The organism is Fluviicola taffensis DSM 16823 (assembly GCF_000194605.1).
Lineage (GTDB): Bacteria > Bacteroidota > Bacteroidia > Flavobacteriales_D > Crocinitomicaceae > Fluviicola > Fluviicola taffensis.
This window is the reverse complement of sequence record NC_015321.1, coordinates 346,028-576,713: the sequence shown is the minus strand read 5'-3', so window position 1 is coordinate 576,713 and position 230,686 is coordinate 346,028. Positions and strand designations below refer to the sequence as shown.

Sequence of the window (230,686 nt, the reverse complement as noted above, 5' to 3'; positions counted from 1 at the left end):
GTAAAATCAACGACTTTGAAATTGTCTTCTCGTATAATCACATCTGCATGAAAATCGTGTAATACATGCGGATAGTGTTTCAATTTTGCGTACAAATCATCGATGTAAAATTCACCAATTGGAAGAGTAGGAGATTCGGTGATTGCTTTTGCACTGGTAATGAATTTGAATTGAGCATGCAAATTAGTCACTTCTTCATCTGCTGCAGGTTTAGACGAAGCATCGGTTTTGGATAGTTCGCCAATATCTAAGCGTTTTGCAACCACATTTAATTTTGTAGTTACTGGAATATTTGAGTGATGAATAATTGCGGGAAGATCACTGATATGTCCAGAAATGGAAACGTCACTTCTCCCAGCACGCATGTTGAAATGATCAATTTTTGCCAAATGTCCATCCATGTGAGCCATCACGTCAATATTGTGGATTTTATAAGGCAATTTATTCGAATTGAAAGACAAGTTTTTCACAACAAGTTTGCTTTCATAAGCTTCATTGAGTTTTTCAATGCTTTTCTCTGGATGATTCAAATCGATAATATCTTTGAATTTCATGGTGAGTTGTACATTTCCTTTCAATCCCGTTAGTTCTTGAGAATTGATGAATTTTGCCAAGAAATCGAGTTTGAAATCTGATATGAGTTTCATGTCGACATTTGGAGCGTTGAAGTTTGAAACTTTAATCAATCCGGTAAATTTTCCTGTTTCTGGTCGTGCGCTGAAATCTGAGATTCCAAATTCCATCGTTTCCATTGTGCGTTTTTCACCAGTGGTAAAATAACCTTTGAAGCGAATTCCATCTACTTTTTTATGGGTCAATTCATTACTGAAAAAAGCATCTTTACATCCAAAATCTGCTCGAATTGCAGGCATTTGACCATTCAGTGTTTTTCCTTTAATGGAAGCATTGAAAAAAAGCTTTCCCCGATTTTCATATTGTTCAAAGACTTTAATGAGTTCATTGGGAGCTAGGGCAATAAATAGGTTGAAATTTGGCTTGTCACCATGTAATTTCAAATCCAAATCCATTTCATGGGCAATGTCTATTTTTCCTTCAATTCCAAAAAAGGAGTTTTCAAGTTGAATTTCAGTGGGATTAATGGACAGTAAATTACTCACTTGATCAAACAATATTTCTGTATCGAATTGCAAGTGTTTGTGTTGAATGAAAGTTGGTTTCCCCCTTTGTGTAATTGATAATTGAAATTTACTGTTCAATTTGGCATCAATAACTTCATCAATCATTTTGAACTTACTGGTAGCTTTTTCGATATCTAAATCAATCAGAACTTTATTGGCTTCGTTGTATTTTTGGATATCTATTTTATCCAATACAATTGACTTTAAATCCAAGTGCAATTCTTCTTCAATTTCTTCTGCTTTTTTGTTGGATGAAAGGGCATTTAATAGGTTTAAACTTCCGTCAAGATGTTGTGTTAGAATTATTTTTCCGTCTTTAGCTTTAATGGATTTCATCTCTGTTTTGCCTGAAATGATAGTCCATAAATCGAATCCGACGTAAACGTCTTGTATTTTTATAATTGGCTTTTTTCGATCATTTTTATCTTCATAAATCCGTAAATTCTCTAGGTCTATGGAAATATGAGGGAAATTGGCAAAAGGAGAGACATGACTATCTGTAATTTTGATTTCTCCTTTGAAGTCTTTATTTAACGTTGTAAGAAGTTCTTGAACCAAAGCATCTTGTTTCCAATAAACAACGGCTACGACTAAAGAGAAAAGAAGTATCGGTGTAATAATTAAATACATTACAAAGCGCTTCCAGAATTTTTTTGTGACAAACAATTTCATGATACAGATAAATGAACTCTGTTTAAAATTAGGTAATCTATTGGTTAGAAATTCTTTTGAGACTAAATTCTAATCGAATTTTAATCTCGGCCACAGGTTTCGAATTCAAAGATTTTTTATGAATGAAACCAGATATAGAAATTTTACAAATCCATTGAATTTTTATGGAATTCGGATTATCGCGAACCAATTAAATGTTTACCTTTAGCGCAGCAAAAATTTAAAAAGTTGTCATGAACTTACACGAATATCAAGGAAAATCAATTTTACAAAAATACGGCGTGGCAATCCAACGCGGAGTAGTTGTAGAAAAAGTAGAAGATGCAATTGCTGCAGCTAAAAAATTGACAGAAGAAACTGGAACAGGTTGGTATGTGGTAAAAGCACAAATCCATGCTGGAGGACGCGGAAAAGGTGTCGTTGAAGAAACTGGTTCTCATGGTGTAGTTCTTGCAAAAGGAATTGATCAAGTTGAAGAAAAAGTAAAAGGAATCCTTGGTGGTCACTTGGAAACAGCTCAAACGAATGGTGTAGGAAAATTGGTTAGCAAAGTATTGCTTGCTGAAGACGTTTATTACCCAGGTGAGGCTGAAGTAGAAGAGTTTTACATGTCTGTATTGTTGGATCGTGAAAGAGGTCGTAACACAATCATGTATTCTACCGAAGGAGGAATGGATATTGAAACAGTTGCTCACGATACTCCACATTTGATTTTTAAAGAAGAAATCGATCCACGTGTCGGTATTCAAGGATTCCAAGCGCGTAAAATCGCTTTTAATCTTGGTTTGTCAGGAGAAGCATTCAAGCAAATGACGAAATTCGTTGTGAACTTGTACAATGCTTATGAAGGTTGTGATGCCGCTATGTTCGAAATCAACCCTGTATTGAAAACTTCAGACAACAAAATCATTGCAGTTGATGCGAAAGTAACCTTGGATGGAAACGGATTGTACCGTCACCCAGATTATGCAGCAATGAGAGATACAATGGAAGAAGATCCATTGGATGTTGAAGCAGATGCAGCAGGATTAAACTTTGTGAAATTAGACGGAAACGTTGCTTGTATGGTAAACGGAGCGGGTCTTGCAATGGCAACAATGGATATTATCAAATACTCAGGTGGTAGCCCTGCAAACTTCTTGGATGTTGGTGGTACTGCAAATGCTGAGCGTGTTGAAAAAGCATTCCACATCATTTTGAAAGATCCAAACGTAAAAGCAATCTTAATCAATATCTTCGGTGGTATCGTTCGTTGTGACCGTGTTGCTCAAGGTGTTGTTGATGCATACAAAAGCATTGGAAATATTCCAGTTCCAATCATCGTGCGTTTGCAAGGAACAAATGCAGTTGAAGCGAAGAAAATCATTGATGATTCAGGATTGAATGTTCATTCAGCAGTGTTGTTGCAAGAAGCAGCAGATAAAGTAAAAGAAGTATTGGCGTAAGTCAAAACAACTCATATTTGAAAGCCCTGGTTTCTTTGAGATCAGGGCTTTTTTTGTTTCCACGAATGTAATATACTATATAGTCAACTCTATGATAATAAAGACTTTTGTGTTCCTGTGTGCCCATCAGTGGGAGACTTTACTTTAAATTTCACTGAAATGTAAAATAAGTGGTCAGCAGGAACATCAGAATCATAACTGCCCATAGAAAACGGCCTGCTTTTATGTAATCAATGCGTTCTTTGCAACGAAATAGCCAATACATATAGACGAATAGTAAAACAATCCCTACTCCAAATGTAATCCATTGATAAGGATGAAAATAAACGATCCAAATTCCACTCAATATGAATAAAACGAGTAACAGAACGACCACCCATTTGCTATTTTGTTCACCAATTTTAGCTGGAAGGGTATAACAATCATCACTTAAATCTCCTTGTAAATCGGAAATGTCTAAACTCAGCTCCCGTGGAACGATAATCGCAAATGAAATCAGTGCAAATAAATCGAATAAAAGATTTAATTTTTCACTATTTAGAATCACTAAATCTGCTGATAAATACATTTTGATGACCAAAGCGATCGAAGCGGTCATTGCTGCCATGAGCAGATTTCCAAAAAGAGGAGTTCGTTTGAGCCATAAATTGTAGACGAATGAAAAAAGCACCACTGTAATTGAAATCCACCACCAATCTTCGAAATAAAAACAGGTAAGTAGAATACTCGTAATTACAGTTAGAATCATTAAGGTGATAAAGAGGATGTAGCTTTGTTTTACGCTGTAAATTCTTCCAATAATTCGGGTGTTTGGCTTGTTCACAGCATCAATGTCTTTGTCTCGAATATCGTTCAAAACGCATCCTGCAGCAATAAGTAGCTGAATGGTAAAGCACAATAATAGAATACCCGATAACGGGGTTTGAATGTGAGATTCCCCAAAATAGTATGTACTTAAATACAAAGCGATAAATGGAATCATGACAACGAGTTCATGAAACCAACGCATAAGCGTAAATGTGGCTTTTAGTTTGACTAGCATGGTTAAGTGAATAGTTTAAATAAGACATATTGTTTGGTGCTTTGCGCTAACGATTGAGTCGGATTTTTCCCTGGAAGAAGTACAATCCAATGATCGACCTGATTGTGTTTTTGCTTTCCAACAATTTGAAAGCCCAAGCGCAGGTATTTTGTCAATAATCGTTCATCGGGCTCCGAACGCGCCATTAGGATCAGGTGATGCTTTGGGTAAAAATTTAAAACATGGATGTAATAGTTTATAAAGATTTTCTTCCGTGATTTTGAAAATAAGGAATGTTTTGAATGAGCAGATAAACGATCTAAGAGGACATATTTTTCATCAGAATCTAATGAAAGAGTCAAATAATCAGTGGTTTCATGTGCCTGAAGCTGTTTGTGAATAAGCGTTTGATTGGTGTAAGATCTACTTGAAAGTAAAGGCGTTTTTGTTTTTCGATCCCGAACAATGATAAAATCGAACGAATTATCGAGGTCTTCATCTGTGTAAAAGGATTCTGTAAGTGGCATGTTGACTTCCGAAAAAGCTGTTTTACGCAAACTTCGTTCTGCCACAACCAATGGATCATTCAACCGATTTTGAAGGTCTTGAATGGATTCAAAAGAGATCTTGCGAATAGAAATGTTCCAATGCATCCAAATCCGGCAAAAGAGATAACTAAGACCTAAAAGCGCTATGATTAAAATAATTACAAACATCATCAAATGAAATAAGGAATAGCTTCAATGACTTCGTTTTTGTCATTTGCACGAACTAAAGTTGGTCGGAATCGAGGTGCTTCTGCTTCGTCTACCATGCGATAACTCAATACATGAATGATATCGCCCTTTTTGAAATGATGCGAAGCTGCTCCGTTGAGGCTTACAAACCCATTCTGCTTACTGAGAACTACATAAGTACTTATTCGAGCTCCAGATGTTTTATTGTTGACAAATACTTGTTCGAATTCAGTCAGATTTGCCATTCGTATGAGTTCTATCGGAAGTGAGATGCTTCCAGGATAATCCAAAGAACTTTCACTGACTACGAGCTCTTGGATTTTACTTTTGAGTAGGTTTATCATAATCGCTAAGTTTGAGTCAAATATAGAACATGCGTTTTTGGTATCAGTTGCGATTTTCCGTACTTGTTGTTTTTGATTCGATAATTCCACATTCGCAACTTGAAATTTGTAATTTTTTTATAACTACGTTATAAGAGTCCACCTGAATTATTTTTTTCAATTCAGACACAACCATGTCGTTTTTTTTGCGGTAACTTTGTGCCTACGCTGAAGCTTCTGCCCAAGCGTTATCGACGAAAACAAGTATTAACAATTTTAAAACCGAAGCAATGTTCAAATTCAGTACAACATTAGGAGCGGATGCTGCTGGTTTGTCTGAATGGTGGATTCAAATTGCAAAAGAAAATGGGGCTGAGACTTAAATTTACAATCATTGCACTAACACTTTTCATTAGCCTGAAAAGCCAATCCCAACGTCCAATTACGGGTGTTTATTACTCGAGCTATGACAAACATCAATCAATCAGAATCGATACCTTGGAAACAGGTTTTGTTGAGAAATCATCCGATTTGTTTCTGACTTATCGCAATAAGCAATACAACTTAAAGTATAGCACAATATCGAACACGTACTTCTATGACAATGACAATCGCAACATTTTCAAATTAAAATTCATTGATGATTCGATTCCTCAAGTAAGCTTTACTGCTTTTCAAGAAGAGTTATCGGATGTTTTCTTTCACGAATCGGTCTTTTTGCCCATCGAAATCAGCGATGAACTTCCCAATTTCAATGTGTTAATCGAAGAGAGAGCGTTTAAATACCTTGCAGCAACAGGCGACGAGGTGTTTGTACTTCCAGTAAAGCACGATCCTTCCGTAATGGATTTTGTGGTCTATCGAAACAGAGGAAAAGAAGACGAGCAATTAAATCTTTTTCGAGCAAGTATTCATGGGGTGGAAAACGGTGTTAAGCACTTGACTTGTAGTGATTTTGGATCAAACGAGAAGTTGTTGTACATTTATTTATCCGAAGAAAGTGTCACCATTTCTACATCCACCGATCAATTCATTTTGAAAAACGGGAAGTATTTTTTCAAACGAAGAAAGTAAGTAAAGACTCAACAAAATATATTAACCTGTACCATTTTTGATCCTTACCAAAGCTATTATTTGCTTCCAATCGATAATAAAACAAATTGTTTTATCAATATCTATTTTGATTTATGCGAAATTGAGCGCAGAAAATTCGAAGTGAAACTAAAAAGTAAAGAGTGGTCTGAGGAAGAAATAGAAGGTTTGTATTCTCGTTTTGTAGATGGTTATAATCTTTTGAAAAACAAATACTTGAGGTCTGTTGATCATGGGAATAATAGGTCAGAGCTATCGAAGTGGAATACCTTGGTAATGAAGCATCTGAAGATCGATAACATGGCTTTGTTTGAAATTCAGTAGGACTAAAAGGAGGCAAAATAAACATCTAAAGATTGAGGACTCTATTTTTGTGTGATTTAGCTTGTTTTTCTTCTCCAAATTCGTAGTACTTTTACGAAAGAAAAATTGACATTTTGCGTTTGAAATTTTTATTTACAATCACCTTATTAATCACGATAGGTTCATTTTATTCAGCGGCTGGTGAATTAGATTCTTTATCTAAAAGCGTTCAGTTTTTAGTCAAAAGGATTCAAAGTAAGCATGTAAAACCGCGAGCAATTGATGAAGCATACGGCAATCAAGTTCATGATTATTTGATTTCATTTATTGATTCGGATAATGAGATTTTGCGAGTTGATGATCTGACGTACTTAAAAGGACTGAGTTCAAAAATTCCAGATAACATAAAGAATGGTAACCAATTCTATTTCAATGAATTTCAGCGATTAGTAAATCTTCGGTCCAAAGAAATAAGTGTGTTTCAGGAAAGGTTTCTAAGTACTCCAATCAATTTAAATAGCACGAAGCAGTTTGATTTCAACCAGCAACAAAAAATCACAGAATCAACCTACAAAACCTTTTGGGAAGCCAGTTTAAGTTATTCCATCTTGTCGGAAATGGTCGCCATGCATCCCAAAGATTCTAAATTGCTTTTAAAAGATTCGCTGGTTCAATTTGAGAAGAAAGCCAGATTGAAAATTCAAAACAGAACGACCAACTATTTGGAAAGCATACAGAATGCAGAACGCTTGAAAGAGCTTTATTTATTGGCGATTGCTATGAGTTTTGACCCACATTCTTCTTACTTCAGTCCAAGTCAAAAGAAAGGTTTTTTTGAGGAGCTTTCCGTTCAAAAAGAAAAATTCGGAATCAGTTATGGATTAGACGAAGAAAATAGGATCATATTAACAGATGTCTTGCCTGGAAGTTCCGCTTGGTTATCCAATGAATTGTTTACGGGTGACTTTATTTTGGGAATCAAGTTCGGATTGAAGAACTCCTCTTGGTTGGAAATCAAAAATGGCGTTTCTGGATTGAAGGAATTATCGGAAGCTTTTGAAAAATTTGATGGGAGAGAAATTTCAATTCGTATAAAGGATGAAAATGGAGATGAAATACAAGTTGATCTAGAAAAAGGAGTTGTTTATAATGACAACGATAATATCAAAAATGCATTAATGTTGGGGTCTCAAAAAATTGGTTATATCAGTCTCCCCGATTTTTACACGAATTATTCTGCCGATATGACCGAACAAGGTTGTGCAAATGATATGGCAAAATGCATCTTGAAACTCAAAAAAGATGGTATCCAAGGGTTGATTTTGGATTTACGTGGAAATGGAGGAGGTTCACTTTATGAGGCTATTTCGCTTTCGGGTATTTTTGTTGATTACGGACCAATTTTGGCAACTCAAGATAATTTGGGAGTTGTGAAAGTATTGAAAGACATTAATCGCGGATTCATTTACGACGGACCTTTGTTGGTTTTGATTGATGAAGGAAGTGCTTCAGCTTCGGAAATTGTTGCAGCAGTTTTACAAGATTATCAAAAAGCAATTATTGTGGGTGTCCCTAGTTTTGGAAAAGCAACGAGTCAGCAAGTTTGGCCTTTGGATCCCGTTGTTGGTGAAATTGGAGGTATTCAAGAAAATCCAAATTTCGGGTATGTAAGCATCACAGAAGGTGTTTTGTATCGTGTGAATGGACAATCGAATCAAGTAGTTGGTGTTAAGCCAGATATTGAAGTTGGAATGACTGCTTTTGATTCAACACAACACCGCGAACGGAATTATAAAAACGCATTGATTCCACCTCCCATTGAAAAGAAAATTAGTTTCGTGGCTTCCTCGAATCCACTTCCTGTTGCTGAACTTGTAGCATTCTCTGTGAAACAACGAGCAACTGGAATTTATGATTCCTATTACAAGACATTGGATACCATTTCGAGTAATTACAATCAATCCAAAGCAACGAAATTAGATTTGGCTTCTTTTTGGAATGAATCTCAGAAAAACAATCAATTAAGAACTCGGTTTAAATCCTTGAGTGTGGAACCAAAATGGCCATATACCGTTTCGTCTAACTCTTTCGATCAGATGGTATACGATAAAAATCCAATCTTGAAAATGTATTTCGAAGATTTTACAAAACATTTAAATTCAGATATTGAACTCTTTGAAGCTGTTGGAATAATGGATGAATGGCTACAAACAATCAACAAATAAATCAAACGATTATGAAAACTCAAATTCTAAAATTCACCTTACTAATTGCCTTTCTTGGATCGGCTAACTTGTATGCACAAACTGCTGTTGAGTATATGAATGTATTTACGACTGAATACAGCAAAATTCAACAAGATATGTGGGATTATACGAGTTCTGTTTCTCACGGTAAAAGTGCTCGAAAAGTAGAGAAAAGAAGAGCTGAATTGATTCAAACATCTAGTCAAGCTTTAGCTAAAGCGAAATCTGCGAAAGCATTTAATGGATCAACTCAATTTCGTGATTCTGTCATTGAATACCTTCGAATTAATAATATCGTATTGAAAGAAGATTACGCGAAAATTGTAGACATGGAAGCCGTTTCTGAAGAGTCTTATGACGCAATGGAAGCATATATGTTGGCGCGTGAACGTGCAAATGACAAATTGGTTCAAGCATCGGATATGGTTGGGAGAGAGCAAAAAGTATTCGCTGCTGCAAACAATATTAATTTGATTTCATCTGAAGATGCATTGGATAAGAAAATGACCATTGCTGGACAAGTTTACAATACATATAATGAGATTTACTTGATTTTCTTCAAAAGCTTTAAGCAAGAATTGTATCTAATGGATGCAATCAATCGAAAAGACATCAATGCAATCGAACAAAATAGAAACGCATTGATCTCAACAGCAAAAGAAGGTTTAGCAAAATTAGACGATGTAAAACCGTATGCAAATGATAAAAGCATGATTGAGGCAACTAAAAAATTGTTGAATTTTTATATCGATGAAGCTACGAATGAAACTCCCAAAATGGCTGATTATTTTATGGTCACTGAAAATTTTGACAAAGTGAAAAAAGCTTTTGATGAGATTCCCGAAAAGAAACGCACTCAGAAAGATGTGGATGGATACAATAAAGCTGTTAATGATATGAATGCAGGTGTGAATACGTACAATGCTACAAATCAAACATTGAATAAGAAACGTTCTGGGTTGATTGATAGCTGGAATAATACAGCAAGTAAATTTACAGATTCGCATGTCCCAAAAGGAAAGTAAGGGTTCAAATAGAGAAACTGAAAACCGATGCATCAATAGATGAATCGGTTTTTTTATACCTGGTGCTCGCCATTTAAAGGAATTCACTTAACTTGTGAGGAACTTAAAGCCATCAACTCATGAATAAATTAGCTTTTGCAGCATTTTTAATCTCATTTCTTGTTATTGCTTCTTGCAATCTCAATTCCTCAAAAACAGTGGAGGGAGTCAATACGAATATTCAATTGATTGACACATCGGGGACAACTATCGCCACTCGGTTTTTAGTTCCTGAAGGCTACGCACGCAAATCGCAGGATAGTTCGAGTTTCGGGTTCTTTTTGCGAAATCTTTCTTTGAAACGAGATGGTTCAGCAGTTCATTTGTATAATGGTGAATTGAAAGGAAATCAAAGCGCACACGTTGCGGTGATTGATATGTCTGTAGGAAAGCGAGATTTACAGCAATGCGCGGATGCAGTGATGCGATTGCGCGGAGAATATTTATTTCATTCCAACCGTTTTTCAGATATTCATTTTCGATTTGTGAGTGGATTTAACTGCGAATATAGTAAGTGGCGAGAAGGAAATCGAGTGGCTTTAAATGGAAATTCAGTCAGTTGGCAAAAATCAGCTTCTGCAGATAAGAGTTATGGTGGATTCTTGAAATATATGGAAACAGTTTTCAACTATGCAAGTACACTTTCTTTGGACAAAGAATTGCGCTCTGTGAAATTGGAAGATGTAGAAATTGGTGATGTGCTGATTCGAGGTGGATCTCCTGGACATGCTGTGATTGTGGTGGATATGATTGAAAATACGGATGGAGAAAAATTAGTGCTTTTGGCTCAAAGTTACATGCCTGCACAAGAAATTCAGGTTTTAATGAATCCAATGAACGCAACGCTTTCTCCCTGGTATAATTTGAAGGAACGAATGAAAATATATACAGCTGAATATACGTTTGAAGCTTTTCAATTGAAGCGGTTTTAGAATTTTCACTGTTGAATTAATTTGTTCTTCGTTAACTTTCGTACTAATACCGTATGTACGAGGTCATAATTTAGTATTCAAAAGCGTAGCTTTTTCTTATCTTTGCATTCCATGAGTTTCTTGAATAAGAGTATGATTAAGTATAAAACAGCCGAAGAAATTGAGATTATGCGCCAAGCTGCGCAAATTGTTAGTAGAACATTAGGTAAAATAGCAGAAATAATGCGCCCAGGAGTTACTCCATTAGAAATGGATAAACTGGCTGAAGCGTATATTCGTTCTCAAGATGCAATTCCAGCATTTCTAGGCTTATATGGTTGTCCGAGTACTTTGCTGATTTCGGTTAATGAGCAAGTAGTTCACGGTTTGCCGACAGAAAGACCTATTCAAGAAGGTGATATCGTTTCGGTAGATTGTGGAGCTATTTACAAAGGATATTACGGAGATCATGCCTATACTTTTGCTGTGGGGAAAATCTCTGATGCGAAAAGAAAATTATTGGACGTAACATTGGAATGTCTATATTTAGGTATCGAGCAAGCTCATGTTGGAAATAGAATCGATGATATTGGTTGGGCAATTCAAACACATGCTGAAAAACATGGTTATGGAGTTGTTCGTGAATTAGTTGGTCACGGTTTAGGTACAACATTACACGAGGATCCACAAGTTGCAAACTATGGAAAACGTGGAAGAGGAAAGAAAATCATGAATGGTTTGACGATTGCTATCGAACCAATGATCAATATGGGAACCGAGAAAGTCATTCAACTAGAAGATAATTGGACGATTGTAACTGCAGATGGACAGCCAAGTGCACATTTCGAACACGATATTGCCGTTGTTGACGGAAAACCGGTTATTCTATCCACATTTGATTACATCGAAGAAGCGTTAGCAAAGAAGAATGACTAGTGAGCGCATTGTTCTTTTAAGTATTCTGACCGCCTGTATTTATGCAACAACAATTTTTGCAGAAAGCGGTGTTTTTCTATTGCCATTTGGACTTTTCAAGCCCGCTTTGTTTCTCATTGCGTCAATTTTAGTGATTGTAAACAAGCGCTTTGGATGGCAAGAAATCATGTTGTTACTAGCAACTTTTTCACTCGCACTTTCTTCACATGTTCTTATCCAAATAGTTGTTCCTCATCACACATTGATGGTTAGAAAGGATGGCATAGAAACCTTTACTACATTTGCTTTATTAGCATTCACACTACTGTTTTTTGTATGGCAAGTATTAATTGCATGGAAAGATAGAACACAGTTTAGATGGCTTCAAATCATCAATGGTTTGGTGATGTTGGCTTGTTTGTGGATGAATTTGCATCTTTGGATCATCGTACCAACAATCATGTGGTTGTTGAGTGTTTTCCTAAGTCGAAATGAGAACTCATTACATAAATCATTTGCTGGGTTGTACGGTTTTTTCATCATTAGTTGTTGGGTTTCTGGAGTTTTTTTTGGAGCTGATGCAATCTTGCAGAACTTGTAACTTTTTAGTGGAAATGCATTATGAATTCATAACCGACTGAATATGCAATACCGTTTACTTCTTTTTTTCTTTCTTCCTTTTTTCTTTTTTGCTCAGAAAAATTCAGTGCGAATTGCAAATATTCTAAAGACAAAACCGCGTGAAACTGTAAAGCTCGAAGTAAAAAAGAGAAACAATCAGCTATTCCTCGAAACGAATTTCAATAACGGAAATTTTAAGAATCCAGGAGATTTAAATCAAGCAAAGGGGAAGACAATTCTAAAGATAGAGTTAGCTTATACGACTTATCACAAATCGGAAAATTTTGATCAACATGCTCTTAATAGAAAGCGTATGGAAACCTTGTTTCAAGTTGCTCCAAATTGTGCACAGGCAGCAGCTGTTGAATGGATTTTGTGGGCCCAAACAGGTTGTACATCACCTGAAATGGGAGCAGCGTTTTTTCATGGATTTATCATTACGTATCGCGATGAACAAGATTCTACTTTAACCAGTATTGAATCCGATTTTTTGAGAAAGGTTAAAGAAGGAGATTTGAAATCATATACCTACGATACGTATTTGAAAAAAGAGAAGGCAAAGGTTGAAGCTGCTGAAGAAAGAGAACCTGTTATTGTGCTTCCTAAATTTGCACAAGGTGAAAAAGCCCGGATCGACTATTTTTCAAAAGCGCTGAGTTATCCATCAGGGGCGAAAGCAGAATCAGTTCCTGTTCAGTTCTACATTGATAAAGAAGGCAAAGTAAGTAAGGTTGTTTTTCCAGAGCGAAGTTCAAATAAGATTTACAAAGACGAAATCAAGGATTTCATAGACAATATGCCTCCTTGGAAACCAGGAACCTTGGATGGAAAACCGACTGAATGCATGGTGCAATTTACGGTTGATTTCATGTCGAGAGGAAGTGTTGTTCCATCTCCTCTAGAAATTTATGCAACAGAAGTTCCACCTAAGTTAAAATCCAAATTACCCGAATTCAATTACCAAGCGTTGAAGCCAACTCCAACTTCCAATCAGGTTACTAAAGCATTGGATAAAATGGATTGGAAAAACACGGTGATGGTTTGTGATGTAACAGGAAGCATGGCTCCATATAGCGCAGAAGTTTTAGAGTTTTTAAAGTTGAAATTTACCTCAAAAACAGATCCGCCAGCGCATTATGTGTTTTTCAATGATGAATATGCGTGCGCTCCTCGGGTGAAAAGTAAAATGCCTGAAAAACCCAAAGTGGGTGTGTATGGATTTACAGTGAATACCATTGATTCACTCACCGAAGCTATGATTTCAGTAATGGAAAGGGGAGGAAGTAATTGCGATATGGAAGAAAATGACTTAGAAGCAATTCTGGTTACGACTCAAATGTATCCTGAATGCACTAAAATAGTCCTGATAGCAGACAATTATGCAACTCCAAAAGACATGAGCCTTCTACCGAAAGTAACAGTTCCAGTTCATGTGGTAGTCTGTGGAGGAATGATTCTCAATGAAGCGTATTTAACGATTGCTCATCGGACAAAAGGAACAGTAACTTTTCGTGGAAAACCGTATGACAATATTGCTGCTTGTGCCGAAAAAGGAACGATTCAAATAGAACGAATTACCTATCTGCTTTTAAACGGAGTTTTTGTAAGACAACATTAAACAAGGTTCAAAATAAAGTTCAAAGGGTTCAAAATTTTTAAAATAGTTTTTAATTGAACTATTGAACTATTGAACTATTGAACTATTGAACTATTGAACTATTGAACTATTGAACTATTGAACTATTGAACTATTGATCCCGATAGCTATCGGGAATTGAACTATTGAACTAAATTTTTCCACAATTAACAGCGTGAGATAAATCTTATTCCTATTTTCACCCAAAACCAATCGATACTGAAGCTATGGAATCTGATAAGGATAAAGTTGCCCGTTTAGAGGAATCATACCGGAAATTGTGGGCTGAACACGAAGATTTAAAGATTCGAATCAAAGAAAATTATGCGGAATTTAAGATTTTGCGTGATCAATTAGGGGTTGAAAAAACGGCAATTCAATCTGTTGTTACAAAAACGGCTCAACCAGAAAATGTATCTACACCAACAATTCCAATTTCACAAAATCCAATTCCAACTAAAAAAGAGAAAACCTCTTGGGAACAGTTTATTGGAGAGCAATTGTTGAGTAAAATCGGGATTGCAATTGTATTAATAGGTGTTGGAATTGGTGCGAAATATGCCATCGACCACAATTTGATTGGTCAAGGAGGTCGCGTTTTAGCTGGTTTTTCGATTGCAGCAATTTTGGGTGTTTTTGCATTCGTTTTTAGAGCAAAATACAAGTCGTTTAGTGCTGTTTTGGCGAGTGGAGCAATTGGAGTTGCTTATTTCATCACTTATGCGGCTTATAGTTTCTATCAATTGATACCATCGTCTGTTGCATTTGGAGGCTTGCTCGTATTGGTATTAATTGCTGTGTTTTTGGCAATGTATTACAACATGGCAATCATTGCTCATTTAGGGTTGGTTGGAGCATATATTTTGCCTCCATTGGTTTCTGATGGCTCTAAACACATTTCGTACTATTTGCTTTACATGCTCATCATCAATTTGGGAATGTTACTCATTTCAATTGTTCGAAAATGGCCAACCATTCAGTATCCAGTAATAGTATGGACAGCTTTTATTTTCCTCTTTTGGTTCAATACCGATTTTAACTTTCAGCTAGACTCGCTGATTGCAGCAAGTTACTTGGTAGCTTTCTTCACCTTGTTTGTTTTTGCGATTGTTGGAAGGAATCTCTGGAAGAAAGATGCTTTGGTCGATCACCAGGTCATTCAGTTGATACTTGTAGGGATTTGCTATTTTGGTGCTGTTGGATATGTAAATGACCATTCTCCAATTTGGCAGGCGATGCTGTTTCATGCCGTTGGAATTGGTGTTTATTTGGGAATCCGCGCCATTTTTGCAAAAGAAGAACGTTTCGATTTTAAACGTGTTTTTGGAGCCTTGTCGATTTTTGGTTTGGCAAATTGTTTGACTGTTTTTTGCGGAGATTACTCGTACATCTATGTCTTGATTAGTGGCGCGTTGATTTTATTTTGGCTCGCTGAAGAAATGAAAGGAAAACTGGAAGAAGTTATCGGTATTGTTTTGTTCTCATTGGCTTCGCTATTCATACTTATTGAAGTGACAATCAATTTATTGAAAACGGCAGAGCACGATTACTTTGGAGATGAATTAGTTTTCTCCATTGGATTCATCGTATTAGCCATTGGATTGACATTTATTTTACTTCGCAAGTTTCAACCAGAATACCATTCAAAATTGATTTGGAAAACAGCTGGGCTATTTGGTTTCGCTATTCTGATTTTCTTCGGGTATTATGCAATTTCAGCACATGTAAATTATGAAACAAGTTTAACAGTGAAAGAACTTAATTCTCAGAGTTCAGAGCAAAGTACGCTTCAGTATGTGAAATTTGAGACTTACAAGGACTTAATTCTGGTTTGGAAGTATGCTTGGCTTCCAATGAGTGTATTTGTAACCCTTGGATTTAGAAAATGGGTGCTTGGAAGAACCGATTCTTTATCTGGAACAGACCTTATTTTAGGAATTGTTTTCTTGGGATTATCATTGATTGGATTGTCATTTTCAGAAATGGAGATTCCAAATTTCTTGAAAGAACCTGAATATTGGAGTTCGTATAAATTGGCACACTATTGTTTATTGGGTGGTGTTATTGGTACCGCAATTCTTCAGCGGACACACCAAAAACAAGACGATTGGGTAAAAGCACTTTCACTCTTGCTTATTTTATGGGTACTTTCCTTGGAATTGGTTCAATGGTCGTTGGTTTCAGGATTTGGAGCTGGATACAAAATCTTGCTTTCTGTACTTTGGGTTGCATTTGCTATAGCAATGATTGTTATCGGAATCAAACAAAAACAAGCAATTATGCGAATCACAGCGATGGTTATTTTGGGAATTACGATGTTAAAAATGTTCTTTTACGATCTCAGTACCTTGAGTACAATTTACAAAACAATTGTCTTCATCGCAATTGGAGGGTTACTCTTGGTTGGAGCATATTTCTACCAGAGTTTGTCGAAGCAGGAAGAAGTACAAAATGAGAATGAGTAAAGGATATTAGTACTTGAAAGGGTATTTAGTCTTAAAGTCGTAATATCTGAACGTCCTAAAATCTAAAAACGCTTAAGAAGTTTTCCTTCTCGTAGCGAACCGGGTTTGTCTGCGTCATTTTCGCACTAACGTTTGTAATGGCTTAGTCTTCAAAAGCGATTGCTTTTTCTTATCTTTGCGCCATGGTAAAAATTCGTGATATTGAACTAGGTGAGTTTCCACTTCTTTTGGCTCCAATGGAAGATGTGAGTGATCCTCCTTTCCGCGCATTGTGTAAAAAACATGGCGCAGATTTGATGTACACGGAATTTATTTCTTCCGAAGGATTGATTCGAGATGCGATTAAGAGTCGTCAGAAACTAGATATTTTTGATTACGAAAAACCCATTGGGATTCAAATTTTTGGAGGAGACGAGGAAGCAATGGCCATGTCGGCGAAAATTGTAGATGCCACAGCTCCCGATTTATTAGACATCAACTTTGGTTGTCCAGTAAAGAAAGTGGTTTCTAAAGGTGCAGGAGCAGGCGTTTTGAAAGATGTGGATTTGATGGTTCGTTTAACACAGGCTTGTATTAAATCTACATCACTTCCCGTAACAGTGAAGACTCGTTTAGGTTGGGATGATTCAATGATTAATATCATGGAAGTTGCGGAAAGATTGCAAGATATTGGTGTTGAAGCCTTGTCTATTCATGGGCGTACACGTTCTCAAATGTACAAAGGCGAAGCCGATTGGAGTTATATCGCAGCAGTGAAAAACAATCCGCGTATTAAGATTCCAATTTTTGGCAATGGAGATATTGATTCTCCGGAGAAAGCAGTTGAATATAAAAATCGCTATGGAGTGGATGGAATCATGGTTGGGCGAGCAAGTATCGGTTATCCATGGATTTTCAATGAAATCAAGCACTTTATGGCTACAGGCGAGCATTTAGCAGTTCCAGGAGTAAAAGAGCGAGTAGAAGCAGCGCGCGATCATTTGATGATGAGTGTGAAGTGGAAAGGCGAACGTTTGGGAGTTGTTGAAATGAAACGCCATTACACGAATTATTTCAAAGGAATTGCACATTTCAAAGAGTACAGAACCAAATTGGTAACTTCTTTTGACTTGCAAGAAATCTTGGATATGCTTTCTTACATCGAAGAGAATTCGGAAGAGTTTGTTTTTTCGAATCCAGTTTAGGTTTCAAGATTATCCAATTTTGTTGCAAGTTCGCGATATTGCGAACAGCCCTTTATTTACCAGGGATTGAAGATCTTGAAATGCGCTTTTTTTGATTAATTTGTAGCCGTTTTCTTGTAGGTATATTTCACTAACACATGTTCAAATGGGGCATAGCGAGTTCCAGCAGTAAAAGTCAGTTTTTTAGCACTGTTTTCAGCTTTAATCTTGGATGGTGTTGATTTAATTGTTGATTGTTCTCCAATGATTTTTGTCGCAGTTACTTTTCCTTCTCGATTAACCGCTAATTCAACAACGATTACTCCTTCTATTGCGTTTGTGAATACAAAACTTGCATCTTTCGTTAATAATTTGCGGTCCGAATCAATGAGTGTTCCAGAAAGAACCTGAGAATCTGCGTTTGAGTAACTAAAAAATGTTAGTGCAAGTAGAAATAATTTTTTCATTGTCCAAGTTTACGAAATTTCTGCCCAATTTGGTTTGTCTTGCAACCTTTTTATTGCTTCTAATCTCAAAAAAGAATGCTCTGGTTTATCCAATCGTGGGTCTTCAGTTAAAAGCTCTCGTGCTTTTTCTCGTGCTAGAGCAACAAGCGGACCATCTTTTGCTAAGTCTGCAATTTTAAGATCTAAAGTGCCACTTTGCTGTGTTCCCATTATATCCCCAGGACCCCTCAATTCCAAATCGACTTCTGAAATTTCAAATCCGTCATTGGTTCGAACCATTGTATGGATGCGTTTTTTCGTATCAGCTGAAAGTTTGCTTCCAGTCATTAACAAACAATACGATTGTTCGGCGCCTCTTCCAACACGTCCTCTTAACTGATGTAATTGCGACAATCCGAATCGTTCGGAGCTTTCAATAACCATCACAGATGCATTGGGAACATTTACCCCCACTTCAATGACCGTTGTAGCAACCATGATTTGGGTTTTGCCTTCTACGAATTGTTGCATTTCGTAATCTTTCACTTCAGGTTTCATTTTTCCGTGAACGATACTCACCCGATAATCGGGCAATGGAAAAGCACGACTAATTGCTTCGTAACCATCCATTAAATTGTTGTAATCCAATGTTTCAGATTCCTGAATGAGTGGATAGACGATGTAAATTTGTCTTCCAAGTGCAATTTCTTTACGAATAAATCCAAAAACAAGTGAACGATCCTTTTCAAAATGATGTTTTGTTGTAATGGGTTTTCTTCCTGGAGGAAGTTCGTCAATAACCGAAACATCGAGGTCTCCATAATACGTCATGGCTAATGTTCGTGGAATCGGTGTTGCCGTCATCACTAAAATATGAGGAGGTGACGTATTCTTTTTCCAAAGTCTGGAGCGTTGTTCTACCCCAAAACGATGCTGTTCATCAATAACAACGATTCCCAAGTTTTTGAACTGAACAATGTCTTCCAACAAAGCATGGGTTCCGATCAGAATATTGATTTCTCCATTGAGAAGTTTTTCATGAATTTCTCTGCGTTTGGCTTTTTTCGTTGAACCCGTAAGGATCTCAATTGTAACTGAAGTTCCTTCTAAAAGTTCTTGAAGACCGACGTAATGCTGATTTGCCAAAATTTCTGTTGGAGCCATCAAAGCACCTTGTAAATCCGAACCAATTCCCATGAGAATTGTTAGCAGAGCCACAACTGTTTTTCCACTTCCAACATCTCCTTGCAACAAGCGATTCATTTGAAAGCCAGAACCAATATCTCTTCGGATTTCCTTGAGAACCTTTTTTTGTGCATTCGTAAGGGGGAATGGTAAGTTATTTTCGTAAAAGTCGTGGAATATTTGCCCCACATCAGAAACAACTTGTCCACTGCTTTTTTGCATGTTGATGGATTTGCGCAAAAGCAACTCAATTTGTAAGTTGAGCAATTCTTCGAATTTGAAACGAGTACGCGCTTTTTGAGCCAAGGTAACATCGGCAGGCATGTGAATAGCACGAATAGCAACCGGAAAGGTGGATAATTTCAACTCTTGAATGAACTTCACAGGAATTGTTTCTTCGAAATACACTTTTGATGCTAAATCGAGTAAATGTTCAATTAATTTTTGAATTCCTTTGGAATGCAATCCAAAAGCATTTAGTTTTTCAGTTGATGAATAAACGGGTTGCCATCCCAAATCGTCTTCACTTCCCGTTGCCGGATTTAGTTCTGGGTGCGAGATATTCCAAGTATTAACGTATGGTTTTGCCTTTCCAAAAACAATATAAGTGGTATTGAGTTTTAAATTAGGTAAAATGTATTTATAACCCTGAAACCAAACCAAATCAATGATTCCTGTTCCATCTTGAAATTTGACATTCAATCGTTTCTGACGACCCGTTCCAGTTTCTGAAACAGAAATAATTTCTCCTTTCAGTTGAACATACCCATCAATGAATGGAATGTCTTTAATTGCATGAAATTTCGACCGGTCGATGTAGCGGAAAGGGAAGTGATAGAGTAAGTCATAATAGGTCGCGATTCCAATTTCATCTCTCAGTACTTTGGCTCTTTGCGGACCAACTCCTTTTAAGAATTCGATGTGAGTTTGCAACCATTGATTCATCTTGCGAAGTTAAGAAAATCCAAGAATTGGATTTGCGGGAATTTGTTTTTAATGGATGAAACCTGTTATCTAAATCTACATTATTTAGATTCTAGTTCAAAAGTCAGAATAACTTGATCTCCTAAAATCTAAATTCCCTACCTTTGCAGATATTAAACTGAAAACAAACAGGTTCGAATAACTTATTTTGAGCGTCGACATGAAAAGTACATTCTATCCAAACTTTTACTCACATACAATGAAAGGTGTTTTAACGCTCTTTTTGTCGTGCTTTTCATGGTCATTTGTCGCAAATGCACAGTTTTCACGTTCCGATGAATCGGTTGCGACGAGTATTTATATCGTGATGCTGAATACTACTTGGGAGAATCAAGCTTCATTTCAGACATTTCAAATAGGTGTACTTGATAGCGATACTTCTTTTTATAACATTATTCGAAAAAAGTACGAAGGAATTGCCCTTAAAGGTAAAAAGGTAAATGTTGTTTATTTCAAAAACATAGAGTCAATCAGTTCTACACAGATTTTATGTGTCGATAAAAAGTTCAATAAAAAAATTGAAAAAATTGGTAAAGCCATCTCCGGAAATCACACCTTGTTGATTACCAATTCGTCGAAAGATGACGATTACACGATGGTGAATTTTAATGGTCGCTTGAAGAAAGATGATTTCACGGTCAATCAAGCTAATATGGAAAAAGCAGGATTGAAGCTCACCAATCAATTCGAAGAATACATGGAAGGAACGGTACAATGGGAAGAACTTCTCACTGAATCGACCGAAAAACTAGAGAAAGAGCGTGAAAAAGTAGCGGAGAAAGAACAAACAATTGAAGTTCAAAAGGCGCGGATCAATTACCAAAAAATGACTTTGAAGGAAAAGCTAAAAATGCTTGACGAACAAGGCGAAATTTTGGAAGAACAAGCTCAAAAACTCGAAGATCAAACACATGCTATTTCACTTCAAGAACAGACTTTATTGAGTCAGAAAGAGCGTATTGAAACTCAGAAAGGAAAAATCAATCAACAATTGAAAGAGTTAGGTATGCAGCGAGTTATCTTGGCAATGGGATGCTTCGTTTTACTACTCATTCTTGGAATCGCATTTGTTTTGTATCGCAGCTCAGTACATCGAAAAAAATCGATGACACAGCTTTCGGAGCAACATGCAATTGTTAGCGGACAGAAAGATCAAATTGAAAAAATCCTGTTCGAGTTGACAGATAGTATTCGCTATGCTTTGCGCATTCAGAATGCGGTTTTACCAAACGAGCAAACGATTCGTGGAACGATTCCTGGCGAGTTTTTCGTGATGTACAAACCCAAAGATATTGTCAGCGGGGATTTCTTCTTTGTGGATCGTCGGGGCGACTGGACGTTAGTTGCCGTTGCAGATTGTACGGGACATGGCGTGCCTGGAGCATTTGTGAGTATGTTGTGTATCAGTCTTTTGAATGAGATTGTGAAGCAACAGGAAATTACACGCGCAGATATTATTTTGAACGAACTTCGCGACAAAGTCATCGATTCGCTTCAACAAAAAGGTATTCAAGGCGAGCAAATGGATGGAATGGATATTTCATTGCTTCTAATTAATAATAAAACGTATAAATGTCACTGGTCAGGAGCAAATAATGCCTTGTATCTTGTTTCAGCGAAAAGCAATAAATTGGAAGAGTTGAAGCCAGATAAGCGTCCGATATCTATTTATCCAGACATGCGTGAATTCACCAACCATGAGATTATAGCTAACCGTGGAGATATTTTCTATTTGTTTACAGATGGTTATTCGGATCAATTTGGTGGAGAACGCGGTAAAAAATTCATGAGCCGAAATTTCAAAAACCTACTTGCCGAAAACTCCCATAAACCAATGACCGAACAAGGGAAAATCTTGGATGCAACGATGGAAAAATGGAAGTATGGAAATGGTGCTGATTTCGAACAAATCGATGATATTACGGTATTAGGTATCCAGATTGGATAAGGTTGTTTTTTTGTTAAAAGTCAATCTATCGTTTGAAAATGTATGTCAAAATGATAAACAATGGATTGAGCGTCCAGAAATTCATTTTCCTTTTTTAAGTTCTTTTAAGAGTTTGATACGGCTTTTTGTTCTAATTTGAATGAAAATCTTTCGAGTATGTCTATTTTCTCAAATATCAAGAATGCCTATCGTTTGTTTAAACAAGTGGATTTGGAACAACTTTCTGCATTGTCCAAAAAAGTAGATCTTCCAGAAGTGATGAATAGTGTTGGAAAGCTCGATGACAAGCAATTGTCTGGGCTGATGAAAATGCTTAGTGGTAATCAACCTAAAAAAGAACTTCCAGCAATTGATGGCGATTTTTACAATATCAGCCATACGCTTAATCCAGAAGAAAGAGTGCTTCAGCTAAAGGTCAGAGCTTTTATGGAAACAGAAATTAAACCCATAGTAAATGATTACTGGAGAAGAGGTGAATTTCCACATCACATCATTCCGAAGGTTGCAGAGTTGGATATTTGTGGTATTGCTTATGAAGGCTACAGTAATCCTGTTAGATCTTATTTGATGGAGGGCGTTCTGGCAATGGAAATGGCTCGAGTCGACGTTTCTTTCGCTACTTTTTTTGGTGTACAAAGCGGATTGGTCATGGGCTCTATTTTCTTATTGGGCTCTGAGGAACAAAAGCAAGAATGGCTTCCAGAATTGAAAAATTTGCGAAAAATAGGCGCCTTTGGTTTAACAGAACCGGAAGTAGGTTCTGGTGTTGCTGGTGGTTTAACGATGAAAGCAAAACGTATTGGAAATAGTTGGACATTGAACGGACAAAAAAAATGGATTGGTAATGCCACTTTTGCGGATGTAATCATTATTTGGGCCGAAGATGAAGAGGACCATCAAGTGAAAGGATTTTTGGTGCGAAAAGATACTCCTGGACTCGCTGTAGAAAAGATGGAAGATAAAATGGCCTTGCGTATTGTTCAGAATGGCATCATCACCTTAACAGATTGTCTGGTAGAGGAAGTCGATCGTTTGCAAAAAGCCAACAGTTTTAAAGATACAGCGAATGTTTTACGCATGACTCGTGCTGGAGTGGCTTGGCTTGCGGTAGGTTGTGCTCGAGGCGCTTATGAGTCTGCCTTGAAATATACCAGAGAACGCAAACAGTTTGGCAAACCAATTGCCTCTTTTCAGTTGATTCAAAATCACTTGGTGGAAATGCTGACAAACTTAACGGCTATGCAAACCATGGTGGCGCGTTTATCTGAATTGCAGGATCAAAATGAGTTGACAGACGAGCATGCTTCTTTGGCAAAAGTCTTTTGTAGCCTTCGCACACGGGACATTGTAAGCAAAGCCCGCGAAGTGATGGGGGGAAACGGAATTCTTTTGGAGTACGATGTGGCGCGTTTTGTTGCGGATGCAGAAGCGATTTATTCTTACGAGGGAACCAAAGAAATCAATACCTTAATTGTAGGAAGAGCGATTACTGGTTACAGCGCATTTGTGTAGTAATTCGTTACAGCCATTTTTTGCGTTTAAAATAAACGAGTGGAATAACGACACTTAGTAACATTGCTATTAAAGCAAATAAATATCCGTATTTGGTGGCTAATTCTGGCATATTTTGAAAATTCATTCCATAAATACCAGCAATTAATGTTGGCATTGAAATACAAAAAGTGACCATCGTAAGTAACTTGAAGATCTTATTTTGCTCCAATTCGATTTTATTACTGATGTTTTCTTTGAGATCATCCAGTCTATCGAAATTAAATTGAATGTAATCCGAAACAACAGCAAGATCGTTCAACTCCTCATCGATTTTATCTTTCACACTTGATTTTGATTCTCTTACGCCCTTTTTATGAAGTCTTAATATTCTTCTAAATTCATTGAGCGATTCTTTGATGAGTATGTTGTTGAAGTTTAATTGAGTAATGGTGTCAAGGTCGTCTTCCATGAATTCCTTTTTCACCAGAACACGTGAAGCAAGCTGTTTAATTCGTTTGGCAATGTTTTCAGTGATATCAGCATAGTAGTCTGATAAAAATTCGATTAGAAATTTAAATAGATCTTCTACTTGGTAGAGGGTATTCATTCGAGAATCGAATTTATGACCGTAAATATCGGTAAAGTAGTCACCTAAACTGGAATTAAAGAATCCAAAAACACGCTCTTCCGTAAGAACGACAAATAAGGATTCTTCAACCATTAAATTTTTCTGTTTGTATTGAGGTAGGGAAAAATGAAAAGAAGATTGGTAGTCATTTTCCTGAAAATGCGAACTGATTTCAATGTCCTCCACATGATTCATAATCGATAAATCAATATTGAAATTTGATTTCACCCAATTCAAATCTTCTTCTTTGTAATCGTAAAACCGAATCGAAATAAAGTCCATCTGCTCATCAGTCATATTCTGGATACTTTCCAGTTTATGAAGTTTGCCATTCTTGGTGTATAATTCGATCATTTGAAGGTTTTAGAGAAAACTCTAAAGTAATTAAAAGTAGTCTGTTAAAGAATGTATTTTCAAAGAAAAGAGTATTCATGCGTGATTGATTTGTCCGAAAATTGTTTAATACAAAACTTCGCATCAGTAGAAAAGTAAGCGGAGGTTGTATTATAAAAAAAGCTAAAAAACGGTTACTTACTGGATTATATCTTTCAATAATCAAACCTTCGGAAACCCCTTTAAGAATAGTGAAAATTGGACATTCGTAATTGAAAAAAGTGTGAATAGTGCAACTTTTCCAGGGAAAGATGTAACACGCTTTTTAGGAAACCTCCCCAATTTTACTTCACAATAAACAACAAATTGGATGTTGTTTATGAGTTAAATAAAAGTTCCATAATAAAAAAATACCAATTATGAAAAGTGTAAAAACAACAAAGAGAGGCTTACTTTATTTAGGGTTCTTAAGTACGAGTCTATTCATTGCCCATGCTTGTAGTAGTAGTCCAGATGATCCGAAAGAGATTGCAGAAGATCAAAACGAAGAGCGATTCGATGACCGAAAATCAGAGAAAGATGCCGATTTTCTAGTAGAAGCAGCAGCCATTAATTTGGAAGAAATCAAATTGGGAGAGTTGGCTCAACAAAAGGGTACACTGGATGATACCAAGACTCTTGGCAAAATGATGGTAAAAGAACATTCGGCAGCTCTAGCAGATTTGAAAAAATTAGCAGTGAGCAAGTCAATTACTATACCTGCTGTATTGACAGAAGATGGTCAGGATGCTTTGAATAATTTAAATGAAAAGGCAGCGGGTAAAGATTTCGACCAGGAATATACGAATATGATGGTCAAAGGACATAAAAGTGCCCTTCGCAAGTTTAAAAATGCATCATCCAACGCAGAAGATGCAGATATCCGAATCTGGGCTTCGTCTATGCTTCCAGCATTACAGACTCATTTGGAACATTCAGAGGTTTGTGAGCAGAAATGCAAAGAAATGAAGTAATTACAAAGTAGATTTAAAAAAACAAGAGACCAATGAGAGTCTAGGAGAGAGCTGGTCTCTCATCGTTTCGTTTCAACAAACATAAAGTAAACAATTAAAAGAAGGAATCATGGAAACAACAAATCAAAAAGAGACTATCGATAGTTTAAATACTCTTATTCAAATCAATAATGATCGTATTCAGGGATATCTAACTGCTTCAGCAGAAACCACAGAACATGATCTGAAAAATGTTTTCTCAGACTTGATGACAGCAAGTCAGGAATGCAGACGCGAACTCGTACAGGAAGTAGTGAAATTGGGAGGAACACCTATTGAAGGAACAACTGTTTCAGGTAAAATTTACCGTGCTTGGATGGATGTGAAGGCAGCTGTAACAAGTAAAGATCGAAAAGCAATATTGAATTCCTGTGAATTTGGTGAAGATGCTGCTCTAAAAACGTATGAGGGAGAAATTGAAGGAACTGCTCTTAGCGGAACAGAATTTCTGCCATTGGTGAAAGATCAGCATGCAAAGCTTCAATCCGGTCATAATAAAATCAAGCAATTACGCGATTCAATTATATCATAAATAGAATCCAGATATTTTACCTGTTCTAAGAACATTATTCGATAAGGGCTGTCTCAAAAAGGATAGCTCTTATTTTTTTAGTTAGTGGAATCATTTATTCCTGTATCAGAGCTAGGATATTTCCAGATGGGTCGGTAAACCAAGCAAGGGTAGGGCCATTGGCGTTACGTGCAATTCCTTTTGGATCCGTTTTGATATATCCCATGTCGTATTTAAGAAATGAAACTCCTTTTTTAGCTAACTCTTCAACTGCATCATCAATATCAGTAACAGGAATATTCAAAATAGTATATGTTGCAGGCACATGATTCTGTTTCGGATATATAATGATTTTCATTCCAGCGTTTATGGTTATGGTCAGAACTGACATATCGTCTTTTTCAATTTCCAAACCAAGTACATTTTTATAAAAAAAGTATGCTTCGTCGGTATCAAATGCTGAAAATCCGCAAAATAGTTTCTCTCTCTGTATCATTGCTTCGGTGTTTTAATTTTCCTTTTATCTAATCCAATTTAGAACATTTTTGGGACAATTGTTGGTTAAAAAAATGATTTATTCGCTATCGAAACCACGTTCAAATTTCATTTCAATTTTCTACTAGGTAGCCATTGTGTTAAAAGTGCAACTAATGCAACAACCAGTGTTAAATGATAAATACCTCCTGCATCAAATCTAAAATAGGCAACTGACCACCCCATTCCTACAATAATTGCTAAAGTGCTTACTATTACTTTCATAACCAATCTATTAATGATGAGTAAAATTTCACGATTCACTTATTGAATAGTGAAAACAACCAATAATGGAAAGAGGAGTATTTATAGTGGAGTTGTTTTTATAAAAGAAGGCTTTCGCCTACCTCAAACTTAAACGAACCTAAAATCACTGGGTATCACCTTTCAAATATTCATGTCTAAGGTAAAAATCTATGGTTGGTTCTAGTTACAATTTTTTTGGAACTATTTACATAATTCCCACTAATTAAAATGACTTAAAAACCCTTTTAGGGATTCCTCCGAAAGAAAAAACACCACTTCTATGATGCTTTATTCAATTGAATTATCTTTGTTTTGCCTTAAAAATGGTGTAAACGATGGTTCCAGAAAATTTATTGAAGCAAATCAATTTTATAAAGGAAATTGATAAAGTCAAATACATTCAGCGAAAAACGAAATTGTTCAATAGCGATAGGAATGAAAATGATGCGGAACACAGTTGGCATTTAGCCATGATGGCACTTATATTGACTGAACATTCCAATGAATCCGTTGATATCCTGAAAGTGATTAAAATGGTTCTGATTCATGATATTGTTGAAATTGATGCTGGTGATACTTTTATCTATGACACGCAAAAAAGTCATTCCAATACAGACGAAGAAAGATTGGCTGCAAACCGCATTTTCGGACTTCTTCCAAGTGGGCAAGCTCAAGAATTAATAGCTATTTGGGAAGAATTTGAAGCTGGAATAACCAGCGAGGCGAAGTTTGCTAGATCTATGGATCGTTTGGAGCCGTTGTTACAAAACACCTCTAACGATGGTGGGACCTGGAAAGAATTTGATGTGGATTATGAAAAAGTCTATCAAAAGAAAAGTCTTATCAAAGAGGGTTCTAATACCATTTGGGATTTTTCAGAACAGCTGATTAACGAAAGTGTTGAGAAAGGAATTTTGAAAAAAAAATCCTGATTTAGTGATAAAAAAGGGTTGTCTTGTTAGAGGTTCATCATTAGAAGAAAAGGGTTTTTCAAAAGATTGTAGTATTTTCAAGTCCTGAAATCAAACTATTCTAAAAACACTAATATTAATAAAATGGGACTATTTGACCTCTTTAGCAAGAAGAATAAGAACGAAAATTCAAAAAACACAGCTAATCAAAAGCAACAAGAATCAGTGAATTCGCAAGCTCCTAAAAGTGAGCTATACCTAGCTTTGAGTAAGTATAATGAATATGTTGTTCGATATCTGGGCATGCAACAACAAGGAAATTATGCTCCAATTTCCGCTTATGAAAAATCGAATGGTGAGATTATCGGCTTTCTGTATGTTGTAGGTGATGATGATTCGTATTCCCTTTCTGCAGATGAGGTTATCGAACGAATGGAAAATTCATTTGAGCAAAAAATGGCGGATAATGATATTAAATCGTTTGTAATATTGTATCATTCCCAATTTGCAAATGACGGTAATCATTCACTTGCAAACAATGATGATGAATTGAAGGCAATAACTATTTCCTATCATTTCAAGCATGGAGAGAAAGGTAAAATTGGACTGCCTTATCGTTTTGAAGACGATTCAATCACATACCAAGGAATTACAGATTTCAATCAGGAGGAGAACAATACTCTTTTTGCGACTCAGCTAGAGCCAGGGAAAGAATATTTTCAAGATCGAGAAGAAATTACTGCACCACACATTGAAAATGAAATTGGTTTAACCATTAAACGATCCAATAATTCAGATTTGAGCAATACTTGGTGTGGTATTTTTGGTTTTGAAAATTACCGAAATCAAAAGGGAGGTCAAGTATTGAGAGAACATTTTGCATTGAGTATGATGTCTGAATCTAGTCAGGTTAAAAACAATGTAGCGATTAAGCAATTGGACTATGATTCTGTTATTCTAAAAGGGATTTTGATGAATGAAACGCCTTCGAGTATCATACCAGTTGTAAAAACAGATTATGTAATTGATATTGTCAATAAGCAAATTACCGAATGGGAAAATGTACACAATCTGCATGCAATCATTTCTGGTGGTGGGCGTGATACTTTTGGATTGGATTATCTTGCAACGGATTATGCGGAGAACAGAGATCGGTATCATTCTCAAAAAGCGCATCAAATGAATATCAGCGGAATTGCATTTGTACTGGATGTAAGCAAACCCCAAGATCCAAATGACGAAATGAAATATAGCGAAGACTTTACTGCCTATATGCCAAGTCAAGATTTGCTGCGTTTCGCTTGTTTCGATTTTATTGGTGAACTGGAGGATTTCAAAGAGACAACCTTGCTAGAAGATTCTAGTCTGAAAGGATATTTAATGAAAGTTAGATTGATTACAAACGCTGATTTCAAAGACTTTTTCACGATTGATATGTTTGTTACTCCAGAAAATATGCGTTTCAAAGAGTTGACTGTAGGAATGAAACTAACAGGAATGGTTCAGTTGCAAGGACAAATTGCGGAGTAGGTATCTGAGCAGGTTTATCACAAAGAGTTGAGAAAAGAATCGTGAAGAGGGAATGAGGTTTCGGAAATACTGATTGATTTTGGTCAGATTATGAAATTCAACTCCTACATGTTAAACCCTTGTTAAGTTCGTTGAATTGTTTCGATATATCTGTAATTCGATATATTTTAAACATTTTCAAATGATGAAAGGTCTCTTCGGTATACTATTGATTCTTTCTGCATGGTTTGTTTTCGGACAGCAAGCAGAGCAATACGAAACGGATACAATTATTCGTTTAAGAAAACAAGTGTACAAATATCATTTCGATTTTGATGGTGGGAAGCAAGGGTTTTATTGGGGACAGAACGATCAATTAGGATTGCGTCCCTCTTTCATGTTTTTTGTCAAAAATAGTTCTTGTGATAAGATTGTTATTGAAAAAATCAGTGAAGGAAACTCAGTGGTTACATTCAAACCTTTTGGGAAATTACCAGAAGTGCTTCAACCTCAAGATACTTTAAAGATTATAGCTTCAGTTCAAACAAATGAAGAACACATTGATGTACCGATTCATGTTTTTTACAAACGCAATGGAATTCGGGATACGTTGATTATTCCTACTTGGCAAAATAAATTGCGTACGCATCTATTACGAATTTATCAACATAGTCAGGATATTTCTGCTCAATGTAAGGTTTATGCTGAGAACAATGGGATTTGGGAGCCTCTTAGGGTTAATGATTCGATACCCGGTTATTTATTTTTTATCGTGCGTGCAGAACAAGATGCATTGGTGAAAGTTAGAATTGAAGGTGGTCGATCCAAAATGACTGAAACAACCATCTTCACTTCACGAGGATCGAACGGATACCTTTATTATGAGCTGGAGCAGTCGCTCAATAACTATTCCCCGAGTAGTTTTTATTGGAAACCGATTAATTTTTCTCCCAATCAATATTGTTTGTTCACGAGAAAATGGAACTACTATGACATTTCCACAGAATACATGGATTCGTTACTGAAAATGGTGAAGAAATCAGCTGTTCAGTCGCTCCACAAAGAAAACATGATTCTAACGATTTCTAATCCAGCTAACGCATTGAACCTTGATCAGCAATTGAGAAAATCAAGATTAGAAGCGAAATTACTTCCAGTAGTCAATTCGACACAATTGTTAGACGATAAATTCACCATTTTTTTCATTCCGAATACATCTACTGATCAAATAGTAGAGCTTTTCCAACAGGCTGGAATAGCTACTTATTTCCTGATTGTTCCAACAGAATCAGAAAAAGAGGCGTATGGTAACGTGCAAGGGTATGTTTTTCGGGTGAATTCCGTCATTGGATCGAAGTATCAAAAATCATTGATGATTTTGTGGAACAGTCCGTTGGTGAAATCTTTGATGCAGAATACCTTTAGAAATCCATATCTCCCCGATGAATTAGATTGAGGTTTTGGCGGTATTTTGGATGAATTACATTTTTTCAGAAAAACTGGAAAGTGTTAAGAAGGAATGGGGGAACCAATGAAGCAATTCATAGAATGAAAAAATGCCCACTGATTAGCGGGCATTTTCCAATTTAAATCGATTATTGTATTAATTGTTATACAAAACTATTTTTTTGACGATAGATGATCCGTTTTCGAATTGAATGCGAGTCAAATAGGTTCCTGTCATCAACTTTGATAAGTTTTTGGTAGCTACCGTTGATCCTTCACTTAAATCAACGGTATCAGATAGAACCACGTTCCCCATTAAATCGATGATGCTTACAGTTGCAACTTCATTTTTTGAGACATTATTTACTCGGATTGTCAATTGATCGCTTACTGGAACTGGGTATAAATCGACAGTAATATCAATACCATTCTTCCCTAATTCTAAATCATTAATACCTGCAACATCTTCGTGTAAAGTGTTCAATGTTGTATTGGTAGTTATTGGAGCATTGTAATCAAAATAAATATTCGCCGTATTTGTAAATTCAGTTCCAAGAGGAGTTGTCGTTTTGCGTTGAATACTATACTGAACCAATGCTGAGCTCAATGCATTTCCGTAGCCACTTTTCCAAGGTAAATTAATGTTTTCGAACTTGAAAGTTACTAAGCCAGTTTCACTAATCGTTGTGGAGTAATCATAATCCGAATAACCAGGTTTAAAAGTTGTCCAGTCAAAATCAGCATCTAATTGATCAGTAACAGAAATGTTCTGTGCAAAATAGGTTCCTTCATTTTGAAAATGGATGGTATAATCAAACTCTTTTGTTTCAAGAGGAACATTTCCTGCCGCTCCTTCTCCTTTTGGAGATACTTCTTTATAATTCGGGTCATACGAGCCAATTACAGTTGTTTGAAATGTGTTTACATTGTTCCATGGAGTATTGTCTAATAACCAATTGTCTTCAATTGGAGCCAAATGCGCAACCGTATCATAGAAACTTACAACTGTTCCCAATGGAATTGTTGTAGGTGTGTTGAAGTTCAAAAGCATCACACTTGTGCTGTTTGGTGTAAGTGAAGGGAATCCCGACTGTACGCTGTAATAATAAGGGTCTGTAACACTATTTACTTGTGTAAAACTTGGTAAAGTAGCATTTACAAAAGGAATTTGGCTGTCGTGTTCGTAGCCCAATTGAATTCCTGATTCAGTAACTGTTCCTTCATTTTTCACGATTATCTTTTGTTGGTAATTGTTTCCTGGAATTGGAGGAAGTGTCGAATTTATCGTCACGATTTTTAAGTCATGTAGAGTCGTTACATCATTTGAAAAATCTACAACCGTATTGCAACCTGCTGCTGCAACAACATTTACGGAGTTACTATTACTTTGACATGCTGATAAAGGATAATATTGATTCACTTGTTCCGAAATGGTATATGTTCCTGTTGGTACCTGAAAGCTATAGTGTCCATTTGCATCGGTAAAAGTATAACCAAAGCCTGAGCAGTGAATCATGATATTTTCAACACCATTTTCACCTGAGTCATAGGTGCAATTCGTATTTCCATCCACATAAACATTTCCTGAAATAGTACAATAACATGCTTGACTTGTATTTGCATTCTGAATCCAAAAATGGTTTGAACTGCTACATCCATTAGCATCTGTGACTGTCAAGTAATAGTCGTCTACGCCTAAATTACTTGCGTTTTGTGTGGTTGTTCCATTTGAATAAACATAAGAATATGGAGCTAATCCACCGCTAACGATTGAGTTTACAGATCCGTCTGTATTGTAAATACATGTTGCTGGGACTGTTGATACGCCAACGTTCACTGGAGATGTAGCTTCTAATGTATTCCATTTTGTAACAGAACAACCCAATGCATCTGTCATAATACAAGAGTATGCCCCAAGTGGTACACCACTGATGGCATTCGTTGTTGCTCCATTACTCCAAAGGTAGGTGAACGGTCCGTTTGTTCCTGCAACTAGTGTTGTTAGTGCTCCTGTAGTACTAGGGCAAACAACCGCAGATGCCTGAATACTTGCGTTTATTACACTAATTGGGTTGACAACCGTTGATCCAGTTCTAATACAACCAACGGCATCGGTTACTTGAAAAGAATAAGTTCCTGGTGACACGTTGGAAATAGTGGAGCTACTAACAGATGGATTTGAAGCCCAAGAATACGTGTAAGGAGCTGTACCACCAGAGACAGTCAAAGTAGCCGAACCCGTTGGTGACGTACATTGACTAGGTAAAGTGGAATACGAGACAGTTACTGGCGTATTTGTATTGATGTAAGCATTACCTATTCCAACACATCCATTTGCATCTGTGGCAACGACCGTGTAGGAGTTTCCTCCTGATAAATTGGTAGCTGTATTGCCTGTTTGACCATTGCTCCATGAATAGGTATATGGATTCAAACCTCCTGAAGCAAATGTCATTGCACTTCCATTCGTTTGAACGCAAGTCGCATTGGTAACAGTTGTATTTACCACAATTTGAGGAGTTTGTACGATATTCGCGCCTAAGGAACTCGATTGACAACCTTGAGCATCTGTAATCACTAAGGGGTAATATCCCGCGCTCAAACCAGTGTTCGTTGGACTTGTTGATCCGTTACCCCAAAGGTAAGAATAGGGAGCTACACCACCAGAAGCAGCAGCTGTTGCAGTTCCATTCGTGCAATTTGCAGGCGTTTTAGTGATTGATGCTGTAATAGTAGAAAGTTGTTGAATACTAAATGCGGTATCATTTGCCTGCAACATACAACCCGTTGTTTGATCCATGATTTCTGAAATATAGTCTCCAACTGGAACAGTAGTATTGTTTCCTGAATAAGAAATCAACGTTTGCGTGTTTGTCCAATTATAAGTAAATGGTCCAGTGGTTCCGTTTACTTGAGTGGCAGTAACAGTTCCCATTGTAGCCGGACAAGTAGGTGAGGTTGCGCTTAGTGTAAAAGAAAATTGGGGCGTGTAGCTATTCTGTGAATATGCGCTGACACTTCCACTGGACGCTTCGCAGTACATGTAGTTATTGCTGGACATCCCAATATTTGTCAATTGGTCCGTCACTGAATTTACATTAGAGTGAACAACCGTGGTTCCATTTACATAATACGTGTAGGTAATTGGAAGTGGAATTCCTGAAGTTGTGACGGAATAAATGCCATCGTTGTTACATGGTGGTTGAGTTATTATACCTGTTACCGTCTGACTTATTGCATTTTGGAAAACACAAAACAAGAAGATAATTAAAAGATTTAAGTAGTTTTTCATATTTAGGAGATTTAATTGATATGTCTATAGACTATTCGTCATACAAATAAGTTGCATGAACAAAAAAAAGTTTAATAAATCCCAAATTTCAGTTTTTGAATTTGTGGATAATTCCGTTCTTCAACGAATGAAGTACATATGAATACTAGGGCATATTTTTTGAATCTAATACAACCAAAAAAGTCCAACCTTTCGATTGAACTTTTTGTTGTGAACCTAACGCAACAAGACTCGAAGACTACTGAGGTGATTAAAGGATCAGTTAATTGAGAATATCGGTTTCGAATCTATACTTACTTAGCTACTCTCGACTATAATACTTTTTGGTATGAAGTGCAGGTGGTGCTATAAGTATTTATTTCATTATTCGATAGGTGTATGGATTGATCTTCCACTTACCATTATCTACAACAAGATTATAAAGGTTATCATTAACTTTTAGTTCATAGTGGTGGTGATCCAATTTCACAATTGACTGTTCGTCAAGATTGTTGATGATAGTTGTAAAATGATTGATGATTTTTTCTTTGTCACTATCCGAAAAATATGTTCCAATAGAATCTTTATTGTCTTGAATTGTTGATAGAATATCATTTAATTCATCGTCAGCATAGACGCATAAATATTTCAGTATGTAAATGAGATCATTATTTCCAACTGCCTTGATCAGAGAGCTAAATAATTCAAGAATATTAGATTGAGGGAACATGAAATTATCCTCCTTCACTCTTTCTATCTTATTTAGTTTTCTCTTTTTAGGATCATCATATTTTAGATCATTTTTTTCAATGGGAAATGAAACTTCTATATTGATACAAGGAACTTGGTAAAAACAATTGTTTTCATTTCGAATAAATATCAGACCGTTTTGAAGTGTATCTGGTATGTTAAAACTTGCTTCGACAGCAGTTGATGTGCACCAATTCACCCAACCGTCGGAGAAAGGAGTTCTGTACCATAACTTATTCTTGGCAAATTTGTAAGACTCCGTTCTTGATCCGAGAACAATCCCATTTCCACTGCGAATATGGGTATAAATAGTGTCTTTTAGTTTATCGTTAACTTGAGTGACTCCCTTGTACTTTACAGTATCTTGAAAATAAGATGATTCAGGATGGTCAAACCACTCAATCCCAATAAAACAGCCGTTTTCTGGAACTAAAATCCGTTCCGCCGTCAGGTCAATCTTGACCCATTCATTTCCAGTTGTTCCAGAACTAATGACATTGAAAGAGGTAAGCTCCTTATCTGGTTTTATAGCAAAATGGGATACATCATAGACATGAATTCTAAAATGGGCGTTAGGATAACCATTTTCTGTAACGAACACATTGACATACTTTAGTATTCCTGAGAGAGAATATTCATTGGGCATATAAACAGCACGTATAGTTCCATTTTGCGCTGTAACACTATAATCAAAGAATTGCGTTTTAGGTCCTTTTGTGATTCCTAGTTCTCTCAATTTATAACTTCCTTTCTTTTTTGCAACAAGAACTTCTTCAAGTTGGCGAACTTCAGGAGTTAAAGTAATCCTATCAGAATGAACTATGCTGTTCACTGCAAATGTTTTCGGTTGATATCCTGTACATGAAATCCTGACAGAATCACTTAGTTTAAAAGCTGAATCTAGTGTGAAATATCCATTGTAGTCAGATATTACGCCTTGGTTTTTGCCTATTATTCTTATATGGGTGTAAGGTATGGGGGTAGAAGTAATACTATCAACTATTTGAATTTGAGCATTGAGTTGGCAGATAAAAAGGAAAGAAGTAAGAGAAGTCAATAATTTGATCATAAAGTATTTTTCCTTGTATATGTACAAGGTTGTTTATAATTCCCCCAATATTTAGGACAGGGTTTTATCAAAAATAAGGTGTTTTAGGATACGTTTTTCATTTGATAATAAAATTCATCTGGCGTTTTGTCATCGATGCTGGTATGCCTGCGATTTTGGTTATAAAACTGAACGTATTTCCTTACACCTTCATATAAATCTACACCACCATTTGCAGAACAACACTCAACGGACTGTTTTCACGTTCAACCAAATGGCGTTTGCGATCCAAACTCATTTCCCCAAGACTTTTTTTAAAAAGTCAACCTCGGTCTGTAAACGACCAATCTTACTGTAAAGCTGCTCTTTTTCAGCCTCATTAGAAGAAACTTCTTCTGACTTTTTCTTTGAAAAAACATCCTCAGCTCCTTCTAAAAACTCTTTTTTCCATTGACTAATTTGATTAGGGTGAATCTCAAATTTAGATGCCAACTGTTGGATCGTTTCTTTCTCTTTCAAAGCTTCTATGGCCACTTTTGCTTTAAACGAAGCGCTAAATTTTCTTCTTTCTCTTCTCATATACAACTGTTAAATTTACACTTTAAACAGCTGTCTTAAAAAAGGGGGTAACTATATATAGTGTAGCAACCAATTGATCACCTCGTTTGTTGACAGGTCATTGTAATCACTAAAAATTAGTATCATGTAGTTCTTTATTTAAAATTACAGTACTCATCCTTTGATAAAAGGATATTCCCTGCCGAATTATATTTGAGATTTATATCACTTAGAAAAAGAAATCGTCGGAGTTCATTTATTTTCTCTTCTGTCAAATATGGATGCAGGGGAGGGAGGAGAATTGCCTTTCTTTTGTAATCTTTTTTTTCACCATAAAACCAACTAATATTTGGATAGTATGTAGTACAAAGAATCATTTTTTTATCCTCCATGCAAACTATTTTTGTTTTCAAAGAGTCTAACCCAAAAACGTAGCCATCCCCCATAGCACTTCGTTCAATGATTGCTGCGAAAATATGTCGATTTATTAGTCCGCGTTTCGTGAGATTATGAATGCTATCTTGAATAGATTCAAGATTTTTCCATTCAGAATGTAATATCAGTATTCCAAGTAATTCAGAACCAACATATCCAGTCTTAAAGCGATCGAACAATTCAGGTTCTGTTTTTAGCAATTTGATAAGTTTAACGCTCGTAATACTGTCTCTTTGATGAACTTTATTACGGTGAAGTCTTCTTGAAAGTTGATCACGAATCAACATTTTAACAATTTTGAAACTACTCTTTTCTTTCTTTAATTTTTTTTTCCTATACAACCGTTTTAGTTGTTTTTTTGAAAAAGCTATTTTATTCCCATTTAGGGATGATTTCAGATCACTGTACACTAAACCGTTGCCAAATCCTTGTTCTATCAAAGGGTAGTTTAACTCTTTTTTTTCGAAATAAGCATAAATAATAGCATTACAATAGTCTTCAGGAAATCCTCTATTTAAGGAAAAAGATTTCCGATAACATTCATTGATTTTTGAAATATTATTGCTTCTCATATAAAATTCTGCCGAGTCAATAAATTGATAATATTCCGTATAGTCTTGAGCTTGTGAGGAAAATGGAGATAAACAAAGTGGGACTATATAATAAACCTTCAATTGGATAAAAAATCTGACGCAAAATTTAAGCATAAAAAAGAATTTGATTGGGCTATATTTCATTTAAAAATGAGATGCAAATCATTATTTTGTTTTACAGGTATCATCGGGAGATTTATATCCCCCGATGATTGTCGTTATTACAACTCGCTAACGTTATACGTTAATCCCAATGGCTTGTTTCAACTTCCGTTGTAACTGAATTATCTGCTGTTTTGTTATTTTTTTAAACAAAAACCAGCTGGCAATACATTTTTTACAAATTCTATCTATTGAATAAGTTAATAAATAATCAGCCTTCATTTTGAGATCGTTAGGATTTTATACGGTACTTTCGAAATCAGTAGTTCAAATTAATACATAATTTATCAAATAAAAATGCTCTGTAAGTAATAAATTATTAATTCATTTCGCAAAATGATCATAATCTATTAGATGAAAATTGACCTGACTATTCTTCCTCGTCACCAAAATCTAATTGAAGATTGAACAGACTGCCAAGCGTATTTCGATTGTCCTCAAAAGCGCGATCTAAATCTTCGATATTAAAGTCCCAACGAATTTCTAATGCTACAGGAAGTAATGGAACGCTTTCTTTGACACCAGTTTTTGTACGATTGGTCGATAACCATAAATTCCCATCTAATCCTTTCATCACCGCGTTGTATTCAAATTGATACAAATCTGAATACGCAAAGCCTGTATAACAGCAAAAGATGAATACATCCCGAACAATCTCTAACCTTTTTATTTCAAATTGTTTATTCAGCATGATATTGATTTCATCTTGATTCAATATTTCGCGCTCTGGGTTTGTGTAGGAACATTTGAATTGATTGAACGGGTTCGACGGAATCCATTCTAAACCAACAGCCATATTCATTACCTTCTTTAGATTTTTGATGTATTTGTGAGCTGTGTTTGAATGCAGCTTATCAACGGTCAATAAATAAAGCTCAAATTCTGTTACAAATAAAAGACGCAGTTCGGGCAAAGGTTTATCCTTGGTTTTGTATTGGTACTTGATGAAGGCTTGGACTTTGTTGCGCGTGATCTTGTGACGAGTAAGTGTTTTGTCAACAATTATTCCTGCTTTTACTTTCTCGAGCATCTTCAAATTATGATAATCAAAGGCTTGAAGTATGGTTTTGTATAACGGCTCTTCTTCTTTACCAAGAAACCTGTTTTTAATCTCAAGTGAAGAAATGCGACCAGCTGTTGAATGCGCTTTCAAGAATTCTTGATTGATAAAGTTTATTGTCCTTTCAATAAAGCCATTGAAATAGGCTGCATCTTTTGATTGGGATTTAACCCGGCTTGTCTTCATATCCCAATGAACTGGATCTATGAAGTGGCGCGTAGAAATTTCGGACTTAACACCATCAACGTAAATACGCACGTAGATTGGGAGTTTTCCATCTTTAGACTTCTGTGTATTCAGTCTAACATTGATAGCTAATTTTTGATTGTTCATGATAAATTCTTTAACAATTAGTGTTTAAGAATTCGCTCTGAAAATAGGTGACAAAACACTTCTAAATAGACCTTTCACACCTCATCAACTTAACTTATCAGATTACCCACAAGGCAGACTGATACAGCGTTAGCGAAATTTCTGTCACCTAAATAACGAAAAAAAAGCAGGTGACAGAATAGGTGACAAAAAGTTTGATTTTGATTGATTTTATTTGTGTTTGACACCAAGTAGAAAAATCTGAAAAGTTCGGGAAACCCTTATATTTAGTGGGTTTTAACGAAAAAAGCCACTCAACGAGTGGCTTTTCTGTGACCTCAAGCGGGGAAACTTCTAACTTTTTGATGGAAGATTTGGAGCGTATATTGCAACTGGAAACTTTGGAAAACAATATTCTTTAACAACAGCTTTCACCCTTTTGAATTGGTGGACACTTTACTGTTCCATAACTACAATAAACACAACAATCACCCTTTAATGGTTTGAGTACAGTTTTGCAATTTTCACATTCATAGAAGTAAGAACAAGCATCGGTTGGCATGATTTCATCTTTCTTGTGTCCGCAATTTGGACAGGTGATTGTTGAATGCAATTCTACTTCTTCTTCCGTTTCACAGCATCGACCATGTAATCTGTGGCGGTAATAATCTACAACAGTAGCAATCAAAAGTCCCAACATTCCTGCATAGAGAAAATAAACCCAATATTTACTATCGTTGAAATGGTATCCGTAAAAGATTAAAAGAGCACTCGGCATAGCGATCAGCAATGGATACATACACCTGTGTTTCCTGTATGAGATAAAGAATCCCACCAATGAAACCACAACCATTATTTGAAAAAGCCACATTGTCCAACCTCCAAAGACCTCGAAACTACCCAAACCAAGTGCGGAAGCAGCGAGTGCAAAGATTGGAAAACAACAGGGTGAAAGGATTGCAACTAACAGCATCCCAATAACTCCCCATTTACTTATGTTTTTAACTCCATTATTCATTATTGTAAAATTACAACTAAAGCGTTTATATTTGTTCAGTGAAATCTTTAGCATTGTTATTGGCTTTTTTTACGCTTTTTTCAACGGCAATTCCTTGTTGTGCATTTGATAATTGCAAGGACGAACCGCAATCGGAAAATTCTACAAACGATGAAGAAGGTTCATGTTCACCATTTTTCGTTTGTTCTTCGTGTGCTGGATTTGTAACACTTGAATCTCATTCATTGATTACAATTGAAAATGTTGTTGTACACGATGTGTCAACAACCAATTATCCCGACTATTCTCTATCCTTTTATTCTCAAATTTGTTTGGGTATTTGGCAACCGCCAAAGGTTGGATAATAAATATACACTCACAGAGTGTTTACTCTAGTTTATTATTCAAATTACTCATATTATGCGTGTAATCATTTTACTGCTATTTGCAGTCATTGGGTGCGCACCCTTATTTGCGCAAAACACATTTAAAGCAATCATTAAAGATGCTGAATCGAAGGAAACACTTCCGAGTGTTGTAGTATTCATTAAGGAACTCAATATTTCGGGAAGTACTGACGAGAATGGCGGAATAGAATTAAACGGTATTCCGAATGGGTCGTACATTTTAGTATTCAGGTTCACAGAATATCAAGAGCGTTCAGATACGTTCAATTTCCCGATTCAAGAAAACCAACCTGTAGAAATTCTCCTACAATCCGAGGAATCCGAAGATTTGGACGAAGTGGTTATTTCGACGACAAGAAGTTCCCGAACCATTGACGACATACCAACTCGTTTGGAAGTGATCTCGGCAGAAGAACTCGACGAGAAAAACAATATGAAGCCTGGGGATGTTCGGATGCTATTGAGTGAAAGTACGGGAATCCAAACACAACAAACCTCAGCAACGAGCGCAAATGCGACTATTCGAATACAAGGTTTGGACGGACGTTATACCCAATTGCTAAAAGATGGCTTCCCCCTTTATTCCGGATTTTCTGGAGGTCTTGGAATTATGCAAATTCCACCTTTGGATTTGAAGCAAGTGGAGGTAATCAAAGGGAGTTCATCAACCCTTTATGGAGGTGGTGCAATTGCTGGATTAATCAATTTCATTTCGAAAACACCAACCGAAAAGAGAGAAATCAGTTTTCTTGTAAATGGTACGTCTGCACTTGGATTGGATGTTAGCGGATTTTACAGTCAGAAATTCAAGCGGATTGGTTTGACTGTTTTTGCTTCCCGAAATTCCAATCAAGCCTATGATCCTGCAAAAAATGGATTTTCAGCAATTCCAGAGTTTCAGCGTTACACCTTCAATCCTCGGTTGTTCTTCTATCTGAATGAAAAAACAACGCTCAATATTGGGTTCAACACTTCATTTGAAAATCGTCTTGGTGGTGATATGAAATACATCAAGGGAGAACAGGATTCTTTGCATACTTACTTTGAGAAAAACGAAACTCAACGCTATGCGACTCAATTGCAATTTGAACGAAAATTAAATGAACAATCCAAATTGGTCTTTAAGAACAGTGTTAGTTTTTTTGATAGAAAAATCACTATTCCATCTTATCAATTCGGGGGAAAACAGGTTTCATCGTTTAGTGAATTTACCTATTCATCTAATAAAGAAAAAGTAGACTGGGTAACAGGGTTGAATTTGTGGACGGATGACTTTAAAGAACCCAAGCCCGATAGCATTGGAAGCAGAGCTTATCAACTCACCACCATTGGGGCTTTTGCCCAAAACACCTATACACCTGTTGAGTGGTTCACACTTGAAACGGGGTTACGAGTAGATTATATTTCTCCTGCAACAAACGATAAATTGAAAGGAATGTTCGTTTTGCCTAAAGCATCACTACTTTTCAAAATCAATCGACATTTAACCTCTCGATTGGGTGGCGGTTTGGGTTACAAAACTCCAACCATGTTTACGGAGCAAGCAGAGAATATTACCTTTCGAAATATTGTTCCGCTAAACATTTCACAATCAAAAGCCGAACAATCGTATGGCGGGAATTTTGATGTGAATTACCGAACCCGAATTGGAGAAAAGGTTTCATTCAGCATTAACCAATTGTTTTATTACACCCGATTGGAAAGCCCTTTAATCTTGACACTTCGAGCAGATAATTTATACGAGTTCAGCAATGCAGATGGGCACATTGATTCAAAAGGAACTGAAACAAACATGAAGATTGGCTACGGGATAGCAAAATTATTCGCCGGCTACACTTACACAGACACAAAACGCCAGTATAATAATTTATCCTCTGCAATGCCTTTGACGGCAAAACATAGATTGAACCTCATTTTAATGATTGAGAAGGAAGACAACTTCCGTATTGGGCTTGAAGGTTATTATTTCAGTCCTCAACCGCTTTCGGATGGTACTTTTGGTCGTGATTACTGGATTTGCGGTTTGATGGCCGAAAAAAAATGGGAACACTTTTCGATTTACGTAAATTTCGAGAACTTTTTAGACGTTCGCCAAACCCGTTTCGGAAGTATTTACAGCGGAAGTATTAGTAATCCATCGTTTAAGGAAATTTATGCACCGATTGACGGAAGGGTAATCAATGCAGGAATCAAAATAAAGCTTTGAGCATGAAAAAATCGACATTCGCCATTACTCAAATGGATTGCTCCAGTGAGGAGCAAATGATAAAAATGAAGTTGGGAGATTTTCAAAACATCATCAAACTTGAATTTGATTTGCCTGCAAGAAAACTGATTGTTTTTCATTCCGATGAAATCACCTTGATTCATAAGGCTATAGACGAACTTAACTTGAATGCTTCTCTAATAAGCACCGAAGATTCTGAGGAATTGGTAAACCTATCTGAAGATCACGGGAAAGAACGGAAACTATTGTGGATTGTTCTAGCCGTGAACTTTTCAATGTTCGTTTTAGAGATAATTATGGGGTTTATTGCAAATTCCATGGGTCTTATAGCGGATAGTTTGGATATGCTCGCGGATGCCTTCGTTTACGCTTTGAGCCTCTATGCAGTTGGGCGATTAAGTTCTACCAAAAAACAAATTGCAAAGATTAGTGGTTATCTGCAATTGCTCTTGGCGGGATTCGGGATTTTAGAAACCATCCGAAGATTTGTAAATGTTGAGGAAGTGCCAGGATTTCAATCCATGATTGTGATTTCTTCCATTGCCTTACTTGGAAATGCCATTTCGCTTTATGTGTTACAAAAATCGAAAAGCAAGGAAGCCCACATGCAGGCAAGTATCATCTTTACGAATAACGATGTGCTTGTGAATATTGGAGTAATAATAGCAGGTGTTTTGGTCTATTTTACGAACACAAAATTGCCAGACCTTATTGTGGGAGGAATTGTTTTTCTATTTGTTGCAAGAGGTGCGTTTAGTATATTGAAATTAGCTCGATAAAAAAAACTTAACTGCCCCACTTACGGGTGGGCAAATAACTTTTTTTGTAACTAACCGAATTCTTTTTACAAAAAAACACGCTATAATTCAATGTATACTTGGGTTTTAATTAAAAGACAGATGCCCCACCAATGGTGGGGCATCTGTCTTTTTTTGTGTTCGTGACCTCAAGCGGGGAAACTTCTAACTTTTTGATGGAGGATTTGGAGCGGGTATTACAGCTAGAAACGTTAAACAGAACAACACTTTGAAATGAAAATCAAGTATTCTTCTAATCAACAATTCAGAATTTCTTCAGAATTGGAATTGTATCTTTGGTAGGTGAAGATTTTAATCATTGAGGACGAACACGAACTTGCACAAGATGTTATTGGTTATCTGACCAGTCAGGATTATCTGTGTGAACATGCGGAGGATTACAATCAAGCTATTGATAAAATTTCCGCGTACACTTACGATTGTGTTTTATTGGATTTAATGATTCCTTTCGGGGATGGTTTGGAAGTATTGGAAAAACTGAAAACTGAAAAACGCTCGGATGGCGTTATTATCATTTCTGCTAAGGGTGCACTTGATGATAAAATTAAGGGGTTACAATTAGGAGCGGATGATTATTTAGCAAAACCCTTTCATTTGTCCGAACTATCCGCACGTATCTATTCGGTTATTAGAAGAAAACAATTCGATAATTCAAATACGATTACTCACGATGATTTGACGGTTGATATGCTTTCCAAAACGGTTACGGTTGGTTCAAAAATCGTTTCACTCACTAAGAAAGAATTTGATTTGTTATTACTCTTTTTGGGAAATAAGAATAAGGTCATTTCGAAAAATGCACTGGCTGAACATCTTTCGGGAGATATTGCAGATATGTTTGACAATCATGATTTTGTTTACGCTCACGTAAAGAACCTCAAAAAGAAACTGACCGAAGCAGGATGCGAAAACTACCTCAAAACAATTTACGGAACAGGCTATAAATGGGAACTATGAGTAAACTGTTGGACAAACCTTTCAAATCATTTTCCATTTATGCACTGATTATTCTGGTGTGCAGTATTCCTGTATATTATTTCGTTGTGGATTCCATTTGGTTGGAAGAATTGGACGAACACAACTGGATTATTCGTAAACGAATGGAAAAAGGAATCCAGAAGGCTAAAATTGACGAAAAGGAACTCAACAAAACGCTTAAAATCTGGAATAAACTACAACCGGGAACTGAGTTAGTTGCCATTGATCAAAATGAGATAACGAAAAACCGCATTTACACGACAACCACTTATAATCGTTTCGAACATGAAATGGATCGTTTTCGGGTGTTATCGACTACTATTTGGGTCAACGAAAAGCCTTACCGACTGACAATCTCAACCAATGTGGAAGAAGCAGATGAAACCTTGGTTGCAATTGCCTTTGTTACGGTGTTTTTCTTCTTGTTTTTAGTCCTTGGTTTTGTCTTTCTAAATAAACGAATCTCCAAAAAAAGTTGGAAACCGTTTTACAAGACCCTCAATCAACTCAAGAACTTCGATCTAAGCAAAGATCAGCACATTCACTTTGAACAATCCGATATTGAAGAATTTGAAGAGTTGAACAGAGAACTGACGTCATTGATTGAAAAAAACACTTCAACATTCAATCAGCAAAAAAGGTTCATCGAAAACGCTTCTCACGAATTGCAAACTCCATTGTCTGTTTTAAAAACAAAAATGGATGTTTTGTTGCAGAATAACACCTTATCGGAACAAGAAGCTTCGACTATTGAAACCATTAATTCCAGTCTTTCCCGAATCTCTCGGATCAATAAAAATTTGTTGCTCCTAGCCAAAATAGAGAATCATCAATTCACAGAAGAAACCTCCGTAAATATTCAACAAATTTTAACGGAAAACATTGAATTGTTGGACGATTATTTTCAAAGCAAGGGAATTCAAATTCAAATGAATGTTGCACCCTATTCAGTCATATGCAATCGGACTTTATTGGAAGTATTATTCAATAATCTGACCACCAACGTCATCAGACACGGCAATCTAAATGACGTTTTAAGGATCAACCTAACAGGCAATAAACTGACTTTTTCAAATGCAGGTACAACTTCTTTGAATCTTGATAATTTGTTTGTTCGTTTTGGAATCTCATCTTCCGAAACAACCAATAGTGGTTTGGGCTTAGCTATTTCCAAAGAAATTTGCGATCGTTACAACTGGAAGCTTTCCTATGTATTTAACAATCATTTACACGCCTTCAGTATCGAATTCTAAATGTCTTCAGAATCTGTTCGGAAGTTTGTCTTATAACTTATAAAACAAACGTCATGAAACGATTATTTTTAACAGGCATAGTGGCTATCTCATTTGCTGGATGCAGCTCCGCTCAGAAAACAGAGAAAGAAGGAAAAGATTCTAAAATTCCTGTAACAGTTCAGGATGCCTTCAAAAAACAATTTCCTACGATTACTGATATGGATTGGGAACAAGAAGGTCCGAATTATGAAGCCGAATTTGAAAACGGTGAAGTTGAAACTTCTGTAGTAATCAATGCTAGTGGTGTTATCTTGGAAACCGAAACAGAAATGGAACCGAGCGCACTTCCAAAAGCAATTTTAGACTATCTCGATGCTAATTACAAAGGACAGAAAATAAAAGAAGCTGCTAAAATTGTACTGAGCAATGGAACGGTGAATTATGAGGCAGAAGTCAATAAAAAAGACCTCATTTTCGACAACACTGGTACATTCATCAAAGTGATCACTGAATAATATGAAAATCATTCATTTCCGAAATTGGATTGTCTTGATAGGGCTAATCCTTTCATCTCAGGCATTTGCTCAAAGTGGAAATGTAACGATCTCCGGAACAATTAAGGGTAAGTCAGACAATATTGCTTTACCCTATGTTCAGGTTGTTCTTAAAACGGAAATCGATTCTACTCTGGTAATCGGAACAATAACAGATGAAGAAGGTCTCTTTTCACTTTCACCCGTTAAAACTGGCAACTATGTTTTAGTGGTAACTTCCTTTGGATATAAACCATTGAGAAAACCCGTTTATGTCGGTTCACTTTCCGACTTTTTGGATTTGTCGGTTATTGCATTGGAAGTATCGGTTGAGTCTTTAGAGGAAGTTGTAATTACTGGTCAAATCGAAGAAGTAAGCGACAAGTTGGATAAGAAAGTCTTTTCGGTTGAAGACAACGTGAGCCAAAGCGGTGGATCGATTTTACAGGCAATGCAGAACCTCCCCGGCATTACCGTTCAGGATGGTAAAGTACAACTACGCGGAAACGAGAAAGTAACTATTCTGATTGATGGAAAACAAACGGCATTAACAGGATTTGGAGATCAGTACGGGTTAGATAATATTCCCGCTTCCGCTATTGAACGCATTGAAATCATCAATAATCCTTCATCAAAATACGATGCCAACGGGAATGCAGGAATCATCAACATTATAATGAAGAAGAACAGACAGGAAGGTTTTTCAGGCAAAGTTGGAATGAATGGTGGTTTAGGTGCTTTGTGGGTCAAAAAAGAAAACCTGCCTACCATTCGTCCGCAATACCAATACACCCCAAAGATCAATCCAACGCTTTCTTTGAGTTATCGGAAAAACAAAATGAACTTCTTTTTTCAAGGTGATTACTTGTATACGCAGACATTAAACAAGAATGAATTCGTTACACGAACGTATGACGACGGAACCATTATCGACCAACAAACCAAACGAAACAGAAATACACATTTCGCAAATGCCAAATTAGGTTTTGACTATTCTTTCAATGATAAGAACACCTTGACTATTTCGGGTCTTTATGGAATGGAAAAAATTATAGACAATGGCGACCAACCCTTTTTCAACAGGGATTCTTCCGACCGCATTCGTTTGTGGAAATTTTTAGAAGACGAACTCAAGACAACCGTAATGGGAACAGTCATCTATCAGCATAAATTTCAACAAGCAGGTCATGTCTTAAATACTGGGTTCAATTATACCTTTCACCGCGAAAACGAGAAATACTTCTTTGATAATATCTATCCCACTTTCACAGGACACGATGCATTCAAATTGCTTTCTGACGAACAGGTAGCAGATTTCAATTTGGATTATGTAAAACCGTTAAAGTTCGGTCGATTGGAAACAGGAGCTAAATTCCGTTACCGAACCATTCCGACAGACATGCAGTTCTATCCTGGAATTAATTCACCTTTAGACACGACTGCAGGTGGATGGGCAAATTACAACGAGGTAATTCCCGCTATTTACGGGAACTATATCGTGGATCGTAAAAAAGTAGAAGCCGAAATTGGTTTGCGCGTTGAATATGTCTTGTTAAACTATCAGGTGAACCCAAATCACAGCACGTACAAAAGTGATGGGTACAACTACATTCAGCCTTTTCCAACCATGCGATTGGCTTATAAGTTCAATGACAAAAATAAAATCTCCTTATTTTACAATCGTCGTGTAGACAGACCGAATGAGGTGGATATTCGCATCTTCCCTAAATACGATGATGCCGAAATAATCAAAGTCGGGAATCCTGCATTGAAACCGCAATTCACCAATTCATTAGAATTAGGCTTTAAATCAGCTTTGGAAAAAGGATACTTCTACACCGCTTTATACGGCAAAGAAGCAAGCGGAACAATTACCCGTATTTCAAGCACCATTGCGGGAAGTAATTTGATCTATGCCGTATTTCAGAATGCAGGAAAAAGCTACAATGCAGGTATTGAAATGACCTTTTCAATGGATGTTGCAAAATGGTATTCCTTCAACGTCAATGGAAATGTCTATTATAATCAGATCAATGCCTTTAGTGTCGAAAACAAATACCCGATTGTACACACTTTTTCTGCCGATCAACAAAGCATCTATTCTGGAAATGCAAAGTTGAACAATACCTTTCATTTCAAGAAAGATATAGATATTCAATTGGTGGCAGTTTATCTTGCGCCTGATATTATTCCACAAGGAAAAATCGATTCACGTTTTTCATTGGATCTGGGGATAAAAAAGAAAATCCAGAAAGGAAAAGGTGAAGTGTTTCTAAATGCTACCGATCTATTGAATACGATGGTTGTAAGAAAAACGATTCAAGGTGATGGGTTTAGTTACGTAAGTACCGACTATTACGAAACGCAGGTTGTGAGAATTGGATATAGTTATAAATTTTAGCATCAAATGAATACGACTTTTGAATTAAAAATTAACTGCCCACTTACAGGTGGGCAAATAAGTTTTTTCGTGGCTAAAAGCATTTTGAATAATTGAAAACTTTCTATAAACCAATCTGGACTTGGATTTGAATAAAACAATAACTGCCCCGCTATTGGTGGGGCAAGTAACTTTTTATTATCCAGCTAAGCCGACCAAAAGGAATTAAAAGACAGATGCCCCACCAATAGTGGGGCATCTGTCTTTTAATTATTCGTGACCTCAAGCGGGGAAACTTCTAACTTTTTGATGGAAGATTTAGAACGTGTACTACAACTTGAAACGTTAGAAAACACAATACTTTAAAGCGGAATAAGTTTGTTATCAGTTTACGAATACTCAACGAGGATATAAATCTATAATTGCTTTCAAATCATTTGGAATCTCCAATGGCTTCAAAGGTGGGACGTTTGCACCACCAGTATTACCAACAGGTATTTCACCAAGGAAAGATTTTATTCCTCCAACAAGCAATCTCGGAAACTGTCCGATGATTTCTTTCAGATTCTTTCTGCGAAACGCAAAAAGAAGCATTCTCCAATGCGTTCGTGTGTGTTCCATCGGCCAAGCTTGACCAAGTATGTGAGCGCGTTCCAAATGCCACCACGCTTTATGTAAATCGTTATTACTTTCAGCAAGCTTTGACAACTCATATTCCTTAACTACTTCCTTTCGTAAACCTCGTGGTATGAAAACATGTATTTTCATCTGAATAAGCTTTTGATTATTCTTCCCCTTTACAACAGCCGTCCCGTTGCTTGTAACCGTTCGGATCAGCTTTCACTTCGTCGGCATCAAAACCACGTAATGAAATCTCTTTACGGATTTTTTCAGGCGTTATTTTCTTAGTCCAGTAAATAACCGTTGTAGTTTGATCGGCTTCGTTGTACGTTACTAATTGAATTCCTTTTACGAATACCAAATCTCCTTCTAATTTTCCACCGCAGGTTTCACACACTTTACAATGATTGCACGTGTTCGGAGTTTTGATCGTAATGGTTTGTCTATTCGGTTCTTTTTGCGCCATTACTAATTGGGAAGCAAAAAAGAATGCTATAAATAAAGCTGTTTTAAACATGGTATTCTATTTTTTAAGTTTTAATAATGCCTCATATAAGAGGTCTTCATCACCTGGCGCATAATTATTTCGGCTGTAGACAACTTCTCCGTTTTCATTGATTAAAAAGGTATGTGGTGTATTACTTACTCCCATTGCTCTTTTAAAATCGCTGTTTGAATCCATTAAAACCATGAATTCCCAACCATTTGCATCAACCAATGTGGGAACATTATTTTTTGTCTTTTCATCGTCTACGGATACTGCTACTATTGTAACACCTGTTTCTTCTTTCCAGTCGGGGTATAACTCGTTTAACGTTCCCATTTCCCGTTTGCAGGTAGGACACCAAGAAGCCCAAAATGTAATTATAATTGGTCCTTTGATACCTAAACTTCCTGTATTAACCTGTTTTCCGTCTACCGTTTTCAACGAAACTGATGGTATTGTTTTTTGTTCTTGTGCAAACGAAATTGCATGAAGCAAAATCATTGCAAGTATGAGCAATTGTTTTTTCATATCCCATAAGTGTTTTCAGCCTGACATGACTGATTAATGTGACTATTTTCGCAAATGACAACTTCATAAGCGATTAGGAAGACTAAGCTTCCTTGATTTCTAAAATGAAAGGATTAGCCCAGTTTTGGCGGTTGCCAAATGTTTACTTCAAACTCAGAAGTAAAATGAAATGTATAAGGATTTCCGAGACTAGCCGCCGGAGATTCGTTGACAGTATATGTATTCACTACCTGTACTTGTTCCATTATACAGGCATAAAGCCCACATACAGTACAAGTACAAAACGGAGAACAATTTTTCTGCTCTTCCTCGTCTTCCTGATGGTGTTCGGTAGAACAGGTCAGTTCTTCTTCCTGACACTCCTCCGTGCAACAAGGTATTACTGACAAAGTAAAAACGAATAAACTGAATATGAACCAGAAAACCTTCACGATACTAAGGTATGAAAAAATGGGATTCACTTAATCATTCAAGATTACTCCTCCCATTTCCATTTTCGCAACTCATAATATTTCTTTCGTGGAGTTGCTTTCAATGGATCAATTCCGTTCTTTTTACACCATCGAAAGTGATAGATTGTTCCGAGTATCACTACAACAATTGGAAACAATGTTGACCAATGCCCGATCATAAAATAAAGACCGACTGTTATTTTTGCAATAATGATCCATTTCAGGATTTTATAACTTGCGCGTGTTTCTACTTCAAACCGCGCGAAAAAACTGGTCATAACCAATTGAATAACCAACAATTCTGCTAATTCTACTTTAATTCCCATAACTTCATTATTTGCTTATTACTATTTACAATAATTGAATTTTACAATTTCATTCGTTGGATTCGAACTGCATTCAAAATCGCTAATAATGCAACTCCAACATCGGCAAAAACAGCTTCCCAAAGTGTTGCGATACCACCTGCTCCGAGAGCCAACACAATTGCCTTTACTGCCATTGCTAAAATGATATTCTGCCAAACAATTTTCTTAGTGATTCGTCCGATTTTAATAGCTGTTACAATTTTTGAGGGTTCATCATTTTGAATGACGATGTCGGCGGTTTCGATTGTTGCATCACTTCCCAATCCACCCATGGCAATACCTGCATCAGCTAAGGCGATTACAGGCGCATCGTTCACGCCATCACCCACAAATGCAAGAGTTCTTTTCTGATCCTTCAAAGCCTGTACTTTCTCCACTTTGTTTTCAGGAAGCAAATCTCCAAATGCATCATCTACGGAAAGAACTTTTGCAACTCTGTCTACGATACTTTGTTTGTCGCCTGAAAGCATAACGGTTTTGATCTGAAGAGTGTGCAGATCCTTGATGGCTTGCTGTGCATCTTCTTTGATTTCGTCTGCTATGGTAATATAACCTGCATAGTTTCCATCAACGGCAACTACAACAATGGTTTCTACAATCTTTTCAATCTCCGAATCGAACCCTATATTGAACTTCTTCAACAGTTTCAAATTTCCAGCCAACACTTCTTTTCCGTCTATCTTTCCTTTTAAGCCGTGTCCTGAAATCTCTTCTACGGCTTCAATCTTTGCGTTTTTTACGGAATCTCCCGCATATTCAACAATTGCAGATGCGATTGGATGCGTGGATTTACTTTCGATGGATGCTGTAAGTCTTACTAACTCTTCTTTCTCTATTCCTTCTGACACTACTTCCTGAACTTTGAAAACTCCTTTGGTGAGAGTACCTGTTTTGTCCATAACAACCGTATCTATTTTGGTCATTACATCAAGGTAGTTCGATCCTTTAAAGAGTATTCCGTTTCGGGATGCTAAACCAATGCCTCCGAAGTAACCGAGCGGAATTGAAATCACTAAGGCACAAGGACAAGAAATCACAAGGAAAACCAATGATCGGTATAGCCATTCTTTAAACTGGTAATCTGAGATAAAGAGATATGGAAGCAAACAAATTCCCACTGCCAAAAACACCACAATTGGTGTATAGACTTTAGCGAATTTGGAAATGAATAATTGCGTTTGTGATTTGCGTGAAGTGGCATCCTGAACCATTTCGAGAATCTTCGACAATTTACTGTCTTTGTATAAGGCAGTAACCTTTATATCGGAAACGGATTGCAGGTTAATCATTCCCGCCAAAACCGCTTCACCTTTTCCTTTGTTGTCGGGTTTACTTTCTCCTGTTAGTGCAGCAGTATTGAAAGAAGCCGAATCAGAGATCAATTCACCATCCAAAGCGACTTTCTCCCCTGATTTCACTTGGATCACTTCATCGATCTGAACTTCTGATGGAGAAACAGTTTTCAATTTTCCGTCGCGCATTACATTAACCGTATCAGGTCGAATATCCAATAAGGCTTTGATACTTCTTTTCGCACGGTTCACCGCTAAGGTTTGGAACAGTTCCCCAACGGAATAGAAAACCATTACTGCAACTCCTTCAGAATATTCGCCTATGAAGAATGCGCCAACCGTTGCAATGGTCATTAAGAAGAACTCGGAAAAGAATGCTCCTTTTGCAATGGATTTTCCCGCATCAATCATTACGGGAAGACCAACTGGAATGTAAGCTACCAAGTACCAAATGAGTTTGATCGTTCCTTCAAAAAAAGCAGGTTTGAAAACTTGTTCGAATAAGATTCCTGTCAGCAAAAGTGCAAAGCTGACAATTGCTGGAGCGTATTGCATCCAAGCAGGTCTTTCACTGTTTGAATGGTCGTGGTCATGCCCGTCTTCATCTTCGTGATCATGATCTTGTTTGTGAATATGAGGAGTACCGCTTTTTGCGTCTATTTTTTCTTCCAATGAGCAACACGTCATTCTGCCTTGTGCATCGTAGGTGTGAACGTGATTTGGATCTTTATTAATCATATTCTAATCATTTAATGTTCTAAATTCAATTCTTTATGAAGGAGAAGTTCTTTTGAATTTCTCCTGTGTTGATTTGGATTCTATAAAAGCCTGCACGAAATTCCGTCGCAGGAATAGTGATCTGATCGACTTTTTCATAATCTGAAACAAATACCATTCGTCCTAGATTATCAGTAATGCTAACATTCAGTTCGCTTAAAATTGCCTGTTCGAATTGAATGTAAACAATATCGGAAGCAGGATTGGGGAACAAAATGGAATTGCTAATTGCTTCTTCATCGCTGAGATTACCACTTTTATTCAGGGCAAGTGTTGCAAATGATGCAAGCGCCAAACGGCTATTCGCTTCGAAATACTGGTGATTGAATGCTGAAAAGACATCGCTAGTCTGATGCCAGTTCGGGTTAAAATCACCTACATATTCTTCATTAATACCAATAGCTGAATATCCTTTTTGCCAAAATGGAAAATGATCGCTGTTTACGCTTCCCGGGTTCACAATTTCAATATTCAACCCAATGTTGTAAAGTTCATTGCAATCAATCACCATTTGCATGAGGCTTAGTGAATTTGCTATTGGTCTTACGTGAACTTCCGTAAGATTGTCATTGTTTCCGTCCCATCCGAGCATATCAAGATTGATATAACCAAGCAAAGAATCCCCATGAATTTGTTGCTGTGCCGTGTAAGCTGTACTGCCGATCAATCCCAGTTCTTCTTCGTCCCAAAGTGCGAAAATAATGGTGTTTGGAAATTCCATTTCGCCCATGATTCGAGCCGATTCCAAAACAACGGCACAACCACTTGCGTTATCGTCCGCACCCGGAGCTAAAATTCCAGTTGGTAAATTGTCGTAATGCGCACCAATGATGCAAACCCTTTCGGGAAATATTGTTCCTTTCTTGATTCCGAATAAATTCTTGCCGTTGGCAGAAAACACGAGTGAGTCAATTTCTAATCCCGCCTGCATAAAGCGCTCTTTCGCATATTTAAACGTCAGAACATTGCCCGGCTGATTGTATAATCGGGATGAAATAACATGAGACTGTCCGCCTATAACAAGCGGAATTTCGCCACTCAGTTTTTGCACTTGACTGTTTAGCGAATCCGTATTGAATTCCTCCAATATACTTTCCACTCTTGCATCTTGTGCAAAAGTAAGGGCAGGAAAACTGCCAATTAACGAAAGAACCCAATATTTCAACATATTCGTTTTCTTTAAAAAGGGCAAAGACCTCAGAGATGAAAAAGTCATTACTTGATGTTAAAAGCCCCTAAGACTTTGCCCAAATTTTCAGTTCTATTTAATGTTCGTGTCCTCCGCCACCTTCGCTTTTCAACAAATGGCTTTGAATGTAGTATGCGCCTTTCAATACAATTTGCGCATTCGCAGGAATATCTTGTAAAATCGTAACCTGAACATATCCCAATTGGGTAGTTCCCGTTTTCACTTCGATTCGTTGAAAATGGTAGGTTTTACCTTCGCTGTGTTCATGTCCGTCACCATGTTCATGCCCCGCTTCTTCATCGTGGTTCTCTTCTTTGGCGTGTTCTTCCAATACAAAAATGAATTCTCTTCCGTCTGCTTTTACTACGGCATCAACTGGTAAAGCTTTCACATTATTCAAGCCTATATCAATTAATGCATTTACATACATTCCGGGAATCAAAATTTGTTTGTCGTTAAGAATGTCGGCATGAACGGCAACCGATTTGGTTTCATTCTCAAAGGCTTTTCCAATGCTGAAAATCTTTCCTTTGATTTCCACATTGTCCTGATTGGTGAGGATGAAACGAACGGTTTGACCTGTCTTCACTTTTTGGAGGTCTTTCTCATACACCAATAGATCGACGTGCATTTTCGAATTGTCTACAATGGTAAACATGGGCTTTCCAGGTTCAGCATTCGTTCCAATTTTCACGTTCACTTCCGTAATGTATCCGCTGATTGGCGCTTTCACCGACATGGTAGAAATTGCACCGCCTGATCCCGATAAATTCAGGGTGCTGAGTTGTTTTTTCAAGGATGCATTCCGTGCTTTTTCTGTTTCGTAGTCTGATTTTGCACGTTGTAAGGCTTTCTTCGAATTGACGTTTTCATCATTCAAGGTCTTCTGACGTTCATATTCAGTTGTCAGGTATTCCAAGTTGCTTTTAGAGGTTAAGTATGCTTCCTGAAGTTTGGTAAACTCTAAACTTTCAATGACCGCAATGGTCTGTCCTTTCTTCACGAACTGACCTTCAATAACATTGATACTGCGCACAACTCCTGTAACAAGAACCGAAACATCTGCTTGGTTTTGCGGAGGTAATTTGGTGTACCCATTTGCATTGATTACGGCGCTCAAATTTTTCATTTCAAAGGTTCCCAATTCAATGCCCGATGCATTAAACTGAGCCTGATTCAATTCAACCTCTTTCGTGGTGATTGCTTCTCCTTCATGTTCCTCATGTGCTTCCTCTGTTTTTGCAGGTTCATTTTCACCTCCGGAATAGGAAATGAAACAGACGATCACAACTGTTACAACAGCTACGATCACTATATATAAAATGTTTTTTCTTTTCATCTTGTTCGAATTATTGGTTCAATAAGTATTGTAAATTGATCACTGCCTGATTGTAATTCAGAACGGCGCTCAAATAATTGGATTGCACGTCTAATGATGTTTGAATGCCCTGAATGAACTCCACGTAGGAAATGTCTCCGTTTTGGTAACTCTTTCTTACGTTATCCGTGATGCTTTTGGCAGAGGGCAAAGCCGAACTTTCGTAATATTCCACCAAAGACTGATAGGTGAGTAACTGTTCTATCTGCTGTTCAAACTGGCTTTTCAACTGCGTGTGCAGGTATTCTGTGTTTTTCTGCTGAACCTGAACGGCTGTTTCTGCGGATCTGACTTTTGCACTACTGCTTCCAACGAAAATAGGAACGGAAACTCCAAAGGTTACACCCTGAAATCTTGGCGCACCATTGTAATAAACGGGCTGACCATTCACATCCTGATTTCCTGTAAGGGACTGAATGAAATAACCCACTTTCAAATCAGGAAGCATGGTCGATTTTTGCAAACGTTTGGAAGCAATTGCTTTTTGCACTTCCTGCATAGCCAATTCCATTTGCGGATTCTCACGTAGTGCCGTGCTGTCCGTTACGGATAGAGCAGGCAACGCCACAAATTCACTTTCGGCAATGGCGAAATCGGTTTGCAGATTCATGTATGCTTTCAACCTTGATTTTTCCATTGAAATCAGGGCTTCGGTTTGCTTAATCTGTTGTTGCAACTCTTGTTGTTTTACAATTGAAGTAGTAGATTCCAAAGAACTTACATCTCCTGCATCGAACCTGATTTTTGCCGCTCGAACAAATTGAAGCAAAATGCTGTCTTGCTGTTTCAATACCTGATTGCGTTCCATCAAATACAACAAACTGTTCCACGACTGTCGAATGTTCAGGGTCATTTGCTGTTTGGTGAGATCTAAACTCAGTTCACTGCTTTTTATGTTGGCATCAACCACCTCTTTTCGTGCGCCAAATTCGAAAGGGTTGAATCCTTGTGAAATACCGTAATTCTGATCGAAAGCACGGGTATTGTACTGACCAAGCATTCCTGTGAGTTCTGTTTTTGGTAACTCGAAAGCCGTTGGTTTTAACTGGTTCTGTGAGATTACTTCCAGTTCTCCCGCCTGAATCTGCTGATTGTTTTTCAATCCTGCTTCAATGGCAGATTGCAAGGTAAGCGTGGGAACGCCTTGTGATTGCGCAAAACCTGCGAACAATGAAAATCCAACCAACATAGTAACAGCTTTAGGAACACCTTGTTTTATTTTGCGAGACACACCTTTTTCAAAATAGAAATAAAGGATCGGAAGTACAATCAAGGTCAGCAAGGTCGCTGAAATTAAACCACCAATTACCACGGTCGCCAAGGGTTTTTGAACTTCAGCTCCCGCACTTGTGCTAAGTGCCATTGGCAAGAAGCCTAAAGAAGCAACTGCGGCTGTGAGGATTACAGGACGTAAACGCACTTTCGTTCCTTCATGAATTCGGTGAACTACATCATCCATTCCTTCTGCTTTTAATTGATTGAAATAACCAATCAGTACAATTCCGTTTAATACTGCAACACCAAAGAGGGCAATAAATCCAACACCTGCGGAAATACTGAAAGGCATATCTCTCAACCAAAGTGCAAAGACACCTCCAATAGCGGAGAATGGAATTGCGGTAAAGATCAGTAACGATTGTTTCATGGAACGGAACGTAAAGTAGAGTAACACAAAAATCAAGAGCAGGGCAACTGGAACTGCAATGGAAAGCCGTGCAGATGCTTCTACCAAGTTTTCAAACTGTCCGCCATAGGTAACATAATAACCTGCGGGCAATTTCAGTTTTTTATCCAGTTTTTTCTGAATCTCGTCTACTACACTTTTAACGTCCCTACCTCTTACGTTGAAGCCGACTACAATTCTACGTTTTCCGTCTTCACGGCTAATTTGCATCGGTCCCGGTTCATAATCAATGTCTGCTACTTGTTCCAATGGAATCTGACTTCCTGAAGGAAGTGTAATAAAGAGCGTTTTCAGGTTTGAAATATCGCTTCTGCTTTCCGCAGCTAAACGCAACACCATATCAAAGCGTTTCTCACCTTCGTAAACAACGCCTGTTTTCTCTCCTGCGAACCCAATGCGAACTACCTTGTTCAAATCACCTACGTTCAATCCGTAAAGTGCCAGTTTGTCTTTGTTGTAGCGCACTGAAATTTGAGGTAATCCCGCCACTCGTTCGGCTTTGGCATCGGCAACACCATTGATACTTTTAATGATGTTCAGTACTTCGTCGCCTTTACTCACGAGCATGTCCAAATCTTCCCCGTAGATTTTTACGGCTACATCGCTTCGAACACCCGTCATCAATTCGTTGAAACGCATTTGAATAGGCTGTGAAAATTCAGTGGTAACTCCTGGAATATCAGCTAAAGCTTCTTCCATTTTCTCCATCAATTCTTCTTTGGTTTCCGCAGAAGTCCATTCGTCTCGGTCTTTCAGAAGAATAATCATATCTCCCGCTTCCATCGGCATTGGATCAGTAGGTATTTCGGCACTACCGATTTTGGTAACGATCATTTTGATTTCGGGAAACTTACTTTTCAGGATCTTTTCCGCTTTGGTGGTGGATTCAATTTCCTGTGAAAGTGAACTTCCCGAAGCAATAATCAAGTGCGTTGCAATGTCTCCTTCATCCAAGGTGGGAATGAATTCTCCACCCATTTTCCCAAACAATACAAAGGAAATGACCAATAAACCAATGGCCATGGATACAATCAACGATTTTGCCTGCAACGCTTTGGTTAATGCAGGTTGATAGACTCTTTGCAATGCATCAATAATGCGGTCGCTGATATTTTTCTTATGACCAGTTTGTTTTTTCAATGCAAGCGAAGCCATCATGGGAACATAAGTCAGTGACAAAAGGAACGCTCCGAGAATGGCAAACGAAACGGTTTGCGCCATCGGTCCGAACATCTTTCCTTCAATACCAACCAAGGCAAGAATTGGCAAATAAACGATCAGGATAATGATTTCACCGAATGCTGCACTGCTTCTGATTTTCGAAGATGCAGTATACACTTCTGCATCCATTTCCTCTGCGGAAAGGATTCTACTCACTTTATTACTTTGCAGTCTGTGAATAATGGCTTCTACGATAATTACCGCTCCATCTACAATCAAACCAAAATCGATTGCTCCCAAACTCATTAAATTCCCGCTCACACCAAACAAGTGCATCATGCTGACGGCAAACAACAAGGAAAGTGGAATAACCGAAGCCACCACCAAACCTGCACGCCAGTTCCCCAACAACAATACGAGGATGAAAATAACGATCAATGCTCCTTCGATCAGGTTGGTTTGAACCGTTCCAATGGCTTTGTCTACCAATTTTGTGCGATCCATGAATGCTTCAATTTCAACTCCTTCGGGCAAAGACTTTTTAATCTGCTCCATTTTGTCTTTCACACGGGAAACTACTTCGGCGCTGTTTTCGCCTTTGAGCATCATTGCCATACCGCTTACTTCTTCGCCGTGTCCGTCTTTGGTAACTGCTCCAAATCGAATACTGCTTCCCATCTGTACTGTTGCCACATCACGAATTAAGATCGGAATGCCATTTTGGTTTTTTACAACGATTTTGCTGATGTCCTCGAGACTCGTAACCATACCGACACCTCGAATGAAATAGGCATAAGGTTTTTTGTCGATGTATGCACCGCCCGTGTTTTCGTTGTTCTTTTCCAATGCGTCGAATACCTCACTGATGGTGGTATTCATGCTTTTCAGTTTGTCAGGCTGAATGGCAATTTCGTATTGCTTCAAACTTCCGCCAAGGGTGTTTACTTCTGCAACGCCTGGCGTACCCAATAACTGAGGTCTGATGATCCAATCCTGAATGGTACGAAGGTCTGTAGCATTGTACTTGTCTTCGTAGCCTTTTTTCGGGAAAACTACGTATTGGTAAATCTCACCCAAACCTGTGCTTACTGGCGCAATTTCAGGACTTCCCAAACCTTTGGGGATGGTGTTTTCTGCTTCTTTTAAGCGTTCGTTTATTTGAGCACGTGCCCAGTAAATGTCCACGTCTTCTTCAAAAACAACTGTTACCACACTTAACCCAAAACGGCTGATGGAGCGCAACTCCACAATTTTCGGGATTGGCTTCACCGAAATCTCAATCGGATAGGTAATAAATTGTTCTACTTCCTGCGTGGAAAGTGTGGGCGAAGAGGTGATAATTTGAACCTGATTGTTGGTTATATCAGGTAATGCATCGATTGGAAGTCTGCTAAGTGAATAGCTTCCTACCGCAATCAATGCCAAGGTGAATAAGCCAATAATGAACTTATTCTTGATACTAAATTGAATGACTTTATCTAACATGATGAATCGTCTAATCGTGAAACAATTGTCGGCAATAACATGCACGACCAAACAAGACCTACTATAGTCTTGAGAATATTATTCTAAAACGATTAGCTCAATTTTGGCGGTTGCCAAATAGCGGAATGAAATTCGGAGAAAAAGGTTTGGTAAGGCGGTACAGGTGTTCTTTCGGCAAAATAGGCGATGTCTTCCGTAACGGCTTCAAAGGTTGCTTTTTTTTCTACCACAAATGTTAGCGAAACCATTGCATGATCGTGATTCGTAGGGCATTCGTCTTGCTCGTGGTGTTTGGAATCTTCGTGATGCCCAACTCCGAAATGTTCACCAACAAAATCGATAAAACTCAACTTATGGTGTGCTTCGTTGTGGTGATTGTAATGGGAAATGAATTTGGGAATAAACGAAAAGGCATGGGCAGTTTCCCCTGGCAAAGTAATTACCAGAATCAGAAAGAGTACAAATGTCTTTTTCAATTGATTCATTGGGGATAAATGTAATGAAAAATCGAATCGATTGGGCATTAATATTTGCGAATGAGGGGATTGTGGAACGCATGAAACATTTATGTTTTTTTGAATAAAGCTAGATGATCTAACAATCTTCTGTTTTTTCCAGGGTTTTTAATTGTTTCAAATAATTTCATTTCCTTCGGTACAGGTTTAAAGAATTCAAGATGATTTAATTTGAGACTCTTTATCAAAGGTGAATTGATTTTTTTCGGAAATTCAATCGTAAATAATCCCAATGATTTCACGAAATAAATCAACCAAATAAGATCATATTCGTTATCAGCATCCTTTTTGAGTTTATCATTCAGAATATTTTCTAAAACCGACCGTATTTTGGATATTACCCTCTTTTTATCTTTATTTTTTTCGATTATTTTTTCAATAATCCCTAAAATTTGAGGAAACGATTTGTTTCTCCTTTCTTTTAATAGTAGTAAAAGACTTATTGCCTTTAGCAAATCCTTTTCTTTGAAATCAAATTTCAATTCATAATTACTAGTAACAAGTTCACTCAGAAAGCGATCTACAACCCCAGTTCCTTCAAATTGTTTATCTACGGATAATGTTCCTCGTAGTGAACTTTCAAACCGCTTATAACCAACTTTTTTTCTATACCTCAACGAAAATGGTTGATATATTGCTGTCCATTCCCTAAAAAGACCTTCTGGTAACTCGTCAATCTTAGACTTACTTTCATTTAACATTAGATTGAACTTTGCCATTTGTCTTTGCAAAGTTTTAATGATGAAGTTTGCATCTTCTTTTGATTGGCATAAAAACCTATAATCGTCTTTAAATCGAACGCCTAAAAAATCAATATTTTGGGCAGTTATTAATTTAGATGTCTCGGTATCGACAGAACTTAATATTATTTCGGAAAGTAAATCTGAAATTGCAGGTCCAATTGCGATTCCGTTTGTGCATCCATCATTTGCATATTGAATCAATTTATCCAATTTCAATCCTAAATACTTGGAATAATTAGCTCTGTTTCCTTTTGTGCGAATTAGCTCTTTTGTATGTATCGCCCATGCAATGCTATGAGTATAAATTGATGGATAAAAATTCTTTATATCAGTCTTTAAAATAAACTTGTAATTATATGCCTCTGCAACCAGATCATTTTCAGCCATTTCCAAAAACTCATATATCATTCTGCCAGATCTTAACTGACTAAGACCTCCCTCACTCCTTTTGGAAATAGGTATTGGGAAACTATATGGATAAATCTTATTCTGTGGTTTAAATAATGATTTAGTTATCAAATCCCATTCATCCATTAGATACCAAACAAGATCGTGATAAATTTTAGGCTCAATTATTCCAAAAGTTCGATCGGTTAATTGTGTTTTGGGAAACGAAACGTTTATTAAGTCAGACTTTTCGGGTTCAAACTTTGATTGAACACCACTAATATCAACCTCGCAATATGGTCTTGCTTGTAATTCAAATTTCTTAACTTGAAAACAAGGTGGCACAACATATTGTTCAGGATAGTATCCCTGTTCAAGAAGCCATTTTGCTATTGTTGATTTCGGAACACTCTTCAGCAGTTTCTTTGTGTCTGCATTATGCTTTTCTGGTAAACTCATCAGCCTAACTAATCCTTAAATTAAATAAAGAGTCTATAATCATAAGTTTTTCCTTCGTATCTCGAAAGAAGTTTTCCAATTCTAGCAATCTGATTTGAGGAATCGATTGTAGAAGGTAACTTAGAATACAAATCCAACGAATTCCAATTCATTTTAGTAAGCCCCAAAATTTCAGTTGCAATAACATCAATATTTGAATCCCCATAATGCTTAGTTATTTTAATCGGTGCTGGAATACTTCTTCCACCCAAGTAAAACTTATAATTCGGTTGTCTAACTGAAGGAACAATTCCGTGCGTCCATAAAAGAGCGGTGTATTTGTTTGTTACAATACACGTACCTCTAGAAATTGGAAATCTATCAACTTGCAAAGCATTTTGATAAACACTCATAGCCACAAATCTGGCGTCGGTTTCATAGTTGATTTCGACCAAATCTATTTTCTTTATTCCTGCCTTATTTAAACTGGCTTTAATGCCATTAATTTCATCATCTGTAAATCTTGTTCTCTTGTGTATTACGACACGTTCGGGTAGCTTGTCAAGTGATTGATAAAACAGTTCCCGAATTGATACACCAAATTGAAATGCGTCTTTATAAGAAAGGAAAGGATTATTTCTATTGTCCAAAAAATAATCATCAATTTTTGAAAGTCGGTATTTCAAACCTTGCCCATTGGAATCATAAATATGACTGCAGCCAATTACAGTTTCCGTTCTATCTTGAATTTTCGTAACACTATAACCAATACCAGCATATGCTGTATTTTTTTCTTGATTATTTAAAATCCAAGGCGTTCTCAATGATTTGACATAAAAAGACAAAGACAGCCACCAATAAATTTGACATTTCAGGGTATCAGCCAAAGTATCTTCTCTTATCAATTGAGTCGATATTCCTCTAGATGCTGAAAACGCTTTTATATAATCATGTAAATCAAAACTCTCTCCTTGATTCAGATAACCTTCAAATAATTGCCATTCATTAGGAATAAATACAACTACAGTACTTTGGTTTTGCGTACTTGCAATCTGATCAATTTTAGTTGTGATTAACCTTGCCAGTTTAATCGCATTTTCGTGATTTTCTCCATTATTATCAGCAACAAAATCAATATCATACCATTTTTCGCTACTGTCAAAATGAGGTATATTAAGAGGCAGGTTAAATACTGATTGAAATCCTGGATATTCGATTAAATAATCTGGGTTAACATTTTCAGTGGCGTGTTTCACCTGAAGTTTTGATAGAAATTCGTAAAGATCGTTTGCATATGATTTACCACAAATTACAGTCAGATTTATCTCATTAGAGTGAATTATTCCATTCAGATTAACATCAAATGGTCTATTGTTTACCAGACCTCTCATTGGATGATAATCTTTGAACTCAACGTTAGTCGAAATATTTCTAAAAATCAGTTGAGGCTCTAAAAACTGAACACCTTTAAATTGTGTCCTTTTTGGATCATAATTACGGGGACTAAAACTACGAAAGTTGGGATCAAGTACGTTAATTTCTCCAAAGGCAGTATTGGCAGAGATTTTAAATTCAAAACCGGACCCTGAAGAAATTGGATATTCAAATTTGATCTGGGAATTGTTGAACAACTTTTGATTCCAAAACTCCAAAATCTCGTCGTATTTATCATTAAATAATTTTTCTAACTTGCTTTTAGATATCCTTTGTTTTTGGATTTTGGATATTTCTTCGGGCGATATAAGTTGAACAGTCGGGGTAAACGATAAATATGCAAACCCTTTATTTTTATCAAAATAAAGAGAGAGATGAATCGCCTTATGAACGCTAATATCTCCAACTAACTGTTCAGCATTCGTTAACCAAAGTCTATCTTTTAAATTGGATTCAACACCTTCTATCCCAATAAAGAACTTTAAGACAGCTTGAAGCATTAAAGACTTGAAAGCTGAAACATTGTCTACATCACTGGTTGAAATAGCCTCTCTTTTTATATCGGACTTTAATCTATTTTTAAAAACATTTCCTATATCGGTGAGTGTCCCTAAAGCAAACACTTTACCTTTAAACGGGACAGCACAAATGTTGGTTTCTCTGGAAATAGTTTTAAGTAATTGCCAAGGCTTATCTTCTTTAAAATCCAATTCAAATTGAAATATCTCCTTAGGAAATACAATGGGGTGTAAATTGCTCTTTATGAACTTATCTGGTTTGGAGAAATTTAAACTAAAATCCGTTTTAAAGTATTCCTCGTCGGCTGAATTTTCAAGTGCTAGCTGAATATTTTTTGTGATTTCAGGGTTATCTTCAAAAGCAGATTTTGATAAATGAATTAGAGTTTTGTCAAAACCGTCTGTCGAAATGTAATAGGCATCCCTGCCTTGACTCCTAATTTTCAGAATTAGCTCTGATACTTCATTCGGAATCGTCTCACCATAACCACACCAATAAAGCCTTCCTGCACCTCTAGTGGAAAACGCCTCGCTTATAGCATCCATAAGTGATTTATCCCTACCACTATAACCAATCACAATCATGTTCTTATCTACATGATATGTACCAAGTTGTTGTTTAAATGTATCATTTTGATTATCTAATTCCTTTTCCGTATTCTTAAGCGTACTGAATTTATAATCCCCATGTAAGGCAATGGTTAAAAGTTCTTTTGTACTTTGATTTCGAAATATCCTGTCCGAATTATCAAGTGTGATTTCTATGGGAGTTAGTTTATTTTGATGAGCGGCACGAACAGTTAAGCCATCAAAATTGGTGGTCCATACTGCTTTAACAATTGATCTTTCTGCAAGAAGACAAAGAAGTTTATAACCAATATATGGCTCCTTATTTTCAATTAGACTTAAGAAGTACTTACGCCGATCCTCAGGTATTGGATATGCCTTTTCAGCATAAAAGCAGTATTCCTCGGTTGAATCAAGAACTGGATATTCCCCTTGATTATCTAACCATTTCTGAATGCTTTTTCTAACAGCCTCATCTTTATGATTTTTATAAAATTCAGCAGCATTTATGTTTTTAGACAAATAAATGTCTTTTTTCCATTCCCAAATACAATCATATGCAGTTTGTATACCAGAACTTATGGAGGTTCCAGCTCCAAGTAAAAAGGAGTGAGGAACATCAATATTTCTTTTGAAGGATCTTAAAAATGCATCATAGTCCAAGTATAAATCTTCTGTCATTTGAGTGCTTGAATTAGTAGTTAAATTAATGTGAATATAGATTTCTAACGAATCAATAAAATATCAGATTTCCGAGTTAGTCGAAGGAAGGAAGCTATTAATATTAGCTGAACAGGTAATTAGAATGGTTGGTAATAGTGGAATGAAGTAGTAGTGAATTTTATTCATAAGCAGGTCATCGATAGATTCTCATTTCGTCGGATTTAATAGTTCCCGAATATCGACATCGAGCAATTCTGAAATAGTATAGAGATGCTCTATGCTAGGTTGTCTTCGATTGGTGCACCAAGAGCTAACTGTTCTAACATCTTTTCCCAATTGTTCGGCTAACCAAACTTGAGTTTTCTTTTTATTAACCAGTACTTCTTTTATACGATTATAGTCTTTCATTACTTCGAATATAATGAAAGATAACATGATAGATGCAGACAAACACACTCGCCTCACGTCCATAAATAGACGTTAAAAAGACAATAAAAGAAATATTATTTCCATATATTAATAAATTATGTACATTTATAGATGTAATTTGAGTATTAAAAAATATTGAGCATGCAGAAAAAAACTCCAAAAAAGGTAATCATTCAATTGATAAAAGACGATTTAAGACACCAACATACCGTTTTAGGTTTAAACCTGTTGGGGTTCGATCACGATAATGGAATGCTAGATATTTCTCGTTCCGTTTTCTCACTCATGGAATTGAATTTGAATGATAGGCGTTTGGACCATTTAACAGACGAGTATTGCGACCGTGCCTACCATGTTACCGAAATTGCTTTCAATGACAATGAATCCTTTGAACGGTTGGCAACCGAGATTTACAACTGGCTGGCTTTGGAGCGCAAGAAATACATGAAACTGTTGCGTAAATCGTGAATGTTCGGAATTACCGTTCACTTCATTTTTTTCTACTTGCCCCACCTGTGTCGGGGCAACTGCATTTTTTATCTGCCAAAACCCGAATTTTGAGTAATAAAATTCTATTTGCCCCACGAAAGGCGGTGCATCTAACTTTTTTTGTCCGTCTAAATCGAGAAAACTGCCTAAAAAAAGCTACTTGCCCCACTTGGGGTGGTGCATCTAATTTTTTATTGCGTTTTAAAAAGTCTCATTTGAATAAAATCATAACTGCCCACCAAAAGGTGGGCAACTAATTTTTTATTATCCCTTTGAACCAAAAAACCGTCTAAAAAATGCTAACTGCCCACTTAAAGGTGGGCAACTAACTTTTTATTATGGGTTGAATCGAAATTTCGACCGAATAAAATCGTAACTGCCCACTAAATGGTGGGCAACTAATTTTTTATTGGTTTGGCATCTTCGTTAATTCTTCCAGTTCGTTCATCTTTTTCCGATTCGACGGCACAAGAACTAGTTGGGTCAGTTGAGGTTATTCGAGTTGAATCCGACTAGAATCCGATCTAATTCGAAAACGAGATTGATTCGTCGATTGAAAACAAAAACTAGTCTAGTCGGAACGTTAAATTGGTCAAGTCGGAAAGAAAGATTCGTCGAAATTAATCCTAGTCGGATTCAACTCGAATTTAACTCGGTTGTAAAATACAATTTTATTCGTCTATCGAAAAGTAGAACTAAGCGGGTCGGAAAGTAGAACTAGGCAAGTCGAAAAGTAAGATTCGTCGAAATTAATCCTAGTCGGATTCAACTCGAATTTAACTCGGTTATAGAATACAGTTTTATTCGTCTATCGAAAATTAAAACTAAGCGGGTCGGAAAGTAGAATTAAGCAAGTCGAAAACAATTTGCACTAAATATGTGAATCAAGTCCAGACGTCATTCACTAATCAACCTAATAGAACCTCCTAAATCAATTAAGCTTCTAATTACTAGTTTAAACCTATTCTTTTTTTTGAGATGGTTAATCATCAAAATGCTGGAAATCCACCTTAAAAATTAACTGCCCACTTTTTCATTTCCCAAATCCCCCAACAAATCTGCAATTCGCACTTTTCTGCCCCACGTTTCATCATTTTTCTGGGCAGTTATCAACTGAACAAAAACGAAACATCTGCGTTAGTAGTGGAAAGATCAGTCCATTCACAAAGATCAATGTAGTATCAGGATTAAACCAAAAGAAAAAGTAACACCACCACCCTAAATCAAGAACGCTGAAACACTTATCAATAAAGGATTTCAGCGTTTTTATAATTTTTTCACACGCTTGGGGTGGGTCGGAGTTCGAAAACTTCACTTTCATTGTAATGAAAACAGCAGTAAAACTGTATTTAAAACGCTCAAATGCTAGTAAATACAACGTATGTAGTGCAAATCCATTTTGGGATCGTACAATTTCTAAAAAGGGGATTAACGCTAAAAGTTATTCTCATGGAATCATTTTCTAAACATCGCATTGAACTTGCGAAAGAGAAGCTACGGGAAAAACTTTCGTTTCAATACGTTTCGAATCTTCCCGCATACAAAAACATAACTAAAGCACAGTATGAAAAGTTGATTGCAAATATTGAAGCAATTAGCTTGGCTCTACTGGAAACAATTACAAATTCTAATAACTTGAATCATGGATAATTTAAGTGTATTTAAACACTTCGCACCAAAAGAAACCGATAACTCTCAGCTTGCAAAAACAGCGGTAATTTATACCCGTGTTTCCCATTCATCACAGGAGGATAACACTAGTTTGGAATCACAACGTAAACGATGCGAGGAATATGCAACTACAAATGGATATAGCGTAGTTGAATATTTTGGTGGAACGCATGAATCCGCAAAAACGGACGACCGAAAAGAGTTCAACCGAATGCTCACATTTGTGAAACGAAACAAAAGAGTGAATTACATACTTGTGTATAGCTACGAACGCTTTTCCCGAACGGGAGCGGACGGAATGAAGATTGCACAGGATTTACAGAAGCAATACAAAGTAACTACGCTTTCTGTTTCACAGGGAATTGACCCTAGTACCATCACAGGAGAGTTTCAACGAAACATTATGCTTCTATTCGGTCATTTGGATAACCAAATGAGAAAGGATAAAACAGTAAGTGGAATGCGCGAACTCGTTGAAAAGGGTTACACACCCTACTCCATTCCAAAAGGGTACGTGAACTTGAACAAAGGTTCAAAAGCGGTTGACCAAAAAATTGTACTTAACGAAGAAGGGAAATTACTTCGTAAAGCATTCATTTGGAAAGCAGATAAACAAATGCGCAATTGTGAAATTATACAACGCTTAAATGCTCTAGGATTGAAACTGGACGACCGAAGATTGTGCGAAATTTTCGCGAACCCATACTATTGCGGAATTATTGTTTCAAAACTAACTCCAAACAAAGCTATTGAGGGGAAACACGAACCAATGATTTCACGGGAAATCTTCTTAAAGGTTAACAATATCGTTGCGGACAACAGAACACACCCCGTTTCACATAAAGCAGAGGACGAAAATTTGCCCCTGAAACGCTTTTCTCATTGTTCTGAATGCAATGCACCAATGACAGGTTATATCGTCCGTAAAAAGAATCTTTGGTATTACAAATGCAGAACAAAGGGTTGTAACACCAACAAGAGTGCAAAACAACTTCACGAAAGCTTTAAAACGCTTATTTCAGAGTTCGAAGTAAATCCCCAACAAACCGAATTAATCCAACTTGGTATCGCATCAATGTATTGCGTATTTTTTGAAGAAATAAACGAAAATCAAAAGTTGTACAATTCGAAGATTTCGGAACTGAAAAATAAGATTGAATCCGCAGAAGAGAAGTTGGTAACGGGTGTAATAGACAGACCAATGTTCGACAAATTCAAAGCTAAATTCAATGATGAAATGAACAAAGTAGAAGATTTACTTGCTCAAATCAAGCGCGGGAGTTCTAACCTCGAAAAGTGCTTGAAATTGGTGGTCAAATACTGTCAGAAACCCTTATTATGGTGGGAAAACGCTTCGATAGGTGATAGAATGATTTTTCAAAATATTGTATTCCCTGACGGAATCATCTATGACCGAAAAAAGGATAGAATTCTAACCCCTAGAGTAAATTCATATTTTAAACCAATCCCGCAATTGGAGGGCGTTATAAAGGGAAAGAAAAACGGGGATAGTATCAATTTTGATGCTATCCCCGATCGTGTGACCCAATCAGGATTCGAAATATTTCATTTAGTTTCATTGTATTTCTTTTAAATGCACAGATATACTTTGTTTTTCAGTTATTTATGTTGTTGTTTGTATATTGTTAAAAGAATATAAATGAACAAAATGTTTACCCTTTTGTTTACCCTATATTTTGTGTTTATACTAATTTAGTATCATAATAAACCAAAAACATGTCGTCAGTATCAATAATACTAAGAAAGGATAAGGTAAATAAAAAAGGAGAATATCCAATTCACTTTAGAATAATAAAATACCGAAAAGTAAACTACATTTCCTCAGGATTTTCAACTCTTGAATCAAATTGGGATGAGAAAAATAAACGCATAAAAGCTAGAGGTAGTGATAGCAAGGAAACTGCCTCACGAATCAATGCTCAAATATCAAAACGATTTTCTGAAATTCAACAAGAAGTCATAAGTCTTGAAACTTCGAACAGAAATGTCAGTATAAAAACAATCAAAGACAAGGTGATTGGTAAGAAATCAATGGATTTTTTTGAATTCGCAAACTCTGTCACCGAATCTTATCTTACTGATTCTAAAATTGGCACTTACTCCAAAACAAAAGGAATCATTGAAAAATTGAAAAAATACGACTCATCACTATCATTTATTGACATAACCCCTAAATTTCTCACAGCTTATGAAGCTTATTTAAGAACAAAATTGAATAATTCAACGAACACTATACATACAAACCTAAAGTTTATTCGAACAGTTTTCAATAAAGCATTTCAACAAGATATTATCGAATTATCTTCCAGTCCATTTTTGAAATTTAAAATGAAAACTGAAAAGGTACAACGAGATTATCTGACAGAAGATGAACTAAAAATATTCGCTGAAGTTGATACTCAGGGAAATCTAAAATTAGAACTACATCAAGATATGTTTGTTTTTGCAGCTTATTCAGGTGGACTTCGCATATCAGATATTTTACAATTACAATGGATTCATTTTGATGATTCACATATTAACTTTACCATAAAAAAGACTGGTAGTCAAATTTCAATTAAAATCCCAAACATTGCATTGAATATTATTGAGAAATATAATTTAACACAATCAGAGAAAACGAGCTATATTTTTCCAATGCTTCCAGAAGATACCTATTTAAGAGACGCCATTGGACAAGATAAAGCAATAAGCTCAGCGACAGCGGTGATTAATAAAAATCTAAAAACACTGGCGAAACTGGCGAAAATTGAAAAGAATATCAGTTTTCATATTTCTCGTCACACCTGGGCAACGCGAGCACTCCGAAAAGGAATGTCGATTGATAAGGTTTCTAAATTAATGGGACATTCAGCAATTAAAGAAACTCAGATTTACGCAAAAATTGTGAATTCAGAATTGGATAAAGCAATGGATATATTTAACGATTAATACGAATTGAAATGAACCACGCTGCATTTAACAACTATGTTGATTTTGTTCACTATTATTTGGTCAAAAAGAATGAAATGACTCCTGAGCAACTTAACAAAATACTCAAATCATTTATTTCAAAAATTGTCTATCCAGAAGGAGATTTCAATGTTTTCATCGCTTCGTGCAATTTTGAAGACGAAGAAATAGAATCTGAAGATATTTTTCAAGTACAAAAGAAAATGAAAGACAATCATCTGCATTATGATTACCAAAAGCTCAACAGTTACAAGGAGATCACATCAATTGTAGATCTTGAAAGCGATCATGTTTTCAAGAAATTATATATGTCTAATTCAAAGATCGATTCATTAGACTCTGAAACCTTACGTATGGAGATTTCAAATAGAATCCGATTAACAATTAGTTTGATTCATTGGTCTTTTATTTTCATTCCCAATCAGGTAAACCAAGTTCGATTTGGTATTTTAAACCACTTTGAGAAAGATAACTCTATTAAATTCTCAAATAACGATGAAAATGAAGAGTTTGAATTAGCAGACTTCAGATCAAAAAAGTTAAAACTAGTACAAAAGAGTTTCAATTTGAAAGCCAAATACAAAAGCAAACAAACTAAAATAAAAGAGACTATAATAGAACTTGATAAGCAATTAACTATTCTTTGTGAAGATTTTGTGATTGGTGATTTTATCGAAATCCTCTTTTCAGATGATTTCACTTCATTTAAAGATATTCGGTTTAGCATTAATAACAGTCAAGTAAGTTGCTTATTTGATATCCTTGGAGATTATTTTAATGGTGCGATTCTATCAACTATGGAAGATTCTAATAAATTCTTAAGTAAGTCAAGCGGCATATCATTAAAAAGCAAAAATATCCATTCAGCAAAAAACAAAAGTAATTTCAACGTAAAGGAACAAGAAGTATTCAAAAATTTTAAAAAATCATTACAAGAAATAGGGTGATTTTTCTCATCCTTAAGTCACCTTCTCACCCTTTTCAAATTTATAGATTCCAAAATTTGCAGTATAAAAAAAAGAATATGCAAGTAATTACAATGGAATCAGAAACCTTCAAATATTTAATTGAATTAATTGAAGGGCTAAAAACATCAATTGATGATAAGGATAATAAAACAGCTAATTGCGAGTGGCTAGACAACCAAGACGTTTGTCAAATGCTAAAAGTAACTCCTCGGACTTTGCAAAATTATCGTGATCAAGGAAAGATTGGCTTCACTTCAATCAACTCAAAAATATTCTATCGCAAAGACGATATTGAAAAATTCTTAATGGATAATTACAAAGCTCCATTTAAAAAAAAGTGGCTGAAGTAATTAAAATACCTGTTCAACAATGTGTTTATGTTGCAAAAAACAATTTGGAAAAGCCTTTTCAATTGTATTTACTTCTTAAATTTTTCTATCCAACTGGTAAATCAAAGTTAGTACGGATTGAAAAACAGGCTCTTTTAAATCAATTGCCTTATAAAGATTTACGCTCTCTCAATGCGAACATTGAACGCTTAAAAGAAATTGGTTGGTTGAAACAAAATAGTGTCACTGGGTATTATCAGATTTTGTCCATTCATAAGTTAAGAGAACAAAATGATTGGGCTTCAAGGGCAGGTATTGAAGCTGATTTTAAAGGTGTTTTCTCAATTCCACCAATACTAGGATTTGCAATTTACACTTACTTGTATATTGATTTTTGGAGGAAGGTAAAAAGGGATAAAAGCGTGCGATTAAAAGGGCGTACCTATCATTTTATCCCTTCTTCCTCTAAAAGTTTTACGGAATTTGCCCCAATAGCAACAACAGGTGTGAAAGCTCTTTTTGGTATATCGACTAAAAAGGCATCTTTCTTGAAACATGAAGCATCTAGTGGTGGATTTATCTCAGTGAAGAAAGACTATGAGGATTTGCCTTATTCCTATTCTATGATCAAAAGACTAGTTCGATCTGAATCAATAGTTCCAAATGTTAGAAAAATAAAGGGAAAATACCAACTTCAATTGATTGACCAGATTTTACCTCATAAGCACTTAATTCGTTTAAAGAAAATGCCTAAAATCTGATAAATTATTGAATCTTACACTTCTGGATTTGATTCAAAATAGCCTCCACATTTGGAGGTTTTTTTATTATAAGCTTTGTATTTACTTGACTTGTTTATAACATATCCAATCTGCATTAGAATGATTGCTTAAATGACATAGATATATGACAACTACCCTATACATTCTAGATCCTGGGTTAGTCGCTGCAGCTCCATTAACATTTTGATTTAATAAACTAATGGCTTCAACACCAAATCCAAATCATGTTTGATTAGCTCGGTATAATAAGCAATTCCACAATTAATTTCCATTACTTATATAATCATAGAAGACTACTATTTCACTTTTTTTTAGTATTTTATTAAGAAAATTGGCGATTTTTCAAAAAAAATAAATTTTTTGCATTTTTGATTTTATAGTTTTCCATTTCTTCTATTTTCATTCAATTCATCCTTCAAATGAAGGATAAATCAACAAAAAAAGAAAAGATAAAAAAAGGGGGTAGAGGGGGAGTTAGGATTTAATAGGTTAGTTATGAATAGTTAAAATCGGAGAAGGTAGGATTTGAAGGGACAGTCAAAGAAGGAGCAAGTTATCATGCTTTTTAAGAAAAAATGTTTATTAATCAGAGAAGGAGAAAAAAAAAGAAAATTATAGAATGTTTATTATATCTAGTAATTTGGTGAGTGTTCGATAAACTGTGGAAATACTTGAATAGATTAATTTTTTCATTAATAAGATAACGTATTATCAATCCTGACAATATCTAAACCCTTTTAGTTCAACTACTTATTTAGATTGTTATTTTAATAAATAAACCAAATTTTGATTTGTTAATAAAAGTTATTTATATATATTTGATCGATCTTCAATATTTAACACCAAAATGAAGCCACTATTTCTCATATTCGGATGTTTTTCATTTATTCATTCTTTTGCCCAAACGCAAGAGTCTGTTCCTTGGTTTAATATTGGCAAAACAAATCTCATTTTTGGAATCAATCAGGGCTCACATCCAAATTTAATAAACGGAAAAGTAAGTGGGTATGCTTCCATTGAATCAGCATTAACTATTAAAAATATTCCTCTAAATCTTTCAATGCGCTATTCTACTGAGCGTTTTATCTCTGGAAAGCCTACTTTTTTCAGATTGTCTTATGATGGTTCTCGAAGAAGGGGAATCGATAAAAGTAAGTATCTCGGTGAATTGAACAAAACGAATGGATTTATTGCGAAATGTTTCGAAACGATTTACCTATTAGAAGCCAAAATTGCATATTGGCAGTTGAAGAAAGAACAATTGGAGCAAACAAATCAATCACCTGATTATACTATTCCAGGATATAATCTTCCAACTGTTAATTCTAATCTTCCAACTGTGGATTCCTTGAATCTCGATTCCAGATTGAATATCCCAGCAGTTCCAAATAAACCTGAAGTACCCGAATTCAACAAGGAAACTGTTCCAAATATGCAATTAGACTCGATTAACAATCTATTGGATGGGTACAATCTGAATTTGATGGATGTCAATAAGCAAAAAGATAGTTTGCTCGATGTAAAAGACAAATACCTTGGGAAAATTAATAGTATAGACTTAAAAATGCCTCTCACTTTACTTGGGGGGATTGATAAATTGGATTTGGGTTTAACATCGATGAGTCACGGATCGATGTCGAATAATACCATTCCGATTCAAGGTATTCGGGTAAAGGGTAAATACCGCAAATCATTTTATGATGTTGCAGCAGGTTCAACTTTGCCCAATCGTTTATTCTCCAGTTCTGTTTTCGATCAGGTAACCAACAATACTCAAAACGTGTTTAACTTGAATCAATTCTACACCGTAAATACGAGTCGTTTTATTAGTTCCTTGATTGTTGGTTATGGAAACACTGAAAAAAACTCTATTAGTGTAGAGAACTTTTACAATGGACGTGAATTGAAAAATATTTTTTCCAATATCCCAGGTAAAACGAACTTGACATCCAATATTTCAGGTACATGGATTTTTGTTCGAAATTGGAGTTGGAACGCATCGATTGGAAAAACATTTAAAATCAATGACTCTATCAAACGATCTTTTCAAGAAGACTTAGCAATTAGTTTGGGCACCAAATATAGATGGGTGAAAATTCGCACTGAAATCACTTTCAAAGTAAAACAAATTGGGAATGGGTATGATGGGTATTCACAAGGGTTATACAATTCTGGGTATTCAAAAATGGAGCTGGGAGTCAATTCGAAAATCACCAAAAAATTAAACCTCCAAGTACTTGGAATCTATCAAAAATTCAATCGTTCAAACAGTGATTTCAATGGAATGGAAACCAAAAGTGGGACCTTGGATTTGCAGTGGCATGTTACCAACAGGTTCGTTCTATTTGGTGGATACACACTTTTAGAAGCTTCAGGAATGGACACTCTTGCTAAAGGCTTGAATCATTTGGGGAAAGCCGGTTTTACTTGGGTTAAAAAAGGAAAAACACTTCGGACAGAGTTTTCAGGACTTGGCGCATATTCTCAGGTGAATCGGATTGATTCGAACATACGATTAGTAAACACTTCCCTGCACGGAGTTTTAGATTGGCGGATATTAGGAGCAGGATTGCAAGTTTCCATGCAAGATTATAGTGGCTTATCAGCTATCTATGGAGTGAATTGGATCATTAAACCTGAATTGAAAATTCATTACAAAGGCATTACAGCTCAAGGGTCTTACAATATGTTGATCAGCGAGCAATTTGGAAATCAAAGTGGTTTTAGTTGTAAAATCAGCGCAAGCCCCAGTGAGAATGTTATTTGGGAATTCACTGCTGCCAAATGGCTTCCAACTGAAGCACTTTATATTCCATTATTTAATACTGAACGGTATAAACCTTATTATTTTGATTTGAAATTGCGGGTTTTCCTTAATACAAGCAAAAAATGAAAAAGAAATTATTACTGAAATCCATCAGCTGGTTCGTAAGTCTACTATTTTTGGGAACGACTGGGATTTATGCACAAAGCGCTTATCCTGTATCGCTTTCATCACCGTTGGATTATGATACCATTGTTGAAACAGAACCCACTTTTAATTGGCAAACCAATTTGAGTGCGATTCAAACAGATCCTCGTTGCTCGCAGCGTTTTGTATTGTGCGAATTAGAAACAGATCAGTTAAAAGGTGATGCAATTGCAATCAATACTCCAGTTTTAGTTTTAGAAGATTATCAAAATTCCATGTATTCTTATTCTTCGAGTTCGACCCCTTTAGAAGAAGGTCATACTTATGTTTGGCAAGTTTCCGTTCTGTTTAACGGAATAATTATGGATCAATCAGAACCTTATCAGTTTACGATCTTGAAACCAAAAGATCCCTTGCCAAGTTTTTATCCGGTTGCATTCAATAGCAATGGACAAACTTATTTGGCAACTAATCAAAAAATAGGATTGGTAACAGATGAAATAGGAGAGTTAAAATTAACTGTTCAAATTTATAAAAATGGTCGATTGATTAAGGTGGCCGACCTAAAGGATTTGAAAAAAGAGGGTGATGATACTGATAACACCGAATCCAAAAAACCTACTTCTGGCAAACGTTTTTTAATACTCGATTTAAAGGAACTGGAGCTAGAATCTGGATATTACAGTGTCGTTTGGGCGCCCAAAAGCAAGAAAAATTTCATGTTTAATTTCAAAATTGATTGATGCGGAATTCACTTAACATCCTATTCATTTTTCCATTGGTTTTAGTTGGCTGCAAATTAAGCAAGCAACTAAAACTGGAGCCTGAATCATTTTTAAAATGGTATTCTTCAGAAGAGAATTCATTTAAATCAAGTGATACACTGAATGGTATTTGTTATAGCATATCCGCTTATCCACAAGAGGTTTCAATAGCTATTTGTGCTATGAATAAATGTGAGCCAAAGCAGACTTTAGAAACAGACTTAAAGAACAAGTCTCAACTGAACACTTATTTATTAGAATTAACAAATTTGAATTCTAAAGGAGATTTATTTTCGCTTGGTGCTTCAAAAGGCATGAGTCGAAACGAACAACTAATTTATTTAAATAACGATATCAAATACGCTCTTAAAGCAGTAACGGAATCAGGTGATACCTTAGTATGTGTTTCTGTGATCTATGAACCTTTACTAGCAAATTCTTTTCGATTGATGATTGATTTTGAATCTTCTAAATCAGTTTCAATTGATCGAATTATTTATGCTGATCGACTTATAAATAACTCATTAATCGAGTTTCAATTTAAAAATAACAATCGTTCCAATTTTCCACATTTGAATCTTACTAATTATGAATAACTCTAAATTCTCAAAGAGTCAAAGTTCCATAGCTTGGCTTCTACTTCTTATTTTTTCATGGAGTGTTTTTCAGCCCTGTACAGTATATGCTGGGGGACCTACACAGCCAGAAACAAATGCATTTACTCCCATTGGAGTTTCAGATATGGTAGATCCTTTTACTGGCGATTTCACTTACAACATTCCTTTGATGGATGTAGAAGGTTACCCAATAAACATTGCCTATAATTCAGGAGTAACCATGGATCAAGAAGCTACTTGGGTTGGTTTGGGCTGGAATTTGAATGCAGGAGCAATTACTCGAAGTTTAAGAGGGCTTCCCGATGATTTTCGAGGAGATGAAGTAACCAAAGTCACTAGTATTAAGCCAACTATCAATATTGGAATTGATTTTGGGTTGAAACCAGAAATTATTGGATTTGCAATTCCAGGTACACAAGGAGAAAATAGTTCCGGTGGCACTCAATCTGATAGTGCATCAGTAAGCATTAGCTTCAATGCTTCTTTAACCTATAATAATTATACGGGATATGGAACTTCAATATCTGTTGGATCAAGCTTTGGTTTAGCAAAGATGAATGGAGGTGGCTTAACTGCAGGGCTATCATTATCAGGGAGTAGTGAAAATGGAGCTTCCTTTGCTCCTTCTGTGAGTTTTAGTTCTAACACAGCAAAAAACGAATCGACAGATATATCTAAGACAGCCACAATTGGAACAGCTTATAATTCAAGAGCAGGATTGCAAGCGATTAGTTATGGACTTAGTGCGACTAAAAATGAGTACAAAATGAGAGAAGTTGTGAATAAAAATGTTCATGGAGATTTGGAATCAAGCAAAGGATCTGCAATTAGTGGTTCATTTGACTTTGGTTTGAACCAATATTCTCCTTCTCCAATTTCGTCTACTTGGGGAGCAGGAATTGCTGTGAGTGCTAATATATCAGGTTCAGTATTTGGATTTGATGGGCAAGGAAATATTGGATTAAATTTTTCAAAAACATGGATTCCAGATAATTGGAAAACGAAAACAAGTCATGCGTATGGTTATCTATTTTCTGAGTTTGGACAAACTGACACCGAAGCACTTTTAGATTTTAACCGCGACAATGATATTTCATTTTCTAAGTATAGCTTGCACTTGCCTTCAACATTTCAAACCTATGATTTGTTTTCAATTAGTGCACAAGGAACGGGTGGTAGTTTTAGAGCATTCAGAAATGATGTTGGATTTGTTTTTGATCCTTTTAGTGCCAATTATGACATAGGAGTTAATGCTGGATTTGAAATTGGGTTTGGAAATTTAACTGATTTAGGTGCCGATATTCAAATACCTTATACAAGCACTAAGAATGGCATTTGGAGTGACCGAAATTATGCCAAAAATGTACTTCCATATAAATTTACAACAAACGGAGATATTGTACCAAGTTTTCAATTTATTGAAGCTAGTGAGGCTTCCGTTGCTCAAGACAACTTGATGACCGATCAATTCTATGGAGATAAACTTGAACGATTGGAGTTGGGTGGGTCTGCGCTTTTTCCTAAATTGAATGGAGCATTGGTTCAGTCATCCATTAAAACTATCAATAAAAATAAACGGAGCCAAAGAGAACTTACGAATAATCAACTTTACTTTTTAAATCGAATAGAAGTTGCCACTGGATTAGGTGTTATGCCTTATAATTCGTCCTTATATGAACCAAGCAAACCACACCACATTGCAGAAATTACGCAACTAGGAACTGATGGCAGACGGTATGTTTTTGGACTTCCAGCATACAATCATTTTCAAGAAGATGTCACTTTTGCTGTTGGGAATAACATGGGAAATTCAGGAGGAATTTTTCCTTCCAATGATTATTTGGGATTAGTGTATTATTCGAATGGGAATACCCTTGCTAGTGTTGATAATAACAAAGGAATTGATCGTTATTATAGCTCCACGACTACTCCAGCTTATGCTCATTCCTATATGCTTTCTGCAGTTTTGAGTGATGACTATATTGATTCAGATAATACCCAAGGACCTTCAACAGGGGATTTGGGATCCTACGTTAAATTCGAATATGCAGAAGTAGAAAATCACAAATGGCGCACTCCAATTGAAGAGAATTCAGGTTACTACAATATTGGAATGCGAACTGATAAAACAGATGACAAGGCAAGCTTTGTTTATGGTGAAAAGGATCTCTTTTATATGTATAAAATTGAGACCAAAAACTACATTGCTATTTTTCAAACAGAAGCTCGACTAGATGCACATAGTGCTTCGGGTCGACATGGTGGATTGGATGCAGCTACAGGCAATGCAATGCAGCAATTGAACTCGATTACCTTGTATTCTAGACGTGATTATGAAGTTAATGGTTCAAGTGCAGTTCCCATTCAACAAGTGAAATTTGAGTATGATTACTCCTTGTGCAACAACTATTCTGGAAATATTTATGGAGGTGGAAAATTGACCTTAAAAGAAATTGTGTTCACTTACCAAAATTCTAAAAAAATGAAATATCGGAGCTATAAATTCAATTATAGCGATCATAATCCAAATTATGAATTGAAAGCAACCGATCGTTGGGGGACCTACAAACCCAATTGGAATGGAGTTGCCACTAATGAAGGAGAAACTAGTTCACCCTTAGCTAATTCAGATTTCCCTTATACCATTCAAAATAAAACTTTAGCAGATATCTATGCACAATCATGGAGTTTAACCACTATAAAGTTACCTTCTGGTGGAGAAATAAATGTGGAATACGAATCTGATGATTATGGGTATGTTCAGCATAAAAAGGCATCTCAAATGTTTAAAATAATTGGAGTTTATACTAGCGATTCTGATTATGAAAGTGGAGGATTGAATGGAGATGCTGCTATTCAAAGTGTCTCATCCAACTTAAAGCCGAATAGGAAACTGCTATTCAATTTAGTGAATCCAACTGATGATATTTCTTCTTATGCAAGTAAAGGTGAGCAGTTATACTTCAGAGCATTGATGGTATTAAATCCAGCTGGGGCTGACACAAAAGAAAAAGCAGAATTTATTTCTGGATATGGAATCATAAAAGAGATTTCAAAAGTGAACATCGGAGGCGTTTTGTATGGGGTAATTGATTTAGAACCTGAAAAATTACGTGATGCTGGTCCAAAGGTTTATAGTCCAATTGCCAAACAAGCCATTTTATTTGGACGGACACAACTTTCAAGAACCATTACTGATATTATTGGGAATAATGGAGATGTGAATGAAAACGAACAAGGATTGATTGATTTCGCCAATGCCACCATTGGAGCGATTGCCAGTTTTAAAGAATTGGCAACTGGACCCAATAGATATATTTATGATTTAGATCGTGGAAGAGATATGGTTGTAAACAAATCTTGGATGCGATTGAATTGTCCGACAGGAAAAAAGTTGGGAGGAGGAAGTCGCGTAAAACGCATTTTGATTAAAGATAATTGGAGCGCAATGGGAGGAGGTGCATCAAGTATTTATGGACAGGAGTTTTCATATACATTGGAAAATAGCACGAAATCATCTGGTGTTGCTTCATACGAACCTCAATTAGGTGGAGATGAGAATCCTTGGCACACAGCCTATATTGTGAATAACAAAAAAATGCTGGCAACAGATGACAAGATGTATATAGAAGATCCAATTATGGAGTCTCAATTTCCATCACCCTCAATTGGATATTCGCGTGTAGAAATTCGTGATTTGAAGCGGGCAAATGTAACACACACTGCAACAGGCAAGGTTGTAAAGGAGTTTTATACAGCGCGAGATTTTCCAACTTTTGTAAGAGCTACTGGGGTAGACCCAATAAGTAAGCATAGTTTCTTACCACTTTTGCCAAAATACCAATATCTAACCGCAAATGAAGGGTTTTTGATTGAATTGAATGATATGCATGGAAAGGCAAAAAAAGAAAGTGTCTATGCAGAGAATAAAACCGAACCGATTTCTACAGTAGAGTATTTCTATCAATCAGAGATTTATTCTTTGAATGGTGTCCAAAACAATCGATTAACGAATCACGTTCAGGTTATAAATCCTGATGGAACAACATCGACAAAAAACATTGGGGTTCGTTACGACGCTGTTGCTGACTTTAGAGAAAGTGAAACCGTATCACAAACTGGAAAATTGAAAATAAACTCCAATAGTATGTTGTTTGGAACATTCTTAGCAGTTATCCCAGTGATTTATCCAGGTTATGATCGTACAACGAATCGTTTCAGAAGTGCAACATTCAATAAGACAGTTCAGAAATTCGGAATTTTGGCACGTACTACTGCTGATCAAGATGGAAGTAAGGTTGAGACCAATAACTTAGCTTACGATTCTAGAACTGGAGAGGTGTTAGTAACACAAACCACAACTGATTTTAATGATAAGGTTTACTCATTGAATTATCCAGCCTACTGGAAATACGATGTATTTGGACAAGCTTCAAAAAACGTATTATACTCTTATAAAGTTGGGTCATTTGCAAGCAATGGATTTGCTTCAATTCCTTCTCAATTCAATTTCTTTACTGAAGGCGATGAAGTTTCAGTAACATCAGGCTCTGGAATTAAAAAAGGGTGGATTGTTGAACGAAATCAATCTGGAATTAAAATAATAGATAAAGAAGGGATTCCAATGTCTGGAACAAATGCAACAGTAAAAGTGATTCGCTCAGGTTATAGAAATAAGCAAAGTACCTCAATGGCAAGTATGACTTCTTTATCGAATCCTTTACTGGGAATTGGAACCAATCAATTCTCAAATGTACTAAATGCTGGAGCAGTTGAATTTGGAGATGCTTGGAAAACCTATTGCGATTGTTTCTCTAACGGAACTTATTCTACTAATCCTTATGTCATAGGGACAAAAGGAAATTGGAGACCCGTTCGCTCATTCACTCATCTAAGTGGAAGAACGCAAACCAATTACGATGGAAACACTAACATCCGTAAGGATGGAGTATTTACAAGTTATGCCCCATTTTATAAACTTGGACAAGGAAAATGGATTAAAGACGAACAAAATTGGACTTTTGTTTCTGAAGTTACTGAGTTTTCACCCAATGGGATGACCTTGGAAACAAGAGATGCATTAGGTAGATACTCCTCCAGTTTATTTGAATTTAATAATACTTTGACTACAGCTGTTGCCGCGAATGCAAAAGCCCAGCAAATTGCCACAGGGAGTTTTGAAGATGCTGGTAATGAAAACTGTTTGGATCAGGGATATTTTAGTAAAGCAAAAATTGGAGACGATGATGTGGCGGTTATTCCTAGCTCTGCAATTGAAACAACCCATGTACACACTGGGAGAAAAAGTATCAAAGTGGAAGCTGGATCACCAGTTGTTTTTGAAAATGTTATTTCCACGTGTCTGTATGAAACTGGTTGTGATTTAGAGATCATTTTAGTAACGAATAAAGAACCGGAATATTTTGTTACTGGAGGAACTCCTCCTTATCAATTTAGCAGTGAGGCTTTCGGGAATGGTTATATGGATGCGCAATTACTTCCATCCAATAAGATTTCATATCAAGTTGATTACCAAGGTGAATATTTGATTATTACCATTACGGATTCAAAAGGATGTAAAGCAACTGTCCAAATTGTTGGACAAGAAAGTCCTGAATAACTATGAAACTAATTTTTAAAACATCCATTATGAAAGTATTCATTCTCGTTTTTAGTTGTCTCTTAGCTCACTGGTCCTTTGGGCAAGATTATTTAACGAATTTCTCTCCGAGCACGAGTTATTTGGTTTGTGGAAGAACACAAACTGGTAGAGGAGCATTTGATTCTGCACAAGGTTTCTTATGTGTGAATGGAAAGTCCAAATTATATTATGAGTATACACCCATTGATTCATTGCAATTGGGAACGGATGCACTGATCACTTTTCAGGGGTTTACAAATTCCGGTATGTCAACTGCCATTAATACATCATACAGGTTGTTTGGCCCCTTTGAACAAACTCAGAACTATAGTTATTTAATTGAAACAAATTCCGTAATTCCTATCTCAACGGGGTCAAATACAACTTCAAGCCATAGCTTATCCGATTTTTTTGTAGGAAACAAAAAGTATGTACTTGAAATTACAGCAAATGCATGTGTTGGATATATTAATTTTGAAAATTCCAATTATTTGCAACAATGTTTAAAAGAAATACCTTGTGATAATTGCTTACCCAAATTTCAGCCAGTTGATGACCGATATATTATTTCTGCATGGGTCAAAGAAGCAACTGGGAGCACAACTGGAGCATTGAACTATACCAATTCTCAGTTGAAAGTAACTTCGGGATCGAATGTCTATACTTTTTATCCATCTGGACAAATCATTGATGGCTGGCAGCGTATAGAAGGAATTATCCAAACAAATTCAGCGGGAAATCTAAAAATGGAACTCATTGTTTCCTCGGGAACATCTTATTTCGATGATATTCGTGTGTTTCCTTATGATGGTTCCATGATGACCTATGTTTATGACCCTGTTACTTTACGGCTCATGGCTGAATTGGATGAACGCAATTATGCCAAAATCTATGAGTATGATGAGGAAGGAAAATTGGTTCGTGTAAAAAAAGAAACCGAAAAAGGAATCATGACCATTCAAGAAAATAGAGAAAATTCATCCACTAATGACTAGCAGTTTTATGAATAAGTATATTTTTCTTTTTTATTTTTTGGTTGCCACTAGCTGTTTCGGACAGTCTGGTATTAAACTTTCCATGGAGGAATTCAATGTTGAAATGAAACCCATTATTCGCCAATTGAATAACCCCAATATTGTACTACGCTTCAAAAAAGAGACTTTTAGAGATTTGAATGATCCTACTCCTATTGAATCCAGTAATGGAGTGATTTATAGAGGATCTGGTATCTCCTATAAAATGATCAATGCAGGAATAACAGTATTGCAGACTCAAGATCTAGCTATCTACATTGATTCTACATCGAAGTTTGTTCAGGTCACTGAAATTGATTCTTCCATGAAAACCCTAAATACATTTAATGATTTTACAGAGGCTACACTGAGTCAGTATGACCTAATAAAAACAACTTACTCAGGTTATATTGTTTTAAAAGCAATTCCAAAATTTTCAAATGAGGGAACGTTGGAATTTTTTATCGACACTAAAAAGAAATCACTGTATAAGTTGATAATTAGCTTGCCACCAGCAAATTATTTTATGGAATCTGAAGATGATGAAACGATTGAATCCCCTTACATCACTCTTGTCTATGAACCCATTGTAGCATTGAAAAAGAATGAAGTTTCCTTTTCAGAATCCATGATTATTGTCAAGGATAAAAAAGATAATTTAACTCTAACGCCAATTATGGCTGGATATCAGTTACATGACGCCCGCTATAAACCTAAAAAATAGAATTATGACTGCATTTAAATCCGTAGGTTTATTTTTCCTTTTTGTACTTGTTTCACTGACATCTTCAGCTGGAATTGTACCTTATACGAGAGGTTTACTGAAAACACCCGATGATCTTTCTACACGTCCTTATGTAAATACACTTTCGGGTGAATTTACCACAGAGATTACTCCAGTTTGGAGTGGTTTGAGTTATTCTGATCGTTCAAAAAAGGGTGTGATCACGTTTGGAATCAATCATCATTTTCCAACGACAAGTCCTAACTTTCGGGCTGAGGTAAAAGTAGTGCTTACAAAATATGCGACACTTTCCAGCTCAGGAATTGTTGATACAATCACCTTACAAATATCTAATTATCCAGAAGACAGTTTGACTTTTATAGATAAACAATCTTATGTATTTGACAATGTTGAAAAATTTGACGTAAAGCTAATACTAGCAAAATTGGAAGGTTATGATCAAACATATTTAAGAGAAAACCTTTATATCCAAGGTGATGTATATGTAGATCGTGTGTATGATTTTACGGGGCAATTGGCAACACCCGTAACCATTAATAGCTTGTATACCGATGAGCCATTGGATTTAAATTGCGATGATCAAGCAGATGAATTTGTGATTTCATGGGATCCTGTTGAGGGGGCTGAAGAATATCAATTAGAGTGGCTTTATATCAATAATTATGACAAAGTAATTGGAGATTTATCCGTTGATTTTAGATTGAATTCTACGCGAATTTCAACCTCTCAAGCAAATTATCATTTGTCGTTGGTTTTTGATAAAGGATACATTTGCTATAGGGTTAGGGCTGTGGGACGTTCGATGACAGATGTGAGTAGATTCATTTTTACTCCTTGGAGCACCAATGATGGTTTAGTTGCCGTTTCAAGTTGCGATTATTACCAACAAACCACACCTTATGATGTATTGAAAAATTGGCAATATAGCTCTACTTATGCCGAAGAAGGAAAGAAAAAAGAAGTAGTTTCATTCTTTGATGGTTCATTGCGCAATCGTCAGATGGTGACCAAAATCAATTCCGATAATACAACAATTGTTGGAGAAACGATTTACGATTATCAGGGACGACCTGCAATTCAAGTTTTACCGGTACCAGTTGCACCAACAGATTGTGAAACACCTGATGCAGAAAATTCTTTGAAATTTTATGAGAAATTTAATCGAAAAAATGCGACAGATGCCTATACAAAATTAGATTTTGACACATCCTCCATGATAGATTCATGTTCCACCATTTTAGGACCAATGCATCCCAGTTCTGGAGCTTCAAACTATTATTCCAGCTCAAATCCAGATACAGATGGTATTCAGGGTTATCTTCCAGATGCTCAACAATTCCCCTTTAGTCAAGTCGAGTATACCCCAGACAACACCGGAAGAATTAGTAGACAAGGAGGAGTTGGGGCTGAATTTCAATTGGGTTCTGGACATGAAACGAAGTATTTTTATGGACATCCATTTCAAGAGCAATTAGATCGCTTGTTTGGCTCAGAAGTTGGAGATTATGCTCATTATCAAAAAAACATGGTGATTGATCCAAATGGACAAGTAAGTGTTTCATATCTCGATCAGGAAGGTCGAGTAATTGCAACCTCATTGGCTGGAGAAGCACCTGACAATTTGATTTCATTGGAATCTGCTGGAGAAGCTGGTCCATTAACCGTAGACCTCTTATCACCAAATGCCCAAGGAGAAAGTAGCTCGAACGTATTAGGAATCAACGGTCGATCAAAAGTATTTAATCAAACGATTCTTTTAAGTTCTAAAACCACCTTACAAATTGATTATGATTTAAATGTTACTCCCTTTATTGATACTTGTTTATCAATGGATTCTTCCGTTTGTTTTAATTGTGTGTACGATTTAAAAATTGAAGTACGAGATATGTGCGGAGTCTTAGTAAGTCCGCAAGCAGTTTCCAATAAATTGTCGGGTCGTTTTGAATTAGACACCACCAATCAAGTGATTTTCAAAACAGATTGTGCCAATTTTGGATTTGATACCACTTTTGTCATTGATTCACTTGCTGTTGGTTCTTACCAAATCTCTAAAATATTGACTATCAATGAAGCTGCCATTGAAGCGTATGTGGCCATGTATGTGAATGACAGCATCAATATGTGTAAACCAGGTTATGATGAAATTTTGGAAGAAGTACAAAGTACAATAGACAATGATTGTTCGGATGATTTTAGTTGTGCAGAATGTATTGAAAATTTGGGGCCATTATTAGACTATATCGCCAATGGAGGAACCGAAGATAGTTACAATCTAGAAGTTGTTGCATGTAATGCGCCTTGCACCCCCATTTCTTATTATGAAACGATGCGTATGCTACTTAAGGGAGATGTGATGCCTAGTGGTCAATATGCTCAATACGATAATGCTTCAGTTATTCAGACCTGGATGTATCCACTATCGGTTTTAAACGTTTCCAATATTTTACCGAAATCTCCTAATTCAGATTGGAAACACCCAAAATATGACATTGAATCAACCATTTTAAATCACTATTACGACGAAGATGGTATAACCATTTCACGTATTTATTTACAAGACGTAGTGATTTCTAGTAACATTGTAACGAGTTCATTACCAATTATCGATGTAGGTTCGACTATAGGTACACATGTTTTTTTAGATGCATTAACTAATACCTATTATACATATCCTGAATATCTAACAGGAGTAGCAGATTTTATTGGTTACTATGGTTCTAATTTACAATGGGCAAATTCATTGGTTTATTACCATCCTGAATATCCGATTTTAAAGTATTACAGAACACTTACAACAGAAGTTACTGTTGGAGATCGTTTTACATCAGAAGGATTTGATGCCGCAATGATGCGCGTGAACACTTGGGACGACGCTATCACTGCAGGATTCATCAAAAGCACTTATTCAACAGAGTCCATCAATAATCGTATTGAAAATTTCTTAACAGATACCACGCACACAGTTTGGGATCCGGCAGGATTTTATGACACCCCACTTTACCGTTTGCAAAATAAAGTGGCTAATTTTATCACCATTAATGGAGTCAACTACTCGATGATGCAGTTTGCTGGAATAATTACCAGATGCAGCAATTTGCAACTAGGAGCCTATCCCAGTTCAGCATGTACTTTGTGGGGAGATGATTACGGACTGGATTCCACTGAAAATCAAGTAAAACGCGATGAATCTTGGATGGCATTCCGTAGTTTGTATTTTTCTGCAAAACAAAAAATTCTTCAGGATTTGGTAACGGATGTCACCATCAATGATTCGGAATATTATGGCTACAATGCATGTATTGGAAACGACGAATTCAACCCTTTTGAAAACGGGTTCTTTAATGCAACCTTTTTAGCAGGATTTTTCTATACTACTGCTGGTCAGTTTACGAATGTCAATCAACCGTGTAGTTTTTATCGAATGGCCTTTTATCAAAACAAAGAAATTCGATTTGGCACACCAAATAGAGTATCTGATTTATCTGCCAATGAAATTGCTTATCAGCAATATTTGGTAACCGGTCAATGCCCCAATGCAGCTTCGTTGCAATCCGTTTTAAATGAAGTTGCCTTTACCAATCAATTGGATGATGCTTCTTTTTCTTTGAATAGTTTAAATTCCTTATCTGGACTGTTGCTTTCCCTAAATAATTTTGATGAGCAGACAGCAAATCAGAATCTCAACTGGGTTCAAACAACCATTAACTCCAATATTCTTGAAGCTGTTTGGAGTGATATAGGATTAGCAGCTTTTGCAACTTTGAGATTAGTTAAAGACCCATTAGATACTTTGGGATATTCTTGGTCTCAAATAATCGGTTTTTCCAATTTGTATTTTACAGAACTAAGTTCAGGAATTTATGAATTTACAGCATTGGCAAAAGTGCAAATAAGTGGTCTCATTTATTATGTTCCAGTTACAGGAACAACGACTTTACCCATTGGGAATTGCCAGTTTGAAGATGTATGTGAAAAGAATGATTTAGGAAATGAAATGCAACATCTGCTTCAGGCAATTACAGCTTTTGATTTATTGGGAAGTACCACCGCTTTTAATTTGAGTACTGAAGATGCGTTTGATCCTTTTGTCACAAACAATATTCAGCATGCGGTAAGTTTGAGTTCTCCAGGAAATTTATCTTGGATTTTTGATCCAGCAATTCCTGGATTCAAAATTACAAACGCTGCAAACTCAGACTATTTAAGATTGGGAATCAATTCCTTTTCACCTTCTATTTTCACTATTTCAAACATGAATTTAATTGATGCCATCGATGAATTAGTTGTAGGTCCGAATAATACATTTGATTTAGTTTGCAATGATGCATACGGAAACTATTTAGTAACCATCAGTTTGGATGCTGTTCGGGTAACTTCTGGTGGGTTGCAATCCATAGAACTAGGAGATTGTGGATTGCCTACTCCATTATTGTGTGATGGTGAACCTTACAGAAATCTGGAAGATTTAAAAGCTGTTTTCCAAGATGTATTGGTGAATCAGAATGCACCATTTGATTTGTACAATTCATTGGAGTTAACATCCAGTTTGGAAACACAACTGAATGCTCCTGGCGGGGTGCTAACTGGAACGGTGAGTTCCTTATTTGCTGGTGCTAAAAGACTCCGATTTAATTTGCCAACAGATTATTGTGACTTGACACTGAATTATGATAGTATTCCAGGAGTCAACTTTTCATTTGATAGTATTGTTTCAGTGGATGAATTGGAAGTGAGTGGCGAAACGAATTCATTTGGTTCTAACAATTCGTTTGATTTAACAGTAAATTTCTCAAGTGGCGGAACCATTCATACTGCCGTTTTAAAAGGGATTTCTTGTCTCAACTTGAAAGAATGTATTTCCTGCACAGGTGATATTACAGTGTCTTATACTGCTAGTCAATTGGATTCGATTGATTCAGTTTACTTAAATATGGGAGTGCTAACTGGAACTAGCACGATGGGAGATTATCACTATTACTGCGATTTGGTTGACACGTTCAACGTGCATCATGGTTTAACCATTTTGGATCCGAATTATGTACCAAAGCTTTCTTATTATGAATTCTTTAATCAGGTACCTCCTAATTCCATTGGTGAATTCGCTTATTACTTAAATGCATTTGTAGATAGTGTAGACGCCTATTTTTTGCTTCAATCACCTTCCCAGTTCTATACCTATTTTGGAACTTTCAATTCTGTTAAGCTCCAGTATGGACGCTATTTAAGTGCCGTGGATTTTTACAACACCCATCGTGACGGAATTATACTGGATCAAATTTCTCCAGTTACACTAGTAGAATTTACAACCACCATTTATTCTGGAGATTGTTCAAACTACATCTCTTATTTGCTAGGAAATTTTACGAATCCAGGAACAACCTTATCTGTTTTGTCTTATCCGAATACTGGAATAGCACTAATTCCTTCTGATTCATGTTTTGTCAATTATCAGACTTACGTGGATGCATACTTAGGACATATTGATAATAATCCTTCGTGTTATATGCAACAATTTGGACCAACTCAACTGGTGAGTTATATACAATTCCTGAATCTGAATTTATGTTGTACAGAAGAAGGAGAAGATGCATTGGCAGTATATCTTCAATATTTGTATACCAACCCTGGTTGTGAGTTGATTCCACCTTCAATGACAAATTGTATGACACCTGAAGAGGACTTTGTTTATTGTTCGGGTAGGTATAACAATTATTATTTGACTGGTATTGATATGTTTAATACTTCTGATTGGGCAATTGCCAATAATATTAGCTTAACGAATGAATTTGCGAGTGATACGGCATTTATTGATGCAGGTTTTTGTGAATGTGCAAAATTTTATCAAAGTTATTTGTTTACTTATATCTACGCTCAATCTACAGATGTTTTACCTAATCCAATTACAATTTCGGAATATTGTGCTTCTGATCTTCCAGATTTGCATCCAGAATGTAGTGAGGCATACCAAAAATATCTTGGATGTGTTGCTTTGTATAACAGTAAAGCCATGGCCAACGAAAGCGAAGACGTGATAACCTACGTCATTTCTGAGCAAGTTTTCTATCAAGAAAATTTGTGCAATTGCGTGAACGATTATTGTGCAGAATTGAATTTGGTAAGCGACGGTTTGAAAGAGTTCGATTTGATGCCCAATATCTTGACTTTCTGTTCTGGAGATCAAGTTATTCCTTGTCCAAATGATAGTATCAACATTGCTGCTGAACCATTTGTTATTGAATTCAATGATCCGTGTGAAGAATTCTATCAAGCGAACACCGAAAACACTGCTTATATCGCATACCAAGAGCAAACACAGGCTATGCAAACGGATATTAGTCAACGGTACATTCAACATTGCTTAGGTGCTTTGGAAAATCTTTCCATGACTTACAATGAAATAGAGCATCATTTCACTTTGTATTATTACGACCAAGCAGGAAATTTGATAAAAACAGTTCCACCAGAAGGTGTAGAATTTATAGATATAGATAATTCTACTATTAAAGCGGCAATTTTGTCTGATCGTGCTAATAATACCCATCAAATAGTTACAAGTCACCGCATGCAAACTACTTATTTGTATAATTCATTGAACCAGTTAGTGGCTCAGAATATGCCAGATCAAGACGAGATGCAGGTGTTTGAATCCACTTTGCCGAATGGATTACCTACACAGCTCTCCACTACAGCAATCCAAATGGTAAGTTCCAATCAAGGGTATTTGACGGGTTTTATGACTAATTCAAATGCTCCAATGGGCAGTCGCGGGTATTTGTTTTCAACCAACAACGGTGGTCAGAACTGGGTTCGGGTATCCAATACCATTGCAAGTGATTTGAAACGGGTGCGCATGATTAACAGTAACTCTGGATTAGCTGTTGGAACGTCAGGTATTTTATTGCTTACGCAGGATGGAGGAGCAACTTGGGATTTGGTAGATACCTATTCCTCCAATATCCAAGAGGATTTTGTGTCTTTGGAAGTAAGTACTACCGATGGCTATGCACTCACGCGGAGTGGTCAAATTTTTAAATGCACTACTGCTGGAGTTATTTCTTCTCATGCAGTAGCACCAACCAATACCTCTTATACGGCAACTGCATTTACTGATTTTAGTTTGCAAAACAATTATTCCACCACAACTGGAATTTTGTACGTTGCTTCCCTAACAGATGGAAGTTCTGATTTTGATGCCATTATTCTAAACAATGGTTCTTCGGTCTTTACTTTAGAAAAAGTATTGGCTTCGGATTTGAATGCACTCGCATTCTACAGCAGTTCTGAAGGAGCGGTAGCAGGTTTGGATGGAAACCTATCCTTGCTTTCTGGCACAAGTAGTTCTGATTTCGTGCAAACGATGCAGGTTTCTGGAACGCTTGGAATGATTGATCAAATACAAATGCTCAATGGACAAATTGGAATTGCACGCATCGAAGAAAATGGTCAGAAAGTGATTCGAACAACTAAAAATGGGGGCAAAACATGGCTTTCACTAAGCAATGAATACCTTGATGCAAACCTCGTATTTATCAAACGTTCTGGAACAACTACTCTCGAAGTTCTCATTCAAGGGTATACGACTGGTTCGGCTTATTCCAAAACGGTTCTATTGGCCTCCAATGGAACAATTAGTGAACTAAATCAAACACCAACAGCCGTTCAAAATATCAATCTAAAAGTCGTTTATGCTTACAATGATGGCATAAAAATCACTGTTTTTGGAATTGATTCCGCAAATAAGCTCTACCGCTCTAATGCGTATCTCCCTTCTGGAACAACACTTCAATTTACTGAAATTACAGATGCTGGAACAATTACGGATGCAAAACAACTCCTTGTTTTGAAAGATGGAACAGATCTTTTGGTTCATGCGCTTTTAACCACGGGAACTTTAAAGCAAAGTAGTTACAGCTTAACTACTCAAACAGCTTCTTCTTTTGCAACCGTTTCTGGAGCAACCGCTTTGGTTTGGATGGATAAAATCACTGCTTCATCCACTGATTATGTCTTAGGATACAACAGCAGTGATACAAAAATTTATGCAAAAACTGCTACAGGAAGCTTATCAGGTTTAACGACTACTCTCAGTCTTGGAACTTCGGTAATTACCAAATTGGCTGTTCATGGAACCCAAGTGACTTTGGCTGGTACAAATGGCGGAATCTTTACTTCTGGTTCGATTTCAACGCTACCTTCATCCGTCACTTTCTACGCACGGCAAGATCACCGATTGCCAGCCTTAAACAGCATTCAAAAGGGAGCATCCAATCTATTGATTACAGGTCAAAATGGACTCTTTATTTCGAGAGCCATTTCTACGAGTGCAACCACAGCTACTGTGAAACCACTTCATACACTGAGTGATTTGTATGCTGCCAATGAATTTGTAAGTTCATCAATCTCCTATTATTTGGTGGGGGGAACCGACGGGTTTTTATCCCAGTTCAAAGTATCTAACCTAGATGAGACAACTTTGTATACAACTGCAGGATTGACCGTTAAAGACCACTCTAACAATATTACCTTCTACGATATTGCAGTGGCAACTAAAGCTGTTTATGCAGTTGGTGGAAACGGATCTGTTTACTACACTCCTGATATCACAACCGATTTATTGATACCAACTGTTCCTGCAACTACTCAAAATTTACGCAGCGTTTGTTTCAATGGTTCATTGAAAGCTATCGTTGCAGGATCTGCTGCAACTTTGATTCGGTATAATTCCCAAACAGGATCCCTTAATAACCGAATTTTCTCTTCCAGATACCGGGATGTACATTTTGCCAATGGGCAATTTGGAACCCTCATTGGTGATCACTTTCTAGTAAGAACAACGACAGATGGTGGTTTAAGTTGGAAGATCAACCTTCCAACAAGTGCTCTTACGTTGAACAGTTCTACGATTGACAATCTCCGAAAAGTTTGGACAGTGAAAGAAGCCAATACCAGTCATTTTGCACTCATTGGAGGATATGGAGATTATTTAACGGTTGTCAACAACGGATTGTTTGCAGCTACTCCCATAACGGGACGAATTTCAGACATTCAATTCTCTAAGAATTCTCCACTTATTGGTTATTTAAGCATTAACTCCACTGCGAATGGAATTCGAAAAATCACATTGACACCTTCTACACTTTTGGGTTATACCTTAAGTTTGTCAGCTGATGTAGCAACATCTACCGATTTGATTCATGCCATTCACGTCTTTGAAAACCAAAGTGTGGCTTATGTAGGAGGTTCTGGAAAAATCAATTTCTATAATTCAGGAGGTTTGGGTTCTTCTTATACCTTGGCAACCATTTCAGGAGCAACATTTAGAGATGTTTACTTCCACGATGACGTAACTGGATATGCAGTTGGAGATGCTGGTAAATGGTATCATTTGAGTTCCAATTCAAATGATGCTACAACACATGCTATCTTGAGCGGAGGTTTAATTACTTCGCAGCAAATCATTACCGATCCTGAAATTGGCACTGCTACTGATTACAACATCTTGGCGATGGCCTTCAATTCGCGAACAACAGGAGTTTACGGAGGTTATTACACCAATGGAACGTATATAACTACCAAAAAAGCAATGGTGCGTGCTTTGAGACATGAAGGAGGGATGTTTACTGCCCGCTTCTATTACGATCGTTTGGGAAGAATTGTGACCAGTCAGAACTCGCGTCAATTGCAAGCAAGTAAATTCTCCTATACCCTTTATGACGAATTGGGCAGGGTATATGAAGCTGGAGAAAAAACAGAAAATGGCTCAGGCGATCCTAAATTCGGTTCTATTTTTGGAACCAATGTGGGAGGAATTACCGTTCCATCCGTAGTAGACGACACAAAGTTGGAAACTTGGTTGAGTACTAATGCAACCACCACCCGTAAAGAAGTTACCCGTAGTTATTATGATGCAACCAATACACACATTGAGTCTTCTTTGCCAATTATGCTAACCGAAGCAACTCAGCGTAAACGCATTGTGCATGTTACATACGAAGCTGTTTATGATGATTTGGATGAAGTATATGATCATGCTACGCATTACGACTACGATGTACATGGAAATGTAAAAACACTTTTGCAAGAAAACCAATTAGTAGGAGCCATTTCAGGAATAGACCAACACCGTTTCAAGCGGATGGATTATGTGTATGATTTGATTTCTGGCAACGTGCACCGCGTGGATTATGAAACAGGAAATGCAGATCAGTGGCACCATGCCTATAATTACGATGCAGACAACCGCATAACAGAGGTTTACACCACCAAAGAAACCCCCTTATTGGATATCAACTCCACTGTAGCAAGTATGCAGAATGAACCCGAGATAAACCCGATGTGGGATCAGGAAGCAAGTTATGAATACTACCAGCACGGACCATTGGCACGAACCACCTTGGCCGATCAGGAAGTGCAGGGAATTGATTACGTGTATACCCTTCAGGGTTGGATCAAAGGAGTGAATAGCAATGGGTTGGATGCCGCTAAAGATCCTGGGCGAGACGGCGATGGTGTGAGTGATAACAAGCTCGTAGCACGCGATGTTTTTGGATATAGCTTGCACTACTATGCAGGAGATTACGCTCCAATTGTAGGCGGAAATAACGACTTTATAGCCAATCAAGGATCAAGTGATTTAACAGACACTAGTTCAGATTTATACAACGGAAATATTGGAAGAATGGTGACTACCATTACCGATCCCAATTCCCGACATATTCTCCCACTTGGGAACGCTTACCAGTATGATCAGTTGAACCGTTTGAAACAAGCAAAGAGTTTCAATAATTACGATGAAGGCACCAATGCTTGGGGAAGTGGAGGAACAACGATGTATTACAATGCATTTACGTATGATGCGAATGGAAACATTGAAACACAAGTACGACAAAATGATGCCGGAACAACCATTGACGATTTGACTTATAACTACCACGATCTGGCGGGAAAACGACTCAGAAACAGGTTGTATGGTGTCAATGACCCAACTTCGAACGGCGCTTTCGCTGATGATATTGACAATATGGTTTTCGACTCCGCTCAAAGCACTATTAACCAGAACAACAATTATGTGTACGATGCGGAAGGAAGATTGGTGAAAGATTTGCAAGAAGAAATTGATACCATTGTGTGGCGAGTAGATGGAAAAGTTAAATTCATTTTAAGACCAGCAAGCTCTGCGAAAAAAACAGTATCTTTCGATTATGATGCCATGGGGCACCGCATAGCTAAACACTCTTACACGTCAAACAACAGTTACTTGCTCGAAAAAAGTACATATTACATACTGGATGTTCAAGGAAATACGATGAGTGTGTATGAACGTGTGGTAGATAATACCGAAGAAAGCGTTGCTTTTTTCCAAGCAGAGAAACACATCTATGGATCTAGCAGATTGGGAATGCACAATGAACCAGTACCTATGCTGGGTTCTCAGAATACGACGTATACTATGGAGTATGTTGATCACAGAATTGGTGAACGGACGTATGAGTTGAGTAACCATCTTGGCAACGTTTTATCCGTTATATCTGACAAGATTATTCCACACGATGATGGAAGTGGAAATGTAGATTATTGGCTAGCAGATATTCGTCAATCTACAGATTATAGTCCTTTTGGGGTTACTTTGGAGAATAGGAATTTCACGCTTACTGGGGCTGAGAAGATGAGATATGCCTTTAACGGAATGGAAAAGGACGATGAGATCAAAGGTGAGGGGAACAGCTATGATTTTGGAGCTAGGATGTTAGATCCTAGATTGGGAAGATGGTTGACGATTGATCCTTCAGCCGTGAAGTATCCAGCAAATTCACCGTATCATTTTGCATTGAACAGTCCATTATTATTCAATGACCCAAATGGTAAAGATGCTGTTATTACCATTAGTGAACCAGATGCATTTGGAGTTAGAACTATTACTTTAACTTCGAAAGTCTATATTACGGGAATAGGAAAAACAAATAAAGAAATTAAGGAATTTGCAAAGAGTTTACAATTTAATTGGGATGCTTTTTATTCCAAAGACTTTGTGTTCCCTGCAACAGCTGGGCTAAAATATGATCTAAACATTCAAGTTGAATTCATTGCGGCAACAACAGACAATCTAGGTGCTCTTCCTGCTGTAATGCGTGATTATGTAAATTCAGATCAATCGAGGTCTGTCGGGACAAAAGCTGAAGGAGCTGAAGATATTAATGGAAAACCCTCCGGTCTTGAATATGGAGAAAATGTTATCACAATTGGATGGGGTGGGATAAATGCAACTGGTACAAGTACCTCACAAGCTTGGATTAATGACAAAGAGAGCCCTGTTTTTTCTGCAATACACGAGATGTGGCATTTATTGGGACTATCTGATAGATATGACGCGAAATTTCAGAAACCGCGAATTCCTCACACAGGTTATGAGTATAACAATAAGACACTTAAAGGCTTTATTATGGCAGGAACGGGGTATGAAATTGGGCAAGCAAATATTGATGCCATTATTCAATCCTGTATAAATATCCTAAATAATCCTGTAAATAAAATCGGTAATTTATTCACAATCTATAAGTCTATTATTAATGATATAACTTTGGATGAATTAGACCCAAACAAGAAAAAAGCTGTAATTGAAAAATCAAAAGATGAAGTACTTCCAGAATAAAATAAAAGTAGTTCTTATTGGATTAATTAATCTAATAAGTTTTCAGAGTTGCTTGCAAGTAAAAGTAAATGATAAGGACAGTATATTATCTGTGATTTCATTTTTTAAGGTTGCTAATCATTTGACAATAGATTCTTTAGTTTGTAATAATCGTATAGATTCTTTTAGAGTTGCACAAATGTTCAACATACCTGTTTACGATGTAAAATATTACGAGTTATATTATAATATATCAGGTTTTCCGCAATATGTTGATTGGTATGAAATAGGAGAAACAAGATTTATTAGCAAAAGAGGATTATTAACCATCAGAGCACTTAATAAAATAGGTAGTATTTCTGTAAATATGAGGAAGGTCAAAAGTACCTTAACTGACAATAATTTTGGAGTTTCAAAAATTGTATTTACAAATCAATATGAGGGTAACTATATTGACAGATGGTTTGGAAATAGAAAAATTGATTTTTACCTAAATTTTCGTTTGATCGATCGAAGTGGTAATTATCCATCATTTTACAAATCTGTTTCTTACATAGACCCGTTTTCTGCAACTCAAGAAGAAGAGTATAATACAATTTTAATGCTTGCATTTTGGAGTGAACCATCTGATAGACCTAATAATTTGACCATGAGAAGAAATATTTTATTAGATCCATATGTTCAGGAGGTGAGCTCCTGTGAAATACTATCTCCTATTCAACATTGATAGTTAGTGGGGGTAGTGGGGCTACGTCTAAGTAATTCTGGTAGTGTTCGAGGCTTGTTGATAGCTTTTTCAGTTCGTCTTTAATAGTTGATTATTAGCGATATAACTTTTTAAATAATCATTCGTATCGGGGGATGTTAATACATCCCTTGCTATGAAAAAGTTGCTTAAATCTAAAATAAAGACCCAGAACAGAACCTCGTGTTCGAGGGTTGTTGATGAAAAACGTAAAAGGTGTAAATGTGGTGATTTTTTGATTTTTAATGGGAAAACTAATTATGGTAAACAGCGGTTTTTGTGTCGGAGATGTAAAACAACAAAAGTAGCCGAACCAAGCATAAGTAGTTACGGAATGCAGTTCAATAAACAAATCATTCAGTTAACCAATGAAGGTTTAGGAATCAGAAGTACCGCAAGGGTTTTAGGGATTGCTCCCTCAACTGTTATCCGAAAAATTTTGGCGATTGCAGATGGAATTGTACCACCGAGGATTTCGAATGGATTGGAAAGGATTCAGGTTGATGAAGTACACACATTCATTCAGAATAAGGACAGGGAAATTTATATCATTTATTCCTGGGATCAGGAATTAAAAAGAGCATTGAGTTTAGCCGTTGGAACACGATCTAAAGTCAATTTGAGAAGTGTTGTAAATCCATTATTAAGTGCTGAGGTAGTGTCTATTAACACCGATAAGTATTCCGGATACAAAGGTGTAGTTCCTAAAAAACTTCACACGACCTTTAAACGCAGAAATAACGGAATTGAAAGACAAAATCTGAATTTGAGAATACACCTCAAAAGACTAAATCGACGAACAATATGCTTCTCAAAATCCAAAGAAATGTTAGAAGCAGTTTTAAAGATTTATTTTTGGTGTAAAAGCAGTAAAAAAACAGTCTAATCCATTGTCAATAAAGCGGTTTTGAGTATTTTTATTACTCGAAAGTTCTTTGAAATCAGGATAACAAAATGATCGTTTTTAACCTGTTTCCCGCACCAGGGATTGCAGCGGCATCCTCTCCCGAAGTGGCTGGAAGCCTACTTTGGGAGAGATACAGCGGAAAGCCTGACCCGCTGAGAATTTGTTTTTAGAATGAAGATTTGAAAGTAGCGGGTGGTGCCCAAAAGCGGATCTTGAAACCATGCCTATAATTGCGCCTGCCCCGATGTATATTTTCGAGGTAAACCCATAGAAAATAGCTTTCGGGGATGCAGACAACCGCATTACCGATGTGTATACTACCAAAGAAACTCCCTTGCTGGATATTAACTCCTCCGTTGCAAGTATGCAGAATGAACCCGAGATAAACCCGATGTGGGATCAGGAAGCCAGTTATGAATACTACCAACATGGACCACTTGCTCGCACCACTTTGGGAGATCAAGAAGTTCAAGGGATAGATTACGTGTATACCCTTCAGGGTTGGATCAAAGGAGTGAATAGCAATGGGTTGGATGCTACTAAAGATCCTGGAAAAGATGGCGATGGTGTGAGTGATAACCAACTCGTGGCACGCGATGTATTTGGATATAGTTTGCACTACTATGCAGGCGATTATTCTCCAATTGTAGGCGGAAATAACGACTTTATAGCCAATCAAGGATCAAGCGATTTAACAAACACTAGTTCAGATTTATACAACGGAAATATTGGAAGAATGGTTACTACCATTACCGATCCCAATTCCCGACATATTCTCCCACTGGGGAATGCTTACCAGTATGACCAGTTGAACCGTTTGAAACAAGCAAAGAGTTTCAATAATTACGATGAAGGTAGCAATTCCTGGGGAAGCGGAGGAACAACGATGTATTACAATGCATTTACGTATGATGCGAATGGAAACATTGAAACACAAATACGACAAAATGATGCCGGAACAACCATTGACGATTTGACTTATAACTACCACGATTTGGCGGGAAAACGACTCAGAAACAGGTTGTATGGTGTCAATGATCCTACTTTGAACGGTGATTTCTCAGATGACATTGACAATATGGTCTTCGACTCGGCGCAAAGTACTATTAACCAGAACAACAATTATATGTATGATGCTGAAGGACGATTGGTGAAAGATTTGCAAGAAGAAATAGATACCATTGTGTGGCGTGTAGATGGAAAAGTTAAATTTATTTTAAGACCAGCAAGCTCTGCGAAAAAAACAGTATCTTTCGATTATGATGCCATGGGGCACCGCATAGCTAAACACTCTTACACGTCAAACAACAGTTACTTGCTCGAAAAAAGCACATATTATATACTGGATGCTCAAGGAAAGAGCCAGCTATGGCTGGTGAAGACGAAGCAACGACAAGCGTTAGTGCGAAAGTTGCAAGGTACGATGAGTGTGTATGAACGTGTGGTAGATCACACCGAAGAAAGTATTGCTTTTTTCCAAGCAGAGAAACACATCTATGGATCTAGCAGATTGGGAATGCACAATGAACCAGTACCTATGCTGGGTTCTCAGAATACGACGTATACTATGGAGTATGTTGATCACAGAATTGGAGAACGGACGTATGAGTTATCAAACCATCTTGGCAACGTTTTATCCGTTATATCTGACAAGGCTATTCCACACGATGATGGAGGTGGAAATGTAGATTATTGGCTAGCAGATATTCGTCAATCAACTGATTACTCTCCTTTCGGTGTTACGTTGGAAGATAGGAACTTGATGCTTGTAGGGGCAGAGAAGTCGAGGTATGGATTCCAAAATCAGGAAATGGATGATGAGATTAAATTGGAAGGGAATAGCTATGATTTTGGGGCGAGGATGTATGATAGTAGATTGGGGAGATGGTTGACGATTGATGCGTTAAGTGGTAAATACCCTCATTTATCACCATATAATTTTGTTGATAATTGTCCTATCAAATTTCTCGATCCTGATGGTAGAGACATCATTGATTTTTTAAAATCAATGAGTAATGGATATGTCGTTCAAAGTAGGGTAATTCAACAATCAACCGTATTTATGAATTGGATCTCTCAATATGCAAATGTTAGTGGTTTAGATGATAGTGGTAAACTTGGTATTACCACTTCAGGAGCTAGATCGCAAATTAATCTAAAATTTGAGGTTACAAACCTTACTGGAGCAGGGGCAACATCAATCTTATTCAAAGGTAAAAACCTTACCGCTTGCACAGAAGCTGAACTAACTGGAGCAAAGCCTGAGGATTTTCAGCTTTTGATTCAATTAAATTCTAGTGTCGATAATTCTTCAGGTGGTTTGAAAGCTGGAGATAAATTATTAACGATAGGACACGAAGCGCTTTTGCATGGGGAAACGTTATCACTACTATTGCTTGATTTCTTTAATGGAACTAAAGATGCAGCAGCTCTACTTGAAGGTTACAAACAAGATGTAGATGGTGGAGGTGAGCTTGACCACTTAAAAATCACACCTGGAACAAGCACGGAGTACAGTAGTTTCATCGCTGATGTTAACCAAGTATTGATTAATAATCGAAATTTAGATACACCATTCCCCGATTTAATACCTGAAGAAAAAGGATATCCAAGAGCTAATGAATTAAATAAAACTTATGGACCAACTTCACCAAATCGTAATTTCAACAATAAAGCAGTCAACTTATCTGATGATTTTCGCCATGAAGTGGATCACGAAAAAAATCACTCATACAATCCAGATAAAAGAGGGTTTGGAGGAAACTTTTTAAAGAAACCATGAGATACTTGTTCTTTTACATATTGATTCTAAGCACTTATAGTGTTTGTGCTCAAAAAAAATATTTCTTGTATGGGGTTGATTATGTTGACACCAAAGTGAAATATTTTGAAATTGAATATGATACTTTAAGGAATGAGATATTCTTTTTTAATCCTATTAACAAACCAGTCCTTTACAGTTATCAAATAAAGTCTAAGTTTGAAAAACTCGCAGCTGAGTTTCCAGATTCTTTGACTTTAGACACGACCTTTTACACCATAATTGACAGTACTATTACTGAAAGAAAACTGCTATATAAGGCCAAATGGAATAAAGAAAAAGACTCAATATTTCTTACAGAAATAAATGGATATGCAGATACTTTTCAAAATGCACGAAACATACTAGTCTTAAATCGAAGAGGTAAACAATCAAGTCGTTTAATGCTCGCCAATTGCGAATGGGATGACTGTGGGAGTTTTAACAGAGATTGGGATGCCGATTGGTGGGTTAGAACAAAGTACAAAGGAAAAAAGAAAATAGCATCGTTAGAAAATAGACAAGTATTCATTTTCAAATATTACTACGAATCAAAATTGGATAATTTGAAATGGTATTCAACGATATATTTCGATACAAAGTCTTTATTGCCCGTAGGACTTATTATTCAAAAATTAGAATGGAAGTACAATAAAGGAAAAAAATACATGGGAATTGGTACAAAAAAATATTTTATTAAATAAGGGTAATGGTCGGCACACTCCACAGGCACACTCCACCTGATTCCGCAACTGCGCATTCCACATGATTCCGTAACAAAGGTGTTCGGATATCCGTCAAACTCTGTAAATAGTAAGGTTTCGGATAAAGGCAATAATTTTTGAAATTTTTATTGGAGCTTTTGATGGTTTTGCTTTTCGTTTTAAGGTGTTTTAAATGAAATGATTTGTTTTTAGTTGTCTGTTTTGGTTTCCATCTAAATACCCTAGTAAAACCTATGATTTTTACTTTGGCTGAGGATTGATTCGAAGATTTTCTTTATGAGAATTTTAGATACAAACCATTGGACATTGATTAAATACTTTGTTTTTTTCAATACGCGCAATTCTGGCTTTTTGAATCTGATCTTTGAAGCGGTGTTTGTTTGGAATTTCGCCATTAAGCACTTCGGTAACGTTTAATCCAAAGTGTTTGCAAGGAAATCGTTCTAGGTTGTAATAATGCATGAATCTTTTAAGATCTTTTTCATGTTGGTATTGATCATACGAGAACAATCCTTTCATAAATTCTGTTTTGTAGATGCTGTGTGTAATCTCAGACATGCTATTTGAAAAGTGGAATTCATCTGATCTCGCAGTTATTTTTTTTACTAATGGAGGAGTTTTAAGTTGATGAATCCACTCAATAAGTGATCCTTTGTTTTCAGAACCACCATCAGAAAGTATATTAATTGGGTATTTTGACTCAAGTAAATTGTAATCCTGAAAGGTTTTAATAAATAAATCGCGGATAAAATGACTATCCGGTTTGTTTGGTGTTGAACGAAAACCTAGTAAAGCACCTGAAAAATTATCCTTTATGAATGCAACATACTGAATACCGCTAGAAATTGTTGGAATATGAGTTACATCTACATGAAGCCATTCAAAAGGTCTTGTTGCACGGAATCCTTTTGGTCTATAATAGCTTTTATTTTTCGAAATTTTTTATAGCCAATCATCTTTGCATATTTCGAAAAAGTGGAACGTCCGCAACTAAGTAATCCTTTTCGCATGGAATCGTAGAAAAGAGTAGTCAATGTTTTCGATTTGTTTTCAGGAATCGAAATGATTTTTTCTATGGTCAATACTTCCTCAATGGATAACTGATTAGGATATTGTTTGTAACATTTACCCAGATTACTTTTTCTACAGATCTTTTTAGTTCTATGGCGATAATACCAACTTGTATTCACACCAATCAAATGACTAGCTTTAGTCAAAGAAAGCTTTGCCTGTTTAGCCAATTTTTCGATTGAAGATGTAATTTGATTAGCATTTTCTCGGAGTAGTTTTTTATTCCCTTCAATACATGCAATAATGCCTTTATATCCGTTGCTGATCGTGCACATTATCTTCATTCCTTTTCTCAAATGTTTATTCCTCAAGACCTCTTTTATGCAATCAAAGTCGGCAATGTATTCCTTGGCCATTTCATAACCAAAATAATCTTGATGTAGAAAAGTATTCCAATCATTTCTTGTAGTTCTAGGAATTTGAATAATTTGTTCGGGAGATAACATATTACTGTGATACATCAAAAGTATCATTGGATGGTATTTTCTTTTTAAGTGGTGCATTGGTGGTTATTTTTCTAAAAATAGGAAAGAAGTTGATCTAGCTAATTGCTTTAGTCAAATTAATGCCAGATCGAAACCAAATGAATCCGTATTAATACACATTAAAGCGCTTTAATAAGCTTATTTATTAAAGTTTCTTCAATCGATCTACTTCAAGCTTAAGTGCATCAATCATTTCCTTCAATTGGTCAGATGTTGGAACATCATTTTTGATTTTTTCTAAATCAGAAGAATCAAGATAAGCAAAGAACAAATTTTGACCCAATACTTTATTGATTTTTAATAATACTCCTGTATCAATAGTCTCTTTCTCGAATATTTCATAAACATTCCTTCTAGAGTAGTTTATATGTCCTGCAAACTCTGTTACAGACAAACCACTCTTATTTACGGCTTCTTTTATAATACTTCCAATATGCACTGTCATGACAAAGCAATATTCATCAAATTACAAGAATGAAGCATCGAATATTAGAGCGTAATTATTTCTCTTTATGAGAATTATTATTTCTCAAATTGAAAACTAATTGTATTTTTGAGCAACCAAAATCATAAAAATTATGAAAAGATTAATAATTGTATTTCTTGTTGGAGCTTCTGTTACTTCCTGCACATCCGTAAAACAAATTGGAAAAGTCAATATGATTTCAACTAGGAATATTGATCCAAATCTCGACTATTCTCTAATTTCAACCTATTCGGGTGGAAGTAAAAGAGAACTCAAAAAATCTAGAGCAAAATCTATTGAAGATGCAATAGATCAAACAGTCAAAAAGGTTCCTGGAGGTGAATTTGTGATGAATGTAAAAGTTTATACTATTCATAAATTCAACAAAGAATACTTAGCCGTTGAAGGTGATGTATGGGGCAATGCGGGTAATGTTTCCTACAAAGGATTTGAAGTTGGCGAATTGGTTATTTGGAAATCAGCTGGTTCATACAAAAAAGGGACAATTACTTCGTTGAAAGACGATAAAGTATGTTTGATTAAAACAGAAAGTGGAGATATTGTGGAGAAGAAGTATGAAGAAATTTCAGAAGCGGAGTAAGTAAAAGGGATTTAATAAGTCCCTACTTCTCTTTCAAATTCAGATATGCAATAATTAGAATGATGCAAACTAATGCAATAAGAAAAAATAGTTGCATTTTATTTTCTGAAGTCAGTTCATGATTTTCTCTGTTGACTTGAGCAACGGTCAAATTAGATTCGACTATGTCGACATCTAGGATATTTATAAATTCCATTTGGTATTGATTATTTTAACGGTATCTGTGCCTTCCTTTTGAAGCCCATATTGGTAAATCATTTTCATTTTATCCTCCCCAACTTTTTGTATATGAGTAAAGACCCCAAAATGGAAGTTTTTTCCGTTCAAGAATTCAATATGGACAACAGCTTCTTTAATGCCTTCAAGTAATTCATTTAGAATCCGCAAATTCTGTTGGAGAGGTGCATTAACAAAGCTCATAGAATCGCGCAGCTTCTTTGCTTTATTGTTATTGAACCGAATACGATTCTCCTGACTAGCAAATTTTTGATTTGTGCGTTTTGGTTCGAATTCTTCTCCTGTAAGTGGGTCAATCATAGCTGAATGTTTTACAGAAACAAAGGTATTGAAGGGAATTTTGGTTGACAAATGAAAAAGGATGAAATGGGGAGAAAAGGGATGAAAAACATATATATTATTTACAGAATAATTCGATAATTTCACTTGCATGATTGTTGAATTCAAAGCTACCTCTTTCGCTTAGTTTTTTTAATTTAATCACATTCGTTTCATCCATTTCAATGTTTAAAGTGTCATTTAGTTCGGTATTTATTCTTTTGTAAGTGAAGCTAGGATTATTGACTCGTTCCTTATCAATACCATTTTGCATAAGACTTATAAGATTCTCAACAATTTGGGATTGACCTTGCATAAACAATTCGATTAATCTTTTCTTTTTATCTTTTCTAATCCAGTACCAGATTCCCCATTTTTTGCGACTTTCTCCGTCAGAGAATTTTTGATGTCCAGTTCCCAAAGACAAGACTCTAAGATTAGAAAGATCTTGCTTAAAAGCTTCTTGAGCTTCAATTATCCCTAAGAGTGTTGGATTATTTGCTATAATACCACCATCGACCTTATTACTAAATGTTTTTTGTAATCCGTGAAGATCTGTATACTCAGACGAGTAAGGAGAAAAATAAGTAGGTGCAGCTGAAGTTGCAAGAGCTGCTTTATATGCAGGTATATGGAAATCACGAGTAAATCTTGGATGATAATCGTTTTTTAATATTGACGGTTGTCCATTGAATAGGTCGTATATTGGAATACATATTGGAACCATGCAATCTTTTAGTCTAGGATCATTTTTGTTTTTCATGATGGAGCTAAACTTGGTTCGGATTAAGTTTTCAAGTGCATCGCGTTCATATGCAGCATAGCGAAATTGCCTGATTAAATTTTTCTTCTGCCCAAAAATCGATTGGGCATTTTGGATATATAAATCATGTAATTCACTTGCTGGTATACCTAAAGATAATGCGATAGCTAGAATTCCTCCAGTTGATGTTCCACATATTAAATCAAAGTTCTGATAAATCTGCCATTTTTTTTTACCGTCAGACCTTAACTTAGCCTCTAACTCAGCAAGTATTTTAGCAGGGAATATCCCACGTATTCCACCTCCATCAATAGAAAGTATTTTAAAAGGTTTCTGATCAGAAATTTCAGTCATAGTATTATTATCTAATAGTTTTATTTTGTCCATGATCATTTCCTCCTCCATGCCAATTGCCATCAATTAACCATAGCTCATAATAAAAAAGCCACTCTGGAATCCAAGGGATTACTCGGTCTGCAATGAACATTGTTTTTTTCCATTCACCAACACCACGATCATAAAGGCATAACCATTGTTTAGCTGTATTATAAACATGAGGGAGTTTCGTACTACCTGGAAATAGTGTAAGCTTTTCTCCAATAACATAAATATTTGGATGACTGCCTTCCTTATAATGCAAGCGTATTTTGTAACATTTGCTTAAAGCAGTTGGTTGAAATTCATACCACCATCGAAGCTCTCTATCTTTGATCTCCAATTTTGATCCAGGAAACAATGTCCTTATTCTGTGCGCTTGCAATGCAATGTTTAATGGTTTCGCCTTATTCATTTGAACCATCAAATTTGTGATTCTGAACCTTTATTCCGCCAGCGGCCCCAAGAAAACCCGATTTGGCCACTGTTTGTTTTCCTGCTTCTCGGATTAATTTTTCTCGCTGACCATAATCACTGAAGACTTTTCGAACAATATCATTTCCAAAAGGTTTTGACATCGACTCGCTAATCCATTGTAGACCAAGGTTCCGAGAATTAATTATAGTTTGAATATCTAGTTTGACTTGTACAATCCATTTGTAAAAATTTACTTCTCTTTCTGGATGAGTTTCCCAGCGATCAGCAAAATTTTCATCTGGGTTTACTGGATTTGAAATCCATTTTATTTTTTTTCCATAGAAGTTTTCACGTTCTTCAATGAAATAATCCATTCGACTTACGATCTCTGATAATGCTTCAAATACATCAGACTGATGATTGTAGGCTTTTGCTGCGAGAGTTGTAATAATAATTGAAATAGGTTTTGCTTCATCCCCTTCAAACATCATGTCTCGATGCCGTTTCAGAATTTGTACAACACGTTGTAACGGAAGTTTTGTGCGCTTGTTGTTTGGTACAGGATCAATGGACTCATTGAACATCTTTATTTCTTTGGTCAATGTCGCACGCATGAAAAACCACTTTCCATAACCAATTGGATTACTCTTTAACCATTGTATATGGTTTGTCTCACTATTGTAATTAGCCAACGTATTATCCGTTATGCGTAAAGCATATGATTTCCAGTCTTCTGTTGATGAAAAATTCTTGGATTCTGAAAGCATTATGTAAAAACCTTCATTGACAATACTCGGCAAGATATCCATATGATATTGCTCCGAATCAATTTTGGAGTTCTTTCTGTACTCCAAAGTCCAACAGCGTTTGCCCTCAGGGATTTTAAGCATTTCCTTATAAGTTTCGTTGGCAGCTAATTGAGCACCAACAATACTTTTAACATCTGATTGGGTCCATCCTGACTGTTTACCGCTTAACTCACAGATTAGATCAATGTCTAAATCATCGTCTCCATGAATCGGTTTGATCATCGTTCCTAGCATAAAAGAGCCTTGTGGACGGATTTTAGGTTTATATGGTTTTAGTAAAGACCCTTCTTTTGATAACTGATCTCCAATGGCCTTATAACTTGTAACGGCATTGTCGTATTGAGTTTGGGTGATATCGAGATTGTCAGTTAAGTCATTGAAGATATCGCTAAATTGGTTTTTTTGTTCTAATGTTAACATAAGTAGTAAGATAATTGTTATAACAAGACTAATTTAATGCCATCTTTAAAATGCTGTCAAATAGTTAGTTAAATGTGTTTTTTTAATATTTTTCTGACATTTATTTATTAATTTCAAGATTGAATAACCAATCCCCGAACATTTTGTTCGGGGATTTCTGTTAAGCGTACTGGATAAGTTCCCAGGTTACTCCTTTCCCATCATAAGGAGGCATTCTATTGCCTTTTGAGATGGGTGCAGTTGTTGTGGGATTTCCAACGACTTTCCAAATACCGCTTTCAGGACAGGTTTCTCCTGTACTGGCTTTGGTACCAAGTGGTTTACGTTCCATACAAATTGTATTGAAATTCCTGACATAGGGCCAGTACCTCCGGAGAACAATTATCGTCCGGTCTCCGTTCGAACGATAATATGATTTATTCTAATGAAAATAGCTCGTGAACTAATTGACGCATTACTCCAATAATTTTTTCATGATCATGGTTTTTAAATCCATCCATTAATTGATCAAGAGACAATTGTCCGTGATTGAAAGGAAATGATCGAAACTTATTTTCATGAAAGACTGCAATAGCCAAGTCCTCTTTTTTATAGTTAGTTAATTCTAATTCTAATCTTTGTTTATCTGGAGAAGTAATACCAACCATACGAAGTTCAATTACAGGTTTTTCTGAGAGTGCTTCTAGTATATTATCTAGTGTATCACAAAAGTCTTGAATACGCAATAATTGAAAATACCAGATAAGATAACGCCCTATTCTTCTTACTTGAAGACGTGTTCCTGGATTAAGGTCATCGAATGCCCACATTGTCAGAATTGCTAATTCTATCTTTTTAGTGACGAATTGGACTATATTACTTTTTGTTGTGGGATGAAAAGCCAAATCGTGAAGAAGTGCATACACATCGGCTTGATAATCTGCTTCTTCAATGATTTTTGGATACCTTCCGATTCCTTCTGTATTACCTGAATGAATCTTATGTGAATGATCATGGATAGACTCATGAAACCAGAATAAGCGAAATGCGGTTTTTAAATCTGATTCATCTGATATGCGTGTTTTTAAGGTATGAATCAGAGAATCTGAAAGGTACCATCGGTTATTAACAAAAAATTGCGTTTCACCTGCATCGAATCCTTTGTCAGAGAATGACGATTTAAGTAACCTGGTTTTATGTAATGAAGCGAGTTTTAGCCAATAATTTTGATGAAACAGGTTTCGTACACTTGATTGAGGAAATAGCTCGTCTATCCAAGAATCAGCTTTTTTCTCTTGAAGCATTTCTAGAAATGCTTTGACATCATTATGCAAATGCGATTCCAATTTCTCCCTAAATTCGGTAATAAACTTCTTTTCATTATCTGGTACCATCCGTTCAATAAATGGCTGACGTTGAATTACGAAAGTTTCTTGATATCCAATGTCAGAGTCTTTTTTATATTCGTAAACTGTTATTTCTGGGTGAATGTTTGGTTGAATTTCCTGGCCAAGAAGAAACGCTAAGCCTGTTGGAATTGCACTAAACAAATGTATACCGCTGATTTCAGGCAAGCAATTGGCTATCGAATCAATCACATCACGAAAAGCACTCGCATAGTCATTCAATGATTTTTCTGAAGTGAAAACATCTCTATGGGTTTCTTTTGTTGTGAGTGAAATTTCTTTTAATGGATCTATAATAATGTCATCTAATGATTCTATATGAATTGGGTATGAAGCTGAGCATGTTAAAATTACATCTCCTGTAGCTTTAAAGTAATCTTTTGGAACATTTTCAGAAACAATTTCGATCGAGGTAGGAGTTTTGGTCCATTTCCAGTTTTTCTGATCGTGGTGTTTCTGAAAAACTCTTACATTTTTTAGCCCAGAAACCAAATAACCTAAGTGTATGGCTAGAGGAATAGGTGCAAGACCAAAATAAGCTATAACTGCATTTGGATTTTCATTTAGCTTAGGAAGTACTTCTTCTGAGAAGTAGTCAGATTGGATCGTTTTACGTTCTTGCCAACCAAATCCATGTGTGTCTCCCAATTCTAGGCGAGTTTTGAAACGGATGATCTCGATTTCGGAAGCGTCTGCATTTTCTTGTAATGCTTCTTGAATTTGTGTATCACTAATTTCCGCTAGGATATCATGTGCGATCACTAGATATTTAATCTTATCTTTTTTCATGATGCCTGAATTGAGGTGATGGAACGATTGAACGAATGGACCCCATAATATCATCATAGCCTAAGGGGCGATCTTCCATTTTTGCATTAATCAAATTATTAATTCCAATGCGATTAAAGAAATCAGAATATGTAAACAATGGTCTTTTTCGAAGGCATTCTTCAACAAGTTGATTAATTTGAATAACATCCAATTGAATACCCCCTGTGAGAATTTCTAGAATTGTTCTGATTTCTGTTGATTCGGGTCTTCCAAAGAAAATCTCCAAGGCGGATCTTCTGAGTACTGCTGGATCAAAGGTATTAGATCGATTACTAATAAATATCACAGCGATTCTGGATTGTTCTTTCTCAAGCGCGTCTAGTTCTTTAATTAATGCATTGACACCAGAGCGATCTTCATGATGTTGATGGTCATTTTCTCTTGAATTAACGACATCATCTGCCTCGTCAATTACTAAAATGTGATACTGATGCTTCTTATCTGCCTTTACCTGATCGAATAGTGTTGTAATACGCCCAGAAAGTTCACCTACTAATCCACTACCTCGTAAATCAGAAGGTGCATGGTATACCATAACTTCTGAGTAGTTGAGTCTCTCAGAAAGTTTAGATGCTACACATGCTGCTAACTCTGATTTTCCGCATCCCACTTCTCCGCTTAATATTACTAATCTGGGGAGTCTTAATCCTCTGTCAAGTAGCGAGAGTCCATGTGAATGATGTTTTTTTTGCCAATTAGTAATAGAATCCGGGTTCATAACGAGTTCTAAGTGGGATAAAAGCAATTGTTTTTGTTCATCCATTCCAATCAGTCTATCAAATTGTTCAAATGCCTTTTTATAGCCACCGTGGTGTTTTTCAGGTTTTATATTTATTGCTCCCATTGCCCTATTTTATTTCGATTAACGCCATATCCATCTTTTGAATATGAGCCTGCATTTGATGTTGAGCCGTCAACAAATATCCCGTTGTTTCCCCAACCTTTGGACTCGAGATATTCCCCAACTTCTTTATTTCCATACCGACGAACAACAATGCTTACAGTTGTATTGGCAGGAAATTGACGATAGTTTATTTTCCCTGAATCATTATCGGAATGAATGGTTCCGTCTGACTTAACTTTGTACTCTAATGCAACTGTTTTTCTTGGTATACCATGACTAAACTTTAGTTGGAAGTAATCTAAATCTTGTTTTGTCATGATATAAAACAAATCTTCTTTCCATTCCTTCAATTGATTAGGATTAGCTTCAAATTGATCGAATCCTCTTAGATCAATCGCGCAGAAATCATCATAAATTTTTCCCATTACGTATTTTGCTCTGCTCTCCGTATAAGTGGAGCTTACAGATGAACTATATGAGTCACTCATTGGTTAGGCATCTTTACATTGGTTACTAATTGAATTCCCGAATAGTTCAATTAAACATTCAAGACTTTTTTGATCTTCTCCTTCCTGGTCATAACGAATTGCTTGTGTCATTTTGTCTCGTGCGTGCTCCAACCAATCAGTAAGTTCGTTTATTTCTAAAGCTCCCCATTTCTTGACTACATTGTTAGTGTCGTCAACCGGGTCAAGTACCGACCAAAATTGATTTTGATCAACTTTCGGATGCTTAATGAAATCGGTAAATACAATATTCTCTTTACGATAAATAACATCATAGAGTAATGAAAACCATCTAGCTAGTGTTTCTGCATATGTAGGTTTTACTGAACAATGATCATAAGCATAGGAGCACAGGAGATTGAGAAGAAAACTTGAAACTTCTGTTTTTCCTTCACCTTTTCCTAGAATAGTTGAGTCTGATTGTTGCTTATAACGCCACCATTTAATAAGTCGTATGCATTGATTGAAATGCACAACACCTGCAATTTTATCGCTTTCTACATTGCGGCTTTTTACAAATTCTTTATGCTTGAAGACTGATGATTGACGTTTTTCCCCCGTACTGCGGATTAGCTTTTGGATATTAGTAGTTTTTGTCTCAATTAAAGGAACTATGTCAAATTGTTGTTTCATTCCCTTAAAATGAATGTTAGCGGCACTTTTCGACTTTCCTATCTCAGATGCAGGCCACCGTTCCTTAAGATACTCTTTGAAAGTATCAATCATACAATTCAGAGCATTTCCAGAACTATCTTCATCTCTGAGTACAAACGCAATATCAACATCTTGGCCTTCAACTTCATCATTTCCTCTTAAACTTCTACGAAGTCCTGTTCTTACAGCAAAGGACCCAGAGTAAGGAGAGTCTAATATTGTATATCCATCTCTTTGAGAACGAGATTCTATGCAGTCACGGATTTCACCGGCCTTGATTTTAATTTCATCAAGTGTGTCTTTTTCTGTTGCAATGTAAACTACAAAACATTTTAGCCGTCTGTGAATTACGGCTTGATTTGAAATATTCATAATTATTGATTTATGCCTGATTATTTTTAAATAATTCCCAAACATGTTTTCCGTAAGGAGATAAGAAGCAGGTTTTACCTTCTACAATTGCTTGTAATAAAGGAATTCTGTCTGGACATTCTAATAGTCTTGCCTTTTCAAAGGAAGCTAGAACAAACAATTCGTTTTTACCGATTTTTCCAGATTCATCCTGCAAGCTTTTAAAATCAAGAGATATTGATTTCTCTTTAAGTGAAAAATAGGGTTCATTAAACATCTGACGAAGAATTCGTTTTCTTACCGTTGGTAAACAAAAACGCAATGGTGTCAATTGTTTTACGAATGATTTAAATACTGGGCGTTGTTCCCAAGGGGAAAGAATCGACTCTGCATTGCTGTAAAGACTTACAGCGGTTACATGTCCTAAAATGTCTTTTGCTGCTCCCTTTAATCCATTGTAGAGAATTGAAGTAAATACTCCTTTACGTAAGAATTCTGTAGCAGTATCATTTTCAGTTGTTGCAGCAAGGATTGTCACACCCTTTCTAAGTCTTGTAAAAAGAGTTCCATCAGATTCTTCATTTGCTATTCCACCGGCAAAGCAACAATCAAGGATTACCGTAACTTCCGGAATAATGGATTTATTGATTTGTTCAATAATCCAATCCATAGAAACTCCCGAATTATCTTTTGAGGTGTTGCTACCACAGATGAAACCGCCATCATCTGTAACATTTCCGTGGCCGGAAAAGTAAAGTAATGCCATTGTTGCATCTCGTTCAAGGAGGGATGAAATTTCAGCTTTTATAGTTTCATTAGTATTGTTTAGTGATTTGGAAATCGAAAAATTTGGATCTCCTTTTTCATGACATTGCAGAACTTCTTCCATCATGCTAACGTCATTTTCACAACCTTTTAATCTGTTGTAATAGTCATACTCATTCACTCCAATTAAAAGTGCTTTTTTTTTCTCGTACATTGACATTGTCTTGTTTTTTAATGTTTCAAGGCAATGATAAATGGGTTTTCAGAAATAAAATATCAAGTATTGAATTAATAGGATTTTTACTCCAGATGATGATCTATTCAGCGTATTTTTCCTATTTTCAGACAATTAATGTTTCCCTGTGAAACCATTACGAACAGCAAAAGCCACTAGACCTTTCTCAGATGATGTTCCGGTTTTATCACGCATTTTTTTTAAACGTGCATCTATCGCTTTCTTGGTAATATTCATCTTATCGGCAATTTCCTTAGAGGTATATTCGAGTGTTAAAAGTTCAAGTACTTTGGCATCATCATCAGAAATTGATTTTCGTATTTTTTCTTCAGGTGTATCGCTCAAAGTGAAAAAATCAGATGCAAAACCATCTGCTAATTTTTGGAGGACGTCATTAGGAAAATATTTATTGTTTGCAAGGATATGAGTTACTGCGTCAACGACATAACGAGCTCCTTTATTTTTTACAATATATCCATGAGCACCATGCCTTATCATTGCAGAAACATGAGCTAAATCGTCGTGCATAGTTAGGACAAGTACCTTTACCCTTATACTGTTTTTTTGATGTATTGAAGTATTTCTAATCCATCTGGTTCCGGCATGCTAATATCAAGGATAAGCAAATCTATTTTTTTGTCATTCAAAGCCTTTATAACCTCTTCTCCTGTTGTTGCTGATCCAAGGAAGTGCAATGAATCTCCGAAATCTTCTAATTCGGAGCGAATAGCATCAATAACTATTTGGTGATCGTCTGCGATAAATACGGATGGTCTTTCTTTGATCATATTATTGGTAGTTGAATAAATATGGTTGTCCCATTTCCTTTTTCAGATAGTACTTTGATAGTACCCTGCATTGCTTCAATACGTTCGCGTGCGTTTTGTAAACCGATTCCTTCAGCATGCTTTAATGTATTCTGATCGAAGCCAATACCATTGTCGCGCACAATAATGGAAAGTTGTTCTTCACTTCCTTCAAGAATTACTTCTGCTTCTGTTGCTTCTGAATGACAAAGAATATTGTGTATAAGTAATGAAATGGTTGCTAAAATGTCTTTTCGTGAGGTAACATTTGAAAGCAATGGTTCCTTTTCTGATTGAAAAGCGACTCTTAGGGCGGTGTTTTCAGTAATGTTATTACATAAGGCGGCGATGCTATCAATTAATCCTGTTTCGTTTACTCGAATATTAACCAGATTGCGGGAGATTGTCCTAAGGTCATTACAGGAGTCATCAACTAATTGTATAGCAGTAAGAAGCTTTTCCTGAGTTTCGTTACTAGAATCTTGGGTTTTCTTTCGAAAGGATTCTAGCATTATTTGTACCACAGCAAGTTTACTGCCAAGATTATCATGAAGATCTTTTCCAATATCCTTTCTTGTTTTGCTTTCTACATTCAGAGATTCTTCCAATACACGTAAATCCGATCCATGTACAAGATCTGTCATTTCCTGTTGTAATTGTTGCTCATTTAGTTCGTTACGTTTTTTTTCGAGTCTCATCTTATAAATCAATGCCATTGTCAAAACTGATACAGATAGTAATATCATGACAATGAACATAATTATTAACCACATCCGAGTTTGATTTTCTTTTGCTTTCTCTGCTACTTTTAATCGTTTCAGTTTTTCGTTGGAAATTTTTTCTTTACTCTGAGCCTTTTCTAAGAGTGATAAAGTTTCCAGGTTATTCAATGTCAGGAAATCTATACTGTCCCTGATACGAATGTAATCCTGGTTATATCGGAATGCTGATTCAAAATCCCCTTTCATTTGGCTATATTTAATGCACAAATCCATAAAATCTTTTCTCAATGAAAGACTGGATAAAGGAGTGTTTTTCTCCAATTGGGCCTTCCAGTATGTAGCATCGTCTAATTTCTTAGACCTTATACTAGCATCCATTAAACCGAGCATAGATGAAACTTTTAACACATTTTTGTCACCGGAATTTGCATTCTGAAATACTAATTTGTAAAGGAGCAGTGAACGTTCAGGATCTTTTTCCAGGTAAAGTTCTGCACGATTGAACCAAATTGTTGGCAGATAATCCAGGAAGTTTATCTTGTGACAAAGATCTTCAGCTCTAATAAAATGAGTGTCAGCTTTGGATATCTCTCCTAGCTGCTGATATACCGTTGCTTGATTTATGATAGATTCAAATATTCCATTTTGATTTTTAAGACCTGAATATATTCGTTCTGCGGTTTTGAATTCAACTAATGCTAATCTCGGGGCTCCTTGCTTTTCATAAATTACGCCTAAATTTTGATGGGATTGACCAATGGATAATGAGTCATTTAAATGTTCTGCAATTCTTAGAGATTGTGAGACGTAAAAAAGAGCCTTTTGGAATTTACCAATATGCATAAAACACATACCTAATCCATCAATCAAACTTCCTTTCATTGATTGTTGGTCATGTGTCAATGTTTGAATTCCCTTTTGAAAATGAACGATTGCGGAATCAAATCTTTCCTGTTGCTTGAATAGAAGCCCTAATTGATTGTGGCTGCTTGCAATATCCTTAGAAATACCGATCCTTTTCCGAATTCTTAAGCTTTCCATGAGATAGTAGTAAGACCTTTTATATTGTTCTATGTGTTTGTAGTAACTTCCAATGTCTGAAAGACTGTATGCCTCGGTTTTTTTGTCTCCTAATTTGCGGGAAATATTTAAAGCAATTTTGCCATATCTAAATGATGAATCGGGGTTGATATTTCTCCATTTCCAAGCGAGCTCAGAAGCATAAACCATTTTTAAATGTTTGGTTTTGGATTGAGTAAATTTATTTGATAATTCGCCGATGTCCTGGCAAAAACATGTTCCAGTAACCAACAGAAATAATATTACTCCAATTTTCATAATGCTATAAGCTTAGGGTTTTGCAAAATACAAAAAACAGCAGGATCTTAGATCCTGCTGTTAAAGACTTATAGCTTGGATCCCTCGATTGGTCGAGTATCCTTTTGAGCGTCTACAGTTCTGACGCGCTTTTTACCAAGTAAATTGGATTGTTCGTCGTAGAACTCGGCTTCAATGAAGCTTCCATTGAATTTCCCTAGGTCTGCATCTAATTCATCCGGGCCTCTTGAGTCTCCTCCAACGATGTAGGTAATAAGATAACCGCTGTTATCTTCTGGGTGAATACTCATGTCAGATACAGAAACAAAACCATATAGGTTTGTCTCTGCAAATGAACCCGCAAAGCAGTAGTCTTTTGGATCTGAACCTTCCTTATAAAGAAGATCTCCTTTTGCTGTAAACATAAAGTTGTAATTTTAATTTACACAAAGGTCAGAAGCTGCTTAGCGTTATACAATAGGATATTTACTACTAATTAAGGATTGAAATTGGGTATAATTCCTATGCGATTTCTCTTTTTAATTCTTCAATAAACTCTGAAGAATTAAGATCTGTGAATTCTAGTATTTTCCTATAAAAACAAGAACGTAACAGCTCTGAGAGGTTTGCAATTGTTTTGCCTAAATAGGAATGCTTCCCTCTTGAATCCATTTCATTGAGTTCTCCACTAGACCCATGTACGATTTCACTTCTTAGTTCATATGCCTTACTAAGAATGTTATATACTTCTTCCCGATCATATTTATCCGAAAGGAATTTAGAACATCTGGTTGCAATATTTCGTTTAATGGAACCCTCATTGTTTTTTACTAATAGAGCTTCAAATGCGATCATTAAGTCGATAACTTGATCTTCCTGTTCAGATTTTTGAATTGAGAAGAGGTATCGACGGAGAGCTATTTGAATCGGTTGATTTTCAGATTGAAGTAGATATCTTTTCCAATAATTTTTAATCTTTTCAGAGTCTTCAAGTTTGAGAATATATTCCTCTGAAAAATGAGCTGATACCTTTGGGTTAGTTGTAAATCCGGCCTGTTTGTATTCTTCTTCAACCTTAATATGACGAAGTGCATTAGCAACCTTCGTTTTGCCACACAAGAAAATTGTAAAGAAAAGATTTAAATCATCTAGTAATTTGAATAATTTTCTTGGGAATGTACTTTCATTACTTTCCGTATAATTGTATTCAATAATGAACTGTTGATTTTTGACATTGTATTCGATTCTCCTGTATATTTCTTCTAACTCTAAATCAGTACCTTTTCGAATAATAATTTGATCGCTCAGTTTAAGTTCGGTTAACTCGGAATTAAATCCCAGAAGAAGGATTTTGTCTTTGCGTTGAATTTCTTTCATTTTTCTAATATTTAATCTTTAGGGTCTTTGATTTCTTCTTGGGATGAATCCTCGGTTGTTTTGATCGGATTACGATTCTTCATTTTCTCTCTACGACTTGCGATTATTTCTGCAATTCTTTCTTCTAACTTAGTATTCTTAAAAACCTCTTTATTCTCTTCAGGGATACTTTCTAAGTACTGGACAATTTGCAAGATTTGGTTTTGAAAATTCTCAACGATCCTATGTGCAACCAAGTATTCATCTTCAGTTACCTGCATAGGTGTTTCAATGCTATTTGAATAATCGACGTAAAACCCTTTATTCTTTTGAGGATTCGCATTATCCCACCAATCAAATAATTCAGGTAGAGTTCTGAATAATGCTAGCGCTTCCTTTTTTGCTTCTCGCACAATGGTTTCTTCAGAACCTGTGATCTTAATTCTCCCCGAAATTTGATCTCTCGATTTTTCGACTAAGCCCATCATAAGCGACATGATAGGATACATTATACTTATTAAAGACGCCAAATTATGTTTGATTATATGATCAGTAAAGAATAAGTGGATTTTGGGAATATCCTTAAGTTTGAATCCGAAATGTTGAGCATAAATCAGAATTCCCGAGATAGATTGCTCGGTGGAGAGGATTAAAAGTGATACAGGGATACCATATTGTCCAGTTTCGGATGCAGCTTCTGCCGATTTTTTGTGCATTTCAGCAGATTCGAAGTACTTTTTTGCTGCTTCCAGGTATTCATCGGCTTTCATAGCCTTAAGGAAGTTACGTTCGATTCCCATTACGAGTAGTTTGTGTTTCAGTTTCTAGAACTAAAATAAATCATTTTGTAAATACTAGACAAGTTATTATCCAATCTTCACATTATTTAAGAATCATTTTTTTATACTCAATACCTAATCATTCTAACATTCAGTTCTCTTAACAGCAAAAGAAATCTTCATTTGTTTACCCTATGTTTACCCCTAAAATAAAAATTCCTCTGCAAACCATTGTTTACAGAGGAATTATTTTTTAAAAGTGACCCAATCAGGATTCGAACCTGAGACCTACTGCTTAGAAGGCAGTTGCTCTATCCAGCTGAGCTATTGGGCCAGTTTTTATAGTAATTGGCAATTACTTCGTTTATCTTTAAGTAGTCATCTGCTTTCCTGAGACCTTCCCGACTTAAGGTCGGGATGCTCTATCCAGCTGAGCTATTGGGCCTAATCATTTTTAAATAAAAAAGGGGATGATTGCTCATCCCCTTTTTTTTCGTCGGGGCGGCCAGATTCGAACTGACGACCTCCTGGTCCCAAACCAGGCGCGATACCGGGCTACGCTACGCCCCGAACTAGGCTTTTATTTCAACGAACTTCAATCGCTTTTGAAGTGCTTTTTTTCTTTTTGAGAGTGCAAAGATACTCATTTATTTCACTTATGCAAGCTCAAAAAAGAAAATTTCAGGCTTTTCACCTTTAATTATTGCGGAGAGAGCGAGATTCGAACTCGCGGTACCGTTACCAGTACGTCAGTTTAGCAAACTGGTGGTTTCAGCCACTCACCCATCCCTCCAAAATGTTACAAAGAACGTGTCTTAGGTCTTACTAAGACAGGCGCAAAATTAATAAATGCATCGTTCTATCAAAGCATTTTCAGGAAAAAAAATCAAAAAAATGATTTTGAGTCGCATTAAATGGAGTTAACAATTGGTTAATCTCTAAAAATCAGGTCTTTCAACTGTTCGCGTTGTTCTTTCAGATTTTGAAGAATTGCACTTCGTCTGTGCGCAAATCGGCCAAATCGCTGTTTTGAATTGAGATGTTTCATGTAGCGCATGAAGAAATGAGCAAATGTGCCAAACAAAGGCAAGACAGCTAAATAAAGCAGCGTTTGTAACCAGGAAAAATCAAAACAGAAATGTACGATCAATCCAAAACCGGCATAATTCAGCGGATACAAAACCAATCCCAGTAAAATGGATAGAGGAGCGTGGTATTCCACTTCCTTTGATAATTTTGGAACAATCCATCCGATAAACCAATAGGGGAGAACATGATGTACAAATCCAACTAAAAAGATGGGAACGGTACTGATTACAAACAGCCAACTTTGAATAAATTGACGGATAAATAATCCTGGGCGATACGGACGGTCTAAAAAATCGGGTTTAATCCCTAAAAACTGAAGTGATGCAGCTAATTTGGTTGTTTCAGTTTGAATATCATCCACTTTCCATGGTGCAGTCAAACTGTATTCCTCTAGTCTGTTTTGAACAGATTTCATGAAATTCATCTCGTCGCTTACCTGTGTGCGATTAGTGTATTTAGTGACGAAAAGTGTGCTTAATTGTTCCACCAAATCTTCTCGTGCAGAATCATCGAGTGTTACAAAAACGCGCGATAATTCAACTCTAAATCGTTCTGTGAGTAATTTTGCCGCATTTCCTGGGTTGATTTCATATTCTTTCCATAAATCATCAATCTCAATAGATTTCCCCACATGAACCAGCACTTTTCCACGGTATGAATCTGCAGAAATGTAATTGAGACCTATTGGAACCACTTTTAATCCCAATTTTCCTTGGTTTCTGCGTTCCACTTCCAAAGCAATACGTGCGGTTCCTGTTTTAATTTCACGTAATTTTCTCTCTAAAAAGCTGGTTCCTTCTGGAAAAACAACTAATATTTCACCTCGTTCTAATAATTCGTAACAGGCTGCAAAGGAATCTTTGTTGCTAACTCCTGAAACAGCTCCATCCGATTTTCGATTGATTGGAATCATTCCCAAAGCACCCAATAATTTGCGTTTGAAAGGTGAATTAAAGAAAGTTGCCTTAGCCATAAAATGAACACGTCTTCGATTGGCGAAACCTACCATCCAAGCATCCATTAAGGTGTTTGGGTGATTGGCGATAATAATCAATGGACCTTCTTCCTTTTCTAAAAGGTGTTTATTGATTACTCGAATTTCTCGGTAATAATGTCTGATTCCAAATGAAATAATCGCCCTTAAGATGCGGTACAACATAGCTAGATTTTGAACGAATTTACATATTTCCTAATTACGAATGCCGAATTGCGAGGATATTCAAAATGAGTGTATACTTTCCGATGATTAAACTTCCTTTGATAATAGAATACAATTATTGAAATTGAATTTTAAGATTATTCACTACAATTTACAACGATTGTTAACTCGAAGCAAAAGCGACATTCTAGAAGTAAAGCTCAAAAAAAGCGTTTACGTTTTGATTCTTCAGAATCAACACTTTTTCAGAAAAACAAGGAGTTGGCTTTTTTGCTTTATGGCTTTGAATAACGCTAAAAGGCAGTTTTGCTTACTTACCTCAGCATTTGACTTTTTGAGAAAGTCATGCTTCGTCTTCATGAGTTTTCCTCATTCTTCTGCCTTAGCAAAAAGTAAGAAGTATTACGTGTTCAAATAAGTATTGAATTTTCTGTTATAATTGTTTAGACTCGTTATTGAATCATTTAGATATTTCAACGATTATGAGACTAACTTCGCTATTTTGATTTTCTGCTCTGTAATCAATCAATTGGGCACTCATAATTCGCAATTCGTAATTACCTTTGCGTATGATTGAACGCGCGCTTTTTAGAAATTCAGAAACCTCCTTCCTTATTGGAATTGGATGCGAATCTGAGTTTGTATTAAATGCTGATCTAAACTGGAATGCGCTGGATGAATTTATCGATGTACATAAAGGAAAAACCTTATTTACAGTCATTAATTACCAACTTGGATTAGATATTCTGACAATTCAACGTAATCCAAATCAACTACCTTTAATGCGGGTTTGGATTCCAGAAAGCACGTTTTTGTACGAAGGTGTAAATGCTTATCTGTTGGAAGGAGAATACAATGAACTAAATCACCAATTAGCGGAAGAATTATTTGAAACAACGGAAGAAATTTCAGCCATTCAATGGACTGCGAAAATCGATCGAAAGAATTATTTAGAACGTGTCAATAAGCTTAAGGAACACATTCAATTAGGTGATGTTTACGAATTGAATTTCTGCCAAAGTATCGAATCGCAATCTGTTGAATTAACTTCTATTCAGCCTTTTTTTAAACGGATGTGGGATGCCAATCCAACACCATTTGCTGGACTAGTTGAAACGGAAAACTGGATGTTGGCTTCTGCAAGTCCTGAGCGATTCATTCAGAAAAAAGGATCAAAACTCATTTCACAACCGATTAAAGGCACTGCCCCAAGAGGAAAAACGGAATATGAGGATCAGGAAAATATTCAAGGATTGGAATCCAGTAAGAAGGAACGCGCAGAAAATGTAATGATTGTTGATTTGGTGCGAAACGATTTATCGCGACTTGCAACTAAAGGAAGTGTGAATGTAGATGAATTATGCAAAACATATACTTTTCCAACGGTTCATCAATTAATTTCTACGATTTCATGCGAATTGAGAGAGGAAGTAACTTTTTCTGAAATCCTAAAAGCGACTTTTCCAATGGGGTCAATGACAGGTGCCCCGAAAAAAGCCGCGGTTGAATTGGCGCAAAAATACGAAGGCTTTTCCCGTGAATTTTATTCCGGATCATTGGGTGTAATTTATCCAAATGGAGATTTTGATTTGAATGTATTAATTCGGACGCTTGTTTACAATCAGGAAAGCAAAAAAATTTCGTGTGGCGTTGGTGGAGCCATTACGATACTTTCTGATGCAGAAGCTGAATACGAAGAATGCAAAGTGAAAGTTGGTAAGATTTTATCTCTTTTTGGATCATGTCAGTGGTAATTGAATCAATTAGTAAATTTGACCTAGATCGTTTGAATATCTGTGTCGCCTGTTCAGCTGGATTGGATTCTACCGTTTTACTCGAAGCTTTGATTCAATTGGGACATAGTCCTAAAATTCTTCACATTAACTATCAATTGCGGGAAGAAGATAGTGAAAAAGATGAGGAATTTGTTCGTGATTTGGCGAAAAAATATGAGTTGGAAATTGAAGTAATTCATTGTCCGAAGGAAATTACGAAAGGAAAAGGAATCAACATCCAAGAAGCAGCTCGTAATTTCCGACATGCGCATTTTCAACAATTTATTCATGAAAATTCAGCGAATAGAATTCTACTAGCGCATCATCAAGACGATCAAATTGAAACGTTCTTCTTACAGCTTTTGCGCGGATCAGGAATTTTTGGTTTGGGAGGAATGCATGCTGAAAGAAAGGGGATTATTCGTCCGTTTTTGAGCCTGACAAAAGAAGAATTGCGTGATTTCGCTCTTGAAAATAAACTTCAATGGAGAGAAGATTGGAGCAATCAAGAAAATAAGTACAAGCGAAATCAGTTTCGCAATCAGATTATTCCGCAATTAGTAGAATCGAACCCGAATCTGATTGAATCAATTCGGACTATTCAAGAAGTGTTTCGAGAAGAACAGCAATCGATTTATGCGAATTTACAGCGTCGATTACAAGGATGGGAAAAGAGTTTTGTTATTTCATACGACGAATGGGATAACTTGACGGTTGAAGAACGAATAATTGTTTGTAATCAATTCGATTGGCCGTATTGGATGATTGAACGTATCCAAGAATTAAAGGAATCCAAACTTAGCTCTAAAATTGATAAGAGTCCAGTTTTCAGAACCAAAGACGGCTTTTCTTGGAATTCGAATTTGGAAGAAATTACTCATTGGGAATTCAAGATTGAAGAAGTTGAATTCTTACCTGATACATTTACGAAATGGGAAGCCTATTTGGATCAATCTGTTTCTAAGAACTCATTAAAAAAAGGCTTTTCTAGTAAAACAGATTTTATCTATCCAATTGGAATGTCGGGTAAAAGTAATGTGCACAAATTGCTGAAAGACAAAGGGGTTCCGGAACAATGGAGAAGTACGTATCCTGTTTTTTGGAGTGGAGGTCAAATTGTTTGGATTCCAGGTGTTACAGTTTCAAGAAATCACGTGTCGACCAATACTAGTGCTTTGAAAATCAGCGTATCACAAGGTTTAACTAATTTGTAACACTTTTTTTTTCTGAAATGTATTTTTGGAATTAATTTTTTATTAAATTTCGGATTGTACACTCTTAATATACCCCGATAATGGAACCAATTACAGTAGAGAAAGAGGTTGTAAAAGACTTGACTTTTAAACTTCTTGTTGAATTTGAACAACAATCAGACATTCGTGCGAAATTAGATGAAGCAACGAGGTTGGGGAACGGTTATCACCATAAAGTTGGGATAATATTTCACGATGATGAGGGTTTGAAAAGAGTCAATACAACGATTTGGGCAACTGGTCAAAAATACATTTGTTTGAAAGGAGGTATGTGGATTCCAATTGATCATATTGTGGAATTGAAGTTTTAGCTTTTCAAGAAAAGAAGATAAACTCTTATTGCCAAGCAGTTTTCGTTTCGTAGCTTTGGATTAAAACAAATCTAAAGCCCATGCGTAAACTGCTTTTTTTATGCTCATTTTTATTGCTAGGAAGTTCTCTTTTTGCTCAAGACAGAGTAAAATGGGATTTTTCATACAATCCAACAACAAAAGAAATTCAGTTGAAAGCTAGTATTTCAGAAGGTTGGCACTTGTATAGTCAGTATATCAATAATACGATTGGCCCAGTTCCAACGACATTTACCTTTACGGAAAATCCGAATGTAAAATTTGAAGGAGAAGTAAAAGAGCCCAAAGCGATTCATGAATACGATGAAAATTTTGAAGCAGCATTGGACTTTTTCAAATCAGAAGTTATCTTCTCTCGCAAGGTAGCAAAAGCAAAATCTGGAGAAGTAATCAAAGGTTATGTCACATTCATGGTTTGTAATGAAGTGATGTGTTTACCTCCTGTAGATATCGATTTTACCATAACAATTCCATAACACCAAATATGCTCATGAGAATTACTCATTTCTTTACATTGCTCTTTTTAGCATTAAGTTCTTTTCAATCATTTTCCCAAGTAGAGTTTCCTGAAGATAAAGTGAAATGGAAATTTACCGTAGAACAAAATGATAAATGTCAGGCAACAATCGTTGCGGAAGTGACCATTGTACCTGATTGGGATATCAACGCACTCGTTCTCCCAAAAGGTTCTTTTGGAATCCCTACAACTTTTGACGTTGTATCTTCCAAAGAATTCAAGTTAGTTGGTAAACAATCAGAACCCAAGCCAATTTTACACCATGCTGAAGAAGCAGATGAAGATCAGGCATACCATGTAGGAAAAGTCAAGTTCAAACAAAAAATTGAAATTTTATCCAATAAAGACTTTAAAGTCAAAATTAAATACGGATACCAAACCTGCAAGATAGATAGCTATTGCCTTCCTCCATTCGAGGCCGTGGCAACGGTTAATGTGAAATCATGTGAAGATGGAATAGTTGAGATTCAAGAAGTTGAAAATGAGACCACACAAACTCCTGTCCAAACAACTGGAAACAAAAAAAATAAAGACAATAATAATGAATCAGGTGAAAAAGGCTCTTCAAAGAAAGAAACTATTAAATCTGTAGACAACTCTTTAGATTTAAGCAATCTTTCTAATGGAGAGTTATTTGGAGTTGCATTTGGATTCGGTTTATTGGCATTGATTACACCATGTATGTTTCCAATGATTCCTATGACGGTTAGCTTCTTTACGAAAAGAAGTAAAACACGTAAAGCTGGAATCAAAAATGCAATGATTTATGCTTTTTCGATTATTGCCATTTTTATACTATTGGGTGTGCTTGTTGCTGCATTGACAAAAGATGCTGGAACTATCAATAAAATTTCTTCAAATCCCTATCTCAATTTATTCTTCTTTGCACTTTTGATTGTTTTCGCTATTTCCTTTATGGGAGCGTTCGAAATTAGATTGCCAAGTAAATGGATTAATAAAGTAGATGCTGGAGCGGATAAAGGTGGAGTCATCGGAATTTTCCTAATGGCTCTTGTATTGGTATTGGTTTCGTTTTCATGTACAGGTCCGTTTGTAGGTAACATTCTGGTAATGGTTATTGAAAAAGGAGGTATTGCGCCTATTATTGGGATGCTTGGCTTTTCAAGTGCAATTGCCCTTCCGTTTGCCTTGTTTGCCTTATTTCCAAGCTGGTTGAATTCACTTCCACAGTCGGGAGGATGGCTGAATACTGTAAAAGTTGTTTTGGGATTACTTGAATTGGCTTTTGCTTTTAAATTCTTATCCAATGCTGACTTTGCATGGCAGTCTCACATCTTGGAACGTGAAGTTTTCGTGGCAATCTGGATAGGTATTTTTGCAGTGCTAGCACTTTATCTGCTTGGATTTATTCGTTTCCCTCATGATGATAAAATTGAGAAGGTTTCGGTTGGAAGAGGGATATTTGGAACGTTTGTTATTGCATTTGTTTTCTATATGATTCCTGGACTTTGGGGAGCACCTTTGAAATTAATCAATGCTTTCCCTCCTCCACAATATTATTCAGAGTCTCCAAAAGGTTTAGGCGGAGGAGGAACAGTTCAAAGTAATGATATGGTGGAAGGGATGGAGCTTGGTCCTCAAGGATTGAATGTGTTTCACAACATGGATGATGCGCTTGCCTACTCGAAAAAAGTAGGAAAACCTTTATTCGTTGATTTTACAGGATTCACCTGTGTCAATTGCAGAAGTATGGAAGAAAGTGTTTGGGGAGAACCTGGTATCATAGAACATTTGAGAAATGATGTTGTTATTGTTTCATTACATGTTGATGATCCGAAAGAACTTCCAAAAGAAGAACAAAAAAATGTAGAATTGGTTCCTGGTAAATTCAAGAAATTGACAACTTATGGAGATAAATGGATGTATCTTGAAATAAAAGAATTCAATATTTCTGCTCAACCTTACTATGTAATGTACGACTCTGATGGTAAGCCAATGCGAAATGTCGGGTCTGCAACTTATGATACTCATAAAAACCCTAAGGATTTTAAAAATTGGATTGAAAAGGGACTTGAATCTTACAAGAAATAACTAAATTTTACCGTTTATCCATTGAAAACGATTATTAATAAAGTTTTAACTAAAAATAGTTTATCTAATTATAAAATTAAATTAACTTTGTACTGATTTAGGTGGTTAGGTTAGGTTGATTAGTGAATGGAGTTCGGACGCCTGTCTGAACTCCATTTATCATTTTAGACCATTCCGATGGAAGATACTTGATAAATCAATAGTTGAGCTATTGTGTAACTTTATTCTCTTCCTTTTTTTTCTTAAAGATCACCGCCAAATTTTTGATTCAAAAAACTTTTTTTACTATTTTTCGAGAATGAATTTAGATGCAGTTTCTTTTTTAATTGAGCAAAGTATCGCTGAATTAGGAGTTGATCCAGGATTATGTAGAAGCGACAAGCCTGGTCAATGGAATATAACCTACAAAGGTTCTACAGTGTGGATTGATGCTTTTAACTTTCCTCAAAATCCAGATAAATACTATTTCCAAGTAATGAGTCCTTTACTGCGTATTCCAGATCGCAACCAGGAGTCATTTTTTAAGAATTGCCTGGAAATCAATCATACCATGTATGGCTGTGCAATAAGCGTGAAAGCTGATTGGACGTATGTACTTTCTTTACGCGAAGCTGATAATTTAGATAAAAGTGAAATCGACGCAACTTTGGATCGCGTAGCGTTTTATTCCTCCGATTATCATGGCAAACTGACCTTTAAATTTGAGGGAAGTTGGGATCCGAAAGCAACAGATAAACCAGTGAATTTTAATTGAATCCTTAAGGAAAATACGCATTGACAAAAAGTACCATTTTGGCAACATAGTCATTAGCTTGTGTCGGATTCCAGTCTCCATGGCCTGCACCTTGATACATCGTCTTTTCATTGTAAACACCTAACGAATCAAGTGCGTTGTGTAAACGATCCATTTGAGTTGCAGGAACCAATGGGTCCAGTTCTCCATAAAATGAAAGTGTGGGAGGCGCAGAAGCTGTTACCCGAAGTGCAGGACTTACTGCTTGAATTAAAGAACTATTTTGTGTTCCGCCACTGATTAATATTCCGTAAGAAGGAGCGAAAATTGGATTGTTTAGATAATTTGGGTCCGTAAAATCAGCTGGGCCAACCGTATTGCAAATTCCCTTCACATGATGGTTTGGATCGTATCCGTAAGCATAAAGTAATGAAAGATGTCCCCCTGCAGAAGCTCCAAACAAAAAGAAATTAGATGAAACAGAATATTTTGGAAGGCTGATTTCGTTTAAAGCTAATTGAATGTCGTCGATTTGTTTTGGGAATGCTGGACTAGCCTGTGTAGCCAAACGGTAATTGATATTAATAATCGCGTGATTTGGGTAATAGACTTTCAGTGAATTTAACATTTCAGTGAAATCAGCTTTGTCGCCTGCTCCCCATCCACCACCGTGAATTAGTACAAATACTTTAGTACTTGAATTTCTATTTGCGGGCAGATAAATATCCATTTTTTGGTAATTATCACTCCCGTAAGAAATGTTCGTTAAATTATGAGCTTGAGTCACATCATAAGTAGTTTCAGCTGGTTTTTTCTTTTTACAAGCGGCAGTGAATAGGATTAATAAACAAAATAATGGTAACGCTCCTTTTTTCAAAAGGTTGAAATTCAAATGAGTCATGTAGATCCTTTTTTTGCTAAGATAAAGATTTTTTAGTTCGGTACCCAAAAGAATAAAGAGGCATATTCATCAGAAATCACTTCATGAAAAAGGGATGAATCAACTATTCATCCCTTTTGTTGGTGTACTTTATAAGCTATTCAATGACCAATCGTTGGTTTAAACGTTCCCCATTTGTTCGCACTTCAATTAAATAAACTCCTTTGGAAAGCCCTTCTAAGTTTAAATCGTATTTCGAAGTCAGAAGTTTTTCATCAATTGTTTTTACTACTGCTCCTGATGCATTGTAAACAGTGATTATACTGGAAACTTCAGAAATTTCCCGGTTTTCGAAAATCAGGCTTGTTTTTCCTGTTGTAGGATTCGGTACCGCTTGGAATCCACTGCTTGTTAGTGTAGAGTTGCCATTCTGAATGAGAGAATGACCGCCACCACCTGGCTCTGTATCAGAAATTTCGCAGCTTCCTGTTATTCTTCCAATTACCAGCATTCCAGTGTAGCGGATGTAGTTTTCCGTATATACGCGAATAGTGTTTAATCCGGAAGACAACGAGACCGTTACTGGTGAGGTAATTCCAACTGTATAATTGGTTGAGGGAGCGGCCGGATTGAGAGTTATAAATGGAGTCGTAGCTGCATTTAGATACATTTCTGCATAGTCATCTGATGCAAATTTATTAATAATGAGCTGATAACCACTATAAGCAGATGGAAGATTGATTTGGTATTCATACCAGTAATTTTGAGGCGCTCCTAACTGATTGGCTGGTTGAATACCGTTTGCTGAACTGGTTACCCAAAGTCCCGCTCCTGCAGGATCAAGTGCTGCATTGGTCGTATGTGTAATACAGGTAGCAAATGGTGTACCAGGTAAACTAGAACTCACCCATTCATCGTCATCCAGTCCTAGAGTGTTTAGTGTGCTTAATGTATTGTCATATCCCGTAGAAATATTCCGAGTGTAAGTTGGTCCGGCACAGGCCACATAAACCACTTGGCTTGTTTGTGTCCAGTTGTTTCCGCAGTTTTGCACGGCAAGTGAAATCAAATAATAATTTCCGCAAGTAATTGGCCCTCCAGATGCTGAATTAGGAATAGTATAGACAGCAGGGGAGCCCCAAGGTGAATTCCATTGTGTAGATCCTGGTATTGGATTTCCTGCAGCATCACACGGTTGAACCATCCAAAAATACTGATTGATTGGTAATCCTGGTGCAGAAGTACTTGCTGATCCATCAACTATAATCCCGCTATTCCCACAAACCACATTTTCAGCAGTGAATGACGGAATAAGTTCCCATGGACAAGGTGAATAGCCATTGTAAATCTTTAAATCATCCAATTGCATGGAGAGTTTTCTCCGACAATTTCCTCCTGTAGCAACACCATGTTGAACGTATTGTAAGTTCTGAACAGTTGTTGGCATCGAAAAACATTGAGGAGACCCTGTGATATGAGTAGTCATTGCAGCATCAGAAAATATACTGATGATTCCTCCCCAGTTATCAGTGCGTTGTAAACGAACATAATAATCGGTATATGCATTTGGGATACTGATACCTGTACTGGCATTATTGAGTAAAGTAGTTCCATCTTTGTATCCCACGTATATTTGCCAATTGTTATTCTGCGGACAGCAAAAAGTGGAGAATGGGGAACTTGGATCACCGATATAACAAAACAAAGCGTCTTGGTTGGTAATAGTTCCACTAAACGCAGAGCACTCGGTCAATTGACCTGTTTGAGTATACCAAGTATCGTTGTTGTTCTCTGTAAAAGACATCACCAAATGGGAAGGTGCATTTCCACCAGAAAGGTTGATTTTGCACCCCGCAACGAAAGCATTTGCTAAAGTAAACGGAAGAGCTTTTACAATTCGTTGTTCACGACCTCCGCTGACATTTGTATAGTTCATTGTTCCAGAACCAATTGTCACATAGGGAGTATGATTGGTTTTGTCAACAGAAGTCCATCCTGTTGAGCTGGAATAATCGTCATAAAAGTCTGGTGTTGAACTACATTGTGCACTTCCAATCAAAGGTAAGCCGGTTAGGATAATTGCTACGAATACTGATTTTTTCATAGTATAAAGAATTAAAATGAATAGTTGTCTAAATGTATGATTCCTTTTCGATAGAATCAAATCCACTTTAAAAATTAACAGAACAGAGTTGGAAAAACGGTTTAATAACTTCTTTAAAAGAAATTTGGAATGAGTGTCTGGATGCTAATCGAGCTATAGCCAAAATTAAAGGATACTAAGCGTAGTTGAGTTGTTAACAAATTTTGGCATCAATTTTGTTTTGTCCTGTTTTTTCAAACACATGCGGACACTTTTACTTTCTTTTATTCTTTTTGGATTTGCTCCAGTTTTTGGTCAGGTTGTTCTTGGTACCTATGGTGCTCAACAAGTTTTTGGTGCTGTTTCCAGCTTGGGAAGGGAAGTGGTTGGTGCTATTGAATACAAGAAATCCAAAGAAGAAAAAGAACAACGTGAAGCCGAATTTAACAACTTCATTGTGCAGGCAGATGGATTATTTGCAGAAGGAAAGTATAGTGAATCAGTGGTGCTTTATAATCAAGCTTTGAGTCTAAAGCAAGATCAATATCCTAGAGATCAAATTGCAAGATGCAACGCGGAATTGGCGCGCATCAATCGAGAAGAATACCAACTTTTGATTGATAAGGCTGATAGTTCATATACTCAGTTAAATTTTGATTTGGCGATTGAAAACTACAATGCGGCTCTTGCAGTCAATAATCAACAATACCCGAAGGATAAGATTAAAGAAGCAATGGAGGATAAGGAACGTTGGGGAAAAATACATTTCAGTGGTTTACTGATTTCAGATACACGTGAAGATGATCTGTCTTCCAGAGCTTATTCCAACGATCCATATTCCGATTTTATGAATCCAGGTAAATATGGTGTCATTAATAACTCTCTAGTTTATTCGAATTATCAAACTCTTGATGGTATTGCAGTTCCAGCAAATATGAGACTGGTCATTTATAGCGAGCCACATTTCAAAGGAACCGTTTTGGTAGATGTTGTTGGCCCTGCGATTATCAATAATATAACTAAAAAGAACGCTCAGGCTTCTGAAGAAGTTCAAACACGTGAATTTAGCACACCACTTCAGCAAATATTCCCACAAACGGTGAGAACCTGGAGTGTGAGTGATATGAAATCCTGGATCAAGGGCTCCATGGAAATTACAAAACTTTAAAACATTCCAATAATGAAAGTAACGATTACAATCCTTGGAATTATTTGTTCTTCGACTTTAACTTTTGCTCAAAACCATCAAAGAACACCAAGCGCATCTCCCGTTTTTGGAAATGAGCCAGTGGCTGTTCGGGATGTGCATAGTTCCAATACCGTATCCGAAGCCGTTTCGATAATCAACACTATTCGTGGAGGAGTGAATGCCGCTACACAGGAAACAACTTCCAAACGAACTTTAACGGAAGCAGATTATCAAGCTCTTATAACTAAGGCTGATGATTTTATGCTGCAGCAGAAGTATGATGCCGCAATCTTACTGTATGAGGAAATCCTGAAAGATCGGGATGATTCATCTGCAAAAGACCGCATATTGGAAGCTGAAGCACTCCGATCAAAAAAGCAAAAGGAAGACGAACAGCGCAAAAAAGATGAAATTCTCCGAGCAAAAGCAGAACTGGCTTTATCCGATAAACATGATAAGAATACTGTTCACTTTACTGGAGCTTTGATGTCGGATGAATCTTCTTCCAAACATTGGACGAGTGAGGCATTCAATAAGAAAGATCCTTACTCGAATTTTTTGCAACCTGGGAAATACAATGATCTTGTACATGATCTTCAAAAGGCAGTAGATTTTACCCTAGATGGTATTGCGATTCCGGCAAATACGCGTTTGATTGTTTACGCAAAGCCCAATTTCACTGGAGAAATTTTGTTGGACGTTACAGGTCCTGCAATTGTTAATAATGGATACAGGATCAGTAACAAGCGATTTAAAGAATTAAGCTCAAAGCAGTTTCATGATGCACTTCAGTCTAATTTTCCGCAATCGGTTCGAAGTTGGAGCTCCACCAATATGCATACATGGCTGAATGGTTCGATGGAGATTCTTTTGGAGGTCGTGGAATAAAGTGATTTGATCAACTCTTTGGACCGTTGTCTGAGATTCTTCCATTCTAATTAGCAATTCGCAGTCAGGAATTTGTAATTTTGAATAATGAAACCTGAAATGATGCGCAATACCTTTTTACTAATTTTTATTTTCGTTAGTTCGATTAATATTCTGTATTCTCAGGAAGCTGAAAAGCTAAAAAAATACCAATCACTTGTTTCTAAACATACGTATTCCAAAGGTGATACCATTGTGGTTGGTGAAACGGGGAAGAATGTTTTCAGTGCAAAAAAGAAATACGCAGGAATTTTCATCAAGGACAAAAAGAATGTCTGCGGGTTTCGCGAATTGGATTCGGTGATTTCTGGATCACAGTGCATCATCAAAAATATTTTATCCTTTCAAGAGCATTGTACGTTTGAGTTTAAAAATTCAGTTGTTTTCGAATTACAAGGGCCCAATAATTGGACTCTTTATATGCCGATTGACAAAGCGCTTCAAGCAAAAGAATTGATTGTTTTTACCAATCCAAAAAAAACAAAAGGTATTGATTTATTGGATGAAAGAGCTGTTTTTTTGCTGAATTTGGAGCAATCAAAAGGAACGTCTGCAGATAATGCATTGAAGTATTGCAAAATTGTAGATCCGGCGAAGGGGAAAGCGTTTGAACTAAATTTAAGTCAGTTTGAAAAAGAGAAAGCTGAATGGGTGAAAAAGTTGGATTTAGCTCGGAAAGGCGTTCAGTTGAAAGATACTTTTATTCTTACTTTACCAGCTTATTTGAGTAAATATGCCTTTGATAAAGGAGAATTTCAAATTGTAGACAATCCAACTGTTTATGGATCAAAAGCATTGACCTATTCTGGAGATACGAAGGTGGTTTTTGACAATTACAAAAGCTTCACAACCTTAAAATCGGCAAAAGAAAATGCAGATTTCTTTTTAAATGTCAATACGGCGGATTACAACGGGAACAGAAAGGCTTATACTCAGATTAAGGCCATTTGTACTTCGATTACCAAAGATCCCAATGTGTTAGTAACCTCCGATAATCCAGGAATTAACATTCTTCACTTTACGATTTTGGAAATGTGGATGGTTGATTCGGAGAATTTAAACTACAATTATATTGGATCTAAAAAGTTGAAATAAGTATTCTCCTTCTAATCATTTTCCCAATCTATTTTCCAGGGTTTTAAGTTAAAAATAAATTATCCAAATATTAATTTGATGTTAATTCACAAAGTGTTCAAAAGTTATTGCTTAAAGCAAAAATAAAAAGACTTAACTTTGAAAGGAAAATAAAACGAGTTAATTAAAGAATATTTTTAATTAGCTGAAAATGAAAACAATAAATAATGTCAGTACCTGTTAGACTTGTTAAAGATTTGATCGAATTCTCTGACACTATTCCTGATAATCAAGGAGTTGGATTGAAGGTGTTTTCTTACGGAAAAATCAAAAATACCTATTGGTTGGCAAAGGATATTATTAAGACCGTTGAAATCATTCAATACCGGAATTTAGAAGATTATTTCAGCGACGGCTCTGGTGATCCTGTTTCTCGATTATTCGGGCGTACTAATCTGCCAGCTGAGATAGAGTTTTTTCTAAATCAGGAGGAGGAATATCCATCGTTGTTTGTTCATTAAGTTTGATTGTCTCAAAATTCCATCAAGGAATATTTATTGGAAATTACCAATTGTAGCTGTGTTTATTATTTTTGCTTGGGTGTCGATAGTTTTGCATTCAGAGCATTGGAATTCTTTGGCTGACGCTTTCCTATTTGTTACTTTTTCCTCAGATGATCAAGAGCGATTGGAAATAATCAAACAGTTTTGTTTCTATAGTATTAGCATTCTGTCAATCTTGTTCCTCCTAATTAAAAATAGAATTAGTAATCTAGTTTTAGTGATAGTAATGCTTCTGAATTTAATATTGATAATCCCTTTTAATTTTATCAGAGACCCTACAGAGAACTTTTAATCATTATTTAAGTTAACTTAACCAATCTTTGATTCTTTTCACGGCTGTTTTGTCTATACCTTTTAGAGAGACATTGATATTTTTCCTAATAGGATTTTTCTTTTTCCTATAATTCGCAATTAAAGGTTACTGATGAAATCTAAGCGCCTAATTTGAAAAAGCCGTATATTTGAAAAACATAATTCTATACCATGAATGGGTTATTGACATTACAAGAGTTTTACGCAAGTATTCTGAATAAAGGAACATTGGAACAGTTTTCTCACTTGTCTAAAATGAGCCATTTCAATGTGTTTAAACGCGGACAGATTCAATGTGCTCGTATCACGGAATTACACAGAACCGATTTTCATAAAATATCTCTAGTTGTAGGTGATGGAATCATTCATTTTGAAGATTCTAAAATTCCTATTTCAGGTAAAACACTCGTTTTTTATCACCGAAATGTACCTCATGTTTGGGAACCAGTTTCTGAAGATCAGCAAGGTTCTTTTTGCTTGTTTAACAACCATTTTATTGAAACTTATTTGTTGGATACGCTTTTTAGAGATACACCATTGACAAATATGGCTATGAATCCAGTTTATCCTTTAACAGATGAACAGGCAACTATTTTTGAATTTATTTTTGAGCAAATTCATTCTGAAGTGGAAGGTGATTATGTCAAAAAATACGAGGTAATTGTCCATTATTTGCACCTTTTGCTTCATCAAACGAATAAAATGTGTTTTCAGAATATTCGGGAAGATAAGAAGCCACAGGCTTCCGTTGCTTTAACTGCTCTTTTTATGGAAATGCTTGAAAGACAGTTTCCTATTGACTCTTCAGATCAGTCGCTTGCATTGAAAAAGCCAAGTGATTTTGCAGAACAGTTATCTATTCATGTCAATCATTTGAATCGTTCCATAAAAGAAGTTACAGGCAGAAGCACCACTGAAATTATTTCTTCACGCTTGGCAAATGAGGCCAAAGCTTTGTTGCGTCATACAGATAGTTCTGTCGCTGAAATTGCATATACATTAGGTTTCGAACATCCTTCCAACTTTAATAATTTTTTCAAAAAACAAACACAGTTGACTCCCAAATCATTTCGAGGAGTTGTTTCGTGAAAGAACGTTAAATATTTGATTTTCATAATTAATTGCATGAATTGAATAAGTCATTTTTTTCCAGTTTGGGACATCTTTGCATCAGAATTTGACCAAATAGTTAAAAAGCAACAAGATTGACACTCGTATTAGGCCCCAATTATAGCGAGTTTAAAAAAGACAAAATTTATGATTGTATTGAAAACAAACCAATTACTAACTGTATTATCGTTAGTAATTTTAGCTTCATGTAGTTCAAAAGAGGAAGCCCCAGCTGGCGATGTGATAAAATCATATCAAGTACTTACTTTAGAGCCGCATTCCACAACCTTACAAACAACTTACCCAGCAACTCTTGAAGGAATTGAAAATGTAGACATTCATCCGAAAATTGATGGATTCATTGACAAAATTGCTGTCGATGAAGGACAGTTCGTGAAAAAAGGTCAATTATTATTTACCATTACAGCACCCCAATACGAACAATTGGTTCGAACAGCTCGAGCAACTGTAAAGAGTGCTGAGGCAGGTGTAAGTGTTGCGCGTTTGCAAGTGCAGAAGACCAAATCGTTGGTTGATAAAAATATCGTCAACAAATATGAGTTGCAAGAAGCTGACTTGACTTTGCAGACACGTTTAGCTGAGTTAGCTCAAGCAGAAGCGAATTTGGTGAATGCAAATGTGAACTTAGGCTATACGCGTATTTCAAGTCCGGTGGATGGTGTGATTGGTAGCTTGACTTTTAAAACAGGAAGTTTGGTTTCAAGTAGTATGGCTAAACCATTAACAACGGTTTCCAATATTTCGAAAATATACGCTTACTTCTCAATGAATGAAAAGCAATTGTTGGAATTTATTCGAAATACAAAAGGAGTAGATTTGAAATCTAAAATCGCCAATATTCCTGATGTTTCATTGGTTCTTTCTGATGGTTCTCTTTATCCAGACAAAGGAAAAATCGGGTCCATTAACGGATTGATTAATGCTCAAACAGGTTCTACAAGAATCCGCGCAACGTTCTCGAATACTTTGAGTTTATTGAGGAGTGGAGGAAGTGCACAGGTATTAATTCCACAAGAAGTTTCCAATGGATTTTTGATTCCGCAACGCGCTGTATCTGATGTGCAAGGAAAGAAATTTGTTTGTTTGGTCGACAAAGGAGATGTTATTCGTATGGTGAACATTGAGGTGATGGAAGCAACTAGTGGAACTTTCTTCATTGTTACCAAAGGTGTAAAAGCTGGAGATCCAGTTGTTTTGGAAGGAGTTCAGTTCCTAAAAGACGGAGTGAAAATCAAATCCGTGAAAGCAGATTCGAAAGCGGTATATGCAGAATTGAATCAGTAAGATTCAAACCAGTTACATTCAATTCTTAATAAGAAAATATGTTTAAAAGATTCATAGAAAAACCCGTATTATCTACGGTTATCTCGATATTGATTGTGATTCTTGGAGTTTTAGGCTTAATTGCTATTCCAGTTTCTCAATATCCAGATATTGCCCCACCAACTGTTCAGGTTTCTGCTTCCTATCAAGGAGCGAATGCCGATGTAGTACTAAACAATGTGGTCGTTCCGCTTGAAGAGCAAATCAATGGAGTGGAAGACATGACTTACATGACATCTACAGCTGGAAATGATGGAACAGCAACGATTACGGTGTATTTTAAATTGGGGACTAACCCCGATTTGGCAGCGGTAAATGTTCAAAACAGAGTTTCCCGAGCTACTAGCTTATTGCCTGCGGAGGTAAATCGAGCAGGAGTTGTTACTACAAAAAGACAAGCAAGTAATTTATTGATTTTCAATCTTTACAGTGCCGATTCGACATACGATCAAACCTTTCTTCAAAATTACGCGAACATCAATTTGATTCCCCAAATTAAACGGATCAAAGGTGTTGGAGATGCAACAGCATTTGGTTTGATGGATTACTCCATGCGAATTTGGTTGAAGCCAGATGTAATGGCAAGTTACGGATTAGTTCCAGACGATGTCAATAAAGCTTTGGCCGAACAAAATATCGAAGCTGCTCCTGGTCAATTCGGAGAGCAAGGAAAACAAAGTTATCAGTATACCATTAAATACAAAGGCCGCTTAAAAGAAGATACCGAATTCAATGAAATTGTTATTCGAGTAGGAGAAGATGGTGAAGTATTACGCTTGAAAGACATTGCTCGTATTGAATTGGGTGCTCAAAGTTATGCCAGTTCTGTGCGTGTGAATGGCAAGTTTGGGCTTGGAGTTGCCGTTAATCAAACTGCGGGGTCGAATGCGCAAGAGGTGATTGAAGGAACTTTGGCTGTATTGGATGAAGCAAAAGCTTCTTTCCCGAAAGGAGTAGAGTATACAACCATCGTAAATGTGAACGATTTCTTGGATGCGTCTATTGAAAAAGTGTTCCATACCTTGATTGAAGCCTTTATTTTGGTGTTCTTGGTGGTATTCTTGTTCTTGCAAGATTTCCGTTCGACTTTGATTCCTGCAATTAGTGTCCCAGTAGCCATTATTGGTACATTCTTCTTCCTCAATCTCTTTGGCTTTAGTATCAATCTCTTGACCTTATTTGCCTTGGTATTGGCCATTGGTATTGTGGTCGATGATGCTATTGTGGTAGTAGAAGCCGTTCATGCGAAACTGGATGAAGGATACAAATCTTCCAAGAAAGCAACCATTGATGCGATGGATGAAATTACGGGCGCCATTGTTTCAATTACTTTGGTGATGGCAGCGGTATTTGTTCCAGTCAGTTTCATTGAGGGATCTACAGGAGTTTTCTACAAGCAATTCGGATTAACATTGGCAATAGCTATTATCCTTTCTGCTGTAAATGCATTGACTTTAAGTCCAGCTTTGTGTGCTTTACTTTTGAAACCGCATAAAGATGATCACGGGAAGAAAAAATCCTATATGGCACGTTTCAATATAGCTTTCAATACTTCTTTTGGTAAATTGACGAATCGCTACAAACGAACAGTTTCTCTTTTCAGTAGAAGAAAATGGATGGTGGTTGTTATTTTAGGAGCATTCACAGGTTTGTTGATTTGGGGAATGAAAACCACTCCAAAAGGATTTGTACCAGCAGAAGATATGGGAACAATTTTCTCTGATATTTCTTTAGCTCCAGGAACTTCGCAAGAGCGAACAGAAGAAGTTTTGACAGAAATCGATAGTATTGTTCGAACGATTCCTGAAACAAAATTCACTCTTCGGGTAGTTGGTCGCTCGATTATTTCTGGGTCAGGAAGTTCTTATGGAATGGTCTTCACACGTTTGAAATTGTGGAATGAACGCAAGCGTGATGTAAAAGCAATTATTGATGAATTATTTGCTAAAACTGCTTCAATCAAGGATGCTAAAATTATTTTCTTCTCACCACCAACCATTCAAGGGTTTGGTAACACAGCTGGATTTGAGTTTCAGTTGCAAGATAAATCGGGTGGAGATATCAATGAATTCAATACTGTAGCACAAAATTTCCTAGGAGCTTTAGGGCAACGACCGGAAATTAAATATGCGACGACTTCTTTTAATCCGAATTTCCCACAATATCAAATTGATGTCAACGTGCCTCGTATCAAACAAGCAGGTTTAACCGTTTCCGATGTGCTAGGAGTTCTTCAAGGATATTATGGTGGAGTTTACGCTTCCAACTTCAATAAGTTTGGAAAGCAATACCGCGTTATTTATCAAGCCGAAGCCGCAAGTAGAAAGAATATTCAAAGTTTGAATTCGATTTTTGTTCGTACTCCTTCGGGTGAAATGGCTGCAGTTTCAGAATTCATCACCATGAAAAAAGTGTACGGTCCACAAGTGATTTCTCGCTTTAATTTGTTTACTGCGATTGCTGTAAATGGTACTCCGAATGACGGATATAGTTCTGGAGATGCAATGAAAGCTATTGAAGAAGTAGCAGCTGAGAATCTTCCAGCAGGATATGATTATGAGTTTTCGGGCTTAACCCGTGAAGAAAGTTCCGGAGGAAATCAAACACTCTATATTTTCTTGTTAGTTGTTGTCTTTGTTTACTTCTTGTTGAGTGCTCAATATGAAAGTTATATCTTACCCTTGTCAGTATTATTCTCTCTTCCAATTGGTTTGGCAGGAGTATTTATTTTCGATAAAATATTTAAGATTGACAACAATATTTACACACAAATTACCATCGTGATGTTGGTTGGTCTCTTGGCTAAAAATGCTATTCTAATTGTAGAATATGCGCTCGATCGCAGAAAGAACGGAATGAGTATTGTTGATGCAGCAATTAGTGGAGCAACAGCCCGGCTTCGTCCAATATTAATGACTTCTTTCGCTTTCATCTTTGGTTTGTTGCCATTGATGCTTTCAACAGGCGTTGGGGCTGCAGGAAATACTTCCATTGGAACAGGGGCTGTAGGAGGAATGTTGATAGGAACCCTATTTGGAGTTCTTGTAATTCCTGTTTTATTCATCGTGTTCCAAAGCTTACAAGAAAGGGTGAAACCTCTTGAATTTGAGACTTTAATCGAAGGTGAAGGAGAAGATCAAATCTCACATTAAATGAAAAAACACATGAATATTAATAGAAAAATAGTTATTGCTTTATTTGCGTTACTACTGATTGTTTCCAGTTGTGTGACAACTCGTTATGAGCGACCAGATGATGTGAAATCCACAGAATTGTATCGCGATAACGCATCAGAAGATACCACATCAATGGCAGATGTAGCGTGGGACAAGCTTTTTTCCGATCCGCAACTACGAAGTTTGATTGAGAGAGGTCTTGCTCAGAACTTGAATTTGAAACAAGCTGTGGAGCGAATCAATGCAAGTCAGGCATATTTGAAACAAAGTAAAATGGCGTTTTTGCCTACACTTCAATTAGATATTACTTCAACAGATGCAAAACAATCTCAAAGAGCGGTAAACGCCCCTCCTGGATTATTGCAATTGACCACACATACCAATCGACTTCAATTGGGCACATCTTGGGAAGCAGATATTTGGGGGAAATTACGGAGTGCCAAAAGAGGAGCTTTAGCTGGAATGTTACAGAGTGATGCATCTAAAAGAGCCATTCAAACACAATTGATTGCTGATATTGCAAATGCTTATTACAACTTATTGGCTTTTGATAAGCAATTGAAGATTACTCAAGAAACGATCGAAATTCGAAAGCAACAAGTTCTCACATTAACTGCTTTGCAAGAATCAGGGAAAGTGACAAGTGCTGAAGTGTTACAAAGTGAGGCCAACCAATATGCTGCTGAAGTAATGGTTCCAGATTTACAAAACAAAATTTGGCAGGCTGAAAACTTAATGAATTACTTATTGGGACAAGGACCAGGGAAGATTGAGCGTGGTGAATTGGATACGCAAGTAATTTTTGCCGATTTAAGATTAGGAGTTTCCTCTCAGTTGTTGAAAAACAGACCGGATGTTCAAGCTGCAGAGTATTCTTTTATATCGGCATTTGAAAACACGAATGTTGCTAAAACGTATTTCTATCCATCGTTGACATTAACTGCGAATGGTGGTTTTGCTAGTTTTAAAATTCAGGAAATTTTTAGTAAATCACTTTTTTACAATATTATTGGTGGCTTGGTTCAACCAATATTCAATAGAGGTCAAAACAAAGCGCGTTTGAGAGCAGCGAAGGCAGAACAACAAGTTGCATTTTACAATTTTCAAGATGTGATTTTAAAAAGTGGGATGGAAGTCTCAAACGCGCTTTTTTCCTATCAAAATGCTACAGAAAGAGAACTTATTCGCAACAAACAGATTGAATCTTTAACAACTGCTGTGGATAATACACGAGAATTACTGAGTAATCGTTCTGAGACGAATTACACAGACGTATTGAGCTCGGAACAAAATTTAATTGCTGCTCAAATGAATGGAATCAATGACAAGTTGGATCAATTGCAATCTGTTGTTAATTTGTACAGAGCACTAGGTGGAGGTTGGAAATAGCTGACTTATCAATGAAGTTAAATGGCAGTTGATTCAATAGTTAACTGCCATTTTTATTTGGATTAAACAGCAACGCTCTGAGTGATGTTGCGTTTTGAATAAGAACTGATTACTTAATAATGACCTCCATGAAGCTTCCGTTACTCTTTTTCCTTTTTCTCCTTTCCGAATCGATTTTTGGTCAGTTGACGGTGAGTTCTGTAACTTCAACGGTGAGTACTTGCCCCAACAATGGAGGAATTACAATCACTGCCTCAACAACGAATCCTCCGCTTACTTACAGCATTGTTTCCGGACCTGTTATTCAACCTATTCAAACCAACAGCTCGTTTACTTCTCTTCCACCTGGGAATTATACCGTTGATGTAGCAGATGCTGCAGGAAATCATTCTCCACAATCGATAACGGTAACAGGAACTTATTCCATGATTGATTTTGTGCCTTCTAAAGTTGCTCCATATTGCCCTGGAGATAATACGGGGAGTTTGGTCGGAAATTTGGTTCCAAGTACTGGTTTAGCGCCTTTTACGTGGCAATTGATCCCTGCATCAGGAGTTCCCACACCGACTCAAACAAGCTCTTCTTTTCAAAATCTTTCTGCAGGAAATTACACTATTAAAGCAACAGATGGGTGCAATAATTTGAGAACAATTGCAGTAACCATTCAGGATGCTCAAACAGATATGATGTTTGGAAGTGATCTGTCGTCTGAAAAGATAGGGTGTGATACCATGCGTATTTCATTTTATCTGATGATGGATAAATTGCGTTATCCGTTGAATTACCAATATAGTACCTCAAACGGAAATTTCAACTTGACAACCGAGACAATCATCGACTCGTCTCATTTGGATACGCACGGCTATATTCAGATTGTACAAGATATTTCCGGACTTACGTACGGAGATTATATCCAGGTAGCAGTTACCAATGCCTGCGGAGATCAGATTGTTTCACCTGTTCAGAATACCTATCCGTTTATCTTTTATCCGAAATACAGTTTTAACCAGTGTGGGAATTCGGTGAATGCAGTCTTTGAAAATACCCCGAGTGTTTTACCCTACCATACTTTTCTGAAACAGCCACTTACTTACACATTAACAGATCTCGCTACAGGTTTGGTTACTGCTTCAGGAACAGCTTCTGGTGGTATGCCGATTGCAGGTGTGGCTATGCCAAATCCATTGGTTCCAGGAGAAAGTTATCATTTGCTAATTACAGATGGCTGTGGGCAAACGTTTGAACAGGATTACTTGATTCCAGGTGAAGCACCTCCCGTTATTATAAACGGGGAAGTTGTTTATGATGCTTGTATAGATTCAGTTGTTGGTACATACAGGATTCACACGAGTGGATTTAGCACGAATTCTCGTCTTGTTTTACTTTCAGGTCCAGCAACACTTGGAAGTACTAATCCGGAATTTGCCTATTCAGATACCTATTCCTATCCTGATACCGTTCCTGGGGCGGATTATTTTTTCCTGAGTAATTTGGCTATTGGAACGTATACCTACAAAGTTATTGACGACTGCGGAAATGAACTTCCAGGAACATTTATCATTCATCCACAGGATGTGACAAGTTTGGGGTATGATCATAGTTATCGCAGAGGCTGCCCTGGTGAAAATAAGATTTATTTTACGATGCATGGAGGCGGGTATGTCATTATACGTGATATTGTAAACGATACGATTCTCGATGAGGTACCCTTTAGTTATTACGGTGCATTTAATAATGATTCGCTCTTAAATTTACCATCTGGGCCTTATGAAATTACATTTGAATTCGAAGGTACTCCTCAGTATGAAATCAATGATACTCCGATGCCTTGTGCCTTGATCATTGACACAATCACTATTGAACCGTATGAGTTTCCGGATGTTTTGACAAACAATACGATTCTTTGTAATAACAGTTTACATTTAGAGTTGATTCCCGATACAAGTAAAGGAGTGGCTCCATATCAATATGAGATTATTGCAGGACCTGAATTATTTCCTCTCCAATCGAGTAATACCTTTTTGGTTAGTATTCCTGGAGTTTATACCGTTCGAATCTTTGATGCTTGTGGAAATGCTGCGTCTAAACAAGTTACTGTAGATTCAATTACGTTTATTGATCCACAAGCAATTGTAGACTGCAATAACACACAAATTATTTTTCCCTCTTCAGTTCACACCACCTATGAGTGGATTACACCTTCAAATCAAGTGTTTATTGGAGATAGTTTGATTCTTTCGCCCTTAACTCCAGCTGATACTGGGATTTATCAAATCTCAAAAATCGTCAATATCAACGGATGTGTAGATACTTTTTTCATGGATTATCACGTAGTAATGAATGGGCTAATCAATCACGATTATTTTGTTTGTACAGGAGATTCTATTTTGATTTCAGGAGTGTATTATTTGCCAGGAATCTATAGCGAAGTATTGCAATCAGTAAATGGATGTGATAGCATCATTCAAATCTCTGTTTTGATATTAGAATCGCAAATTGATACGAATCATGTGGTCATCTGCTTAGGAGATAGTTTGGAAATTACACCATCTATTTTTGTCAATACTTCTGGAGTTTATATTGATTCACTTCAAAATGTAGCAGGTTGTTATGATTTTACCATTACGAATCTGTTTGTGAGTGGAGCTTCATCACTAGTGGATTCTATTATTTGCAGTGGAGACAGCGTTCAATTAGGAAATCAGTATTATCAAACAACGGGAATATATACTGATACTCTGGTCTCTTTTTCAGGCTGTGATAGTATTGCCACACTTGACTTAACAGTGCTTCCACCCAAATTTTCAACAATTATTCATGATATGTGCGTGGGAGAGAGTTTTATTCACAATAACATTCTTTACACACAAGCAGGAACTTATACGCAAGTATTTCCTACTAGTACCTGCGATAGTATTGTTACGATTCAGATTAGTCTCTATCCACCGATATCAATCAATGCAACTGCATCAAACGTATTGGATGTACAATACGGAAATGTAATTCATTTGAATGCACAAACTACTGGAGGAACAGCGCCTTTTAGTTACTTTTGGTCGAGTGAAGGTAGCTTGGATGATAACTCCATTCACAATCCAATGACAACTGTTGTTAGTTCCAATTGGTTTGCTGTGACAGTGATAGATAGCAATGGCTGTATTGCAATTGATAGTATTTTTATTGGTTTGTCTGAAACATCTACTTTGTATGTGCCTAATTCCTTTACACCAGGAACGGGTGATGGATTCAACGATGTTTTCCGAGTGAAGTATACCAATATTTCAGAATTCCATATCCTCATTTTTGATCGATGGGGAGAAGTGATTTATGAGTCAACCGATGTAAACTTTGGTTGGGATGCGACTTATCGTAAAAAGGTTGTTCAAGATGGAATTTATGTCTACAAAATTTCAGCACTTGGAAAAGACTTTGTGAAATACGATTTGACGGGTCATATAACGGTTCTTAAGTAAGTTGTTAACATCATCCATGCATAGATAATTGAATCGAATTCAATTCAAATTCACGTTATATTACTATGTTTACCCAACTTAATATACAGAAGAATGAAAAATTTAAAATTAATTGCTTTACTTGGATTAGGATTTATGACAATTCAATCATGCTCTAAGGAAAGTGAATTGTGCCAGTGTACTGACATGGCAACAGAAATATTGAAAGGCGAACGTGATAAAAATTACGATGGGTCTTTCCAAAAGGAATACGTTAAAACGCATAAGGCAGAAGAAACGAAATGCGAGAAAATATTTGGTGGAAGCAAGGATAAAGCGAGCCAAGAAAAAATGCGTAAAGAAATGAAAGAGTGTGGTAACTACGAAGAGTTTAAAGAAGAATCTATCAAGCAGATGGAGAACTTTAAAAAGACAATGCCAGAACTTGCTCCTCAAATCGAAGAGTCAATCAAGCAGTTGAAAGCTGAATAAGATTTCAATCAAGTTTAAAAAGTCCAGATTTCGTTCATGCGAGGTCTGGACTTTTTTTGTTGCGTAACTCCACTCCTGAAAAGTTTGGGAATTCGAACCATTTTTATCTTTTGAATTTAATTTTCAAATCGTCAATATAGGTGATTCTATTTGTTGGGTTATAAACAAATATTTTTATTAAATCACCTTGGTGAAACTCTTTTGGAAGTGTGTAAATGTAATTTATTTCGTCCCATTTTTGAGTTTTTCGAGATAAGTCTGAAATTGGAATACCATTCCATTGATAATTAATATCCTTTCCGGACAATTCTATTACAAGTTTTATGTCAGGGTTTATACCTGTTTGGAAAACTTTCAGATCGATGGAAACTTGTTTTAATGAGTCGGGAAGGCTTTTTATTGGGTATTCAAAAGTAATGCTAAAGGCTTGTTTTTGTCCAGTTTTAGAAGATTTTCCACCTGAATATGATTTTTCTGAGCTAAGAGTATACATTTGTCCCCAAGGAAGACTACCGTCACAATCATTAAAAAAATCAAAGGGTTTTGTATTGGAAAACGCAACGGATTTATACGCTTTTGGATAGAGCCTTTTTAGCTTTTCAGCAACATTTTCCGCAATTATCTTTCTTCCATTTTCAGCATAGTGCTCAGTGGTCCAATTTCTGTCGATATATTCAGAATCAGGAATGCTCTCGAAATTATCAACTACGATTGTTGTAGTTGATTCATACCGCTTTTTCAATAAATCCCTGTTTTGCTTCATTAAATAGATCAATTCCTTTCCAACTAAAGAATCAGCCATTTCAGTGTTTTCGGCCATTAAATTGAAAACGAGCTTCCAATTTCGTTCCTTCGCCAAATGCACAATCTTGTCAAAATCTTTGATCCGTGGATTTGTTAATGGATCAATTTGAAAAGCATACGTTTTAATGTAGTGACACGCGAGTTCTGTTAAAGGAACATTAATCAAGCCATCTCCATTTTTGATTCCCTTTGCAGCCATTCCGGCATCCCAATCAATGACATTATTGTATGGAAAAGGTTTCGGAAATTTTAAGATGTCTTTTTTCCATTTATCTTTAAATTGAACTTCTCGTTCTGCATCTGTTTTGATATCATAACCTCTAAATGTCAACAAAAGTCGATTGTATAAAGGTGGATATGGTTTCAATAATACGATACTCTTCTGCAAGGGTGTTTCAAGATTTGAATAAATCCAGTTTGCATTAAACGACCTTAGATTTAACGTCACGATAACGGTCTTAACAGATGATTTCTCGGGAATATTTCTCAATAATTCGTAATAAATTCCTGCGTGACTGGCTTCTTTCGTTATAGAACCAACTTTTTTAGAAGGGAAATAATCACCAATAAAATCACTAATTGCTCTTTTGTCAATATCATCTTCTCGGAATGTGATGTTTGATGATTCACCCAGATAAATGATCTCATCTTTCTGTTGAACTACATTACGAACAAGGTTAATGACACTTGAATGTGTTTGGATATCTTGTTCGTAAAAGGTGTATTTATAGATGTAGTTTAGACCAACTAGTAACACAATCAATAAGAGAATTTTATATCCAAGAGTTTTATACCTATTCATTAGTCTTAGAATTGAAAATAAATAAAAGGAAAGTTCTCTACACTGGAGAACACAATAATTAAAAAGATCATAGAAGTATATAACGACCATCGAACAATGGAAGCTCTTTTAGTACACCAAAAATCGAAGCGCGTATTAAACAATACAATGTCGATAATGATAAACAGCCCTAAAAACAACCATGCTTTGGGTTCAACAGTGAAATTATCTACGGTATTCAGATTGTGAATGATTGATTTGAAAATGGTTTTCACTTGTTGAAGATCAGATGCTCTAAATAGAACCCAGATAAAACTCACAATCACAAATGTTTTGATGATTTTGAAAATATTCCATACAGATTGAAGAGCCTCATTCTTGATTTCACGTATTTTAAATAATCTGTTGAAGATATTTTCAGAAATGTAAACCAAGCCATGAGCAAGTCCCCACAATATAAATGTCCAATTTGCTCCATGCCATAGCCCGCTCACAATAAATACAATCAAAATATTGATCATCCAGCGTTGAATTTTCACTTTATTCCCGCCTAATGAGAAATAGACGTAATCTCTAAACCAAGTGGAAAGTGAAATGTGCCAGCGTTGCCAAAATTCGCCAATACTTTTTGATAAATAGGGAGTTTTAAAATTATCCATCAGGTTATAGCCCATGACTCTAGCACATCCAACCGCAATTGTTGAATATCCAAAGAAGTCACAGTATATCTGAAAAGAATACAAAAACAATCCTTTTAAAATACTAAAGGTATTGTAGCCTGATGGGTTGGCGTAAATTTGATCAACATAGACGGCAATATTATCTGCAACTACCATTTTAATGAAAAGCCCAAATAAAATCAATCTCAAACCGCGAGCTATATTTGAATAATCAAATTTTTTCTCTTCTCTTAATTGAACAAGCAGATTTTGAGGACGCTCAATGGGACCTGTAACTAATTGCGGATAAAACATAACGTATAGTGAATAGATCCCAAAATGTTTCTCCGCTTTTTGATTGCCTCTGTAAACTTCAATAACGTAACTCAAACTCTGAAAAGTGTGGAATGATAAACCTATGGGTAAGATGAAATTGACGACACGCTCTGGATAGTAGAAACCAAATTTATGGCTTAACAACACCATGTTATGGTTGAAAAAATCGAAGTATTTAAAGATGAATAAGACCAAGCATGTGGATACAATACTAATGACTAAATAGGCTTTTTTCCTTTCGGGTCTCGTTTTTTCAATCCAAATACCAGCAATGTAATCAATGATGATAGTTACAAATAAGATTAAAATGTATTGTGGTATGAAAAACATATAGAATATGCAACTCGCAGCTAACAAATGAACCCACCGATATTTGTGTGGAAGCAAATAAAATAACACAGTTACAATTGGGAAAAACAACAAAAATTCGAATGAATTGAATAACATATCTCTTTGTTTTATTTTTTTGTTCGAGGGAAGCCCTGATAATAAATGTCTTAAAGAATGCTTTCGAGAATAATTTAAGTTCGATTTCCAAGGTTCGATTCGAAGATACTATCTTGCTACCAATTGAGCAAAGATTCTGTTTATTTAGATAAAACTAGAGTTTTGAGTATTGTATCCCATTTTTTTAATTCTTGAACCTTTTATCTCTTTTAATTAATAGAGGTTCATAAATCCAGCGTACAAAAAAGCTGTAAGAATCGTATTTTACATTTGTGGGAATTCCCGCAACTAATCCCACTTTTGAAGTTTTGGAAACGGTTAGTCGCATTTGAGGTCGTAAAACAATTGAAGCGAAATCTTGTGCGAATAAACTATTGATTTCTAGTCCAATTACGCTGTTTGTGGTCGGAATCGCATAATGAATACTCGCATTCAAATGGTAGAAAAAATCAGTTTTAGTGGAACGCATTTCTTTTTCCCATTCTGGGCCAGTGATAAGCATGGTGTGGATGTTGTTTTTCCAGCTTTTTGCCACAACCAAAAAAGGATGCATGAGATTGGCTCTTACGAATGACTCTTTCCCATATTTATTGAAAGAAGTGAGTTCGAATTCATTCAAATAGCCAACTGCGGCGGAAGTATTGAGACGTGGTGCAACTAGAAACGTATATTGAGTCGCTAGTTTCAATCCGTCCAACCGATTTCCAGGTAAGGGTTCTTTTTGATTTCCTGATCCTATAGAGAATGTAAAGGGAATTTCTACTTCAAATCCCAATCTATTGATGGGTGCGAATTCATATTCAACCAAGGTCGTTAACTCAATATGATTGTTCAAATGAGCACTGCCAAAACCAATATTCCATTCCTTTTCTCCTTTTCGTGCACCTAAATCGCGAATTAAATCTACAAATAAAGGTTCGATGTGTTTGATCTTTGCAGGAAGTAAGGTGTCGCTTGTTTGAGCGTTTATCTTTAACGAATGTAAGATGCTTGTGATTACAACGATTGAAACCAAAAATTTTCCCATAATCTGAATTTGATAACGCAAAGCTCCAATCCAAATCTGAAAAAAAAATGGAATGATTCTCCTTAATTCGTGATTAGGGATTCGTAATTAGGAATTAAAAGAGGGATTCTTTGTATTTTCGTTACTGGTAAAATTGAAAGCAGGAATCTCTTCATGAAAAATAAAATCACAGAACTTTTTAATATAAAATATCCCATAATCCAAGCAGGAATGATTTGGTGTTCGGGGTGGGAATTAGCTAGCGCAGTTTCAAATGCTGGCGGACTTGGAATAATTGGCTCTGGATCAATGTATCCCGAAATTTTGGATGAGCACATTCGTAAATGCAAGGAAGCTACGCAGAAACCGTTTGCAATAAATCTTCCCATGCTTTATCCTAACATTGAAGAACATATTCAAACGATTATTAAACACCAAGTTCCCATCGTTTTCACTTCAGCAGGAAATCCGAAAACATACACTGTACGCTTAAAAGAAGCTGGAATAACAGTTGTCCATGTTGTTTCTTCTGCAAAGTTTGCTTTAAAAGCGCAGGAAGCTGGAGTAGATGCTGTTGTAGCGGAAGGATTTGAAGCTGGCGGACATAATGGTCGTGATGAGACCACTACTTTTTGTTTGATTCCACAAGTGAAAGCGGTGATTTCTATTCCGCTGATTGCTGCTGGAGGAATTGGAACAGGAAGAGGAATGCTTGCAGCTCTAACTTTGGGTGCGGATGGCGTGCAAATCGGCTCTCGCTTTATTGCTTCTCCCGAATCTTCGGCACATCAAAATTTCAAAGATGAGGTATTGAAAGCAAAAGAAGGCGATACGATGTTGATGTTGAAAGAATTAACACCTGTGCGATTACTGAAAAATCGGTTCTTTGAACAAGTGGTTCAAGCCAACGAATCTGGTGCTTCGAACGAGCAATTGATTGAGCTTTTGGGAAGAGGCCGCGCTAAAAAAGGAATGTTTGAAGGCGATTTAATCGAGGGAGAACTAGAGGTAGGTCAGATTTCTGGCTTAATCAACGAAATGAAACCTGCTGCTGAAATAGTGACTGAAATTATTACAGAATTTACGGTTGCTTTGAATGAACGAAGCGACTCCAAATACACATTTTAATGATCGATTTTAACCGATTTAAGTTAGAAAACGGACTAACAGTTCTGCATCATTTTGATCCTACCACACCAATGGCAGTGATTAATACACTTTACGATGTTGGAGCAAGAGATGAATCTGAAGACAAAACAGGTTTTGCACATTTGTTTGAGCATTTAATGTTTGGTGGTTCTGTCAATATTCCTGATTTTGATGCCCCATTGCAGAATGCTGGAGGAGAAAGCAATGCTTTTACATCAAACGATATAACGAATTATTACAACGTATTGCCAGTTCAAAATATCGAAACAGCACTTTGGTTGGAAAGTGATCGAATGCTTTCTTTGGGTTTTACACCAAAGAGCTTGGAAGTGCAACGCAATGTGGTGATTGAGGAATTCAAGCAACGTTACTTGAATCAACCTTACGGAGATGTGTGGCTGGAATTGCGTCCCTTGGCTTACCACAAGCATCCTTACAAATGGGCAACTATAGGTAAAAATATTCAACACATTGAGGAAGCAACGATGGATGATGTGAAGGCCTTTTTTAAAGCGCATTATCATCCAGCAAACGCCATTTTATGTATCGCTGGAAATATTTCATTGGAAGAAACAAAACGCTTGGTTGAAAAATGGTATGGAGATATTCCCGCATCCTTGAAGCCAGAGCGCATTTTACCCAAAGAACCAGTTCAAACCGAATTTCGGGAATTGACTATTGAGCGAAAAGTACCGAATGATGCCTTCTATTACGCTTTCAAAATGCCTGAAAGAAGAAGTTTTGAATATTATGTAACGGATATCATTTCAGATGCATTGGGTCGTGAAAAATCTTCTCGTTTGTATTTCAAATTGAAAAAAGAATTGAAATTAGTGACCTCCATCAATGCTTATATCACAGGTTCATTGGATGAAGGATTACTCATTATCGATGGTAAATTGAGTGATGGGGCTTCTTTCGAAGACCTTGATGCAGCACTTTGGTCGCTTTTAGAGGAATTGAAAACCGAATTAATGCCAGAAACCGAAGCTTCTAAACTCTTGATTAAAATTCGAACAGTGAAAGAATTCCAAGAACAAGGTTTGTTGAATCGTGCAATGAATTTATGTAACTACGAATTGTTAGGTGATGCAAATGGAGTCAATGAAGAGAATGCATTGTATCAAAGTATTACGCCCCAGCAAATAAAAGCAGTTGCAAATCAGTTGTTTAAAAAAGAAAACACCTCCGTTTTACGCGTTAAATCTATCAAAGAATGAGTTTTAGAAGTCAGCAACCTGAAACGAAACAGGTAGATCACATTTCGTTTGTTAAACCGCAAATTTTTGATATCACTCAGGATGTTAAATTGCTTTGGATGCAAGAGGTTCCAAATGAAACGGTGCGTTTGGATTTGTTTTTTGACGCAGGAATTACAAGAGGAGGTAAAAGTATTCCAGCAATTGTACATAGTTTGTTATTGTCAGGAACGAATGAATTATCATCGGTAGAAATCCATGAAAAAATTGATTCCTTAGGAGGGTTTTTAGACACGGATATTTCCTTCGAAACTGCGGTGGTGAGCATTTATTGCTTACGTGAACACATCCGACCAATTTCGAATATTGTTGCCAATGCTATTCAAGAATTGTCTTTTAGAGACAACGAAGTGGAAGACGTACTGCGTTCGATGAAACAGCAATATGCCGTGAATCAACAAAAAGTAAAATATGTTGCGCAACAGCAATTTAGAAAACAGTTATTCGCTTCGAATACCGATTATTCAACGATTTCAGAGGAGTCTGACTATGACGATATTAGTCTTTTTTCGTTTAAAAAATTCTGGAAAGAACATTATCTGAATGGACTTACCCGCATGACATTGGTGGGGAATTTAGAATTGGATGATGTGGACGCATTGATTGATTTGTTTGGTAAATGGGCGGTTGATTCAAAAGTGAATTATGCTAACGGATTTGAATTTCAAGCACAACGTTTGGATTTTCCTAAAGATGGTGCCGTTCAATGTGCTTTGAGAATGGGACGCTTCTTATTCCATAAATCAAGTCCTGATTACATCGATTTTCAAGTTTTGAACACCATTTTAGGCGACTATTTTGGATCGCGTTTAATGTCGAATATTCGTGAAGATAAAGGATATACTTATGGAATCGGCACTGGAGTAATGGACATGAATGAAACTGGATATTTTGTTATTGTTACTGAAGTAGGGAAAGAGGTTCTGGATAAAACGCTTCACGAAATTAAATTCGAATTGGAGCGCTTGCAAACAGAATTAGTTCCAGAAGATGAATTGAATTTGGTGAAAAATTACATGTTGGGTCAGCTTTTGAAAAGTGCAGATGGTCCGTATGCTATGTTGGACATGTATAACAGCGTTGATATGTACAATTTGGATTTGTCGTTTTATGATGATGCCATTCAGAAAGTAAAAAATATTACTGCTGTTAGAATTCAAGAGTTAGCGAAGCAATATTTGAACTTCGAAGATTTTTTAATCATTACTGCAGGTTAAAAACACAACGCATTCAGAATTTGTACGTTTTTAGTGTATAAACTAAAACAACGTTTTTTACGTTATTGACTATATGATTCGAGTATTTCTCTTAGTAATTTTAACTGCATTATGCTTTAAAGCAAATGCTACTCACGTAATGGGGGGTGAAATTACTTGGAAATGCACTGGAAATGGATACGTCTTTCAATTGGTTTTTTACCGCGATTGCAATGGCGTAGATATCAATCCCGTTTCAGAGAATTTAAAAATATGGAATCATCCATCATTGGCGACCATTCCTGTTTTATTCGTTAGTAGAACGGATATTTCCCCAAGTTGTACACAAGTTACTGGTTCACCAAATCCTCTTTCATGTGGTTCAGGAGCAAATGGCGGAAACGGGGTAGGAGCAATCGAAAAAATCATTTATCAATCTAATCCAGTTATTTTGTCAGGTGTTCCGCCATCACAAGGTTGGATCATAACCTATAGCAACTTTTCACGAAATAGCAGCATCACGAATTTGTCTAATCCAACGAATTATGGAGTAACAGTTCGCGCTACGATGTATGCAATTCCGGGAGCTTCCGCGGGTGTTTGCACCGATAATTCTCCGCGCTTTTTGCAAGATCCGTATTTGGTTCTTTGCGCTGGTGAAAACTACGAATACAACATGCATCCAATAGATGAAGATTTGGATTCTGTTGTTACGATTCTAGGAGCTCCGATGGATCGCATTGAAGGAACAACCTATAATCCACCAGTAGATCCTGACTTTGTGCCTTATGAAACAGGATTTAACGCATTTAATCCAACTCCTGACGCCACATTTAATGCAGGAAATATACCCTTGACACTTGATTCTCAGAATGGTCATTTGAGCTTTCGTTCGTTCACAATCGGTGGATTTGTTGTGAAAGTGATTGCTAAATCGTATCGAAATGGCATATTAATAGCTGAAGTGGAGCGTGAAATGCAACTCATAGTTACTAATTGTGCTGCGCCAAACAATGCTCCTGTGATTAATGGGCCTTTTGGAGGGCTTTACGAGACAACTGTTCTTGCTGGTTCTTTGGTCAATTTCACCTTGACAGCTACAGATGTGGAATTTTTACAAGATGGAACTCCTCAGAGCAATTATTTGACTGCTAGTGGATCACAATTTGGCACCAATTTCACAAGTGTAGGCGGATGTGATGTTGCTCCTTGCGCAACCTTAAATCAAACTCCGATTATAACAGGCGTTCAAGGTGTTTCAACTAATTTTTTATGGCAAACAGACTGCGCTCATTTGGTCGATGCATATGGAAATACAGATGATGAAAAGACGTTTACGTTCGTTTTTAGAGTTCAGGATAATTTCTGTCAAATTCCTAAAACAACATTCAAAACGATTACCATTCATGTGAAAAATCCAGGAATTATTCCTGCAACCTCTATTAATTGTATTTCAACACAACCAAATGGCGATATAGCTATTTCTTGGGATCCCGTTTTGAATCCAGACAACACTTTTGTGGATTTTAACTTGTACTCCCTACAAGACGGTTTAATTGGAACTTATCCAATTGGAACCACAACTGTAACTCTTCCTAATCCAGGAGTTGATAAAGATTACTTTGTAGAAGTGAAATCTGGATGTGATGTGATTTTATCGAGCGATACTGTTAAAAATGTTCGATTATCTTTATTCAATCCATCTAACGGAACTGCTGTTTTGGATTGGAATTTACCAGCTTCTAATCCCCTACCAGGAATGGATAATTTTTGTACGATTTACCGCGAATATCCGACAGGAACTTGGACTTCGATAGCTGTACTTCCTTACAATGCAACACATTTTATTGATACCATAGATATTTGTTCTGCTTTCTTGAATTATCAAGTCGTTTATTCGACACCAACTTGTCAGTGGTCATCTAATATTATTGGAGATAATTTACAGGATGACATTACTCCCAAAATACCAGTTATTTCAAGTGTTTCAATAGATACACTTACTGGAAATGTAGTCATTACTTGGGATCAAAATTACGAGTCTGATACCTATGGATACATCGTTTATCACAAAGATGCGAATGGATTTATCGTAGAGATTGACACCGTTTGGGGAATTGCAAATACGACATATACACACTCAATTCCAATCACGGGTCCTGAAACTTATTCGATTGCTGCGTTTGATTCGTGTTTCACACCAGCCATTCCACCAACGTATCAAACTTCTGCAAAGGCTGAATTGCATAGTAGTCAATATTTAACTTATAGTACGAACAGCTGTACAACTCAAGCAGAACTGGAGTGGACAGCTTACTTTGGTTGGGGAACGAACTTAACTGGTTATACTGTTTTTGTGAAGGAAGGAACAGGTCCTTGGACTGCGGTTGCAACAACAACGGATGAATTTTACAATTTGGATTGTACGCCACTTCTAAATTACAGTGTGTTCATTCAAGCAAACAATTCCAATGGAGCAGTAGCTTTTTCCAATATTCAATCGTTTGTGATTACAGCCCCAACTGCACCAGCTATTAATTACATGCGAGTAGCTACGGTAGATCAGAACACGGTGGTTTTAAGACATGAAGTTTCGACTGGAACAAATGTACAATCTGTTCGATTTGAGAAATTCAATATGGCCACTGGGCAATTTGATTTGTTAGGAGAGGTTCCAGCAACGACTTCAACATCCTCGATTACGGATACAGATGTGGATGTAACTAATTTCAGTTACACATACCGTGCTGTTATTATTGATAGTTGTGGAAATCAGGGGGCGGTATCAAATAGAGCAAGAACGATTCTTTTAAAAGTCACAGCCGATCAAACGCGTTTATCTACTTATTTGAATTGGTCACCATACAGTGAATATGATGGTGGCGTTTTGCAGTATCAAATTTACAGAGGAATTGATGGTGTTTTTCCACCGACTCCAACTGCTGTAGTTTCTCCGAATCAACGTTATTTTGAAGATTTGGTTGATGAGCTAGGTTATTCTCACAGTGGAAAAGTTTGTTATTTGGTTATTGCAGAAGAAGCCATTAATCAATACGGAATTCAAGAATTGAGCTTTTCAAATCAAGTTTGTGCGGTAATTGAACCATTGGTATATGTTCCAAATGCCTTTACTCCAGGTGGATTGAATCCTATTTTCATTCCTGTCGTTTCCTTTCACGATGTTTCGAAATACGAATTTTCGATTGTAGATCGTTGGGGACAATTGGTTTTCCAAACAAATGATCCAACAATTGGTTGGGATGGGATTCATCAGAAAAGTGGAGATTTAGTAGCTCCAAACGTTTACGTTTATGTATTGAAAGTAATTGATGGAAATAATCAAGAGTACTTTTATCGCGGAAATGTGAGCGTAATTCATTAGTCGATTTCAACATACTTTGGTCAACACTTAATCAAAAATTCGGTATTCGTAATTCGCAATCCGTAATTAATTGTTGTAATTTTAAGGCATGTTGTCTCGATTTTTGCGAAAACTAAACGGTGGAATTTTCTTTCTCAGAAATAGTCTAACTCCCCGACAATTCTTATTGCTTTCAAGTGTGATAGTTGGACTTTCGTCTGCATTGGCAGTGATTGTTCTGAAATCATTTGCCCACATGGTGTTGATTTTTGCTAAGGAACTCAATCAACAATTGCATTTCAAATACGTCGATTTCATTTTGCCCGTTTTTGGAATTGTATTAACTATTTTCATTACGCGCAAATTATTGAATGGTAAACTGGAAAAGGGAACTTGGCGAATCATTTATGCGATTAACAAAAAGTCGAGTATTATGCCTCGCAAGCAGATGTACGCACAAGTCATCACGTCTTCCGTAACTGTTGGTTTTGGTGGTTCGGCAGGATTGGAATCTCCTGTTACGATTACTGGCGCAGCTTTCGGATCCAATTATGCGCGCGTTTACAAACTATCCACCAAAGAGCGAACCTTGTTGTTAGCTTGTGGTGTTGCGGCTGGAATTGCAGCCGCTTTTAATGCCCCGATTGCTGGGGTTTTATTTACAATGGAGGTTTTACTAGCTGATGTTGGAATTACGGCATTTATTCCATTGATGTTGGCTTCGGCTTCGGGCGCTTTGTTATCAGCAGCGGTTCTGAATGAAAGTATTTTGTTGTCATTTAAGAATATGGCAGTCTTTGAATTGCAGAACGTACCATTTTACATTGTTTTAGGAGTTTTGACAGGCTTTATTGCTGTATACCACAATCGGGTGTTTAACCGCATTGAAACATGGATGGAGCATTGGAAAATGAAAGCTTATCAAAAAGGAATTGTAGGAGCGTTGTTATTGTCTACACTCATTTTTATTTTCCCTTCCTTGTTTGGTGAAGGTTATGATAGCATTCGATCACTTTCAACAGAAAAAGTCTTTGATTTATTGGATGGAACCTTATTCGAATCGTTTAAACAATCGTGGTTTCCGTTGGTTTTTATTGGAGCAGTCGTTTTTCTAAAAGCAATTGCAACAGGTTTAACCTTAGGTTCTGGAGGAAATGGAGGAAATTTTGCACCTTCTTTGTTTGTTGGAAGCTACACCGGATTTGCTTTTGCTTATGGTTGGAACTTAGCAGGAATAGGATTTGCACTTCCTATTACCAACTTTACCATGGTTGGAATGGCTGGTTTGTTGAGTGGATTGTTTCATGCCCCATTAACCGCTATTTTTCTTATTGCTGAAATCACTGGCGGCTACGGATTAATGATTCCTTTGATGATCGTTTCTTCCATCAGTTTTGCGATTTCTAAGCGCTATTTGAATCATTCCATGGATATTGTGAAATTGGCAGATGAAGGTCATGTGGTTCGTGCGGATAAAGACCGTCATATTTTATCCTCCATTGATCCCGCTGATATTTTGGAAGAAACACTGGTTGTTTTGAATCCCACAGATACTGTTTCAACCCTGTTTTTAACGATTCAATATTCCCATCAAGCCTTGATTCCCATTGTTTCCGATAGTGGAATGCTACTAGGAATGATTTACCTCGACGATTTACCAACGATTTTGCCCGTTTATTCGTCCGAACCCAACACACCGCTAGAATTGGTAATGGAGCCCATTCGCTATTCATTGAATCCGCGGAATACATTAGAGCAAGTGATGGAAATGTTCGAGCGTTCCAAATTAAATTATTTGCCTGTGATTGATAATGATCAAGTTCTCGGATATTATTCAAAAAGTAGACTTTTGGAAGCTTATCGCAAGAAGATTATGGATAGTATGGTGGAGTGAGAATGAAATCTACAGTTATCTAACTGAATTAGAAGCTTATTCCTTATTTTAGCACAACTAATAGAAATCAATCACATGAATTATTTAAATCGCTTATTTCTGATTGTTTGTATTGGTTTTTTGTCTAACGGGATAAATGCTCAGTCATTCCAAGTTCCTGGGGGCATTGATTCATTGAAAAATACGATGTGGATGGAATATTTTGTTTCTTATGAATTGAAAGGACGAGTGGAAAAACAATGGATTCAAAGTGATTACATTGTAATTCTACATTGTGATGGTTCTCCTTTTTATGAAGAAATAGTAAAAATTCCTCAGACCTGTATTGATTTTAATGCTAAGAAAGAGAAGAAAATGAATCCTGATACATTGAGTAAATTATACAATCAATGTATTCGTAACTATTATTTGAAAAATCCTCACAAAAGTAAAATAGATACGGTATACATAGATTATGGATTTAAAAACGAAGTAAATCTCCTTCTTTTAAATCCAATTGAAGAGGATTTTTTTCTTGTTAAGAATGAAATCTACAATGAAGATTCTACTAATTATATCGTGAAAGAATTTTATTCCATTGATGAATTGAAGAACGAATGTTTTACAGGAGAAATAGACGAATTCAGGAGTAAAAGTGTGGAGATTTGGGAAAATGGAAAGAAAGAAGGATCCTGGAGATACTACGACAAAACAGGCAAACTAATCCGATTGATTGTGTATAAAAAAGACCAAATCATTCGGGAAGAGAATTATTGATTGAAGTCAAGTACATGAAAATCTAAAGCTTCTCAAATAGTTGGGTAATCACTTTTTTCAGTTTCTTCAGTCCTTGAATAAGGATTAACCAAAGGATAAAATTCCAAAGTCCAGATATTCCAATCATGATAAGAATTCGATACCACCAGTTTAATCCATCGACGTTAATTCCGAAAAGAGATACAGCAATGATTCCCAATTGAACGAAAATTAGGATGATCCATACAATTTCGGAGAACTTGATCCTTACATCTATTTGCGTAAGATTATCTGATAAACTAGTTAGACGAATGTATGCATCAGGCTCAATTCCCATAGACCGCTCAAATAGCTTGGCTTTACGAGTCACAAAAAATTCATCCCAAATAAATTCAATGGAATAAAAAGAGTCGTCTCCAATGCGATTTTGTTCAATCAGGTTTTCTTTACTCAAATCTTTCAGAGTTTGAGTTAAAGTGTCTTTGTTTTGATTGATTTGAAAACCATATTTTTTCGTAAAAACCATCCCATAAATGTATGAAAGAATTGATTGGATGGTGAGATAAATATAAAAAAGCAATTAATCAAGTCCCTACTCTTTTATAGTGTGTTTTTTCAAGGTAACAACTTCAACCAATCCAACGGTTTATTCGTTAAATTAAACTTTAACGTAAACCGAATCCGTTCCAAATAATTTGACGAAGAATAAGCATTTGTTATATTATCCGATTGCAAGACTGGAAAATAAATTCCGAAAATCGTTCCCAAACGCATGGCTAATCCCAAATCGTACGCTTGAATAGGTTTTGTACTAAATGCTTGGTCGAATAAACCGAAATCTCCATAAATTCCAAAGATCTTTGGACCAATTGGCGTTTCTAGATAGAAATTAGCGGTGGTCATCCAACGAGTTGTTGTTCCAAAATATCCCGATTTCCCATTCCCAATAGAAGATCTGAATCCTCCCATGTTTTCCAAACGTTGCTGCGACCAAATTCCAGATTGTGCAGAACGACCAAAGAAGTAATCTTCCAAAAACGCATCCTGATTTCCACTTGCTCCACTTAATGCATATCCATAATCGGTAGCATTTCCAGAGTTATACATGTCGAAATTCCAGTAGTTTCCAGCAAACAAACGCAACTCAATCCAGCGCGAACGTTTGTTTTTGATATATCGGTATTTGTATGTAGCAGCGACTGATGAACGCGAAAAATTGTCGCTATTGACTGGGTTCGCAGCATAATCTGTTCGCACTTGTAGATTCACTTTGTGGTCTTCTTTCGAAAAATCGAAGTCGTATTGCAAATATCCTCCAATGAGTTCTCGCTGTTTGGGTCTGCTTACATCCAAGCGATACATCGATTGAACACGAATGGTCTGACTAATTGGCCCTCCAATTCGATTGCCAATTTTTGCAGTCCAATAAGGTAGAATAGCAACATAATATCCATCGTTTCTGCCCAAAGTATCATTTTTGAATGAGCGTAGTGAAATTCCAATTCTAGAAAGTTTGAGGTTTCTTTTTGGAAGCCATGTACGATTGATTTCAGCGATTCCTGAAATGCGTTTTCCTCCAAAAGAATACATCGGGGCGATTAAAAATTGAAAGCGAGGAGAAGGAACGCTGAAATTGTGGAGAGCAAAACCAAGCATGAATTTGTCGTATTCATTTCCACCCAAGATCGGACTCCAAAACAAATTACTTCTTTGTGTTTCGTTTTTGTCTATCAAAAATTGCAGCTTCAGCGGCTCTATTTTTCCAAAAATCCCTTTTTGATGCCAATAGTTGTTACTTTGAGCAATTTCAGGAGCTTTTCCGCTTGCGTTGATCTGTACGGCATCCATTTCTGAGTCAAAAGTCACTTCCGATTTTTTTGTTTCATTTTCTGCCCAAATGGTTTGCATTTTCTGACCTTTCACAAATCCAGTTACTTCAATTGGACCGTTAACCTGACCAACATTTTTGACCGTAACGGTTGTTTTGCCAGCAAATGATTTAACCTTTGCTATTTTGTAATCAATGTGATTCGTCGTTTGAATCAAATCAGTAAAAAGCCACGACAAATCTTTACCAGTTGCACGTTCCAAAGTAGCTCGCATATCTTCCGGTTGCGGATGCTTGAAACTCCATTCGTTGTAATAGGATTGCATGGCTTTATCAAAGAGCGAATCGCCCAGATATTCCTTCAAATACGTGAAGACCAATCCTGTTTTCTGATACATGATTCCAGCGTAGTTGATATCGGTAAATTTTGCCGAATGTGTTTCTATTGGTTGATCTTCTCCGATTCCTGCAATAATTCGATGCATCATATCTCCCGAGTCGTAGTGGCTTAACTGGTGAAAATGAAAATATCCGTTCAGAATCATATCCGTTAAATACGTGTTTTTAGGATACTTCGTAGTCATGTAGCGCATTTCGTTCATGGTGTTCATTCCTTCATCCATCCATCCGTGAACACGTTCGTTGCTACCTAATATTCCGTAAAACCAATTGTGACCAACCTCGTGAACAATCACTACTTCCAATTCGATTGGAGAACTTGCATTTCCAATAACTGTTACATTCGGATATTCCATTCCTCCACCTGCAGAAATAGTTCCGTCAACTGCAGTGACTTGGTTGTAGGGGTAATCACCATTCCAAAGCGAATAATAGTAAGTCCCGTCGTGAATGTATTCAGAAGCACGTTCCCACAAAGCGGCATTTTTAGATGTAAATAAAGCCCAAGTCGTTACTTTTCGCTTCGAATGAGGTAATTCTACTTCTCCTTTTAGCACAGCATAGCGTTTATCTGCAAACCATGCAAAGTCGTGTACATCTTTTTGGGTGTAGCGGATTGTTTTCCATTCTGAATCTGAAGCGGGGAAATCATTGCGGGGATATTTTTTTCGAATAAGGGAGCTGAAATTTTCTTTCGTGTAACTAGCCTTCTCATTCATGAAAGCAATTTCAGATTCTGTTTGTAGATCTCCTGTTGCACCAACAACATAGTTTTTAGGAAGCGTGATTGAAACATCAAATGTTCCGTATTCCGAATAAAATTCACCTTGTGTTAAGTAGGGAATTTGATTCCAGCCATTTTTATTGTAAACAGCTGGCTTCGGGTACCATTGAGTGATCTGATACGATTGCCCAATGTGCCCCAAACGAGAAACTTCCCCAGAAGGAATTTGCACATGAAAAGGAGTAGTAACAGTAATAGATTCTCCCGATTTTAGCGGAGCATTCAGGGTTAATTTTCCAATATCTGGATTTTTTGGATCAAAAGTGAATGAAACATCTTGTCCATTGACTTGAAAATGAAGGGAATCAATTCCTCCTCGAATCGAATCTTTTCCAAAAGTGAGTATTGGATCACCACTTTCATACAATTGTTTTCCAAGTGCCGTTTTTCCACTCGTATATGCGTTCGGCCACAAATGCATGTAAATGAAATCAAGTGTTTGCGGCGAATTGTTGTGATATACAAATCGTTCAAAACCACTCAATGTGTGGGTCACATCATCCAGTTTAACGGTAATAGTATAATCAACCTTTTGCTGCCAATAAGATTGTCCATAGGATGATGATTGAATGAACCCTAAAAAAAGGAACGCCAGGAGTAGCTGCGATTTCATAGTTTGGAAATAAATTATAGCATATCAGCCGCGGCTGATTGCTCTATTTGTTCAGGATACAAAGTTAATGAATAAAGAATAATTTTTACCGCGGAGGCGCAGAGAACGCAGAGCCTACTAAAGCTCCATTAGCGCTCTTCCATTTTTTGCGGTGAAAAAATTATCTTGTAACCAAAATTCAACAGAAACATTATTAAAAAAACTCCTTATGAAAAGACTGACCACATTTTTATCTGTGCTGTGCATCTCCATTGTTCAGGCACAATCCTTTGATCACATTGTTTACAAGCAAGCGGTGTGTCCCATATACAAGCAAGTACTTCAAAAACGCGTTTTCAAAGAAAGTATCGATGAATTGAATGCAGTAAAAAAAAAATATGGAATGCTCTTTGGTGAAGATTATTTGCTCATGAGTTATTGCTACAAGGAAATGGGGAGTGATTCGTTGTCAGCTATTTATGCGAAAAAATCTTGTTCTGTTCCTACTTTTGATATGCGAACGACTTGGTACATTGCCGATTTAAATTATGGCTATATTACTGAGGGATTTATTGAAAGAGATAGGAAATTAATTGATGAAGGCTTTGAGATTAGTTCAAAGAATTATCAGGAAAAAAATCCAGATTCATTGGTAGCAGTTATTGATAGTATGACGTATTGGGATCAGTTTTACCTAAATCAATGGTATGCGAATCCAGATAACAATGCGTTTAAGCACCAACTGGATTCGATAAATAGTGTAAATGAACAATTGTTAGCTGAAATGATTCAGAAAACAGGGTTTCCAGGAGAAAAAAGATTGCAACTTGGGGAGTTCTGTATTTGGGTTATACTTGTTCATAGTGCAGGAAATGAAGAGTTTTACCAGCGCATGAAACCCGTTTTTCTGAATGAAGTAAAAATTGGTAATATGTCACCGTGGATGTTTGCAAATTGGGTTGATCAGCATCAATTCTACAGTAAGCTTCCAACAATTTATAACACTCAAGTAGGACTTAAGGCTGATTATACTGATAGCGAACTGAAAATTATTAGTGAAAACCGTTTTGAGATAGGCTTGGTGGATGTGGAATATTCGTTACCCAAATTCTAGCAATTTTTATAATAACTGAGACGAAGAGAGCGTAAAGGTTTGAGTGTATTCACCACTGCGTTCTATGCGTCTTTGCGTTGAAAAAGAATCACCCGATTGATTTTTGCGTACTTTTACTTCATGCAACGCTTTTTAGTCATTCAAACAGCTTTTTTAGGAGACGTCATTTTGGCCACTCCTGTAATTAGTGAATTGAAGCGTTTGTACCCTGATGCTGAAATCGATGTCTTGGTTCGAAAAGGCAATGAAGCGATTCTGAAAAATCATCCATCAATTCACGAAGTGTTTTCCTTCAATAAGAAAGAGGGGAAGTGGAAAGAAATGCGCCGATTGATTGGTGTTTTTAGAACAAAGAAATACGATGAGGTAATCAATCTTCAACGCTTTGGAAGTTCAGGAATCATCACTTTTCTTTCCAAAGGGAAACGCAAAGTAGGCTTTGATAAAAATCCATTTTCATTTTGTTATGATATCAAGATCAAGCACGAGATTGGAACAGGAAAACACGAGGTAGAACGCAATCTAGAATGCATAGCACATCATGGAGCAGAGAAATTGGTGCGACCAATGGTTTTTCCTTCGGATGCAGATCGTGCAAAAGTTACCAGCTTAAAAGATAAACCATTTTTCACGCTAGCACCAGCATCTGTTTGGTTTACAAAGCAACTTCCAGAAGCAAAATGGGTAGAGTTAGCAAACAACTTGAAAAGCGAAGGAGCAGTTTATTTAGTTGGCGGACCAGCAGATTTTGAATTGTGTCAGCGAATTTTGGAAGCAGCACATTTACCGAACGAAAACAATTTAGCTGGAAAGTTAAACTTATTAGAATCATGTGCTCTATTTGAAAAGGCGAATCGTTGTTTTGTGAACGATTCAGGGCCTTTACACATGGCAACAGCTGTAAATGCTCCAGTTACTGCATTTTTCTGTGCTACGGTTCCACGTTTTGGTTTTGGCCCGCTTTCAGATGATAGTGAAATTCGAGAAGAGACAGAATTATTGACCTGCAGACCTTGTGGTTTACACGGAGGAAAAGTTTGTCCAGAAGGACATTTTAAATGCGGGAATATTGATGTTGGAATATAAAACATTGGTGGGTACGCGATGCATTTAGCCCTGTCAGTTCGAGTGAAATGTGAGGAACGAGCATTTTTTATCGAGAACAAGGGGCGTGTCTGTCTCGATACGCTTCGCACTCGACTTGACACCTAACGACTATTTCAATGGCAAGCTCACCCGAATCATAGTTCCTTTTCCAATTTCAGAATGAACCACGTAAACTTTCCCTTTGTGGTATTCCTTCACGATTCGTTTTACTAAGGAAAGTCCTAATCCCCAACCGCGTTTTTTAGTTGTATAACCAGGTTCAAAAATGGATTTAAATTGTTTAGGTAAAAGCCCTTTTCCGGTATCAGAAATTTCAATATAAACTCGTTCAGGAACTGTTTTTATAGTGACATCTAATTTTCCTTTCGATTCCATGGCATCAACTGCATTGCGAATAATATTTTCCATCACCCATTCCATCAACGATTTGTTGTGACTTACCAAAATTTCCTCGTCATCAAAGTGAGTTGTCATTTCCACTTTTTGAGAAATGCGTGGGCGCAAGTAATCCATTACACCTTGAACAGTTAATCGAATATCACTTTGTGTGAGTTGAGTTTCAGATCCGATTTTCGAAAAACGTTGCGAAACAGTATCTAAACGCTCAACGTCTTTTTGCATTTCGGCGATGATGCTTTGATCCACATCTTGGGTTTCCAAAATTTGAATCCAAGCCATTAACGAGGAAAGTGGGGTTCCCATTTGATGAGCAGTTTCCTTAGCCATTCCAGCCCAAACCTGATTTTGTTCTGCCTTTCGGAATGTACTAAAAAGTAGATAGCCAATCAGTATGAATAGTCCGATGATTAAAAATTGGATGTAGGGAAAGAATTGAAGTTGTTTTAATTCATCTGAATTGTCAAAATAGAGTAGATTAACCTGGTTTTCGCCAAAAGAAATTTCAATCGGATCATTCACCAATTCAAGTTTTCTCAGTGTATTTCTCAGATTTTTCAAATTTGTTTTTTCCTTTGATAAATTACTTGAAATCAATGAGTCATTTTCCTTATTCATCAAGACGACAGGAATTAACTTGGAGTCATTGATTAATTCGTTGTTGAATGCGGAAATCAACGAATCCCGCTCTTTTTCTAATTCAATGGTGCGTTTGGTATCGGTGTAAAAGTAGGTCATGGTTAATCCTTTCACTACTTCAATGCGGAATGGTTTGTGATTTTTCTCCCAAAAAGTAGTTAGAATGAGTAAACTGTCTTCGTATTTTTGGGTCAATTCTTTGCGAGTCAATGTCGGATTTAATGTTCTTAAATCTGTTGTGTCAAAATCGAGATTGATGAAACCAGAAACTTGGTTTTCATCGTCCACTAATATAACTGGAATGTCTTTGTTTTCATTGATAATACTAATTGGAAAACGATAATCGGGGAAAAAATTGCCATTTGTTGGTTCTTTGGATATTTCCTTCGTAGCATCTAAATACAACTTGATTTTACGTCGTTCGTATCCACGGAGTTGTTGGAAAGCTCGATTTGTAAATTCTACTAATTCAGCTTTTTTCTTGATTGCATCTGCCCATTGTTTGGCACGTAAACGTTCCCGATCCGATACTTTTTGAACCGTAGAATTCGATACCCAAAGCGATGCTGCAACAGTGATCAGTGCTACGATAAGCAGCACAATTTTCCATGTTTGTTTGTTCGAATATAAATTCATGTGTTACGAATGTAAGTAAAAACGTTGTTTTTGAGGAGAAATTGTTTTCGATCCGATTTCTTGTGTCTGTCTCGATACTTTCGCCGTGTCAGTTCGAGTTTCCGACTTTTTCAGTCGGGAGTATCGAGAACACGGGGCGAAAACTCGACATGACACCTCGGTCTTTTCAATTCGAGTATTCAACATCATGTCAGTTCGAGTGAAATGTGAGGAACGATCATTTTGTATCGAGAACGACATCTGATATATTGAGCACAGGCAGGGCTTGTAATAAATGAACTTTTTCCTTAAATTAAATAGGATGAAGTTATTATATGTTTATATTTTAGAGTGCTCAGATGGCTCATATTATACTGGTATAACCAATAATCTAACAAGACGTTTGGAACAACACCAATCAGGAAAGAATCCCGATAGTTATACTTTTTCACGCCGACCTGTTGAGATGGTTTTCTATGCAGAATTTACTGATTTCTATTATGCTATAGATAAGGAGAAACAAATTAAGCGATGGAGTAAAGTGAAGAAAAAAGCTTTAATTGAGGGGCGATTTGAGGATTTGGTCAATTTGGCAAAGAAGAATTTTGATTAGTGTGTCCGTCTCGATACTTCCGCCTTGTCAGTTCGAGTATTCCGACCTTTCAGTCGGGATGTATCGAGAAAACAAGCGGAAACTCGACATGACACATGTGGGGACTCGAGACTGATACCGAGAATTATTATTTAGCATTATTCTTAATTGCGTTCTTCCAATACCTAAAAACGCTTTTTCATTAATTTTGCACCTGAATAACGAAAATTATGGCTGACTTTTTTTACCAAGAACCGTATCCTATTTTAAAGGACACGACTGAATATCGCAAAGTTTCTTCTGATTACGTAACTGTAGAGAAAATCGGAGATAGGGAAGTATTGAACATTGACCCAAAAGCGTTGGAGTTTTTAGCTCAAGAGGCATTGAGTGATGTGTCATTCTTCTTGAGAACTTCTCATTTGGAAAAATTGCGTGCTATTTTGGATGATCCAGAAGCAACGGATAATGACCGTTTTGTAGCATACAATTTATTGCAAAATGCAACGATTGCAGCTGAAGGTCAACTTCCATCTTGTCAGGATACCGGAACTGCAATTGTGGTTGGTAAAAAAGGAGAAGGTGTTTACACAGGCGCGAATGATGCGGAATACCTTTCGAAAGGAATTTTCAATACGTACCAAGAGAAGAACTTACGTTATTCTCAAATTGTAGCTTTAGATATGTTTGAAGAAAAGAATTCGGGTTCCAATCTTCCTGCACAAATCGATATTTATGCAACTCAAGGTGCGAAATATGAATTCTTGTTTCTTGCAAAAGGTGGAGGTTCAGCTAACAAAACCTTTTTGTACCAGAAAACAAAATCGTTGTTGAATGATGCTTCTTTAGAGGAGTTTATCAAAGAAAAAATAAAAGACTTAGGAACTTCTGCTTGTCCGCCTTATCACTTGGCGTTCGTTGTCGGAGGAACATCTGCTGAAGCAAACTTGGCTGCGGTGAAAAAAGCTTCGGCTGGTTACTACGATCATTTACCTACAGAAGGAAACATGGGAGGTCAAGCTTTCCGTGATTTGGAGTGGGAAAAGCGCATCCATAAAATTTGTCAGGAAAGTACAATCGGAGCTCAATTCGGAGGGAAATACTTCACGCACGATGTTCGTGTAATTCGTCTTCCACGCCATGCGGCTTCTTGTCCAGTTGGATTGGGAGTATCTTGTTCGGCAGATAGAAACATCAAAGCAAAAATTACCAAAGACGGTTTGTTTGTAGAGCAATTGGAGAAAAATCCACGTCGTTTGTTGCCTGAAGTTCCGCCGCATTTGGAGCCACCAGTAAACATCGATTTGGACAGACCAATGGCAGAAGTATTGGCTGAATTGTCGAAATATCCAATCAAAACGCGTTTGAAGTTGAACGGAACATTGATCGTGGCTCGCGACGCCGCTCATGCACGTATCAAAGAAATGTTGGATGCAGGAGAACCGATGCCTGATTACTTCAAAAATCACCCGGTTTATTATGCAGGTCCAGCAAAAACACCTGAAGGAATGGCTTCCGGAAGTTTCGGTCCAACAACAGCAGGTCGTATGGATTCTTATGTGGATTTATTCCAAAGTATGGGTGGGAGTATGATTATGTTGGCAAAAGGAAATCGCTCGAAAGACGTAACGAATGCATGTAACAAATACGGCGGATTCTATTTGGGATCCATTGGTGGTCCAGCAGCAATCCTGGCGAAAGAGAATATCCTTTCAGTAGAGGTTGTTGACTTTGAAGAGATGGGAATGGAAGCAGTGAGAAAGATTACGATTAAGGATTTCCCAGCTTTTATTATTACGGACGATAAAGGAAATGATTTCTTTGAGAATTTGTAAGATTTAAATAAAAAAAACCATGTGGGGACGCGATGCATCGCGTCCCCACATGGTTTTTATAATCCGTATATTTGAATAAACCGAGATCACATGAAACAATATCTAGGACTTATTTTCTCAGCGATATATGGGTTACTCATTCGCGTAGTGAGCGAGTTCGATTTTATTGAGATTAACTCACTTTCTTATTTGATTGTTGCCCCAATGATTATGGGTTTTATTCCTTTTTATTTCAAGGACAATGGCTATAGAAAGAGTTGGGCAATAGCTGTGTTTTTTCCATTACTCGCAGTGATTTTGTATTTGATTACAGCAGTGATTTCTGGTTTAGAGGATTTAATCTGTTTTTTTATTATTGGATTGCCCTATGTGTTCTTTTCTGTAGTAATGAGCATCATATTTTATCAAGTTCTCAAGAAAAAAGACAAAATAAAAGATGATGACAGTATCATTGACCGCTTGTCTGTTCCATTGTTGCTTTTACCCATTCTCTTAGGACAGATTGAAAAGCAATTCCCGAAACATAAAACGGAACACATTGTTAGTAATGAAATAATCATCAATCAACCCGATTCGGTGATTTGGAAGAATCTTTTTGCAGTTCCAGATTTAAGAATAGCAAATTCTTCCAGTTTCTTGAATTCATTCATTGTGCCGCAGCCCACGCATTCTACTTACGATCCAAAAACAAATACCCGATTGGGATATTTTGAAAATGGGATTGTATTGAATGAGTCTGTAATGGTAAGTGAGAACAACAAAAAACTCACGTTTGCAATCAATCTGGAGAAGTCAAAGTTGAGTTCGAGCCCTACCTTTGATCATGTATTGAAAAACAAAAGCCTGCAATTTGAATACATTGGTTACGAACTGAACTCCTTGAAAAATGGAAATACTGTTTTAAAATTGACAACCAAATACACTATTCATTCGAATATTCCTTTTTATGGGAAAATGTGGAGTACATCCATTGTCAATGAGTTTGAACAGAATTTATTGAGATCACTGAAGAAGGTGTTGGAACCTTTGCGGTAGGAGGCGGATTAACTACTCGGCTTCTTTTTTCCGAAAAACTTCTTTTTGCGATTTTTGTTATTTCCATTTCCGTTAGAAGGGTTTCCAGATACTTTCCATTCAGGAACTGGGCCAAATTCTTCAGGAATAGAAGCACGTTGAATTTCCATTTCAATCAATCGTTCGATACGAGCCAACTTAGGCATATCCTTGGGATTAATTAATGTGTAAGCTTCTCCTTTTGTATTGGCGCGTGCTGTTCGTCCAATTCGGTGTACATAATCTTCGGCATCTCTTGGAGCATCGTAATTGATAACTAAATTAATTTCTTTGATATCAATTCCGCGACTCATTACATCTGTAGCAACTAAAATACGCGTTCTCTTAGATCTAAATCCGCGTAGAACTTCCTCCCGTTCTTCTTGTTCCAAATTGGAAGAAACTCCTTGGGTGTTTTTATATCCAGCTCTTTTGAGTGCATAAACAATCTCATGAACTTTTATTTTTGCAGAAGTAAAAATGATAATACTATCATATTCAGGTCGACCTTTTAGAATAAAATCGAGTGTTTTGTTTTTTTGATCATCGAAACACAAAACAACATGTTGAGTAACACCTGCCGCTGGTTTCGAAATTGAAAGTGCAATTTCCTTCGGATTGATCAAAATTTTGGAAGCCAAATTTTTGATTTTTGATGGCATTGTAGCACTAAATAATAAGGTTTGTCTCTTCTTTGGTAAATGAGAAATGATGCGTTCAATGTCATCTGAAAATCCCATGTCCAACATTTTATCAGCTTCGTCTAGCACCAAGTGTTCTAATTGAGAAAAGTCGACATAGCCTTGCATAATGTGAGAAAGCAATTTCCCTGGAGTTGCAACAATAATATCCGTCCCTTCAACCAGTGCTGACTTTTGTTCTTCCCAACGAGTACCATCTCCACCACCATAAACGGCCATAGAACCAACGGAAACGAAATAGGATAAACCTTGTATTTCTTGTTCAATTTGTACTGCCAATTCACGGGTTGGAACTAAAATCAACGTATTGATTGATGTATCTTCTTTACCAGTTAATTTGTTTAGAATCGGTAATATGAATGCTGCAGTCTTTCCTGTTCCTGTTTGTGCACAAGCCAATAAATCGTTATTCGCAAGTATTTCAGGAATAGACAATTGTTGAACTGGAGTTGCATTTTCAAAGCCCATGTGATGAATGGCTTCAAGTACCAAATCATTTAATCCTAATTCATTAAATTTCATAAAGCAAAGTTAGTCAATCTTATTGAGCATAGATACACTTGATATCTAAGGAATAGTTCTTAAAAAGATGTTAAAATAAGAATAATATAAATCTTCAAGCAACTAAACAGTTACTATATCCGTTTAGTATTTATAAATTTGCGTTATGAAGAAAAATTTATTAGGTGCATTCTTTGCTCTATTGCTGTCTATTACGGCGAATGCTCAGTGTTCCCAATACCCAACATTGAGCCTTGGAAACGATACTTTACTGTGTCAAGGTCAATCATTAAGTCTTGCAGTTCCTGCAGGATATGATAGTTACACATGGAATGTTGCTCCAGGAAATCAGCCAAGTGTTACAATTACAACTCCTACTACATTGATTTTGAATGTCGCAAATTTTACCCAAAATTTAGTTGTAAATGGTGATTTTGAAGCTGGAGACACTGGTTTTACAACTGGTTATGCTTACGGAACGTCTCCTGCAATAGGAGGTATTTTATGGGATGAATCAACTTATGCGATTACAACTAATCCAAATCTCGTACACAGTAGCTTTTTTACATGTAGTGACGTAGGTACAACGGGACCTGGTAATATGATGGTTGTAAATGGTTCAATTATACCAAACACAAATGTGTGGTCCCAGACTATTAACATCGATCCAAATACGAATTATTCTTTTTCTGCATGGGTAACAAGTATGGAGAATATTAGTGCTGCCCATGTTTCTGTTTTACAATTCTTTATTAATGGCATTCAAATTGGTCCAGTATTTAGTCCTAGTTTAAATGGATGTGATTGGCAGCAGTTTTCGCAAATTTGGAATTCTGGTGTGAGTACTTCAGCTATCATTAGTATCGTTGCTCAAGTTTCGAGCGGAAATAATGACTTTGCAATTGATAATATTACATTCAATACAGCTTGTGTACAAACGGATACTATCGTGGTAAGCTACGATCCAAATACAATTGATGCGGGAGCGAATGTTGCTTTTTGTCAAAATGAACCACAAAGTGTAACAGCAACTGCAAATTACGCAAATCCTAGCTTTACATGGGAAACAGGTGCAACTACACCAACAATTACTCCAACTGCATCTGGTTGGTATACTGTTTCGGCAGTTAGTCCTAGTGGATCAGGATGTGTTTTACGAGATTCTGTCAATGTAAATATTACTCTAATGCCTTGGGGATTTGATACAGTTGTAGCACAGCCTACTAGTTGTGGAACAAATAATGGGGCTGTTTATACACTTGTTCACGGTCCATTTGTGGGACAGCCAATTTATACATGGAATGGTCCTGGAGCTAATAATCCGAACCAAATTAACGCTTCTGTATGGCAAAATTTAGGTGCTGGGTGGTATTATATTGATGTGCAAAATCAAGGATGTCACAGAAGAGATTCTATTTTGGTGACGACATTAAATCCGCCAATTGCTCAATTCTCAGCCAATCCAACTTCGGGTTATGGTCCATTGACTGTTGATATGACAAATACAAGTAGTAATTCTTCCGATTTTCAGTGGTTTTTTGGAAATGGGAATACAGCGAATGTAAATGACTTATCGTCTCAACAACAGGTATATGATACCGTTGGATCTTATACGATTGTTTTGGTTGCAACGAATGGAAATTGTTCGGATACGACCTCTATAGTTGTCAATGTGATTCCTCCGCCAATTCCACCAGTAACTGTTCCCGTAGGTATTATAGTACCGAATATATTTACTCCAAATGGAGACCATGTAAATGATTTGTTTACGTTTGAATTGTTGAATATCAAATCATTGAATGTAACAATTGTAAATCGTTGGGGAAATCCAGTAAATGTATCTAACACAGTTCCTTTTGCTTGGGATGGTAAAGATGCATCCGGAAACTTAGTGGATGAAGGAGTTTATTTCTACAAATACACTGCAAAAGGAGCTCAAGATGAAGATTTAGAAGGGCAAGGCTTTTTGCAAATGTTTAAATAGAATAGAATTAAAATTTACGATTTTGGCGGGCTTGGATTATTTTTTCTCAGCCCGCCATTCTTTTAATGACAATTCTTCGTCGTTTATTGGATCGTAATAATAAATGGATTTATCTGGATAAATCCGGAATTCAAAATAAGTTGCTAAAGCTTCTCCATTGTCTTCCGAAACCGAAACGCCGTAATATTCTTGATCATCAGAAGGAGTAGAGGAAATTCGACCAACTAAAGATCGTTTTCCTTTTGATTCCAATTTTATTTTTTCGGATAACGATACCACTTCGGGAAGTTTCCAAATTTGATCAATGAGTTTATCTTCGGTGTTGGATAATTTTACGTGTGTTTCCGCTACTTTTTTTGTCGGTTTAGACTCTTTTTCTGGCCTTTCTTCATGGCTTGGTGCTTCAACTTTCGGTTCAACGATTTGTTTTTCTTCTGCGGGGTCGTCGCAAGAAAAAAGAATGGAACTTAAAATGATAGCTACTAATATTTTGGATCTGTTCATAGTATCCAAGATAATTATTTTGATTACATTTAAGTAAAAAAATTAACATCTATTCTATGAAATTAATAATCAGTATAGTCGCGTGTTTCGTTTGCTCTATGAGTTTTTCTCAAATTGTTCTATCTATTCCTGAATACAATGTGGTTTATCGAGGGTATGACAACAAATTAAAAATAGGCGCTGGGTCAGAAACAGCATTTCTAGATTTAGAAAGTACACAAGCTCAAATTTACAGAACAGATTCTTGTTTTATCTTAAAACCAACAGGATCTGAAAAAACAATTACTGTAATTGCACGAAATTTCAAAGACAAAAATGTGGTTGGAACTTGGCAGTTTCGCGTTTTAAATTTACCAACACCGACTATTTTCTGGGGAATGCATCCTAGTGGTTCGGCAGTTGTAACGTTGGACAAAGTGAACTTACGCGCTGGATATGATGAAAATTCAATTCTGGAAAATCCAGGTTTTGAAGTTGTCAATTATCAAGTGAATTCTCCGCTGATCGAAAAACCGATGAGTCCAATTAATGGTGGAGTAGTCACACAAGAAGTTCTAGACGCATTGACAAAAGCGAAATCTGCGAATAAAGGAAAGCCAGTTTCTTTTACGGTTATTTTACAAGTCAAAGGAAAAGATGGATTGATTCGCAAAATGACAGCTGAGTATACGTATTAATATAGGCTCAAAATAGATTTCTTTGAACCTATTCCTTGTTATTACAAAATTTAGATGAAATGGTATCTTTGATATGATTAATCAAGGAAACATTAATTATGAAAAAGAGATAGGCACATTCTATTTAGTTCTAATTTATAGTAGAAGTCAATTAAGTAAACGTTAAATTTTTTGAAAAATATTTTTGCTTTTTGTCCTGAATCATTTATGAATAGAGAGATTTTATGGGGTTTATAAATATTCAATATTTTGAAAATAGAATAGTGAAATCAAAATCTGATGGAGTAATCAAATTTTATTCATAATATTGCATTGTAATACTAATACACTAGAACGCAATGGGACATTTACGAGCAAGCAAGGATTCAAAATCCAAAAATTCTGGTACTGTTATTGAAGTTGTAGCTTCGGTTGAAAATTATAGAGATAAGTTGTATAAACCAATTTCTGATTTTTCTTGGAAAAATGCTTCTCCAGCAGAGATTCATAGTGAATCATTACCACATTATGCAAAGAGATTTGCAATTTAAAATCTAATATTATTAACTACTTTATAGAAAAGAGGCGTATGCCTCTTTTTTGCTTAAATACTATTATTCATTGACTAACGAAAAATACTACTTCCTAGGACGGCAAAATAGGGACATCAATATAATGCATAGTAATTTGAACCTTCCGGATGATGTTAATTCGATTGTAAGATATGGTTTGAATTTAAAATGTAATAAAAACATTTCTCGAAAATTCATTATTGAATTACATGATTATAAAGGATTTTCATTAGTGAAATTCTATCCGCATCATTTAAAAAAAGTTCCTAAAAAATATGAATTAAGGGGTGAATCAATAGGATATAGATTGGATAGAAGTAATCTATTAGACTTATTATACCAATGTGCATTAGTAATGAAGAATTATTTAGAGAATTATCCTGAAAATTTTACTGGATACGTAGGGCAAACAGATAAGTTAGATTCTTGCAGAAAAAAAGCATATTCACAAAGGAGTAGTGTATATAATATTCTTACATCGTCAATTTTTCCTACGGAACGTTATAAGTTGTCAGCAAAACAGAAATTTAAAGATGTTAATCTAAGATTAATTCGGAAAGTTGTATCTAAGCAAAATGGAAAATTGACAACACATCAATTTCAAAATTATCAAGAATTTTTGACCTATTTTGAATCAAGAAAAGGAGATTTATATGATTTAATGACTCCGATAACAAAAGAGAGAGTAGTTAATGAATTATCACGTTCTGAAAATACTGACACCATTGAGGTTCCAATAACTATCAGGAAAAGATCATAAATAACAATTTTAATTTATGGTATTTGATACATTAAGGATTTTTTTGCTTTTAATTATGTACTAAGATAGGTGTGTTGATTTTTAAAGAAAGAAATGATTCGTTGAAGTTTTCTTAACTTTGCGCCATGATTTTCGGATTTCCTCGTTTTGCAACTCTTTTAGTGTTCTTTTTTTTGGTTTTAGGCTGTCAAACCAAAGTCAAAAAAACAGAGAAAGTATCTGCTAAAGTACTTGTAAACAGCTTTCAATTTCCTAAATTCAATTCTGTTCCGAAGTCATTTAGCCCTCATTATTACGATAGTATCAGTGCATTTTATCGGAATCGAATTGCAGAAGACTTCAATGGGATGTTTTTGATCGCTAAGAATGGAGAGATTGTTTATGAACGTTACAAAGGATTCGCAAACGAAAAATTTAACAAGCGAGTGGACAAGCATACTCCGCTGCATGTAGCTTCTATTTCCAAAGTAGTTACGGCTTTGATTATTTGTAAGTTAGTAGATTCCAATCAAGTTGTTTTAGATAAGGACATTCGGTCGTATTTGCCTGAAATTATGTATGAAGGAATTACGGTACGTATGTTGTTGAATCACCGAAGCGGAATTCCATATTATGGGTATTTTCCATATACCATTTGGCCAGCAACCAAAAATCTAACGAATCAAAAAATCATTCAGTTGTTGAATCAATACAAAATGCCTTTGTATTTCCCTCCGAATTCCCAGTTTTCCTATTGCAATACCAATTATGCCTTGTTGGCACTTATAGCGGAACGAGTTACGCAAAAGAAATTTCCGAAAATTGCCAAGGAATTCATTTTTGAACCACTTGGAATGACTGATTCGTTTATCAACGATGGAAGGCAAAATTCGGACACCATAGCTCGTTCGTATGATTCAAGAAATCGCTTGGAACCATTTACGAATTTGGATGGAATTTATGGAGATAAAAACCTGTATACAACAGCTCGAGATTTATTGAAATTGGACAAGGCAACTTATTCAAACGATTTTTTGAGCGCATCCATCAAAAAGGAAATATTTCGAGGGTATAGTTACGAACGAAAAGGTAAAAGTAATTACGGTCTAGGATTTAGAATGAGAGAGGATAAGGGGAAATCTAGCTTGTTCTTTCATACAGGTTGGTGGCATGGAAATACGGGGTGTTATGCATCGCTCAGAAAAGACACAATTTGTATGATTATTATTTCCAATCATTATACGAAGAAAGTATTTGGAATTAATCGCTTGTCGACCTTGTTTGGAAATTATCCTTATGAGCCTTTGATTGATACAAAGGAAAATTTCATCAAACCCAATGATGCAAAGTCGCAAATGACAGAAGCTATTCGAAAAAAGAAACCATGAGTTTGGAATCCGTTCAGTTATGTTATTGTGGAAGCAATAAACCATTTGAAAATTGCTGCGAACCTTTTTTACAAGGAACGAACTTTCCTTCGACTGCAGAAGAATTAATGCGTTCAAGATATTCTGCCTATGTGACTATGAATGTTTCATATATCTTAGAAACAACTTCTCCCAAATATAGAAAATACTACAATCCGAAATCCATTTTGGAATGGGCATCTAAAAGCACCTGGATTAGTTTAGAAATCATTTCTTCTTCCGAAAAACGGGTGAAATTTGTGGCGACTTATTTAGATGAAACTGGAGTGCTAACTAGGCACACGGAAGATTCCCAATTCGAAAAAATAGGAGGTCGCTGGTATTTTATGGATGGAGAATAATAATTGCGATTTTTTGTTTTAGTCGAATAATTCTGTCAAAACTCTTCCTTTTCCAGTTGGCATTTGAAAATGCAGGATTTCAGAAATTGTTTTACTGATATCTAATTGTTCTGAACAGTTTTTAGAGACCACATTCTTTTTGAAATCTGGACCCATTGCTAGCAAGCTAATATGTCTACAGCCTTCACATCCATCTCCATGACTGATGTATCCATCTTTATGACCATCTAAATGGCGACCATGATCATTGGTAATGATGAGTGCGGTCTTGTCTTTTAATTTTTCGTTAGATTGGATGAAGTTCCATAATTGAAAGGCATAATCATCACATTTCTGAATCGATTTCAAGTACATTTCCCATTCTTTGGAATGAGCATAAGCATCAGCTGCAAGTAAATTGATTAACATCAAATGAGGTGGTTTTTCGGAAGAAAGAACTTCTTTCACTTTGTCAAATGTTTCTTGATCATTGGTGTAATCTGCTCCATTTCCATTGAGTCCACAATAGGTGTATGGTTTGTACACATTCCACCACTTTTTATAGCGGGTATTTCCTAGAACTTCCAATTTTCCTTTACTGGAAATAACCCATGCATCTGAACGTGGAACGGCTTTCTCTTTCAGATAATATTGAAACATGGTAGGGTATTTTGGTAGTTGTTTTCCCCCATTTGAGAGTCTTTGGTATCTTCCAGTTATGATAGCAGAATGTCCAGAAATTGTTAATGTTGGTCCATTATTTCTGAAATCACTCAATAAAACGCCTTCTTTTTTTAAGTCATTTCCTAAATGTGGAATGTATTTGTAAGTAGAATCACCAAATGTTTCTGTGAAACGCGGGCCATCAATTACTAGTACAAAAACATATTCTGTTTTGTATTTTTTTACTTCATTTTCAGGTAACCGATTGAATTCGAATGAGGAAGTGATAAGAACTCCAACCGCAATTACCAAAGAAAGGAACAATTTAGCCATGCTTCAATTTGAGGTGCTAAAGTTACTTTTTTAATTCAGATATAGGATTGTGTTTTTTATGAAATAAAATGTGAAAAATCCTGTAACCTTTTCTATTTTTGAACTTCTTAAAACGTTGAAAATTTCAATCTTTACTGAGTAAATCCGACTTAAACTCTATAATTAGAATAAATTTTCTGTATTGGGGACTAAAAATACTAAAATGTCGTTTTCATTTGAAATACGAATAAGATAACTACACATACGATGAAAACCAAAAGGGTACTGATTATTGATGATGAAGTTGATGCAAGAAGAGTAATTTCTAAATATCTAGAGCGTTATTTTCCAAGTTTTCAAATTGTTGGAGAGGCAGATTCCTTTAAATCTGCTGTTGAGTTAGTTAATTCGACTGAAGCGGATTTAATTTTCATTGATATTAATTTAGGTGATGGAAGTGGCTTTGAAGTATTGGACGAAAGTGATGCTTTTGCTGCTGAAGTTATTTTTACCACGGCCTTTGATCAATATGCTGTAAAAGCATTCAGGTATCATGCGATGGATTATTTATTGAAACCGATAGATTCTGAACTATTTGTTGAAGCAGTCAACAAAGCAATAGATAAAGTAAGAGATCTTCGTTCAATGAGTGCTGATCAAATAATGATGTCTTATGGTAATGGTGAACGTAAGATTTCAATTCCGACGGCTGATGGAATGTGTTTTGTCAGATTAGATTCTATTGTATGCATGGAAGCGGATAGCTCTTATTGTAAAATTTTTTTAGATGATTCCAAAGAGATTATTGTGTCAAAACCACTCCGTTTTTTTGATGATAAATTGCGCACGAACATCAATTTTATCCGACCTCATAAATCGTTTATAGTGAACATGAAATTTGTAGATGAATATTTGAAAGAGGATGGAGGATATATCAAAATGAAAAACGGATTGAAAGTTCCCATTTCTCGCCAAAAGAAAGAAGATGTGATTCGTGATTTACAAAATCATTTTTTGTAACTTAATTCTTTATGCCTTCAAAAGGTATACACCTTTAAACTTCTTGTGAACTTTCTCTACGGTATTAAGTTCTTATAGTTTCCAGTAAACAAAGCTAAATTTAAAGCTGCAGTTCGTAGATTGAATTCAGCTGATAATTGTCTATTCTTTGCTTGAATAATCGAAAACTGAATTTCTCGTAGTTCAAATTGTGTCAAAGAACCATTTTCAAAGGATTTTTGAGCAATTTCAAACATTTCTGTAGTGTTTATTATTGAGCTATTTTCCAAGCGGAACATCCGTTCTGAAAATACATAATCTTGCCATGCCTTCTCAACTTCTGTTTTGATGGTTTGTTCTTGTTTTTGAACAGTCAATTCTGCATTCTCTTTCTGGAGTTGGTTATTTTTGACGGCTGTCACATTCGATAAACCATCCAAAATAGTCCAGTTTAAGGTGAACCCAAAGCCTGGACCTAAACTCCGATTGGATGAAAGTAAACCCACTTCACTTTGTGATATTGCAGTTGTGTATTGGGCATAAAATGACAGTTGTGGATAATACCGACTTTTCAATTCTTTTCGTTGTTGATCAATAATGGCAATTTGACTTTTTTGAATCAAGATACTTGTGTTTTGAGCTAAAGCGCTTTCCAAAACAGCACTTTGGGTTATAGGTTGCAGGACTGGAATTATTTCATCAACATCAAATTGAACATTTCCTGCATCACCCATAACTGAAGCTAAATCGGCTTTTGTTTTGATGATTAGATTTAAATGATTCAAGTAGTTGGAAGAGTCTGTGTTTAAGTCCAACTTTGCTTGCAATAATTCCAAATCATTTGCTGCACCGTTTTTCGATTTCAATGAAATCAAATCAAAGCGTTCTTTTGATAATTGAATGGCTTCTTCATAAACGGTTTGCATTCGTTTGTAGTACTGAATACTGTAGTACAAAATAGAAGCTTGATAAATGGACATTTCCATTTGAGCCGTTAGATTTACAGTTGCTAAATCTTCCGATAATTGCAATCTTTTATCACGTGCAAACATCGCAAAACCATCAAATAATGTCCAGTTTAAGCGTGCTGCTGCTGTAAACGCATTGTTTCTAGCCCCGTTTTTCTCATTGATTTGACCGGAAAAAAATTCTTGTCTTGTATTGGTGAAAGTCCAACTTTGATCGGCATTGACAGCAACTGTTGGCAAGTATCCAGCAGTTCCTATGTTGTTTGAATTATCTGCAACTTTTGTATTGTTGCGCTGAATCAATACATCGAAATTATTTGCTAGAGTCCGTTTAATAACTTCCTCAAAGCTTAAAATTTGTTGAGACAAAGTAACCCTACTTGAAAGAATCAGAAATAGAAGAATAAACTGTTTCATGGTTTTAATTTCGATTTTTTAGATGTCAAATAAATGTATAATCCAGGAATCACAAATAAGGTTAGAATTAAGGAAAAAGCTAGTCCTCCCACGATTGAAATTCCCATTGAAATTCTACTGGTTGCAGCATCTCCCAATGCCAATGCAATAGGAAGCGCACCTAAAATGGTTGCCAAGGTGGTCATTAAAATTGGTCTGAAACGCTGTGCACAAGCGTCGATAATTGCTTCTTTGATACTTAAACCATCTTCCCGTCGCTGATTCGCGAATTCAACGATCAAGATTCCGTTTTTGGTAACCAGACCAATCAATACAATAATTCCGATCTTTGAGAAGATGTTTAATGTTTGATCCGTTAGCCAAAGGGAAAATAGTGCTCCTGCCAGTGCTAGAGGAACGGTAAATAGTATGATCCAAGGATCGCGGTAACTCTCAAATTGTGCTGCTAGGACGAGGAAAACCAATACCAATGCAAGAAGACCAGCGAAGATGATACTACTTCCGCTTTCGGCAAATTCCTTCGAGGTTCCTGCCAAACTGTGAGAGAAACTTTCGGGCAGTACTTGTTCCGCAATTTTGTCCATGGCATCAATTCCATCACCAACGGTGAAACCCGCATTCACATCTGCCTGTACTGTTGCTGAAACATAGCGATTGTATCGGAATAATTGTGGTGGACTTGATTCGTTGCGGACTGTTACAAGGTTGTCCAAAGGGATCAACTCTCCAGATTCACTTCTCACCTGTATGGCGCTGAGATCTGAGGGATCATCCCGTTTTTCTTTCATAGCTTGACCAATCACCTGGTACTGTTTTCCATTCATAATGAAATAACCGTAACGCTGACCAGAGAAGTATAATTGAAGCGTAGAAGCAATGTCATTGACATTTACTCCAACACTTTCAGCCTTGTCGCGATCAATATCTACCTGCAGTTCGGGTTTATTGAATTTCAAATCTACATCCACGATTTTGAAAACAGGATCAGCGATTGCTTGTTCCAAGAATTTTGGAAGTGTTTCCTTCATGGTTTCAAAATTGGGAGCTTGTAATACGTATTGAACTGGCAGTCCTGACTGACGTCCTCCACCAATTGTTTGTTCTTGTACAATAAAAGAACGCGCAAAGTTGAATTCTCCCAAACGTTTATTGAGTAAATTGACGATCTCTTCTTGCGAACGTTTTCGATCCTTTACAGGAAGGAGGTTCACACGAACGAACCCTGCATTAACGGCACCTGAGTTGAAACTTGGGGAAGTTACTGCGATAATGCTTGTTTTTTCAGGTAAGGTATCGATGAGGTCGATTATTTGCTGTTGATGAAAGTCCATCCTTTCGAAGGAAGTTCCTTCTGGTGCATTTGACCTGATCTGGAAACGCCCCTTGTCTTCCATTGGTGCTAATTCTGATTTTAAACTTAAACCGTTCCAAATGATCAGGACTATACAAAATGCCATTAGGATAAATGCAATCCATGGACGTTTCATGAATTTAGTGAGCGAATTCCTGTATCCCGACATGAGTTTATCCAACCACACTTCGGTCATTTTGTAGAAACGAGAATGTTTTTCCTTCTTCTTCAACAAACGGGCACTCATCATTGGAGTTAAAGTCAAGGAAATAAAAGCAGAAATGATTACTGATCCAGCAACAACAACTCCGAATTCACGGAATAAACGACCAGTTAATCCATCTAAGAAAATGATCGGAAGGAAAACCGTTGTAAGTGTTATAGTTGTGGAAATAATGGCGAATAGAATTTCTTTTGAACCTTTGTGTGCAGCTTCTTTCGGATCTTCACCACGCTCAACCCGTGCATAGATATTTTCCATAACAACAATGGCATCATCGACCACTAGTCCTGTTGCTAGAACGATTCCGAGTAGAGTAAGTAAGTTGATTGAGAAATTCGAAATGTACATGATAAAGAAGGTTCCGATTAATGAAATCGGAATAGCAATGATTGGAATCAAGGTGGTTCTCCAGTCACGCAGGAACAGGAAAATAATGACTACAACCAATCCAAAGGCAATCAGGATTGTTTCTTCTACTTCTGAAATGGATTTTCGGATATTTTGAGTGGAATCGAGAGCTACGCCTAAATGCACATCTTTAGGCAGTTCTTTCTTGATTTGTTCTACTTTTTTGTAAATCTCATCGACAATCTCTATATAATTTGCTCCTGGCTGTGGATTGATGGCAATACCGATCATAGGAATTCCATGATTTCCTCGAAGTAAAGTGCGTTCATTTTCAGGAGCAAGGTTTGCACGACCAACATCCTTTAAACGAACAATTTGTGTTCCTTTTTTTGCAACAATTAGGTTGTTGAATTCTTCCTCCGTAGTTAAACGACCGAAGGTGCGAATCGTCAATTCGACCGTGTTTCCCTCAATTCTTCCGGAAGGTAATTCTACGTTTTGGTTCAATAAGGCATTTTTCACATCCAAAGCAGTTAAACCCAATCCTGCCATTCTTTCAGGATCCAGATTGAATTTCATGGAGAACTTCTTCTCTCCCCAGATACGGATTTCACTAACCCCCTTGATTGTTTGCAAACGTTCTTTAAATACATTGTTTCCCAAATCGGTTAGTTCCAACAAAGTCTTTTTATCGGATTGAACGGTTAAGGAGAAGATTGTTTCTGCATTGGCATCTGATTTCACAACGACTGGAGGGTCTGCGTCTGGCGGAAGATTTCGGATAGCAGCGGAAACCTTATCTCGCACATCATTTGCGGCGTTATCTAAGTCTACACTCAAATCAAATTCTACTACAATACTACTTCTTCCGTCAGAACTGGTTGAAGTAACAGTCCGTATTCCCGAGATTCCATTGATTGATTCTTCCAATGGTTCTGTTATTTGTGATTCGATGACATCTGGGTTTGCTCCAACGTAATTGGTCGTAACGGTAATGATGGGTGGATCCACCGAGGGGAATTCCCGAACACCAAGAAAGATAAATCCAATTACTCCGAAAAGCACCACAATGATGGATAGAACACTTGCTAAAACTGGTCTGTTTATACTGATGGATGCAATGTTCATTTCGTAGCGAGTTTAGTTTTTACAGGCATTCCCGCTCGAACAGCTAACAGACCAGATATGAGTACTTGATCTCCTTCGTTTAATGCTCCAAGGATTTGAACTTTGTCTGGTGTTCTGATTCCAATTTCTACTTGAATTTCTTCTATCAAGCCGTTCCGAACAACAAAAATTTTCTGACCTTTTAGAATTGGGATGATACTTTCAGACGGAACCATGAATGCATTTTCTTCTTTCCCCATGTCGTAGTTAATGGAAACAAAAGAACCAGGAATTAATCCTCCTGGATTTGGAAGAGAAGCACGAACGGTCATCATTCTGGTTCCTTCATTGATACGTGGTTCAAAAGCATACACTTTGGCTGAGTATGTTTTTAAGTCACCATCTAATTGAAATTGAATGAGTTGTCCTGTTTTGACATTTCGCGTATATTTTTCAGGAACAGAAAATTCGATTTTCACTGGATTTTCTTGAACAATTGAGGTGATACGTGTATTTGTTGAAATGAATGCTCCTTCGCTAACGAATCTTAAACCAATTTTTCCAGAGAAAGGTGCACGGATGGTTGCTTTGGAAATTTGAACGTTCAATAAATCCAATTGAGCTTTTGTATTTGCGAGTGCAGATTCTGCAATTTCATATTCTTGCAAACTAATTCCCTTAGATTGATACAAAAGTTCTTTTCGTTTTTGATCTTTTTCAGCTAAATCTAGTGTAACCATTAATTGGGCTTTTTGCGCTTTTAAAATATCGGAATCTACTTGGATGATGACAGAACCCTTGCTTACATTTTGACCTTCCTTAAAAGAAATACGTTGAATCCGCCCTGCAACTTCAGAATAGACATCCACTTGTTCATTCGGAATAACGGAGCCAGGAATTGCGATAGATCGAATAACTTCACCAGCTTTAATTTGAACCACATCAACAGTTACGATTGGGGCTTTTTGAGCCTTTAAATCTTCTTTTTCTTCTCCACAAGCCGTTAGTAGAACAATGAGCGTAAAAAATGGGATAAGCTTTAATATCATGAGTTTAACTTTTTGGGATAGAAAAATTCGAATTGATCTGCTGGTATTTCTTGTGTCTTTGTAATAAGTTCAGTAAGTATTAGCTCAAAGGTGGCATGTAAACTAGGGTCTAGAAGGCTGAAAAAATATTCGTTTGTTTCTTTGATTCCTTTCTCAATTTCTCCAATCCAAGGCTCTGCTTGAGAAGTAATGTTAAGTAAATGTTGTCTTCGGTCGTTTGGATTTGTTTTGCGCTCAATGAAACCATCAGATTCGAGAGCATCCAGTATACGAACCAACGAAACTTTATCCATTAATAATTGATTAGCTAATTCTTGTTGACTAATTATTCCATTCTTTTTTCCAATCAGATACAAAGGGAAATAATACCGCTCAACAGGAGTTTTTTCCATCTGAATCGCTAATTTTCCGATATATTGTTTCGTTAGGAAACTAAAAAATCGACCTAAAGGCCATTCTTGTGTTGTCATTTTATTAAACTAGTTAACAAAGTTAACTATTAAAGGTCTTAACTAGTTTTTTTTAACTAAAAATTGACTTAGATTCTGTTACATTTGTTTTTCGAATACATCTCATACAAACTCAATTTGATCAAGTATATATTATTTGGATTATTTTTTGTAGGAATTGCAACACGAGCATTTTCGCAGACGAATCGTATTTCTTGGGAGTACAATTACCATCACTTTGGAATTAAAAATGGATTACCTAGCTCCGAAAGCTATCAAGTATATCAGGATAAGTCAGGTTTATTATGGATTTTAACTGACAGAGGAGTTATTCGCTATGATGGCTTTGAATTTCATAAGTACACGATTGAAAATGGATTGTCTGATAATGTGAATTTTAGAGTCGTTGAGGATCCAAATGGTGGAGTTTGGTTTGTGGGTTATAATGGTTTGTTAAGTGTGTTTAAGGATGGGGAAATGCAAGTGTATAAGTATAATCAGTTACTTAAGAAGGCGCTTCCTTTAGGAAAAAACACCAATATTTCTATTTCTGTAAAAAAAGACAATTCTATTGTTTATGGTGTTTTTAAAAAGAAAATAATTTCAGTTAGTAAAACTGGTGAAGTAAAAGATGTATTCAAAAGAACGACGGAAAACGGATGTTTTTTTGAGTTTGAAAAGGAATTAATACCACTAAAAAATGGAGTGACTTTCAATTTGGACACGATCTTTATCGTTAAGGATAACAAGCGTTTTTTTATTGGGAAATTAAGCTTTTCAGGTACTACGAGAGCGAAAAAACACAAAGGTCATTATTTTGTAATGACAGATTTGAAGCTGTTTTTTTCAGATCATCAGCAATTTAATTTAATCCCTGAAAACCAGGAAGTTATTTCGTTAGATTGTGATAGCAGATTTTTGTATGTAGGGTTGTATAAAAATGGACTAAAAAAATATCGTTTTAATCCCAAGACCAAAAAGTTAATTCTTGTCCAACATTACTTGCCGAATTATTCAGTAAGCTCTGCTTGTACCGATATGAATGGGACATTATGGCTCACAACTCTTGATAAAGGTCTGTTTGCTATTTATGATGAGGCATTTAAGCAACTAGCCATTAATGGAGTCAATTTAACAGAAGAAGTACGTTTTATCAATGGAAATAAGAATAAAATAATTATTACACATTATGTAGGTAAGTGGCAACAGCTATATGCTCCATTTTTATGCAAAGACGTAGGGAAAATGGTCTATAAGTACAATCTAGTGCCTGTAAAGAATGGATTTACTTTTCAAAGAAATGTTGTTGATTGGAGTGGATGGAAAGATGTAGATGCGAGTTGTATTATAAATCCAATTTATGCAACTGATACATGTGTTAGTGGGACGGATAAAACAGCAGGTGAAATTGTTGAAATTAAAAAGCATTCTACTGTTTTTCATGGTATAAATCGTTTAAATAAAACAAAACTAATTGGACCTTACCTTTGGTTTCGTATCACTTCAAACAACAAAATATTCATTTTGTATGATGATGGATTGTTTGTTTTCGATATAAAAAAATCAAGAATAAATCCGAATTACAGAGCAGTATTAAAGAAAAGTATAACGCAATTAAAATATCATAAAGAATGGGGATTATTGGCTTATTCAAGCTCTGAAGGGCTTTTCTGTGTGGATATAGAAACGGAGAAATATGTAAGGTTTGAAAAGAATAATGAGATAGGTAATCAGATTTCGACAGTTTTCTTTGATGAAAAGAACCGTCTTTGGGTAGCTACTGAAAAAGGATTGTTTTCTTTAGTCAAGAAAAATGGTCATATAAAGATTCATTCGTTTCTGAATAAGAGTTTGTTGTCAAGTGTAGAAGTAACAGACATATATGTTTATAAGAATATTCTTTACCTGACTACTAAATTGGGGGTTCAGAAAATAGATCTTCTGAAAGTAAAAAAAACGATGAAAGGTTGTCCTATAACTGTTTTTTCTGTTCGGGCGTTTTCTAGAAACAAGGAAGTTCCTCAAAAGAAGATTTTTCCAGCTCAAACTGATCTCATTAAAATATCACTTTCAAACAAAAATCTGGATAAACAAAACAGTTACAGGTATCGTTTTGGTAAAGCTCAAACCTGGATTAAATCAGACAAAGGAGAAATTAATTTGAATAATCCAACAAATGGTGAGTATCAGTTGGAAGTATCTTATTTCGACAGTGAAAATAATTGGTCAAAATCTAGTTTTCTAACCACCTTCACTGTTGAAAAAGTGATTTTTTTAAGATGGTATTTTATTTTGTTATATGTTGTTCTTGTTATCGTTTTGTTTTATATCATTTTGAAGCTTTCGATTCAATCAGTGAACAAAAAGAATTATATGCTGAACCGAATGATGGAATTGGAGCAAATGGCTCTTTCGGCTCAGATGAATCCTCATTTTATTTTTAATTCACTCAATTCAATTCACAGTTTTCTCTTGTATGAAGAAAATGAAAATGCAGAAAGATACCTGCTTCGTTTTGCTAAACTGATTCGCCAAACGCTTTCAAATTCCAGAGCTACCTATATAACAATAGAAGAGGAGTATGAAACTCTCAAAAATTACATATTGCTTGAAAGTATGCGCTTTAAAAACAAGTTCACTTTTGAGATTGAATGTAATTTTAATCAATTGCCATTATATCCTTGTATTCCGCCAATGTTAATTCAACCCTATGTAGAGAATGCAATTATTCATGGATTGGCTAAACGAACAGTTGGTGCTGAATTATTAGTGAAATTCTATGTGGAAGAAGAATTGTTGAAAGTGTTGATTCAAGACAATGGAATCGGATATGTAGAATCAAAAAAGAATAAGCGCGACACGGGACATAAATCTTATGGAACTCAAATTACGGAAGAGCGCTTGAAATCATTACAAGCAAACACTAAAAATGCGTACAGTGTTTCGATAAATTCTTTCGACGAATCAAATAAAGAGTTCCCAGGAACATGTGTCATTTTGACAATTCCATTCCCTAAATAATCCAAGCATTCGAAAGCTAAAATGGATTTAAAAGCAAAGAAGGGGGCTGCTTTTTGAATATTTTAGATTTACCTTTTTAGAGTCAAATTTTCGATTACACCTAAAATAACTGAAATTTCACACCAAATTTTGCTATTTCTTGAATTCTAATTCTAGTTTTGTGAATAATGATTGTTCTTAAAAATGGTGAAATCACATAGTAAATTAAGTATCTGTGTTTCTCTGTCGCACGTCCGTGGGAAATAGTTTTTAATTCAGAGCATTCTAAATAAGTTGAATTATGAAAGTTTTATCGGTGTTATTATTACTTTGTTTAGGATTAATCTCCAACCAATCCTTCTCCCAAAAAAATGCGCCCAAAGTGGTCGTTGGAATTGTAGTGGATCAAATGTGTTATGATTATTTGTACCGTTTTTATCCCCAATTTGGAAAAGATGGTTTCAAGCGCCTGATGGACAAAGGAACTCACTTTAGAAATGTAACTTATAATTATGTCCCAACCTTTACGGGGCCTGGCCATGCATCTATTTATACTGGAACAACACCGAGTAATCACGGGATTGTAGCCAATGAGTGGTTCTATCGACCTTTCGGAAGAGAAGTCAATTGCGTGGAAGATACAACAGTTTCCACAGTTGGCTCAGCAAGTTCTTATGGAAAATGCTCCCCTTATTTTTTGCGCTCAAATACGATTACGGATCAGCTGAAGTTGACTTATCCAAGCTCCAAAGTCATTGGTGTTTCTATCAAGGATCGAAGTGCTATTTTGCCTGCAGGACACTTATCTGATGGGTCTTATTGGTACGATTATGCAACAGGTAATTTCATTACATCCACTTTTTATAAGAAACAATTGCCACAATGGGTGAATCGGTTCAATGAGCTTCTATTAGTATCGAAATATGTCAATCAACCTTGGAATTTGCTAAAAGATTCAGCATGTTACACCTATATTCAACAAGATAACTCTCCGTATGAAGGATTAGTAGGAGGGAAGACAAGTCCTGTTTTTCCGTATGATTTTAGTAAAGCTACTCCAGCCGATCAACTGAGTTTATTTACGATTATGCCGGCTGCAAATACCTTTCTGACAGATTTTGCTATTCAAGCACTTTCCAATGAGCAATTGGGTAAACATGCTACAACAGATTTTTTAACCATTAGTTATTCTACTCCAGATATTGCTGGTCACACTTTTGGACCTTATTCCTTGGAAATGGAAGATATGTATTTTCGTTTGGATCAGGAGTTAGCTCGTTTGTTTCAAACATTAGACAAGCAAATCGGAAAAGGAGAATATGTAGTTTTTTTAACGGCTGATCATGCAGTTGTTCCCGTACCACAATTTTTGAAAGATCATCAGCTTCCAGGAGGGTATTTGTTTTTGAAAGATAAGATTGATGCTTTGCGTACAGCTTGTGTAGCGACATTTGGAAAAGATTACCTGAATACCATCGAAAATGACAATGTTTATTTGACAAATGAGATATTAGGCTCAGAATTAGAACCTCAAGTTATTTCCTTCTTCAAAACTGAAATTTCTAAGTGGACAGAAGTAAAACGAGTTTATACGAAGGGAGAATTAGAAACACAAACAACAGAAAACTGGCAGCAAATGGTAGCTTCTGGTTACGATAAAGAACGAAGTGGTGAGTTGATTTTTATTCTTCAACCAGGTTATTTGCCTAAAAGCTCAGATACTCCAGGATCCCACAAAGGAACAAGTCATGGCTCTGCATTTAATTACGATACGCATGTACCTGTGTTGTTTTACGGGAAAGATATTCTTCCACAAGATGTTTTCACACCGTATGAAATTGTAGATATAACTGCTACATTGGTTCATATATTAGAGGTTCAAAGACCCAATACAACAATCGGAAAACCAATGTTGGAATTATTTAAAACAAGGTAAGTAATTTAACAAATTAGCATGTTAGTAAAATTACTTACAGAAAGATTTTTTTAACTTGTAAATCAATGATTTAAAAGTGTATTAGTTTATCTAAATCCCTCTTCAAATTGGATTGATTCGAGTTCTTGTCTTCAAATCGTTTTACAAATTCACACTTTTTATCGAAAAATCTTCACTTCCACTTGCATGAATTGAAAAAATCACTAATTTTGTGCACCCCAAACGCTTGTGCTGAAGCTCTTGCCTTTGTGAAGCCACTTCGGCAAAACAAGGTCAGCGTAGGAATATAGGGAAATAGAACTAATCGAAGTTCTATTCGTTTGAAATAAGTTTATAGAACACGATTGTGTTTATATAATATGCGGATGTGGTGAAATTGGTAGACACGCTAGACTTAGGATCTAGTGCCGAGAGGTATGCGGGTTCGAGTCCCTCCATCCGCACTTTAAAATGGTCTCGTTGTTCGTCAATGAAGACCATTTTTTGTTTATACAAGTTTAAGAATTAAAAGAAAACGGAATGAACGTAACACGTCAAGAAGTTAATGCAGAAACAGCATTATTAACGGTGCAAGTTTCACCAGCAGACTACCAAGGTAAAGTAGCTGCTTCTTTAGATAAATATCGCAAACAAGCGAAAATTCCAGGATTCCGTCCAGGAAAAGTTCCTATGGGCTTGATTCAAAAGCAATATGGAAAAGGCGTTTTGGCAGAAGAGATGAACAAATTGGTTTCGGATGCTTTGTACGCTTACGTTCAAGAAAATAAATTAGAAATCCTTGGAAATCCAATCCCGAAAGACGGAACGGAAGTGAAAGGAGATTTTGAAAAGCCAGAAGATTTTGAATTCGTTTATGAAATCGGTTATTCGCCTGCAATTGATTTGAAATTGACCAATAAAAGCAAATACGATTACGTACAAGTGAAAATCGATGATAAATTAATCGACCAACAATTGGATGATTTGCGTCGCCGTTATGGGAAAATGACTTCTACCGATGAGGTGGCGGATACAGATATGATTTTAGCTCAATTTGTGGAGTTGAATGAAGATGGATCAATCAAAGAAGGTGGAATTATGCATTCTTCGACAACTTCTATGGAGTTTGTAGAAGATAAGAAAGCGAAAAAATCATTGGTTGGTAAGAAAATCGGAGATAAAGTAACTATTTCTGCTACAGAAATTACGCGTGGTGATAGCGATAAAGCTGCAATGCTTGGAGTGAAGCCAGAAGAGTTGGCAAACCATTCAGATTCATACCAAATGACAATCAATGACATCAAACGTATGGAGTTGGCTGAATTGAACCAAGAATTGTTTGATAAATTGTTTGGTGAAGGAGCTGTTTCTTCTGAAAAAGAATTGCGTGAGCGCATTGCAACTGATTTGAAAAATATGTTTGCAAATGATTCAGATCGTTTATTGACGCGTGAAGTGTACCGTGATTTGGTTGATAACACGCCAATTAATCTTCCAGATACATTCTTGAAACGTTGGATTCAGTTGTCGAATGAGCAACCTATCACTATTGAGCAAATCGAATCTGATTATGATAGCTACGCGAAAGATTTGAAATGGCAATTGATTCAAGGGCACATTTTCAAAGCAAACGATATCAAGTTGGATAACTCTGAAGTAATCGAATTTACAAAAGGATTAATCGCTAATCAGTTTGCACAATACGGAATTCCTGCACCAGAAGATGCAGAATTGACGAAACAAGCGGCTGGTGCTTTGCAAAATCGCGAAGAAGCAAATCGTATTTACGACATGCTAGCTGAAACAAAATTGACACAATACTTCAAGAATACTGTGAAATTGAACTCGAAAGAGATTTCTTACGATGAGTTCGTTGAAATGGCAGCGAAGTAATCATATTGAATTAAAAAGTCGGGGCGGGAAAATTTTTTCGCCCCTTTTTTATACTAATTTTATTTCATGAACAATACGCTATCTCCTTGGGTAATCGCAATCGTTTTGATTGCCTATTTTGCAATACTGATGTTAATTTCGTTTCTCACATCTAAAAATGCAACTTCTGATTCGTTTTTTACAGGAAATAAGCAAAGTCCGTGGTACTTAGTTGCTTTTGGAATGATTGGAGCTTCACTTTCAGGGGTCACATTTATTTCAGTTCCTGGAAAAGTTGCGAGTGAAGGAATGGCGTATTTCCAAATTGTATTGGGGTATGTTATCGGATATATTGTCATTGCCCAAGTATTGATGCCGCTGTATTATCGATTAAATGTAACTTCAATCTACCAATATTTGGCAACACGCTTTGGTGTTGTAAGTTATAAAACAGGAGCAAGTTTCTTCATTTTGTCTCGTACTTTGGGCTCAGCAACACGTTTGTATTTGGCTACCGAAGTTCTACACTTGTTTTTGTTTGGCGATTTAGGAGTTCCTTATTGGCTTACTGCATTGACAACTGTTGCTCTTATCTGGATTTATACTTTCAAAGGCGGAATCAAAACCATCGTTTACACAGATACTTTTCAAACAGTTTTTTTGATTAGCGCAGTAATTATTTGTACGATCATCATTTCCAGTGCTTTGGGAGTTAATTGGAGTGGCTTGTATCACAAAATCACTGAGTCAAAAACAACTGGAGGTTACTCCATGTCGCGTATATTTTTCTTCGACGATCCAAATTCTCCACTCTATTTCTACAAGCAATTTTTTGGAGGAATGTTTTTGGCCATTGCAATGACTGGACTAGACCAAGATTTGATGCAGAAAAACTTGACGTGTAAATCCATAGGTGAGGCAAAAAAAAACATGTATTCATTTACAACCGTTTTAGTAGTTACTAATTTCTTATTCTTGCTTTTAGGTGGCGCCTTGTATGTTTATGCCAATCATTATCAGATAGATTTACCAGTAAAAACAGATCATACTTTTCCTACTTTAGCTCTAAACAACTTTGGAAAAGTTGCTGGAATTTTCTTTTTGCTCGGAATTACGGCTTCATCTTATGCTTCTGCTGATAGTGCATTGGCGGCATTGACGACAGGATTTTGCATCGATTTCTTGCACTTTGAACGGCGAAATGAGTCTCAAAAACAACAATACAAGTTGATGGTACACATTGGCTTTTCAATTTTGTTCTTACTGATTATTTTAGCAACGAAATATTATGTGGATGCCCATCCAAAAACAGATTTAATTGGATTAATCTTGACCATTGCGGGTTATACATATGGACCATTATTAGGCTTATTTACCTTTGGTATTGTTCTCAAACGGAAATTGCATGAAAAATTAGTTCCGATAGTCTGTGTATTAATACCAGTTATCTGTTTCATTATCAGTAAATACTCTCAGGCCTGGACAGGAGGTGTTTTGCAACCCGATGGAAAATACTTGGGTGGATACATTTTTGGAAATGAATTGTTGATTCTCAACGGATTATTGACCTTCATAGGACTGTGGATTATTTCGAAAAAAGGTTCAAATACTGTTTCACATGTTCAAACCGTTCAAGTTTAATCCAATTTGAACTATTAAACCTTTTGAACTTATGATCTCAAAACCAAAAGCATTTCTATTCGACCTGAATGGAACCATGATTAATGACATGGGATTCCATTTGGAAGTGTGGAACAAAATCTTGAACGAAGACCTAAATGCGGGTTTAGTTATAGATCAAGTAAAGCAGCAAATGTATGGGAAGAATCATGAATTGCTCGACCGTGTTTTTGGAAAGGGAGTATTGAGTGAAGAAGACATTGAATTTTATTCTCAGCGAAAAGAGGAGTTGTATCAGGAATTGTATGCTCCGCACTTAGCACTAATCCCTGGATTAGGAACTTTTTTTGAAACGGCAAGTAAGTCCAATATTTCCATGACCATTGGATCAGCGGCTAATCGTTTCAATATCAATTTCGTGGTGGATAATTTGAATATTCGTTCCTTTTTTCAGGCGATTGTAAGTGCAGAAGATGTACTTGAAAGCAAACCCAATCCGGAAGTGTTTTTGAAGGCAGCAAATCTGTTAGGATTTGATCCTGAATTGTGTATCGTATTTGAAGACGTACCCAAAGGAGCAGAAGCAGCTTTGAATGCAGGAATGAAAGTTGTTATCGTTACAACAACCCATTCTCCCGAAGAATTTGCCCAATACTCGAATGTTTTGTTCTTCATCAAAGACTACAATGATCCGCGGCTTACCAAGTTATTTTCATAATTCGGCATTCGACATTCGCAATTCGCAATTAGATTCACTATCTTCACTAAACAAATAAGTTTGCCATGAATATCATTCTTCACGATAACGATTTACACCTGCGTTTTGCGCCATTAACCCTTACTCGGCCAGTTGGTGATTTAAGAGTAGGAATTCTGACGAATAAAGAACGGTGGGAAAAATGGATTCCAGAAGCTACTGTTTCGTTTCAAACTGAAAAGTATATTTCGAAAAAATTTCCGCGTATAGATGGGAAAGCAGATGTGGAAGTTAATGCCGCTATTATTCCAACAGAAGCTATTGCAGCTGCAGTAGTACATTTGGAAGATAATCAAGTATTGGTTTCTGAAAATACATGGATTGCTCGTAGAGGAAATGCGACTGAAAAGATTAAATGGACAGAACAGCATCCTTTGGAATTAACCCAGCGTTGGGATTTGTTTCAAAAGAACGATGAAATTTTGGTGGCCGATTACTTTTTACTCACCGGAGGAAGAGAAACACAATACATATCAACGTCAAATACCGTTATTGGTGATCCATCTTTGATTTTTCTGGAAGTAGGGGCATCGGTAGAAGGATCGTTTTTAAACACTACATCGGGTCCAATTTACATTGCCAAAGATGCCGAAATTATGGAAGGATCTATGATTCGCGGACCATTCTCTTTAGGTGAGCACGCAGTAGTGAAAATGGGTTCTAAAATATATGGAGCAACAACCATTGGTCCATTTTGTAAGGTGGGTGGTGAAATTTCCAATTGTGTGTTCCAATCTTATTCAAACAAAGGCCATGATGGTTTCTTGGGGAATTCGATGGTAGGAGAATGGTGTAATTTTGGAGCAGATTCCAATACATCCAATTTGAAAAACAATTATTCCATGATTCGCTCATGGTCTTTCGAAGAAGGAGCAGAAGTGGAAACAGGTTTGCAATTTATGGGTGTTTGTATGGGGGATCACAGCAAATGTGCCATCAATACGATGTTCAATACCGCTTCCGTAGTTGGAGTTTCTTGTAATATTTTCGGCGGTAATTTCCCCAAAAAGTTCATCCCCTCTTTTTCCTGGGGAGCAGTTGACGGAACCGAATTATTCGAATTGAAAAAAGCGAAAGAAGCTGCCAATGCGATGATGAATAGACGTGGCTTGGAGCTTACAGAAGGGGATGTATATATCTTTGATTACTTGGCAAAGATTGGGGGGTAATCTTCCAAAAGAGTATGAAGATACAATACAACAAGAAATATGTGTCCGAATTGATTGCAAATACGGACTTACATGCAGGCGGGATATTTTTTTGTATTATATATCGAGATTGTTTAGAGTTTTTCGATAACGGCATGGTAGAAATAACTAAGAAGGTCGTTGATGCTTTCAGACCCATGGATGATATGGATGAGCGGCATTTGGAACGGTATAAATTATCTGGAACCTATTCTTTTAACGATAGAGGTTATCTGATTTGCTCGTTTGAGGAAGCTTTTTTGAAGTATACTGGGATATTTACTGAAAAAGATAAAAGTATGCTTCCGTTTCATATTTATGACTCACGACTATCAAGAAGTTATCGGTAACTTTATGAGGACAGTACTTACCATATTATTTTTCGTTGGACTTTACCAAAGTTCTTGGGCTTGCTGTGCCATTGACGACCGGACTTTGACTGAAATGCTGTTTCAAGGAAATCCAGGCACAATATTCACCTGTAAGGTTTTAACATTTTCTACACCACTTACTTATCCTGACCACATCATCTCATCAAGTTCTGATGGCAGTATTGACGGTACTGCAACTGTTGAAATAGTTACTGTGTATTTTGGCAAGGTTGACACCAATGTTGTAACACTTCGTGCAGGTAATTACATGACAATTGGGAATACTTATCTCATTTATACTGACGGTAGCGGACGGATTTTTAGTTTTGGTGGTATCTGTGACAAATGGTCGAAACAAATCACAGACAAGCCGACAACTAATAACGAACTATTAATTTTAAAGCAGTTTTCAGACATTTTTAAAAACAAAACTGGAGGACAGTTCACATTTACTAATTCTAAAAATATTGTTATTGCTAAAGGGCAATTTAGAAAAGGCATTGCAATAAAAACTTGGCAACATTTTTACGATAACGGAATTATCAAAACTGAGTTTGACTTGACTAAAAACATAACTTCTCAGTTCGCTTCAAACGGATTTATCAAGTCAAAAAATACAATCAATAAAAACGTAGGTATTTACGAGCAATATTCTGACAAAGTAAGTGGACAATTATCTTATAAATTCATTGAAATAGAAATGGAAAAAGAAATGATAATGGAATGTTCTGAATATTTTAACAACGGAAAACTTAAAAATATTGCAAGTTTCGTTTACATAAACAACAAAAGCACTTCAACTGGCAAGAAGGGCGACTACAAAGAATTTTACGAAAACGGCAACCTTAAATTGCAAGGACAATATCAAACTGACAAGCGGGTTGGACTATGGAAATGGTATCATGAAAATGGAGAGTTTAACAGAGAATTTGACTACAAAGATGGAACTGACGAACAATAAAAAAGTAACCGATAACAGCGCACAAGCTCAAGTTTTGAAACAGTAAACAGAATACAGCAAACAGGTCTCAAAAACCTGCGCCTGTGCGCCAAACGTTGGAGCACTGTTTTTAGGATAGAGAATACCAATGAATGATTCTAACCCATAGCTGGAAAACTCCCAATATCTATGGAAGATGAAATGTGTGAATTAATCCGATATAACTCAATCCCCTCCATGCTGTGAACACTTCCCATTCGCACTTTTAGTCATGTGTTTACATCTCTTTTTTGCCTTTGTTTTTCCAGAACATTGAACAGCTATTGCTCTGTCAACTTGTTTTTTAGATGCTGTTTTAGTAGTAGTAATTGGTTCTTCTTTAGCCACGCCCTCTTTTTTCTGAAAACTCCAACTCCAGCAATCGATACAAAGCGTTTTTTCGATGATTATTTCCTGATCATCGGGTAATGATGGATAAAAATCAATTCCTGTAATCGTTTCAACACTATCAATTGAAACAGCGAAATAACTCGGATTTTCTTTTGATGCCGCATTAGCCATAATAAAGCCAATTCCTTTTACAGAAGGTTCCGAATAATCGAGGATTACTTTGTAATAGTAGTTGGGAACAGAAACCTTGTTTTCTCCGATTGTTTTCAGGCTGTCTGTTAAAACGGGACCAGTTACAACATATAGCGAATTGTTTTCAATTGCCCAATTTCGAACCAATTCTTCTGTCTTTTTCCAGATTCCACGGTTGAAACTTGGTTCCTGCGGACTCATGTTGCTGTAGTAAAAACTTTCGGTGACCGTTATTTCCGACCAACCCATATCGGCAGCTGGAGCTAAATGTCCTCTGTCGTAACCTGAGCTTGCATAATCTGCATTATTAGCTGTTTCAGTACTTACTTTGGGGTCGGGAAGAAATTTATCCGTTCTCTCAAATCGCTTAGTGGTTTCTTCTTTCGTTAATTGGTAAGCCACCCAAGAAGCTTGCTCGTGTGTTTCATTATACAACAAAGAAAATCCAGTATGTACAATTACCAATTCAGAAAAATTGGTATGTGGAATTTCTAGTTTTCGAATTGTCTTTGCCTTAGAAACCATCCGTGAGTTTAAATTCAAAGAGGTATCGGTTGAAATTTTTTGGTGCTCAGATTGTGCACTTCCACTTAGGTGAAAAAGGAAGCTTATAATTAGAAGAAAAGTTCTCATAATATTTAAAAAACCATATTTATAGTGAATAATGTGAAGGCTTAAAATTACCTTTTTTAATTCAAATTATAAAATGGATTTCTTTCGCTCAAGAAAATCAATACCTCACTTTTACGGGTTCGTGTTTTAAGCTTCTAAATCCATCTTGAGATTGATATTGAATCAGGTATTCGTAATCATTACTAATGGAAACCGTTTTGTCTTGGAAATTGCAATTGGATAATGAAGCATTAGAAATAGTTTCAATTAAGTGAAAATTGCCATCTCCCTTTTTACGGTAAATAAAGTATTGAAACACTTCTGTTTGTGGTTTTAGCCAAGAAATAACTATGTTTTTATTACTTCTATCTGCTACTGCCTTTACTTGTTGAAGAGCTGGTCTGAAACCTGGTTCAATAAATAAACTTCTGGATTTGGAGCTCGTCTGATTTTTGGACTGATCAACCGATAGGATGGAATAATTGATGTCTTTTGAAAAGGCAAAGGTTGAATCTATAAAGTGGCTGTATTCATCTTTTTTCCAAGAAAGGATAGTATCTGTTTGTAAATCAGTTTTTCTTAATAAATAGGATTTTTCAACATCTTTTGATGTGGAATTTTGCCATTCCATATCAATTTTAACATCCACTTTTCGAAGCGATATAATGAATGGCTCTGAAGGGGGAATGGTATCCGGTTTAATCACCAAAATGGTGTCTGAATTAGGACTGTTGTTATAGTTTTGATCAACGGATACTACAAAATAATAAATATCATTGTTCAAAGTGTTTAAGTTAAGGGTATCTAGATAAATAGTCTCCAATTTGAGAGAAGTTGTTTTTTCTACAAATTCTTCGGTTTTTAAATTGGCGCGATAAACCCGGTATCCTTGTAGATCATTGTCTTTTGGTTTGGTCCAAGACAATGTAACATGCCCTAGTGAATCTATAAGACCCTTTAAATTGGAAACGGCCTTTGGTGGCTCTTGATCGAGCGTAAAATAGTAATAGGGGGTTGAATAAGCGGTATCATTATCTGGTGAAAAAGCAAATACTTTGAAATAGTTGCGGTCTCCTGAAGGAAGTAATGAGGTTGTTTTGAATAGGATTTTGGTTTCGTTTGGTTTAATCATACGTTGTTCAACAACATTGTAATTAATTAATAGACTATCTGATCGCATCAATACAAGTCGATTCACCAAAAGGGGTAAGGAATCAATTTCTTTCATTAAACTAACGGATATTTCGCGCTCATAACCTTTTGATTCAACGGTATCAATATTCACGGTTGCATTGACAAGCTTTGGTAAATAGATTTTTACTTCATTACTATATTTGCCTTTGAATCCAAAATAATTGATTCCATAAATTTTATAGGTATAGGTTTTTCCTTGTTCTAGTTTTTCATCACGGTAACTTGCTAGGCGATCTGGCTTTTCGGCGTTTGTCTTGAAGTTTACAAAGGGAGAGGTGAGAATCTTTTCAAACTTCCCATTATCTATTTTTCGTTCAATTTGAAAGCCTAAGTATTCTGTGACTACCGAATCTGCATTCCATGAAATAGTTGCAATTTTTTTTCTGTCAACTTTTCCAATAAGTTTTGGAACCTCCCCAATTTTAGATGTTTTATTTTCAATGATTTGAATAACGGGTTCATAGCCTTTGATTTCTACTTTAACTGCAAATGATCCCGTACTTTTCGGGCGAGGAATAGCAATCATCAAATCCGATAAAAGATTCATTTCAAAAGAAAGAGAAGCTTCTAAACTAGCAATTGTAAAAGCATAATCTTGAGCTGTTTTATCATGAGCTAATGCAGATTGAATTCCAAATTGAATCTCATGTATTCGGTCTAGCTTTTCATTCGATAAATCCCATTTCTCCCATTTTTTTACAACTGGTTCCAAATCTATTTTGAATCCATTTTCAAAATCATTCCGATTATTTTCAGCTGAAATGGTAACACGAGCACCGTTTTCCAAAACAACATTAAACATCTGAATATCTTTTGGAATCCATTTAATGAAAGCAGAGTCTTTTGTGAGATGACTAACTACTGGAAACGCATTGTTATTTTGTGAGACTGCAAAATTGCTGATGCAGATTAAACCTGTTATAAATACTATAAATCGTAACATTCTTCTAATTGATAATTGCACAGTCATTTCCTATTTCAATATCTGCTTGGAAATCTAAATTGATTATTCCCAATAGTTTAACTGAAAATCCGACTGCACCGTAAACAAATGTGGGTTTTGGTAATCTTCCTTGCAGCAAGGCGGCGGCATCGATGGAAGCAACGGAATATTCTTTTTTGAGTTCTCCATCGTCTTTATAATGTCTTACTCCCATTCCACCACTTAACCAGGCGTAAACTTGCCCCATTAAATACCAATTGTTAAATCCTACTTTTCCCGTAGATCCTTCACAATGGGCTGTTGGACTGAGTTTGAACATCGTAATATCGAAGCCAGCTCCTACACTTGCATATGCATAACCTCTCCAATTCGTTTCTTTCGGAAATTCTCCTCCAAAATTGGCAGCAATCATCATTCCTGTAGCAAAACCATTTCCAGTACTAACACTGCTCATATCTGTACTGATAATTGGACTGGCACTGATTAAATTGGTGACGTAAGATGGCGGTGGTGGCATGGGATCAATTTGAGTTCCAACCATAAAATAAGTACTAGCCGTAAACAAGTTTAATACTTCGATAGTTGCCCTGTTGGAAGGACGGTTTAACCAAAAATACCAGTCATGTTTATCTATATGGATTTTTAAATTGCAATTTCCCTGAAGAATTCCAGGAACAATGGCTAGTGCGTCGATTTGTGCATCGAAAACTTTGTTGACGTTATCGTAGTTTACAGAAACGGATCCTTCCACTTTGGTTGCGTTTGATTTCGATCGATCGGAACGCGTAACAAGCATAGTAGCCCTCCCAAAAAAGTTGATATTTGCCAAGCCTCCATTTGCATTGAACTGGATTGAAAAAATAGCTTCCCCATTCAATACGGATTCTCCTGGGATAGCAACTAATGCAACTCCTGCACTGAAACCGAGTCCTAAAGTTGGATCCGGAATAAAAGGAATTGCAGATGAAGTGGGAGCTCCCTGGGTTGGATTCATTGCTCCGCTAAATGCACGATCGAGCTTTTGAGCAGGGGTGAGTGTACTCCTTACTCCATATTGAACACCTCCAAAAAGATTGGTAATCAGTGCAAACTGACCAATTGGAATAGAAATTGGAACTGAAGCATCCACATACCAATAACGTTTTGAGTTTAGTTTTCCAAAACCAACGGATACACCTGCAAAATCATTCATAATTGCATTCAATTTGAACGAAATAGCTCCAAAGAACATATCTCCATAAACTGGATCATCATCCCGAATGGCAATCACTCCATTTAATGTGAAAGGATTTGTACTGATTGCTAATGAGATGTCGTAAATTTTAAATTTGTCGAATTTCAATTTCTGCCTTCCATCAGCTCCAGTAACTCTTTTTGTAATAACCCCCACAAAGGTGGATGCTCCAAATGAGTTTGAATTGTCTTCACCTCCCAATTTTAAGCTCAAATCGACTTTTAGAATGACTTGAGTTTGCGTAATTCCAAGTTCTAAATAATTGAGTGAAATGGGAAGTCGCGCAACTTTGTTGGGTTCTCCATCATCTCCAACTGAGTCACTTGTTAGAGCAAATGTTCCCCCATAGATATAGGGAGCTTTTGTCCCGATATTCAATGATTGAAAAGTTAATTTATTTAAACGAGCTTTTGCACCATTATAGGTCAAGCTTCCGTTCAAGGTAATATCAGGAGTGAATTTTCCAGAAACAACTTGTACATGAATCATGCAATTGGGAGCTAATCGTAAAGTTGAGTTAAACATGGTTAGCTCATACGTATAGTTGTTTGTAGTTTTTGCTGTGAAATCGTAGATAAGTGGCGAGTTGTCGTTTGGTTTGTATACTCCAGCTCGATAGACAAATTCAGCGTTGTTTAATGGTTCTACTCGTATTTTTCCTGCTAAACGACCATCAACAAGTCGGTTGTATTCTATTCCAAGTACCAATGAATCTATAGAGAACCCCCAACTATCCATATCACCCTCCCCCACACTAAAAATTCCTGTAGCGAAGAAATCACCCGAAACACCATTGTCGTCAATCACTAAATCCGTTACTCCAACAGTTGTTTCACTACTCCCTCTACTTAGTTTGGGAGGAAGTTTGACGGATAAATTATGCGCGTAAAATCCAGTCCAATTGCCAATATCAGGATATAGATTTCGGGTTGCAAGAGGGAGATTAATTCCAGATGGATTGATTGAATCATTTCGGTCAACAACTAATTGACTCACTCTAAATTCAAAATCATCTAAGCCATTTATGATAAATGGATCCATGCTTGTTTGAAACATAATCTTTGAAAGATCCGCCACATTTACTTGGATATTTGCTTTTACCTGTCCGCCTCCAGGTTTGTGAATCATTTGTTGACTAAAAAGGATATCGGCATTGATATTTGCGCGTTCATAGCCATTACATCCCCATTGAATGTAGTTGCTACCATCTCCTTTAAAAACAATGGCGTTTTTTGGTCCAAGGTTTAAGCGTTGATCTCCCAAAAGTTTCAGTGTAATTGGATTTCCATCTCCTCCAGGCATCACACCTTTTGGGTTGAATGAAACCCCTTTTGCAGCAAAAGCGAGTTTCCCATAAGCACCAGGCCAATCAATTGCCATATAGACATCAAATGTGGCCCCTTGTGGAGTGAATCGAGCTGAATCGATACAAATTACATAAATGATGTCACCAATTTTTTTACAAATACCAATAGGTAAAGAGGCATGATCAGTAGGTGAAAAGTTATCCGTTTGCTTATCTGGATTTGCACGAATGATAGAGTCTAGTGTCTTTGCTCTAATTTTAGATTGAGCGAGTGAGACCGAGTCCATTTGCGCATTTCCGTTGAAATTTAGGAGGATAACAAAAACGAAAAAAAGTAGTTGTCGAGTTTGCATAGTACGAAAGTAATATTTAGATTTGAATTCGCAAATCATCTGTACTTAGAAACTTGAATCGCCCATGAAATTACCGTCACTACTTCTATTGTTGCTACTTTTTTTCATCAAATCAACTCTTTTTTCTCAAGTATTAAAGAATGTAACCATTCACCTTGATGGTGCAGGACAGGTAGCAGATGTGAAATACATTGCCTCCATTGATAAATACATCCTTGTTGGAAAGTTCACTTCTGTGGATGGTAGTCCAGCTAATAACATTGCATTGCTGGATGCAGATTTCAACTTTGTAAGTGCCAATTTTCCGCCAATTAATAACGAGATTAAAGCTGTAGAAGTTTTTGGGAACAATGTATATATTGGAGGTAGTTTTACAACTGTTGATGGACATCCTCAACTAGGATTAGCCCGTTTTATTATTACTGCACCACCAATTTCAGGAAATCCGTATGTAGTTACTGATCAACCATCTTTTCAGCCTATTAATTCTACTGGAGTTTTTGAATCTGTTAATGATATGGATATGAATGGTGCCGAAATCATTGCGACAGGATTGTTTTATGATAATCCAAGAAAAGGAATTTTGGCTTTTAATGCTTCCTCAGGTACTGTTTCTAATAAGTTTGCACCAGATAGCGATTGTTTTTGGGCAGAAGCTTCCGGAGTAGGTTTTTGTGGGTTGACGATGAAAGTTAAACGTGTGGGATTGAATTACGTTTTGATAGGAAATAGATTTGAGAATCCATATTATGAAACTTTGTATACTTCCATGATGACATTTAACCCCTCAGGTGTTACTATTAGTGGGAATACAAAGCCTTCGTACTACAATTTGGTTCCAGGACAAGCAAATAGAAATACGTCATTGTGTAAAATTAACGATTCAATTATTTTTACAAGTATTGGCAAAAATGCGGGGTATGCACTTGGGGCGTTTAATACCTTGAATACTGCTTATTATAAAGTAGGGCTAATAGATGTACCTGCATCAGACCATGCTTTTGAAATGTATAATGGGAATTTTTTCTATTTGAATACGACTACTAATTCAATTCAACGCTCAACGATAAGCACTACTGGTTCTGGAAGTACTACTGTTTTTCACTTGACGAATACTACTGCAATACCACTTAATTCGAACCCTGAAGGAACTTGTGAAGTAGACTTGTTTCATGTAGTGAAGAATTTGTTTTTTGTCTCAAGTGATAATTTATCTACCGTGGGAGGGCAGTCTCGAACAGGTTTGGCGGTTATTTGTCTGGAACCTGAGAACCCCAAAAAAATGAATAATTTATGGAATGCTCCTCAGCCACAGCCACCAACCCCAGTGCCATTCGAATTGGATACCATTGTGTGTGCTGGAAATATTAAAGCATATACAGTTCCACCAGCAATGTATGCAAAAGGATATAAATGGACCTTCAATGGACCAGGAGTGAAGTACATTATTTCTCAGAATGCTGCTTTTGTACCTACAGAATCTCAATTTTCTGACGGTACTGGCCAAGAGTTAAACGGATCTATCTACTCAGATCAACAATTTGCGTACAAAATTTGGTTGATGTTTGATGAATCGTTTACTGGTGGACAGTTAAAAGTCGAACCTTATTCTCTTTGTAACACATTAACTGATTATTTGCTAGCAAAACCAGTAACTGCTAATTTGGTTTTGGCTCCTTTGCCAGCTATTACTATTGCTGATTCATTGGTGTTGAGCTGTTTAAATGACACCTTAGATTTAGTGGTGACGTCAAGTACGCCAGCGGTAAATTTGTCTTGGATTGACCAAAATGGAACTATTGTTCCAAATGATTCCATTCAATTGACCAAAACTGGATCGCTATCAATTTCTTTTCCACGCTATTTTCAGGCAATAGTGAAGCAAAATACAGGAAATATGTGTAGAGTAAGAGATAGTGTGTTTGTAAACCGGAATGTTGTAGAACCACAATTGATTATATCAGGAACTTTGCCAATTTGGAATTGCTACACAGATTCACTTCAAATTGTGGTCATAGATACAAATTCTATGGCTCCAGAGTCTGCAGTAATCAATTCTTGGAATCAATTGACGAGTGATTATTCCAATCCAAATCCATTGACAATTTACAGTGCACTTGACCCATTATGGTTTTTGGCAGCTTATCCTTCCAACGGTTGTGTTAGTACTACTAATTTTCCTTTGAGTTCAGATATAGCTTCTCCAGTTCCGCAAATAGCTGGTTTTCCAAATGGTTTTCAGCAAGTTGGTACTATTAGTTGCTTGAGCGATTCATTGTTAGTTGTCTTGAGCGATTTCAACGCTGTGAACACCAATAATTATTGGATTTATCAGGGAGATACAATTCAAGATTCCGTTTGGGTCACTGCTTCTGATTTAAGCTATTCAATCGCAGATACACTTGGTGGAAATCTTGTTACGGTTACCATCGATGAATATCGGATGAATCCACTAAATGGCTGTTCAACTTTTGGACCTCTTGCAGCGGTTGTTTTTGATATCCGAAAACCAAATCTTGTTTCTTATACAGGCGTAAATACATTGACATGCTCAGCTGCTAATATCACACTGGATCATATTCCTACTTTTGGAGTTCCAACTCAAGGTTGGTTGCTTCCCAATGGCACTTCCAATGGAGCGGACACCTTGGTTGTGAATTCAACCGGAGAATTCTATTATGAAGTGGTAGGAAACAATGGTTGTGTCAACATAGATACAGTGACTGTTCAACAAACCAATGAATTACTTTTTGCTTCTTCCATGGATACACTCGTTTGTCCAGGTCTGTCTTTTAACGTTAATGCTGTTGCAATTGGACCTGGAACAATGGTTTATTCTTGGTCTAACGGAAGCCAAACAATTAACCCAACGGGAATTGGTGGACTAGACTCACTTTTTATTGTACAGGCAACAAACGGATCTGGATGTTTGGGGATTGATACTTTAATGGCGCGGATTACATCTCCAATTGTGGCAACATTTGAAGCATTTTCTTCTTGTGGAAGCGGTGGTTTTATTCAAGTCGATTCTATTTATGGTGGTGGAGCATCTGCCTTATCTGATTATTTATTTGCATTCAATGGAGGAGCTTATTCTTCCAATTACAATTTCCCAGTAACTCAAATCGCTGCATATCCTTTATTGATCAAAGATACTTTAGGATGTGAATACAGTTTTACGACAAATATTACGGGAGAAATACAAAATCCAGATGTCAATTTTTTAGTGTCAACTTATAACCAAGTAGGAGATACAATTGCATTGGTGAATATTTCAGATTTCTCAGACTTTGACGGAGTCTTCTGGACATTTCCTACTGATGTTGAATTGATTCATGCAACCGATTCAGTGGCCATTTTTACAGCCATAGATACAGGTTGGTATAATATTCAATTTACAGGTTATCTGATAGACAATTCTGTAAATCCAGCTGATACCTGTTTCTATTCTTTTAATAAGCCCGTTTATTTTGGCAATTTCGCGCTAAATTTTGGAGATTCTGTGGTTGATAATAGTATCAGTAATGTTCAATTGTATCCCAATCCAATTCAAGCAGGGCAAAGTCAATCTGTTACTTTGAGTTTTAACTTAGCAAGTTTGCAACAATATGAGGTGCTTTTTACAACAAGTTTAGGTGAAATTCTCCCTTATATTTCTGATGAAGGTTCTGCCCAAGATGATGTTATTAAAACCTATAATTTACCTGCTTTGGCTGCTGGAACTTACCTCATTCACATTTTGGCGGAATATGGTGCTGCACAAATTAAACTGGTTGTGCAATGATGCGATTAATTGGTTGTTTTATTCTATTATTTCCTTTTTTATCTTTTTCCCAAAATTTGGATAAGATTGGAAAAAAAGGAATGATGAAAGTATCTGGAGGATTGAATTTTTCCTCAAATATAAATCAGTCTTATGGAAAACCCTTAACAAGAGATCCTTTTTCATGGGTTGTTGGCGGAAACGTAACGTTTTCGCTCTTGGATTTTTCCATGCCTTTTACGTTTTCATATACCAATCAAGGAGGAAATTTTACCCAGCCGTTTAATATTACTGCTTTGCATCCTACTTACAAGAAAATCAAAGGACATGTGGGAATTGTTTCTATGTCGTTTTCTCCTTATACTTTGGCAGGATTGAATTTTGCGGGTGCTGGAGTGGAATACACGCCAGGTAAATGGAAAATTCAAGGTTTTGGAGGAAGATTAAAAAAACAGGTGGCTTTTATTCCTGATATCAATAATATTGAAACGATGGCTTACCGCAGGTGGGGTGGTGGAATTTCTGTGGGATATGAAGATAAAGGTTACGGAGCGACGGTTGTTTTATTGAAAGCTGCCGATCAGAGAACCTCACTGAGTACCATTCCGAATAGTGCCGCAATTACTCCCATGGATAATGTAGTGGCTTCTTTGGCTTTGAAAGGAAAAATTGGTAAGTCGATTACCATGACAGCTGAATATGCTTCCAGTATTTTGACGAGAAATACGCAAATCAATGAAAAACTAGATCGGAAGAATTATGCGAAAACAATGTCTCCCTTGGTTAATGGAAATCAATCAACTATTGCATTTGGAGCATTCAACGGATCTGTTAATTATCAGTATAAGGTGTTTTCTATTGGAGCGAAATACGAACGAATTGATCCGGGATACACAACCCTTGGAGGAATGTATTTTAACAACGATTTGGAGAATATCACGATCACACCAACCATTGCTTTGTTTAAAGGGAAATTAAATGTGAATGTAAATACGGGAATTCAACGAAACAACCTGAATAAACTGAGTGCAAACGAACTAAAAAGATGGGTGGGAACGATTTCTGTTTCTAGTATGCCGTTTAAGAATTTTACTGTTTCGGGGAATTATTCCAATTTCTCTTCTTTTTCCAAGCGTAATCCAGCGTCAGATCCCTTCTATAATCCGATTGGAGATACCCTTAACTTTTACCAAATATCGAGTAATGCCGGCGGAAATGTTTCCTATACTTTTGGAAAGAAACGTAAGAATAACCTGATCCTTAACGGAAGTTATTCAGTGAGTGAGAATATTACAGGACGTTTGGAAGATGCCGCTGCTTTTGGATTCAATGTGTCTGGAACGAATCAAACAGGGCCGGTCAATGTACTTACGGGAATGTTTGGACATACCCTTTCGTTTGAAACCTCCAAATCATCTTTGGGTTGGACAATTAACGGAAGTGAATCCAAAGCTTTGGGAAATAAAATTCTTTATTTTGGACCAGGAGTCAATTATTCAAGACCTCTTTTGAAGTGGATTAACCTAACTTCAGGTTTGACTTATAATCAAAATTACACCAACAGTCACTTGTCGAACCATGTATTGAACACGCGTTTGGGACTTTCATGTAAACCCACTTGGTGGGACAAAAAATACGGTTCTTTGAACTTTTCTCTGAATGCAAGTTTAGTGAATCGTTTCCCGGTAATCAAAACCTCAAAAAGTCAGGGTGACATTGCACTTATTTTCAATCTTAACTACGGATTCTAATGCCTTTTAAACAGTTCCACATAAAATCAGTTGTCTTATTTCTATTACTGCTTATAACAGGTGCAAAAGTAGAGGCTCAAGTGTATCCAGTTCAGGTTACGGTCATTCCAACACCTCCGCATCGCAATTATTTGAATTCGTTTTCTGAGCAAGGTGCCTTAAATGTTTTTGTAACTCTGACGGATTTCAATTCTGGACCAATTTCTGTTAAATTGAAATTCACATTGAATGGACCAGGCTACCAATTTCGTTCACTTCCCAACAACTTGGTGTATGTCTTAAATCCGGGACAACCAACCCAAATTCCAATGGAAGATTTGGCAGTTTTCTTCAGTTCCACAGGTCAATCGCTCAATTTTAATCCAAGTAAACTTCCAGAAGGGAACAGTTCTATTTGTATCGATGTGATCAAAAACCAATCAGGTGAATTGCTTTCCAATAATGGATGTGGTTATTTCTATATGGGTTATGGACAACCGGCAAGTTTACTTCAACCTGCTTGTAATTCAACTATTCAGATTCCAGCGGGGTTTTCAGCGACTACAGATTTAAAAACAATTCCGCTGCAATTCAATTTCTCACCGGCACTTGCTCCAATAGGTTTGCAACAAGAAGTTGAAAATACCCTTTACATTTACAATTGGCTGGGAACAGTAAATAATAATCCACCACTGATTCCAATTGGTTTACCCTTAGCCATGGATCCCATTGAATTGGGACAAATTACAGCTCATACCTTATTGCCAATCAATAATCAACTAATTGTTGGCCAGGAATACGTTTGGTACGTGAAATCGACCTTAAATGGATCGACCAACCAATTTCAAAATGGTGGCTGGTCTATTCCCTGTAAATTCAAATATGGCGAAGCACAAAGCATCGAAGAAAGTTTGGCACAAGGCCTTTCAGTAGAATGGATTAATTTGGTTTCACAATCAGAATCCAAAGGAGCAGCAAGTTGGAAAGTGGTCAAAGAAGACCCTAATTCATCGGCAACTTTCAATCAGTTTATTCTAAAATACCGAAGAAAAGTTTCTGCTGGTCAGGAACCTTATGAGTGGTTTTCAGACACAGTGAATGATTTGAGTAAAGCCATTTATCAATTAGAACCTGCAACTACTTATGAAGCAAGTGTTGCTGGAAAACTAGGTAGTTTTGTTTCTACGCCTACAGAAATAAGAACTTTTACTACTGCACCACCAAGAACATTTTCGTGTGGAGTTGCAAATTTTCCAGGAAGAGCAACTGCCTTCCAGCCTTTACAATTTGCAGATCCGGGCATGAAAGTGAAGATTGGAATGTTCCAATTGGAGTTCGTATCCGTTCAAAATACGGGCCAACCAGGACGTTTCAGTGGAACAGGATTGATTCCAGTCGATTTCTTGTTTGGAGCAGAAGCTCGTGTGAAGTTTGATAACCTGAAAATTGACAAAGAATACGATGTTTGGGAAGGAACTGCTCATGTGATTACTGACGGATTGGATGCATGGCTGGAAGATCAATACCAACAATTCCAAGATCCTATTTTCGTCAATGGAACCGTGGATTCAGCTTATGTTTCCGATTCTTTGGCGCATGTAGTGATTGATGGAGTAGATACAACGTTCACATTTCCATGTACTACTTGTCCAGTAATTATCAACGATGTGGCAGGAAATCAGATCACGATTTACCCCAACGGAACGGTTATCTGGTCGAGTTATTTAGATATAAGTAATGAACAGTTGGATGTTCCAAATTCGAAAATTGCTTCCTTCGAACAAAATAACTCAATAACTGATAATAATGGTGGATTTGACCCTTATGCTTATTCGGAATGGAATGCCAGTTACGAGATTATTCGAACCAAAGACACGGTCAATTATTTTGTAGCCAATAAATCGTTGATTAAGGGTCAACTTTCCAAAATCAATGTCAGTGTTCCAGAAAACAACTACACAGAAAACAATGTAAAACTTTCTTGGAGTGGACTTCCAACACCTTTGGCGCCCGCTTCGAGTTCAACTTCGAATGGGAAACGGTTGTTTGTATTCAATTTACCAGTATTCAACAACGAAGATGAGTTTGCTATTTATGCTGTTTCAGATAGTTCGAAAAAGATAGGGAAGTTGAATGTCACTGTTTTTGAACTGCTTCAAAAGAAGGTTGTGGTGGTTCCAATAGCAGGAACGGTTGACGGCCCGCAGCTGAGTACTTACCTCAAAAAAACACTGGGAGAAGCAGGAATTAACTTCACGGTAAGCATCAGCGATACCATTGGAGTGGGGAAATACGCTTCAAACAGTTCGATCAATATTCCAGATGCTACATTGATGACAAAGTATTCGGGGAAAATGCGCCAGATCCGTAATAGTTATTTCGACAAACATGAATCTGAGGATGATACCTACTACTTGTTTGTAGTTTCCAGTTTAATGGATACGGTCAATAACCTTTCAGCAGACGGCTACATGGTGCGCGGAAAAAGCATTGGATTTATCCAAAACGGTGCGTCTCTTCAGACCTTCGCGCACGAATTGGGTCATGGAATGGGAGCTTTGGAACATACTTGGAAAGACAATGGTCCAGAAAGAGGAAGCACCAATAACCTGATGGATTATGCGGAAGGTGAGAATCTGATTTTGGCTCAGTGGAAAGCATTGAGAGATCCGAAAGGGAATAGCTTTTGGGATGAGGAAGAGGATGGAGAAAATTTCACAGTTCAAACTGGTGATTTAGCAGAAGTATATGCAAAGTTTAAAAATGATAATGGTACCATTACTTTTATTGATCCATCTGGGGGGTATGTTACTTTACCACCCGGTGTAAAGAGTTTGACTTTTGCCAGCCCTGATTCATATTGGATTAATAGCAATCAAGAAGTTAGTGATCATAATATAGATCCAATTGGTTCTCTTTCATATTTTACCTTGTCTAATGATAAAGTTTATTATGCTCATAAGACTAATTCATACTTTACTGGTTATTATACTAAAGAGAATTCAATATATTATTTATTCAAAGATACGGTTACCACTTTGTCTCAGATAAAAAATGTATTGGGAGGTATTCCGGTTCTGATTGATGGAGCTGCTAAATTTAAGATATTACCACTAAATAAAGAATCCATTTTAAGCTCAAGTAGTAATCAAAATGAAGTTGGGGGGAAACTAATACCTGAATATAAATTTAGTTTGTTAAACAATTATTTGACTCCTACAAGCTCTCAGGAAGGTATAATTGTCTTGGTTTCCTATCAAGGAGGAATTACACTTGATGAGTTGAATTATATTAAAAACATCAAATCAACGGTAGAAGGTGCTGATGCAGTATATGCTTTTGAATTAGCTTATTTACTCAAAAAAAATCCGATATTCAAATCTTGTTTCTCAACTGTCACCTCTAATAATTCAACAACTATTCAAAATGAAATTTTAGAATCTAGAGCACTTGAAGGTGAAATTATTCAAAATCAATACAATGTTCCAGAGAGTGATGAAACAAGTGTTCAGATCCAAAGCATGTATGCATCTGTTATGAATCAAATAGATTCTGTTTCTTCTCAGGAAATTTTGAACAATCCTAACTATTTCAAAGAATTATTTTTAGCATCGTTGAATTGGATAAGTGCAATTAACAAATTAAGTTTTATTACTAAAGATGCACTGACTGATGAAAATATAGATATTGGTGGATTAAGTGATAAATTCTTTAAATATTCAACATATCAACAGCGATTATGTTATTTGTCAAAGTTAAGCAGTAATAATAGAGCTCGAATTTTGAGCGAAGCAGGAGAATGGACACTTGGCAGTCAGAAAGAATATTTATTAGTTGAGTTATTGATTTCAACACCAAAAAGTCAATATGAAGATATGCTTGCTGTGTTGGCGAATAATAATTATTCCATATTAAGAGAATTAGATGGCGATCTTTGGAATGCTAATAACTTTGCATTGTATGCAACGATTGGCAAGTGGGTTAGCAAGATAAAGAATTTACCTGAAACCCACGTCCCCGTATCTTATATAAGCAATCCGAATTCAAACCTTTCTGATCCTTCAGGGTTTAAGACTGTTTTTCTTGGGCAGAATATGGGAGTGTTTGTTCAGCAGACAGACTGGAATTATTATGGTACTAAGCTGTATTTTAGTTTAAAGATTGATGAAAATGGGCAACATTTACAGACTGATTTTGAATTAGACCCATACGAGCCTGTTATTGTTGTTGCAAATGCAGATTATACATTTGCAGGATTAAATGGAAAAGCAATTAAGGAAGGTGATAAATTCTTAGTTCCAGCAATTTTTGCTTACTGGCTTATAAAAGAAAAAGAAAAAATAAGCACTATTAAATTAACGCGACAGGTCTTTGATGTGATTGCTGTTGCAGCTTCAGTTTTGACTACTAATCCAGGTCCAATTTTGATTGTGGATGGTATAATAGGAGGTATTGATTTTGTAATTGCTGACCTTGAAACGAATATTCTGAATAATGGAACACAACTACAAAAGGATTTATTAGCGGATTGGAACCAATTAGTGACTGTTGTTGGTGTATTGAATGGTGTTTATGGGATTACAAAAGTTATTGATGATGCGATTGACTTCAAAATTGATAGAGCCATTGTTAATCAAAAAATTACGGGTTTCAAGAATAATTTATCAAAACTTGATGAGTTACAAATTTTAACGAGTAGTATTTTCCAAAACTCCAAACAGAATTTATTCCAGCGAGGTTATACCAATCTTCGAGATGAGCTTTCAGGAATGCTCCGAAGGATAGAAATTAACCGTGCCACAAGTGGCAATTCGAATATTACGCTACTGATCGAACAAACGGGTGATCAAAATCTCGTAAAAATCACTCACAGCGGAACTACTCACAATCTGGCATATTTGGATCCAGACCTGAGCGGCAAGGTGATTTATTCAGGAATGAATTTTATCGAATCCAACTCATCTGAAATAGCAGAAGTTTTACAAATTGTAGAAGGGGCTAATTTCAAAAAATCTACTAATTTAGTAGCATACAACAAGAAGTTTACCATTGTAAAAACCAATTCGGGGTTGGTTAAGGTGGTTGATGGGGTTGTTAGTGAGGCGGGGAGCTGGCTTCCAACGACACAAATGAGAACTCTGACTAATGACTGGGCTTCATTTTATAGACAAGGTTTAACATCAAATACGCAGTTATCTAAGTTTAATAAAGCCTGTACAGCAAGATGGAAAAATGCAACGAACACAGCTGATGAAATTTTTTATGGACGAAATGGAGGAATATTAAATACTCAATCTTCTTTCCCAACAATCTCCGCTGAAAAAGGATTAGGTATTCATCCAACACTTCAAAGTAAATTACCGGCTAATACTCAATGGCCAAATGTTGCTAACTGTGCAGAATGTGATGCAGTTAATCAGGCTCTTTGGAAAGGTGCAAAATGGGATGAGATTCAAATCCATACGATAGATATTAGACCTGATGGCACAATGACTGATGTAATTCAGTGTTTGGAATGCTTAAATATATTCAGTGGTATGAGAGTAACAAGTCAATAAATAAATATGGAAATAGAAAAAATATCAATTAGAGGAAGAGTAGCATTTGGCATATTATGCCTTGAAATGTTTATAAAACATCTCAATTACGATTTTTCAAAATGGAAAATAATTATAGATGAATTATGGAGTTTTACAAATTCAAATATCGGTCTATGGCATGAGAAAATATCTGAAATGACTCCTTTTTCAATTTTAGAAGAAATTCCATTTGAAAAAAAAGGTTGTGAATGTATTAATGAAAAAAAACATAATGAACTACAGCTTCTCTATAAAAATTCAAATGCTGAAATTTTAAAAATAATTAATTTAATTTTTGACATTGGTACAAGGGATTCGTATTCTTCTATTTCAAATTTTTCGCCAGATACAATTAAATATTTGAACGAAATTATTTCAATTTTAGAACAAAACAGTATTCAATTACCTAATGAAAAGTTATTTATTAATCAATCAATTTCAGAAAATCAAGGTTGGGGTAAAGAATTTAGTAAAGAAGATATTTTAAGTGAAGAAATTTAAGTTATTGTTACTTTGCCTTATCCTTTCATTGCAATCATTGGCATTTGTTAGTGGGGCGGGGAACTTTGCGAAATACACTAAAATAGACACGTGGCTGAAAGGAATTACTAATACTACATCAAGAGCAAACGTTGAAAATATCATCAAAAATTGGAGTGATGATATTCTAACTTCCTTAAATTCAAAAATAGAATTATTCCCAGGCTTACAAGCTGAATTTGTAGCAAATAATCAATTACTACATCACTTCAATAGTTTAGAAACAACTTGGTGGAGTAAATATGCTTTAGGTGGTTTAGCAAAGCGAACCAATTCAACTTTGCCGGCTTCATTTAAACAAATGGTTGGAGAAATTGAAGTTACATCATTAGGGTAAAAACTGAAACTAAAAACTGTTTCATTGGATGAAACAAGTGCTTCCTATATTGGAAAACTCTTTGATGAAACAGTTGAAACGAGAATGGTTAATGCATGGAAAACAAATAATTTTTCAGACCTACCCAGTTCAGTATCTACACAATTACAAGCATTAAAAAATCAAGGTTATGAATTAGCAGTAGAAGCTAAACTTACCATTAATGGTAAAAACCCTGTTCCTGATTACTTGTTGATTAAGAAAGAAATAGATCCATTGACGAACGCAATTACCTATGATTTAAATAATGTAAAGTACATCGACTGCAAATATTTATGGGACTCTCCTTTTACTACAAGTCAAGTAGAAATAGTTAATGGAGTAACAAATAGCGGTCTGGCAAATACGATAGCACCTTTTGGAATTAAAAATGTGAATGATGTTCAAATTGCTATTCCAAATGCATCAATAAAAATAAAGACAGTTGAAAAACTTACTGTCAATCAACAAATGGAAATGGTCATTCAATAGTATAAAAATGTTTACAAGAGAAGGTATAATTGCAGATGTTCAGAATGCAGTAAAAGTACAATTAGAAAAAAATGGTTTTATGCTTGATGCTGAAAATCAGCATAATAAGTATATTAAGTGTTATGATTGGGGCTATGACTATTGTTTTTTACCTCATGTACGTTTTCAACCAGAGCATATATTATTTAGCCTAACAGTTCACAGGCGGATAGATTTTGTTGAAAAAATATGGCAAGAGTGGAGCAATTTAGTAAATGTAAATATTGAAGATCCAAACGATATTACAACCCTATACATCACTGAAAAAAATGCTTACCCTGAAATAATAAATGAAGAGTACTACGATGGTTACGGCTCTTTTATTTTTGAAATATCAGAAAAGGGATTACAAACAATCAACGAAATAGTCGACAATATTTTTAATGAGAAAATTGTTTTTAAACTGCAAGAATTAAGAGATTTAAAGACTGTTGACAAGTTCATTAATAGCGATTTAGATTCTCCTCAAAATGTAAATGAGATTTTCAATGTAGATGGGGCTTTTATGTTTAAAAGAATGATTTTTGCAAAAATTACAGGCAATGGCATTTATGACGATATCTGTAAGTTATTTAAAAGCAGGTTCAATAAAATTGATGAAATTGCAAAAACACCAGGCAAAGAATACTTTTTAAACTACCCGATAGTATTTGAGAAAGTATATGAAAGGCTTAAAAATATAGAGCCATTAAAAAACACAGTTTTATCAGAAAAAACCGCATAACAGCGGTTTTTATTTTACAAAAGCTTGTTTCTATAAAAAGTTTTGAAACTTCTCCTTCAAATATTTATTTTCTTCCTCACTTGCTTCACTTCAAGTGCAATTTTCTCTGCTCCAAAAATTGTTGTAGCCACCCATACACCAACCTTTAAAAAAACGGAGAGCTTTGACAAATCAGAAAAAGCGAAAATTGGAGTTCAACAAAAAGCCAGAAGTTCAATTGAAGCTTCACAGAATCAAACCACCACTCTCCCCCAAAACACTTTTTTACTTTCAAGTTATTTGAAGGAGGAAAATTCCTGTGCTTTTGATTTTCAGAAAACGGGTTTTCCTTACCAATTTAAAGTTGCTCAATTTTCAAAAAATCTACTAATTTAGTAGCATACAACAAGAAGTTTACCATTGTAAAAACCAATTCGGGGTTGGTTAAGGTGGTTGAAGGAGCTGTGAATGGGGCGGGGAGTGCTTTGTCAAAACTAGATAATATTCTAGCAAAAACTGGCTTTAGCGGACCAAACGGAATTTTTAATAAGTTGCCTAAAAACACTTCTGCACAACAATCAAGATATGCAAGCTTACAATCTTTTAGAAATGAATTTATAAGACTGCATGGAGAAACAACAAGTGGAATAAAATCATTAGATGAAGTTTTAGATGATTTTGACAACTTGGTTACAAACCACTCTACAGTGCCAAACATAGAACAATATGTAGATGAATTAATGCAACAATCCTCTAAATTTAAAGGTGGGGCTTTTGGATTGGAAATTTTAAATGATTTACCACCTGCTTTGCAAGGAAAAACATTATCGAAATTTGAGGCCAGTATTGATGATTTAAGTGATTGTAGATTTGATATGCAATTCACAGATGGAACAAATTTTGTATATTTGGAGACTAAAAACTATGCTCAATCAACTACTTTTTCTAGTTCGTTTTACAACCAATTCAAGGCATATATTAGTAATGCAAATGTTACCGACATCAATCAAATCAAATATTATTTTAGAGCTAATTCTGGGGTCACAAAAATCGAAAGGGTGCAGAAATTTAAAAATATGTTGTTGAATGGAAACAAGTATGAAGAGATTTATAACTCTAATAAAAGTTTGTTTAACTCAATGCAATTAACTGATGAGGGAAAATTGAAACTACTACTTGAAAGTCAAAATACATCGCATCAGTTTTTTAATTTTATAGAAGTTTTTTAATATGAAAATCATTAGCTCAATAAATGACATTAGTCAATTTAATATTCATGAAAATATTTATTTAGATACAATAGGAAGAATAAATTTTGAAAGTCATTTTTCTTGTATAAAAGAATTTGTTTGCTTTAAACATTCAACATTATTAATTGGGAAGGAACAAAAAATTATAAATAACAATGATTTTCCTAATATTCCTGAAAACTTTACTTATAAATATAATAGTGCATCAAAGAACTATTTTATTTTGGTTGACTCTAATAGTTTAGATTTTGAAACTTTCATATGCACTAAGGAGGCGTTTTATTCTATTGAAGAAAAGAAAACAATATTTATAAATGATTTAGCTGGAAATCGAATTTTTCATGAATATTCAGTAGGGCAAATTGGTCGAAATGATTACTTGTTTGTGATACACATTCCATCCCAAACTAAAATTGTTAATTTTTCACTTTCTATTTTAGGGAATTGGCTAGACGGGGGTATAGAAAAGCCTTACCAAGTAGCAGAGTTTTGTGAAATTTATAAAACCACATTAGTATGTACTATGACTAGTGGTGCAATTTTACTTTTGGATATAGAAACGGGAGAAATAAAAGCGTTTTTCAAAGACGCAAAAGTAAAAGGAGGAGTTTTTCAAAAAGAAGAAAATAGCCCAATTTTTCTAGGTTTAAAACATTATACATTTTTAGAGTTAAATGCACAAACTGGAGAAATTATAAGACAGGTTGATATTCAGAATGAATTAAAAAGAATTGGTAATATTCCCTATGAAAGTCCTTGTTGGCTTTCAGTTGGGACTTCAATATACCAAGATGGTTTATTTTATTTTTATGGAGACACAAATTTAATAGGTGTTTTCGACCCAAAGTCCGAAAAAATTATTGACTACCATTTGTTTGAATTCGATAAAAAACAGCATCAACAACTAAAAAGTGGAGTTGAAAATTTGCAAGTAAATGATAGCAAAACATATTGTTTAGATACGCTAGGAAATCTTTATGAATTGGAGCGGTAAATGAGACTGCTCCTCCAAATAATTCTTTACTTTTTCACTTGTTTTATTTCAAGTGCTCTCCCGATAGCTATCGGAACTGCACCAAAAATTGTAATACCCACCCACAGAACTATTTTTCATAAAACAGAGAACTTTGGAAAATCAGAAAAATCAGAAATTGGTTTAGAAAATTTCGCTAGAAGTTCATTAGAAGAACAACAATCTCAAACCACCACTTTCCACCAAAACACTTTTTTACTTTCAAGTTATTTGAAGGAGGAAAATTCCTGTGCTTTTGATTTTCAGAAAACGGGTTTTCCTTACCAATTTAAAGTTGCTCAATTTTCAAAAAATCTACTAATTTAGTAGCATACAACAAGAAGTTTACCATTGTAAAAACCAATTCGGGGTTGGTTAAGGTGGTTGATGGGGTTGTTAGTGGGGCGGGGAGTCGAATTGTGAGGACTCTTGAAGAGATTGTACCTAATGGAATTATTCCTTCCAATAGTCAAACTAATAATCTATTTCATAAATGGTTTGATGATTTACTTCCAGAAGAACTTGATTTAGTTTTAGGTAATCCATCTTTAAAAGAAGCACTTGAAGCAAGGATAAGATACCCAGGCGGTTTACATGAATGGTGTATGGTTTGTGAAGTCAAAACATTTAAAAGTTGGGAAATATCTATGGCTGAAATACATAGATTTAGAACCAAAACTTTAGATTTAACAGGGGTAAATCCTAATTCAGGTGCTGTTTTTACTCATGGTGGTGCAGGCTCTACATTATTTCATAATGAATTAAGGGCAGTAATTCAATCAAGTAATTCATTAGCTGACTTTAACACCCGATTAGTACAGCTTATTAATAGATGGCAAATTGATCCGAATCTATTACCTCCATTAATTAAATAAGTCATGAAACAGATAGTTAACGATTGGGATAGTTTTTGCAAAGGAAATAACGCTTTTGAAGATAGTTATTTTTATACACTTTTTATGGAGGGAGTTTCGGTTGAGGAAATCGAAGCAATTTATAACTCCTTTCCTAATTCGGCTAAATTAGTCGAGAGAATGAAGCGTTACTTATTTACTGAAACATCAAATTTTAGTATTGATGAGACAAGGAATCAGTTAGACAAATTAATTAGACTTGATTTTGAAGATAGGAAATCAGTACTTGGAATCCTTCCGAATTTCTCACATTTTAATAAAAATCCAAAGTTTACATATACCGATGATTTGAAAATGGTCTCAAATTTAATACTTGATGATATTTGGGTACAGGATTTTCACGATTATATGCGAATGCAAAAAATAATCACAGATAAGAAAGTTTATGAATTAAATAATGCTCTCTATGGTCTGACTTATGATTTTGATTATCAATTATTTTTATTCCAACCTTTATTAAATACCCCATATACTGCTGATTATCTTTTTCAATTCAAAAAAATAGGCGGAATCTATGCTATTACAAAAGAGGAAGTTTTTTACACTTCTACAAAATCCCCTGCAATTTAGTTTGTTTAATAAAAGCATCGAGAAGAGCGAAAACGTGTTGTTTGTCGCTCTCTTTTAGTTTTTGAATATCTCTGAGACGTTTTAACGTTTCATTATCCACTTGTTCGTATTCTCCATCTTTTACGAGATAATCAAGTGTTACACCTAAAGCTTCAGCAATCCTTTCAGCCCCATTTTTCTTATCTTAGCAAGGATTTATACAGCTAAAAATAATCAAGTTTAAATTGATAATTTTTCTGGTGGTTTTGTTCTTTTTGGGAACAAGCGCCGAGGTCCGTGTAAAATTTGATGAATTCCAAAACTCCAAACAGAATTTATTCCAGCGAGGTTATACCAATCTTCGAGATGAGCTTTCAGGAATGCTCCGAAGGATAGAAATTAACCGTGCCACAAGTGGCAATTCGAATATTACGCTACTGATCGAACAAACGGGCGATCAAAATCTTGTAAAAATCACTCACAGCGGAACTACTCATAATCTAGCATACTTGGATCCAGACCTGAGCGGCAAGGTGATTTATTCAGGAATGAATTTTATCGAATCCAACTCATCTGAAATAGCAGAAGTTTTACAAATTGTAGAAGGGGCTAATTTCAAAAAATCTACTAATTTAGTAGCATACAACAAGAAGTTTACCATTGTAAAAACCAATTCGGGGTTGGTTAAGGTGGTTGATGGGGTTGTTAGTGGGCCGGGGGGCAGTCAACTTTGGACTTCAATTGATGAGTTTGAAGGCTTATTTAATGGAAAAGATGTTACTTTTTATGATGTTAACGTAACCTACCAAACAGGAAGAGTTCGTGCAGGAATAGCATTTGAAGAGAATGGTATTTTAAACTTTGACATTAATCTACCAAGTAATCTTCAAGGTCAAGGTGTAGGAACTGAAATTTTCTCTAGAGCTATTAATGATTATTCCCCATCTCAAGTACAAGGTTTATGGAAATCAAGTGATAATTATTTAGGAGGTGAATCTATTAACTTGACAATATTCAAACAAAAAATAGCCGATGGAATGACTGAAATTCAAGCTGCTTTTGAAACCCCAACAGGTAAAATTTTGAAAGCAAATGGTTTTGGTGGAACACCTACCATACTGATTAATACTTCTAGTGAAGTTAAAATAATCTTTAATCCATAAAGTAATATTATGAGACTGTATTTAAAGGATGTTAATACACAAAAACTAATAGAAGTGTTGAAAGCTAATTCGATAAAATCACAGATGCTATTAGAATGCATTAATGCACCAACTAATATTCAAGTCAACTCAATTGTGATCGTTGATAAGGAAAAACTTAAAAATAAAATTAAAGAACTTATCTCAAAACGAGAAAATAAAGTTCCAATTGATTTTGGTAAACGCTTTGAATATAAACAATGCTACAATATTTTAGAGTTTGAAGAGAAAGAGTACATTTTAGAAACATCAGGTAATGATAATCTTATTATTTTCATGTTAAACATCTTCCACAGTGGTAGTTCAACATTACTAATTACTGATAGTAAATAAATGAAACTGTTCCTCCAAATATTCATTTTCCTCCTCACTTGGTTTACCTCAAGTGCAACTTTCTCTGCAACAAAAATTGTTGTTCTCACAAACACAAAAGTTTATCTAAAAACTGATATAGTAAACCAATCAGAAAAAGCAAAAATTGGAGTTCACCAAAAGTCATTATCACTTTCAAATTTTTTGAAGGAGGAAAATTCTTGTGTTTTAGATTTTCAAAAAACAACTATTCAAAAACAATTTGCAGTTGCTCAATTTTCAAAAAATCTACTAATTTAGTAGCATACAACAAGAAGTTTACCATTGTAAAAACCAATTCGGGGTTGGTTAAGGTGGTTGATGGGGTTGTGAATGGGGCGGGGAATGTTGTTCCAAGTAGCTTAATTACTAAGCTTACGCAACAAGGAGCAACTAAATTAAAAGCGTGGACGAGTAGTAAAACATTAAACTACAAATCACTTTTAGGTACAAATCATACAGGCGTAACAGCAGAGGCGAAGATATTTGAAGATTTAGAAAGTGCTATTGGCAACAAAAATGTATTGGCAACTATTGAAGATGGACAAGGAAGGTTATCAGTAGTATTAGAAAGACCAGGACAAACACACCAAGTTGTTAGTGTGCACCCAACCAGCACAGGCGAATTAAAAATGACAACTTTTGAACCTGCTTACAATCCAAACTTAAATACAAATATTCCAGTACCAGCAAGTGCAAATAAATTAGTCCCTGATTATATAGGAACACAATATATGCACCCACTTCAAGGAAATACAGTTGTGAAAATAAAAATGTCCGGAAATAGAGCGACAGACTTTGTACGGTCAAGACAGCAACTAGGAATTTCAATAGCAGATGAACAAAGCAGTCTTTACACTTGGCATCATATGGATGATTTTGAAATTATAAATGGTGAAGCATATTGTACGATGCAATTAGTTCAAAAAACAGCACATCAAGGTACAGGAGTTTTTGGAATGGCACATAGTGGCTCAGCATCACAATGGAGGTCATATTTTGGTTCAGGATATTAAAATTGATATAATGAGAGATTTAAATGTTATCCCTAGAATGGGCGAAAAAAATTTTCAAATAATTGAAAATTTAGTTGAGGGTAAATTTTCGAACAACTTCAAAGAAATTCTAAAAAAATATGCAGGGCTAAATGTATATGAAAATATTTTTATTGATAAAGACGAAAACCTATGGTCGTTGGGAGCATTTGACAACTTCACTTCAATTTATGAATTAACAAAAGAATTTTTGGAAAAATATAACCGTAAACTAGTTCCATTTGCATACGATGGGGGCGGTTGGCATTTTTGCTTAAGTTTTGATGAAGCTACGTATGGTAAAATAATTATTAATCGTTGGACAGACCATTTGCCCGAAGAGCAATTTTTAGTAATTGCAGATAGCTTTGAGGAGTATATTAATGGGTTAAAAACTGAAGAAGAAATAAGTTAATGAAACTCATATTTCAGATATTATATCTACTCCTAACTTGGTTTACCAACTTAGCAAACGCAACACCTGAAATTGATGGGTTCAATTATCGGAAATATCAGGGGAAACTTGCAGGGAAGGCTTTTTTATCTAAAATAAAAGGAGATCCCAGATCCCAAGGTGTAATGGATACTGTAGATATTGTCGCACATAGTATGGGGTATGCTTATGCAGTGGGATTTGTTGAAGAAATTAAAACCCAAGTTCATCTAGGAAGATTTTATATCATTGCGCCTGAAAATGCATGTAGTGGAGGAAATGACTGGGCACTATTTGAAGAGGTTTGGCAATATGGGAGTAACAATAATCCCGAAGATCAGGATAATGCAAATGCTCTAATTCAAGAAGGGACAAGGGATCCTTATTGGAAACAAGATGGAATTGCTCCTCAATGCGGTGTTTTGGGGATTGACCCTTTACCTGGAGGGGTTATTGGAGGGCGGGTATATATACCAAAAACAGTCCAGATGCCAGGTGGAATGTTAGGTAATTTTGGAGGTTGTCACTCTATTGGAAATTACACGTGGATATTTAGTTTAATGAGTTCACAATTAGGATATGTCAAAAAGAGGTAGGAAAAACTTGTTTTTATGCTTTCTACTGCTTTTAGGTGGATGCGTGGGAGGTAATGATTCGAAAAAGGTTTTGTTGGGTGAAATAGATTTGCGCAAAAAATCTATTTCGGTTCTCGGTACAGAAAATGATTATGAGGTTTTGTACGCCACAATGTCTGATACTTTATCTAATTGGTATCTAAATAATTTATTGGCAGATACAACAAAAGACGAAAGTACCCAGTTCAAATTATCAATTTCGAAGTATATCATTGACTCATTATATGCTGTAAATAGTAAGGGAAATAAATTAATTGGCGCTATTTACCAGTCTCAACATTCAGAAGCTAAAATTTGGAGTGATGAAATGAGAGAGTTTTTTGGTGCAAAAATCAATAATAAATGGTATTTCTGGATGGGAGGTTCTACTCCTGTTGCTCGTCACGATCAAAAAAAGGAAATAAGCTATAAAGAGCTTCATTCTTCTGGAATCGGTTCGATTAATGGTTATCTAGATCAGAATGGAAATATCCGAGATGAATGGTTTGATGCAAAATTTAAAAGTGGGCGATTTCCTTATGAAATGCGATACAAATACAAATGGATATTAGATAGCAAACGAATTGATAATGAAAAAGACTATTGGGAGTACTCTTATTGGAAAAGTGGAGTAAAACTTTGGGCGGATAAAGCATACAAAGATTCTGCAGCTCTAATAAAATAACAAAACTCCCGAAGCTGTCGCGAATGTCCCGCTATTTCACGTCTTAGAAAATTTATTCAATTTTCGTTCTTGAAACATTGACACAAACATAATCCCGAAGGGTTGGGACATGCTGCAAGTGAAAAAAAATATTGGAATGCCTATATAAAAATCACGGTTATATTGTTTCCAAAAATTCATCTACCTATTGTTTAAGCGAGTATTTTCAAAAGTTAGATGAAAAAGTGTTCGAATAGCAAAAACACTTACAGTTCAAATTATCAATTTCGAAGTATATCATTGACTCATTATATGCTATAAATAGTAAGGGAAGTAGATTGCTGTTTATAGACGAATTAGTCTTGTTTTAGTTAATTAAAACAACTTGTTTACTGTGTTAGATTTTAACGCGATAACTCGTTATCTCTTATGAAATTTGCCTTGTCCCCAAGTCATTTAATTAATTTTGACTTTGTTTTAATAGTCGAATTCAGGTTAATAACAATTAACCCTTTAAAAGTTATAAAAACAATGCAACAAGAAACTGGGTGTAAATCCTATTTTCGCACATGAATAAATCAAAATAACTAAAACACATGAAAATTATTTTTACCCTATTTACTATTTCCTTTTGCATAGTTGCATTTGGACAAAAACAAACCAACTCAACCACTAAAAACAGCGGGTGCTCTGTATTACAGGAAACAGGGAATTTAAACACGGGTTTTCCAAGTGATTTCGATCAATATCAAGGGCTTGATGATTTCTTTGTTCCAGCAAACGAATGTTGGTCTATTGACCAGATTAAGGCAGCTTTTTTTCTAAATGTACCTTCTAATAGTTTGGGATTTGAGTTTAATGTATTTGAGGATAGTCCTTTTTCACCAGGAGATCTGATTTCCTACAGCTACTCGTATGTTGATGTAACTGATTATACAGCTACTCCAATAGAAACATTTACTACAGGATTCCTTGCGGGATATACAGAGTATGAATTGGATTTCGATTTGGTTGAAACATTAGATCTTTGTGGTGGTTCAACAGGAAAAACATACTGGATTTCTATCTATTCATCAAACTTAGATGCTTCGACAACAACAATTTGGGAAGTAGATACTATACAAGTAGATAATTATGGGTTAAATGCACAATTAATGGATGTTAATTCTGGAAATTTCATAAATACAACTCCTGGTGTAGATTTTGTGTTTGAACTAAATTACCGCATGTTTAGTGAGCAAAATGAAACTTCATGTAATTCATATACTTGGATTGACGGAAATGAATATACTGCCAATACATTTCACCAAGAATATGTAGTTCCTGGAGGTGCTGTAAATGGCTGTGATTCTGTTGTATTTCTGAACCTGATTATTAAAAATTCTGGAACAAGTATCGATACACACAATGCTTGTACTTCATTTATATGGATTGATGGGAACACCTACACTTCATCGAATAATACAGCTCAATTCATTATTAATAATGCATCTCTAAACGGATGTGATTCAATCGTTAAACTTAACTTGACAATCAATCCGAGTGTTTCTGCAACCATTACTGAAAATGTGATTGGAACTTTAGAAGCAACAACTGGTACAGGATATCAATATCAATGGATCAATTGTACAACGAATCAGGTTATTTCGAATGAAACTTCCTCTACATATCAAGCAACTGAAAACGGTTCATACGCTGTTATAATAACGAATGCAACGAACTGCAAGGATACTTCTTCTTGTTTTACAGTTGCTCAACTTGGAATTCAAGACAATTCATTATCGAATGTGAAGATTTACCCGAATCCTACAACTGGTAAATTATTTTTTGATGGACTTACGACAATGAATGCTTCCATTGAAGTGTATGATTTAAATGGAAAATTATTACTGACTCAAGAAAACACGAGTTCTAAAGGATCAATTTCCTTAGAAATGCTTGATGGAAATATCTTTATCGTCAAAATCCATGAAAATGGAATGACCACGCAACAAAAAGTAGTAATGATGTAAGAATTATTACATCGGTAAGTTAACTTTTAGAAGCCAGCTTGATTTTGAGTTGGCTTTTTCTTTCTAGTTATATTACTTTTCCGACTCGTACATCCTTTTAGAAATAAAGCTTAGCTGGTGTGAGTTTTTTGCAACTCGTGAGGTAAACCCCCACTAACTGACCCCCGCTAACGCGCGATTACAATCGCGTGGTACTTTCTAAAAACTAAATCGCTCATATTTTTGTCTTAAGGGGATAAGTTGAACTTATATTTCGTGCATTAGCGGTAAATAAATTGTGTTGAGTCTAAAACCTGTATCGGATATTTAGAATTAGAAATAAATCTTCCAAACAAAAAAGCCGATGAATGTTTTCACCGGCTTTTAGTTTAGTTATTTCAGGTATTCTTATCTGAAGTGGAACATTAAATAAAGTGCTCCTCCGAAATTGTCTGTATCAACATCAAAACGGCTGTTTCCTGAAACAGAGCGTTCTCTTGTCGAAAGAACTGAATTTACAGCATCCCACGATTCGAATGAGTTTTTAGAGCTACCTGTTTGAGAATAACCCAAAGACCATCCAAATTCAGCCCCGATTGAGATTTTAGGTGCAACAAAATATTCAACACCTGCAAATACACGAGCACCAACTCCCCAAGTGTTTCCACCTTTCATCTTTGTAATACGCTCACCAGTTGGCGCGCTTCCAAGAATGTTCCCGAAGTTATCCCAGGTTGTAGATGTTGGAGCTGCCAATCCATCCGCATAGGCATTTCCATATTCGTATTTTCCGCGTGTAGAAGAAGCAAATGTGTAAAACACACTTCCACCCACAACTCCTTGTAATCTACCTTTTCCTAAACGCCACTCATAACCTGCGCCAAGTGTGTAGTTTTGGTTCAACAATTTCGCTTTATCAACTACCAAAGAATCTGGAGAGTTTGCTAAATCGTTAAAAACATCACTTTTAAAAGTACGCGAATGAAGACCAAAACGGAAATCGATGCGAATCGCATTTTTTGGTGAAAGAAAATACTTTCCAAAAATGACATTTTGCCCAAACATAGAAGCAAATTTGTTTTGCCCCATGCTCGTATTGTCCAAGTTACCGTTAAAGGCATTTCCAATGTACGTCAAAACAGGAACAGCGTTAAATCCAAGACCGAAATCTCCAGCCTCTGGTAAAATAACCTGACCTTTTTTGTTTTTAATGGGTTCATCTTGTGCATTAGCCACAGAGGCTAAAAACAAGCATCCCACCAAACCGAATGCAAATTTTTTCATACGAATGATTTATTGATTTTGTCAATTAGAAATTATGATCGATGATTGTTTTTCCACCGTTGTAGATAGAAAAATTCATATTAGTACTATTCACCACAACACGAGCAGCAGTAGAATCCGTGTTTTGAGAAGATGTAATAATTGGATTGTATTCAAACGCACTGATTTTTAACTCACCGTTAATCGAATTGGATCCTTTTGGAGTTGGTAAACTGATTGAGTATTTACCTGAAGCATCAACAGTTGTTGTTTTTTGAATTAACTCATAGCTGTAAGAAGGGTCAGGGTTTTTCTCTAAATCTTCTGAATCTATTACGAATGTAAGGGTTACAGATGTTGGAATTCCTTCACGGATTAAGCTATAACTACCATCTGGCAATGTATCGTTTCTCTGATTAAGATTCACTTTAATGTATCCTTCTACAGTAGCAGTTCCTGTTGTTGCAGGGGGTGTTTCAGTTTTCTTTTTACAGCCTAAAATAGCTACCGTTAAAACACTTAAAGCCATCAAACTAAAAATTGTCTTTTTCATAATAATTAGATTTATTAATTTTTGGCAAACATACCTATTCTAAAAAGAAGTTAATCTTTCAAATCAATGAATGATCCTTTTGAGAGTATATAAGTTGATTTTGAGTGTGCGATTGACGATTTTCGTTCTTTTTCTAACCATATATTGATCCAATCGACCTGTTAATAAGTTTATATTTTGTTACAATTCTTAGTGCAAGGGCCGATTGGAATTTCTCTTCGTTGATTTATTTCTGGCTTCGAAGGACTATTAAATAGAAAAAGGAATCATCTTTTATTCGGATAATTCCTTTCTGGGCTTATGAACAAAGCACTGAGTCACTCCAATAATCCTTCGAGCGAATAATTTCCACCTTTTTCATTGCCAAAAAGGTGGAGCCCAAAGTCTAGGCCTGTACTAAAGAATCTACAAACTACGGGGCATTTCGCGAAAGCATTCAAAACTTGTTCCTCCGCTAAGGCGTTCGGAACGTCAAACACGGAATGCTTTTATTCGCTGCATTTCCTTGTTTGTTACAATTCTTAGCGCAAGGGCCGATTGGAATTTCTCTTCGTTGATTTATTTCTGGCTTCGAAGAGGAGGGGGATTAAGGGGGCGGATTATCCAGTCCACCTTCGGAGGGCTATAAATAGAAAAAGGATTGCCTGCTATAGACAATCCCTTTCTGTAATCTAGAATTAAAGCTATGAGTTTTATGTGACTATGTGGTTAACCAGCACTTACTGGATTACTTTTGCTCCCGCCACTATTTCCGATAATCCTTCGAGCAGCTTTGTAAGTAGCGAAGAAGGTATTGTTAGTGGATTGGAAGAAGCTGATGAAGCGGTCTAGCTGATTGATGAGTAGATCGTTCAGTTTCTTTTCCAGTTCGTAAATCCCTTTGGTCTCTATTGTGCGTTCAATAATCGCTTGTCTGACGCTGTTTTTGCGTTCTTCAAGTAAGGCTACTTTATTCTGAAAAACTTGAATGTCTGATGAACTGATCCCTACGGTATCCAATGAGCTTCCGTGAATTTGCAGATCTTCCAATAGTTTAGCTGTCTCAAACTGAAGCCGTCCTTCTGTTAATCGTTTCAGCGTGCTAATGGCTTCCTTGTGTCGTGCTCGGAGATCTAGATTGTTTGTTTGCGTGGCATAGAGGAACAATCCTTTTTTGAGCAAGCTCATTTGTTCAATCAACTCATGGATGAAGGCCTGTTTTTCGAGGGTGATTCCCTGAGTGATTTTACTCTGTAAGGTCATTTTGCTACCCAAGTTGTTGAGCATACTTTCAAACTGGTCTACTACGGTTACAATTCCTGGAATTCCGCTCCAGCTACTTTGGTGGTCTTTTACCACTGCGAGTACATTCTGATACATCGCCATGTGGCTTAATGTGGTCTTTTTCATGACTGTTTTATTTTAAAGTGAATACTGAAATGTCCTTTAAAATTCCGTGCCAAAGTGTTGTTGGTCAATTGTTAACGGGCGTTAAATCAGGCGTTTTGTTGAGCAAAGTGTGTTTCTTCTTTTTCAAAGTAGTGCTTTGATTTACCGATGAAGTAGAGGAAAGTGGCTTCATTATTCCACTAATTTTGATTTTTGGTGCATTGTAAGGGGTATTCAATCGACTTGTAAGGGGTAACATGATGTCTTGTAAGGGGTTATTGATGGCTTTGTAAGGGTTGCTTTTCTCCATTGCGAAGAGTTGCGATTGAGTTGTAAAGGGTACTTTCCTTCCTTGTAAGGGGTAGCAGATCGAATTGTAAGGGGTATCTTCCTTCATTGTAAAGGGTGTGTGATTGAGTTGTAAGGGGTGTCACGCATCGTTGTAAGGGTCATTTTTCGAATTGTAAGGGCATGCTTGGGGGATTGAGAGGGAAATAGATTTGGGTATTTCATTATTTTTGAGGTATGAA

General features: G+C 36.3%; 176 protein-coding genes, 4 tRNA genes and 1 pseudogene (2 of these 181 cut by a window edge). 107 read left to right on the top strand and 74 right to left on the bottom strand.

Annotated features, from left to right (window positions below; translation table 11 throughout):
- Positions 1-1,769, bottom strand: partial view of an AsmA-like C-terminal region-containing protein gene (locus tag FLUTA_RS02520; RefSeq protein WP_169312051.1) — the 5' portion only. 1,384 nt of this gene lie to the left of the window's left edge; only the first 1,769 of its 3,153 coding nucleotides appear in the window; the start codon lies at positions 1,767-1,769; the stop codon falls past the left edge of the window.
- A 275-nt stretch (positions 1,770-2,044) separates the two neighbouring features.
- On the opposite strand from FLUTA_RS02520, the gene sucC reads away from it, so the two are divergent.
- Positions 2,045-3,256, top strand: a complete 1,212-nt coding sequence (sucC, locus tag FLUTA_RS02515; RefSeq protein ID WP_013685281.1) for an ADP-forming succinate--CoA ligase subunit beta — start codon at positions 2,045-2,047, stop codon at positions 3,254-3,256.
- A 151-nt stretch (positions 3,257-3,407) separates the two neighbouring features.
- Here sucC and FLUTA_RS02510 read toward each other — a convergent pair whose 3' ends face one another.
- Genes FLUTA_RS02510 through FLUTA_RS02500 form a run of 3 tightly spaced genes read right to left on the bottom strand, consistent with a single transcriptional unit; the run spans position 3,408 to position 5,358 of the window.
- A complete protein-coding gene (locus FLUTA_RS02510) occupies positions 3,408-4,265 on the bottom strand; it encodes a UbiA family prenyltransferase (RefSeq protein ID WP_169312050.1) in 858 nt (285 codons plus the stop codon).
- A gap of 35 nt (positions 4,266-4,300) precedes the next feature.
- The gene (locus FLUTA_RS02505; protein WP_013685278.1) at positions 4,301-4,996 is read right to left on the bottom strand and encodes a hypothetical protein; all 696 of its coding nucleotides are present in this window, start codon (positions 4,994-4,996) and stop codon (positions 4,301-4,303) included.
- Entirely contained in the window at positions 4,996-5,358 is a 363-nt protein-coding gene (locus tag FLUTA_RS02500; protein ID WP_013685277.1) for an aspartate 1-decarboxylase, read from the bottom strand. The genes FLUTA_RS02505 and FLUTA_RS02500 overlap by 1 nt, the downstream gene beginning before the upstream one ends.
- 345 nt (positions 5,359-5,703) lie before the next feature.
- Here FLUTA_RS02500 and FLUTA_RS02495 point away from each other — a divergent pair, with 345 nt between their 5' ends.
- The 10 genes from FLUTA_RS02495 (at position 5,704) to dusB (ending at position 17,774) form a co-directional block, all read left to right on the top strand.
- The gene (locus tag FLUTA_RS02495; protein WP_013685274.1) at positions 5,704-6,411 is read left to right on the top strand and encodes a hypothetical protein; all 708 of its coding nucleotides are present in this window, start codon (positions 5,704-5,706) and stop codon (positions 6,409-6,411) included.
- Positions 6,412-6,552: 141 nt separating this feature from the next.
- Positions 6,553-6,753, top strand: coding sequence for a hypothetical protein (locus FLUTA_RS02490; RefSeq protein WP_148235380.1), 201 nt, complete (start codon positions 6,553-6,555; stop codon positions 6,751-6,753).
- A gap of 113 nt (positions 6,754-6,866) precedes the next feature.
- Positions 6,867-8,957, top strand: coding sequence for a S41 family peptidase (locus tag FLUTA_RS02485; RefSeq protein WP_013685273.1), 2,091 nt, complete (start codon positions 6,867-6,869; stop codon positions 8,955-8,957).
- 11 nt (positions 8,958-8,968) lie between these two features.
- Positions 8,969-10,003: an LIC11966 family surface protein gene (locus tag FLUTA_RS02480; RefSeq protein ID WP_043024035.1), complete on the top strand. Its 1,035-nt coding sequence runs from the start codon at positions 8,969-8,971 to the stop codon at positions 10,001-10,003.
- Between the two features lie 119 nt (positions 10,004-10,122).
- Positions 10,123-10,974, top strand: coding sequence for a DUF4846 domain-containing protein (locus tag FLUTA_RS02475; RefSeq protein ID WP_013685271.1), 852 nt, complete (start codon positions 10,123-10,125; stop codon positions 10,972-10,974).
- Positions 10,975-11,106: 132 nt separating this feature from the next.
- Positions 11,107-11,889 (top strand): type I methionyl aminopeptidase, encoded by a 783-nt coding sequence (gene map / locus FLUTA_RS02470; RefSeq protein WP_013685270.1) that lies wholly within the window; start codon positions 11,107-11,109, stop codon positions 11,887-11,889.
- Positions 11,882-12,469 (top strand): hypothetical protein, encoded by a 588-nt coding sequence (locus FLUTA_RS02465; protein ID WP_013685269.1) that lies wholly within the window; start codon positions 11,882-11,884, stop codon positions 12,467-12,469. The genes map and FLUTA_RS02465 overlap by 8 nt, the downstream gene beginning before the upstream one ends.
- 42 nt (positions 12,470-12,511) lie before the next feature.
- Positions 12,512-14,107, top strand: coding sequence for an energy transducer TonB (locus tag FLUTA_RS20480; protein WP_013685268.1), 1,596 nt, complete (start codon positions 12,512-12,514; stop codon positions 14,105-14,107).
- A 245-nt stretch (positions 14,108-14,352) separates the two neighbouring features.
- Positions 14,353-16,590: a DUF2339 domain-containing protein gene (locus FLUTA_RS02455; protein WP_013685267.1), complete on the top strand. Its 2,238-nt coding sequence runs from the start codon at positions 14,353-14,355 to the stop codon at positions 16,588-16,590.
- Positions 16,591-16,772: 182 nt separating this feature from the next.
- The gene (dusB, locus tag FLUTA_RS02450) at positions 16,773-17,774 is read left to right on the top strand and encodes a tRNA dihydrouridine synthase DusB (RefSeq protein WP_013685266.1); all 1,002 of its coding nucleotides are present in this window, start codon (positions 16,773-16,775) and stop codon (positions 17,772-17,774) included.
- A gap of 95 nt (positions 17,775-17,869) precedes the next feature.
- Here the strand turns inward: dusB and FLUTA_RS02445 are convergent, their stop codons facing one another.
- Positions 17,870-18,220 carry an energy transducer TonB gene (locus FLUTA_RS02445; protein WP_013685265.1) on the bottom strand — a complete coding sequence of 117 codons (351 nt, stop codon included), beginning with the start codon at positions 18,218-18,220 and terminating at the stop codon, positions 17,870-17,872.
- 9 nt (positions 18,221-18,229) lie between these two features.
- Positions 18,230-20,329 carry an ATP-dependent DNA helicase RecG gene (gene recG, locus FLUTA_RS02440; RefSeq protein ID WP_013685264.1) on the bottom strand — a complete coding sequence of 700 codons (2,100 nt, stop codon included), beginning with the start codon at positions 20,327-20,329 and terminating at the stop codon, positions 18,230-18,232.
- Positions 20,330-20,567: 238 nt separating this feature from the next.
- On the opposite strand from recG, the gene FLUTA_RS02435 reads away from it, so the two are divergent.
- Positions 20,568-22,316: a YfiR/HmsC family protein gene (locus FLUTA_RS02435; protein WP_169312049.1), complete on the top strand. Its 1,749-nt coding sequence runs from the start codon at positions 20,568-20,570 to the stop codon at positions 22,314-22,316.
- Between the two features lie 156 nt (positions 22,317-22,472).
- Positions 22,473-23,828 (top strand): acyl-CoA dehydrogenase family protein, encoded by a 1,356-nt coding sequence (locus FLUTA_RS02430; RefSeq protein WP_013685262.1) that lies wholly within the window; start codon positions 22,473-22,475, stop codon positions 23,826-23,828.
- A 7-nt stretch (positions 23,829-23,835) separates the two neighbouring features.
- Here FLUTA_RS02430 and FLUTA_RS02425 read toward each other — a convergent pair whose 3' ends face one another.
- Positions 23,836-24,792, bottom strand: a complete 957-nt coding sequence (locus tag FLUTA_RS02425; RefSeq protein ID WP_013685261.1) for a magnesium transporter CorA family protein — start codon at positions 24,790-24,792, stop codon at positions 23,836-23,838.
- Between the two features lie 398 nt (positions 24,793-25,190).
- On the opposite strand from FLUTA_RS02425, the gene FLUTA_RS02420 reads away from it, so the two are divergent.
- The gene (locus FLUTA_RS02420; protein WP_013685260.1) at positions 25,191-25,784 is read left to right on the top strand and encodes a DUF4142 domain-containing protein; all 594 of its coding nucleotides are present in this window, start codon (positions 25,191-25,193) and stop codon (positions 25,782-25,784) included.
- 109 nt (positions 25,785-25,893) lie between these two features.
- A complete protein-coding gene (locus FLUTA_RS02415) occupies positions 25,894-26,355 on the top strand; it encodes a ferritin-like domain-containing protein (RefSeq protein WP_013685259.1) in 462 nt (153 codons plus the stop codon).
- 94 nt (positions 26,356-26,449) lie between these two features.
- Here the strand turns inward: FLUTA_RS02415 and FLUTA_RS02410 are convergent, their stop codons facing one another.
- Positions 26,450-26,830 carry a VOC family protein gene (locus FLUTA_RS02410; protein ID WP_013685258.1) on the bottom strand — a complete coding sequence of 127 codons (381 nt, stop codon included), beginning with the start codon at positions 26,828-26,830 and terminating at the stop codon, positions 26,450-26,452.
- Between the two features lie 107 nt (positions 26,831-26,937).
- On the bottom strand, positions 26,938-27,093 hold the full coding sequence (locus tag FLUTA_RS02405; RefSeq protein ID WP_013685257.1) for a lmo0937 family membrane protein: 156 nt from the start codon (positions 27,091-27,093) through the stop codon (positions 26,938-26,940).
- 356 nt (positions 27,094-27,449) lie between these two features.
- On the opposite strand from FLUTA_RS02405, the gene FLUTA_RS02400 reads away from it, so the two are divergent.
- The 3 genes from FLUTA_RS02400 (at position 27,450) to FLUTA_RS02390 (ending at position 30,990) form a co-directional block, all read left to right on the top strand.
- The gene (locus FLUTA_RS02400) at positions 27,450-28,046 is read left to right on the top strand and encodes an HD domain-containing protein (RefSeq protein ID WP_013685256.1); all 597 of its coding nucleotides are present in this window, start codon (positions 27,450-27,452) and stop codon (positions 28,044-28,046) included.
- Between the two features lie 123 nt (positions 28,047-28,169).
- Positions 28,170-29,555, top strand: coding sequence for a hypothetical protein (locus FLUTA_RS02395; protein WP_013685255.1), 1,386 nt, complete (start codon positions 28,170-28,172; stop codon positions 29,553-29,555).
- A 181-nt stretch (positions 29,556-29,736) separates the two neighbouring features.
- Positions 29,737-30,990, top strand: coding sequence for a hypothetical protein (locus FLUTA_RS02390; protein WP_013685254.1), 1,254 nt, complete (start codon positions 29,737-29,739; stop codon positions 30,988-30,990).
- Positions 30,991-31,137: 147 nt separating this feature from the next.
- Here the strand turns inward: FLUTA_RS02390 and FLUTA_RS02385 are convergent, their stop codons facing one another.
- The 7 genes and pseudogenes from FLUTA_RS02385 to FLUTA_RS21775 form a co-directional block, all read right to left on the bottom strand.
- Entirely contained in the window at positions 31,138-34,272 is a 3,135-nt protein-coding gene (locus FLUTA_RS02385; protein ID WP_013685253.1) for a T9SS type A sorting domain-containing protein, read from the bottom strand.
- A gap of 355 nt (positions 34,273-34,627) precedes the next feature.
- Positions 34,628-36,070, bottom strand: a complete 1,443-nt coding sequence (locus FLUTA_RS02380; RefSeq protein ID WP_013685252.1) for a carboxypeptidase-like regulatory domain-containing protein — start codon at positions 36,068-36,070, stop codon at positions 34,628-34,630.
- A 273-nt stretch (positions 36,071-36,343) separates the two neighbouring features.
- The gene (locus tag FLUTA_RS02375; RefSeq protein WP_013685251.1) at positions 36,344-36,628 is read right to left on the bottom strand and encodes a transposase; all 285 of its coding nucleotides are present in this window, start codon (positions 36,626-36,628) and stop codon (positions 36,344-36,346) included.
- Positions 36,629-36,762: 134 nt separating this feature from the next.
- Positions 36,763-37,749, bottom strand: a complete 987-nt coding sequence (locus FLUTA_RS02370; RefSeq protein ID WP_013685250.1) for a hypothetical protein — start codon at positions 37,747-37,749, stop codon at positions 36,763-36,765.
- Positions 37,750-38,167: 418 nt separating this feature from the next.
- On the bottom strand, positions 38,168-39,190 hold the full coding sequence (locus FLUTA_RS02365) for a site-specific integrase (protein WP_013685249.1): 1,023 nt from the start codon (positions 39,188-39,190) through the stop codon (positions 38,168-38,170).
- A 397-nt stretch (positions 39,191-39,587) separates the two neighbouring features.
- A complete protein-coding gene (locus tag FLUTA_RS21780; RefSeq protein ID WP_043024033.1) occupies positions 39,588-39,782 on the bottom strand; it encodes a GDCCVxC domain-containing (seleno)protein in 195 nt (64 codons plus the stop codon).
- A gap of 63 nt (positions 39,783-39,845) precedes the next feature.
- Positions 39,846-40,187 (bottom strand): annotated as a pseudogene (locus tag FLUTA_RS21775) (MerC domain-containing protein); the annotation flags it as partial.
- 38 nt (positions 40,188-40,225) lie between these two features.
- Between FLUTA_RS21775 and FLUTA_RS02355 the strand changes: the two are divergent.
- The 7 genes from FLUTA_RS02355 (at position 40,226) to FLUTA_RS02325 (ending at position 48,765) form a co-directional block, all read left to right on the top strand.
- The gene (locus tag FLUTA_RS02355; RefSeq protein ID WP_013685247.1) at positions 40,226-40,531 is read left to right on the top strand and encodes a hypothetical protein; all 306 of its coding nucleotides are present in this window, start codon (positions 40,226-40,228) and stop codon (positions 40,529-40,531) included.
- Between the two features lie 55 nt (positions 40,532-40,586).
- Positions 40,587-42,779 carry a TonB-dependent receptor gene (locus FLUTA_RS02350; RefSeq protein WP_013685246.1) on the top strand — a complete coding sequence of 731 codons (2,193 nt, stop codon included), beginning with the start codon at positions 40,587-40,589 and terminating at the stop codon, positions 42,777-42,779.
- Positions 42,780-42,781: 2 nt separating this feature from the next.
- Positions 42,782-43,579 carry a cation efflux transmembrane domain-containing protein gene (locus FLUTA_RS02345; protein WP_013685245.1) on the top strand — a complete coding sequence of 266 codons (798 nt, stop codon included), beginning with the start codon at positions 42,782-42,784 and terminating at the stop codon, positions 43,577-43,579.
- Positions 43,580-43,900: 321 nt separating this feature from the next.
- Entirely contained in the window at positions 43,901-44,575 is a 675-nt protein-coding gene (locus FLUTA_RS02340) for a response regulator transcription factor (RefSeq protein WP_013685244.1), read from the top strand.
- The gene (locus FLUTA_RS02335; protein ID WP_013685243.1) at positions 44,572-45,849 is read left to right on the top strand and encodes a sensor histidine kinase; all 1,278 of its coding nucleotides are present in this window, start codon (positions 44,572-44,574) and stop codon (positions 45,847-45,849) included. The genes FLUTA_RS02340 and FLUTA_RS02335 overlap by 4 nt, the downstream gene beginning before the upstream one ends.
- A 53-nt stretch (positions 45,850-45,902) precedes the next feature.
- Positions 45,903-46,346, top strand: coding sequence for a PepSY-like domain-containing protein (locus FLUTA_RS02330; protein WP_013685242.1), 444 nt, complete (start codon positions 45,903-45,905; stop codon positions 46,344-46,346).
- Position 46,347: 1 nt separating this feature from the next.
- Positions 46,348-48,765 (top strand): TonB-dependent receptor, encoded by a 2,418-nt coding sequence (locus FLUTA_RS02325; RefSeq protein WP_013685241.1) that lies wholly within the window; start codon positions 46,348-46,350, stop codon positions 48,763-48,765.
- A 378-nt stretch (positions 48,766-49,143) separates the two neighbouring features.
- Here the strand turns inward: FLUTA_RS02325 and FLUTA_RS02320 are convergent, their stop codons facing one another.
- The 13 genes from FLUTA_RS02320 to FLUTA_RS02265 form a co-directional block, all read right to left on the bottom strand.
- Entirely contained in the window at positions 49,144-49,512 is a 369-nt protein-coding gene (locus tag FLUTA_RS02320; RefSeq protein WP_013685240.1) for a DUF3703 domain-containing protein, read from the bottom strand.
- Between the two features lie 16 nt (positions 49,513-49,528).
- Entirely contained in the window at positions 49,529-49,882 is a 354-nt protein-coding gene (locus tag FLUTA_RS02315; protein ID WP_013685239.1) for a heavy metal transport/detoxification protein, read from the bottom strand.
- A 6-nt stretch (positions 49,883-49,888) separates the two neighbouring features.
- A complete protein-coding gene (locus tag FLUTA_RS02310) occupies positions 49,889-50,380 on the bottom strand; it encodes a peroxiredoxin family protein (protein WP_043023596.1) in 492 nt (163 codons plus the stop codon).
- 113 nt (positions 50,381-50,493) lie between these two features.
- The gene (locus FLUTA_RS21340; protein ID WP_013685237.1) at positions 50,494-50,811 is read right to left on the bottom strand and encodes a hypothetical protein; all 318 of its coding nucleotides are present in this window, start codon (positions 50,809-50,811) and stop codon (positions 50,494-50,496) included.
- A 44-nt stretch (positions 50,812-50,855) separates the two neighbouring features.
- On the bottom strand, positions 50,856-51,158 hold the full coding sequence (locus FLUTA_RS02305) for a hypothetical protein (RefSeq protein WP_013685236.1): 303 nt from the start codon (positions 51,156-51,158) through the stop codon (positions 50,856-50,858).
- Positions 51,159-51,199: 41 nt separating this feature from the next.
- On the bottom strand, positions 51,200-53,230 hold the full coding sequence (locus FLUTA_RS02300) for a heavy metal translocating P-type ATPase (RefSeq protein WP_013685235.1): 2,031 nt from the start codon (positions 53,228-53,230) through the stop codon (positions 51,200-51,202).
- A gap of 25 nt (positions 53,231-53,255) precedes the next feature.
- Positions 53,256-54,437 carry a M28 family peptidase gene (locus FLUTA_RS02295; protein ID WP_013685234.1) on the bottom strand — a complete coding sequence of 394 codons (1,182 nt, stop codon included), beginning with the start codon at positions 54,435-54,437 and terminating at the stop codon, positions 53,256-53,258.
- A 97-nt stretch (positions 54,438-54,534) separates the two neighbouring features.
- Positions 54,535-55,797, bottom strand: a complete 1,263-nt coding sequence (locus tag FLUTA_RS02290; RefSeq protein WP_013685233.1) for an efflux RND transporter periplasmic adaptor subunit — start codon at positions 55,795-55,797, stop codon at positions 54,535-54,537.
- A gap of 10 nt (positions 55,798-55,807) precedes the next feature.
- On the bottom strand, positions 55,808-60,166 hold the full coding sequence (locus FLUTA_RS02285) for a CusA/CzcA family heavy metal efflux RND transporter (protein ID WP_013685232.1): 4,359 nt from the start codon (positions 60,164-60,166) through the stop codon (positions 55,808-55,810).
- A gap of 92 nt (positions 60,167-60,258) precedes the next feature.
- Complete coding sequence (locus FLUTA_RS02280; protein ID WP_043023595.1) at positions 60,259-60,651, bottom strand: hypothetical protein; 393 nt, start codon at positions 60,649-60,651, stop codon at positions 60,259-60,261.
- An 80-nt stretch (positions 60,652-60,731) separates the two neighbouring features.
- Complete coding sequence (locus FLUTA_RS02275) at positions 60,732-62,270, bottom strand: RNA-directed DNA polymerase (RefSeq protein ID WP_013685230.1); 1,539 nt, start codon at positions 62,268-62,270, stop codon at positions 60,732-60,734.
- Positions 62,271-62,290: 20 nt separating this feature from the next.
- A complete protein-coding gene (locus FLUTA_RS02270) occupies positions 62,291-65,449 on the bottom strand; it encodes an SIR2 family protein (protein WP_013685229.1) in 3,159 nt (1,052 codons plus the stop codon).
- A gap of 189 nt (positions 65,450-65,638) precedes the next feature.
- Positions 65,639-65,839, bottom strand: a complete 201-nt coding sequence (locus FLUTA_RS02265) for a helix-turn-helix transcriptional regulator (RefSeq protein ID WP_043024031.1) — start codon at positions 65,837-65,839, stop codon at positions 65,639-65,641.
- 162 nt (positions 65,840-66,001) lie between these two features.
- Here FLUTA_RS02265 and FLUTA_RS02260 point away from each other — a divergent pair, with 162 nt between their 5' ends.
- From FLUTA_RS02260 to FLUTA_RS02170, 19 genes are all read left to right on the top strand, one after another.
- On the top strand, positions 66,002-66,328 hold the full coding sequence (locus FLUTA_RS02260; protein WP_013685227.1) for a hypothetical protein: 327 nt from the start codon (positions 66,002-66,004) through the stop codon (positions 66,326-66,328).
- 1,346 nt (positions 66,329-67,674) lie between these two features.
- Entirely contained in the window at positions 67,675-67,815 is a 141-nt protein-coding gene (locus tag FLUTA_RS21505; RefSeq protein WP_169312048.1) for a hypothetical protein, read from the top strand.
- Entirely contained in the window at positions 67,799-67,999 is a 201-nt protein-coding gene (locus tag FLUTA_RS02250) for a hypothetical protein (RefSeq protein WP_043023593.1), read from the top strand. The genes FLUTA_RS21505 and FLUTA_RS02250 overlap by 17 nt, the downstream gene beginning before the upstream one ends.
- The gene (locus FLUTA_RS02245) at positions 67,992-69,614 is read left to right on the top strand and encodes a recombinase family protein (protein ID WP_013685225.1); all 1,623 of its coding nucleotides are present in this window, start codon (positions 67,992-67,994) and stop codon (positions 69,612-69,614) included. Before FLUTA_RS02250 ends, FLUTA_RS02245 begins: the two co-directional genes overlap by 8 nt.
- A gap of 143 nt (positions 69,615-69,757) precedes the next feature.
- Entirely contained in the window at positions 69,758-70,972 is a 1,215-nt protein-coding gene (locus FLUTA_RS02240) for a site-specific integrase (protein ID WP_013685224.1), read from the top strand.
- A gap of 11 nt (positions 70,973-70,983) precedes the next feature.
- The gene (locus FLUTA_RS02235) at positions 70,984-71,940 is read left to right on the top strand and encodes a hypothetical protein (RefSeq protein ID WP_013685223.1); all 957 of its coding nucleotides are present in this window, start codon (positions 70,984-70,986) and stop codon (positions 71,938-71,940) included.
- Positions 71,941-72,017: 77 nt separating this feature from the next.
- Positions 72,018-72,311 (top strand): helix-turn-helix domain-containing protein, encoded by a 294-nt coding sequence (locus tag FLUTA_RS02230; protein WP_013685222.1) that lies wholly within the window; start codon positions 72,018-72,020, stop codon positions 72,309-72,311.
- Positions 72,299-73,051 carry a hypothetical protein gene (locus FLUTA_RS02225; RefSeq protein WP_013685221.1) on the top strand — a complete coding sequence of 251 codons (753 nt, stop codon included), beginning with the start codon at positions 72,299-72,301 and terminating at the stop codon, positions 73,049-73,051. The genes FLUTA_RS02230 and FLUTA_RS02225 overlap by 13 nt, the downstream gene beginning before the upstream one ends.
- An 868-nt stretch (positions 73,052-73,919) precedes the next feature.
- A complete protein-coding gene (locus FLUTA_RS02220; RefSeq protein WP_013685219.1) occupies positions 73,920-75,965 on the top strand; it encodes a hypothetical protein in 2,046 nt (681 codons plus the stop codon).
- On the top strand, positions 75,962-76,726 hold the full coding sequence (locus FLUTA_RS02215) for a hypothetical protein (RefSeq protein ID WP_013685218.1): 765 nt from the start codon (positions 75,962-75,964) through the stop codon (positions 76,724-76,726). The genes FLUTA_RS02220 and FLUTA_RS02215 overlap by 4 nt, the downstream gene beginning before the upstream one ends.
- Positions 76,726-77,343: a hypothetical protein gene (locus FLUTA_RS02210; RefSeq protein WP_013685217.1), complete on the top strand. Its 618-nt coding sequence runs from the start codon at positions 76,726-76,728 to the stop codon at positions 77,341-77,343. The genes FLUTA_RS02215 and FLUTA_RS02210 overlap by 1 nt, the downstream gene beginning before the upstream one ends.
- On the top strand, positions 77,336-82,984 hold the full coding sequence (locus tag FLUTA_RS02205; RefSeq protein WP_013685216.1) for a hypothetical protein: 5,649 nt from the start codon (positions 77,336-77,338) through the stop codon (positions 82,982-82,984). Before FLUTA_RS02210 ends, FLUTA_RS02205 begins: the two co-directional genes overlap by 8 nt.
- 29 nt (positions 82,985-83,013) lie before the next feature.
- Entirely contained in the window at positions 83,014-84,000 is a 987-nt protein-coding gene (locus tag FLUTA_RS02200) for a hypothetical protein (protein ID WP_013685215.1), read from the top strand.
- Positions 84,001-84,007: 7 nt separating this feature from the next.
- Entirely contained in the window at positions 84,008-84,742 is a 735-nt protein-coding gene (locus FLUTA_RS02195) for a hypothetical protein (protein WP_013685214.1), read from the top strand.
- 4 nt (positions 84,743-84,746) lie between these two features.
- Entirely contained in the window at positions 84,747-97,412 is a 12,666-nt protein-coding gene (locus FLUTA_RS02190) for an RHS repeat-associated core domain-containing protein (RefSeq protein WP_013685213.1), read from the top strand.
- The gene (locus tag FLUTA_RS02185) at positions 97,393-98,118 is read left to right on the top strand and encodes a hypothetical protein (protein ID WP_013685212.1); all 726 of its coding nucleotides are present in this window, start codon (positions 97,393-97,395) and stop codon (positions 98,116-98,118) included. Before FLUTA_RS02190 ends, FLUTA_RS02185 begins: the two co-directional genes overlap by 20 nt.
- A 154-nt stretch (positions 98,119-98,272) precedes the next feature.
- Positions 98,273-99,022, top strand: coding sequence for an IS1 family transposase (locus tag FLUTA_RS02180; RefSeq protein ID WP_052301329.1), 750 nt, complete (start codon positions 98,273-98,275; stop codon positions 99,020-99,022).
- A 385-nt stretch (positions 99,023-99,407) separates the two neighbouring features.
- On the top strand, positions 99,408-101,825 hold the full coding sequence (locus FLUTA_RS02175; RefSeq protein WP_148235378.1) for an RHS repeat domain-containing protein: 2,418 nt from the start codon (positions 99,408-99,410) through the stop codon (positions 101,823-101,825).
- Complete coding sequence (locus FLUTA_RS02170) at positions 101,822-102,547, top strand: hypothetical protein (protein WP_013685209.1); 726 nt, start codon at positions 101,822-101,824, stop codon at positions 102,545-102,547. The genes FLUTA_RS02175 and FLUTA_RS02170 overlap by 4 nt, the downstream gene beginning before the upstream one ends.
- A gap of 306 nt (positions 102,548-102,853) precedes the next feature.
- Here FLUTA_RS02170 and FLUTA_RS02165 read toward each other — a convergent pair whose 3' ends face one another.
- The 3 genes from FLUTA_RS02165 to FLUTA_RS21670 all read right to left on the bottom strand — a co-directional run bounded on the left by FLUTA_RS02165 (position 102,854) and on the right by FLUTA_RS21670 (position 104,569).
- Positions 102,854-103,126 (bottom strand): hypothetical protein, encoded by a 273-nt coding sequence (locus tag FLUTA_RS02165; protein WP_043023589.1) that lies wholly within the window; start codon positions 103,124-103,126, stop codon positions 102,854-102,856.
- 308 nt (positions 103,127-103,434) lie between these two features.
- A complete protein-coding gene (locus tag FLUTA_RS02160; protein ID WP_148235377.1) occupies positions 103,435-104,142 on the bottom strand; it encodes a hypothetical protein in 708 nt (235 codons plus the stop codon).
- A gap of 127 nt (positions 104,143-104,269) precedes the next feature.
- Positions 104,270-104,569: a helix-turn-helix domain-containing protein gene (locus FLUTA_RS21670; protein WP_013685208.1), complete on the bottom strand. Its 300-nt coding sequence runs from the start codon at positions 104,567-104,569 to the stop codon at positions 104,270-104,272.
- A 133-nt stretch (positions 104,570-104,702) separates the two neighbouring features.
- Between FLUTA_RS21670 and FLUTA_RS02150 the strand changes: the two genes are divergently transcribed.
- On the top strand, positions 104,703-105,191 hold the full coding sequence (locus FLUTA_RS02150; protein WP_013685207.1) for a hypothetical protein: 489 nt from the start codon (positions 104,703-104,705) through the stop codon (positions 105,189-105,191).
- A gap of 183 nt (positions 105,192-105,374) precedes the next feature.
- Here the strand turns inward: FLUTA_RS02150 and FLUTA_RS02145 are convergent, their stop codons facing one another.
- The 20 genes from FLUTA_RS02145 to FLUTA_RS02055 all read right to left on the bottom strand — a co-directional run bounded on the left by FLUTA_RS02145 (position 105,375) and on the right by FLUTA_RS02055 (position 121,329).
- Positions 105,375-105,860 (bottom strand): hypothetical protein, encoded by a 486-nt coding sequence (locus FLUTA_RS02145; RefSeq protein WP_043023587.1) that lies wholly within the window; start codon positions 105,858-105,860, stop codon positions 105,375-105,377.
- Positions 105,826-106,896: a CBASS cGAMP-activated phospholipase gene (locus FLUTA_RS02140; protein WP_013685204.1), complete on the bottom strand. Its 1,071-nt coding sequence runs from the start codon at positions 106,894-106,896 to the stop codon at positions 105,826-105,828. The genes FLUTA_RS02145 and FLUTA_RS02140 overlap by 35 nt, the downstream gene beginning before the upstream one ends.
- Complete coding sequence (locus FLUTA_RS02135) at positions 106,871-107,299, bottom strand: type II CBASS E2 protein (RefSeq protein ID WP_013685203.1); 429 nt, start codon at positions 107,297-107,299, stop codon at positions 106,871-106,873. Before FLUTA_RS02135 ends, FLUTA_RS02140 begins: the two co-directional genes overlap by 26 nt.
- Positions 107,292-108,530 carry an SMODS domain-containing nucleotidyltransferase gene (locus FLUTA_RS02130; protein WP_013685202.1) on the bottom strand — a complete coding sequence of 413 codons (1,239 nt, stop codon included), beginning with the start codon at positions 108,528-108,530 and terminating at the stop codon, positions 107,292-107,294. Before FLUTA_RS02130 ends, FLUTA_RS02135 begins: the two co-directional genes overlap by 8 nt.
- A gap of 160 nt (positions 108,531-108,690) precedes the next feature.
- Positions 108,691-108,861, bottom strand: a complete 171-nt coding sequence (locus FLUTA_RS21500; RefSeq protein WP_013685201.1) for a hypothetical protein — start codon at positions 108,859-108,861, stop codon at positions 108,691-108,693.
- 85 nt (positions 108,862-108,946) lie between these two features.
- The gene (locus FLUTA_RS02125) at positions 108,947-110,704 is read right to left on the bottom strand and encodes an SAVED domain-containing protein (protein ID WP_013685200.1); all 1,758 of its coding nucleotides are present in this window, start codon (positions 110,702-110,704) and stop codon (positions 108,947-108,949) included.
- Positions 110,691-111,590 (bottom strand): AAA family ATPase, encoded by a 900-nt coding sequence (locus tag FLUTA_RS02120; RefSeq protein WP_013685199.1) that lies wholly within the window; start codon positions 111,588-111,590, stop codon positions 110,691-110,693. Before FLUTA_RS02120 ends, FLUTA_RS02125 begins: the two co-directional genes overlap by 14 nt.
- Complete coding sequence (locus tag FLUTA_RS02115; protein WP_013685198.1) at positions 111,578-112,078, bottom strand: HORMA-1 domain-containing protein; 501 nt, start codon at positions 112,076-112,078, stop codon at positions 111,578-111,580. Before FLUTA_RS02115 ends, FLUTA_RS02120 begins: the two co-directional genes overlap by 13 nt.
- A gap of 3 nt (positions 112,079-112,081) precedes the next feature.
- Positions 112,082-113,122: a CBASS oligonucleotide cyclase gene (locus FLUTA_RS02110; protein ID WP_013685197.1), complete on the bottom strand. Its 1,041-nt coding sequence runs from the start codon at positions 113,120-113,122 to the stop codon at positions 112,082-112,084.
- A 10-nt stretch (positions 113,123-113,132) separates the two neighbouring features.
- On the bottom strand, positions 113,133-114,080 hold the full coding sequence (locus tag FLUTA_RS02105; protein ID WP_169312047.1) for a caspase family protein: 948 nt from the start codon (positions 114,078-114,080) through the stop codon (positions 113,133-113,135).
- A gap of 135 nt (positions 114,081-114,215) precedes the next feature.
- On the bottom strand, positions 114,216-114,629 hold the full coding sequence (locus FLUTA_RS02100; RefSeq protein ID WP_043023583.1) for a LuxR C-terminal-related transcriptional regulator: 414 nt from the start codon (positions 114,627-114,629) through the stop codon (positions 114,216-114,218).
- 23 nt (positions 114,630-114,652) lie between these two features.
- On the bottom strand, positions 114,653-114,889 hold the full coding sequence (locus FLUTA_RS02095) for a response regulator transcription factor (RefSeq protein WP_043023582.1): 237 nt from the start codon (positions 114,887-114,889) through the stop codon (positions 114,653-114,655).
- Positions 114,886-116,967: a tetratricopeptide repeat-containing sensor histidine kinase gene (locus tag FLUTA_RS02090; RefSeq protein WP_013685195.1), complete on the bottom strand. Its 2,082-nt coding sequence runs from the start codon at positions 116,965-116,967 to the stop codon at positions 114,886-114,888. Before FLUTA_RS02090 ends, FLUTA_RS02095 begins: the two co-directional genes overlap by 4 nt.
- A gap of 68 nt (positions 116,968-117,035) precedes the next feature.
- On the bottom strand, positions 117,036-117,371 hold the full coding sequence (locus FLUTA_RS02085) for a hypothetical protein (protein WP_013685194.1): 336 nt from the start codon (positions 117,369-117,371) through the stop codon (positions 117,036-117,038).
- 97 nt (positions 117,372-117,468) lie between these two features.
- Positions 117,469-118,323, bottom strand: coding sequence for a HEPN domain-containing protein (locus FLUTA_RS02080; protein ID WP_013685193.1), 855 nt, complete (start codon positions 118,321-118,323; stop codon positions 117,469-117,471).
- A gap of 11 nt (positions 118,324-118,334) precedes the next feature.
- Positions 118,335-119,102, bottom strand: a complete 768-nt coding sequence (locus tag FLUTA_RS02075; protein WP_013685192.1) for an AbiV family abortive infection protein — start codon at positions 119,100-119,102, stop codon at positions 118,335-118,337.
- A gap of 239 nt (positions 119,103-119,341) precedes the next feature.
- Positions 119,342-119,415 (bottom strand) — tRNA-Arg (locus FLUTA_RS02070).
- A gap of 162 nt (positions 119,416-119,577) precedes the next feature.
- Positions 119,578-119,651: transfer RNA gene (locus FLUTA_RS02065), tRNA-Pro, on the bottom strand.
- A gap of 136 nt (positions 119,652-119,787) precedes the next feature.
- A tRNA-Ser gene (locus tag FLUTA_RS02060) sits at positions 119,788-119,874 on the bottom strand.
- A gap of 138 nt (positions 119,875-120,012) precedes the next feature.
- Positions 120,013-121,329 (bottom strand): lysophospholipid acyltransferase family protein, encoded by a 1,317-nt coding sequence (locus FLUTA_RS02055; RefSeq protein WP_013685191.1) that lies wholly within the window; start codon positions 121,327-121,329, stop codon positions 120,013-120,015.
- A gap of 569 nt (positions 121,330-121,898) precedes the next feature.
- On the opposite strand from FLUTA_RS02055, the gene FLUTA_RS02050 reads away from it, so the two are divergent.
- The 6 genes from FLUTA_RS02050 to FLUTA_RS02025 all read left to right on the top strand — a co-directional run bounded on the left by FLUTA_RS02050 (position 121,899) and on the right by FLUTA_RS02025 (position 128,030).
- A complete protein-coding gene (locus tag FLUTA_RS02050; RefSeq protein WP_013685190.1) occupies positions 121,899-123,083 on the top strand; it encodes a chorismate-binding protein in 1,185 nt (394 codons plus the stop codon).
- On the top strand, positions 123,071-124,318 hold the full coding sequence (gene tilS / locus FLUTA_RS20470; RefSeq protein WP_013685189.1) for a tRNA lysidine(34) synthetase TilS: 1,248 nt from the start codon (positions 123,071-123,073) through the stop codon (positions 124,316-124,318). The genes FLUTA_RS02050 and tilS overlap by 13 nt, the downstream gene beginning before the upstream one ends.
- 80 nt (positions 124,319-124,398) lie before the next feature.
- Complete coding sequence (locus FLUTA_RS02040; RefSeq protein WP_013685188.1) at positions 124,399-124,668, top strand: hypothetical protein; 270 nt, start codon at positions 124,399-124,401, stop codon at positions 124,666-124,668.
- An 80-nt stretch (positions 124,669-124,748) separates the two neighbouring features.
- The gene (locus tag FLUTA_RS02035; RefSeq protein WP_013685187.1) at positions 124,749-125,183 is read left to right on the top strand and encodes a protein-disulfide reductase DsbD domain-containing protein; all 435 of its coding nucleotides are present in this window, start codon (positions 124,749-124,751) and stop codon (positions 125,181-125,183) included.
- Between the two features lie 14 nt (positions 125,184-125,197).
- The gene (locus tag FLUTA_RS02030) at positions 125,198-127,276 is read left to right on the top strand and encodes a protein-disulfide reductase DsbD family protein (protein WP_043023581.1); all 2,079 of its coding nucleotides are present in this window, start codon (positions 125,198-125,200) and stop codon (positions 127,274-127,276) included.
- 298 nt (positions 127,277-127,574) lie between these two features.
- Complete coding sequence (locus tag FLUTA_RS02025; RefSeq protein WP_013685185.1) at positions 127,575-128,030, top strand: YbjN domain-containing protein; 456 nt, start codon at positions 127,575-127,577, stop codon at positions 128,028-128,030.
- 4 nt (positions 128,031-128,034) lie between these two features.
- Here FLUTA_RS02025 and FLUTA_RS02020 read toward each other — a convergent pair whose 3' ends face one another.
- A complete protein-coding gene (locus tag FLUTA_RS02020; protein WP_013685184.1) occupies positions 128,035-128,910 on the bottom strand; it encodes an alpha/beta hydrolase in 876 nt (291 codons plus the stop codon).
- A gap of 136 nt (positions 128,911-129,046) precedes the next feature.
- Positions 129,047-130,993 (bottom strand): T9SS type A sorting domain-containing protein, encoded by a 1,947-nt coding sequence (locus FLUTA_RS02015; RefSeq protein WP_013685183.1) that lies wholly within the window; start codon positions 130,991-130,993, stop codon positions 129,047-129,049.
- 241 nt (positions 130,994-131,234) lie between these two features.
- On the opposite strand from FLUTA_RS02015, the gene FLUTA_RS02010 reads away from it, so the two are divergent.
- The 10 genes from FLUTA_RS02010 to FLUTA_RS01960 all read left to right on the top strand — a co-directional run bounded on the left by FLUTA_RS02010 (position 131,235) and on the right by FLUTA_RS01960 (position 146,000).
- A complete protein-coding gene (locus FLUTA_RS02010) occupies positions 131,235-132,140 on the top strand; it encodes a hypothetical protein (RefSeq protein WP_013685182.1) in 906 nt (301 codons plus the stop codon).
- Between the two features lie 12 nt (positions 132,141-132,152).
- A complete protein-coding gene (locus tag FLUTA_RS02005) occupies positions 132,153-133,049 on the top strand; it encodes a hypothetical protein (RefSeq protein WP_013685181.1) in 897 nt (298 codons plus the stop codon).
- An 87-nt stretch (positions 133,050-133,136) separates the two neighbouring features.
- A complete protein-coding gene (locus FLUTA_RS02000) occupies positions 133,137-134,183 on the top strand; it encodes a DUF4852 domain-containing protein (protein ID WP_043023580.1) in 1,047 nt (348 codons plus the stop codon).
- Between the two features lie 206 nt (positions 134,184-134,389).
- On the top strand, positions 134,390-134,683 hold the full coding sequence (locus tag FLUTA_RS01995) for a hypothetical protein (RefSeq protein ID WP_013685179.1): 294 nt from the start codon (positions 134,390-134,392) through the stop codon (positions 134,681-134,683).
- 525 nt (positions 134,684-135,208) lie between these two features.
- Entirely contained in the window at positions 135,209-136,126 is a 918-nt protein-coding gene (locus FLUTA_RS01985) for a helix-turn-helix domain-containing protein (protein WP_013685178.1), read from the top strand.
- A gap of 168 nt (positions 136,127-136,294) precedes the next feature.
- Positions 136,295-137,452, top strand: a complete 1,158-nt coding sequence (locus FLUTA_RS01980) for an efflux RND transporter periplasmic adaptor subunit (protein ID WP_013685177.1) — start codon at positions 136,295-136,297, stop codon at positions 137,450-137,452.
- Positions 137,453-137,490: 38 nt separating this feature from the next.
- Positions 137,491-140,643, top strand: coding sequence for an efflux RND transporter permease subunit (locus FLUTA_RS01975; RefSeq protein ID WP_013685176.1), 3,153 nt, complete (start codon positions 137,491-137,493; stop codon positions 140,641-140,643).
- A complete protein-coding gene (locus FLUTA_RS01970; RefSeq protein WP_245545463.1) occupies positions 140,644-142,056 on the top strand; it encodes an efflux transporter outer membrane subunit in 1,413 nt (470 codons plus the stop codon).
- A 128-nt stretch (positions 142,057-142,184) separates the two neighbouring features.
- Positions 142,185-145,529, top strand: coding sequence for a T9SS type B sorting domain-containing protein (locus FLUTA_RS20465; RefSeq protein ID WP_013685174.1), 3,345 nt, complete (start codon positions 142,185-142,187; stop codon positions 145,527-145,529).
- 93 nt (positions 145,530-145,622) lie between these two features.
- Positions 145,623-146,000: a hypothetical protein gene (locus FLUTA_RS01960; RefSeq protein WP_013685173.1), complete on the top strand. Its 378-nt coding sequence runs from the start codon at positions 145,623-145,625 to the stop codon at positions 145,998-146,000.
- Between the two features lie 103 nt (positions 146,001-146,103).
- On the opposite strand, the gene FLUTA_RS01955 is transcribed toward FLUTA_RS01960, so the two are convergent.
- From FLUTA_RS01955 to FLUTA_RS01945, 3 genes are all read right to left on the bottom strand, one after another.
- On the bottom strand, positions 146,104-147,606 hold the full coding sequence (locus tag FLUTA_RS01955) for a hypothetical protein (RefSeq protein ID WP_013685172.1): 1,503 nt from the start codon (positions 147,604-147,606) through the stop codon (positions 146,104-146,106).
- Between the two features lie 5 nt (positions 147,607-147,611).
- On the bottom strand, positions 147,612-148,910 hold the full coding sequence (locus FLUTA_RS01950) for an MBOAT family O-acyltransferase (protein WP_218916783.1): 1,299 nt from the start codon (positions 148,908-148,910) through the stop codon (positions 147,612-147,614).
- A gap of 301 nt (positions 148,911-149,211) precedes the next feature.
- A complete protein-coding gene (locus tag FLUTA_RS01945; protein ID WP_013685170.1) occupies positions 149,212-150,054 on the bottom strand; it encodes an HAEPLYID family protein in 843 nt (280 codons plus the stop codon).
- A gap of 153 nt (positions 150,055-150,207) precedes the next feature.
- On the opposite strand from FLUTA_RS01945, the gene FLUTA_RS01940 reads away from it, so the two are divergent.
- From FLUTA_RS01940 to FLUTA_RS01915, 6 genes are all read left to right on the top strand, one after another.
- The gene (locus FLUTA_RS01940; RefSeq protein ID WP_013685169.1) at positions 150,208-151,161 is read left to right on the top strand and encodes an NAD(P)H-dependent flavin oxidoreductase; all 954 of its coding nucleotides are present in this window, start codon (positions 150,208-150,210) and stop codon (positions 151,159-151,161) included.
- On the top strand, positions 151,161-152,402 hold the full coding sequence (locus FLUTA_RS01935; protein WP_013685168.1) for a M16 family metallopeptidase: 1,242 nt from the start codon (positions 151,161-151,163) through the stop codon (positions 152,400-152,402). Before FLUTA_RS01940 ends, FLUTA_RS01935 begins: the two co-directional genes overlap by 1 nt.
- Positions 152,399-153,658, top strand: coding sequence for a M16 family metallopeptidase (locus FLUTA_RS01930; RefSeq protein WP_013685167.1), 1,260 nt, complete (start codon positions 152,399-152,401; stop codon positions 153,656-153,658). The genes FLUTA_RS01935 and FLUTA_RS01930 overlap by 4 nt, the downstream gene beginning before the upstream one ends.
- A gap of 73 nt (positions 153,659-153,731) precedes the next feature.
- A complete protein-coding gene (locus FLUTA_RS01925; protein WP_013685166.1) occupies positions 153,732-157,019 on the top strand; it encodes a T9SS type B sorting domain-containing protein in 3,288 nt (1,095 codons plus the stop codon).
- An 88-nt stretch (positions 157,020-157,107) separates the two neighbouring features.
- Complete coding sequence (locus FLUTA_RS01920; RefSeq protein ID WP_013685165.1) at positions 157,108-158,892, top strand: chloride channel protein; 1,785 nt, start codon at positions 157,108-157,110, stop codon at positions 158,890-158,892.
- Positions 158,893-158,967: 75 nt separating this feature from the next.
- Positions 158,968-159,648, top strand: coding sequence for a toxin-antitoxin system YwqK family antitoxin (locus FLUTA_RS01915; protein ID WP_013685164.1), 681 nt, complete (start codon positions 158,968-158,970; stop codon positions 159,646-159,648).
- A 22-nt stretch (positions 159,649-159,670) separates the two neighbouring features.
- Here the strand turns inward: FLUTA_RS01915 and FLUTA_RS01910 are convergent, their stop codons facing one another.
- Complete coding sequence (locus tag FLUTA_RS01910; protein ID WP_013685163.1) at positions 159,671-160,153, bottom strand: hypothetical protein; 483 nt, start codon at positions 160,151-160,153, stop codon at positions 159,671-159,673.
- Positions 160,154-160,242: 89 nt separating this feature from the next.
- The gene (locus FLUTA_RS20460) at positions 160,243-163,251 is read right to left on the bottom strand and encodes a M1 family metallopeptidase (RefSeq protein ID WP_013685162.1); all 3,009 of its coding nucleotides are present in this window, start codon (positions 163,249-163,251) and stop codon (positions 160,243-160,245) included.
- 208 nt (positions 163,252-163,459) lie between these two features.
- Here FLUTA_RS20460 and FLUTA_RS01900 point away from each other — a divergent pair, with 208 nt between their 5' ends.
- On the top strand, positions 163,460-164,344 hold the full coding sequence (locus FLUTA_RS01900) for a hypothetical protein (protein WP_013685161.1): 885 nt from the start codon (positions 163,460-163,462) through the stop codon (positions 164,342-164,344).
- A gap of 120 nt (positions 164,345-164,464) precedes the next feature.
- Positions 164,465-165,430 carry a glycosyltransferase family 9 protein gene (locus FLUTA_RS01895; RefSeq protein ID WP_013685160.1) on the top strand — a complete coding sequence of 322 codons (966 nt, stop codon included), beginning with the start codon at positions 164,465-164,467 and terminating at the stop codon, positions 165,428-165,430.
- A gap of 129 nt (positions 165,431-165,559) precedes the next feature.
- On the opposite strand, the gene FLUTA_RS20455 is transcribed toward FLUTA_RS01895, so the two are convergent.
- A complete protein-coding gene (locus FLUTA_RS20455; protein WP_013685159.1) occupies positions 165,560-167,122 on the bottom strand; it encodes a sensor histidine kinase in 1,563 nt (520 codons plus the stop codon).
- A gap of 301 nt (positions 167,123-167,423) precedes the next feature.
- Between FLUTA_RS20455 and FLUTA_RS01885 the strand changes: the two genes are divergently transcribed.
- The 3 genes from FLUTA_RS01885 to FLUTA_RS01875 all read left to right on the top strand — a co-directional run bounded on the left by FLUTA_RS01885 (position 167,424) and on the right by FLUTA_RS01875 (position 170,563).
- Entirely contained in the window at positions 167,424-167,714 is a 291-nt protein-coding gene (locus FLUTA_RS01885; RefSeq protein ID WP_013685158.1) for a GIY-YIG nuclease family protein, read from the top strand.
- Positions 167,715-167,923: 209 nt separating this feature from the next.
- On the top strand, positions 167,924-169,528 hold the full coding sequence (locus tag FLUTA_RS01880) for a fumarate hydratase (RefSeq protein WP_013685157.1): 1,605 nt from the start codon (positions 167,924-167,926) through the stop codon (positions 169,526-169,528).
- Between the two features lie 90 nt (positions 169,529-169,618).
- The gene (locus FLUTA_RS01875; RefSeq protein ID WP_013685156.1) at positions 169,619-170,563 is read left to right on the top strand and encodes a hypothetical protein; all 945 of its coding nucleotides are present in this window, start codon (positions 169,619-169,621) and stop codon (positions 170,561-170,563) included.
- Between the two features lie 8 nt (positions 170,564-170,571).
- Here the strand turns inward: FLUTA_RS01875 and FLUTA_RS01870 are convergent, their stop codons facing one another.
- Complete coding sequence (locus FLUTA_RS01870; protein WP_013685155.1) at positions 170,572-171,804, bottom strand: DEAD/DEAH box helicase; 1,233 nt, start codon at positions 171,802-171,804, stop codon at positions 170,572-170,574.
- Positions 171,805-171,949: 145 nt separating this feature from the next.
- Between FLUTA_RS01870 and FLUTA_RS01865 the strand changes: the two genes are divergently transcribed.
- Positions 171,950-173,767: a T9SS type B sorting domain-containing protein gene (locus tag FLUTA_RS01865; protein ID WP_013685154.1), complete on the top strand. Its 1,818-nt coding sequence runs from the start codon at positions 171,950-171,952 to the stop codon at positions 173,765-173,767.
- A 36-nt stretch (positions 173,768-173,803) separates the two neighbouring features.
- On the opposite strand, the gene FLUTA_RS01860 is transcribed toward FLUTA_RS01865, so the two are convergent.
- The gene (locus FLUTA_RS01860) at positions 173,804-174,271 is read right to left on the bottom strand and encodes a hypothetical protein (RefSeq protein WP_013685153.1); all 468 of its coding nucleotides are present in this window, start codon (positions 174,269-174,271) and stop codon (positions 173,804-173,806) included.
- Between the two features lie 56 nt (positions 174,272-174,327).
- On the opposite strand from FLUTA_RS01860, the gene FLUTA_RS01855 reads away from it, so the two are divergent.
- From FLUTA_RS01855 to FLUTA_RS01835, 5 genes are all read left to right on the top strand, one after another.
- On the top strand, positions 174,328-174,948 hold the full coding sequence (locus FLUTA_RS01855) for a GldM family protein (RefSeq protein ID WP_013685152.1): 621 nt from the start codon (positions 174,328-174,330) through the stop codon (positions 174,946-174,948).
- A gap of 338 nt (positions 174,949-175,286) precedes the next feature.
- A complete protein-coding gene (locus tag FLUTA_RS01850) occupies positions 175,287-175,478 on the top strand; it encodes a hypothetical protein (RefSeq protein WP_013685151.1) in 192 nt (63 codons plus the stop codon).
- A gap of 124 nt (positions 175,479-175,602) precedes the next feature.
- Positions 175,603-176,259, top strand: coding sequence for a hypothetical protein (locus FLUTA_RS01845; protein ID WP_013685150.1), 657 nt, complete (start codon positions 175,603-175,605; stop codon positions 176,257-176,259).
- A gap of 125 nt (positions 176,260-176,384) precedes the next feature.
- Positions 176,385-177,626, top strand: coding sequence for a serine hydrolase domain-containing protein (locus FLUTA_RS01840; RefSeq protein WP_013685149.1), 1,242 nt, complete (start codon positions 176,385-176,387; stop codon positions 177,624-177,626).
- Positions 177,623-178,006, top strand: a complete 384-nt coding sequence (locus FLUTA_RS01835; protein ID WP_013685148.1) for a YchJ family protein — start codon at positions 177,623-177,625, stop codon at positions 178,004-178,006. The genes FLUTA_RS01840 and FLUTA_RS01835 overlap by 4 nt, the downstream gene beginning before the upstream one ends.
- Before the next feature lie 18 nt (positions 178,007-178,024).
- On the opposite strand, the gene FLUTA_RS01830 is transcribed toward FLUTA_RS01835, so the two are convergent.
- Complete coding sequence (locus tag FLUTA_RS01830; RefSeq protein WP_013685147.1) at positions 178,025-178,981, bottom strand: sulfatase-like hydrolase/transferase; 957 nt, start codon at positions 178,979-178,981, stop codon at positions 178,025-178,027.
- Positions 178,982-179,227: 246 nt separating this feature from the next.
- Here FLUTA_RS01830 and FLUTA_RS01825 point away from each other — a divergent pair, with 246 nt between their 5' ends.
- Positions 179,228-179,980, top strand: a complete 753-nt coding sequence (locus tag FLUTA_RS01825; protein ID WP_013685146.1) for a LytR/AlgR family response regulator transcription factor — start codon at positions 179,228-179,230, stop codon at positions 179,978-179,980.
- Positions 179,981-180,036: 56 nt separating this feature from the next.
- On the opposite strand, the gene FLUTA_RS01820 is transcribed toward FLUTA_RS01825, so the two are convergent.
- Genes FLUTA_RS01820 through FLUTA_RS20450 form a run of 4 tightly spaced genes read right to left on the bottom strand, consistent with a single transcriptional unit; the run spans position 180,037 to position 185,892 of the window.
- Positions 180,037-181,344: a TolC family protein gene (locus FLUTA_RS01820; RefSeq protein ID WP_013685145.1), complete on the bottom strand. Its 1,308-nt coding sequence runs from the start codon at positions 181,342-181,344 to the stop codon at positions 180,037-180,039.
- Complete coding sequence (locus FLUTA_RS01815) at positions 181,341-184,394, bottom strand: efflux RND transporter permease subunit (RefSeq protein WP_013685144.1); 3,054 nt, start codon at positions 184,392-184,394, stop codon at positions 181,341-181,343. Before FLUTA_RS01815 ends, FLUTA_RS01820 begins: the two co-directional genes overlap by 4 nt.
- Complete coding sequence (locus FLUTA_RS01810; protein WP_013685143.1) at positions 184,391-185,422, bottom strand: efflux RND transporter periplasmic adaptor subunit; 1,032 nt, start codon at positions 185,420-185,422, stop codon at positions 184,391-184,393. The genes FLUTA_RS01815 and FLUTA_RS01810 overlap by 4 nt, the downstream gene beginning before the upstream one ends.
- A complete protein-coding gene (locus tag FLUTA_RS20450) occupies positions 185,419-185,892 on the bottom strand; it encodes a MarR family winged helix-turn-helix transcriptional regulator (protein WP_013685142.1) in 474 nt (157 codons plus the stop codon). Before FLUTA_RS20450 ends, FLUTA_RS01810 begins: the two co-directional genes overlap by 4 nt.
- Before the next feature lie 117 nt (positions 185,893-186,009).
- On the opposite strand from FLUTA_RS20450, the gene FLUTA_RS01800 reads away from it, so the two are divergent.
- The 9 genes from FLUTA_RS01800 (at position 186,010) to FLUTA_RS01760 (ending at position 197,554) form a co-directional block, all read left to right on the top strand.
- Entirely contained in the window at positions 186,010-188,892 is a 2,883-nt protein-coding gene (locus FLUTA_RS01800; protein WP_148235375.1) for a sensor histidine kinase, read from the top strand.
- Between the two features lie 280 nt (positions 188,893-189,172).
- The gene (locus tag FLUTA_RS01795) at positions 189,173-190,807 is read left to right on the top strand and encodes an alkaline phosphatase family protein (RefSeq protein WP_013685140.1); all 1,635 of its coding nucleotides are present in this window, start codon (positions 189,173-189,175) and stop codon (positions 190,805-190,807) included.
- A 361-nt stretch (positions 190,808-191,168) separates the two neighbouring features.
- Positions 191,169-191,250 (top strand) — tRNA-Leu (locus FLUTA_RS01790).
- Between the two features lie 76 nt (positions 191,251-191,326).
- Positions 191,327-192,679: a trigger factor gene (gene tig / locus FLUTA_RS01785; RefSeq protein WP_013685139.1), complete on the top strand. Its 1,353-nt coding sequence runs from the start codon at positions 191,327-191,329 to the stop codon at positions 192,677-192,679.
- Between the two features lie 66 nt (positions 192,680-192,745).
- Positions 192,746-194,299: a sodium:solute symporter gene (locus FLUTA_RS01780; RefSeq protein WP_013685138.1), complete on the top strand. Its 1,554-nt coding sequence runs from the start codon at positions 192,746-192,748 to the stop codon at positions 194,297-194,299.
- Between the two features lie 31 nt (positions 194,300-194,330).
- Positions 194,331-194,996, top strand: coding sequence for an HAD family hydrolase (locus tag FLUTA_RS01775; protein ID WP_013685137.1), 666 nt, complete (start codon positions 194,331-194,333; stop codon positions 194,994-194,996).
- A 65-nt stretch (positions 194,997-195,061) separates the two neighbouring features.
- A complete protein-coding gene (locus tag FLUTA_RS01770) occupies positions 195,062-196,204 on the top strand; it encodes a putative sugar nucleotidyl transferase (RefSeq protein ID WP_013685136.1) in 1,143 nt (380 codons plus the stop codon).
- 14 nt (positions 196,205-196,218) lie between these two features.
- Positions 196,219-196,572, top strand: coding sequence for a hypothetical protein (locus tag FLUTA_RS01765; protein ID WP_013685135.1), 354 nt, complete (start codon positions 196,219-196,221; stop codon positions 196,570-196,572).
- Positions 196,573-196,576: 4 nt separating this feature from the next.
- On the top strand, positions 196,577-197,554 hold the full coding sequence (locus FLUTA_RS01760; protein ID WP_043023576.1) for a toxin-antitoxin system YwqK family antitoxin: 978 nt from the start codon (positions 196,577-196,579) through the stop codon (positions 197,552-197,554).
- Between the two features lie 204 nt (positions 197,555-197,758).
- Here FLUTA_RS01760 and FLUTA_RS20445 read toward each other — a convergent pair whose 3' ends face one another.
- The 3 genes from FLUTA_RS20445 to FLUTA_RS01745 form a co-directional block, all read right to left on the bottom strand.
- Positions 197,759-198,748, bottom strand: coding sequence for a DNA/RNA non-specific endonuclease (locus FLUTA_RS20445; RefSeq protein ID WP_013685133.1), 990 nt, complete (start codon positions 198,746-198,748; stop codon positions 197,759-197,761).
- Between the two features lie 97 nt (positions 198,749-198,845).
- Positions 198,846-200,864 (bottom strand): fibronectin type III domain-containing protein, encoded by a 2,019-nt coding sequence (locus tag FLUTA_RS01750; RefSeq protein ID WP_148235374.1) that lies wholly within the window; start codon positions 200,862-200,864, stop codon positions 198,846-198,848.
- 4 nt (positions 200,865-200,868) lie between these two features.
- The gene (locus tag FLUTA_RS01745; RefSeq protein WP_043023575.1) at positions 200,869-203,757 is read right to left on the bottom strand and encodes a hypothetical protein; all 2,889 of its coding nucleotides are present in this window, start codon (positions 203,755-203,757) and stop codon (positions 200,869-200,871) included.
- A 64-nt stretch (positions 203,758-203,821) separates the two neighbouring features.
- Here FLUTA_RS01745 and FLUTA_RS01740 point away from each other — a divergent pair, with 64 nt between their 5' ends.
- From FLUTA_RS01740 to FLUTA_RS01640, 18 genes are all read left to right on the top strand, one after another.
- Complete coding sequence (locus FLUTA_RS01740; protein ID WP_013685130.1) at positions 203,822-207,541, top strand: hypothetical protein; 3,720 nt, start codon at positions 203,822-203,824, stop codon at positions 207,539-207,541.
- Positions 207,538-209,271 carry a hypothetical protein gene (locus FLUTA_RS01735; protein ID WP_013685129.1) on the top strand — a complete coding sequence of 578 codons (1,734 nt, stop codon included), beginning with the start codon at positions 207,538-207,540 and terminating at the stop codon, positions 209,269-209,271. The genes FLUTA_RS01740 and FLUTA_RS01735 overlap by 4 nt, the downstream gene beginning before the upstream one ends.
- Positions 209,271-214,808 (top strand): zinc metalloprotease, encoded by a 5,538-nt coding sequence (locus FLUTA_RS01730; protein WP_013685128.1) that lies wholly within the window; start codon positions 209,271-209,273, stop codon positions 214,806-214,808. Before FLUTA_RS01735 ends, FLUTA_RS01730 begins: the two co-directional genes overlap by 1 nt.
- A 6-nt stretch (positions 214,809-214,814) precedes the next feature.
- Positions 214,815-215,330, top strand: coding sequence for a hypothetical protein (locus tag FLUTA_RS01725; protein WP_013685127.1), 516 nt, complete (start codon positions 214,815-214,817; stop codon positions 215,328-215,330).
- Positions 215,317-215,706, top strand: a complete 390-nt coding sequence (locus FLUTA_RS01720) for a hypothetical protein (protein WP_013685126.1) — start codon at positions 215,317-215,319, stop codon at positions 215,704-215,706. Before FLUTA_RS01725 ends, FLUTA_RS01720 begins: the two co-directional genes overlap by 14 nt.
- Positions 215,707-215,730: 24 nt before the next feature.
- Positions 215,731-216,216, top strand: coding sequence for a hypothetical protein (locus tag FLUTA_RS01715; RefSeq protein ID WP_013685125.1), 486 nt, complete (start codon positions 215,731-215,733; stop codon positions 216,214-216,216).
- 7 nt (positions 216,217-216,223) lie between these two features.
- On the top strand, positions 216,224-216,979 hold the full coding sequence (locus FLUTA_RS01710) for a hypothetical protein (protein WP_013685124.1): 756 nt from the start codon (positions 216,224-216,226) through the stop codon (positions 216,977-216,979).
- Between the two features lie 428 nt (positions 216,980-217,407).
- Entirely contained in the window at positions 217,408-218,187 is a 780-nt protein-coding gene (locus tag FLUTA_RS01700) for a hypothetical protein (protein ID WP_043023571.1), read from the top strand.
- A 1-nt stretch (position 218,188) separates the two neighbouring features.
- Complete coding sequence (locus FLUTA_RS01695; protein ID WP_013685122.1) at positions 218,189-219,202, top strand: hypothetical protein; 1,014 nt, start codon at positions 218,189-218,191, stop codon at positions 219,200-219,202.
- Positions 219,203-219,600: 398 nt separating this feature from the next.
- Complete coding sequence (locus tag FLUTA_RS01685; protein WP_148235373.1) at positions 219,601-220,095, top strand: hypothetical protein; 495 nt, start codon at positions 219,601-219,603, stop codon at positions 220,093-220,095.
- A gap of 3 nt (positions 220,096-220,098) precedes the next feature.
- On the top strand, positions 220,099-220,704 hold the full coding sequence (locus tag FLUTA_RS01680; protein WP_013685119.1) for a hypothetical protein: 606 nt from the start codon (positions 220,099-220,101) through the stop codon (positions 220,702-220,704).
- Positions 220,705-220,928: 224 nt separating this feature from the next.
- A complete protein-coding gene (locus tag FLUTA_RS01675; RefSeq protein WP_148235372.1) occupies positions 220,929-221,846 on the top strand; it encodes a hypothetical protein in 918 nt (305 codons plus the stop codon).
- A gap of 9 nt (positions 221,847-221,855) precedes the next feature.
- Positions 221,856-222,218 (top strand): hypothetical protein, encoded by a 363-nt coding sequence (locus FLUTA_RS01670; protein WP_013685117.1) that lies wholly within the window; start codon positions 221,856-221,858, stop codon positions 222,216-222,218.
- Between the two features lie 200 nt (positions 222,219-222,418).
- Positions 222,419-223,252 (top strand): HNH endonuclease signature motif containing protein, encoded by an 834-nt coding sequence (locus tag FLUTA_RS01660; protein WP_148235371.1) that lies wholly within the window; start codon positions 222,419-222,421, stop codon positions 223,250-223,252.
- 10 nt (positions 223,253-223,262) lie between these two features.
- Positions 223,263-223,685, top strand: coding sequence for an SMI1/KNR4 family protein (locus FLUTA_RS01655; protein ID WP_013685114.1), 423 nt, complete (start codon positions 223,263-223,265; stop codon positions 223,683-223,685).
- Positions 223,685-224,299 carry a hypothetical protein gene (locus FLUTA_RS01650; protein ID WP_013685113.1) on the top strand — a complete coding sequence of 205 codons (615 nt, stop codon included), beginning with the start codon at positions 223,685-223,687 and terminating at the stop codon, positions 224,297-224,299. The genes FLUTA_RS01655 and FLUTA_RS01650 overlap by 1 nt, the downstream gene beginning before the upstream one ends.
- Positions 224,283-225,002, top strand: coding sequence for a hypothetical protein (locus tag FLUTA_RS01645; protein WP_013685112.1), 720 nt, complete (start codon positions 224,283-224,285; stop codon positions 225,000-225,002). Before FLUTA_RS01650 ends, FLUTA_RS01645 begins: the two co-directional genes overlap by 17 nt.
- A 575-nt stretch (positions 225,003-225,577) precedes the next feature.
- Positions 225,578-226,993, top strand: a complete 1,416-nt coding sequence (locus tag FLUTA_RS01640) for a T9SS type A sorting domain-containing protein (protein WP_013685111.1) — start codon at positions 225,578-225,580, stop codon at positions 226,991-226,993.
- A 387-nt stretch (positions 226,994-227,380) separates the two neighbouring features.
- On the opposite strand, the gene FLUTA_RS20440 is transcribed toward FLUTA_RS01640, so the two are convergent.
- The 4 genes from FLUTA_RS20440 to FLUTA_RS01620 all read right to left on the bottom strand — a co-directional run bounded on the left by FLUTA_RS20440 (position 227,381) and on the right by FLUTA_RS01620 (position 230,466).
- Positions 227,381-228,256, bottom strand: a complete 876-nt coding sequence (locus FLUTA_RS20440; protein ID WP_013685110.1) for a hypothetical protein — start codon at positions 228,254-228,256, stop codon at positions 227,381-227,383.
- Positions 228,257-228,281: 25 nt separating this feature from the next.
- Positions 228,282-228,788 (bottom strand): hypothetical protein, encoded by a 507-nt coding sequence (locus FLUTA_RS01630; protein WP_013685109.1) that lies wholly within the window; start codon positions 228,786-228,788, stop codon positions 228,282-228,284.
- 708 nt (positions 228,789-229,496) lie between these two features.
- Positions 229,497-230,177 carry a hypothetical protein gene (locus tag FLUTA_RS01625; protein ID WP_013685108.1) on the bottom strand — a complete coding sequence of 227 codons (681 nt, stop codon included), beginning with the start codon at positions 230,175-230,177 and terminating at the stop codon, positions 229,497-229,499.
- A 64-nt stretch (positions 230,178-230,241) separates the two neighbouring features.
- Positions 230,242-230,466 carry a hypothetical protein gene (locus tag FLUTA_RS01620; protein ID WP_169312046.1) on the bottom strand — a complete coding sequence of 75 codons (225 nt, stop codon included), beginning with the start codon at positions 230,464-230,466 and terminating at the stop codon, positions 230,242-230,244.
- Between the two features lie 215 nt (positions 230,467-230,681).
- Between FLUTA_RS01620 and FLUTA_RS01615 the strand changes: the two genes are divergently transcribed.
- Positions 230,682-230,686, top strand: the start of a protein-coding gene (locus FLUTA_RS01615; RefSeq protein WP_043023568.1) for a hypothetical protein. Its footprint extends 517 nt past the window's final position; 5 of the gene's 522 nt are visible here — the first part of the coding sequence; its start codon is at positions 230,682-230,684; its stop codon lies beyond the right edge, outside the window.

What these genes read in the sequence shown, in the direction of transcription:
- sucC (WP_013685281.1), top strand. Translation starts at nt 2,045, where the DNA reads ATGAACTTACACGAATATCAAGGAAAATCAATTTTACAAAAATACGGC.
- FLUTA_RS02510 (WP_169312050.1), bottom strand. Translation starts at nt 4,265, where the DNA reads ATGCGTTGGTTTCATGAACTCGTTGTCATGATTCCATTTATCGCTTTG.
- FLUTA_RS02505 (WP_013685278.1), bottom strand. Translation starts at nt 4,996, where the DNA reads ATGATGTTTGTAATTATTTTAATCATAGCGCTTTTAGGTCTTAGTTAT.
- FLUTA_RS02500 (WP_013685277.1), bottom strand. Translation starts at nt 5,358, where the DNA reads ATGATAAACCTACTCAAAAGTAAAATCCAAGAGCTCGTAGTCAGTGAA.
- FLUTA_RS02495 (WP_013685274.1), top strand. Translation starts at nt 5,704, where the DNA reads ATGGGGCTGAGACTTAAATTTACAATCATTGCACTAACACTTTTCATT.
- FLUTA_RS02480 (WP_043024035.1), top strand. Translation starts at nt 8,969, where the DNA reads ATGAAAACTCAAATTCTAAAATTCACCTTACTAATTGCCTTTCTTGGA.
- FLUTA_RS02475 (WP_013685271.1), top strand. Translation starts at nt 10,123, where the DNA reads ATGAATAAATTAGCTTTTGCAGCATTTTTAATCTCATTTCTTGTTATT.
- map (WP_013685270.1), top strand. Translation starts at nt 11,107, where the DNA reads ATGATTAAGTATAAAACAGCCGAAGAAATTGAGATTATGCGCCAAGCT.
- FLUTA_RS02465 (WP_013685269.1), top strand. Translation starts at nt 11,882, where the DNA reads ATGACTAGTGAGCGCATTGTTCTTTTAAGTATTCTGACCGCCTGTATT.
- FLUTA_RS20480 (WP_013685268.1), top strand. Translation starts at nt 12,512, where the DNA reads ATGCAATACCGTTTACTTCTTTTTTTCTTTCTTCCTTTTTTCTTTTTT.
- FLUTA_RS02455 (WP_013685267.1), top strand. Translation starts at nt 14,353, where the DNA reads ATGGAATCTGATAAGGATAAAGTTGCCCGTTTAGAGGAATCATACCGG.
- dusB (WP_013685266.1), top strand. Translation starts at nt 16,773, where the DNA reads ATGGTAAAAATTCGTGATATTGAACTAGGTGAGTTTCCACTTCTTTTG.
- FLUTA_RS02445 (WP_013685265.1), bottom strand. Translation starts at nt 18,220, where the DNA reads ATGAAAAAATTATTTCTACTTGCACTAACATTTTTTAGTTACTCAAAC.
- recG (WP_013685264.1), bottom strand. Translation starts at nt 20,329, where the DNA reads ATGAATCAATGGTTGCAAACTCACATCGAATTCTTAAAAGGAGTTGGT.
- FLUTA_RS02435 (WP_169312049.1), top strand. Translation starts at nt 20,568, where the DNA reads ATGAAAGGTGTTTTAACGCTCTTTTTGTCGTGCTTTTCATGGTCATTT.
- FLUTA_RS02430 (WP_013685262.1), top strand. Translation starts at nt 22,473, where the DNA reads ATGTCTATTTTCTCAAATATCAAGAATGCCTATCGTTTGTTTAAACAA.
- FLUTA_RS02425 (WP_013685261.1), bottom strand. Translation starts at nt 24,792, where the DNA reads ATGATCGAATTATACACCAAGAATGGCAAACTTCATAAACTGGAAAGT.
- FLUTA_RS02420 (WP_013685260.1), top strand. Translation starts at nt 25,191, where the DNA reads ATGAAAAGTGTAAAAACAACAAAGAGAGGCTTACTTTATTTAGGGTTC.
- FLUTA_RS02415 (WP_013685259.1), top strand. Translation starts at nt 25,894, where the DNA reads ATGGAAACAACAAATCAAAAAGAGACTATCGATAGTTTAAATACTCTT.
- FLUTA_RS02410 (WP_013685258.1), bottom strand. Translation starts at nt 26,830, where the DNA reads ATGATACAGAGAGAGAAACTATTTTGCGGATTTTCAGCATTTGATACC.
- FLUTA_RS02405 (WP_013685257.1), bottom strand. Translation starts at nt 27,093, where the DNA reads ATGAAAGTAATAGTAAGCACTTTAGCAATTATTGTAGGAATGGGGTGG.
- FLUTA_RS02400 (WP_013685256.1), top strand. Translation starts at nt 27,450, where the DNA reads ATGGTTCCAGAAAATTTATTGAAGCAAATCAATTTTATAAAGGAAATT.
- FLUTA_RS02395 (WP_013685255.1), top strand. Translation starts at nt 28,170, where the DNA reads ATGGGACTATTTGACCTCTTTAGCAAGAAGAATAAGAACGAAAATTCA.
- FLUTA_RS02390 (WP_013685254.1), top strand. Translation starts at nt 29,737, where the DNA reads ATGATGAAAGGTCTCTTCGGTATACTATTGATTCTTTCTGCATGGTTT.
- FLUTA_RS02385 (WP_013685253.1), bottom strand. Translation starts at nt 34,272, where the DNA reads ATGAAAAACTACTTAAATCTTTTAATTATCTTCTTGTTTTGTGTTTTC.
- FLUTA_RS02380 (WP_013685252.1), bottom strand. Translation starts at nt 36,070, where the DNA reads ATGATCAAATTATTGACTTCTCTTACTTCTTTCCTTTTTATCTGCCAA.
- FLUTA_RS02375 (WP_013685251.1), bottom strand. Translation starts at nt 36,628, where the DNA reads ATGAGAAGAGAAAGAAGAAAATTTAGCGCTTCGTTTAAAGCAAAAGTG.
- FLUTA_RS02370 (WP_013685250.1), bottom strand. Translation starts at nt 37,749, where the DNA reads ATGCTTAAATTTTGCGTCAGATTTTTTATCCAATTGAAGGTTTATTAT.
- FLUTA_RS02365 (WP_013685249.1), bottom strand. Translation starts at nt 39,190, where the DNA reads ATGAACAATCAAAAATTAGCTATCAATGTTAGACTGAATACACAGAAG.
- FLUTA_RS02350 (WP_013685246.1), top strand. Translation starts at nt 40,587, where the DNA reads ATGCGTGTAATCATTTTACTGCTATTTGCAGTCATTGGGTGCGCACCC.
- FLUTA_RS02345 (WP_013685245.1), top strand. Translation starts at nt 42,782, where the DNA reads ATGAAAAAATCGACATTCGCCATTACTCAAATGGATTGCTCCAGTGAG.
- FLUTA_RS02335 (WP_013685243.1), top strand. Translation starts at nt 44,572, where the DNA reads ATGAGTAAACTGTTGGACAAACCTTTCAAATCATTTTCCATTTATGCA.
- FLUTA_RS02330 (WP_013685242.1), top strand. Translation starts at nt 45,903, where the DNA reads ATGAAACGATTATTTTTAACAGGCATAGTGGCTATCTCATTTGCTGGA.
- FLUTA_RS02325 (WP_013685241.1), top strand. Translation starts at nt 46,348, where the DNA reads ATGAAAATCATTCATTTCCGAAATTGGATTGTCTTGATAGGGCTAATC.
- FLUTA_RS02320 (WP_013685240.1), bottom strand. Translation starts at nt 49,512, where the DNA reads ATGAAAATACATGTTTTCATACCACGAGGTTTACGAAAGGAAGTAGTT.
- FLUTA_RS02315 (WP_013685239.1), bottom strand. Translation starts at nt 49,882, where the DNA reads ATGTTTAAAACAGCTTTATTTATAGCATTCTTTTTTGCTTCCCAATTA.
- FLUTA_RS02310 (WP_043023596.1), bottom strand. Translation starts at nt 50,380, where the DNA reads ATGAAAAAACAATTGCTCATACTTGCAATGATTTTGCTTCATGCAATT.
- FLUTA_RS02305 (WP_013685236.1), bottom strand. Translation starts at nt 51,158, where the DNA reads ATGGGAATTAAAGTAGAATTAGCAGAATTGTTGGTTATTCAATTGGTT.
- FLUTA_RS02300 (WP_013685235.1), bottom strand. Translation starts at nt 53,230, where the DNA reads ATGATTAATAAAGATCCAAATCACGTTCACACCTACGATGCACAAGGC.
- FLUTA_RS02295 (WP_013685234.1), bottom strand. Translation starts at nt 54,437, where the DNA reads ATGTTGAAATATTGGGTTCTTTCGTTAATTGGCAGTTTTCCTGCCCTT.
- FLUTA_RS02290 (WP_013685233.1), bottom strand. Translation starts at nt 55,797, where the DNA reads ATGAAAAGAAAAAACATTTTATATATAGTGATCGTAGCTGTTGTAACA.
- FLUTA_RS02285 (WP_013685232.1), bottom strand. Translation starts at nt 60,166, where the DNA reads ATGTTAGATAAAGTCATTCAATTTAGTATCAAGAATAAGTTCATTATT.
- FLUTA_RS02280 (WP_043023595.1), bottom strand. Translation starts at nt 60,651, where the DNA reads ATGAATCAATTGAAAAAGACATTTGTACTCTTTCTGATTCTGGTAATT.
- FLUTA_RS02275 (WP_013685230.1), bottom strand. Translation starts at nt 62,270, where the DNA reads ATGAGTTTACCAGAAAAGCATAATGCAGACACAAAGAAACTGCTGAAG.
- FLUTA_RS02270 (WP_013685229.1), bottom strand. Translation starts at nt 65,449, where the DNA reads ATGACAGAAGATTTATACTTGGACTATGATGCATTTTTAAGATCCTTC.
- FLUTA_RS02265 (WP_043024031.1), bottom strand. Translation starts at nt 65,839, where the DNA reads ATGAAAGACTATAATCGTATAAAAGAAGTACTGGTTAATAAAAAGAAA.
- FLUTA_RS02260 (WP_013685227.1), top strand. Translation starts at nt 66,002, where the DNA reads ATGCAGAAAAAAACTCCAAAAAAGGTAATCATTCAATTGATAAAAGAC.
- FLUTA_RS21505 (WP_169312048.1), top strand. Translation starts at nt 67,675, where the DNA reads ATGAAAACAGCAGTAAAACTGTATTTAAAACGCTCAAATGCTAGTAAA.
- FLUTA_RS02250 (WP_043023593.1), top strand. Translation starts at nt 67,799, where the DNA reads ATGGAATCATTTTCTAAACATCGCATTGAACTTGCGAAAGAGAAGCTA.
- FLUTA_RS02245 (WP_013685225.1), top strand. Translation starts at nt 67,992, where the DNA reads ATGGATAATTTAAGTGTATTTAAACACTTCGCACCAAAAGAAACCGAT.
- FLUTA_RS02240 (WP_013685224.1), top strand. Translation starts at nt 69,758, where the DNA reads ATGTCGTCAGTATCAATAATACTAAGAAAGGATAAGGTAAATAAAAAA.
- FLUTA_RS02235 (WP_013685223.1), top strand. Translation starts at nt 70,984, where the DNA reads ATGAACCACGCTGCATTTAACAACTATGTTGATTTTGTTCACTATTAT.
- FLUTA_RS02230 (WP_013685222.1), top strand. Translation starts at nt 72,018, where the DNA reads ATGCAAGTAATTACAATGGAATCAGAAACCTTCAAATATTTAATTGAA.
- FLUTA_RS02220 (WP_013685219.1), top strand. Translation starts at nt 73,920, where the DNA reads ATGAAGCCACTATTTCTCATATTCGGATGTTTTTCATTTATTCATTCT.
- FLUTA_RS02215 (WP_013685218.1), top strand. Translation starts at nt 75,962, where the DNA reads ATGAAAAAGAAATTATTACTGAAATCCATCAGCTGGTTCGTAAGTCTA.
- FLUTA_RS02210 (WP_013685217.1), top strand. Translation starts at nt 76,726, where the DNA reads ATGCGGAATTCACTTAACATCCTATTCATTTTTCCATTGGTTTTAGTT.
- FLUTA_RS02205 (WP_013685216.1), top strand. Translation starts at nt 77,336, where the DNA reads ATGAATAACTCTAAATTCTCAAAGAGTCAAAGTTCCATAGCTTGGCTT.
- FLUTA_RS02200 (WP_013685215.1), top strand. Translation starts at nt 83,014, where the DNA reads ATGAAAGTATTCATTCTCGTTTTTAGTTGTCTCTTAGCTCACTGGTCC.
- FLUTA_RS02195 (WP_013685214.1), top strand. Translation starts at nt 84,008, where the DNA reads ATGAATAAGTATATTTTTCTTTTTTATTTTTTGGTTGCCACTAGCTGT.
- FLUTA_RS02190 (WP_013685213.1), top strand. Translation starts at nt 84,747, where the DNA reads ATGACTGCATTTAAATCCGTAGGTTTATTTTTCCTTTTTGTACTTGTT.
- FLUTA_RS02185 (WP_013685212.1), top strand. Translation starts at nt 97,393, where the DNA reads ATGAAGTACTTCCAGAATAAAATAAAAGTAGTTCTTATTGGATTAATT.
- FLUTA_RS02180 (WP_052301329.1), top strand. Translation starts at nt 98,273, where the DNA reads ATGAAAAAGTTGCTTAAATCTAAAATAAAGACCCAGAACAGAACCTCG.
- FLUTA_RS02175 (WP_148235378.1), top strand. Translation starts at nt 99,408, where the DNA reads ATGCAGAATGAACCCGAGATAAACCCGATGTGGGATCAGGAAGCCAGT.
- FLUTA_RS02170 (WP_013685209.1), top strand. Translation starts at nt 101,822, where the DNA reads ATGAGATACTTGTTCTTTTACATATTGATTCTAAGCACTTATAGTGTT.
- FLUTA_RS02165 (WP_043023589.1), bottom strand. Translation starts at nt 103,126, where the DNA reads ATGTCTGAGATTACACACAGCATCTACAAAACAGAATTTATGAAAGGA.
- FLUTA_RS02160 (WP_148235377.1), bottom strand. Translation starts at nt 104,142, where the DNA reads ATGCACCACTTAAAAAGAAAATACCATCCAATGATACTTTTGATGTAT.
- FLUTA_RS21670 (WP_013685208.1), bottom strand. Translation starts at nt 104,569, where the DNA reads ATGACAGTGCATATTGGAAGTATTATAAAAGAAGCCGTAAATAAGAGT.
- FLUTA_RS02150 (WP_013685207.1), top strand. Translation starts at nt 104,703, where the DNA reads ATGAAAAGATTAATAATTGTATTTCTTGTTGGAGCTTCTGTTACTTCC.
- FLUTA_RS02145 (WP_043023587.1), bottom strand. Translation starts at nt 105,860, where the DNA reads ATGCAAGTGAAATTATCGAATTATTCTGTAAATAATATATATGTTTTT.
- FLUTA_RS02140 (WP_013685204.1), bottom strand. Translation starts at nt 106,896, where the DNA reads ATGGACAAAATAAAACTATTAGATAATAATACTATGACTGAAATTTCT.
- FLUTA_RS02135 (WP_013685203.1), bottom strand. Translation starts at nt 107,299, where the DNA reads ATGAATAAGGCGAAACCATTAAACATTGCATTGCAAGCGCACAGAATA.
- FLUTA_RS02130 (WP_013685202.1), bottom strand. Translation starts at nt 108,530, where the DNA reads ATGTTAACATTAGAACAAAAAAACCAATTTAGCGATATCTTCAATGAC.
- FLUTA_RS21500 (WP_013685201.1), bottom strand. Translation starts at nt 108,861, where the DNA reads ATGGAACGTAAACCACTTGGTACCAAAGCCAGTACAGGAGAAACCTGT.
- FLUTA_RS02125 (WP_013685200.1), bottom strand. Translation starts at nt 110,704, where the DNA reads ATGAAAAAAGATAAGATTAAATATCTAGTGATCGCACATGATATCCTA.
- FLUTA_RS02120 (WP_013685199.1), bottom strand. Translation starts at nt 111,590, where the DNA reads ATGGGAGCAATAAATATAAAACCTGAAAAACACCACGGTGGCTATAAA.
- FLUTA_RS02115 (WP_013685198.1), bottom strand. Translation starts at nt 112,078, where the DNA reads ATGAGTGACTCATATAGTTCATCTGTAAGCTCCACTTATACGGAGAGC.
- FLUTA_RS02110 (WP_013685197.1), bottom strand. Translation starts at nt 113,122, where the DNA reads ATGAATATTTCAAATCAAGCCGTAATTCACAGACGGCTAAAATGTTTT.
- FLUTA_RS02105 (WP_169312047.1), bottom strand. Translation starts at nt 114,080, where the DNA reads ATGTACGAGAAAAAAAAAGCACTTTTAATTGGAGTGAATGAGTATGAC.
- FLUTA_RS02100 (WP_043023583.1), bottom strand. Translation starts at nt 114,629, where the DNA reads ATGCACGACGATTTAGCTCATGTTTCTGCAATGATAAGGCATGGTGCT.
- FLUTA_RS02095 (WP_043023582.1), bottom strand. Translation starts at nt 114,889, where the DNA reads ATGATCAAAGAAAGACCATCCGTATTTATCGCAGACGATCACCAAATA.
- FLUTA_RS02090 (WP_013685195.1), bottom strand. Translation starts at nt 116,967, where the DNA reads ATGAAAATTGGAGTAATATTATTTCTGTTGGTTACTGGAACATGTTTT.
- FLUTA_RS02085 (WP_013685194.1), bottom strand. Translation starts at nt 117,371, where the DNA reads ATGTTTACAGCAAAAGGAGATCTTCTTTATAAGGAAGGTTCAGATCCA.
- FLUTA_RS02080 (WP_013685193.1), bottom strand. Translation starts at nt 118,323, where the DNA reads ATGAAAGAAATTCAACGCAAAGACAAAATCCTTCTTCTGGGATTTAAT.
- FLUTA_RS02075 (WP_013685192.1), bottom strand. Translation starts at nt 119,102, where the DNA reads ATGGGAATCGAACGTAACTTCCTTAAGGCTATGAAAGCCGATGAATAC.
- FLUTA_RS02055 (WP_013685191.1), bottom strand. Translation starts at nt 121,329, where the DNA reads ATGTTGTACCGCATCTTAAGGGCGATTATTTCATTTGGAATCAGACAT.
- FLUTA_RS02050 (WP_013685190.1), top strand. Translation starts at nt 121,899, where the DNA reads ATGATTGAACGCGCGCTTTTTAGAAATTCAGAAACCTCCTTCCTTATT.
- tilS (WP_013685189.1), top strand. Translation starts at nt 123,071, where the DNA reads ATGTCAGTGGTAATTGAATCAATTAGTAAATTTGACCTAGATCGTTTG.
- FLUTA_RS02040 (WP_013685188.1), top strand. Translation starts at nt 124,399, where the DNA reads ATGGAACCAATTACAGTAGAGAAAGAGGTTGTAAAAGACTTGACTTTT.
- FLUTA_RS02035 (WP_013685187.1), top strand. Translation starts at nt 124,749, where the DNA reads ATGCGTAAACTGCTTTTTTTATGCTCATTTTTATTGCTAGGAAGTTCT.
- FLUTA_RS02030 (WP_043023581.1), top strand. Translation starts at nt 125,198, where the DNA reads ATGAGAATTACTCATTTCTTTACATTGCTCTTTTTAGCATTAAGTTCT.
- FLUTA_RS02025 (WP_013685185.1), top strand. Translation starts at nt 127,575, where the DNA reads ATGAATTTAGATGCAGTTTCTTTTTTAATTGAGCAAAGTATCGCTGAA.
- FLUTA_RS02020 (WP_013685184.1), bottom strand. Translation starts at nt 128,910, where the DNA reads ATGACTCATTTGAATTTCAACCTTTTGAAAAAAGGAGCGTTACCATTA.
- FLUTA_RS02015 (WP_013685183.1), bottom strand. Translation starts at nt 130,993, where the DNA reads ATGAAAAAATCAGTATTCGTAGCAATTATCCTAACCGGCTTACCTTTG.
- FLUTA_RS02010 (WP_013685182.1), top strand. Translation starts at nt 131,235, where the DNA reads ATGCGGACACTTTTACTTTCTTTTATTCTTTTTGGATTTGCTCCAGTT.
- FLUTA_RS02005 (WP_013685181.1), top strand. Translation starts at nt 132,153, where the DNA reads ATGAAAGTAACGATTACAATCCTTGGAATTATTTGTTCTTCGACTTTA.
- FLUTA_RS02000 (WP_043023580.1), top strand. Translation starts at nt 133,137, where the DNA reads ATGAAACCTGAAATGATGCGCAATACCTTTTTACTAATTTTTATTTTC.
- FLUTA_RS01995 (WP_013685179.1), top strand. Translation starts at nt 134,390, where the DNA reads ATGTCAGTACCTGTTAGACTTGTTAAAGATTTGATCGAATTCTCTGAC.
- FLUTA_RS01985 (WP_013685178.1), top strand. Translation starts at nt 135,209, where the DNA reads ATGAATGGGTTATTGACATTACAAGAGTTTTACGCAAGTATTCTGAAT.
- FLUTA_RS01980 (WP_013685177.1), top strand. Translation starts at nt 136,295, where the DNA reads ATGATTGTATTGAAAACAAACCAATTACTAACTGTATTATCGTTAGTA.
- FLUTA_RS01975 (WP_013685176.1), top strand. Translation starts at nt 137,491, where the DNA reads ATGTTTAAAAGATTCATAGAAAAACCCGTATTATCTACGGTTATCTCG.
- FLUTA_RS01970 (WP_245545463.1), top strand. Translation starts at nt 140,644, where the DNA reads ATGAAAAAACACATGAATATTAATAGAAAAATAGTTATTGCTTTATTT.
- FLUTA_RS20465 (WP_013685174.1), top strand. Translation starts at nt 142,185, where the DNA reads ATGAAGCTTCCGTTACTCTTTTTCCTTTTTCTCCTTTCCGAATCGATT.
- FLUTA_RS01960 (WP_013685173.1), top strand. Translation starts at nt 145,623, where the DNA reads ATGAAAAATTTAAAATTAATTGCTTTACTTGGATTAGGATTTATGACA.
- FLUTA_RS01955 (WP_013685172.1), bottom strand. Translation starts at nt 147,606, where the DNA reads ATGAATAGGTATAAAACTCTTGGATATAAAATTCTCTTATTGATTGTG.
- FLUTA_RS01950 (WP_218916783.1), bottom strand. Translation starts at nt 148,910, where the DNA reads ATGTTTTTCATACCACAATACATTTTAATCTTATTTGTAACTATCATC.
- FLUTA_RS01945 (WP_013685170.1), bottom strand. Translation starts at nt 150,054, where the DNA reads ATGGGAAAATTTTTGGTTTCAATCGTTGTAATCACAAGCATCTTACAT.
- FLUTA_RS01940 (WP_013685169.1), top strand. Translation starts at nt 150,208, where the DNA reads ATGAAAAATAAAATCACAGAACTTTTTAATATAAAATATCCCATAATC.
- FLUTA_RS01935 (WP_013685168.1), top strand. Translation starts at nt 151,161, where the DNA reads ATGATCGATTTTAACCGATTTAAGTTAGAAAACGGACTAACAGTTCTG.
- FLUTA_RS01930 (WP_013685167.1), top strand. Translation starts at nt 152,399, where the DNA reads ATGAGTTTTAGAAGTCAGCAACCTGAAACGAAACAGGTAGATCACATT.
- FLUTA_RS01925 (WP_013685166.1), top strand. Translation starts at nt 153,732, where the DNA reads ATGATTCGAGTATTTCTCTTAGTAATTTTAACTGCATTATGCTTTAAA.
- FLUTA_RS01920 (WP_013685165.1), top strand. Translation starts at nt 157,108, where the DNA reads ATGTTGTCTCGATTTTTGCGAAAACTAAACGGTGGAATTTTCTTTCTC.
- FLUTA_RS01915 (WP_013685164.1), top strand. Translation starts at nt 158,968, where the DNA reads ATGAATTATTTAAATCGCTTATTTCTGATTGTTTGTATTGGTTTTTTG.
- FLUTA_RS01910 (WP_013685163.1), bottom strand. Translation starts at nt 160,153, where the DNA reads ATGGTTTTTACGAAAAAATATGGTTTTCAAATCAATCAAAACAAAGAC.
- FLUTA_RS20460 (WP_013685162.1), bottom strand. Translation starts at nt 163,251, where the DNA reads ATGAAATCGCAGCTACTCCTGGCGTTCCTTTTTTTAGGGTTCATTCAA.
- FLUTA_RS01900 (WP_013685161.1), top strand. Translation starts at nt 163,460, where the DNA reads ATGAAAAGACTGACCACATTTTTATCTGTGCTGTGCATCTCCATTGTT.
- FLUTA_RS01895 (WP_013685160.1), top strand. Translation starts at nt 164,465, where the DNA reads ATGCAACGCTTTTTAGTCATTCAAACAGCTTTTTTAGGAGACGTCATT.
- FLUTA_RS20455 (WP_013685159.1), bottom strand. Translation starts at nt 167,122, where the DNA reads ATGAATTTATATTCGAACAAACAAACATGGAAAATTGTGCTGCTTATC.
- FLUTA_RS01885 (WP_013685158.1), top strand. Translation starts at nt 167,424, where the DNA reads ATGAAGTTATTATATGTTTATATTTTAGAGTGCTCAGATGGCTCATAT.
- FLUTA_RS01880 (WP_013685157.1), top strand. Translation starts at nt 167,924, where the DNA reads ATGGCTGACTTTTTTTACCAAGAACCGTATCCTATTTTAAAGGACACG.
- FLUTA_RS01875 (WP_013685156.1), top strand. Translation starts at nt 169,619, where the DNA reads ATGAAACAATATCTAGGACTTATTTTCTCAGCGATATATGGGTTACTC.
- FLUTA_RS01870 (WP_013685155.1), bottom strand. Translation starts at nt 171,804, where the DNA reads ATGAAATTTAATGAATTAGGATTAAATGATTTGGTACTTGAAGCCATT.
- FLUTA_RS01865 (WP_013685154.1), top strand. Translation starts at nt 171,950, where the DNA reads ATGAAGAAAAATTTATTAGGTGCATTCTTTGCTCTATTGCTGTCTATT.
- FLUTA_RS01860 (WP_013685153.1), bottom strand. Translation starts at nt 174,271, where the DNA reads ATGAACAGATCCAAAATATTAGTAGCTATCATTTTAAGTTCCATTCTT.
- FLUTA_RS01855 (WP_013685152.1), top strand. Translation starts at nt 174,328, where the DNA reads ATGAAATTAATAATCAGTATAGTCGCGTGTTTCGTTTGCTCTATGAGT.
- FLUTA_RS01850 (WP_013685151.1), top strand. Translation starts at nt 175,287, where the DNA reads ATGGGACATTTACGAGCAAGCAAGGATTCAAAATCCAAAAATTCTGGT.
- FLUTA_RS01845 (WP_013685150.1), top strand. Translation starts at nt 175,603, where the DNA reads ATGCATAGTAATTTGAACCTTCCGGATGATGTTAATTCGATTGTAAGA.
- FLUTA_RS01840 (WP_013685149.1), top strand. Translation starts at nt 176,385, where the DNA reads ATGATTTTCGGATTTCCTCGTTTTGCAACTCTTTTAGTGTTCTTTTTT.
- FLUTA_RS01835 (WP_013685148.1), top strand. Translation starts at nt 177,623, where the DNA reads ATGAGTTTGGAATCCGTTCAGTTATGTTATTGTGGAAGCAATAAACCA.
- FLUTA_RS01830 (WP_013685147.1), bottom strand. Translation starts at nt 178,981, where the DNA reads ATGGCTAAATTGTTCCTTTCTTTGGTAATTGCGGTTGGAGTTCTTATC.
- FLUTA_RS01825 (WP_013685146.1), top strand. Translation starts at nt 179,228, where the DNA reads ATGAAAACCAAAAGGGTACTGATTATTGATGATGAAGTTGATGCAAGA.
- FLUTA_RS01820 (WP_013685145.1), bottom strand. Translation starts at nt 181,344, where the DNA reads ATGAAACAGTTTATTCTTCTATTTCTGATTCTTTCAAGTAGGGTTACT.
- FLUTA_RS01815 (WP_013685144.1), bottom strand. Translation starts at nt 184,394, where the DNA reads ATGAACATTGCATCCATCAGTATAAACAGACCAGTTTTAGCAAGTGTT.
- FLUTA_RS01810 (WP_013685143.1), bottom strand. Translation starts at nt 185,422, where the DNA reads ATGATATTAAAGCTTATCCCATTTTTTACGCTCATTGTTCTACTAACG.
- FLUTA_RS20450 (WP_013685142.1), bottom strand. Translation starts at nt 185,892, where the DNA reads ATGACAACACAAGAATGGCCTTTAGGTCGATTTTTTAGTTTCCTAACG.
- FLUTA_RS01795 (WP_013685140.1), top strand. Translation starts at nt 189,173, where the DNA reads ATGAAAGTTTTATCGGTGTTATTATTACTTTGTTTAGGATTAATCTCC.
- tig (WP_013685139.1), top strand. Translation starts at nt 191,327, where the DNA reads ATGAACGTAACACGTCAAGAAGTTAATGCAGAAACAGCATTATTAACG.
- FLUTA_RS01780 (WP_013685138.1), top strand. Translation starts at nt 192,746, where the DNA reads ATGAACAATACGCTATCTCCTTGGGTAATCGCAATCGTTTTGATTGCC.
- FLUTA_RS01775 (WP_013685137.1), top strand. Translation starts at nt 194,331, where the DNA reads ATGATCTCAAAACCAAAAGCATTTCTATTCGACCTGAATGGAACCATG.
- FLUTA_RS01770 (WP_013685136.1), top strand. Translation starts at nt 195,062, where the DNA reads ATGAATATCATTCTTCACGATAACGATTTACACCTGCGTTTTGCGCCA.
- FLUTA_RS01765 (WP_013685135.1), top strand. Translation starts at nt 196,219, where the DNA reads ATGAAGATACAATACAACAAGAAATATGTGTCCGAATTGATTGCAAAT.
- FLUTA_RS01760 (WP_043023576.1), top strand. Translation starts at nt 196,577, where the DNA reads ATGAGGACAGTACTTACCATATTATTTTTCGTTGGACTTTACCAAAGT.
- FLUTA_RS20445 (WP_013685133.1), bottom strand. Translation starts at nt 198,748, where the DNA reads ATGAGAACTTTTCTTCTAATTATAAGCTTCCTTTTTCACCTAAGTGGA.
- FLUTA_RS01750 (WP_148235374.1), bottom strand. Translation starts at nt 200,864, where the DNA reads ATGTTACGATTTATAGTATTTATAACAGGTTTAATCTGCATCAGCAAT.
- FLUTA_RS01745 (WP_043023575.1), bottom strand. Translation starts at nt 203,757, where the DNA reads ATGCAAACTCGACAACTACTTTTTTTCGTTTTTGTTATCCTCCTAAAT.
- FLUTA_RS01740 (WP_013685130.1), top strand. Translation starts at nt 203,822, where the DNA reads ATGAAATTACCGTCACTACTTCTATTGTTGCTACTTTTTTTCATCAAA.
- FLUTA_RS01735 (WP_013685129.1), top strand. Translation starts at nt 207,538, where the DNA reads ATGATGCGATTAATTGGTTGTTTTATTCTATTATTTCCTTTTTTATCT.
- FLUTA_RS01730 (WP_013685128.1), top strand. Translation starts at nt 209,271, where the DNA reads ATGCCTTTTAAACAGTTCCACATAAAATCAGTTGTCTTATTTCTATTA.
- FLUTA_RS01725 (WP_013685127.1), top strand. Translation starts at nt 214,815, where the DNA reads ATGGAAATAGAAAAAATATCAATTAGAGGAAGAGTAGCATTTGGCATA.
- FLUTA_RS01710 (WP_013685124.1), top strand. Translation starts at nt 216,224, where the DNA reads ATGTTTACAAGAGAAGGTATAATTGCAGATGTTCAGAATGCAGTAAAA.
- FLUTA_RS01695 (WP_013685122.1), top strand. Translation starts at nt 218,189, where the DNA reads ATGAAAATCATTAGCTCAATAAATGACATTAGTCAATTTAATATTCAT.
- FLUTA_RS01680 (WP_013685119.1), top strand. Translation starts at nt 220,099, where the DNA reads ATGAAACAGATAGTTAACGATTGGGATAGTTTTTGCAAAGGAAATAAC.
- FLUTA_RS01670 (WP_013685117.1), top strand. Translation starts at nt 221,856, where the DNA reads ATGAGACTGTATTTAAAGGATGTTAATACACAAAAACTAATAGAAGTG.
- FLUTA_RS01655 (WP_013685114.1), top strand. Translation starts at nt 223,263, where the DNA reads ATGAGAGATTTAAATGTTATCCCTAGAATGGGCGAAAAAAATTTTCAA.
- FLUTA_RS01650 (WP_013685113.1), top strand. Translation starts at nt 223,685, where the DNA reads ATGAAACTCATATTTCAGATATTATATCTACTCCTAACTTGGTTTACC.
- FLUTA_RS01645 (WP_013685112.1), top strand. Translation starts at nt 224,283, where the DNA reads ATGTCAAAAAGAGGTAGGAAAAACTTGTTTTTATGCTTTCTACTGCTT.
- FLUTA_RS01640 (WP_013685111.1), top strand. Translation starts at nt 225,578, where the DNA reads ATGAAAATTATTTTTACCCTATTTACTATTTCCTTTTGCATAGTTGCA.
- FLUTA_RS20440 (WP_013685110.1), bottom strand. Translation starts at nt 228,256, where the DNA reads ATGAAAAAATTTGCATTCGGTTTGGTGGGATGCTTGTTTTTAGCCTCT.
- FLUTA_RS01630 (WP_013685109.1), bottom strand. Translation starts at nt 228,788, where the DNA reads ATGAAAAAGACAATTTTTAGTTTGATGGCTTTAAGTGTTTTAACGGTA.
- FLUTA_RS01625 (WP_013685108.1), bottom strand. Translation starts at nt 230,177, where the DNA reads ATGAAAAAGACCACATTAAGCCACATGGCGATGTATCAGAATGTACTC.
- FLUTA_RS01620 (WP_169312046.1), bottom strand. Translation starts at nt 230,466, where the DNA reads ATGGAGAAAAGCAACCCTTACAAAGCCATCAATAACCCCTTACAAGAC.